This is a genomic window from Pedobacter sp. CAN_A7 (genome assembly GCF_015752175.1).
GTDB lineage: Bacteria > Bacteroidota > Bacteroidia > Sphingobacteriales > Sphingobacteriaceae > Pedobacter.
In genome coordinates, this window is sequence record NZ_JADOUW010000002.1 from 115,343 (window position 1) to 346,028 (window position 230,686).

The 230,686-nt window shown below is 41.4% G+C and carries 199 protein-coding genes and 1 tRNA gene (2 of these 200 cut by a window edge); 92 read left to right on the forward strand and 108 right to left on the reverse strand.

Translation table 11 applies throughout. The features are described 5' to 3' along the window. Positions 1-118 carry the 3' end of a beta-glucosidase BglX gene (gene bglX / locus IWX76_RS06645; protein WP_196859132.1) on the forward strand. Its footprint begins 2,180 nt before the window's first position, so the window shows 118 of its 2,298 coding nt (coding positions 2,181-2,298); the start codon falls outside the window, past its left edge; the stop codon is at positions 116-118. A 66-nt stretch (positions 119-184) separates the two neighbouring features. Here the strand turns inward: bglX and IWX76_RS06650 are convergent, their stop codons facing one another. From IWX76_RS06650 to IWX76_RS06700, 11 genes are all read right to left on the reverse strand, one after another. Beyond that, positions 185-376 carry a hypothetical protein gene (locus IWX76_RS06650; protein WP_196859133.1) on the reverse strand — a complete coding sequence of 64 codons (192 nt, stop codon included), beginning with the start codon at positions 374-376 and terminating at the stop codon, positions 185-187. Positions 377-502: 126 nt separating this feature from the next. Next, positions 503-1,756: a pyridoxal phosphate-dependent aminotransferase gene (locus tag IWX76_RS06655; RefSeq protein ID WP_196859134.1), complete on the reverse strand. Its 1,254-nt coding sequence runs from the start codon at positions 1,754-1,756 to the stop codon at positions 503-505. Between the two features lie 25 nt (positions 1,757-1,781). After that, the gene (gene argH, locus IWX76_RS06660) at positions 1,782-3,113 is read right to left on the reverse strand and encodes an argininosuccinate lyase (protein WP_196859135.1); all 1,332 of its coding nucleotides are present in this window, start codon (positions 3,111-3,113) and stop codon (positions 1,782-1,784) included. A gap of 93 nt (positions 3,114-3,206) precedes the next feature. Further along, on the reverse strand, positions 3,207-4,274 hold the full coding sequence (locus IWX76_RS06665; protein WP_196859136.1) for a M20 family metallo-hydrolase: 1,068 nt from the start codon (positions 4,272-4,274) through the stop codon (positions 3,207-3,209). A gap of 1 nt (position 4,275) precedes the next feature. Continuing rightward, on the reverse strand, positions 4,276-5,094 hold the full coding sequence (proC, locus tag IWX76_RS06670) for a pyrroline-5-carboxylate reductase (RefSeq protein ID WP_196860014.1): 819 nt from the start codon (positions 5,092-5,094) through the stop codon (positions 4,276-4,278). 2 nt (positions 5,095-5,096) lie between these two features. Beyond that, the gene (gene argB, locus IWX76_RS06675) at positions 5,097-5,885 is read right to left on the reverse strand and encodes an acetylglutamate kinase (protein WP_196859137.1); all 789 of its coding nucleotides are present in this window, start codon (positions 5,883-5,885) and stop codon (positions 5,097-5,099) included. 9 nt (positions 5,886-5,894) lie between these two features. Continuing rightward, positions 5,895-6,869: an acetylornithine carbamoyltransferase gene (locus tag IWX76_RS06680; RefSeq protein WP_196859138.1), complete on the reverse strand. Its 975-nt coding sequence runs from the start codon at positions 6,867-6,869 to the stop codon at positions 5,895-5,897. Further along, on the reverse strand, positions 6,866-7,999 hold the full coding sequence (locus IWX76_RS06685; RefSeq protein ID WP_196859139.1) for an aspartate aminotransferase family protein: 1,134 nt from the start codon (positions 7,997-7,999) through the stop codon (positions 6,866-6,868). The genes IWX76_RS06680 and IWX76_RS06685 overlap by 4 nt, the downstream gene beginning before the upstream one ends. A gap of 31 nt (positions 8,000-8,030) precedes the next feature. Beyond that, on the reverse strand, positions 8,031-9,002 hold the full coding sequence (argC, locus tag IWX76_RS06690; protein ID WP_196859140.1) for an N-acetyl-gamma-glutamyl-phosphate reductase: 972 nt from the start codon (positions 9,000-9,002) through the stop codon (positions 8,031-8,033). Then, a complete protein-coding gene (gene argG / locus IWX76_RS06695) occupies positions 8,992-10,185 on the reverse strand; it encodes an argininosuccinate synthase (protein WP_196859141.1) in 1,194 nt (397 codons plus the stop codon). The genes argC and argG overlap by 11 nt, the downstream gene beginning before the upstream one ends. A gap of 39 nt (positions 10,186-10,224) precedes the next feature. After that, on the reverse strand, positions 10,225-10,878 hold the full coding sequence (locus tag IWX76_RS06700) for a GNAT family N-acetyltransferase (RefSeq protein ID WP_196859142.1): 654 nt from the start codon (positions 10,876-10,878) through the stop codon (positions 10,225-10,227). Positions 10,879-11,273: 395 nt separating this feature from the next. Between IWX76_RS06700 and namA the strand changes: the two genes are divergently transcribed. Genes namA through IWX76_RS06715 form a run of 3 tightly spaced genes read left to right on the forward strand, consistent with a single transcriptional unit; the run spans position 11,274 to position 13,395 of the window. Further along, entirely contained in the window at positions 11,274-12,365 is a 1,092-nt protein-coding gene (gene namA / locus IWX76_RS06705) for an NADPH dehydrogenase NamA (RefSeq protein ID WP_196859143.1), read from the forward strand. A gap of 37 nt (positions 12,366-12,402) precedes the next feature. Then, positions 12,403-12,708 (forward strand): YbaB/EbfC family nucleoid-associated protein, encoded by a 306-nt coding sequence (locus IWX76_RS06710; RefSeq protein ID WP_196859144.1) that lies wholly within the window; start codon positions 12,403-12,405, stop codon positions 12,706-12,708. A gap of 9 nt (positions 12,709-12,717) precedes the next feature. Next, on the forward strand, positions 12,718-13,395 hold the full coding sequence (locus IWX76_RS06715) for a metal-dependent hydrolase (RefSeq protein ID WP_196859145.1): 678 nt from the start codon (positions 12,718-12,720) through the stop codon (positions 13,393-13,395). A gap of 87 nt (positions 13,396-13,482) precedes the next feature. On the opposite strand, the gene polA is transcribed toward IWX76_RS06715, so the two are convergent. Continuing rightward, positions 13,483-16,290, reverse strand: coding sequence for a DNA polymerase I (gene polA / locus IWX76_RS06720; RefSeq protein WP_196859146.1), 2,808 nt, complete (start codon positions 16,288-16,290; stop codon positions 13,483-13,485). A 177-nt stretch (positions 16,291-16,467) separates the two neighbouring features. Between polA and IWX76_RS06725 the strand changes: the two genes are divergently transcribed. Beyond that, a complete protein-coding gene (locus tag IWX76_RS06725) occupies positions 16,468-17,154 on the forward strand; it encodes a hypothetical protein (protein WP_334641407.1) in 687 nt (228 codons plus the stop codon). Between the two features lies 1 nt (position 17,155). Here IWX76_RS06725 and IWX76_RS06730 read toward each other — a convergent pair whose 3' ends face one another. Genes IWX76_RS06730 through trmB form a run of 4 tightly spaced genes read right to left on the reverse strand, consistent with a single transcriptional unit; the run spans position 17,156 to position 19,104 of the window. Then, positions 17,156-17,719, reverse strand: coding sequence for a DNA-3-methyladenine glycosylase I (locus tag IWX76_RS06730; protein ID WP_196859147.1), 564 nt, complete (start codon positions 17,717-17,719; stop codon positions 17,156-17,158). A gap of 11 nt (positions 17,720-17,730) precedes the next feature. Then, positions 17,731-18,072: a carboxymuconolactone decarboxylase family protein gene (locus IWX76_RS06735; protein ID WP_196859148.1), complete on the reverse strand. Its 342-nt coding sequence runs from the start codon at positions 18,070-18,072 to the stop codon at positions 17,731-17,733. A 40-nt stretch (positions 18,073-18,112) separates the two neighbouring features. Further along, complete coding sequence (locus IWX76_RS06740) at positions 18,113-18,439, reverse strand: MGMT family protein (RefSeq protein WP_196859149.1); 327 nt, start codon at positions 18,437-18,439, stop codon at positions 18,113-18,115. 14 nt (positions 18,440-18,453) lie between these two features. Then, positions 18,454-19,104 carry a tRNA (guanosine(46)-N7)-methyltransferase TrmB gene (gene trmB / locus IWX76_RS06745; RefSeq protein WP_196860016.1) on the reverse strand — a complete coding sequence of 217 codons (651 nt, stop codon included), beginning with the start codon at positions 19,102-19,104 and terminating at the stop codon, positions 18,454-18,456. 89 nt (positions 19,105-19,193) lie between these two features. Here trmB and fcl point away from each other — a divergent pair, with 89 nt between their 5' ends. After that, a complete protein-coding gene (gene fcl, locus IWX76_RS06750) occupies positions 19,194-20,141 on the forward strand; it encodes a GDP-L-fucose synthase (RefSeq protein ID WP_196859150.1) in 948 nt (315 codons plus the stop codon). A 20-nt stretch (positions 20,142-20,161) separates the two neighbouring features. Continuing rightward, positions 20,162-21,094: a hydrogen peroxide-inducible genes activator gene (locus tag IWX76_RS06755; protein ID WP_196859151.1), complete on the forward strand. Its 933-nt coding sequence runs from the start codon at positions 20,162-20,164 to the stop codon at positions 21,092-21,094. 340 nt (positions 21,095-21,434) lie between these two features. Here IWX76_RS06755 and IWX76_RS06760 read toward each other — a convergent pair whose 3' ends face one another. From IWX76_RS06760 to IWX76_RS06770, 3 genes are all read right to left on the reverse strand, one after another. After that, on the reverse strand, positions 21,435-22,046 hold the full coding sequence (locus tag IWX76_RS06760; protein WP_196859152.1) for a superoxide dismutase: 612 nt from the start codon (positions 22,044-22,046) through the stop codon (positions 21,435-21,437). 79 nt (positions 22,047-22,125) lie between these two features. Then, positions 22,126-22,596, reverse strand: coding sequence for a nucleoside deaminase (locus IWX76_RS06765; protein ID WP_196859153.1), 471 nt, complete (start codon positions 22,594-22,596; stop codon positions 22,126-22,128). Further along, positions 22,597-22,932, reverse strand: a complete 336-nt coding sequence (locus IWX76_RS06770; protein ID WP_196860017.1) for a tRNA-binding protein — start codon at positions 22,930-22,932, stop codon at positions 22,597-22,599. It abuts the gene before it with no gap. 37 nt (positions 22,933-22,969) lie between these two features. On the opposite strand from IWX76_RS06770, the gene IWX76_RS06775 reads away from it, so the two are divergent. Beyond that, positions 22,970-24,157: a class I SAM-dependent rRNA methyltransferase gene (locus IWX76_RS06775; protein WP_196859154.1), complete on the forward strand. Its 1,188-nt coding sequence runs from the start codon at positions 22,970-22,972 to the stop codon at positions 24,155-24,157. On the opposite strand, the gene IWX76_RS06780 is transcribed toward IWX76_RS06775, so the two are convergent. The 4 genes from IWX76_RS06780 to IWX76_RS06795 all read right to left on the reverse strand — a co-directional run bounded on the left by IWX76_RS06780 (position 24,144) and on the right by IWX76_RS06795 (position 27,973). Beyond that, positions 24,144-24,404 carry a DUF6814 family protein gene (locus IWX76_RS06780; protein ID WP_196859155.1) on the reverse strand — a complete coding sequence of 87 codons (261 nt, stop codon included), beginning with the start codon at positions 24,402-24,404 and terminating at the stop codon, positions 24,144-24,146. The genes IWX76_RS06775 and IWX76_RS06780 overlap by 14 nt on opposite strands. Continuing rightward, complete coding sequence (locus IWX76_RS06785) at positions 24,401-25,972, reverse strand: MFS transporter (RefSeq protein ID WP_196859156.1); 1,572 nt, start codon at positions 25,970-25,972, stop codon at positions 24,401-24,403. The genes IWX76_RS06780 and IWX76_RS06785 overlap by 4 nt, the downstream gene beginning before the upstream one ends. 89 nt (positions 25,973-26,061) lie before the next feature. After that, positions 26,062-27,117 (reverse strand): nucleoid-associated protein, encoded by a 1,056-nt coding sequence (locus tag IWX76_RS06790; protein WP_196859157.1) that lies wholly within the window; start codon positions 27,115-27,117, stop codon positions 26,062-26,064. Between the two features lie 67 nt (positions 27,118-27,184). Continuing rightward, on the reverse strand, positions 27,185-27,973 hold the full coding sequence (locus IWX76_RS06795; protein ID WP_334641409.1) for a TerC family protein: 789 nt from the start codon (positions 27,971-27,973) through the stop codon (positions 27,185-27,187). Positions 27,974-28,081: 108 nt separating this feature from the next. Between IWX76_RS06795 and aspS the strand changes: the two genes are divergently transcribed. After that, a complete protein-coding gene (aspS, locus tag IWX76_RS06800) occupies positions 28,082-29,827 on the forward strand; it encodes an aspartate--tRNA ligase (RefSeq protein ID WP_196859158.1) in 1,746 nt (581 codons plus the stop codon). Between the two features lie 67 nt (positions 29,828-29,894). On the opposite strand, the gene IWX76_RS06805 is transcribed toward aspS, so the two are convergent. From IWX76_RS06805 to IWX76_RS06830, 6 genes are read right to left on the reverse strand one after another with little or no spacing between them, the layout of a single operon-like run. Beyond that, positions 29,895-30,335, reverse strand: coding sequence for a hypothetical protein (locus IWX76_RS06805; protein ID WP_196859159.1), 441 nt, complete (start codon positions 30,333-30,335; stop codon positions 29,895-29,897). Next, positions 30,319-30,696: a phage holin family protein gene (locus IWX76_RS06810; protein WP_196859160.1), complete on the reverse strand. Its 378-nt coding sequence runs from the start codon at positions 30,694-30,696 to the stop codon at positions 30,319-30,321. The genes IWX76_RS06805 and IWX76_RS06810 overlap by 17 nt, the downstream gene beginning before the upstream one ends. 21 nt (positions 30,697-30,717) lie before the next feature. Continuing rightward, positions 30,718-30,984, reverse strand: a complete 267-nt coding sequence (locus IWX76_RS06815; protein WP_196859161.1) for a YtxH domain-containing protein — start codon at positions 30,982-30,984, stop codon at positions 30,718-30,720. 60 nt (positions 30,985-31,044) lie between these two features. Further along, positions 31,045-32,097: an AI-2E family transporter gene (locus IWX76_RS06820; RefSeq protein ID WP_196859162.1), complete on the reverse strand. Its 1,053-nt coding sequence runs from the start codon at positions 32,095-32,097 to the stop codon at positions 31,045-31,047. 59 nt (positions 32,098-32,156) lie between these two features. Then, positions 32,157-32,939 carry an enoyl-CoA hydratase/isomerase family protein gene (locus tag IWX76_RS06825; RefSeq protein WP_196859163.1) on the reverse strand — a complete coding sequence of 261 codons (783 nt, stop codon included), beginning with the start codon at positions 32,937-32,939 and terminating at the stop codon, positions 32,157-32,159. A gap of 2 nt (positions 32,940-32,941) precedes the next feature. Then, the gene (locus tag IWX76_RS06830; protein ID WP_196859164.1) at positions 32,942-33,361 is read right to left on the reverse strand and encodes a cobalamin B12-binding domain-containing protein; all 420 of its coding nucleotides are present in this window, start codon (positions 33,359-33,361) and stop codon (positions 32,942-32,944) included. 79 nt (positions 33,362-33,440) lie between these two features. On the opposite strand from IWX76_RS06830, the gene IWX76_RS06835 reads away from it, so the two are divergent. After that, complete coding sequence (locus tag IWX76_RS06835) at positions 33,441-35,102, forward strand: glutamine--tRNA ligase/YqeY domain fusion protein (RefSeq protein WP_196859165.1); 1,662 nt, start codon at positions 33,441-33,443, stop codon at positions 35,100-35,102. 59 nt (positions 35,103-35,161) lie between these two features. Here IWX76_RS06835 and IWX76_RS06840 read toward each other — a convergent pair whose 3' ends face one another. Then, on the reverse strand, positions 35,162-36,001 hold the full coding sequence (locus IWX76_RS06840; protein ID WP_196859166.1) for an N-acetylmuramoyl-L-alanine amidase: 840 nt from the start codon (positions 35,999-36,001) through the stop codon (positions 35,162-35,164). A 137-nt stretch (positions 36,002-36,138) separates the two neighbouring features. Here IWX76_RS06840 and IWX76_RS06845 point away from each other — a divergent pair, with 137 nt between their 5' ends. Then, positions 36,139-37,821 carry a dipeptidyl-peptidase 3 family protein gene (locus IWX76_RS06845; protein WP_196859167.1) on the forward strand — a complete coding sequence of 561 codons (1,683 nt, stop codon included), beginning with the start codon at positions 36,139-36,141 and terminating at the stop codon, positions 37,819-37,821. Between the two features lie 5 nt (positions 37,822-37,826). On the opposite strand, the gene IWX76_RS06850 is transcribed toward IWX76_RS06845, so the two are convergent. The 8 genes from IWX76_RS06850 to gltX form a co-directional block, all read right to left on the reverse strand. After that, on the reverse strand, positions 37,827-38,192 hold the full coding sequence (locus tag IWX76_RS06850) for a response regulator (protein ID WP_196859168.1): 366 nt from the start codon (positions 38,190-38,192) through the stop codon (positions 37,827-37,829). Continuing rightward, positions 38,179-38,766, reverse strand: coding sequence for a chemotaxis protein CheB (locus IWX76_RS06855; RefSeq protein WP_196859169.1), 588 nt, complete (start codon positions 38,764-38,766; stop codon positions 38,179-38,181). Before IWX76_RS06855 ends, IWX76_RS06850 begins: the two co-directional genes overlap by 14 nt. 1 nt (position 38,767) lies before the next feature. Continuing rightward, the gene (locus tag IWX76_RS06860; protein WP_196859170.1) at positions 38,768-39,589 is read right to left on the reverse strand and encodes a CheR family methyltransferase; all 822 of its coding nucleotides are present in this window, start codon (positions 39,587-39,589) and stop codon (positions 38,768-38,770) included. A 6-nt stretch (positions 39,590-39,595) separates the two neighbouring features. Then, a complete protein-coding gene (locus IWX76_RS06865) occupies positions 39,596-39,967 on the reverse strand; it encodes a response regulator (protein ID WP_196859171.1) in 372 nt (123 codons plus the stop codon). 22 nt (positions 39,968-39,989) lie between these two features. Continuing rightward, on the reverse strand, positions 39,990-43,574 hold the full coding sequence (locus IWX76_RS06870) for a response regulator (protein WP_196859172.1): 3,585 nt from the start codon (positions 43,572-43,574) through the stop codon (positions 39,990-39,992). A gap of 6 nt (positions 43,575-43,580) precedes the next feature. Further along, entirely contained in the window at positions 43,581-44,708 is a 1,128-nt protein-coding gene (locus tag IWX76_RS06875; RefSeq protein ID WP_196859173.1) for a hybrid sensor histidine kinase/response regulator, read from the reverse strand. A gap of 72 nt (positions 44,709-44,780) precedes the next feature. Beyond that, positions 44,781-45,620, reverse strand: a complete 840-nt coding sequence (ypfJ, locus tag IWX76_RS06880; protein ID WP_196859174.1) for a KPN_02809 family neutral zinc metallopeptidase — start codon at positions 45,618-45,620, stop codon at positions 44,781-44,783. A gap of 6 nt (positions 45,621-45,626) precedes the next feature. Then, positions 45,627-47,138, reverse strand: coding sequence for a glutamate--tRNA ligase (gltX, locus tag IWX76_RS06885; RefSeq protein ID WP_196859175.1), 1,512 nt, complete (start codon positions 47,136-47,138; stop codon positions 45,627-45,629). Positions 47,139-47,226: 88 nt separating this feature from the next. Here gltX and IWX76_RS06890 point away from each other — a divergent pair, with 88 nt between their 5' ends. The 6 genes from IWX76_RS06890 (at position 47,227) to IWX76_RS06915 (ending at position 50,917) form a co-directional block, all read left to right on the forward strand. After that, positions 47,227-48,480 carry a sensor histidine kinase gene (locus tag IWX76_RS06890; protein ID WP_196859176.1) on the forward strand — a complete coding sequence of 418 codons (1,254 nt, stop codon included), beginning with the start codon at positions 47,227-47,229 and terminating at the stop codon, positions 48,478-48,480. Further along, the gene (locus tag IWX76_RS06895) at positions 48,419-48,934 is read left to right on the forward strand and encodes a DinB family protein (RefSeq protein ID WP_196859177.1); all 516 of its coding nucleotides are present in this window, start codon (positions 48,419-48,421) and stop codon (positions 48,932-48,934) included. Before IWX76_RS06890 ends, IWX76_RS06895 begins: the two co-directional genes overlap by 62 nt. Continuing rightward, the gene (locus IWX76_RS06900) at positions 48,924-49,358 is read left to right on the forward strand and encodes a hotdog fold thioesterase (protein WP_196859178.1); all 435 of its coding nucleotides are present in this window, start codon (positions 48,924-48,926) and stop codon (positions 49,356-49,358) included. Before IWX76_RS06895 ends, IWX76_RS06900 begins: the two co-directional genes overlap by 11 nt. Before the next feature lie 98 nt (positions 49,359-49,456). Further along, complete coding sequence (locus tag IWX76_RS06905) at positions 49,457-49,819, forward strand: DUF6249 domain-containing protein (protein WP_196859179.1); 363 nt, start codon at positions 49,457-49,459, stop codon at positions 49,817-49,819. A 31-nt stretch (positions 49,820-49,850) separates the two neighbouring features. Continuing rightward, positions 49,851-50,429 (forward strand): RNA polymerase sigma factor, encoded by a 579-nt coding sequence (locus IWX76_RS06910; protein WP_196859180.1) that lies wholly within the window; start codon positions 49,851-49,853, stop codon positions 50,427-50,429. Continuing rightward, on the forward strand, positions 50,426-50,917 hold the full coding sequence (locus tag IWX76_RS06915) for an anti-sigma factor family protein (protein WP_196859181.1): 492 nt from the start codon (positions 50,426-50,428) through the stop codon (positions 50,915-50,917). The genes IWX76_RS06910 and IWX76_RS06915 overlap by 4 nt, the downstream gene beginning before the upstream one ends. Positions 50,918-50,978: 61 nt before the next feature. Here the strand turns inward: IWX76_RS06915 and IWX76_RS06920 are convergent, their stop codons facing one another. Together IWX76_RS06920 and IWX76_RS06925 are read right to left on the reverse strand one after the other, a co-directional pair. Continuing rightward, positions 50,979-51,539, reverse strand: coding sequence for a DUF2911 domain-containing protein (locus tag IWX76_RS06920; protein WP_196859182.1), 561 nt, complete (start codon positions 51,537-51,539; stop codon positions 50,979-50,981). A gap of 88 nt (positions 51,540-51,627) precedes the next feature. Continuing rightward, positions 51,628-51,810: a hypothetical protein gene (locus IWX76_RS06925; RefSeq protein WP_196859183.1), complete on the reverse strand. Its 183-nt coding sequence runs from the start codon at positions 51,808-51,810 to the stop codon at positions 51,628-51,630. Between the two features lie 402 nt (positions 51,811-52,212). Here IWX76_RS06925 and IWX76_RS06930 point away from each other — a divergent pair, with 402 nt between their 5' ends. Beyond that, positions 52,213-54,804, forward strand: coding sequence for a phosphoenolpyruvate carboxylase (locus IWX76_RS06930; protein ID WP_196859184.1), 2,592 nt, complete (start codon positions 52,213-52,215; stop codon positions 54,802-54,804). A 68-nt stretch (positions 54,805-54,872) separates the two neighbouring features. Here IWX76_RS06930 and IWX76_RS06935 read toward each other — a convergent pair whose 3' ends face one another. The 7 genes from IWX76_RS06935 to IWX76_RS06965 all read right to left on the reverse strand — a co-directional run bounded on the left by IWX76_RS06935 (position 54,873) and on the right by IWX76_RS06965 (position 60,123). Further along, positions 54,873-55,457, reverse strand: a complete 585-nt coding sequence (locus IWX76_RS06935; protein WP_196859185.1) for a carboxymuconolactone decarboxylase family protein — start codon at positions 55,455-55,457, stop codon at positions 54,873-54,875. A 72-nt stretch (positions 55,458-55,529) separates the two neighbouring features. Continuing rightward, positions 55,530-56,075, reverse strand: a complete 546-nt coding sequence (locus IWX76_RS06940) for a peroxiredoxin (RefSeq protein ID WP_196859186.1) — start codon at positions 56,073-56,075, stop codon at positions 55,530-55,532. A 122-nt stretch (positions 56,076-56,197) separates the two neighbouring features. Continuing rightward, positions 56,198-57,364, reverse strand: coding sequence for a hypothetical protein (locus tag IWX76_RS06945; protein ID WP_196859187.1), 1,167 nt, complete (start codon positions 57,362-57,364; stop codon positions 56,198-56,200). A gap of 26 nt (positions 57,365-57,390) precedes the next feature. Further along, positions 57,391-58,221, reverse strand: a complete 831-nt coding sequence (gene ygiD / locus IWX76_RS06950; RefSeq protein ID WP_334641420.1) for a 4,5-DOPA dioxygenase extradiol — start codon at positions 58,219-58,221, stop codon at positions 57,391-57,393. 72 nt (positions 58,222-58,293) lie between these two features. Further along, positions 58,294-59,100, reverse strand: coding sequence for a hypothetical protein (locus IWX76_RS06955; RefSeq protein WP_196859188.1), 807 nt, complete (start codon positions 59,098-59,100; stop codon positions 58,294-58,296). A 6-nt stretch (positions 59,101-59,106) separates the two neighbouring features. Continuing rightward, positions 59,107-59,637 (reverse strand): heavy-metal-associated domain-containing protein, encoded by a 531-nt coding sequence (locus IWX76_RS06960; RefSeq protein WP_196859189.1) that lies wholly within the window; start codon positions 59,635-59,637, stop codon positions 59,107-59,109. 81 nt (positions 59,638-59,718) lie between these two features. Beyond that, the gene (locus IWX76_RS06965; protein WP_196859190.1) at positions 59,719-60,123 is read right to left on the reverse strand and encodes an HYC_CC_PP family protein; all 405 of its coding nucleotides are present in this window, start codon (positions 60,121-60,123) and stop codon (positions 59,719-59,721) included. Positions 60,124-60,222: 99 nt separating this feature from the next. On the opposite strand from IWX76_RS06965, the gene IWX76_RS06970 reads away from it, so the two are divergent. Further along, positions 60,223-60,921, forward strand: a complete 699-nt coding sequence (locus IWX76_RS06970) for a peptidylprolyl isomerase (protein ID WP_196859191.1) — start codon at positions 60,223-60,225, stop codon at positions 60,919-60,921. Further along, entirely contained in the window at positions 60,918-61,688 is a 771-nt protein-coding gene (locus IWX76_RS06975) for an exodeoxyribonuclease III (RefSeq protein WP_196859192.1), read from the forward strand. Before IWX76_RS06970 ends, IWX76_RS06975 begins: the two co-directional genes overlap by 4 nt. A 79-nt stretch (positions 61,689-61,767) precedes the next feature. On the opposite strand, the gene IWX76_RS06980 is transcribed toward IWX76_RS06975, so the two are convergent. The 6 genes from IWX76_RS06980 to IWX76_RS07005 all read right to left on the reverse strand — a co-directional run bounded on the left by IWX76_RS06980 (position 61,768) and on the right by IWX76_RS07005 (position 67,894). After that, positions 61,768-62,331 (reverse strand): 5-formyltetrahydrofolate cyclo-ligase, encoded by a 564-nt coding sequence (locus IWX76_RS06980; protein WP_196859193.1) that lies wholly within the window; start codon positions 62,329-62,331, stop codon positions 61,768-61,770. 310 nt (positions 62,332-62,641) lie between these two features. Then, entirely contained in the window at positions 62,642-63,268 is a 627-nt protein-coding gene (locus IWX76_RS06985; RefSeq protein ID WP_196859194.1) for an ABC transporter ATP-binding protein, read from the reverse strand. A gap of 8 nt (positions 63,269-63,276) precedes the next feature. Next, complete coding sequence (lpxA, locus tag IWX76_RS06990; protein WP_196859195.1) at positions 63,277-64,062, reverse strand: acyl-ACP--UDP-N-acetylglucosamine O-acyltransferase; 786 nt, start codon at positions 64,060-64,062, stop codon at positions 63,277-63,279. Next, the gene (locus tag IWX76_RS06995) at positions 64,059-65,471 is read right to left on the reverse strand and encodes a bifunctional UDP-3-O-[3-hydroxymyristoyl] N-acetylglucosamine deacetylase/3-hydroxyacyl-ACP dehydratase (protein ID WP_196859196.1); all 1,413 of its coding nucleotides are present in this window, start codon (positions 65,469-65,471) and stop codon (positions 64,059-64,061) included. Before IWX76_RS06995 ends, lpxA begins: the two co-directional genes overlap by 4 nt. A gap of 16 nt (positions 65,472-65,487) precedes the next feature. Continuing rightward, on the reverse strand, positions 65,488-66,546 hold the full coding sequence (gene lpxD / locus IWX76_RS07000; protein WP_196859197.1) for a UDP-3-O-(3-hydroxymyristoyl)glucosamine N-acyltransferase: 1,059 nt from the start codon (positions 66,544-66,546) through the stop codon (positions 65,488-65,490). Between the two features lie 124 nt (positions 66,547-66,670). Continuing rightward, entirely contained in the window at positions 66,671-67,894 is a 1,224-nt protein-coding gene (locus tag IWX76_RS07005; protein WP_196859198.1) for an HD domain-containing protein, read from the reverse strand. Positions 67,895-67,957: 63 nt separating this feature from the next. Here IWX76_RS07005 and IWX76_RS07010 point away from each other — a divergent pair, with 63 nt between their 5' ends. The 4 genes from IWX76_RS07010 to IWX76_RS07025 are packed head-to-tail and all read left to right on the forward strand — an operon-like array spanning position 67,958 to position 71,892. Beyond that, positions 67,958-69,511: a T9SS response regulator signal transducer PorX gene (locus IWX76_RS07010; RefSeq protein WP_196859199.1), complete on the forward strand. Its 1,554-nt coding sequence runs from the start codon at positions 67,958-67,960 to the stop codon at positions 69,509-69,511. A gap of 11 nt (positions 69,512-69,522) precedes the next feature. Continuing rightward, entirely contained in the window at positions 69,523-69,948 is a 426-nt protein-coding gene (gene tsaE, locus IWX76_RS07015) for a tRNA (adenosine(37)-N6)-threonylcarbamoyltransferase complex ATPase subunit type 1 TsaE (RefSeq protein WP_196859200.1), read from the forward strand. Between the two features lie 54 nt (positions 69,949-70,002). Continuing rightward, entirely contained in the window at positions 70,003-71,229 is a 1,227-nt protein-coding gene (locus IWX76_RS07020) for an alanine dehydrogenase (RefSeq protein ID WP_196859201.1), read from the forward strand. Positions 71,230-71,232: 3 nt separating this feature from the next. Continuing rightward, the gene (locus tag IWX76_RS07025) at positions 71,233-71,892 is read left to right on the forward strand and encodes a M15 family metallopeptidase (protein WP_196859202.1); all 660 of its coding nucleotides are present in this window, start codon (positions 71,233-71,235) and stop codon (positions 71,890-71,892) included. A 10-nt stretch (positions 71,893-71,902) separates the two neighbouring features. On the opposite strand, the gene IWX76_RS07030 is transcribed toward IWX76_RS07025, so the two are convergent. The 3 genes from IWX76_RS07030 to IWX76_RS07040 are packed head-to-tail and all read right to left on the reverse strand — an operon-like array spanning position 71,903 to position 75,490. Continuing rightward, entirely contained in the window at positions 71,903-73,078 is a 1,176-nt protein-coding gene (locus tag IWX76_RS07030; RefSeq protein WP_196859203.1) for an MFS transporter, read from the reverse strand. Positions 73,079-73,116: 38 nt separating this feature from the next. Then, positions 73,117-74,178 (reverse strand): aminotransferase class I/II-fold pyridoxal phosphate-dependent enzyme, encoded by a 1,062-nt coding sequence (locus IWX76_RS07035; protein WP_196859204.1) that lies wholly within the window; start codon positions 74,176-74,178, stop codon positions 73,117-73,119. Continuing rightward, entirely contained in the window at positions 74,165-75,490 is a 1,326-nt protein-coding gene (locus IWX76_RS07040; protein ID WP_196859205.1) for a D-alanyl-D-alanine carboxypeptidase/D-alanyl-D-alanine-endopeptidase, read from the reverse strand. Before IWX76_RS07040 ends, IWX76_RS07035 begins: the two co-directional genes overlap by 14 nt. Positions 75,491-75,539: 49 nt before the next feature. Between IWX76_RS07040 and IWX76_RS07045 the strand changes: the two genes are divergently transcribed. The 3 genes from IWX76_RS07045 (at position 75,540) to IWX76_RS07055 (ending at position 78,062) form a co-directional block, all read left to right on the forward strand. Next, positions 75,540-76,793 (forward strand): aspartyl protease family protein, encoded by a 1,254-nt coding sequence (locus IWX76_RS07045; RefSeq protein ID WP_196859206.1) that lies wholly within the window; start codon positions 75,540-75,542, stop codon positions 76,791-76,793. A 29-nt stretch (positions 76,794-76,822) separates the two neighbouring features. After that, the gene (locus IWX76_RS07050) at positions 76,823-77,773 is read left to right on the forward strand and encodes a hypothetical protein (RefSeq protein WP_196859207.1); all 951 of its coding nucleotides are present in this window, start codon (positions 76,823-76,825) and stop codon (positions 77,771-77,773) included. 97 nt (positions 77,774-77,870) lie between these two features. Further along, positions 77,871-78,062, forward strand: a complete 192-nt coding sequence (locus tag IWX76_RS07055) for a cold-shock protein (RefSeq protein WP_008241764.1) — start codon at positions 77,871-77,873, stop codon at positions 78,060-78,062. Positions 78,063-78,134: 72 nt separating this feature from the next. Here IWX76_RS07055 and IWX76_RS07060 read toward each other — a convergent pair whose 3' ends face one another. Beyond that, positions 78,135-78,914 carry a glycerophosphodiester phosphodiesterase gene (locus IWX76_RS07060; protein ID WP_196859208.1) on the reverse strand — a complete coding sequence of 260 codons (780 nt, stop codon included), beginning with the start codon at positions 78,912-78,914 and terminating at the stop codon, positions 78,135-78,137. Positions 78,915-78,986: 72 nt separating this feature from the next. On the opposite strand from IWX76_RS07060, the gene ybeY reads away from it, so the two are divergent. From ybeY to IWX76_RS07080, 4 genes are all read left to right on the forward strand, one after another. Continuing rightward, positions 78,987-79,412 carry an rRNA maturation RNase YbeY gene (gene ybeY / locus IWX76_RS07065; RefSeq protein WP_196859209.1) on the forward strand — a complete coding sequence of 142 codons (426 nt, stop codon included), beginning with the start codon at positions 78,987-78,989 and terminating at the stop codon, positions 79,410-79,412. Between the two features lie 767 nt (positions 79,413-80,179). Then, positions 80,180-82,054 (forward strand): ABC-F family ATP-binding cassette domain-containing protein, encoded by a 1,875-nt coding sequence (locus IWX76_RS07070; RefSeq protein ID WP_196859210.1) that lies wholly within the window; start codon positions 80,180-80,182, stop codon positions 82,052-82,054. A 156-nt stretch (positions 82,055-82,210) separates the two neighbouring features. Further along, on the forward strand, positions 82,211-84,073 hold the full coding sequence (gene mnmG, locus IWX76_RS07075) for a tRNA uridine-5-carboxymethylaminomethyl(34) synthesis enzyme MnmG (RefSeq protein WP_196859211.1): 1,863 nt from the start codon (positions 82,211-82,213) through the stop codon (positions 84,071-84,073). A gap of 143 nt (positions 84,074-84,216) precedes the next feature. Further along, positions 84,217-85,854: an Ig-like domain-containing protein gene (locus tag IWX76_RS07080; RefSeq protein WP_196859212.1), complete on the forward strand. Its 1,638-nt coding sequence runs from the start codon at positions 84,217-84,219 to the stop codon at positions 85,852-85,854. On the opposite strand, the gene IWX76_RS07085 is transcribed toward IWX76_RS07080, so the two are convergent. Together IWX76_RS07085 and nadB are read right to left on the reverse strand one after the other, a co-directional pair. Beyond that, the gene (locus IWX76_RS07085) at positions 85,847-86,356 is read right to left on the reverse strand and encodes a gamma carbonic anhydrase family protein (RefSeq protein WP_196859213.1); all 510 of its coding nucleotides are present in this window, start codon (positions 86,354-86,356) and stop codon (positions 85,847-85,849) included. The genes IWX76_RS07080 and IWX76_RS07085 overlap by 8 nt on opposite strands. A gap of 20 nt (positions 86,357-86,376) precedes the next feature. Next, positions 86,377-87,963, reverse strand: a complete 1,587-nt coding sequence (nadB, locus tag IWX76_RS07090) for an L-aspartate oxidase (RefSeq protein WP_196859214.1) — start codon at positions 87,961-87,963, stop codon at positions 86,377-86,379. A 400-nt stretch (positions 87,964-88,363) separates the two neighbouring features. On the opposite strand from nadB, the gene nadA reads away from it, so the two are divergent. Together nadA and thiL are read left to right on the forward strand one after the other, a co-directional pair. Continuing rightward, positions 88,364-89,356, forward strand: a complete 993-nt coding sequence (nadA, locus tag IWX76_RS07095) for a quinolinate synthase NadA (protein ID WP_196859215.1) — start codon at positions 88,364-88,366, stop codon at positions 89,354-89,356. A 42-nt stretch (positions 89,357-89,398) separates the two neighbouring features. Continuing rightward, positions 89,399-90,439 carry a thiamine-phosphate kinase gene (gene thiL, locus IWX76_RS07100; protein ID WP_196859216.1) on the forward strand — a complete coding sequence of 347 codons (1,041 nt, stop codon included), beginning with the start codon at positions 89,399-89,401 and terminating at the stop codon, positions 90,437-90,439. Here the strand turns inward: thiL and IWX76_RS07105 are convergent, their stop codons facing one another. Next, positions 90,440-91,753 (reverse strand): DNA recombination protein RmuC, encoded by a 1,314-nt coding sequence (locus IWX76_RS07105; RefSeq protein WP_196859217.1) that lies wholly within the window; start codon positions 91,751-91,753, stop codon positions 90,440-90,442. A 223-nt stretch (positions 91,754-91,976) separates the two neighbouring features. Here IWX76_RS07105 and IWX76_RS07110 point away from each other — a divergent pair, with 223 nt between their 5' ends. Next, positions 91,977-92,666, forward strand: coding sequence for a zinc metallopeptidase (locus IWX76_RS07110; protein ID WP_196859218.1), 690 nt, complete (start codon positions 91,977-91,979; stop codon positions 92,664-92,666). Between the two features lies 1 nt (position 92,667). On the opposite strand, the gene apaG is transcribed toward IWX76_RS07110, so the two are convergent. Next, on the reverse strand, positions 92,668-93,054 hold the full coding sequence (apaG, locus tag IWX76_RS07115) for a Co2+/Mg2+ efflux protein ApaG (RefSeq protein ID WP_196859219.1): 387 nt from the start codon (positions 93,052-93,054) through the stop codon (positions 92,668-92,670). A 31-nt stretch (positions 93,055-93,085) separates the two neighbouring features. After that, positions 93,086-94,093: a tRNA dihydrouridine synthase DusB gene (gene dusB, locus IWX76_RS07120; RefSeq protein WP_196859220.1), complete on the reverse strand. Its 1,008-nt coding sequence runs from the start codon at positions 94,091-94,093 to the stop codon at positions 93,086-93,088. A gap of 53 nt (positions 94,094-94,146) precedes the next feature. Between dusB and IWX76_RS07125 the strand changes: the two genes are divergently transcribed. Genes IWX76_RS07125 through IWX76_RS07135 form a run of 3 tightly spaced genes read left to right on the forward strand, consistent with a single transcriptional unit; the run spans position 94,147 to position 96,069 of the window. Further along, positions 94,147-95,073 (forward strand): CPBP family intramembrane glutamic endopeptidase, encoded by a 927-nt coding sequence (locus IWX76_RS07125; protein WP_196859221.1) that lies wholly within the window; start codon positions 94,147-94,149, stop codon positions 95,071-95,073. Then, entirely contained in the window at positions 95,054-95,260 is a 207-nt protein-coding gene (locus tag IWX76_RS07130; protein ID WP_196859222.1) for a putative signal transducing protein, read from the forward strand. The genes IWX76_RS07125 and IWX76_RS07130 overlap by 20 nt, the downstream gene beginning before the upstream one ends. Next, a complete protein-coding gene (locus IWX76_RS07135) occupies positions 95,260-96,069 on the forward strand; it encodes a phosphatidate cytidylyltransferase (RefSeq protein WP_196859223.1) in 810 nt (269 codons plus the stop codon). The genes IWX76_RS07130 and IWX76_RS07135 overlap by 1 nt, the downstream gene beginning before the upstream one ends. A 4-nt stretch (positions 96,070-96,073) precedes the next feature. Here the strand turns inward: IWX76_RS07135 and IWX76_RS07140 are convergent, their stop codons facing one another. After that, entirely contained in the window at positions 96,074-96,289 is a 216-nt protein-coding gene (locus IWX76_RS07140) for a DUF3820 family protein (RefSeq protein WP_196859224.1), read from the reverse strand. A 16-nt stretch (positions 96,290-96,305) separates the two neighbouring features. Then, a complete protein-coding gene (mfd, locus tag IWX76_RS07145; protein ID WP_196859225.1) occupies positions 96,306-99,647 on the reverse strand; it encodes a transcription-repair coupling factor in 3,342 nt (1,113 codons plus the stop codon). A gap of 75 nt (positions 99,648-99,722) precedes the next feature. On the opposite strand from mfd, the gene IWX76_RS07150 reads away from it, so the two are divergent. Genes IWX76_RS07150 through IWX76_RS07165 form a run of 4 tightly spaced genes read left to right on the forward strand, consistent with a single transcriptional unit; the run spans position 99,723 to position 102,254 of the window. Beyond that, the gene (locus IWX76_RS07150; RefSeq protein ID WP_196859226.1) at positions 99,723-100,049 is read left to right on the forward strand and encodes a DUF2752 domain-containing protein; all 327 of its coding nucleotides are present in this window, start codon (positions 99,723-99,725) and stop codon (positions 100,047-100,049) included. Continuing rightward, on the forward strand, positions 100,042-100,401 hold the full coding sequence (locus tag IWX76_RS07155) for a TM2 domain-containing protein (RefSeq protein ID WP_196859227.1): 360 nt from the start codon (positions 100,042-100,044) through the stop codon (positions 100,399-100,401). Before IWX76_RS07150 ends, IWX76_RS07155 begins: the two co-directional genes overlap by 8 nt. Before the next feature lie 9 nt (positions 100,402-100,410). Then, the gene (locus tag IWX76_RS07160; protein WP_196859228.1) at positions 100,411-101,508 is read left to right on the forward strand and encodes a Nif3-like dinuclear metal center hexameric protein; all 1,098 of its coding nucleotides are present in this window, start codon (positions 100,411-100,413) and stop codon (positions 101,506-101,508) included. Further along, the gene (locus IWX76_RS07165; protein ID WP_196859229.1) at positions 101,508-102,254 is read left to right on the forward strand and encodes a zinc ribbon domain-containing protein; all 747 of its coding nucleotides are present in this window, start codon (positions 101,508-101,510) and stop codon (positions 102,252-102,254) included. Before IWX76_RS07160 ends, IWX76_RS07165 begins: the two co-directional genes overlap by 1 nt. An 85-nt stretch (positions 102,255-102,339) precedes the next feature. On the opposite strand, the gene IWX76_RS07170 is transcribed toward IWX76_RS07165, so the two are convergent. The 4 genes from IWX76_RS07170 to rsfS form a co-directional block, all read right to left on the reverse strand. Then, entirely contained in the window at positions 102,340-103,422 is a 1,083-nt protein-coding gene (locus IWX76_RS07170) for a 3-oxoacyl-ACP synthase III family protein (RefSeq protein WP_196859230.1), read from the reverse strand. A 64-nt stretch (positions 103,423-103,486) separates the two neighbouring features. Next, positions 103,487-104,131, reverse strand: coding sequence for a LutC/YkgG family protein (locus IWX76_RS07175; RefSeq protein ID WP_196859231.1), 645 nt, complete (start codon positions 104,129-104,131; stop codon positions 103,487-103,489). Positions 104,132-104,182: 51 nt separating this feature from the next. Beyond that, positions 104,183-106,270 (reverse strand): ATP-dependent zinc metalloprotease FtsH, encoded by a 2,088-nt coding sequence (gene ftsH / locus IWX76_RS07180; protein WP_196860020.1) that lies wholly within the window; start codon positions 106,268-106,270, stop codon positions 104,183-104,185. A 24-nt stretch (positions 106,271-106,294) separates the two neighbouring features. Then, on the reverse strand, positions 106,295-106,669 hold the full coding sequence (gene rsfS / locus IWX76_RS07185) for a ribosome silencing factor (RefSeq protein ID WP_196859232.1): 375 nt from the start codon (positions 106,667-106,669) through the stop codon (positions 106,295-106,297). A 42-nt stretch (positions 106,670-106,711) separates the two neighbouring features. On the opposite strand from rsfS, the gene IWX76_RS07190 reads away from it, so the two are divergent. The 4 genes from IWX76_RS07190 (at position 106,712) to pfkA (ending at position 110,714) form a co-directional block, all read left to right on the forward strand. After that, complete coding sequence (locus IWX76_RS07190) at positions 106,712-107,482, forward strand: biotin--[acetyl-CoA-carboxylase] ligase (RefSeq protein ID WP_196859233.1); 771 nt, start codon at positions 106,712-106,714, stop codon at positions 107,480-107,482. Between the two features lie 13 nt (positions 107,483-107,495). Then, positions 107,496-107,945 (forward strand): protein-disulfide reductase DsbD domain-containing protein, encoded by a 450-nt coding sequence (locus IWX76_RS07195; protein ID WP_196859234.1) that lies wholly within the window; start codon positions 107,496-107,498, stop codon positions 107,943-107,945. A 104-nt stretch (positions 107,946-108,049) separates the two neighbouring features. Further along, complete coding sequence (locus IWX76_RS07200; protein ID WP_196859235.1) at positions 108,050-109,738, forward strand: protein-disulfide reductase DsbD family protein; 1,689 nt, start codon at positions 108,050-108,052, stop codon at positions 109,736-109,738. After that, complete coding sequence (gene pfkA, locus IWX76_RS07205; protein ID WP_196859236.1) at positions 109,731-110,714, forward strand: 6-phosphofructokinase; 984 nt, start codon at positions 109,731-109,733, stop codon at positions 110,712-110,714. Before IWX76_RS07200 ends, pfkA begins: the two co-directional genes overlap by 8 nt. On the opposite strand, the gene IWX76_RS07210 is transcribed toward pfkA, so the two are convergent. After that, entirely contained in the window at positions 110,703-111,230 is a 528-nt protein-coding gene (locus IWX76_RS07210; protein ID WP_334641438.1) for a 5' nucleotidase, NT5C type, read from the reverse strand. The genes pfkA and IWX76_RS07210 overlap by 12 nt on opposite strands. 129 nt (positions 111,231-111,359) lie before the next feature. Between IWX76_RS07210 and IWX76_RS07215 the strand changes: the two genes are divergently transcribed. From IWX76_RS07215 to trmD, 3 genes are all read left to right on the forward strand, one after another. Next, positions 111,360-111,929, forward strand: a complete 570-nt coding sequence (locus tag IWX76_RS07215) for a 30S ribosomal protein S16 (RefSeq protein ID WP_196859237.1) — start codon at positions 111,360-111,362, stop codon at positions 111,927-111,929. Between the two features lie 114 nt (positions 111,930-112,043). Further along, a complete protein-coding gene (rimM, locus tag IWX76_RS07220; RefSeq protein WP_196859238.1) occupies positions 112,044-112,571 on the forward strand; it encodes a ribosome maturation factor RimM in 528 nt (175 codons plus the stop codon). A gap of 8 nt (positions 112,572-112,579) precedes the next feature. Continuing rightward, positions 112,580-113,257, forward strand: coding sequence for a tRNA (guanosine(37)-N1)-methyltransferase TrmD (gene trmD / locus IWX76_RS07225; RefSeq protein ID WP_196859239.1), 678 nt, complete (start codon positions 112,580-112,582; stop codon positions 113,255-113,257). On the opposite strand, the gene IWX76_RS07230 is transcribed toward trmD, so the two are convergent. After that, positions 113,258-113,611, reverse strand: coding sequence for a hypothetical protein (locus IWX76_RS07230; protein ID WP_196859240.1), 354 nt, complete (start codon positions 113,609-113,611; stop codon positions 113,258-113,260). It lies immediately after the preceding gene. Between the two features lie 298 nt (positions 113,612-113,909). On the opposite strand from IWX76_RS07230, the gene rplS reads away from it, so the two are divergent. Continuing rightward, positions 113,910-114,257 (forward strand): 50S ribosomal protein L19, encoded by a 348-nt coding sequence (rplS, locus tag IWX76_RS07235; RefSeq protein ID WP_196859241.1) that lies wholly within the window; start codon positions 113,910-113,912, stop codon positions 114,255-114,257. A gap of 375 nt (positions 114,258-114,632) precedes the next feature. Here rplS and IWX76_RS07240 read toward each other — a convergent pair whose 3' ends face one another. The 3 genes from IWX76_RS07240 to IWX76_RS07250 all read right to left on the reverse strand — a co-directional run bounded on the left by IWX76_RS07240 (position 114,633) and on the right by IWX76_RS07250 (position 118,105). Continuing rightward, positions 114,633-115,292 carry a phosphatidylserine decarboxylase family protein gene (locus tag IWX76_RS07240; RefSeq protein WP_196859242.1) on the reverse strand — a complete coding sequence of 220 codons (660 nt, stop codon included), beginning with the start codon at positions 115,290-115,292 and terminating at the stop codon, positions 114,633-114,635. 82 nt (positions 115,293-115,374) lie between these two features. Continuing rightward, complete coding sequence (gene hpt / locus IWX76_RS07245) at positions 115,375-115,920, reverse strand: hypoxanthine phosphoribosyltransferase (RefSeq protein WP_196859243.1); 546 nt, start codon at positions 115,918-115,920, stop codon at positions 115,375-115,377. 16 nt (positions 115,921-115,936) lie between these two features. Further along, positions 115,937-118,105 (reverse strand): transglycosylase domain-containing protein, encoded by a 2,169-nt coding sequence (locus IWX76_RS07250; RefSeq protein WP_196859244.1) that lies wholly within the window; start codon positions 118,103-118,105, stop codon positions 115,937-115,939. Positions 118,106-118,221: 116 nt separating this feature from the next. Here IWX76_RS07250 and IWX76_RS07255 point away from each other — a divergent pair, with 116 nt between their 5' ends. The 3 genes from IWX76_RS07255 to IWX76_RS07265 are packed head-to-tail and all read left to right on the forward strand — an operon-like array spanning position 118,222 to position 120,286. Further along, positions 118,222-119,301: an Mrp/NBP35 family ATP-binding protein gene (locus IWX76_RS07255; protein ID WP_196859245.1), complete on the forward strand. Its 1,080-nt coding sequence runs from the start codon at positions 118,222-118,224 to the stop codon at positions 119,299-119,301. Positions 119,302-119,348: 47 nt separating this feature from the next. Then, the gene (locus IWX76_RS07260) at positions 119,349-119,594 is read left to right on the forward strand and encodes a NifU family protein (protein WP_196859246.1); all 246 of its coding nucleotides are present in this window, start codon (positions 119,349-119,351) and stop codon (positions 119,592-119,594) included. A gap of 56 nt (positions 119,595-119,650) precedes the next feature. Continuing rightward, complete coding sequence (locus IWX76_RS07265; protein WP_196859247.1) at positions 119,651-120,286, forward strand: hypothetical protein; 636 nt, start codon at positions 119,651-119,653, stop codon at positions 120,284-120,286. On the opposite strand, the gene def is transcribed toward IWX76_RS07265, so the two are convergent. Next, positions 120,283-120,843 (reverse strand): peptide deformylase, encoded by a 561-nt coding sequence (gene def, locus IWX76_RS07270; RefSeq protein WP_196859248.1) that lies wholly within the window; start codon positions 120,841-120,843, stop codon positions 120,283-120,285. The two genes, IWX76_RS07265 and def, sit on opposite strands and share 4 nt — an antisense overlap. Before the next feature lie 18 nt (positions 120,844-120,861). Beyond that, positions 120,862-122,091: a M16 family metallopeptidase gene (locus tag IWX76_RS07275; protein WP_196859249.1), complete on the reverse strand. Its 1,230-nt coding sequence runs from the start codon at positions 122,089-122,091 to the stop codon at positions 120,862-120,864. 116 nt (positions 122,092-122,207) lie between these two features. Between IWX76_RS07275 and htpG the strand changes: the two genes are divergently transcribed. Further along, positions 122,208-124,097, forward strand: coding sequence for a molecular chaperone HtpG (htpG, locus tag IWX76_RS07280; protein ID WP_196859250.1), 1,890 nt, complete (start codon positions 122,208-122,210; stop codon positions 124,095-124,097). Between the two features lie 82 nt (positions 124,098-124,179). On the opposite strand, the gene IWX76_RS07285 is transcribed toward htpG, so the two are convergent. Further along, complete coding sequence (locus tag IWX76_RS07285; RefSeq protein WP_196859251.1) at positions 124,180-125,067, reverse strand: MBL fold metallo-hydrolase; 888 nt, start codon at positions 125,065-125,067, stop codon at positions 124,180-124,182. A 62-nt stretch (positions 125,068-125,129) separates the two neighbouring features. Here IWX76_RS07285 and IWX76_RS07290 point away from each other — a divergent pair, with 62 nt between their 5' ends. Next, positions 125,130-125,723, forward strand: a complete 594-nt coding sequence (locus tag IWX76_RS07290; protein ID WP_196859252.1) for a TlpA family protein disulfide reductase — start codon at positions 125,130-125,132, stop codon at positions 125,721-125,723. 9 nt (positions 125,724-125,732) lie between these two features. After that, a complete protein-coding gene (locus IWX76_RS07295; protein ID WP_196859253.1) occupies positions 125,733-126,020 on the forward strand; it encodes a hypothetical protein in 288 nt (95 codons plus the stop codon). On the opposite strand, the gene IWX76_RS07300 is transcribed toward IWX76_RS07295, so the two are convergent. From IWX76_RS07300 to ruvX, 8 genes are all read right to left on the reverse strand, one after another. Further along, complete coding sequence (locus IWX76_RS07300; RefSeq protein ID WP_196859254.1) at positions 126,017-127,555, reverse strand: YifB family Mg chelatase-like AAA ATPase; 1,539 nt, start codon at positions 127,553-127,555, stop codon at positions 126,017-126,019. The two genes, IWX76_RS07295 and IWX76_RS07300, sit on opposite strands and share 4 nt — an antisense overlap. 57 nt (positions 127,556-127,612) lie before the next feature. After that, positions 127,613-128,953: a signal recognition particle protein gene (gene ffh / locus IWX76_RS07305; protein ID WP_196859255.1), complete on the reverse strand. Its 1,341-nt coding sequence runs from the start codon at positions 128,951-128,953 to the stop codon at positions 127,613-127,615. Positions 128,954-129,039: 86 nt separating this feature from the next. Continuing rightward, entirely contained in the window at positions 129,040-129,984 is a 945-nt protein-coding gene (locus tag IWX76_RS07310) for a DUF3078 domain-containing protein (RefSeq protein WP_334641444.1), read from the reverse strand. 105 nt (positions 129,985-130,089) lie between these two features. Next, positions 130,090-130,851 (reverse strand): hypothetical protein, encoded by a 762-nt coding sequence (locus IWX76_RS07315; RefSeq protein WP_196859257.1) that lies wholly within the window; start codon positions 130,849-130,851, stop codon positions 130,090-130,092. A gap of 49 nt (positions 130,852-130,900) precedes the next feature. Beyond that, the gene (locus IWX76_RS07320) at positions 130,901-131,773 is read right to left on the reverse strand and encodes a glucosaminidase domain-containing protein (protein WP_196859258.1); all 873 of its coding nucleotides are present in this window, start codon (positions 131,771-131,773) and stop codon (positions 130,901-130,903) included. Between the two features lie 3 nt (positions 131,774-131,776). Beyond that, positions 131,777-132,337, reverse strand: coding sequence for a glucosaminidase domain-containing protein (locus tag IWX76_RS07325; RefSeq protein WP_196859259.1), 561 nt, complete (start codon positions 132,335-132,337; stop codon positions 131,777-131,779). A 1-nt stretch (position 132,338) separates the two neighbouring features. Continuing rightward, entirely contained in the window at positions 132,339-132,974 is a 636-nt protein-coding gene (locus IWX76_RS07330; protein WP_196859260.1) for an O-methyltransferase, read from the reverse strand. Between the two features lie 7 nt (positions 132,975-132,981). Further along, positions 132,982-133,398, reverse strand: a complete 417-nt coding sequence (ruvX, locus tag IWX76_RS07335; protein ID WP_196859261.1) for a Holliday junction resolvase RuvX — start codon at positions 133,396-133,398, stop codon at positions 132,982-132,984. Between the two features lie 47 nt (positions 133,399-133,445). Between ruvX and IWX76_RS07340 the strand changes: the two genes are divergently transcribed. Genes IWX76_RS07340 through IWX76_RS07350 form a run of 3 tightly spaced genes read left to right on the forward strand, consistent with a single transcriptional unit; the run spans position 133,446 to position 136,528 of the window. Next, the gene (locus IWX76_RS07340; protein ID WP_196859262.1) at positions 133,446-134,594 is read left to right on the forward strand and encodes a DNA polymerase III subunit; all 1,149 of its coding nucleotides are present in this window, start codon (positions 133,446-133,448) and stop codon (positions 134,592-134,594) included. 1 nt (position 134,595) lies between these two features. Continuing rightward, complete coding sequence (locus IWX76_RS07345) at positions 134,596-136,050, forward strand: PSP1 domain-containing protein (RefSeq protein WP_334641450.1); 1,455 nt, start codon at positions 134,596-134,598, stop codon at positions 136,048-136,050. Then, positions 136,043-136,528: a gliding motility lipoprotein GldH gene (locus IWX76_RS07350; protein ID WP_196859263.1), complete on the forward strand. Its 486-nt coding sequence runs from the start codon at positions 136,043-136,045 to the stop codon at positions 136,526-136,528. The genes IWX76_RS07345 and IWX76_RS07350 overlap by 8 nt, the downstream gene beginning before the upstream one ends. A 4-nt stretch (positions 136,529-136,532) precedes the next feature. Here the strand turns inward: IWX76_RS07350 and IWX76_RS07355 are convergent, their stop codons facing one another. Then, positions 136,533-137,834, reverse strand: a complete 1,302-nt coding sequence (locus tag IWX76_RS07355) for a UDP-N-acetylmuramoyl-tripeptide--D-alanyl-D-alanine ligase (RefSeq protein WP_196859264.1) — start codon at positions 137,832-137,834, stop codon at positions 136,533-136,535. Between the two features lie 92 nt (positions 137,835-137,926). Between IWX76_RS07355 and IWX76_RS07360 the strand changes: the two genes are divergently transcribed. The 15 genes from IWX76_RS07360 to IWX76_RS07430 all read left to right on the forward strand — a co-directional run bounded on the left by IWX76_RS07360 (position 137,927) and on the right by IWX76_RS07430 (position 168,433). Continuing rightward, positions 137,927-140,398, forward strand: coding sequence for a M14 metallopeptidase family protein (locus IWX76_RS07360; protein WP_334641452.1), 2,472 nt, complete (start codon positions 137,927-137,929; stop codon positions 140,396-140,398). Positions 140,399-140,645: 247 nt separating this feature from the next. Then, positions 140,646-143,888 carry a SusC/RagA family TonB-linked outer membrane protein gene (locus IWX76_RS07365; RefSeq protein ID WP_196859265.1) on the forward strand — a complete coding sequence of 1,081 codons (3,243 nt, stop codon included), beginning with the start codon at positions 140,646-140,648 and terminating at the stop codon, positions 143,886-143,888. 10 nt (positions 143,889-143,898) lie between these two features. Then, a complete protein-coding gene (locus tag IWX76_RS07370; protein ID WP_196859266.1) occupies positions 143,899-145,368 on the forward strand; it encodes a SusD/RagB family nutrient-binding outer membrane lipoprotein in 1,470 nt (489 codons plus the stop codon). A gap of 256 nt (positions 145,369-145,624) precedes the next feature. After that, positions 145,625-148,867: a SusC/RagA family TonB-linked outer membrane protein gene (locus IWX76_RS07375; RefSeq protein ID WP_196859267.1), complete on the forward strand. Its 3,243-nt coding sequence runs from the start codon at positions 145,625-145,627 to the stop codon at positions 148,865-148,867. A 166-nt stretch (positions 148,868-149,033) separates the two neighbouring features. Beyond that, positions 149,034-150,452, forward strand: a complete 1,419-nt coding sequence (locus IWX76_RS07380) for a SusD/RagB family nutrient-binding outer membrane lipoprotein (RefSeq protein ID WP_196859268.1) — start codon at positions 149,034-149,036, stop codon at positions 150,450-150,452. A 384-nt stretch (positions 150,453-150,836) separates the two neighbouring features. Beyond that, the gene (locus tag IWX76_RS07385) at positions 150,837-154,076 is read left to right on the forward strand and encodes a SusC/RagA family TonB-linked outer membrane protein (RefSeq protein WP_196859269.1); all 3,240 of its coding nucleotides are present in this window, start codon (positions 150,837-150,839) and stop codon (positions 154,074-154,076) included. Between the two features lie 16 nt (positions 154,077-154,092). Beyond that, positions 154,093-155,577, forward strand: a complete 1,485-nt coding sequence (locus IWX76_RS07390) for a SusD/RagB family nutrient-binding outer membrane lipoprotein (RefSeq protein ID WP_196859270.1) — start codon at positions 154,093-154,095, stop codon at positions 155,575-155,577. A 242-nt stretch (positions 155,578-155,819) separates the two neighbouring features. Next, positions 155,820-158,831 carry a SusC/RagA family TonB-linked outer membrane protein gene (locus IWX76_RS07395; RefSeq protein ID WP_196859271.1) on the forward strand — a complete coding sequence of 1,004 codons (3,012 nt, stop codon included), beginning with the start codon at positions 155,820-155,822 and terminating at the stop codon, positions 158,829-158,831. Between the two features lie 10 nt (positions 158,832-158,841). After that, entirely contained in the window at positions 158,842-160,203 is a 1,362-nt protein-coding gene (locus IWX76_RS07400) for a RagB/SusD family nutrient uptake outer membrane protein (RefSeq protein ID WP_196859272.1), read from the forward strand. 444 nt (positions 160,204-160,647) lie between these two features. Continuing rightward, positions 160,648-163,818, forward strand: a complete 3,171-nt coding sequence (locus tag IWX76_RS07405) for a SusC/RagA family TonB-linked outer membrane protein (protein WP_196859273.1) — start codon at positions 160,648-160,650, stop codon at positions 163,816-163,818. Between the two features lie 77 nt (positions 163,819-163,895). Further along, entirely contained in the window at positions 163,896-165,374 is a 1,479-nt protein-coding gene (locus tag IWX76_RS07410; RefSeq protein WP_196859274.1) for a SusD/RagB family nutrient-binding outer membrane lipoprotein, read from the forward strand. Positions 165,375-165,486: 112 nt separating this feature from the next. Then, entirely contained in the window at positions 165,487-166,125 is a 639-nt protein-coding gene (locus tag IWX76_RS07415; protein WP_196859275.1) for a hypothetical protein, read from the forward strand. 287 nt (positions 166,126-166,412) lie between these two features. After that, on the forward strand, positions 166,413-167,297 hold the full coding sequence (locus tag IWX76_RS07420; protein WP_196859276.1) for a TraB/GumN family protein: 885 nt from the start codon (positions 166,413-166,415) through the stop codon (positions 167,295-167,297). A 37-nt stretch (positions 167,298-167,334) separates the two neighbouring features. Next, positions 167,335-167,841, forward strand: a complete 507-nt coding sequence (locus tag IWX76_RS07425; protein ID WP_196859277.1) for an RNA polymerase sigma factor — start codon at positions 167,335-167,337, stop codon at positions 167,839-167,841. Then, on the forward strand, positions 167,831-168,433 hold the full coding sequence (locus IWX76_RS07430) for a hypothetical protein (protein WP_196859278.1): 603 nt from the start codon (positions 167,831-167,833) through the stop codon (positions 168,431-168,433). The genes IWX76_RS07425 and IWX76_RS07430 overlap by 11 nt, the downstream gene beginning before the upstream one ends. Here the strand turns inward: IWX76_RS07430 and IWX76_RS07435 are convergent. Then, the gene (locus IWX76_RS07435) at positions 168,408-169,325 is read right to left on the reverse strand and encodes a S66 peptidase family protein (RefSeq protein WP_196859279.1); all 918 of its coding nucleotides are present in this window, start codon (positions 169,323-169,325) and stop codon (positions 168,408-168,410) included. The two genes, IWX76_RS07430 and IWX76_RS07435, sit on opposite strands and share 26 nt — an antisense overlap. Positions 169,326-169,366: 41 nt before the next feature. Here IWX76_RS07435 and metG point away from each other — a divergent pair, with 41 nt between their 5' ends. The 7 genes from metG to IWX76_RS07470 all read left to right on the forward strand — a co-directional run bounded on the left by metG (position 169,367) and on the right by IWX76_RS07470 (position 180,543). Next, the gene (gene metG / locus IWX76_RS07440; RefSeq protein WP_196860024.1) at positions 169,367-171,475 is read left to right on the forward strand and encodes a methionine--tRNA ligase; all 2,109 of its coding nucleotides are present in this window, start codon (positions 169,367-169,369) and stop codon (positions 171,473-171,475) included. A gap of 6 nt (positions 171,476-171,481) precedes the next feature. Beyond that, positions 171,482-171,553: transfer RNA gene (locus IWX76_RS07445), tRNA-Arg, on the forward strand. Between the two features lie 260 nt (positions 171,554-171,813). After that, positions 171,814-172,374 carry a hypothetical protein gene (locus tag IWX76_RS07450; RefSeq protein ID WP_196859280.1) on the forward strand — a complete coding sequence of 187 codons (561 nt, stop codon included), beginning with the start codon at positions 171,814-171,816 and terminating at the stop codon, positions 172,372-172,374. A gap of 33 nt (positions 172,375-172,407) precedes the next feature. Further along, the gene (locus IWX76_RS07455) at positions 172,408-173,754 is read left to right on the forward strand and encodes a Gfo/Idh/MocA family protein (RefSeq protein WP_196859281.1); all 1,347 of its coding nucleotides are present in this window, start codon (positions 172,408-172,410) and stop codon (positions 173,752-173,754) included. Positions 173,755-173,838: 84 nt separating this feature from the next. After that, positions 173,839-175,170, forward strand: a complete 1,332-nt coding sequence (locus tag IWX76_RS07460) for a DUF3472 domain-containing protein (RefSeq protein WP_334641457.1) — start codon at positions 173,839-173,841, stop codon at positions 175,168-175,170. Between the two features lie 442 nt (positions 175,171-175,612). Next, the gene (locus IWX76_RS07465) at positions 175,613-178,822 is read left to right on the forward strand and encodes a TonB-dependent receptor (protein WP_196859282.1); all 3,210 of its coding nucleotides are present in this window, start codon (positions 175,613-175,615) and stop codon (positions 178,820-178,822) included. Positions 178,823-178,833: 11 nt separating this feature from the next. Next, a complete protein-coding gene (locus tag IWX76_RS07470; RefSeq protein ID WP_196859283.1) occupies positions 178,834-180,543 on the forward strand; it encodes a RagB/SusD family nutrient uptake outer membrane protein in 1,710 nt (569 codons plus the stop codon). A gap of 44 nt (positions 180,544-180,587) precedes the next feature. On the opposite strand, the gene IWX76_RS07475 is transcribed toward IWX76_RS07470, so the two are convergent. Further along, positions 180,588-181,676 carry a phosphotransferase enzyme family protein gene (locus tag IWX76_RS07475; RefSeq protein ID WP_196859284.1) on the reverse strand — a complete coding sequence of 363 codons (1,089 nt, stop codon included), beginning with the start codon at positions 181,674-181,676 and terminating at the stop codon, positions 180,588-180,590. A gap of 137 nt (positions 181,677-181,813) precedes the next feature. Then, the gene (locus IWX76_RS07480) at positions 181,814-182,851 is read right to left on the reverse strand and encodes a LacI family DNA-binding transcriptional regulator (protein WP_196859285.1); all 1,038 of its coding nucleotides are present in this window, start codon (positions 182,849-182,851) and stop codon (positions 181,814-181,816) included. A gap of 301 nt (positions 182,852-183,152) precedes the next feature. Here IWX76_RS07480 and IWX76_RS07485 point away from each other — a divergent pair, with 301 nt between their 5' ends. Continuing rightward, on the forward strand, positions 183,153-184,343 hold the full coding sequence (locus IWX76_RS07485) for a DcaP family trimeric outer membrane transporter (RefSeq protein WP_196859286.1): 1,191 nt from the start codon (positions 183,153-183,155) through the stop codon (positions 184,341-184,343). 27 nt (positions 184,344-184,370) lie between these two features. Here IWX76_RS07485 and IWX76_RS07490 read toward each other — a convergent pair whose 3' ends face one another. Next, the gene (locus IWX76_RS07490; RefSeq protein ID WP_196859287.1) at positions 184,371-185,738 is read right to left on the reverse strand and encodes an amidohydrolase; all 1,368 of its coding nucleotides are present in this window, start codon (positions 185,736-185,738) and stop codon (positions 184,371-184,373) included. Positions 185,739-185,899: 161 nt separating this feature from the next. Here IWX76_RS07490 and IWX76_RS07495 point away from each other — a divergent pair, with 161 nt between their 5' ends. Both IWX76_RS07495 and IWX76_RS07500 read left to right on the forward strand, forming a co-directional pair. Next, entirely contained in the window at positions 185,900-186,526 is a 627-nt protein-coding gene (locus IWX76_RS07495; RefSeq protein WP_196859288.1) for an OmpA family protein, read from the forward strand. A 27-nt stretch (positions 186,527-186,553) separates the two neighbouring features. After that, positions 186,554-187,099, forward strand: coding sequence for a PRC-barrel domain-containing protein (locus IWX76_RS07500; protein ID WP_196859289.1), 546 nt, complete (start codon positions 186,554-186,556; stop codon positions 187,097-187,099). Positions 187,100-187,176: 77 nt separating this feature from the next. Here IWX76_RS07500 and IWX76_RS07505 read toward each other — a convergent pair whose 3' ends face one another. The 9 genes from IWX76_RS07505 to IWX76_RS07545 all read right to left on the reverse strand — a co-directional run bounded on the left by IWX76_RS07505 (position 187,177) and on the right by IWX76_RS07545 (position 200,043). Then, positions 187,177-189,285, reverse strand: coding sequence for a family 20 glycosylhydrolase (locus tag IWX76_RS07505; protein ID WP_196859290.1), 2,109 nt, complete (start codon positions 189,283-189,285; stop codon positions 187,177-187,179). Between the two features lie 3 nt (positions 189,286-189,288). Next, on the reverse strand, positions 189,289-189,981 hold the full coding sequence (locus tag IWX76_RS07510) for a DUF3823 domain-containing protein (RefSeq protein ID WP_196859291.1): 693 nt from the start codon (positions 189,979-189,981) through the stop codon (positions 189,289-189,291). Positions 189,982-190,002: 21 nt separating this feature from the next. Next, positions 190,003-191,784 carry a RagB/SusD family nutrient uptake outer membrane protein gene (locus IWX76_RS07515; protein ID WP_196859292.1) on the reverse strand — a complete coding sequence of 594 codons (1,782 nt, stop codon included), beginning with the start codon at positions 191,782-191,784 and terminating at the stop codon, positions 190,003-190,005. A 13-nt stretch (positions 191,785-191,797) separates the two neighbouring features. After that, positions 191,798-195,169, reverse strand: coding sequence for a TonB-dependent receptor (locus IWX76_RS07520; RefSeq protein ID WP_196859293.1), 3,372 nt, complete (start codon positions 195,167-195,169; stop codon positions 191,798-191,800). Between the two features lie 271 nt (positions 195,170-195,440). Continuing rightward, positions 195,441-196,520 carry a FecR family protein gene (locus IWX76_RS07525; RefSeq protein WP_196859294.1) on the reverse strand — a complete coding sequence of 360 codons (1,080 nt, stop codon included), beginning with the start codon at positions 196,518-196,520 and terminating at the stop codon, positions 195,441-195,443. 63 nt (positions 196,521-196,583) lie between these two features. Continuing rightward, positions 196,584-197,150: an RNA polymerase sigma factor gene (locus IWX76_RS07530; protein WP_196859295.1), complete on the reverse strand. Its 567-nt coding sequence runs from the start codon at positions 197,148-197,150 to the stop codon at positions 196,584-196,586. A 232-nt stretch (positions 197,151-197,382) separates the two neighbouring features. After that, positions 197,383-197,703 (reverse strand): hypothetical protein, encoded by a 321-nt coding sequence (locus IWX76_RS07535; protein ID WP_196859296.1) that lies wholly within the window; start codon positions 197,701-197,703, stop codon positions 197,383-197,385. A 226-nt stretch (positions 197,704-197,929) separates the two neighbouring features. After that, the gene (locus IWX76_RS07540; protein WP_334641461.1) at positions 197,930-198,598 is read right to left on the reverse strand and encodes a response regulator; all 669 of its coding nucleotides are present in this window, start codon (positions 198,596-198,598) and stop codon (positions 197,930-197,932) included. 8 nt (positions 198,599-198,606) lie between these two features. Then, a complete protein-coding gene (locus IWX76_RS07545; protein WP_196859297.1) occupies positions 198,607-200,043 on the reverse strand; it encodes a tetratricopeptide repeat-containing sensor histidine kinase in 1,437 nt (478 codons plus the stop codon). 422 nt (positions 200,044-200,465) lie between these two features. On the opposite strand from IWX76_RS07545, the gene abc-f reads away from it, so the two are divergent. Further along, positions 200,466-202,064: a ribosomal protection-like ABC-F family protein gene (gene abc-f, locus IWX76_RS07550; RefSeq protein WP_196859298.1), complete on the forward strand. Its 1,599-nt coding sequence runs from the start codon at positions 200,466-200,468 to the stop codon at positions 202,062-202,064. 85 nt (positions 202,065-202,149) lie between these two features. On the opposite strand, the gene IWX76_RS07555 is transcribed toward abc-f, so the two are convergent. The 8 genes from IWX76_RS07555 to IWX76_RS07590 form a co-directional block, all read right to left on the reverse strand. Next, positions 202,150-203,286 carry an efflux RND transporter periplasmic adaptor subunit gene (locus IWX76_RS07555; protein WP_196859299.1) on the reverse strand — a complete coding sequence of 379 codons (1,137 nt, stop codon included), beginning with the start codon at positions 203,284-203,286 and terminating at the stop codon, positions 202,150-202,152. 1 nt (position 203,287) lies between these two features. After that, positions 203,288-207,625, reverse strand: coding sequence for a CusA/CzcA family heavy metal efflux RND transporter (locus IWX76_RS07560; protein WP_196859300.1), 4,338 nt, complete (start codon positions 207,623-207,625; stop codon positions 203,288-203,290). A gap of 62 nt (positions 207,626-207,687) precedes the next feature. Beyond that, the gene (locus IWX76_RS07565) at positions 207,688-208,083 is read right to left on the reverse strand and encodes a hypothetical protein (protein WP_196859301.1); all 396 of its coding nucleotides are present in this window, start codon (positions 208,081-208,083) and stop codon (positions 207,688-207,690) included. Positions 208,084-208,547: 464 nt separating this feature from the next. Further along, positions 208,548-209,396 carry a PfkB family carbohydrate kinase gene (locus IWX76_RS07570; RefSeq protein WP_196859302.1) on the reverse strand — a complete coding sequence of 283 codons (849 nt, stop codon included), beginning with the start codon at positions 209,394-209,396 and terminating at the stop codon, positions 208,548-208,550. Positions 209,397-209,430: 34 nt separating this feature from the next. Beyond that, positions 209,431-213,657: a two-component regulator propeller domain-containing protein gene (locus tag IWX76_RS07575; RefSeq protein WP_196859303.1), complete on the reverse strand. Its 4,227-nt coding sequence runs from the start codon at positions 213,655-213,657 to the stop codon at positions 209,431-209,433. Between the two features lie 144 nt (positions 213,658-213,801). Then, a complete protein-coding gene (locus tag IWX76_RS07580; protein ID WP_196859304.1) occupies positions 213,802-214,950 on the reverse strand; it encodes a PepSY-associated TM helix domain-containing protein in 1,149 nt (382 codons plus the stop codon). Between the two features lie 16 nt (positions 214,951-214,966). Continuing rightward, positions 214,967-216,202, reverse strand: coding sequence for a DUF4374 domain-containing protein (locus tag IWX76_RS07585; RefSeq protein WP_196859305.1), 1,236 nt, complete (start codon positions 216,200-216,202; stop codon positions 214,967-214,969). 17 nt (positions 216,203-216,219) lie between these two features. Beyond that, on the reverse strand, positions 216,220-218,652 hold the full coding sequence (locus tag IWX76_RS07590; protein WP_196859306.1) for a TonB-dependent receptor: 2,433 nt from the start codon (positions 218,650-218,652) through the stop codon (positions 216,220-216,222). A 248-nt stretch (positions 218,653-218,900) separates the two neighbouring features. On the opposite strand from IWX76_RS07590, the gene IWX76_RS07595 reads away from it, so the two are divergent. From IWX76_RS07595 to IWX76_RS07605, 3 genes are all read left to right on the forward strand, one after another. After that, the gene (locus tag IWX76_RS07595) at positions 218,901-220,082 is read left to right on the forward strand and encodes a PepSY-associated TM helix domain-containing protein (RefSeq protein WP_334641465.1); all 1,182 of its coding nucleotides are present in this window, start codon (positions 218,901-218,903) and stop codon (positions 220,080-220,082) included. Then, positions 220,072-220,263 (forward strand): hypothetical protein, encoded by a 192-nt coding sequence (locus tag IWX76_RS07600; protein ID WP_196859307.1) that lies wholly within the window; start codon positions 220,072-220,074, stop codon positions 220,261-220,263. The genes IWX76_RS07595 and IWX76_RS07600 overlap by 11 nt, the downstream gene beginning before the upstream one ends. Positions 220,264-220,335: 72 nt before the next feature. After that, entirely contained in the window at positions 220,336-220,932 is a 597-nt protein-coding gene (locus IWX76_RS07605; RefSeq protein ID WP_196859308.1) for a DUF4202 domain-containing protein, read from the forward strand. Here the strand turns inward: IWX76_RS07605 and IWX76_RS07610 are convergent. Then, positions 220,925-221,737, reverse strand: coding sequence for an ion transporter (locus IWX76_RS07610; protein ID WP_196859309.1), 813 nt, complete (start codon positions 221,735-221,737; stop codon positions 220,925-220,927). The genes IWX76_RS07605 and IWX76_RS07610 overlap by 8 nt on opposite strands. A 63-nt stretch (positions 221,738-221,800) precedes the next feature. Next, positions 221,801-222,817: a hypothetical protein gene (locus IWX76_RS07615; protein WP_196859310.1), complete on the reverse strand. Its 1,017-nt coding sequence runs from the start codon at positions 222,815-222,817 to the stop codon at positions 221,801-221,803. A gap of 167 nt (positions 222,818-222,984) precedes the next feature. Here IWX76_RS07615 and IWX76_RS07620 point away from each other — a divergent pair, with 167 nt between their 5' ends. The 5 genes in view from IWX76_RS07620 to IWX76_RS07640 are tightly spaced (at most 59 nt apart) and all read left to right on the forward strand, a layout consistent with a single transcriptional unit that may run on beyond the window. Continuing rightward, positions 222,985-223,680, forward strand: a complete 696-nt coding sequence (locus tag IWX76_RS07620) for a hypothetical protein (RefSeq protein ID WP_196859311.1) — start codon at positions 222,985-222,987, stop codon at positions 223,678-223,680. A 1-nt stretch (position 223,681) separates the two neighbouring features. Beyond that, positions 223,682-226,453 (forward strand): TonB-dependent receptor, encoded by a 2,772-nt coding sequence (locus IWX76_RS07625; protein WP_196859312.1) that lies wholly within the window; start codon positions 223,682-223,684, stop codon positions 226,451-226,453. Positions 226,454-226,456: 3 nt separating this feature from the next. Next, complete coding sequence (locus tag IWX76_RS07630) at positions 226,457-227,626, forward strand: DUF4249 domain-containing protein (protein ID WP_196859313.1); 1,170 nt, start codon at positions 226,457-226,459, stop codon at positions 227,624-227,626. 59 nt (positions 227,627-227,685) lie between these two features. After that, entirely contained in the window at positions 227,686-230,010 is a 2,325-nt protein-coding gene (locus IWX76_RS07635; RefSeq protein ID WP_196859314.1) for a hypothetical protein, read from the forward strand. 13 nt (positions 230,011-230,023) lie between these two features. Next, positions 230,024-230,686, forward strand: partial view of an alkaline phosphatase family protein gene (locus IWX76_RS07640; RefSeq protein ID WP_196859315.1) — the 5' portion only. Its footprint extends 615 nt past the window's final position; the window shows 663 of its 1,278 coding nt (coding positions 1-663); the start codon lies at positions 230,024-230,026; its stop codon lies off the right edge, out of view.

The window sequence follows — 230,686 nt, forward strand, 5'->3', positions numbered from 1 at the left end:
AGAAGACTTAAAATTCTATAATGCGGAGTTGCAGTATGTAGCCGAGCCGGGAGATTTCCAGTTGTTTTTGGGTACAAATTCCAGAGATCTGAAATCAGCTGAATTTAAGTTGATGTAAGGTTAATGAACCTTTAAAAAAGCCATTTCCAGTAAAAGGAAATGGCTTTTTAAGTATAGTGTTACCCTAAATAAAGAAAGAAGTGACCCAGGATATTGTCCTGACAACTACCTGAAAATCAAAGGAATATTTATAAAGGATAAGGCCAATTGCCGTGATGATAAGGATGGCTGCCGCAGCCCTGACCGTCACCAATCTTACGCTTTTGCGCCGATTGATCACCTGATAGACTTTTAAGTTACCTTTATTGGTACCCATCCCTTTTTATTTCTAAAATAAGGGACCGACATTAATTGGAAGTTAAAATAAAAAGAGATTATGTAACACGTTGAGCTCAGCAGCTGATTTGCCTACAAAGCTCAACGTGAATGATTGATTCGAATATTACTTCAATTCGCTTAATGCCTTTTTGATTCTTGGCATCATGGCTTTAATATCAGCTAAAGAACAACCACCTACAGAAGCCCTGAACCAGGCCATGTTTTCGTCGTTACCGAAAGCAGAGAATGGAACTAATGCCGTTCCTGCATGTTTGATCAGGTAGAAGTTTACATCCGCACTGTCTTTCAATACCTCACCAGCAGGTGTCGTTTTACCGATATAATCAATTTTCAATGTCAGGTAGATTGCGCCCATAGGCTCAATGGCATCTACTGCAAAACCTTCGTTTTTTAAATCCTGGAAACCATTGTAAATCTCATTCAGACTTAACTGCACCTGATCTTTAAAAGCCGTTAAAAAAGTATCCACCTGTGTGGCGTTTTTAAAGTATTTGGCAACCGCTACCTGTTCTGCTTTTGGTGCCCAGGCGCCTACGTGACCTAAAATAGCTTTCATTTTACTCACTACAGCTGCCGGACCGAAACCCCAGCCTACACGCACGCCTGTTGCCGCAAGACATTTAGAGATGCCATCGATATAAATTGTGTAATCTCTCAATTCAGGTCTGATACTCACTGGATCTACATGTTCTTTACCAAAGGTAAGCAGCGAATAAATCTGGTCGTACATGATGTACAACGGTTTCTCGCCTGCTGCCCTGCTCTTGTTTTCTTCAATCACCAGGTCGCAGATTTCTGCAAGCTGCGCTTCGGTAAACATCGTACCTGTAGGGTTTAATGGAGAACACAACGCTAACAAGGTAGCCCCTTTTAAATGTGGTTTCAATTGCGAAGCCACCGGCATAAAGTTGTTTTCTTCCAAACTATCAATAGCTACCGCTTCAGCAGAAGTCAGGTGACAATAATGGTTATTGTTCCATGATGGTGCCGGGAAAATCACCTTATCGCCAGGATCAACCAAGGCCAGGTAAGTAGAATAAATTAAAGGACGTGAACCTGCGGAGATTAAAATCTCATTGGCTTCATAATCAAGTTTGAACCTGTCTTTTAACAAATCCTTAACCACCTCGCGTAATGGTAAAATGCCATCTGCAGGTGGATAATTGGTATGATGGTGGTTGTACGCATCAATAATTTCGTCTTTTAACTCCGTTGGTATTGGGTAAATGGCCGGATTAAAATCACCAATGGTGAGGTTAGCGATTTCAGCACCTTTACTCTTCAAGTCGTTAACCTCGTTACCTATTTTAATGATTTCTGAGCCAATCAATGAGCTAGCTAATACAGATACATTCATCTTTTTAATTTATATCGTGAAAAATTTACGCCAACAATTTATGGATGGCTTCTTTAGTCTGTTCAAATTTAAACTGGGCCAGCACCTGGTCCATCATACCTTTAATTTCTACCGTGCATAAATTGCCAATGCTACCCTCGTGGGTATGAATAACCGACGCCTGAGGCTCGAAAGTGCCGTTTTCTATGCTTGCGCCCACTATCTGGTAAGCCTCACGGAAAGGAACCCCTTTCAGTGCCAGTTCGTTTACCACCTCTACACTAAACAAATACGCGTATTTTGGATCGGAAAGGAGGTTATCCTTAACCGTGATGTTTTGCAACATATAGGTAGCAATGCTTAAACATTCGTTCAGCGAAGTAATGGCAGGAAACAAGTTCTCTTTTAACAACTGCAGGTCGCGGTGGTATCCAGATGGCAGATTGGTCGTCATCATGGCAATTTCATTAGGCAGGGCCTGAATTTTATTGCAACGTGAACGGATCAGTTCAAATACATCCGGGTTCTTTTTATGCGGCATGATGCTCGATCCGGTCGTCAGCTCATCAGGGAAAGTAATAAAGGCAAAGTTCTGGTTGATGAACAAACAAACATCCATTGCCATTTTGGCTAAGGTTGCTGCAACAGACGACATGGCCTGTGCTAATACACGCTCTGTTTTGCCCCTCCCCATTTGTGCGTATACCACATTATAATTTAAGGTTTCAAAACCAAGCAAATCTGTGGTCATCGTTCTGTTTAAAGGAAAGGACGATCCATAACCAGCGGCAGAACCTAATGGATTTTTATTACACACTTTGTAAGCCGCAAGCATCAGTTCCAGGTCGTCAACCAGGCTCTCCGCGTAAGCGCCAAACCATAAACCGAAACTCGACGGCATGGCAATTTGCAAATGCGTATATCCTGGTAACAATTTATCCTTATGCGCCTCACTTAAAGTTTGCAACTGCTGAAATAAGGTGCTGGTATGATCTACCATCTCCTCAATACGATTTCTGAAAAACAACTTCAGGTCCACTAACACCTGGTCATTACGCGAGCGGCCACTGTGGATCTTTTTACCAGCTTCGCCGATTCTTTGGGTCAGTAACCACTCCACTTGCGAGTGTACATCCTCCACAGAGTTTTCGATCACAAAATCTCCGGCTTCTATCTCCCCATAAATATTTTTAAGTTCTTTCTGAATCTGTACCAGCTCTTCAGCAGTAAGCAAACCTATACTTTCCAGCATTTCTACATGTGCAAGGGATCCCAGCACATCAAAAGCAGCCATCTCTAAATCCAGCTCCCGGTCTTTTCCTACCGTAAAGGTTTCAATATCTTTATTAACGTCTATGTTTTTCTGCCAGATCTTCATGTAATATATTATTGGTCACAGTTATAAGGGCATCACACCCTAAACCGAAAAAGTAAATTTAGTAATAAATAACCGTAGGGAAATTACCCCAGGTTACCTGCCATTAATAACAGGTTTTAATAAGTCGATATATAATTGAATACCTTCCTTAATTTCGTCCAGGTAAATGTATTCATCGGCCATATGCGAACGCGCTGAATCTCCGGGGCCTACTTTTACCGATGGGATAGTTAATAAAGCCTGATCAGAAGTGGTCGGCGAGCCATAAGTTGTTCTCCCCAGAGCAAGTCCGCTTTGTACAATCGCATGTTCCTTATCAATAGACGAAGGTTTTAACCGCGTAGAGCGTGGTTTAACATCGCAATCTACATTGGTTTTAATGATTTTAAGCACCTCTTCATTGGTATATGCATCTGTAACGCGTACATCAACAGTAAAGCTGCAAAGCGCAGGAACTACGTTATGCTGTGAACCGGCATTGATGATGGTCACCGACATTTTTAGTGGGCCAAAAACCTCCGATACTTTAGAAAAACGGTAATCACGGAACCATTCAATATCCTTTAACGCTTTATAGATGGCATTATCGCCTTCTTCACGTGCGGCATGCCCTGCTTTGCCATGTACGCTACAATCCAATACCAATAAACCCCGCTCAGCAATAGCCAGGTTCATCAGGGTAGGTTCGCCCACCAGTGCAAATTCAAGTTCACCCAGCTCTGGCAATACATATTCCAGTCCGTTCACACCAGATATTTCTTCTTCTGCGGTTGCGGCCAGACAAATGTTATAACTCAGGTTTTCTTGTTTATAGTAATAAAGAAATGTGGCAATGAGTGATACCAAACAACCGCCGGCATCATTACTACCCAGGCCATACAATATGCCTTCTTCCACATCAGGGGCAAAAGGGTTTCTTGTGTAACCTGTATTTGGCTTCACCGTATCATGATGTGAATTAAGCAACAAAGTAGGCTTTGCAGCATCAAAATGTAAGTTGTAAGCCCAAACATTATTCTTTTTTCGATGGGTTTTCACAGACCTGGCCTGCAGAAATTGCTCAATGGCGTCTGCAGTTTCCACTTCTTCTTTACTGAAAGATGGCAAGCTGATTAATTGTTTTAATAAGGCTATGCTATCCTCCTGTAGTTGTGCTATCATATTATTCTTTAGTATATAAGTTGCCTGCTTTTAAAGCAGATAATTTGATGCCTTTGATTAAGGAAGAACTGAAACCGTTGTGTTCCATTTCATTTAATCCCGCAATGGTACATCCCTTAGGAGAAGTTACTTTATCGATTTCCTGTTCCGGGTGCGATTCCATTTGCAACAACAAATCAGCAGCACCCTTAGCCGTTTGAACAGCCATTTTTAAGGCTTCATCAGCATGGAAGCCAATTTCTACACCACCTTGTGAGGCAGCACGGATAGCACGCAAGAAAAAGGCAATACCACAGGCACAAAGCGCAGTAGCAGCCGTCATCAGGTCTTCGTTAATCTTCACCACAGCACCCACGGTTTCAAACATGCGGGTTACTTCCTGTACCTCTGCATCATGACCATTGTCGGTGGCTACGCAAGTCATCGACTGACCAATCGCAATTGCCGTATTCGGCATCGCACGGATCACCTGCACTTGTTCTGATAGTTTAGCACGGATATCCTTGCAGGTCACTCCTGAAGCTACAGAGATGATTAAATGTTTTTCAGGATCTACCACATGGCTAATCTGTTCCAATAACTGGTTTAGCTGCTGTGGCAATACGGCCAACACCACAATAGTGGCCTGACTAACCGCATAACTATTATCGGCAGAAACCTGAAAGCCTTGTTCTGCATAGGCAGCCAGGTGGTCCAGGTTGCGCCGGGTCAGGCATATTTGCGACGCCTGCACATAATTTGCTTTAACCAGGCCTTTCGCTAAAGAAAGACCGATGTTTCCGCTACCTAAAATAGCGATATTGCCTTGATATTGTTCCATCATCAGGAGATTAACCGGGTTCCAAAATTGTTTTCTTTGAGTTGCAGCAGCTCGTCTGCCTGACCAATGTATACCGCTTTTACGCCATTTTTGATGGCTTCAAAAGCATTATGCAGCTTAGGGATCATTCCCCCGGAAACAACGCCTGTTTCTTTCAAGCCTTCAAATTCCGTGCTTTTTATTTCCATTACCAGCGACGATTCATCGTCCACATCTTTAAGTACGCCTTTTTTCTCAAAGCAATACACCAGTTGTGTTTCATAAAACGCAGACATGGCTACGGCCACCGCAGAGGCGATGGTATCGGCATTGGTATTTAACAATTGTCCATCACCATCATGGGTAATGGCACAAAGTGTTGGCGTTAAACCGGCTTGCAGCAGGCTGCTTAAGGTGTCCGAGGCGATAGACGTTTGGTCTAAATCGCCAACGAAGCCATAATCGATGGTCACCACCGGACGTTTTACCGCCTGAATAATGTTGCCATCTGCCCCGGTTAAACCTATGGCGTTGCAGCCTTTCGCCTGCAACTGTGCCACCATATTTTTATTGATCAGACCGGCATATACCATGGTCACAATCCTTAAGGTCTCGATATCTGTAATACGCCTGCCTTCGACCATTTTGGCCTCAATGCCAAGGGAGACGCCCATTTCTGTGGCTACCTTTCCGCCACCATGGACAATAATTTTCTTTCCAGGCAAGGCAGTAAAGTCAACTAAAAACCGGTGAAGGTTTGCTGAATTGTCAATTACATTTCCACCTATTTTAACGATTATTAGTTGCTCCATATTTTTCTCTTATTTGTCCGAAGATAAACTTTGTAAAAGGTCTTTCAAAACGGCCTGTGCTGCCCATAAACGGTTACCGGCTTCATGGATCACTAAGGAATGCGGTCCATCGAGTACTTCTGACGATAACTCGAGGTCTCTCCTTACCGGCAAACAATGCATTACTTTACCGTTATTGGTCACTTTCAGCTTGTCGTTGGTTAACATCCAGCCTTCCGGGTAAGGCAATACCTTGCCATAGTTCTGGTAGCTCGACCAATTTTTTACATAAATATAATCGGCACCCGCCAGGGCTTCATCCAGGTTATGGGTGATGTTTGCACCAGGGGTAAAATCTTCATTCAATTCATAACCTTCAGGGTGGGCAATGGTAAAATCAACCATGCCTTCTTCCTGTGCCTTACACATCCACTCTGAAAAAGAGTTAGGTACTGCTTGTGGCAATGGTTTGATGTGTGGTGCCCAGGCTAAGACAACCTTAGGTTTTGTTGCGCCTTTCCAGGTTTCAGTGATGGTTACTAAATCTGCCAGACTTTGTAAAGGGTGTCTGGTGGCACTTTCTAAACTCACTACAGGAACACCGCAGTAGCTGATAAACTTATTGAAAAAGTCTTCGTTGTAATCTTCATCCCTGTTCACCAGTTTTGGAAATGAACGTAAACCAAGGATATCACAATATTGACCCATTACCGCAGCCGCTTCACGAATGTGTTCAACGGTGCCGCCGTTCATCACCACGCCATCCTGTGTTTCCAGTGCCCAACCTTCTTTATCTATATTCATCACCATCACAGACATGCCTAAATTGATGGCCGCTTTCTGGGTACTCAAACGGGTACGTAAACTTGGATTTAAGAAAATAAGACCTAAAGTTTTATTTTTACCCAATTGCTGATCGGCATAAGGGTTATTTTTTAAGGCAATCGCATCCTGTACCAATTGGCCAATCGCGTCTACATCTTTTACTGAGGTAAATTGTTTCATCCTTTTAAAGCGAGTTTAAAGTTTTCCAAAAATTGATCTGCTTGTGCCTTGGTTAAATTCAATGCAGGCAATAACCTGATTACATTAGGCTTGGCCTCTCCTGTAAATATATGGTACTTAAACAATAAGTCTTTTTTAACATTAGGCAAGGTTTCTGGTAGTTCAATGCCAATCATCAAGCCGCGACCACGAACTTCCTTGATGCCTTCTATTTTCTTTAATTCCGCAATCAGGTAATCTCCAATTTCCGCAGCATTAGCCAGCAGGTTATCTTGCTCCATTACCTCTAAAACCGCTAAAGCAGCAGCACAAGCCAGGTGGTTGCCACCAAAGGTAGTCCCCAACATGCCAAACCAGGGCTTAAATTTAGGCGAAATCACTACACCCCCAATCGGGAATCCATTGCCCATGCCTTTAGCCATGGTATACACATCGGCAGAAACACCGGCATAGTCGTGCGAGAAAAATTCACCCGTACGTCCATAACCGCATTGCACACTATCGGCAATGTAAACCGCGTTATGCGCATCACAAAGGCTGCGTATTTTTTGCAGAAAAGGAATGCTTGCTTCTTTGATTCCGCCAACTCCCTGAATACCCTCAATAATCACGGCTGTAATTTCCTGGCCGTATTGTTCGAAAGCTTGTTCAAGTGCAGCGATATCATTATGTGGTAGAAAAACCACATTATCGGTTTCATTAACCGGCGCAATAATTTTAGGGTTATCGGTAGCGGCAACCGCTAAAGCCGTTCTGCCATGGAAGGCACCAGAAAAAGCAATTACTTTTTTCCTTCCATTATAAAAGGAAGCCAGTTTTAAAGCGTTTTCATTGGCTTCAGCACCAGAATTACATAAAAACAACTGGTAGTCGGTTTTGCCTGAAACCTCGCCCAACTTCTTCGCTAAGGCTACCTGTAGCGGTATTTTAACCGAGTTGGAATAGAAACCTACCTGTTGTAATTGGTCGGTAATTCTTTTGACATAGTGAGGGTGGGTATGGCCTATAGAAATAACGGCATGGCCGCCATACAGGTCCAGGTATTCTTGTCCTTCGGCATCCCAAACGGTGCTGCCCGAAGCTTTTACTATTTCTATATCGTTTAGTGGATAGACATCAAATAAGTTCATTCTTTAATTTTTAAGGATAATCGATTCGTTGTTAAAATGCAGATGCTTTAAGTTGCAAGCCTTGCCGTTCGGGTAGGCCAAACATCAGGTTCATGTTTTGAACCGCCTGGCCACTTGCCCCTTTTAACAAATTATCAATAATACTTACAATGAATGCCTTATTTCCATGTTTTTCTACATGAAGTAGTCCTTTATTGGTATTCACCACCTGTTTCAGGTGGATATTTTTCTTGCTTACATGCGTAAATGCCTGATCAGCATAAAAATCTTCATAAATCTGCAGCAAGGCTTCTTCAGAAAGATCAGTCTCCGTATATACGGAGGCTAAGATCCCTCTGGTAAAATCTCCGCGCTGTGGAATAAAGTTAAGTGTACTGTTAAATTTAGCATCAACTTTCAATAAGCTTTCGCCAATTTCATTTAAATGCTGGTGGTCGAAAGCTTTGTAAACAGAAAGGTTATTGTTGCGCCAGCTGAAATGTGACGTAGCAGAAAGGCTTTGTCCAGCACCGGTTGAACCCGTAGTCGCATTGATCTGCACTTCGTTTTTCAAGGCGCCTGCAGCGGCTAAAGGAAGCAATGCCAGCTGAATACAAGTAGCAAAACAACCTGGATTAGCAATGTACTGTGCTTTTTTAATCTCCTCGCGGTTTAATTCAGGCAAGCCATAGATCCAGTCGTTACCGGCATGGGCTTTTAACCTGAAATCCTGACTCAAATCAATGATCTTAACCGAAGGGTTAATGAAATGAGCAGCCAGGTATTTTTTTGCATCGCCGTGGCCAACACAAAGAAACAACACATCAATATCTTGCAACAGATCTGCGCTAAAGCGCAGGTCTGTTTCGCCAAAAAGATCGGTATGAACATCGGAAATCAGGTTTCCTTCATTGCTGCTGCTTAATACAAAGGCAATGTCAACCGATGGGTGGTTGATCAGGATACGCAGCATTTCTCCGCCCGTATAACCTGCGCCACCCACAATGCCTGCTTTAATCTTCATGGCCGTTAACTTTATGCCAGATCATCACCTGGTTACCAAAGATCTTAGAGAATCCTTTAACATCTTCACCACTCCAGGCATTGTTCATCTCGCCATAACTACCGAACTTATTGCTCATTAAGTCGTGTGCCGACTCAATACCATTAACCTGGAAACGGTAAGGTAAAAGGGTTACAAACACTTTTCCGCTCACGGTTTTCTGGGTATCTGCTAAAAAGGCTTCCATGTTTCTCATAATCGGATCATGGAACTGACCTTCATGCAGCCAGTTCCCATAAAAAGAACCCAATTGCTCTTTCCACGACAACTGCCATTTGGTAAGGGTATGTTTTTCTAAAGTATGGTGTGCTTTGATAATCACCATCGGTGCAGCAGCTTCAAAACCTACACGGCCTTTAATACCGATAATGGTATCACCCACATGGATATCGCGACCAATGCCATAAGGCTGGGCAATAGCCTGCAGTTTTTGTATAGCAGCAACCGGCGCCATGGTCTCGCCATCAATGGCAACCAGTTCACCTTTTTCAAAAGTAAGTTCAACGTTACGGGCTTCTGTTTCAGAAACGGGCGTTGGCCATGCCTCTTCAGGAAGGGTTAAATGAGAAGTCAATGTTTCCTGCCCACCTACTGAAGTACCCCAAAGGCCTTTATTGATAGAATACCTTGCTTTTTCAGCGCTGTATTCTACACCATGATTTTTTAAGTATTCTATTTCTGCTTCTCTCGACAGCTTTAGGTCTCTTATTGGCGTAATAATTTCTACGTTCGGAATGATGATGTTAAAAATCATATCAAAACGAACCTGGTCGTTACCTGCACCGGTACTGCCGTGTGCTACGTAATCGGCACCAATTTTTTTCACATAATTGGCAATGGCCGTAGCCTGACTTACACGTTCTGCACTTACAGAAAGCGGGTAAGTTGCATTTTTCAATACATTACCAAAAATTAAATATTTAATACAACTATCATAGTAATTAGCTGTTTCATCAACTACCGCATGAGAAGCCACACCTAAAGCATATGCCCGGCTTTCAATCTCCTGTAATTCTTTTTCAGAAAAACCACCCGTGTTTACAATAACCGAATGTACTTCCAATCCGCGATCCTGTGCAAGATGGATGCAACAGAAGGAGGTATCTAAACCTCCGCTAAAAGCTAAAACAACCTTTTTCTTCATTTGTATCTATTTGTATTTTTTAAAATTAGCAATTATAATTCAAGGCTTGGCTTTAATCATCACCAGGCGTTGTTTGATGCGCATAAAACGTTCGTAGAGTTTAGGTTTTCTTTCCAGCTCTTCGGCAAACTTCTTAGCTACCTCATGTTTTTGTGTTGCCGGGTCATATAACATGGCCGTACACATGCAATTTTTGCGGTCCTTACTTTTCAGGATCTCAAAATTCACACAGCTTTGACAGCCTTTCCAGAACTCTTCATCCTGGGTAAGTTCCGAATAGGTAACTGGTTCATAGCCGAGGTCAGAATTGATTTTCATCACCGCTAAACCCGTAGTTAAGCCAAATATTTTAGCTTTAGGGTATTTAATACGCGATAATTCAAATATTTTATGTTTAATGGCATTGGCCAGCCCTACTTTTCTAAACTTGGGGTTAACGATCAGTCCGGAATTGGCCACAAACATGCCATGGCTCCAGGTTTCGATGTAACAAAAGCCAGCCCAGCTGCCATCCTTATGAAAGGCGATTACAGCTTTACCATCAGAGATTTTGCCCGCAACATAGTCGGCCGAACGCTTAGCTATACCCGTACCACGGGCTTTAGCAGATTCAGCCATTTCTTCGCAGATTTCTTCTGCAAAAACACGATGTTCAGGAAGTGCAACTTGCACTATAAAATCGTTTATATTCATTAATAGGATAACGAAAAAAGATAAAAAAAAGGATTAATTGGTTTTGTAGAGGAACGCTACCTCTGGCAGCTGAGTGTTGAGAAAACTCAAATACGGGGTGTATAATTTTGCCGGTTCGTCGTCACAAAAAACACAGTATGCAGGCGCTCAATAAATAAACTTCTGGAAGCAATGTTCTTTGCTTCTAAGATTGACAGTTTATGTACGCTTTGCTTGCTCATTTTTTGTTTGTTTCCCTATTTAAATTACTTGAAAGGCAAAGGTTTAAATAAATTCTGAGTTGTGCAATAACTTTTTTATTTTTTTACAATCCAGCTATGAAAATGAAACTCCCTTTACACTAGGTATTAAACAAATATAAGAGGCTATTGTTACGTTTGTATTAAACTAAAAATATGTCTAAACTCTTCTCCCCTATTCAAATAAAAAACCTGACGCTTAAAAACAGAATCGTAGTGTCGCCCATGTGCCAGTATTCGGCAGAAGATGGCTTTGCAAACGACTTCCACCTGGTGCATTTAGGTAGCCGCGCCGTAGGTGGCGCTGCCCTGATTATTCAGGAAGCTACAGCGGTTTCGCCCGAAGGGCGTATTTCTGCGGGCGACTTAGGTATCTGGAAAGACGAACACCTGGCCATGTATCAAAAAATTACTACTTTCCTAAAAGACCAGGGCGCTGTACCCGGCATCCAGCTGGCACATGCGGGCCGCAAAGCCAGTGCTAATCCACCCTGGGCAGGCGGCAATCAGGTAAACGAGGGACCAGGCAGCTGGCCTACCGTAGCGCCAAGTGCACAGCCTTTTCATGAAGGAGACCGTGCCCCAATTGCGTTGGACCAGGAGGGAATAGAAAAGATCAAATCAGACTTTAAAGCAGCTGCACAGCGCTCCTTAACAGCCGGTTATGAAATGATAGAGATCCATGCGGCTCATGGTTACCTGATCCATCAGTTTTTATCGCCGCTGAGTAACCTACGGACCGATGAATACGGTGGAAGCTTTGAAAATCGCATTCGGTTATTAGTTGAAGTCATAGAAAGTGTAAAAGAAGTATGGCCAAGTGAAAATGCCTTATTTGTGCGGATTTCGGCGACAGACTGGACTGAAGGTGGCTGGACGGCAGAAGACTCCATCGCACTCACCAAATTGTTAATACCACTGGGTGTTGATTTAATCGACTGCTCATCGGGCGGTTTATCTGAACACCAACAGATACCCCTATCCCCTGGTTATCAGGTGAAATTTGCAGAAGAAATCAGACAAGCAACAGGTATATTAACCGGAGCTGTGGGTTTAATTACCTCCGCTAAACAAGCTGAAATGGTGTTAGATGCACAACAGGCCGACCTCATTTTTTTAGCCAGGGCTTTCCTGCGCGATCCTTATTTCCCTTTACATGCTGCCCTTGAACTTGGTGATGATTTATCCTGGCCAAAACAATATGAAAGAGCCAAGCCAAGGAAAAAAGACCTCAATAAATTAAACTAATTTCGCTTAATTTCGTTTTTAAAATAAACTAACTCATATGTTCGATAAATTAATGGCCGCTCAGCAGAAAGCGGAAGAGATTAAAAAAAGATTAGATACGGTATCCGTTTACGGAGAAGTAGAAGGAGGAGCCATCAAAATTACCGCCACAGCAAATAAAGCAATTACCGCTGTTGAAATTGACGAAGCTTTTTTTAAGCAGGCAGACAAAGAAGAACTGGAAGAATTATTGTTAACCGCCATCAATAAAGCCTTAGCCCAGGCAGATCAGGTAAGTGCTACTGAGATGCAATCGGCAACGAAAGATATGCTTGGTGGTTTAGGTGGAATGTTTGGAAGCTAAATCCTGATCATGAAATATACGTATTACGGACAATCCTGTTTTCTACTGGAAGCAGATGGTGTAAAGTTTCTGTTTGATCCTTTTATTACCCCTAATCCCTTAGCAAAACATATCGATATTAAAACCATTGAAGCCGACTATATCCTGGTGAGCCATGGACACGGCGACCATGTGGCCGACCTGGTTGTTTTAGCCGAACAAACCAAAGCTAAGGTGATCGGTATGGTAGAGGTAATGGCCTGGGCCGAAAAACAAGGGGTAACCAATATTCACGAAATGAATTTTGGCAAGCATAAATTTGATTTCGGTACGCTACGCATGGTTTGGGCAACACACTCCAGCTCCAATCCCGACGGCAGTTACGGCGGTAACCCGGCAGGTTATGTATTAGAAACTGCGGGTAAAGCCATTTATTTTGCCGGCGATACTTCTTTGAATGCCGACATGTCTTTATTGGCTGACCTCTACAAATTGGATTATGCCATTTTACCTATCGGTGGAAATTATACCATGGACGTAGACGATGCCCTTGTAGCCACTAAACTAATCAACTGCGATAAGGTGATTGGCGTACATTACAATACCTTCCCCGTGATAGAAATTGATCCGGAAGAAGCCGTAGCCAAGTTTAACAGAGAAAATAAACAATTGTATTTACCAGCGATCGGTGAAACCATTGAATTGTAAATAACGATACCCTTATTAATTAAAAATGCCCCAGAAAAGCTAAGCAATTCTGGGGCATTTTTAATTACCGTCTTTTTGTAATGAGAATTAGTGCGCTTCCAGCCAATTATCGCCTTCGCCTATTTCTACTTCTATAGGCACCGAAGTTTTCATCGCGGTTTTCATGCGATGGGCAATGATTTCTTTCATCTCCGCCACTTCCGTACGCAACACATCAAACACCAACTCATCATGTACCTGCATGGTCATTTTAGATTGAAGTCCCCTGCTTTTCATATCGCTATGGATGTTAATCATCGCCACCTTAATCATGTCCGCAGCCGAACCTTGTATCGGGGCATTGATCGCATTTCGCTCCGCAAATCCTCTTACGGTTTGGTTGGCAGAATTGATGTCCCTTAAATACCTTCTACGTCCCATGAGGGTTTCTACAAAGCCGTTTTCACGTGCAAAGTTCATCGTATCGGTCATGTACCTTTTGATACCTGGGTACTGCACAAAATATTGCTCAATGATCGCAGCGGCCTCTTTACGTGGTATACCCAGACTCTGTGACAAGCCGAATGCAGATTGCCCATAGATGATTCCAAAGTTTACTGCTTTGGCATTCCGGCGTTGTTCTGAACTGACTTCTTCAATCGTTACCCCATAAACTTTCGCTGCAGTAGCGGTGTGAATATCTAGTCCCTGCTTAAAGGCTTCCAGCATGTTCTCTTCCTTACTGATCTCTGCAATGATGCGCAATTCAATCTGCGAATAATCGGCAGACAACAACACATGATTTTCATCGCGTGGTATAAAGGCTTTCCTCACTTCACGGCCACGTTCCGTGCGGATGGGAATGTTCTGCAAATTGGGGTTATTAGAACTTAACCTGCCTGTAGCAGCCACCGCCTGGTTATAGCTGGTGTGTACACGGCCAGTTTTCGGATTCACCATTAAAGGTAAAGCATCCACATAGGTCGACTTTAATTTCTGTAATTGGCGGAAATCAAGGATATCTTGTACAATATCGCTCTTACTGGCCAGGGCCAGCAATACATCTTCGCCCGTCTGGTATTGTCCGGTTTTCGTTTTCTTGGCTTTGGGATCTAACTGCAATTTATCAAAAAGTACCTCACCCAATTGTTTTGGCGAAGCCAGGTTAAAGGTAGTACCACATTTATCAAAAACATTCTTTTCAAAGATTCTAATCGAGGTTTCTAGCTCCTTACTGTAGTTCAGCAAGGTGTCCACGTCAATCTTTACGCCTTCTTTTTCAATGTCGGCCAATACATAAACCAATGGATTTTCTACCTCCATGGCCAGGTCGTAAGCATTCAGTTCTTTCAGCATCGGCTCAAAAACCTCTGCCAGCTGTAAGGTCACATCAGCATCTTCCGCAGCGTAATCAACAACTTGTTCTACAGGAACATCTCGCATGGTGCCTTGTTTTTTGCCTTTCGCACCAATTAAAGTAGTGATGGAAATCGGGCGGTAATTCAGGTAATTCTCAGAGAGCACATCCATGTTATGTCGGGTATCCGGGTCAATAAGGTAATGCGCAAGCATGGTATCAAAGAGTTTACCCTTCAGGTGAACATCATACCACTTCATCACCAGGATATCGTATTTTATGTTTTGTCCGGTTTTACCGATCGTTTCATTTTCTAATATTGGCCTAAATTCATCTACAATCAGCTGAACTTCATGACGGTCGGCCGACAGCGGAATGTAGTAACCCGTGCCCGGCTTAATGGAAAACGATAGTCCCACCAACTCGGCCATGTTTGCATCCGTACCGGTAGTTTCAGTATCAAATGATACACTTTCCTGCTGTAACAGCAATGCGATCAATGCCTTTCTTTTCTCTGCCGTATCTACAAGCTGGTAATCGGTTTCTACATCCAGGATTGTTTTAGCACTGGGTTGTTCAAACAAAGATGGCGGTGCCACGAATACCGTAGATGTGGTGGCTTGATCTTTCTGGGGACTAAACAAATCAATTTGCTGCGACCCATTTTGGTCATTGCTACCCAAGGTAAAGTCTTCACCAAATACGCGTTTCCCTAATGTGCGGAATTCCAGCTCGGCAAATAAAGGCTCCAGCAGTTCACGGTTTGGCTCATCCAGTGTCAAAGCCTTTTCATCAAATTCAACGGGAACATCTAAAATAATCGTCGCCAGTTTTTTAGAAACCATGCCCTGCTCGGCAAACATGATCACGTTTTCACGTTGTTTACCTTTTAATTCATGGGCATTGGCAATGATATTTTCTACCGATCCATATTGTTTGATCAACAGTTTAGCGGTTTTTTCGCCTATACCCGGAATGCCTGGAATGTTATCTACAGCATCACCCCAAAGACCCAGGATATCAATCACCTGTAAAACATTTTCAATTTCCCATTTATTCAGCACTTCGGGCACGCCAATAATCTCCATATCATTGCCCATTCTGGCAGGTTTATAGATAAATATATTTTCAGACACCAGTTGGGCAAAATCTTTATCAGGTGTCATACAAAACACCGTAAAACCCTTTTTTTCCGCTTCCTTGGCCAGGGTACCAATAATATCATCGGCCTCAAAACCATCCTTAGTAATGACCGGGATGTTGAAACCTTCAATCAATTTAAACACATAAGGTAAGGCCGCAGAAAGATCTTCAGGCATAGCCTGACGATGGGCTTTATAAGCTTCAAAATCAGTATGGCGCTCTGTAGGAGCGTCGGTATCAAATACCACAGCAATATGGGTAGGTTTTTCTTTGCGAAGCACCTCCATTAAGGTATTGGCAAAACCCATTACGGCAGAAGTATTGATACCAGTAGACGTGAACCTAGGGCTTTTACTTAAGGCAAAATGTGCTCTGTAGATGAGCGCCATGCCATCAAGAAGAAAAAGTTTTTTCATTTATTTATATTGATTTTCACAGGTGATGAAGCAATCATCAGCTCATGATGGTTTCACATTTTAAAAATGTCATGATTAATCATGGTTTTATCAAAGTTAACAATCGCGTTTAAAACTGCCCTTATTATCTTTAATTTTGTTCTATACCTGTACCTCCTATTTTACGTTAATTAATACATGATGAAGTTTATTCCCATTTCCCTTTTAGCCCTTGTTTTATGCCTGTTCAGCTTCAGTTCATCCGCCCAGGACGCCGTTATTATTGAAGATGGCAACTTCGTTCGGGGTACCATTAAAGGAGCCAGTGCTACTGAAGTGCAGCTGCTGCGTGACGATGATGTGGTACAGAAATTTAAAGCAGCAGACATCAAGGAATTTTTATGGAACGGTGACATCTATATAAGCAAAACCTTGTTGCTGAAAGAAAAGATGGAAACACGCTTTTTGAAAGCGGAAGAAACCGGCGAAATCAACCTGTACTCCTTAGGAAGCTCATCTGTTAAGGAAGGTGAAGAACCAGAACGCCGCGTAAGGGTACGGCCGTCAATTGGCGTAGGTATAGGCTCTGGCGGATATGGTGGCGTTGGTTTTGGTGGTGGTATCATGATCGGTGGCGGGGGAGGCCGTAAAAAGCAGAAGAAAAACCAGGCCATCACTTATTATATAGAGAAACCAGGCAGCGGCCCCATACAGGAAATCCCTTTAACCGGTATGTCAGGTAACAAAACAGAAGCCGTTAAAAATATTTTACTTCAGAAACTAAGTAATGACGAAGATTTGGTAGAGCGCCTGAAAACAACTGAAGATTTCGATGCTAAAAATGTGCAGGCCTTTGTAAAAGCCTACAACGCCACGCAACGTTAACTTACCTGCAGTGGCAGTCGGCCTGGTGATCATTCACCATACCTGTGGCCTGCATATGTGCGTAACAAATCGTCGTCCCAAAGAACTTAAAGCCTCTTTTTTTCATGTCTTTGCTAATCGCATCAGACAGCTCAGAACGGGCAGGCACATCGCCAGGGCCTGATACCTGATTTAAAATGGGCTTACGGTCAGGAAGGTAGCCCCAGATGTAATTGGCAAAAGAACCGAATTCCTGCTGCAAGGCAATAAATAAACGGGCATTGCTAATGGCAGCCTTAATTTTAAGCCGGTTTCTGATGATGCCGGTATCGTTCATTAAACGCTCCTCATCCTGCTCGTTAAAGGCGGCCACTTTGTTCACGTCAAAATCAGCAAAAGCTTTTCTATAGCCCTCCCGGCGACGTAAAATAGTGATCCAGCTTAAACCCGCCTGGGCACCTTCCAGAATTAAAAACTCGAACAGCACCTGGTCATCGGTAACAGGTTTGCCCCACTCCTCATCATGGTACTTCACATATAAAGGATCGGTACCACACCATGCACATCTTTTTAGTACTGCCTCCATTGTTATTGATTTTAAGCTTTTAAATCATCCCAGAATTCTACCGCACGGCGATAGTGAGGGATCACAATAGAGCCACCCACCAGGTTAGCAATCATAAACACTTCGTTCAATTCTTCATCGGTTACCCCTTCGTTAAAACACTTTTCCAGGTGATACTTGATACAATCGTCGCAACGCAACACCATGGAGGCAACCAGGCCTAACATTTCTTTGGTTTTTACATTTAAAGCACCTTCCGCATAGGAAGTGGTGTCTAAAGCAAAAAAACGCTTGATATTGGTATTGGCGGTTTCCATCACCCTTTCGTTCATTTTTGAACGGTAGCCATTAAATTCTTCTACTAATTTTCCCATGTTAATCGGGTGTTAATTTGATATGTTATCCGTATATTATTTATAATTCTACTAAAGGATCCCAAAAATACAGCTTAAAATTTTGCACTTTATTGTCTTTAATGGGGATGCCTTCTTTTTCCAGCAATTGCTCCATCAGTTCGGGTGGGTTAAAATGAAACTTACCCGTAAGCAGTCCTACCCGGTTTACCACCCGAAATGAGGGTACCGGTGGATGAACCGTGCCTGCAAAACGCAGGGCATAACCCACCAGGCGTGATGAACCTCCAGCACCCAGACTTTTAGCGATAGCACCATAGGACGTTACCCTCCCCCTGGGGATGAGCCTGACCAACTCGTAAACCTGATCATAAAAGGACTGTTCCATGGCGCAATTAAAAGCTAAACTAAAGAGAACTGAATGTAATTAATATTTTTATCGTGTTTAAGGTAAATCCGCTCATAATGGGTTTTGATAGACAGCACCTCATCGTAATATGGAGATGTATACAACTGGTCTGTTTTTTTATGGCATACTAAGCCCAGTGCTTCCACAGTATCAACCGTATACTGGTATAAACCATCATTATCTGTCTTTAGATTAATTTTACCCCCTGGTTTTAACAATTGTTTGTACTTGTTTAAGAAACCTGGGAAAGTGAGCCGTTTTTTCTCACGACTTTCCTGTGGCTGTGGATCAGGAAAGGTAATCCAAATTTCATCTACTTCATTTTCACCAAAATAGTCTACAATATCCTCAATCTGTATCCTCAGGAAGGCTAGGTTTTCAATACCCTCATCTACACCAGTCCTTGCACCACGCCAAATCCTATTACCTTTCAGGTCTATGCCAATGAAGTTCTTTTCTGGAAAGAGCCTGGACAGCCCCACTGAATACTCCCCTTTTCCGCAAGCCAATTCTAAAATTAGCGGGTTTTCATTCTTAAAATGTTCCTGCACCCATTTTCCCTTAAGTGCCTTTCCCTCTTCTAATTGATAGACATTTGCAAAGGTGTCTATCTCTGTAAATTTTCTTAATTTGTCCTTACCCACTATTTTTCTTAATTTATGCAAAAATACAATAAATCTACTCACCACCGTAGCCGATTCTTTTGTACTTTTGCTTAAACATTTACACTATTTTGGAAAAAACATCAAAAATCTATATAGCTGGTCACCGTGGAATGGTTGGATCCGCTATACATCGGAAACTAAAGAATGAAGGTTTTACAAAATTGATCACCAGGACTTCTTCGGAACTTGATTTGCGTGACCAACAGGCGGTAAAAGCCTTTTTTGAGCGTGAAAAGCCTGAATATGTGTTTCTGGCTGCTGCTAAAGTAGGCGGAATCATTGCCAATAATACCTACCGGGCAGATTTTCTTTACGAAAACCTGTGCATACAAAATAATGTGATCCATCAGTCGTACTTAAACAACGTCAAAAAACTGATGTTTTTAGGCTCCAGCTGTATTTATCCTAAACTGGCACCACAGCCTTTAAAAGAAGAATACCTGTTAACCGGCGTATTGGAAGAAACCAATGAGCCTTACGCCATAGCTAAGATTGCAGGCATAAAACTTTGTGATGCTTACCGTGATCAATATAACTGCAATTTCGTGTCGGTGATGCCAACCAATTTATATGGTTATAACGATAATTACCACCCAGAGAACTCACACGTTTTACCAGCGTTAATCAGAAAGTTTCATGAAGCGAAAGTTAACGGAACCCCTGAAGTAACCATCTGGGGTTCGGGATCGCCAATGCGCGAATTTCTTTTTGCTGACGACCTGGCTGATGCTTGTTATTTCCTGATGGACGTGTTTAACGAGAGCCACCTGATTAACATTGGTACCGGTGAAGACCTGACCATTAAAGATCTTGCCTTGCTGATTAAAAAGGTGATTGGCTTTGAAGGTGAACTTACTTTTGACAGCAGTAAACCTGATGGCACACCTAGAAAACTGATGGATGTAACCAAACTGCATGGTTTAGGTTGGAAACATAAGGTTAATCTGGAACAAGGTATTGCCCTTGCTTATCAGGATTTCCTGGCAAAACACAGCGAACCGGTTACACAATCTTAAGGACACTAACTTCTTAGCCTATGACCCTGGTACAACTGGAATACATTGTAGCGGTAGATACCTACCGTAGTTTCGTTGGTGCAGCTGAAAAATGCTTTGTTACCCAACCTACCTTAAGCATGCAGGTACAAAAGCTGGAAGAAATGCTCAATGTGAAAATCTTTGACCGCAGCAGGCAACCGGTAATCCCTACCGAAATAGGTGCACAGATTATTGAGCAGGCCCGCATTGTATTACAGGAAAGCCATAAGGTTAAGGAAATTATCAATAGTCAGCAGCAGGACATTGCTGGTGAAATCCGTGTAGGCATTATTCCTACCCTGGCGCCTTACCTGCTTCCGCAGGTGATTGCCTCCATGATGGAGAAATACCCCGGATTGAAGTTAATGATCTGGGAATACACCACCGATGACATTATTCACCACCTCAAAACCGGGGTGTTGGATTGCGGATTACTGGCTACCCCATTGGTTGATGAAGCGATTATGGAAGATCCGCTGTTTTACGAGAACTTCGTGACCTACATCAGCAAGAACAGTAAGTTATTCAAAAAGAAAACGATAGACCCTGATGACCTGGAGTCGGAAAACATGTGGCTGCTCAACGAAAGGCATTGCATGCGTTCGCAGGTGCTTAACATCTGCCGCTCTACGAAAGAAAACAGGCTGCAGGGACTGACCTATAACACGGGCAGTGTAGAAACACTGATCAGGATGGTCGACTTAAACAACGGCGCTACCATTATCCCTGAATTGGCCCTTGCTGATTTGAACGCTAAACAGCTCAGCAAAATCAGGCCTTTCAAAAACCCTGAACCTGTGCGGGAGATTAGTTTGGTGACCCACAAAAACTTTATCAAAAAACGCATGCTGAATGCGTTTAAGGAAGAAATTATGGAAGTGGTGCCGAAGTCCATGAAAACGAAAAAGAAAAAAGATATTATTGGTATATAGGGTCGAAGACCTGTTAAGAAGAAAAAACCTGCCTCATTAATTTGATGGCAGGTTTTTTTGTGTTTGGTCGAAATGAAACTGAACTGCGGCTACCAGGCATGAGGCCGTCCATTAAGGGTCACATCGCCGTCTCCAGGGGGTTGCTTCGGCCAGGGGCGAACCTAAGGCGAAGAGAGGGCGACGAGAGGGCGAAGCAACCCCCTAGAGACCACCCAGAGACAAAGAAACAAACTATCCCTTCAGGTCAGTCGACTTCCCATGCTAAGCACTAAATATTCATCAATAAAAAAGCCGGTCATTTTTCAATGACCGGCTCCTATACTATTATTAAAGCTATATACTAAGCTTTTGCTTTGCTGAAACGGTCAGCAACAGCATCCCAGTTCACTACATTAAAAAATGCAGCGATATAATCTGGACGTTTGTTTTGATATTTTAAGTAGTAAGCATGTTCCCAAACATCCATTCCTAAGATTGGTGTTCCCTGAACTTCAGCTACGTTCATTAAAGGGTTATCCTGGTTAGGTGTAGAAGAAACTACTAATTTACCATCAGCAGCAACACTTAACCAAGCCCATCCTGAACCGAAACGCGTAGCGCCAGCTTCAGCAAACTTTGTTTTAAAGTCTTCAAATGAACCAAAAGCAGCCTTGATTGCTTCTGCTAATTCACCTGAAGGCTCGCCACCTTTGTTTGGCCCGATTACTTCCCAAAATAAAGAGTGGTTAAAATGACCACCACCGTTATTTCTAACTGCAGCAGGAAATTTATCTATGTTTTTAACGATCTCTTCGATGGATTGTGAAGCTTCGGCTTTACCTTCTAAAGCTTTGTTTAAATTGGTAACATAAGCCTGGTGGTGTTTGCCATGGTGAATTTCCATGGTTTGTTTATCGATATGCGGTTCTAATGCATCTGTTGCGTAAGGTAACGCAGGTAATTCAAAAGCCATATAATTATGATTAAGTTTAAAATAATTTATAAACAAATATAACAATCAAAGGTTAACTTTTGTTCAATTCTTTGTCAAGTTAGCCACGCTTGCTGGAAAAGAACCGCGTCATGAGTGCTGCACATTCTGAGGCGAGAACACCTTGTGTCAACGTTGTTTTGGGGTGTAATAAGTGTGTTCCCTTGCTAATAAAGCCCCTTTTCTCTTCTCTGGCACCAAATACAATGCGCGATACCTGCATCCAGTAACTGGCACCGGCACACATCACACAAGGCTCTATAGTAACATATAAAGTGCAATCTTTAAGGTACTTGCCCCCTAATGTCTGACTGGCGGCTGTAAAGGCCTGCATTTCGGCATGTGCCGTGACATCGTTAAGCTGTTCGGTTAAATTATGACCTTTACCTACAACCCTGCCCTTACACACCACAACTGCCCCAATGGGGATCTCCTCTGCATCATAAGCTTTCTGTGCCTCTTGTAAGGCCAGTCGCATGTAATGTTCGTCCGCTTTTACCGGATCTTCTTCTTCTGAAAAATTAAAATACATCTACGCCATTTTTTTGCCGTTCGGCACCCGCCCTTTTAGCGTTGTTAATACAATGGCACCTTGTTCATCTTCAAAACCGGTCACCAGAAATTCAGACATAAACTTGCCTATTTGTTTTTTAGGGAAATTAACTACGCCTACTACTTGTTCGCCTAGCAATTCGTCGGCGGTATATAAAGTAGTGACCTGCGCAGAACTCCACTTAACGCCTAATTCACCGAAATCTACTTTGAGTTTGTAAGCCGGTTTCCTGGCTTCAGGAAAGGCGAGAACTTCTAAAATTGTTCCTGCCCGCAGCTCTACTTTTTCGAAGTCGGACCAGTTTATTTCTTCCATCAGCGTAAAAATACTGCTTTTTTCTACCTTTGCTCCCATGATCGATGTAATACTCAAAAAAGGCAAAGAAAAAGCGGCGCTACAACACCACCCCTGGATGTTTTCGGGTGCAATTGACCGGGTTAAAGGTGAACCGGCAAATGGAGAAGTGGTTACGGTACGTGCAGCAGACAAAGAGTTTCTTGCCTATGGCTATTACAATGCGCAATCGAGGGTTGCCGTGAGACTTTTAGAATGGGATGAAAGCAAGGTGATCGACAAGTCATGGTACCAGGAAAGGCTTCAAAAAGCCATTGCTGCCCGCCAGCATGTGTTGCAAAGCGGGGAAACGAATACTTGCCGACTGGTTTTTAGTGAAGCAGATTTCCTGCCGGGGTTAATTGTAGATAAATATGCCGATTTCCTATCGCTGCAGGTATTAAGTGCCGGCATGGAAACCATTAAAGCTGATATCATTGACATCTTAAGAGAAGAATTACAACCCCTTGGTATTTTCGATAAAAGTGATGCCAATGCACGTACCCATGAGAACCTGGAAGCTACACAAGGTTTACTTTGGGGAGAAATGCCACCTGAGTTTATCGAGGTTAAAGAAAATAATATCCTTTATCATATCAATATCGCCGAAGGGCAAAAGTCGGGATTCTATTGCGACCAGCGCGATAACCGCCGTATACTGGCAGAATATGCATCGGGTAAACAAGTGCTGGACTGTTTTAGCTATAGCGGTGGTTTCACGTTAAATAGCTTAAGCCTGGGTGCGGCACATGTAACCAGTGTAGACAGCTCTGCGCTTGCTTTAGAAACGCTGCAACATAACGTGGTTTTAAACGGCTTTGATCCTGCAAAGCAGGAAAGTATACAGTCGGACGTAAACAAGCAGCTGCGCATCTTTAAAGAGGAAGGAAAGAAGTTTGACATCATTATTCTTGATCCGCCAAAATATGCCCCTTCCAGGTCTGCATTAGACCGAGCGGCACGTGCCTATAAAGATTTAAATCGTATGGGCATGCTCTTGCTGGAAAGCGGTGGTTTAATGGCCACGTTCTCTTGCTCTGGAGCGGTAGATATCGATACCTTCAAACAGATTATTGCCTGGGCAGCTTTAGATGCCGGCAAAGAAGTACAGATCCTAAAACAGTTTAACCAACCAGAAGATCACCCGGTCAGGATTTCCTTTTCTGAAGGCGAATACCTGAAAGGGCTGTTAATTAGGGTATTGTAATTTCGTCATGATCTTCGGGGAGTTGATCATACTCCCCTTTCATGGCATAATAGCCAAAAATGACCAGTCCGGCACTGATGGGAATAAAAATAAACAGGATAATGCCCCATTGAAGGGCTGTATTTGTTTTGTCGACACCTTCTGCGGCCAACCCCACCTTTTCAATGGCCTGCAACAGCAGGAAAATGATGGATATCGGAGCCAATAACATCCAGACGATACCCAATGCTTTTTTCATTTTGTTCATGATACGTTGATTTTTTCAGGTTGAACAGCTTCTTCGTGTTCTACTTCGCCATGATCTGGTTTTTTATTGGACAGGTAGATGGCGCCGATGACAAAACTTAATGCGGCAATACCTATTGGATACCATAAACCCGACAATGGATTGGAACCAGCAAAACTGGCAATTAAGGTAGCAATGAATGGCACTAAGCCTCCAAAAACGCCATTACCCACATGGTAAGGCAAAGACATGGAAGTGTACCTGATTTTAGTTGGAAACAGTTCTACTAAAAAAGCAGCAATAGGGCCATACACCATGGTCACCAGCAGAATCTGGAAGAAGATTAAAGCAATAAATTTCCAGAAAACACCAGTACTTAGTTTTTTATCGATATGCGTATCAGGATGAAGCTCATTAGCTTTAGCCGGATCGGTAAACTTGGTATGTGACTGTATTTGCGTAAACGATGCTCCACTTAACAGGTTAACCCTGAAAGAGGTGGTAATTAAACTGTCTGTACTGGCACCAATAGCTGCACGGGTGATTACCGGGGCGCTGGTGTCAAGAATATCAGCCTGGGTGATTTTTGACACATCGGTATCATCAAGAAACACCTGGTATATTGGCCGGTAGAAAATGACACCTAAGAGCATGCCGGTGAGCATGATCCATTTGCGCCCTACCCGATCACTCCAGGATCCGAAAATAACAAAGAACGGTGTAGCAAAGGCAATACCCCAGAGCAGGATATACCGGGAGTCGTTAAAATCTACTTTACAGGTGTTTTCCAGGAAGGACTGCGCATAGAACTGCCCAGTGTACCAGATGACACCCTGCCCCATGGTGGCACCAAATAAGGCAAGCAACACCATTTTAAAGTTTCCTTTTTTACTAAAACTGTCCTTTAACGGGTTTTTAGAGACTTTACCTTCTGCCTTAAGTTTACTGAACATAGGCGATTCATGCATTTTCATCCTGATATAGATGGACACGCCAACTAATAAAATGGATAATAAAAAAGGAATGCGCCAGCCCCAGCTCGCAAAATCTTCAGCACCCAGCATATTTTTCGTTAGTACAATGACCCCGATGGAAAGGAATAAGCCCCCTGTAGCAGTGGTCTGGATCCAGCTGGTAAAAAAGCCGCGCTTGTTGGCAGGTGCATGTTCAGCAACATAGGTTGCTGCCCCACCATATTCGCCACCTAAGGCTAAACCTTGTACTAATCGCAATATAAGCACCAATATTGGGGCTGCATAACCGATACTTGAATAGGAAGGAATGAGGCCTATTAAAAAGGTGGAACCACCCATTAATACGAGCGTGAGTAAAAAGGTGTGTTTTCGCCCGATGAGATCACCTAAACGGCCAAAGACCAGTGCTCCAAAGGGCCTGACGATAAAACCTGCGGCAAAGATGGCCAGGGTATTGATCAGGGCCGAGGCCCCAGCATCTGCGGGAAACAATTGTGTCCCAATAACCATGGCCAGGCTACCAAATATGTAGAAATCGTACCATTCAATTAAGGTGCCCAGGGAGGATGCACCGATGACTTTAAAAATGTTATTCTTTTCAGGGGCTATACTCATCGTACGTTAAGGAAATATTTGGCTTCGAAAATAAATCTACAATTTATTATGAATTAAACGCAAATACTTTAGCCTTAATGTACAGAAAACTATAACTCTTCTTTAAAGAATACTTTGTAGTAATTCATAGATCGGTCATCGTCGAAGCCTTTCTCTATCAGCTCTTTATTGCCATGGATATAAATGTGGAAGTTTTTATCGAGCTTAATAATGCTCTTAAATGCTTTGGCTTGCTTTTTTACTGCCGCCTCAGAGATGTCAAAGTTATCAGCAATACTGGTGTCGTATTCTTCCTCATAGCTTTTTTTAAAGTTTTTAAAAGAAGCAATGCCTTCTTCGTTGGCAATCACTTCATTAGAAAACTCATCGATATCAAAGGTCTCTTTGTCTTTAAAATACTTCATCGACTTATTCAACAGGTCAATCTTGTCGGCTTTGGAGATCTCGAAGTCTTCATCTAGTTTCTGGGTCACGAATTCCTTATAAACGCCCAGTACATTGTTGGTCTGGTTGTAGTTGTCGTTCCTGATTTTAAGTTTCAGGAATTCATCTTTCCAGTATACCGCTTCGGCGCTACGGTTGGTTTGATCGATCACCGCTACTTTATAGCCTTCTTCTTTCTCGCAGTTAATGATCAGGCAGCCTTTGTCTAGTTTGCTGATGTTAATCGCATCCTGCTCATAACTCACGCCAAAACCGGCATTTTCAGGGTATACTTTGAGGTAGGTTTCCTTGTTTTCAGACTTGAATATCCCAATGGCATCGTGAGTCTCCCCTTCAATTTGTACGTTTTCAACATAGGCTACGTAAAGCTCTCCTGATTTTATTTTCGGGTGACTGGAAACTTCGTAGAGGTATTTAGCCAGTTGCTGACTGTTCTCATGGAAGTTGCCGCCTTTTTCGAAGATGGCTTCAGCAAAGTGATACACTTCATTCAGGTTTAGATCATCATTGGGATGAAAAAAACGGTAAATCTCGTTCACCTTTAGGTAAGGACTTAGGAAGTATTGCAGTAAGAGTTCTTTTAATTGTTCATCGGCCAGGACAAGTGATTCATCAGAAAGGACATAAAACTCATCAGCTGACTTGTTGCCGATTCTATGGATGGAAAGTTCTGCCAGGGAGGCTTCGAAAAATGAGATCATAAAAAAAGTACTTCTGCCGTTAGGTAAACGGCAAAAGTACTTTTCCTAATTGACTAGCACCAATAAATTAAACCTTATTTTCTTTCGGAGTGTCTCTAAGCGCCACTGGTTTTTTATTTTTCTTCGACATTTTAAGGTTAAGCATTTCAACCAGGATTGAGAAGGCCATGGCGAAATAGATATAACCTTTTGGAATATGCTGATCGAAACCTTCTGCTAACAGGGAAACACCAATGAGCAATAAGAACGATAAAGCCAGCATTTTAACCGTTGGGTGATTGTTTACAAAATTACTAATGGCATCAGCAGAGATCATCATAATAATTACCGCAATAATTACTGCTGCAATCATAATTTCTACATGGTCTGCCATCCCTACCGCCGTAATTACGGAGTCTAAAGAGAAAACAATGTCCAACAATAGAATTTGAGTGATGACACCACTAAAAGTATGCACTTTTGGTGTTCCCCCTTCTTCTTCTTCACCTTCTAACTTTAAGTGAATCTCATGGGTACTTTTATAGATCAGGAATAAACCACCAAAGATCAGGATCAGGTCTCTTCCAGAAATCGCCAGTTTACTCAACAGTTCTGAATCGCTTAAATTAAACCAGGAACCAATGTTAAAGATGTTTGAGGTTAAACTCATCACCCAGCTTAACGAAAGTAAGAGTAACACCCTGGTCACCATGGCTAATGCCAAGCCTATTTTTCTGGCTCTTTTTTGCTGGTCAGCCGGTAATTTGGAGGACAGGATGGAGATGAAAATAATGTTATCAATACCTAGAACTATTTCTAGGAGGGTAAGCGTAAGCAGGGAAATCCACGCTGCGGGGTTACTCAATAATTCGATCATGTTTTTTTAGAAATATGGAACTAAAGATATAAAAAGCGCGCCAAACTTTTAGCCCCTTGCATGGATATGGGAATAAAATGAATATTTTTGCAACTTAACGATACAAAAATGCTAAGAACAACGACTTGCGGCGCTTTAACGATAGAAAATCTTGGAGAGAATGTCATTCTCTGTGGTTGGGTACAAAAATCCAGGGACCTGGGTGGAATGACTTTTATTGACGTACGCGACCGCTATGGAATTACCCAGTTAGTTTTTAATATGGACGATAACCAGGAACTGTGCGAAGCAGCAAGAAAACTGGGTCGTGAGTTTGTGATTAAGGCTACCGGAACTGTAGTAGAACGTTCCAATAAAAATGCAAAAATGTCTACAGGTGATGTAGAAATCAAAATATCAGACCTTGAAGTGCTTAATGCTTCAAAAATACCTCCTTTTTTAATTGAGGATGAAACGGATGGCGGCGATGACCTTCGCATGAAATACCGTTACCTAGATTTAAGAAGAACGCCTGTACGTAACAACATGATTCTGCGCCACCGCATGGCCCAGGCAGTAAGACGTTACCTGGACGGACTTGATTTTATTGAAGTGGAAACACCGGTATTGATCAAATCTACACCTGAAGGTGCACGTGATTTCGTGGTACCAAGCAGAATGAATGCAGGGGAGTTCTACGCCTTGCCACAATCGCCACAAACTTTCAAACAGTTGCTGATGGTGTCTGGCTTTGACCGCTATTTCCAAATTGTAAAGTGCTTTAGAGATGAAGACTTACGTGCAGACAGGCAGCCAGAGTTTACACAAATCGACTGTGAAATGTCTTTCATTGAACAAGAAGACATCTTAAATACCTTTGAAGGCTTGATTCGCACCTTGTTTAAAGACATTAAGGGTATTGACCTTCCGGAGGTGCCAAGAATGCAATATGCTGATGCCATGCGCTTGTATGGTTCTGATAAACCAGATACCCGTTTTGACATGCAGTTTGTTGATTTAACGGCTACGGTGAAAGGCCATAACTTCCCTGTTTTTGAACAGGCAGAATTGGTAATCGGAATTAATGCAAAAGGCTGTTCAAGTTACACCCGCAAACAGGTGGATGAATTAACAGACTTTATCAAACGTCCACAAATTGGTGCAACAGGTTTAATTTATTGTAGACACAATGGTGACGGCACGTTAAAATCATCGGTTGATAAATTTTACAGTGAAGAAGAGCTTGCCAAATGGTCGGCCGCTTTAGGGTCACAACCCGGCGACCTAATGTTAATCATGGCAGGCAGCACGGATAAAGTACGCAAACAATTAAGTGAGCTGCGTTTAGAAATGGGCAACCGTTTAGGCCTACGCAATAAAGATGTTTACAGTGCCCTGTGGGTACTTGATTTCCCACTATTGGAATGGGATGAGGAATCAGAACGTTATCATGCCATGCACCATCCATTTACCTCACCGAAACCTGAAGATATCGCGTTGTTAGACACGAATCCGGGAGAAGTAAGGGCTAACGCCTATGATATGGTTGTTAATGGAACGGAAATCGGTGGAGGTTCTATCCGGATACATGATCGGACATTGCAGGCCTTAATGTTTAAACATTTAGGCTTTTCACCAGAGGAAGCGCAGAAACAATTCGGCTTTTTAATGGATGCCTTTGAATTTGGCGCACCACCACATGGCGGTATTGCCTTTGGTTTTGACCGCTTGTGCTCTATTTTTGCAGGTTTAGATAGCATCAGAGATGTGATTGCATTCCCTAAAAATAACTCAGGCAGAGATGTAATGATCGATAGCCCTTCAACCATCGATGATAAACAATTGAAAGAACTGAAAATAAAAACAACGGTCTAAGCTGACCATACTACATAAAAAAACGTCTGTTAATTAGCTTAACAGACGTTTTTTTATGTCTTTATTTTTAAAAGGTTTCACTATCAGGAGGAATACCGTAATCTACCTGCATATTCCTTTTACTTGGCTTTTTAGATTTGTTAAACCAGCCTTTTACAGATGTAAAAATTGATGACAAATGTTCTGCGTCAAGACTTTTACCCATTTTACTGGTGGCTAAACCAACCAAAGCTTTGGTCATAAAACCTGATCCCCTGAATAAAGTGCTGTTCATGATGATTGGCAGAACCAATGACATCAGTTTGCTGCTTACATTCAGTTTCTCGTCAACTTTCATGAAGGAAGAAGGCGTCGCATACTTTTTAAATAAGTTAACAATTGAATATTGCCTAACATACAGCCTGGTATTCTGTTTCAACATATCTTCCTGCATCATGTAGCCAGATTTCAGGGCAAATAAGTGAGCTTGCAACTCTTCCAGGTTTTTAATATTATATCTTTTGCTCATCTTCCTTGTCCGCTAATTTATTAAAATACGTTCTGATCGCCAGGTTGATAATCCCCTTCTCTATATATTTATCTTTCGTTAAATAAACCACAATGGCAATGGCAAGGTATATTAAAGATACACAACCGAAGCCCCTGGTATAGCTACCCAACACATCTGATAAAAACAATGCAAGGGTAACTGTTCCAAACAAAAAAGCTAAAGCAAAACAAATCACGACAACAGAACTGGTAATAAGGTTGGCTACAGCACGTGACACTTTTTCTACCATAGAAAGCCTCACATATTCGATGCGGGCATCCAGGTAAGTCCTTGCGTCGGAGAAGAGATCTTCGATGTTTTTTTCTTTATTTTCCTGCATTGTTATTTAGTTTAGCATTAATTATGCGTGTTCTGTTTCATCAGCATAAGCATCTGCTTCATGGCTTATTTTACTTTTAACTGTACTTACTACTTTATCTTTTAAGTTAGCAAGGTTGTTAATTTCATCAGCTGCTTTATCTTTTATAGAATCGCCAAGGTCTTTTAAAGACTGACTTAACCTGTCGCGGGTATCCGTACCTTTTTCTGGTGCTAACAATAAACCTAAGGCTGCTCCTGCAGCTAAACCGGCTAATAACCCAATTAATACTTTTGAATTGTCATTCATAACATTTAGATTTTTTTATAAAACATTAAACAATAGGATATGGAATAATGCGCTTCGGTATTACAACTCATCCTCTGCTGGAATTGTTTTAATTCTTTCTAATCTTTCCGACGCCAATGCGCTTGTTTCGTAGATTCGGATCAATAAAATGAAGTAAGACAAAAGCAACGGACCGAATACTAAGCCTAATATTCCAAATAAAGGTATACCAATAACTACGCCAATTACTGTAATAATAGGGTGAATATTTCCAACTTTCTTGGCAATAATAAATCGGAGAACATTATCGATATTAATAATGACGACAAAACCGATGGCTAACATCACATAACCACCTACGGCATTACCATTGGCAATTTGTAACAGGGCAGCCGGCACAAAAATTACTGGTGGACCTAATACCGGTACAAAACTGACAAAAGTGGTGATGACGCCCCAAAACAGGGGGTCGGTATACCCCAGGGCGTAAAAACATAAACTGACCAATGAGCCCTGAACCAGGCTGATAAAACCTTGGCCAACCACATTGGCATAGGTTGTATTTCGCATTTCCTCAGCAAAACGCAGCGCATTCTGCTCCCGGAAAGGGGCATACTTCACCAGCGCGTTTTCAAATGTTTCATGCTCTACCAGCATAAAATAAAGCAGGAAGTACATGAGTAGTAACCCCAAAACAATATTAAATGCGCCAGAGATCAAGGAAGGGAACAATTCTGCCGCCCAGGTGCCCATTTTCTTTATGCCTTCTTCTATTAAATTCTGCACCTCTGCCCCTACAGGAACCAGGTGTTTAATTTTAAAAAGCAGGTTTTTATAATAAATATGATCGCTTTGTAACTCAGCAATTTTGGTAATAACCATACTGCTCAACCCATAAAAGGGCAACACAATAACCACTATGGAAGTGAGTAAGAGTAATACAGCGGTAAGCCGGGCGTTCCACCTTTTGACTTCAACGAGGTATAAATAACCCGGACGAAGGATGGTATATAAGACCAGTGTACTTAATATAGAGCCAAAAATCCCTTGTAGGGAGAACGCAATGAGGCAGCCTAAGGCAACAATAATCACTAATGTGATATTATTGCGCTGTTTATAAGAAAATATAGACATGATTGGGAGTTTGTGCTGGCTAGCTATATTCAATAATTTTGCCAATAAGCCATGTTGGACTATTTACCCTTAAATACTGGTTTTCTTTTTTCCATAAAAGCAGTAACGCCTTCTTTGAAATCTTCGGTATTAAAGCAATTGCCAAAGGCACGGATCTCTACCTCGTATCCATTTAATTGTGGGTCGGTAGCGGCATTAACGGCCACAATAGCATTTGCTACAGCAAGTGGTGCCCTTGTTATAATTTTTGATAGTAGCTCAAGGGCTTTGGCTTGCAGTTCCTCTCTGGCAACCACGTGGTTGACCAAGCCTATTTCCGCAGCCCGTTCTGCCGTAATCATATCTGCCGTGGCAATAATTTCGAAGGCATGACCTTTCCCTACCAGTTGTGTCAACCGTTGTGTTCCACCGTATCCTGGAATCAGCCCCAGGCTCACTTCTGGTAAACCCAGCTTAGCACCACTTACAGCAATGCGGATATGACAGGCCATGGCTAACTCTAAACCCCCACCAAGTGCAAAGCCATTAATGGCTGCGATAACTGGTTTCGGACAGTTTTCTATGGCATCAAAGACATTAGCCTGTCCTTGAAGCGCCAATTGCTCTCCCTGCTCGGCATTGAAACTGGAGAATTCAGAGATATCTGCTCCGGCAACAAAAGCTTTCTCGCCAGCGCCTGTCAACAATACTCCACGTACATTTTCATTGGAAGCTGCAAATGAAATGGCATCAGCCAGTTCAGCAAGCGTTTCCTTGTTCAAGGCATTGAGCTTTGACTCCCGGTTGATGGTCAGGTGCAATACCTGGTCCTTAATTTCTGATAATAGGTTGTTATACGTCATGCTTAAAAATTTCTATGTTCGGAAGCCCAGTTATTGATATAATCTACAATAGATACCATGGTGGTTCCGGGAGCAAACAACTCACCCACACCCATCTCTTTTAATTTTAACATATCCTGTTCCGGAATAATTCCGCCGCCGGTTAACAACACCTTGTCCAAACCTTTCTCCTTCATTACCGCTATGATTTTAGGGAAGACCGTCATATGAGCACCGGAGAGTATAGAGATACCTATGGCATCAACATCCTCCTGCAGGGCAGTATTAACCACCATTTCGGGCGTTTGCCTTAATCCGGTGTAGATAACCTCCATGCCTGCATCACGCAGAGAAGTGGCAATTACCTTTGCCCCGCGGTCATGACCATCTAGTCCTACTTTAGCCACTAAAACACGGATAGGTCTGTTTAATGTATTGCTCATAAATATGGTAATTGTAATCAGTAAAAGTAAGTAAATTAGCGGTTTTATGTTAACTTTGACGACTAAATTTACAGTTTTTATGAGTGAGGAAAAATCATTGAACTTTATTGAGGAGATCATTGAAAACGATTTAAAAAGCGGGAAATATAAAACTTTAATTACACGCTTTCCACCAGAACCTAACGGATACCTGCACATTGGACATGCCAAGGCCATCTGTCTTAACTTTGGATTAACCCAGAAATACGGGGGTTATACTAACCTGAGATTTGACGACACCAACCCGGTGACGGAGAAAACGGAATATGTCGACAGTCAGCAGGAAGATATTAAATGGCTTGGATTTGAGTGGAAAAACGAATTATATACCTCTGATTATTTCGATACCTTATTTGATTTCGCTGTAACGCTTATTCATAAAGGATTGGCTTATGTAGACCATGGTACTGCAGAAGAAATCGCTACTTTAAAGGGCACACCCACAACGCCAGGAAAGGATAGCCCTTACCGCAACCGCAGTGTGGAGGAAAACCTGGATCTATTTAACCGCATGAAAAATGGTGAGTTTGAAGATGGTGCCTGTATTCTACGTGCTAAAATCGATATGAACAGTCCGAATATGCTTATGCGCGATCCTATCATTTATAGGATTAAACATGCGGAGCATCACCGTACTGGTAATCAATGGTGCATTTATCCGATGTATGATTTTGCACACGGGCAAAGCGACAGTATTGAAGAAATTACCCACTCGATTTGTACATTAGAATATGTGTCGCACCGCGAGCTGTATAACTGGTTTATTGAGCAGTTAGAAATTTTTCCGTCGCAACAGTATGAAATGGCCCGTTTAAACCTCACCTACACCGTGATGAGTAAGCGTAAACTGCTGCAACTGGTTAATGAAGGTATTGTCACTTCATGGGATGATCCGCGTATGCCTACGATTAGTGGTTTAAGGCGCCGTGGCTATACCCCGGAGAGCATCAGGGAGTTTTGTGAACGTATTGGGGTTGCTAAAAGAGAAAACCTGATTGAATTAAGTCTCCTGGAGTTTTGCGTAAGAGAACACCTGAATAAAATTGCTAACCGGGTAATGGCTGTGCTGGATCCTATTAAAATGGTCATTACTAATTTCCCAGCTGGAGAAACAGAAATTCTGATTGGTGAAAACAATCCGGAAGCAGAAGACAAAGGTGGAAACCGGGAAATTCCTTTCAGCAACGAATTATGGATTGAACGTGAAGATTTCATGGAAGTTCCCGCCAAGAAGTGGTTCCGATTAGCTCCGGGCGCTGTAGTTCGTTTAAAACATGCCTACATTGTACAATGTGATGATTTTGTGAAAGATGAGCATGGAAACGTGACGGAAATCCACTGTACTTACCTTCCAAACTCTAAGAGCGGTGAGGATACCAGTGGTGTTAACGTGAAAGGCACGATACACTGGGTGAGTAAAGCGCATGCGAAAACAGCAGAGATAAGAAGTTACGATCGTTTATTCAGTGTAGAATCTCCTGATAGCGAAGAAGGTGATTTTAAAGATTACCTGAACCCAAATAGTATGGAAGTGATTACTAATGCCTATATAGAGCCTTGGTTAGCCAACGCATCGAAAGCAGAACGTTACCAGTTTATCCGCAAAGGATATTACAGCCTGGATACCGATTCTACACCAGCGCACCTGATATTCAACCGTACGGTTGGCTTGAAAGACGCCTGGGCAAAAGCGAAAAAATAAGAGCAACAAAAAACGCCTTCCCATTTCCGGAAGGCGTTTTTTATACCTGTGTTTTTCGCTTACCTGTATTTAAAGTACAGGTTATAAAGAATTAATTTATCGGCCGGGGTAAGTTTTGGCGTAATATCGGTTTGCACAAAATGCCTTTTAAAGGCAATAATAGCTGCGTTTAAATCGCTGATGTCGTAACCAATGATCCGCAGCGCCTGTTCTGCATTAAAATCGACTGGCGGCATCGTTAACACTTCATCATACCACAAACCATAGCCTTTTTTAGCGATCACTTTCCAGGGGAAATTACTTGGATCAGGCTTACGTCGAGGTGCAATATCGGAATGTGCGATAAAGTTAGCCGTAGGAATGTTATATTTTTTCTTCAAGGTTCCCAGCAAAGCCGTAAGACTTTTAATCTGGGCCTCCGGCCAGGGCTCATTGCCATTGTTATCCAGTTCAATGCCAATAGATGAGGAGTTAAGATCTGTATCGTTACCCCAGCGGCCAACACCTGCATGGTTTGCTCTAAGGTAATCGTTGAGCATCTGCACCACCTTACCATCGCGGGAAACCACGTAGTGTGCACTTACCTGCGTTCTGGCCAATGTAAATGTTTTAATTGTTTGGTCCAGCGAATTCTGTGCTGTATGGTGAAGAATCACAAAATTAGGTTTGCGTATGCCAAAGTTTACAGTCCCAACAAAGGATTGCAGGTTTTCATTCAAAGAATCAATTTTCTGATTCACCGGAGGCATTTCTTTTATTGTTGTCGCAAATGCTTCTGCTTGTTGTTTGTAGATTTTATTGGTTGCTGCATATTTATTTGTAGAACAGGCACTAAGCGTAACTGCAAGTATGCCGCCATACAGTAAAAATGCTCGGGTTGTTTTTTTTAGTCTCATCATAATTGTAAATGTAGCCGTGAAATTAGCCATTTTTTACTATTTTGTTGCATTCATCCCAACAGAAGGCCCTAAGTTTGTACGGGAAACATAAAACCATCGTGGATGGCTACACTACCTTAACGAAAAAATAATTACTGATGAAACACATATATAAAGCTGCGCGACTGTTGATGGGTGGCGCCTTACTTGCAGGTTTTGCTTCATGCTCCAATAACCAGGAGCAGACATCGCAACAAACAGAAGACACCCTGCCATCAAAAAACAGCTTAGAAAATTATGTGCATCAGCGGATTGGAATATATGAACCTGTAAAACTAACCACCAACCTGAACGACCTCAGTCCTAATGAGCGTAAAATCCTTCCTTTACTGATGCAGGCTGCACAGATTATGGATGAGTTGTTTTGGAAACAAACCTACCCCCAGCGGGATAGCTTGTTAAACACGGTTAAAGATGAAAGGGTTAAATCCTTTATCAGGATAAACTATGGCCCCTGGGACCGCCTGAATGGGGATAAACCTTTTGTGGTGGGTGTAGGGCCAAAACCTGATGGTGCTACTTTTTATCCGGCAGGAATGACTAAGGAAAGTATTGAAAAAGCTTCACTAAAAGACAAATATAACCCTTACGCTGTGGTGAGAACAGATTCTGCCGGCAAGCTGATCTCCGTGCCTTACCATATTCTTTTCGCTACGGAATTGCAAAAAGCATCTAGTTTACTGAAACAAGCTGCCTTACTTGCAGAAGATCCGCAATTTAAGAAGTACCTGGACCTGCGTTCTGAAGCCCTGGTTACAGATGACTATACTGCCAGCGACATTGCCTGGCTGGATATGAAAAACAATACCATTGACATCATTATTGGTCCGATTGAGAATTACGAGGACAAACTATTTAATGCTAAAACCTCTTATGAGGCCTATGTGCTTGTTAAAGACAAAGTCTGGAGCAAACGCCTTGCTAAATACGTAACGATGCTTCCTGCGCTTCAAAAAGGCCTTCCTGTAGCTAATAAATACAAAGCAGAATCTCCTGGTACAGATAGTGAACTTAATGCATACGATGTAATTTATTATGCCGGTGATTGTAATGCCGGATCTAAAACCATTGCCGTTAACTTACCTAACGATGAGCTCATCCAGCAGAAAAAAGGGACCCGTCGTTCACAATTGAAAAATGCGATGCAAGCCAAGTTTGATAAAATACTGGTACCCATTGCGAATGAACTTATTGATAAAGACCAGCAAAAGCACATTAAATTTGATGCCTTTTTCTCTAATGTGATGTTCCATGAAGTAGCTCACGGCTTGGGTATCAAAAAAACAATTACTGGAAAAGGCTTTGTTAAAGAAGCACTTAAAGAGCAATATTCGTGGTTAGAAGAAGGTAAAGCAGACGTTTTAGGCCTTTATATGGTTACAGGGCTGCATAAAAAAGGAGAATTAACGGGCGACTTAAAAGACTATTATACCACTTATATGGCCGGCATTTTGCGTTCGGTTCGTTTCGGTGCATCCAGTGCACATGGTAAAGCAAACATGCAATGTTTTAACTTCTTTAAAGAGAAAGGCGCTTTTATTAGAACTGCAGCCGGAACCTATAAGGTAGATTACGACAAATTTGCAGTGGCCATGAATGAATTAAGCAACCTGATTATTACCCTTCAGGGTAATGGTGATTATAATGCAGTAGTTAAATTGCAGAAAGAAAAAGCAGTAATTCCTGCCGAATTGCAGAAGGACCTGGACAGATTAAGCAACATCGGCATTCCTGTTGATATAGTATTTGAACAGGGTGTAGACGTATTAGGTGTTAAATAAACACCTTAAATCAGGTGTTTATTTACAATATCTTCCAGTTCGGCAATATCAAAAGGTTTAGATAGGTAACCATCTGCTCCTGCTTGCTTTGCCAACGACGCAACATCGTTGTTGGCAGAGAAATAGATCACCGGAATGTGTTTCAATTCGTCGTCGCCTTTAAGCGCTTTGGTCGCATCTATACCTCCTACATCGGGTAGCCAGTTATCCATAAAAATAATATCTGGGATATAGGCGTTCACCTGACTAATGATGTCGTTAGATGTGGAGGACGTTTTGATTTCATAACCTGCATCTTCCAGAATAATGGTACATAATTCTAGAATATCAGTATTATCATCAAAAATAAAGACTTTTTTAAGCGGAGCCATGGCGTGTAGATTGGGACAGCAAATTTATAAATTCTCCCATATCTTCTGCATTTAATATTTGGTCAATTTTTACATGCAATTTTGCCTGGGCTGGCATATACGCAACTTGCGCATTATCAGGGTTTTGTATAACGGTAAGTCCACCCCACTGTTTTACATATTTTAAACCGTCAACACCATCGGCATTGGATCCAGACAATAAAATACAGGCTAACCGATCTTGAAAGACTTCCGCAGCCGTTTGAAAGCTTGCATCTATGGCAGGTCTGGAGTAATTAATCTTTTCAGAATAATCAAGGGAAATGGTATGATCAAGTTCTACTAAAACATGGTAGTCTGAGGGGGCAATGTAAATGACGCCCGGCAGTAGGGGCTCCTTTTCTTCAGCCTCTTTAACGGTAAGGCGTGTTCTTCCTGACAATAATTCAGGAAGTAAAGAATCTGCCCCATTTTTTCGGTGAATGATGATCAATATCGGGAAAGCAAGATTAATATCCAAAGATGGCAATAGCTTAAGCAGCACATCAAGGCTGCCTGCCGATCCTCCAATAAGTAATGCTTCACAGTTCTTCATCTTAATTTACTTTGCGCCAGATTTTCTCCTGATCTAAACGTTTAAAACTATTGGAGATGTTAGAAAAATCAATGGTTTCTTTTGATCCAAGGGCAAGATAACCCAGGTCTTCGAGGCTGTTGTTAAAAAGTTCCAACACCTTATGTTGTAAATCACGATCAAAATAAATCAGCACATTACGACATAGAATGAGCTGAAACTCATTAAAAGAATGATCAGAAACCAGGTTATGGGTAGAAAAAATAATTTTACTGCGCAGCTCGTCATCAAATTTAGCCAGGGAATATTTAGCGGTATAATAGCTGGAGAAATCCTGCTGCCCTCCGGAAGCAATATAGTTCTCCGAATATTGTTTCATATAAGTTAGGGGAAACATACCCTGACTAGCCTTTTCCAACACCTTTGGATTTAAATCTGTGGCATATATAAGTGACTTATGAAGCAGATTCAGCTCTTTTAACAGGATGGACATGGAATAAGCTTCCTCGCCGGTTGAACAACCCGCCAGCCAGATCCTGATCAATGGATAAGTACCCAACCTGGGTAATACCACATCGCGAAGGGTTTTGAAAAACCCAGGATCACGAAACATCTCCGTAACATTAACAGTAAGCTGCTCTACAAAGCGCTTAAAGTACATCTCATCCTGGTTTATTTTATACCGGAATTCTGTAAAGCCTGTAATCTTATCTAAGGTGTAAAGGCGAATTACCCTACGTTTTAAGGATGCCCTTGAATAACCCGTAAAGTCATACCCGTAATTCTCCAGAAGATCTGACAGCAAAATCTCTACTTGCTCATCACTAATTGCCGACAGTTCCAATCTTTCTTAGATATATTGTGAAATTAATTTAACCAGGTTATCTACGTTAACCGGCTTTGATATATAACCAACTGCACCAGCATTAATACACCGTTCCTTGTCGCCAACCATGGCCTGTGCCGTGACGGCAATTACTGGTATTTCTTTAAATTCAGGTGTTTCTTTCATCCTGGCAATTGCCTCATAGCCATCCATTCCGGGCATCATCATGTCCATGAGTACTACTGCTATTTCAGGATGTTGGGAAATAAGCTGAAGACCATCTTCGGCAAATAATGCCGACATACACTGGTAACCTTTAGCTTTTAATACCGCCGTTAATGCAAAGATATTGCGGTTATCATCGTCAATAATTAATATTTTTTTACTAGTTGCCATATATATAACAAGGAAATTCTTTTTAAACTTTATCGTATAACCATACCCGTAGCAGCGATACCAACTGATCGATATCCACCGGTTTGGAAATGTAATCTGAGGCACCGGCAGCAATACACTTTTCCCTGTCGCCCATCATTGCTTTAGCTGTTACGGCTAAAACAGGAAGGTTTCTAAAAGCAGGAATCTTTCTGATTTGTTTGGTGCTTTCATACCCATCCATTTCCGGCATCATCATGTCCATTAACACAATATCTACCGTTGGATTATCTTTAAGCAGCTGTAATGCTTCTTTTCCATCTGTAGCGGCCAGCACTTTCATTTGGTGCTTTTCAAGTGCTTTAGTTAACGAGAATATATTACGCACGTCATCATCTGCAATGAGTACCGTTTTATTATTTAACACCTCATATAATCCACCCAGTTTATCTGACTTAGGTTTTATGACTTTATCTGTCGATTTCTCTTCTACCAGGTGTAAAAACAGGCCTGCTTCATCCAATATGCGCTGGTAGGAATGTGCTGTTTTCACAACAATAGAGTCGGCATATTGTTTAATGCGTATTTCTTCGCCTTTTGAAAGGTTCTTACCGGTAAAAATAATAATGGGAAGGTTTTCTAATCCTTCACTCTTTTTTATCGTCTCCAGTGTTTCGTAAGCATTTTTGTCGGGTATGCCCATGTCTAGGATCACACAGTCTACCTCCTGCTGCTGCAAGGCACCTAAACTATCGGCTACTGAATTGACTACCTGCGTATGAATGTTGTAGTTACTTAAAAAGTAACTTAATGCTTCGGCATGTTGTTTATTCTCTTCTACAATTAATACTTTCTTAGGGTGCCTGCTTAGTGCATGTTCCAGTTTTTGAAAAATCTGTTTCATCTGTTCCAGCGCCACTGGTTTATTAATAAAATCAACTGCACCTTTTAACAGACTTTCTTTTTTCATTTCCAGCGACGACATCATGTGCACTGGTATTGGCCGGGTACGCGGATTAGATTTTAACTCGTCCATTACCTGCCATCCGTCCTTAACCGGAAGTTGTATATCCAGCAAAATAGCAACTGGAAGGAAATGATTGGCCATTTCTATCCCTACATCACCCCTTACCGCTACAACACCTTTGTAATTACGCTTCCGCGTAAAATTAAGTAAGGTCTTAGCAAAAGGAGTATCATCTTCAATAATCAGGATCACCTTATCGCCGGGCAAAATATTATCCCGGTCGTCATCAATATCCATAGGTATTTTATCCACCAGGTAACGTTCGGGAGCGGCTGCTGGCGGGGTACCGTTTAATACTAGGGGCACTTGTGTACTTAAAACCGGTGCCGATTGCAGGGCTGCTTTTTCCTCGTCCAGAAACAAAACTAAGGTAAACTCACTACCCTGATTTTCTTTACTACTCAATTCAATAACACCTCCCAGCAATTTTGCGAGTTCACGACTGATTGATAAGCCCAAACCTGTACCGCCATAACTGCGTCTGGTAGAACCATCGGCCTGTTGAAAGGCTTCAAAAATAAGCGCTTGTTTTGCTGAAGGGATTCCAATACCGGTATCTGTTACTTTAAAAAGTAAAGAATTATTGGGTTCGTCGTTTTTAATGATTAAAGCAACTTTTCCTTGCCCGGTAAACTTGATGGCATTAGACAACAAGTTTTTAAGGATCTGCTCTAAACGCATTTTATCAGTACGGATGACCGGTAAATTAGGTTCTACTTCGACCACCAGCTGCAGGTTTTTGTTTCTGGCCAGAGGCGTAAACAACGACTTCATGTCTGTAGCCACCTCATCCATACTCACATCATCAAACTCAAGCTTCATCTTTCCAGCTTCTATTTTAGAAAGATCAAGTATCTCATCGATCAAGCCTAATAGCCCTTGTCCCGAACTTTGTATCACCTCAGCATACTCTATATATTCTTTGTCTAATGCGGTATTTTCAGACATCAGCTTAGAAAGCAATAAAATAGAGTTTAATGGGGTGCGCAATTCATGCGACATATTGGCCAGGAATTCCGACTTATATTTTGTGCTTTGCTCTAGCTGGTGGGCTTTCTCTTGTATTTCCAGGTTACGTTCCTGTATTAGCTGGTTTCGTTCTTCCAGTAAACTTGTACGCTCTTCCAGCTCTTGATTACTTTGCAGCAATTCTTCCTGCTGAACCCGTAGCTCTTCTTCCGAAGTTTGTATTTTTTGAGTTTGGGCTTCAAGCTCTGAATTTAAGCCCTCCAGCTCCGATTGTTGCGCTTGCAGCTCTTCGGTTTGCGCCTGGGTTTCTTCCAGGAAGTCCTGCAGGCGCTTGCGGTTTTGTGATACATGGATGGCAACACCTATACTGGAAGAAATTTGCTCCAGGTAATCCAGCTGTAAGGAATTAATGGCCCCTAGCGATCCTAATTCCAACACGCCAAGCAACACCTTATCGCGTCTGATAGGCAAAGCAATAAGATGGCGTGGCTTTGTTTCCCCAATACCATAACTAATGGTTAATTCTCCTTCGGGAATATCATGCAATACCATCGTCTTTCCTGATTCTGCAGCCTGACCGATAACACCCATCCCCAAAGGAATCGCTGATTTTGATGCTTGCTCGTTAAGCGCATAACTGGAGGTCAAGACTAGGTGTTTATTTTCCAGCAAATAAAATGCGCCTACCTGGCAATTCAATCGCTCAATATTATAACTAAGGACATCTGTTGCCAGCTCCGACACACTTTTCTCCCCTGCCATGCGGTCGTTCAAACCGGCTATACTACCTTGCAACCATTCTTTATCAGCCAATAGGCCAAACGAATATTGTAAAGATTCGGCCATAGCATTTAGGTAACCTGCAACACTTCCTAAACTGTCTTTCTGCTCCTGCTTTAACCTGATGCTATAATTTCCACTGGAAATTTGTGCGGCAAGGTCCTTAATTACCTGCAAACGATCGTCAATTTCCTTGTTTTTATCAGCTAATGCCTGCTGCAACTTGGCGCGTGCATCAATATCTGTAGACACCTTACGGTAAAAGAAAACAGTAATTAAAATGGCTAATATAGCTGCCAGTATTATTAACAAAGGTGTAAAACCTGCGGTTCGATTTAAATCAGAAGTCTGTGCATCTAACCGTTGGTTTTCCTCAAGTTTCATAGCCTTAACCAGCGATCTGGCTTCATCCATGTAAACTTTACCCTTTTGCAATTCGATTACCCCAACATTTCCCCCTCTGCTCTTTACCGCTATAGTTCTGTCCAGAATATTCAGGCGTTCCTGGAGAATTACTTTCATTCTGGCCAGGCTTTTCTGATGAAAGGCATTGTTTTTAGTCTTCTGTTGAAGTTCATCTAATAACGTTACTGCACTTTCTCTGGATCCGGTATAAGGTCCTAAAAAGTCTTTATCACCCGTTAGCAAAAAACCTCGCTGGCCCGTTTCTGCATCTTTAACGCTGGAAATAACATGATCTAAACCTGACAGGACCTCATTACTTTCTGCTACTAAGGTGGAGCTCCTGATCAGGTTAACAATACTTACATAAGAAGCAAGGGAACTAATAAACAGAACGATTAAAGAAAGTCCTAATCCGAAACGAAGATTCTTTTTTAAAGTTTTTTGCATAATAATTTACGAATTGCTTTGCGGATAAGGGTCTATGGGAATCGTAAAGTAAAACTCCGACCCTTCTCCTAATTTACTGTTTACACCAACCTGGCCACCGTGTCTTTTGATGATCTCCGCTGAAATATATAGACCTATTCCCAATCCCTGAAACTGTATGGCAGTCTCTTCAACCCTGAAGAATTTTTCAAAGACACTTTCTTGTTGTGGAGCATCGATGCCAATCCCAAAATCACGAACGCCAACAAACACATGGCCGTCCTTGATTTCAGCAGTCATCCAGGCTTCTGAGGTTCCTGGTGCATATTTAATGGCATTGGTTAAAAAATTTATGATGACCTGCTCTATCCGTACTTCATCGCCATACAGGGGAACTGTGATGTTTCCTTTTCTAACAATTTTAAAATCTGGATTGGATTGATGAAATATTTCGATCACATTATCCAGCATATCATCCATCTGAAAATGTTTCTTGTTGAATTTAAGCTTTCCGCTTTCTATTTTGGAGATATCCAATAAATCGGCAATCAGGTCATTTAGTTTCTCTAGTTGCAGCTGCGCCTTCACCAAATGCCGTTTAACGGTATCAATATCTCCTTTTTCTATGCTTCGCTCTAAAAGCTGCACATATCCTTTAACGCTGGTGAGGGGGGTCTTGAGTTCGTGACTGGCAATACTAATAAACTCGTCTTTTTTATTTTCTGCAATCTTGCGGATTTCAATTTCGTTTAGCAGGGCCTTTTGCACCTCAATTAACTTACGACTTTGCTCATAGATACGGTAAAAGGTTTTCACCTTTAACAACAAAATATCCATGTCAACTGGTTTGGTAATATAATCCAATCCCCCTGAAGAATAACCTTTGGTAATGAACCGTGATTCTGTACTTGCTGCCGAAAGAAAGATAATAGCGGTTTCTTTGGCTTTACTGTAGCCTGAAATGGCTTCAGCCACTTCAAATCCATCCATTCCGGGCATTTGAACGTCCAGAATAATTAAAACGTATTCATTTTTAAGAACCTTCTTTAGGGCCTCCTCGCCTGATGAAGCGGTATCAACTTCGAAATTATGTACCTCAAGAACCTTTTTTAAAGAGATCAGGTTCTCGGGCGTATCGTCTACAATTAGGATCATTTCTGAATATAGGTCCGGTAAATTTCTAAGTTAGAAAATATACGATGAGTATTAAATTAAATATTGATTTGATTAAAGATTTTTAGCATTAAAGGTGTCCCCTTGGTTAAAATCGCCGGTTTCAAAACCTTTTTTGAACCAATACATCCGTTGTGCGGAAGTGCCGTGGGTAAAGGCGTCAGGGACCACTTCACCTTGTGCCTGTTTTTGAAGTTTATCGTCGCCAATGGCATTGGCAGCATTCAACGCCTCCTCTATATCCCCTTCTTCCAGCCTGAAATCTTTAAGGTTCTGTGCATCATGTGCCCATAAACCGGCAAAAAAATCAGCTTGAAGCTCCAGTTTTACCGAAAGCTTATTGTATTCTACTTCACTAAGCTGGCTGCGGTACTGGTCCATTTTATTGGTGATTCCCAATAAATTCTGCACATGGTGACCTACCTCATGGGCGATCACATAGGCCTGGGCAAAATCCCCGGCTGCACCGAAGCGATCCTTTAGTTCATTATAAAATGTTAAATCGATATACACTTTATTGTCGCCGGGGCAATAAAAAGGTCCTACAGCCGAACTTGCGTTACCGCAGGCCGATTGCACACTATTATCAAATAAAGTTAGTACGGGCTTTTCGTAGGTCAGGTTCATGGCCGCAAATTGCTTTTCCCAAACCTGGTTTGTTGACTCTAAAACACCGTCTACAAACTTACCTTCGGCATCAGTAGGTGTACCAAGGGCAACCTCCTGTGAGGAGCCGGTGGCGGGTAACTGCCCTACCAGACCGGTTAAGTCTTTACCAAAAAGCAAGCCTAATACCACCACAATAATACCCACGCCTCCGCCAAGTATCTTGCCGCCGCCGCCCATTCCACGTCGGTCTTCTATATTTCCACTACCTTTACCGAACCACTGCATAGTTATCTAATTAAATGTTGAAAGTGCATTCATAATCCGTTTAGTAGTTTCTGTAACCCCTAAACGAATGGCAATATCAAATACACCCGGACCGTACTTGCCGCCTACCAACATCACCCTAAATGGTAACATCAACTCACCAGGTTTCAGGTTAAATTGTTGAGCCAGGATTTTAAACTGAGCCTCCAATTCTTCTGCAGACAATGAGGGATCCAATTCGGGAATAAAGGCCATAAAAAAGGCCGCTTTTTCAGGCGTCCATTTCGGTTTGACCGCTCCAAGGTCGTATTCTCCAGGAGAAACAAAAAAGTACGCGCTTTGTGTGATGAAATCAGTTAATAATTGGCAACGATCTTTAACTAAATCAATTACACTTTCTAAGGCAGTAGCATCTGCTGGTAAGGGTATATTATTTACCACAAATAGGGCTTCTACCTGCGGTCTAATTTTGTCTGCCGGTGCTGTTTTAATCCATTCATGGTTATACCACTTCGCTTTTTCGAAATCGAACTTTGCGCCTGCTTTACTAATGCGATCTACCGAGAAACTGGCAATCAGCTCTTCCATGGTAAATATCTCTTTGTCGGTACCGTCATTCCAGCCTAACATGGCAAGAAGGTTAACAAAAGCCTCAGGCATAAAACCAAGTTCTTTAAAACCCTGTGTTAAATCCCCTGTCTTAGGATCCGTCCAGTTCTGTGCATACACTGGAAAACCTAGCCTGTCGCCATCACGTTTACTTAATTTACCATTACCATCTGGTTTTAAGATCAACGGCAGGTGAACCCAATGTGGCATCTCGTCGGCCCAACCTAAATACCGCCATAATAAAATATGAATTGGTGCGGAAGGCAACCATTCTTCACCTCTGAAAATATGACTGATTTCCATGGCGCGGTCATCGGCAACAACAGCTAAATGATAAGTAGGCATGCCATCGGCTTTTAACAATACTTTATCGTCAACCAAATTGGTGTCAAAAGTCACATGACCCCTGATCAGGTCGACAAAAGAAACCTGCTCATCTGCGGGTATCTTAATACGTATCACATGTGGTGTATTTTTCTCTAAAAGCTCAGTTACTTCTTCAGCACTTAAAGTCAGCGAGTTGCGCATATGCATGCGGCTGGCCTGACCGTATAAAAAATTAGGGAATGCTTTACGTTGTGCGTCCAGTTCTTCAGGAGTATCAAAAGCATAATAGGCATGTCCGTCGGCAATTAAACGATCTGCATATTGTTTGTAGCTCGCTTTACGCTCACTTTGACGGTAAGGACCGTATTCGCCTCCTCTTGTTGGACTTTCATCTGGCGTCATTCCACACCATGTTAAACATGAAGCAATATATTCTTCAGCACCAGGAACAAATCTGGTCTGATCGGTATCTTCCACCCTTAAAATAAAAGTACCCTGGTGTTGTTTGGCAAATAAATAGTTGAACAATGCGGTGCGTACACCCCCTAAATGCAGGCCGCCAGTAGGACTTGGCGCAAACCTTACTCTAACTTTCTTTTCCATAATCTTAGTACAAAGATATATTTTTTACGCTGTTACCGTTCTATTGATGCGTTATTGAATGCTTATTAGTAATTTGCCGTCACAATTTATGAACCCATACGAAAAAAAGCGTCGCTGGAAATTATTCTTACTGGTCTTTGCCATCGTCATTGGGGCTGCATCGGTTTTTTATAGCGATTTCTTTGTTAAAAAAATGGAGCATGAAGAACGGATTCAATTTGAATTATGGGTAAAAGGAACAGAAAAGTCGTCACAAGTATTTGATGATGCCTTATATGCCGACGTGCTGAACATGATTATTTCCAGCAGTAAGGTGCCGGTTATTTTAACCGATACTACGGGCACCATTATACAAACTTACCTGCGCCTGGACAGCAGCAAAACTAATTACATGGATGCCGCAGCAACTGCTGCATATGATCCTGCTTATTTTCAGCGGGAACTGCGGCGCATGAAAGAACAACACGCCCCCTTGCCTATCAATTACATGGGCACCCAGATGCTTGTTTTTTATAAAGATTCTTTTATCCTTACGCAACTGCGTTATTTCCCCTACATCCAGCTTGGCGTAATCGGCCTGTTTCTGATCACCGCCTATGTAGCGTTCAGCTCGGCCCGAAAATCAGAACAAGACCAGGTATGGGTTGGTATGGCCAAGGAAACGGCACACCAGCTGGGTACGCCAATTTCTTCGCTCATGGCCTGGGTGGAACTCATGAAGTCGCGCTTTGATGCCGAAGACGATCCCCTGATTGCCGAGATGGAGAACGACATCAAACGCCTGGAAGTGGTTACAGACCGCTTCTCTAAAATTGGCTCTAAGCCAGTGCTGGAAGACCATGTCGTGTACCTGGTGATCAGCAATTTCATTGATTATTTCAAATTGCGCACTTCCGACAAGATTAAATTTACCATTACCGGCGATGAGCAGGTGCGGGCTTTATTAAATGTACCCTTGTTTGACTGGGTCATTGAAAACCTGCTTAAAAATGCGGCTAATGCCATTTCAAACGAAGGCAACATCACCGTAAACATTATAGAAAACTTAGCCAAAGAAGAAGTGTTTATTGATGTAAGCGACACCGGTAAAGGTATACAGCGCTCAAAATTTGATGCTGTGTTCCAACCAGGTTATACCACCAGAAAACGTGGCTGGGGTTTAGGATTATCATTAACGCGACGTATTGTTGAGAATTACCATAGTGGAGAAATATTTGTCAAAGAATCAGAAATAGGCAAAGGAACTACTTTTCGTATCATCTTAAAAAGCAGCATCACATATGAACCGACCACTACCACACGAGTACCCGGAATGGGGAGCGCAGTACATCAACCTGGTTGATCAGGATGATGTGTTGGTGCTGCTCGAAAAACAAAGTCAGGAATTCCCGGAATTCTTAACCGACTTCATCGAAAAAGCAGACTATGCTTACGCACCAGGAAAATGGACCATTAAAGAATTGGCGGGCCATATGGTAGATACGGAACGTATTTTATGTTACCGGTTATTGTGTTTTTCACGCGCTGAAACCAGTCCGCTTCCAGGATTTGAAGAAGATGACTATGTTAAAAATGCCCATTTTGCAGACCGCAGCCTGCACAGCATTGGCGAAGAGTTCTCTTTATTGCGCAAAGCCAACCTATACCTGTTTAACTCCCTGAATGAAACTGAACTCAGCCGCAGTGGAATAGCCTCTGGCCGACTCATCACTGTACGTGCTATTCTTTTTGTAATGGCTGGTCACGTGATTCACCATACCCGTATTATAAAAGAACGTTACGCGGATGTGGTTTAAACCTTTTACCCTCGAACAAATTAACGGCAGGCCCAAAAACCACATCGGTGCCTTATTAGGCATTGAATTTACGGCATATGGCGATGATTTTATTGTTGGTACCATGCCCGTTGATGAAAGAACACACCAGCCGGCAGGCATTTTACATGGCGGGGCATCGGTTGTATTAGCTGAAAGTCTGGGCAGCATTGCTTCCTACTTGTGTGTTGATCCTGAAAAATACCTGGCTGTGGGATTAGAAGTAAATGCCAATCATTTACGCCCTGTTAAAAGCGGAGTGGTGACAGGAACCTGTACCGCCCTGCACATTGGCGCCAAAACACATGTCTGGGAAATTAAAATCCGCACAGATAAAGGTAAACTAAGTTGTATAAGCCGTTTAACGGTAGCCATCATCCCTAAGCCAAAAGACCCGGCCCTATAAATTAATTAATTGTTTGGAGGGTGTAACCTGTTGCAAAGAAGCCTCGTCCTATCCAGCAAATACAATTAAATTAATCAATAATATAAATACGACACATTATGGGACCAGAATTAGTGTTTATCTTTTTAATCATTTGCGCAACAGCAATGGTTTTCGGCATCAGGTATATGTCGAACAAGGAAAAAATGGCGATGATAGAACGGGGTATTGATCCCGGCGTAGCAAAAGCACGTGCAGCAGCACCTATGCCTTTTTTAAGTCTTAAATTCGGCTTATTATTAGTCGGCTTTGGTATCGGTTTATTAATTGCTTTATTTGTTACCCGGGGTTTAGGATTAAGTGATGAAGAAAGTGCTGCGGTATATTTTGGCAACCTGAGCATTTTTGGTGGCTTTGGGCTTATTATATCCTACATGATCGAAAGAAGGTGGATGGAATCACAACCGCAGCTATCTGCGTAATTGTATTCTAGCATCACAACATTCTTCTGATATGCAACAGCAAACAGACCTGGAACTTATGGCAGAGACGCTTGCGGGTAAAACCGCATCGTATGTCCTGCTGGTAAACCGCCACAAGCGGTTTGTGTTTACCATGGCCTTAAAGTTTGTTAAAAACAGAGAAGATGCAGAAGAGGTGGCCCAGGATTGCTTTGTGAAAGCTTATAAAGCGCTGGGCACCTTTAAACAAACCTCAAAGTTTAGCACCTGGCTTTATACCATAGCCTATACCACGGCCATGTCGCACTTAAGAAAGAAACGTTTGCCTATGGATTCCATTGACGAGGAGAACAGCAACGTTCAATTACAGAACTCTATATCAAGCTATCGTGCTGACGGCGTAGAGTTTAGCTCTAAATACGCCTACCTCAACCTGGCCATCAGCCAATTGCTACCGGATGATGCCGCCATTATTACCCTTTTTTACCAGGGAGAACAAAGTCTGGATGAAATTGCTGACACCCTGAATATGGAAAGCAATACCGTTAAAGTCAAACTGCACCGTGCACGCATCCGGCTAAGAGAAAAGCTGCAGTTATTGTTAAAAGACGAAGTAAAGGAGTTATTATGAAAACGATGGAAGAACAACTTTGGGATTATATCGATGGTTTAACCACTACCGAAGAACGCAAGGTGCTCGAAGAGAAGATTGCAACAGATACACAATATGCTGAACAATACAAGGCTTTGTTAGCCGTCAATCAGCTGCTGCTGCAAACGGAACTCGAAGAGCCCTCCATGTCTTTTATGCGCAACGTGATGGAACAGGTAGCCCTCGAGCCCCAGCCCGTAGCCTTAAAAACAAAGGTAGATCCGCGGGTTATTTTTAGCATTGCCGCTATGTTTGTGGTTGGAATTGTGGGTTTATTAATATACACCCTGAGCAATAGCACGCTGAGCATGCAGGAAATTACTCTGCCAGATTTTCATGTAAAAATAAACCTGAACATTAGCAACATGGTGAATCCAATGGCTTTGAGAATTTTCTTTTGTGTAGATGTATTGCTTGCTTTAATCTACTTAGATAGGTTGTTGAGAACCCGGCATACTATTTCATAAACAAAAAAAGGTCCGCATCGAATGATGCAGACCTTTTTTTGCATTAATTAAAAATATTTTTCTATTTGAACTGTATAGGCAATGCTACCGATGTCTTATCCCATCCAATATGCAAATGAGCGCCACCAGCTTGCTCACTAAAAGTGATAGACAATGCTTCAATAGGCTCAGCTAACGGTTTAACCGGAACTTCTACACGAACAACATCCATTCCTTCATCGTAGGTATAAGCACCCCAACGGTCAGTTTGTTTATTGATAATCATTGTCCAGGTTTTTTCATTCGGTATAGCAAATAAGCTGTATGAACCTGCAGGAATAGTTTTTTTACCAATTGTTACTGGTTTGAAAAACTTAATATCAATACTTTCATTAGCACCTATACGGTTAACTTTACCATAAGGCACTAAAGCACCAAACACTTCACGTCCTTTTTTCGAAGGTCTTGAGTAAACCACTTTAACCACTGGCGAGGATTTGTCGCCAGCTTTAACTTTAGCCGCATTTACCGGAAAATAAGCAATATCAGCCGGTGTGCCGTCTAAGGCAGGAAATTTAACTTCCTGGGCGTTTACGGCAAGGCCGAAAAAAGCAACCAGAACAAACAGACTTAGTTTTTTCATAAGAATATATTGTTTTGTTAGGTTAAGAAGCGATCATTAGCGATGATACTTATAGCAGTAAGCTGATGATGTTTTCAAATAAAATGAATTAGTATTTACGTCCTTTAACAAGATTGTGCAAGAATAAAGCGGAAATAATAAAACCAATCAACCCGCCAAGAATGGAATAACCAAAACTTCCAGTAGTAATTGCTCCAACTAAAATTCCAAAAACCAGGCCTAATACATAATAAACCCAATCAAAACTTGCTTTATTTTCTTCGTTAGTCATATCATTAAATTGTTATCGTTCAAAGGTATTGAAATATTTTTAATTCGGAAGACTTGAAATGCTCCTCATCTATAAATTGAGAAAAAGCCTGAGTGGAACAGGGTAGCCTGCATGTAGCTTGCGCTTCACAAGTTTATATCTTGATCCTAATAAACTTCAAATAGAAAATAAAGGGATAAAAAAGAAAGAGTGACCAGGAACGCTCTCAAGATCCCGGCCACTCTTTCAAAAAATCAACTTGATGCACTGGCGGCTTCAAACGACCAACCAATAAGTTTAGAATTATTTAACCTTAGGGGAGCAATATAATGATCTTTATTTAATCCACAAATTAATTTACAGCCCAAATTATCCGTATGTTAATCATTTTTGGTAGATTAAGCGCAAAATTCAGCCGATACCATGAACCCAAAACAAAAAGCAACCGGACACAAAGAATCAACTTTTAACAGTGAAGTCGTTTCCCGTTTCGAACTTTACAACAGTTTGTTTCTAACTTTGCCATTCTACAAAATAAAGGATACGGGCACACTCCTGCCCCTTTTTATAAAACATTGCGAAGAGGGCGTCAAGGCCAGAGAGACTTCTGTTCAGATTATCGATTCATTTTTCAATAAATACGCTCAGGATTTTAGCAATAAGGAAGTCATTGACTTATTGTTTAGGTTTATCCAATATATTGAACGCCAGGTGGTCTTGTTTGACGCCGTGGAAGATGCTTCTTTTAACAAGCTGAATACCATGGACGACCAAAGTTCACTGCACTCCTACCTTTCAAAAGGTGTAGACAACGAGGCCCTGGGTAATAAAGTTAAACACTTAATTGAAGACTTTTCACTGCGCCTGGTGTTAACAGCCCACCCTACCCAGTTTTATCCGGGCAGTGTGTTATCTATCATTACCGACTTAACGGCCGCCTTAAAATCAAATGATATATTAAGTATCAATGAACTGTTGCAGCAATTAGGAAAAACACCTTTTTTCAGCAAGAAATCACCTAGCCCGGTCGACGAAGCTTTTAGCCTGGCCTGGTACCTGGAAAACGTTTTTTATTTTGCGGCAGCCCAAATTCAGGAAGATGTAGACAACACCATGAATGAGTTTAAGCTGGAGTCAAAAAAGATCATTGAGCTAGGCTTCTGGCCTGGTGGCGACCGTGATGGGAACCCCAATGTACATGCTGAAGATACCTTGCAGGTAGCCAAAATGCTGCGCCAAATTCTATTCCGTTGTTATTACCGTGACTTCAGGAACCTGAAACGCCGTATTACCTTCCGCGGGGTCGAAGACACGATCGCACTGGTGCAGGAAGTGCTGTATAAAAACGCTTTCGACACCAATACCGCCCCAGAAAATATTTCAGAGACCCTGGTAGCACATTTAGAAAATATTAAAACCACCTTACTGGAAGATCACGACAGCCTGTTTGTAGGCATGGTTGATGATTTGATACGCAAGGTAAATTTATATGGTTGCCATTTCGCTTCCCTCGATATCCGCCAGGATAGTCGTGTATTGCGTAATGTGCATAATTTTTGCCGTCAAAGCAGGCCGATCATTTCCATGTATCCGGAAAACTACAACGACTTAAGTGAAGCAGAAAAAATCAGTTTGCTCACCTTTAAAAGTGCGAAAGTCATTTACCCGGAAACGGACGATGAGTTGATTAAAGATGCCCTGGAAACCATTAGTGAAATTAAAGCCGTGCAGCAAAACAACGGCGAACTGGCCGTACACCGCTTTATTATTAGCAATTGCCAGCAAGCCAGTGATATTTTACAACTGATCGAGCTGTTCCTCTGGAACGGATGGGAAGAAGATAACCTGAGCATAGATTTTGTGCCGCTATTCGAGACGGTTAACGACCTGGAAGGTGCCGATGAAATTATGAGCACCTTGTATAGCCATCCGTTTTACAAAAAACACCTGGAAAAACGAGGTAACAAGCAGGATATTATGCTGGGCTTTTCAGATAGCACCAAGGATGGAGGTTACTTAATGGCCAATTGGTCTATTTTTAACGCCAAGGTTGCCCTTACAGCTGTATCAGATGAGCACAACATCCGCCTGGCCTTTTTTGATGGCCGTGGAGGTCCGCCTGCACGCGGTGGTGGTAAAACACACCGCTTTTATGCATCAATGGGTAAGGAAATTGCTAATAAAAATATACAGCTTACGATTCAAGGCCAAACCATCAGTTCGCAATATGGTTCTATTGACAGTGCCGAATTTAACATGGCCCAATTGATCAATGCCGGTATTTCATCGGGAATCCGCGAGAAACATAATGTTTTATTGGATGAGGTGAACAAAACCTTACTGGATAAGATGGCGGATGATAGTTATGTATCCTTCCTGGCATTACGTCAGCATCCGCAGTTTATGAGTTACCTGCTTAAATTTTCTCCTTTAAGTCTGTTATCTAAAATCAATATCAGCAGTCGCCCGGTAAAACGGAATTCTGGCGAACGCATGAAACTGGAAGACCTGAGGGCCATAGCCTTTGTTACCTCATGGGGACAACTAAAACAAAATGTTCCAGGTTTCTATGGAGTTGGAACCGCTTTAAAGAACCAGGAAGATGCTGGTAATTGGGATAAGGTGCAAAAGACTTATCATGAATCCGGTTATTTTAAGACCATCATTGATAACTGTATGATGTCGATGAGCAAATCGGACTTTACCATTACCGCACATTTGGCTAACGACGAAGAGTTTGGTGATTTCTGGAAGATGTTGCACGATGAGTATGAACTTTCTAAAGCCATGCTGTTGAAATTATCTGGCCTGGCCTATTTGATGGAAAACTATCCGGTAGAACGCAGTTCGATCGCCATGCGCGAGAAAATTATTCTGCCATTGGTCTTGATCCAGCACTATGCGCTTAGGCATATCAACGAACAGGATAATACGGAACAGGAGTTGGAATCTTATGAGAAACTGGCCATTCGTACTGTTTACGGCATTGTAAACGCAGGGCGGAATTCAGCCTAATCAAACAAAAAAGCCTGCTCACCTTTGGAAATCCCAGAGGTGAGCAGGCTTTTTTTATGTATGGTCGATTAGTAAATTACTTTACCTGCCGAAGTAACGATAGATGCAATTCTAACCGCATCGAAAATTCTTTCTTCTGATGCCCCTAAGGCAAGGATAGAATTTTCATGTGCATTAACGCACATTTCACAACCATTTACAGCAGATACTGCAATGCTCATCAATTCGAAAAACTCTTTTCCTGTAACCGGACTACTCATTAACTGCATGCGTACACGTGCAGGAATCTGCGTATATTTCTCTTTCCCGGTAAAGTGACGGAAACGGTAAAAAACATTGTTTAATGCTAATAAAGAGGCACAGCCTGCTGCTTCAGCAACGTCTTCTGCACTAGCTTCTTTAGCTAAAGCTTGTTTTTCAAAAAAGTTAGTTAAGATGGTGTTGTTGTTATTCACCGCGATGCTTAACGCTAGCAATGCACATTCTTTTTCACTTAAGTGAGCGGAAGTAAGGGTACTGGTGAAGTTAAGTTTTAAATCACGTACGTATCTTGAATTTCCGTTTTCTAAAAGCGTTAAACTTGCGTTTCTATAGTCTGCTTCCTGACCTACGATGGCTAATAATTCTTGTATAGTTTCTGTTACTGCACTCATGGTATGCTAAAATTTTGGGTAAAAAAAATCCCTGCAAATCTGCATTTCCAGGGATCGTTTATAATAAAGGAATTAAGCGCCTAATGTTTCCTGACCTTTTTCCCAGTTACAAGGACAAAGTTCGTCAGTTTGTAAAGCGTCAAGAATTCTGATCACTTCAGTTACGTTACGGCCAACACTTAAATCATTAACACTCACCCAACGTACAATACCTTGAGGATCGATAATGAAAGTTGCACGGTAAGCAATTTTTTCATTTGGCTCTAAAATATCTAAAGCTTCAGCAAGAGATTTAGAAGTATCTGCTAACATTGGGAATTTTAAACCACGTAAATCATCATGGTTATTTCTCCAGGCTAAGTGAACAAATTCAGAATCAGTTGAAGCACCAATTAATTGTGTATCACGATCACGGAACTCACCATAGTGGTTGTTGAATTCAGCGATTTCTGTCGGGCATACAAAAGTAAAATCTTTTGGCCACCAGAACATACAAGTCCATTCGTTATTCTCGTTAACTAAAGAGTCAGAAGTTAATGTTTCAAACTCTTTGCCTTTCTCTAAACCTACTACTGCTGTCTTTGAAAATGATGGGAATTGTTGACCTATGTTTATCATAATTTTTTTAGTTTTTTTCTATGGGCAAATGTACAGCTATATCTGCTTAATTACAACGAAACGGTACTTAATGTACATACTAATACTCGATAGGCATATAGACAAAAACTATACATTGACTTTTACTTTATAATACGGCCGGTTAGGTCAATATTCACCTCAAAAGGCTGCAGGTATTCATGCAATAAAACCGCTATTTCACGGCGATTAAGCAAGGTTTCTTCCGCAAAAGGCGAATTAAACTGATAGGGTTTTTCCCATTTCTTATTAACTTCTTTGGTTATCTGGGTAACCGATCTGTTGCCTAAATAGCAAATTAGTGAAATACTGTTCTTCAGGTTTGCAGGGGCATGAGCATGATCGGCATACCAGATGGGTGTCTTATAATAAAGTGTCTGCAATGGTTCCTTGATTTCTGCGAGTGCCACAGGTTGTTCTGGTTGGAAAAGGGCTTTACCCTGTGACACCTGCACAGGCATAGTTCCCATAAGGGCAATTACCTGTAAGGCCCTCCAATCGGCATCAGCCGGGGCTACGTCTGCCAGTGGCATTAAAGCTTGTTTAAAGTTAAGCAATTCGCCCTGTATGGCTTTTAAATTCGCTTTGCTGGTTTTAGTTTTAAAAAATACGGCATAAGCAGCCAGGGCGCCTCCCGCCTGTCCGGCAGCCATGCTATTGCTTAAGTCTTTTAGTTCTACATAATTCTCTTGATCGTCTACCAGCAGCTGCGAGAGGGGCAATACGGTGGCATTACCCTTTATTGAGCTAAGGTAATCGCCACTGGCCACACTGGTGCGGTAAAGCGTGTTATCGAAGGTTAAGGGCAACCAGGTGATTTTTTTTGCCGGACTCACGTTTGGAAGCGCTTCTAGCGCTGCATGAATGAGCACTTTTGCTTTTAGGGTTTGGCCGTTATTTAAACGGACCACCCAATTGCTGCCTGAGCGACTGACTTTAGTATAACTACGATCTGATAGAATTTGAAGATTCGCGGTACTGTCGGCCCATTTTTTTAACAGGGCCCGCTGATTCAGGAGGCTGTCGGCCTGTTGGCGTTTTCGGTATTGTGCGGCTAAACCAGATTCCAGGTTTTGCGTCCGGAGTTCAATGTCAAAGCCAGCGGGTGAGAAAAGTATGGTTGTTTTTACACCCGATATGGCCGATTGCATACCTGCAGCCCAGGCAGCGTTTCCATTTCCTAATACCAGTACATCTGTTTTATGGGTTTGCGCCTGTACCCCATAGGTTAAGCATAAAATGACGATCAGACAAAAGACGGATTTATTCATAGTGTTGATTTACAACACAAATATAACTATCCGATCCTTACAGAGGTCATGGTTAATGAACCTGCAACGGCCTTATCGTTAAATAACGTAACCTGATCCTGGTCGTTTTTCAAAGCCAGTGTATATAATAGCGGAAGGTAATGCTCAGGTGTAGGAATAGCTAGCTTAGCAGCCTGCCCTAAACGATCAAAATGAATTAAATCGTCGTGTTCACTGCTAAGTATAGAAGTTTTAAAGCGCTCATTGATGTCAAGTGCCCAATCGAAACCGCCACCGTTAATCATGCTCCAGTCCATCATGCGCAGGTTGTGCACCATGTTACCACTTCCCATGATCAACACCCCTTTTTTACGCAGGCTGTATAATTCTTTGGCAAGCGCATAATGGTCAGCTGGCGACTTGGTGTAATCCATGCTCAGCTGTAACACCGGAATGTTAGCCAGTGGATACATGTGCCGCACTACTGTCCAGGCACCATGATCCAAACCCCAGTCGTGATCCAGTCCTACCGGCGTACCTTTTACCAGCGCCACTGTTTCTGCAGCCAGCTGCGGATCGCCCGGTGCAGGGTACTGCACATCAAACAGGTCTTGTGGGAAACCCCCGAAATCATGAATGGTTTGCGGAAAGTCCATCGCCGTAACAAATGTGCCCCGGGTAAACCAATGAGCAGAGACCACAATAACAGCCTTTGGCTGCGGAATGTCATTAGCCACCGCAGCCCACTCCCGACTAAAAACATTGTCTTCAATACCATTCATAGGCGACCCATGCCCAATAAAGAATACTGGCATTAGGGTTTCCTGTTCCTGAAGTGTGGCGGATAAGTTTTTTATGGTGGATAAATCTGACATCATCGATTAATTTAGTACACACAAAAATACGGCTTATCTGCCTCTGCACCATTGATGTAAGATAAGAAAGGCCAGCTACTTCATGGCGTTAAAGAAATTGAACTCTACACGAGCCAGGTACATGTTTTTATTGTAACGGTTATCAATAGCACCTGCCAGCTGGAAACGATAGCCCAAGTCAATCCGGGTACGGCTGTTGATGATGACTTGTACCGCGGGCGCTAGATCTACATACGACCTGCCATTTGCCGGGTTGGTTGCCCCCAGTGCCTCCAGGTAAACGTTAAAATTAGGCTGGTTGTAGTCTTTGTAAACCACTGGCAGTAACAGGTAACCTGACGACAGGCTGTAACCGATTAGCTGATCAGGATTCGGAGCTTCTGCAACCTGCCGGGAGTCCTTTTGAATGGCTTTATGGTAAGTGACCGATGCAGAAAGCGCCAGTTTATGCAGTAACTGAGTAGCAACAATACCGGCATTGTAACCACTGTTGTCGCCTTCCAGGTTAATGTCTTCCGTATAAGTGGGGCGTTTACTGGTACTAATCCTGCCAAATGCGGCCATGCGGAAGTGACTTTGAAGGTCGTCGGCAGAGTAAAAGCGATATTTTCCGTATAAACTTCCACCTTCTAAGCGGTAGCTGCCATCCATATCAGAGCTAAAACCTTGCGCATGGAGCATGAAGTTTTTGTTGAACCCAAACATCACTTCAGCGATGCTCCGGCTTTTAAATTCAGGATTAACCATTCCCTCATGGGTAATTCTAACGCCAATAGATTTGGCAGCCATGTTACTGGCAGGTTCTGTAAACACAAATAGTTCCTGTGCCTGAAGGGTATTGATGGCTCCTGCCATCAATACCATCATCATGATATACTTCATATCAGGCTATATACTCAGGTGATAAATGCGTGTATTTTTGCCGTTCACCACCCCTTTACCACTGGCATAGGTGGGAATATTGAACTTAGCCGCATTCTTTTTAAAGGCCGACTGTGAAACGAAATTTTTGTCCAACACGGTCGCTTTCACCTGTCCATCTAACACTTTGCTTTTTGTGTTTAAAAAGCGGTAAGCAACATTTCCAGTGCTGGCCACTCCTTTATCATCCACTTTTAACTGGTTAAAATCAAAGGTAGCCACCAGAGTACCTACCGAGAAACCTGCATCTTCTACTTTCTTTTTAATCAGGTCCAGGTTTACGGTCTGTCCTTTTTTGAAAGATAAAACAAAGAGGTTTTTATTAAGGTCGGGTTTTACGTCGGCAATGAAGTCAAGGGTTCTTAATGATTTCTCTGTGGATTTAGAGCACATGGAGCAGGTTAAGCCCGTTACTTGTAAATCAATAGCCGTAATTTGTTGTGCCGAAGTGGTGCCTGCAAGCAGCAGGAATAAAAATAGATTCAGAATCGTTTTCATAATAAATTAAATGGGAATGTTAAACATAGGATAACTGTGGCCTAAAGCCTTATCCGTAAATTTTAAGAAAACATTCCTGATTTAATTCCGAAAGATGCAATTCATGATATGCAGCGATATCCTAGAACTGAGCGGAGAAGCTTTACTTTCTACCTGATTAAAAAAGCCTGGTAAAAGAGACTGAATGAAATTAGCGATAATGGGTGTTAAGAACAGGGTAATGCTGTAGTTTTTAGGCAAATCTAGCTTTTCACTGGACTGATGTTGATCAGTTACCTTAGCTTGTACCGTTTCGTTTTTACAGCAATTGTCTTTTTTAGCCATCTCCTTGCCGTCCATTACCTTACAAGAACCACATGCGGCCTGTTCGGTAAACTTTACGGAAGAAAGGTTATCACCACAAAAATGCAAACTCATGGCAATGCCTATTACGCTAACCAGGTAAAAGACACACAATCCAAAAGCTATTTTTTTCCGCATTTTCATCGTCGACCCAAAATTAAGAAATAAATTTTAATAAACATCAAGCTTATACCTCTACATTTTTAAATTTGCACGTTAATGTTGTTTAACCTTAGTCAAACCATGAAATACCTCTTAACTATCTGTCTGTCATTATTTTTACTAAACGTATCTGCTAAAAAACCAACGCACCAATATGTGCGAGTAAGCACCAGTTTTGGTGAATGCGTGATTAAACTGTATAATGAAACCCCCTTACACCGCGATAACTTTATTAAACTAGCTAAAAAGGGTGTTTATGATGGCACTTTGTTTCACCGTGTGATTAAGGATTTCATGATTCAGGGGGGTGATCCGGATTCCAAAAATGCGGAAGCAGGCAAATTACTTGGCGAGGGTGACGTGGGTTATACAGTTCCTGCAGAGTTCAATGATAGTCTTTTTCATAAAAAGGGAGTGCTTGCTGCGGCTCGTGAAGACAACCCTGATAAGGCATCAAGCGGATGCCAGTTTTACCTGGTGCAGGGAAAAGTGTTTACCGATGAACAACTTGATGCTGTAGAAACCAAACGTTTAAAATTTAAGATCCCCGCAGCACAACGTAAGGTTTATAAAACCCTGGGTGGTACACCTCATTTAGACCGTAATTATACTGCTTATGGTGAAATTGTACAAGGACTAGAGCTTATTGATGCCATAGCGGCAGTGGTTACTGACCCGAATAACCGCCCGCTGACCAATGTGAGCATGACCGTAAAGGTGCTCAAAAAACGAGAAGCAAAAAAATTAGAGAAAATATTGAACAAAAGAAAGAGCGCATGAAAATCATTTCCTATAACATAAACGGTATCCGCGCTGCGGTAACCAAGGGCTTTTTAGAATGGTTAAACGCCGTTAACCCCGATATGGTCTGTTTACAAGAAGTAAAAGCTTTACCTGAACAGATTCCTGATATCATTACCGTCATCGAACAGCTGGGCTATACGCACTACTGGTTCCCGGCAGAAAAGAAAGGATACAGCGGCGTGGCTATTTTCAGTAAAATTAAACCAAACCATGTGGAATATGGTTGCGGAGAAGAATGGATTGATAAAGAAGGACGCGTTTTAAGGGCCGATTTTGACAACTTCTCCCTCATGAGCCTGTACATGCCATCCGGATCCAGTGGCGATGAAAGACAGTCTAAAAAGTATGAATTTATGAAGTTTTTCGACGGCTATACAGAAACCCTCCGCAAGGATTTCCCAAACCTGATCATTTCAGGCGATTATAACATTTGTCATACGGCCATGGATATCCATAACCCGAAAAGCAATGCCAATTCTTCTGGGTTTTTACCCGAGGAACGTGCATGGATGGAGTTATTTTTAAACAATGGTTTTGTAGATACCTTCAGGCATTTTAACAAAGATCCTCATCATTACACCTGGTGGAGTTTCCGCGCAAACTCACGGGCAAAGAACCTGGGCTGGCGTATTGATTACCACCTGGCTACCCTGCCTATGCTCGACAAGCTGGAAAATGTAACCATTTTACCCGATGTTGTACATTCTGACCATTGTCCGGTATTACTGGAACTTACCCCATAAATTTAATGCTGTTCGGAAAAATACCATGGTGTGAACCCGAACAGCATCCTTAATGGTGATCGTTAAATTTGCAATCTATTTAATTAAACACAAAAATCCCTTCCGGAGTAAGGCAAAGATCAAGACGTACATCATGCTCGTCAGCATCGGTAATCTCTTCTTCAGGCGGAAATAAGGAAATCCCTATCTTTTTAGCGTTAATACCTTGCAAAAAACGGTCATAGAAACCTTTCCCATAGCCTACACGGTGGCCCTGCCAATCAAAAGCCAATAAAGGAATCAGTACCATGTCTATATTTCCGGTATGGGGGTCAGCCGAGGGGGGCTCAAGAATATCATATATATTTTTAACCAGGTTGTCTGCACCAGTATATTCATGGTGAGTCATTAATGCGGTTTCAAAATCAGAACGGGGAACGAGAATTTTAATGGAAGGGTAATGAGCCTGCAGCCAATGAATAAACAGGTACATATTCGGCTCCATTTTCTTTTCAATGGGAAGAAACAGGTGGATCACCTGGATGCCGGTAAAGTCAAGCTGCGTAAAGTGCGCCAGGATCTGCTCACTAAGGTCTTGTAATGCTTCGGGAGCTAAAGCGCTTCTGCGCGCGGTTGCAGTTTTTCTGATTGTTGCCTTTGTCATCCGTAATTATTTTTATACTTAAGTCATGCGCTACTTTAGCTTATGACGGCTCCATTTGGAAACAAATATAAAAAAAGATGGCTTCGGGAACCACTCCGAAGCCACAATCAACCTAAACCTAAAACTAAACTATGAAAACTCTTTATATTTTTTAACCTGAATATTTTTGAAATAATGGCCATGCTTTCGACCCTATTTCGTGCCGCAAAGGTAAAGACTAGTTATCAATTACACAATAGCAATCTCAATTTATTTTTAATAGACGAATGTTGTCTAATATATGTGACATTCGCATTAGAAATGCGCGCCTTTAGGGCATTGTTTTGTAATCTGTAACCTGTATAAAATGGTCGCAAAAACTATACTCTACTTCCTGGTTAGAACACACCACAACCATCCTGTTTTTAGCATAATCACCAATCAGCTGGTGGTACCAATCTAAACCCTGCATATCCAGATTTGATGTAGGCTCATCAAGTAACAATATAGGGGTATCCGCGCAACAGGCTAAAGCAAGCTTAGTCCGCTGTTTCATTCCCGAACTAAAGTACTTAAGCGGCTTATCCTGCGCTTTCGCCAGTCCTAACCGTTGTAACACCTGTTCTCCATCCATTCCTTGCTGGAAGGCCTTAAACTGGAAATGGAATTCTATGGTTTCCTGCAGGGTAAACTCTTCAATCAGGTCAAGGTACGGTGCAGCAAAACTAATGTGCTGGTAAATTTCTTCTACCAACACCTCTTTACCATCTTTTTGGTAATTAATAGTTCCTTCTGAAGGACTTAAATTGCCTAATACCACACTTAACAAAGTCGACTTACCAGAACCGTTAGGCCCCAGAATGGCATACTTCTCTCCCATTTTAAACTGGTAGCTAAAGTTCCTGAAGATCCATTCCTGGTTAAACCGGCGGCCTGCATCTTTTAAGTCGATGGTCATGCTGTTAATTAGTTACCAGAACCGAAGCCCCTCATCACACCACGGTTAGAATTCCTGATAAAATCAACAATCTCATCCCTAATCTCTGTCGGCTTAAATTCTGCTTCAATGATATCTAAAGCCTTGGTTACGTTATTGTGTTTAACAAACAGTACGCGGTATATCTCCTGAATTTCATTAATTTTTTCAGGAGAGAATCCTCTTCTTCTTAAGCCTACAGAGTTAATCCCAACATAAGATAAAGGCTCTCTTGCCGCTTTAACATATGGTGGTACATCTTTTCTCACCAGTGAACCTCCGGTTACAAAAGCATGCGCGCCCACTTTAACAAACTGATGTATAGCAACCAGGCCAGCCAAAACTACATAATCACCAATGGTGATGTGACCAGCTAAGGTGGTACTGTTTGAAAATATGCAATAGTTACCTACTTCACAATCATGTGCCACATGAGAATAGGCCTGTATCAGGCAGTTGCTGCCAATAACAGTCTTCCATTTATCTTTCGTACCCCGATTAATCGTAACGCACTCTCTGATGGTGGTATTGTCACCAATTTCAGCTGTGGTTACCTCACCGGCAAATTTTAGGTCTTGTGGAATACCTGAGATCACCGATCCAGGAAAAATACGGCAGTTTTTGCCAATCCGGGCGCCATCCATGATGACAACATTAGAACCAATCCAGGTTCCTTCGCCGATGACAACGTCTTTATGGATCACCGCAAAAGGCTCAATAACAACATTATCTGCAATTTGTGCCTGAGGGTGAATATATGCTAAGGGTTGGATCATAAGGTGCGTTCGCTTTCTTTAACTTTGGAAATTTGGGCCATCATTTCAGCCTCTACTACTATTTTCGTACCAACCATACCCACACCTTTCATTTGTGCAATTCCTCGTCTGATAGGTTCCACCAGGTCACACCTGAAAACAATGGTGTCGCCAGGTAAAACCTGTGCACGGAAGCGAACATTATCAATTTTCAAGAAGTAAGTGAGGTAATTTCTTGGGTCAGGAACGGTACTTAACACTAATATACCGCCTGTTTGTGCCATGGCTTCAATTTGTATCACACCCGGCATTACCGGAGCCCCAGGAAAATGCCCTTTGAAGAACTCCTCATTCATGGTCACATTTTTAACACCAACCACATAGGTTTTGGTTAATTCCAGGATCTTGTCGATAAACAAAAACGGTTGTCTGTGTGGCAGGATATCCATAATCTGCACTACATCATACAGCGGTTTTGCTGACGGATCATATACGTGTTGTACTTTTTTATTTTTCTCTTTTTTAATGGCTGCTTTGATCTTTTTAGCAAAGGCCACATTGGCCGCATGCCCCGGACGGGCAGCCATGATATGACCTTTTAAGTGCACCCCTACCAAAGCAAGGTCGCCAATCATATCTAAAAGTTTATGTCGTGCCGGCTCATTTTGAAAGCGCAGCTTCATGTTATTTAAAATTCCCTGCGGAGCCACTTCAATCTCCGTACGGTTAAATATCGTTGCCAGGTGGTTTAACTCCTCCTTGGTTACTTCTTTATCTACAATTACAATGGCGTTGTTTAAATCACCCCCCTTAATCAGGTTGTTTTTTAACTGGTATTCCAGCTCATGAAGAAAACAAAACGTACGGCAGGATGCGATTTCTTTTTTAAACTCTGCAATACTGGACATGCCAGCATGCTGACTTCCCAATACCGGAGAATTGTAATCAATCATACAGGTAAACCTGTAGTCATCCAATGGCATAGCAACAATCTCTACTTTGCGGTCTGCTTCCGTATAAGTAATGTTATGCGGTATTTGAAAATACTCCCGGTCTGCTTCTTGATGAACAATTCCTGCGCTTTCTAATGCTTCCAGAAACAGAATGGCGCTACCATCTAAAATAGGCGTTTCCGGGCCATCTAGCTTCATCAGCACGTTGTCCAGGTCCATCCCTACCAGCGAGGCCATTACATGTTCCACTGTACTCACACTTGCACCATTTTGCGAAATCGTTGTGCCACGGGCTGTATCCGTTACATTATCACAATCTGCATCTACAACAGGCTGCCCAGGAAGATCTATTCTTTGAAATTTAAAGCCGTGATTTTCCGGAGCAGGACAAAAAGTTAAGGTAACATTAACACCGGTATGTAAACCGACTCCACTTACTGAAACCTCACCTTTAATGGTTTTTTGTTTAACATTCATTGTTTCTGATTGTATGCTACTTATTATTATTTAATAACGATAGTTCTTTAAGCTTCGCTTCCAATTGCACAATCCTTTGCTCCAGGGTAGGCAGCTGTTTGAAGATCACCGATGCACGCATCCAGTTTCTTAAAGGCTGTGCCGGACTCCCGTGCCATTGTTTATTTTCTTCCGTAATGTTGAAGTTTAATCCAGCCTGTGCGCCTATTTGCGTTCCTTTTGCTAAGGTCAAATGACCGGCAATGCCTACCTGGCCACCAATAACAGAATTTCCACCCAGTTTGGTGCTGCCAGAAATTCCGGTTTGTGCAGCCACAACGGTATGCGCACCTACATCAACATTATGTGCAATCTGTATCAGGTTATCCAATTTTACACCTTTACGGATAAAAGTGGAACCCATGGTGGCACGATCGATCGAGGTATTAGAACCGACCTCTACATCATCTTCGATAATGACATTACCAATTTGTGCAATTTTAGTATACGTTCCGTCAGCCTGTGGGGCAAAACCAAAACCATCACTGCCTATAACAGTATTGGAATGGATGATAATTCGTTTCCCTAATACCGAACGGTTGTATATTTTGACTCCAGGGAGCAATATACAATCCTCACCAACCTTCGAATGGTCGCCAATAAATACATGGGGATAAACCTTAGTATTATCACCTATTTCTACAAATTCAGAGATATATGCAAAAGCCCCGATGTAAACATTTTTACCAATTTTTGCCGATGGATGGATAAAACTGGGCTGTTCAATACCCGAGCGATTGGCGGTTTGGCTCGTCACTTCCTTATATTTATCTAACAAGACAGAAAAAGCACTGTATGGATCTTTTACTTTAATTAAGGCACAATTTACCGACTGTGATGGCACAAAATCGGCCCCCACAATCACTACAGACGCAGCAGTTGTATATAAATAATTTTCGTACTTGGGATTTGACAGAAAGCAAAGTGATCCCGGTTTACCGTCCTCTATTTTAGAAAGCTCCGCCACCTGAACATTTTCATCACCCACTACGGTCCCGCTTAAAAGTTCGCTGATCTGCTTGGCAGTAAATTGCATCTTACAAAGGTAAATGTTAAATTGATATGAACAAATAAACCCATTTTGCTACGCCATCGCTACAAAAACAAGGAATATATCTGCAAAAAAACGGAATTAAAATGAATTGTTTTGTTAAAATACCTTAAATAATTCGGGGATAACAAAGTATATATTTTCTAACCGTTTTGTCGAGTGACTCTAAATTAGATAAATCTGACGCTTTTACAATGTCAATCAGCGTGTTATTTTTTAATAGGATATTAATATTACCACTATCTGCATTATAAGCACGATTAGTGATCATATCGGTGAAAACAAAATATGCTGCTTCTGCTAGACTTATTCCATATACCGCAGCCACATTCTCTTTCAAAAAGTCCACTCTTTCTGCTGTGGCGGGTTCAAAACTAATCTCCGTTTTTAATAACGACCGGGTCGTTAGCATCTGGCATAGTTTTGATAAAATACGGTCAGGGTGTTCCTGCCACACCTTAATGGCCGCAAAAATGTCCTGATCGTCCAATTTAACGAATTGTTGCAAATGGATGTCTTGACTAAAAAACTCAAGGGGAGAAATATCGTTTACCAGAAAATGCTGTAAGGCTGGGGTGGCAAATAAAGGCTCGCCATGCAACGACAGTTCGCGTGCCCTGGCCAGGATTTTCACCAATAACTGCTCGCCTGCAATCACTGTTTTATGTAAATACACCTGCCAATACATCAGCCTCCTTGAAATCAGGAAATTTTCGATGGAGTATACCCCCTTCTCTTCGATCACCAAATGACCTTCCACCACATTAAACATCTTAATAATGCGGTCGAAACTAATGACCCCTTCACTCACTCCGGTAAAAAAACTATCGCGGTTCAGGTAGTCCATACGATCCAGGTCAAGCTGACTGGAAATCAACTGGTGCAGAAACGGCTTCTGACCGTCGCCCCTAAATACAGTAATGGCATTGGTTAGTTTACCCCCAAACTCCTCATTCAGTTTCTCCATCAGCAAAATGGATAGGTCTTCATGGTGAATGCCTTTGACCAGGCTATGTTCCAGGGCATGAGAAAAGGGACCATGCCCCACATCGTGGAGTAATATGGCAATGGTGGCGGCTTCTTCTTCCTCTTTTGTCACTTCATGGCCTTTTCCTCTCAACACCTCTATGGCCAGGCTCATCAGGTGCATGGCACCCAAAGCATGGTGGAAACGCGTGTGCAAAGCGCCAGGATATACCAAATGCGTCATACCCAACTGTTTGATGTAGCGCAGCCTTTGAAAGTAAGGATGTGAAATCAGGTCAAATACCAGTGCTGATGGTATATTTATAAAACCATATACGGGGTCATTTATTATTTTCTTTTTATTCAATCTGCCTTAAATAAATTATACGGTACAAAAATTGCTAATTTTATCCATAAATCAGAAAACATAATGCAGGAAACCAAAATTCTATGGGCCGACGATGAGATCAACTTATTAAAACCACATATATTATTACTGAATGAAAAAGGCTACCACGTAACTACTTTTACCAATGGAAACGATGCCCTGGAAGCTTTCAGTAAGGAGCATTTCGATTTAGTTTTTTTAGATGAGAACATGCCCGGACTTAGCGGTCTGGAAACGCTAGCTGCTATCAAAAATATCAATAGTGATGTTCCCGTGGTGCTGATTACCAAAAGTGAAGAAGAAAACCTGATGGAAGATGCCATCGGTTCAAAAATAGATGATTACCTCATCAAACCGGTAAACCCTAAACAGGTGTTACTGACCATTAAAAAAATTATAGATAACAAGCGACTGATCAGCGCCAAGACTTCCATGGCCTACCAGCAGGATTTCAGGCGCCTTGGCATGACCCTAAACGATAAGCTAAGCTATGAGGAGTGGGTTGATGTTTACAAGAAACTCGTTTTTTGGGAACTGGAACTGGAAAAACTCGATGATCCACAAATGCATGAAATTTTAACCATGCAAAAATCGGAGGCGAACATGCAGTTCTCTAAATTCATTGAAGACAACTACCTGGGCTGGGTAAATGGTAAAGAAAAAGCACCTTTATTATCCAATGACCTGTTAAAAAGGAAAGTTTTCCCCTTCATAAACTCCACTACACCGGTATTCTTTATATTAATTGATAACCTGCGTTACGACCAGTGGAAAATCATTAACCCCCTGATCACCGAGTATTTCCGTCTGGAAGAAGAAGATACCTATTCCAGCATTTTGCCTACGGCCACACAATATGCCCGTAATTCCATTTTTTCTGGTTTAATGCCATTGGAAATGGAGCGCAAGCATCCTAACCTATGGCAAAACGACGATGAAGATGGTGGTAAAAACATGCATGAAGCAACCTTCCTTAGCGAACAAATTAAGAGGGTTATGCGTAAAGAATGTAAGTTCAGCTATAACAAAATCCTTACCTATGATGACGGGAAGGCGCTGAACGAACAATTTAATAACCTCATGCAAAATGAGTTTAATGCCATTGTTTACAATTTCGTTGACATGCTCTCGCATGCCCGTACCGACATGCAAATGATCCGAGAGCTGGCTAATGACGACGCCGCTTACCGCTCCCTTACCCTTTCCTGGTTTGAGCACTCGCCTTTATTGGAGCTGCTTAAAAAATTGAGCCAGAAACAGGTGAAACTGATCATTACTACAGATCATGGTACCATCCGTGTAAAACGCCCCAGTAAAGTGATTGGTGATCGAAGTACCAATACCAACCTGCGTTACAAACAAGGGCGTAACCTTAATTTTAATGCTAAAGAAGTGTTTTTAATTAAAAACCCTCATGAAGCGCAGTTGCCAAAAATCAACATCAGTTCAAACTATATCTTTGCAAAAGAAGACCGTTATTTTGTATACCAGAACAACTATAACCAGTTTGTAAACTACTATAATGAAACTTTCCAGCATGGCGGGATCTCGCTCGAAGAGATGATCATCCCAATTGCGACCTATAGTTCACGTTAGTTTTAAATTCCATGAACCTACACATTAACGGCCTCCATGACCTTAAGGAGGCCGCTCATCAATTATTAGCCTTTGCCGGCGAAGAGAAGATTTTCATATTTGAAGGCAGCATGGGCGCAGGCAAAACCACCTTTATTAAGGAAATCTGCCTGGCCCTGGGCATTGCCGACCTGGTGTCGAGCCCTACTTTTTCTATCGTTAACGAATATATTACCGCCGCTAAGGAAGCCGTTTACCATTTCGATTTTTACCGCATTAAAGACCTTCAGGAGGCCTATGACATTGGCTATGAAGAATACTTTTATTCGGGGCAGGTATGCCTGATTGAATGGCCAGAAAAAATAGAACCTTTACTGCCTGAAAGCTATATTAAAGTGAAAATTGACTTGATAGACGAACAAAGCAGAGAGATGTCCTTCGTTAAAATTAAATCATAGGTTATTCAGGTTAACGATATTATTATTAAATTTAAGCGAAAAAAAAACATTGAAATGTCTACAGGATTTAGAGAAGGAATGGCCGCAATTGCTCAAAAAGGTTTACAACAACCCCAGGAGACCTTATCAGCAATTCAACAGAAAAACAACAGTCTGTTTATAGGCATCCCAAAGGAAATCTCTTTCCAGGAAAACAGGATCGCACTCACCCCTCTATCAGTTGCCCTGCTGGTTAACAATGGCCATAAGGTGTTAATTGAATCTGGGGCTGGCGTAGGCGCTAATTTCTCCGACCGCGATTATAGCGAACAGGGCGCCATCATTACCTACAACAAAAAAGAAGTATTTGAAGCCGATATCATTGTTAAAATTGCGCCACCTACCCTGGAGGAAGTGGCCTTGATGCATAAAGGACAAACCTTATTATCGGCACTGCAGATGGGAACTCTCAAAGAGGGTTACGTGAAGGCACTGATGAATAAAAAGATTAATGCCCTTTGTTTTGAGCACCTGCGCGATGAAGGAAAGGTGCTCAGTGTGGTGCGCGCCATGAGTGAAATTGTTGGCGCAACCAGCATTTTTATTGCGGCCGAATACCTGAGCAGTGTAACCGGAGGTAAAGGACTTATGCTCGGCGGTTTTACAGGCGTACCTCCAACTGAAATTGTCATTCTAGGTGCTGGTACTGTAGGCGAATATGCCGCCCGTACAGCCCTGTCGCTCGGTGCAGAGGTCAAAGTATTCGACAGCTCCATCTACCGGCTCAGACGCCTGCAAAACAACCTGGGCAGCCGCGTATTCACCTCTGTCATGCAACCCATTGTTTTAGCCAAAGCCATTACCACCTGCGATGTAGTGATTGGTGCTATCCGTGCTAACCATGGCCGTAGTCCTTGCCTGGTCATGGAAGAAACCGTCAGCCGCATGAAACCTGATTCTGTCGTGATCGATGTGAGCATCGACCAGGGCGGATGCTTTGAAACTTCAGAAGTCACCAACCACACCAATCCTGTTTTCCGTAAATACGATGTGATCCACTATTGTGTACCTAACATCGCTTCGCGGGTACCACGAACGGCTTCCTATGCGCTCACCAACATTCTAGCGCCTATTTTAATGGATATCGGCGATTTAGGGGGACTGATGAATGTAGTCTGGAACCGCCCCGGCATACGCGAGGCTTTATACATTTACCAGGGGCACCTGACCAGTAAAGACCTGGCCAATATGTTTAACCTGCCTTTTAAAGACCTGGAACTGCTGGTGGTGTCTAATCAATAATTCATGAAGTTTTACGCCCTCTGTTTCGCTTTTTTGATCAGCATACCTGTGTATGCACAACTCGCTGTCACCAGCTCCTTAAAAAGCTATAAAAACAGTGTTAAAGCACATCCGGATAAGGAACTGATTGACATTAAAAAAGCTATTCCCGACATTACGCTCGACATCCGCTATGCGACCACCAATAATTTCATGAAAGAAGTGATGTATCCGGAGGCGCGCGCCTTTGCCCGGAAACCGGTGGTGGCCCAGCTGAAAAAGATTCAAGCAGCACTACGTAAACAAGGCTATGGCTTAAAAATCTACGATGCCTACCGCCCCTACGCCATTACGGTTGCCTTTTACGAAAAAGCATCCAATAAGAATTTTGTCGCCAATCCGGCAAAAGGTTCTAAACATAACCGTGGCTGTGCGGTAGATCTCACCCTAATCGATTATAAAAGCAAGAAAGAGGTCCAGATGCCCACGCCTTACGATAGCTTCTCGCCTGCCGCAGCAGCAGATTATAAGAACCTAAGCAAACAGGTAATCCGTAACCGCGACTTCCTCATTAAAACCATGCAGGCACATGGCTTTAGGGTGTTATCGAATGAATGGTGGCATTACGATTTCATTGGCTGGCAACACTACGAACTGCTCGACATCCCTTTCAAAAGCCTGTAAGTAGCGCTAACTATTCTTTTACGATGGCCTTTTTATAAATAAACTGCAGGTATACCAATGCCATTATGGTAACTGCCGCACAGCAGTAAAATATAATCGGAATCATGCTGAAATCGCTGATGAAAAACCATCCTGCCAGTAATGCGCCAATACCAATTCCCGCTTCCAAAGCAATGTACATGGTGGCCATGGCTTTTCCACGGTGTTCCGGGTGACTTAAATCAATGGTCCAGGCCGTAGCCGTAGGAGATAACATGCCTGTAGCGACCCCATATAAAGCTGATGCACACAACAGGGATAAGGAGCTGTTAGAAAAGCCAATCCAGAACATGGCAATTGCAAGTAACCCTAAAGATATTTTCATGATGAGCAAGCGGCCATATTGATCAGAAACTTTACCCGCTACAAAACGGATGAGCAGTGAGGTTAAGGTAAACACCACAAAAAATAGCCCCTTATTACTCGTGCCTAAATGATTACTCCAATCGGCCACTACCGTTAGTATAGCACCATAGCTGATGTAACTCATAAAAATGATGACACAGGCTGGAATAACCTGCCATTCGATAATATCTTTAGCCTTTATTTTTAGCAGGCCGAACTTAAATTTTTGCTTATTGGCCAGGGTTTCCTTCATGTTGGCCAGGATAACGATCGACATTAAGGCAAAAAAAGAGGAGCAGTAAAATAGCACGTCGATAGAAAAATAAGCGGTAATGGTACTTCCTATCGCCGGACCGATAGCCAGGCCTGTGGTAAAGAAAACGCCATGCGCACCCATAGCCTCTCCCATGCGGTGATGGGGCACCAGATCGGCAATATATGCGGCTGTAGCCGTAGGCTTGAAGCCTGTAGAGAAACCATGTAGCAACCTTAAAAACAAAAAACCTGCAACGGTAGTCAGAATCGGATACATAAATCCGCATAAAAAGCAAACCACAGAACCTACAGCCATGACCGGTATGCGACCAATTTTATCAGTAAGCATGCCACTAAATGGTCGGGATATGCCCGCTGTTAACGTAAAAAGGGCAATAATCAACCCTTTATATTCTGCACCACCCATGGCGGTTAAATAAGCAGGAAGTTCTGGAATCAGCATGTTGAAACTTGCCGAAAACAAGAAGGAACTTAAACAGACTAAACCAAATTGGAGGGTATATATAGATTCGTCGTTCTTTTGCATGCGTCATTCAATCATTAAATGGCAGCAAAGATAAGGCTTTATTCGCCAGCTCGGATTCGATTTAACAGTAAATCCAGGTGCTGCTCCCGGTGCCAGCTGCTTAACACAATGCGGTTGAGCGTTTCGCCATGCTGATCAGGGTAAGCAAAAGAAGAGATCAGTACCGATTGGGCTTTTAACATCTGCCCCAGGTTTTGGTCTTCACTTAAATATACCGGAAAGCCCTTTATGGCTGCAAAAGCAGTTTTCTGTGCCCCCAAACCGTCAGAAAAATAACAGCATAATTCCTTTAATCGTTGTAACTCCATGGTGTAAAGCATTTCTGACTTTATAAAGGCATACAACCCGGCTGCGGCAGGTGGTGAAGCGCCCAGAAAAACATTGCTTTGTTTTAGCATCGCCACTAGTGGTAAATCGCCCAGAATAATGCCGGCATCAACGCCAAGTGCTTTGGCCATAGAAGCCATCACCAACACCTTCACATGCGGTAGCTGCGGTAAGGCACAAAAACTTCCCCTGCCCTCGTTCAACACACCCAATCCATGGGAATCATCAACTAATAACAACACCTCCTTACCCGGCTTAATAGCCGATAAAAAATTAAAATCATATACCTCAGGGAATAAGTTATTCATCGAATTGCTGATCAGCACAAAACGGTCGGTTTGGCTTTGGTTAATTACTTCCACCACATGCCGGCTCCAATATCCAAAAGAGCCGCTCACCTGCGGGTTGCCATGGAGCCATAATGCCGGATGGGTAGCCGGCGCATAAATCACATGACCCCAGTCGGCAAAATGGCGTACCGCCAGCTGTGCGGCCAAATAACCACTGGAGGTAATTAAGGAAGCTGCGGCGCCAAAACGGCTTGCTGCAACCTGCTCAGCCTCATCGTATATGCCCAGCTGTACATTGTTGTTCCTGCTGGTACCATTGTTTACCCCGTATAACTTTAGTCCTTCAATATAGTAGTCCCTGAACAGCACATTTTGTGGCATGCCCAGGTATGCGGTGCCTCCGAAATATAGAAAAGAATGATCTTTTCTATCGATAACCGGTCCTAAGCCTCCCGGTAGGCGGTTAAACTTAAAACTGTTCATGGATCTGTGTAACGATCTTTTCCATTTCTTTACGAACCGTAGCGGTTGTTTGCACAAAATTGTTGTTTAGGAAAGCATAAATGTAGATTTTGCCTTTCTTGGTCAGCACATAACCACTTTGATTATGCGTATTAGACAGCGTACCGGTTTTGCCATACACAAAAGGTTTATCGGTTCTGGGGTAAGCATTGCGCAGGGTGCCTGATTGCCCGCCTGCAGGCAACATAGAAAATAAGCGTTCCTGGTTGTTCACCTCCTTATAGATCATTTGTAATAACTTGATCATGTCGCGGGGTGTAAACAAGTTGCCACGCGATAATCCAGACCCATCCACCCATACTGGTTTGTCGGGCAATTCACTTAAGTAAGTATCCGTTATATGTTTTATGGCTGTTTTAGTGTTTAGCTCCTGCGATAGCTGATTGGAATACACCAGCAGCAGCTGTTCTGCAATAAAGTTATCACTGGGCAGCATCATTTCCTTTAATACGGAATCTGTTTTCACATTATAAACGGTTTTAGCATCAGCCGGCATTTTCATGCTAATCAGTTCCACGTGTTTTTGCAGCGTATCGCTCAACATGGCTAGTGTAGTTGCCGTATTAATTTTATAGGGCACCTGCTGCCGGTAATTATCCTTAACAGGCACATGAGGATGGCGGAATACATTATGGTCAAATTCCCGCGTGACCCTGAAATCGCCGGTGGTTACCGTAGAATCAGCCTCAAAACAAGCGTCAAACAATCGCGGCACCATGTGCAGCTGTCCATCTTTAGCACTTAAATTCAGCAAATTTCCCATCAGCGGCAGCTCATTGATTTCCGCCTGGTAATAGTCGTTATAATCATCCCATGACCAGCCGTTACCGTAAAAATGTCCATTATACCGTCCATGAGCAAAAAACAATTTGCGCTTACTGGCTTTCAAAAATTCGTAACTTTTGTTGCCATTTAACTGTTTCAGCAAAAAAGATGGGTCACCGGTACCCCAGAAAATCAACGAATCTCCTCTTTCCACATACCTTAACGAAGGGATGGAATCTGGCAGCATCTTTAAGCCGCCATAAAAGGTGTAAAGTTTGGTATTGGATGCGGGCACAAAATATTTATCCTCGTTACGACTATAAAGCATCTGTTCTTTCTCCAGGTCGTACAGGGCAAAACCCATGTGATAGGTATTAACAATTTCAGAGGCGGCAAATGATTTGTCCAGCTGTTTGTGAACCTTTTGCTTCACACTACAGGACTGAAAAAATAAGCTGGCGATCATTCCAGCGAGAAGAACAAAAAAAGGGCGGCGAGCTCTATACATGCGTCAATTATTACTTAGGGAATATCTGTCTAATTTATTAAATTAGTTTATGATATCCCTTTTACTGTTCATAAAAATCTTTACCCTCAGGCTCCTGCTCGTATTTGCCTTTTTGGAAATATGGACCAGCCCATCAGCATATGGACAGTATTTTCTTTTTGATGGCGACCGAAAAAAGGAAACCATGAATTTTGCCCTCGTTAAAAACCTCATCATCGTTCCGCTGTATATCAACGGTAAAGGGCCTTTTAATTTTATCCTCGACACTGGTGTTAATCCGCTGATCATTACTGATGTGAGCATCATGGACAGCCTGAACCTTCAGGGGCTGCGCAGCACTAAACTTGCCGGACTTGGTGTAGGGAATGATATTGAAGCCTACCTATCCGACCAGATTTATGTGCGTTTCGGCCATGCCTCCATGAGCAATGTGCCTACGGCCATCTTAAAAAAAGACCTTTTTAACTTATCGGATTATGTGGGGCAGCGCATTTACGGTCTGATAGGTTTTTACTTTTTCAATAGTTTCACTGTGCGCATCCGCTATCCATCGAAAAAACTGACCTATAGCCTGCCGGATGTTCCTGTGAAAAAGAAGGGAGAGAAGATTCCACTCGAAATGATCAACAATAAACCTTACGTGCAGCTAAGGATCAGCAGCGATGAAAAGGAAGAAACCGAGGTTAAAATGATCATGGATATTGGCGCAAGTCACGCCTTATCCATGGAATCCTATCAGGGTAAACCTTATCCGCTTCCCGAAAAACACCTCAAGGCTAACCTGGGTATAGGTTTTGCCGGTCTAATTAGTGGCTGGATTGGCCGCTTAAAAACGGTTAAAATTGGGTCTAAAACGTTCCATGATGTGCTAACTTCCTTTCCGGAGTTTAGTCAGGCAGGTGCTAAAACTGGTGTACCCGTGCGCAACGGAAACCTGGGCAGCAACCTGCTCAAACATTTCGACCTCACCATCGATTATGCCGACAATGCCTTATACCTACAACCCAATAGTTTTATGAAAACGGCTTTCGAGCACGACATGTCGGGTATGGAGGTATACGTGAAACAGGGTAACCCCGACCTCTTTTTTATTGGCCGCATTGAACCCGGATCACCGGCAGAAACTGCGGGCATTTTAACTGATGACCAGCTGTTGTCGCTCAACTTTAAGTCTGTAGACGATTATAACCTCGATGATATCGACCAGATGCTGAAATCAGGTGATGGCAAAAGGCTGATCCTTCAACTGGCGCGGGAGAATAAGTTGATTTTCAAAATTCTGGTTTTAAAAAGACGGATTTAGTACTTTATATTTGTGGCAAAGCCCAATACATGCCAAGATCCATTTATCTATATAGCCTCCTCAGTGTTATTACCTTAATTTATAGCTGCCGGGAAAAAGAAACATCGGTTAAAAAGGCCAAACCAGTTCCTACTGAACGCATGGACTTTAGTACCATTAAAGGCATTACTTACCATGAAGTAAAACGGCGATTCTCTAACGGCCTGTCTTTTGATTCCATGGGTTTCCAGCAGGAACCAAGCTGGATCATCCAATTCAAATCGAATGATACCATTGCTGCTTATAGTCCGCAGAGAAACAGAATGCAGCATTTTTACCTGCATTACGACCATGGTGATGTCTACAATTTTGCCAAGGAATGGTTCCGTATTAAAAACTTTAATAAAGACAGCATCAGCATGCAACGCTTATACGTAAGCAATAAAGAGATTGCCAAAGATGTGCGCTCTGACGTGAACCTGACCTTTTATGCCGAAGATTACATCAAGAACACCTTAAAAACAACGGCTGCAGAATTACAAAAGCCCAGCGCCAGAGATACGGCCTTTATTAAAAGTCTTTCGGAAACCGCAAACCGCTTCCCTACAGATGAGAATAAGGTATTTGCAGGGCGACAACCGGCACAGCTCATTCCAAATAGCAAGCTCATTAAGGTAGAAAAAATAAGTTCTGTTGATGTGCTAAACGGTAAAACCGAAGCTTACGACTACCTCTACCCTAGCTATCGGGTGGTGATCAAGAAAGCTTATAAGGATTTCGGCTATTCGTTTACGGTATTTGTGAACGAAAAAGGAAAGCTTAGCCTGGGTACTTTTTCCGGGGCGATACCTGAATATCGGGAGGTGCGTAAAAAGGTGCTGGAGGGAATTATTGACGTGTACTTACAAAATTTATTAATTATTAAGCCGGGTACTACCCTGGGTATACCCCATGCAAGCCTGATTACGGTTAGCGTAAAGGGAATTAAGGCTGCAGAATAAAGGGCTGAACATCACCATATTATCAAAAAAAATGGCAGTTGTAGTAATTCTCGAAATAATTACTATCTTGCACACTTAATTATTAATACATATTACAATGCAAGAAGGAACAGTAAAATTTTTTAATGTAACAAAAGGTTTCGGATTCATTATCCCTGCAAACGGCGATAGCGAAATTTTTGTACATTCAACAGGCCTTATCGACGAAATTCGTGAAAACGATAAAGTTGAGTATGACGTAGAAAGCGGCAAAAAAGGGTTGAATGCGATTAATGTGAAAGTAATCTAGATTATTATTACCATAAGTCGAAAAAGCTTCCTGATACAAATCAGGAAGCTTTTTTTATGCCTTTATAGTTAATTATTTCTGCTTCTTCAATACCTCAAAAAGCAGCTCTGGTTCATTCGTGGTAATATATTCAGCCTTTTGATCAATCAGCCACTGCATTTCTACCGGATCATTAACCGTCCAAGCATTAAGCGTTAAGCCTAATTTTTTAGTCTCGTTAAACCAATCTCCATTTTTGTAAACCTTATAATGGTAGTCGACACCTGCAAAACCATCCTGTTTCACTTTTTCTGCCGAAGCATCACCATTCAGGTAAGCCACAATAGCTTTTGGATCTAACTCCAATATACGTTGCAGACAAGCATAACTAAAACTGATGTACTCTACCCAGGCCTGGGCTTTTAACCGCTGTACCATGGCTACGGACGCATCAGTTACTTCTTTCATTTTCTGCGGATCTTTTACTGGTTTAATTTCCAGGATCAATTTGGTGTTCCGCTGTTTCATACCTACTTTCAGGTAGTTTTCCAGCGTTGGAATTTCCTCTCCATTAGGCAAAGGATGTTTTTTTAATTCCGCATAAGTGGTATTGGCAATCACCATCCCCTGATAATCATGATCATGGTTAACCACAAGCACGCCATCAGCGCTTTGGTGAACATCGAATTCTGATCCATAACATTTAAGTCGTACCGCTTCTTTCAATGCTGCAATAGAGTTTTCAGGAAGTTTTTGTGTTTTCCAGGCGCCACGATGCGCGATGACTGGATTTTTGTTAATTTTTAGCTGTTGTGCTTCCACATTTAAGGTAAGCAACAGCACAGAACAACACAGGAGCAGGGTAGATTTCATTTGTATAGTTTTAAGCCGTTAAATTACTGCTTTTAATTTAATTACTAAATTTGCGGCTTCAAATACACCCCCATGAGCAAAATTGCTATACAATTTTTTACGGAAGACCTGGTTTATACCTTAAAACATAAAACTAAAATCAGAACCTGGTTACTGCAAACTATGACTGCGGAAGGGTATGAACTGGAAGAATTAAACTTCATTTTATGCTCAGATGAGTACCTGCTGGGCATTAACCAGCAATACCTGAAACATGATACCTATACCGATGTGATCACCTTCGACAATTCGGAAGAAGATAAAACCATTGTAGGAGATATTTTCATCAGCCTGGAACGTATCCAGGAAAATGCGAAGAATTTTAAAAGCACCACTTATGATGAATTGTGCCGCGTAATGGTGCATGGAACCCTGCACCTGCTGGGTTATAAAGATAAATCTAAAGCCGAAAAGGCGCTGATGACACAGAAAGAAGACGATTACCTTTCTCGTCGATAACTGCAAACATCGTGGATTCTAATACAGGCTGCCAGCGATGGCGGCCTCTTATGGGTGTTATGTCGCCGTTAAAAGGGGGTTAGCAGGGCTGTAGCCGTTAAAAGGCCCTTGAAAGGCCCTTCTAACCCCCTTCTAAAGCCCTTCTAACTACGAATTGCTGTTCAGTTCTATTCATTAAATTATTGGCCCCTGGAATCGTTTCGGCACTATTCCCAAATGACCTATACATTCAAAATTCTAATTCCTGTATATGGTTTACATCAGTTGTTTTTATTCCTAACATACGGTTACATTAAAGACCTTACCCGTTGGTCGATTCAAAACACCATTTGGTCGTGTGGTCCCCTGCCCTTGTCTAATACTGCCTTTTCTTTTGAAACGTAATGGCCCAATTGGCGTCTTAAAAACAAAGATGTAAGAAAGAAAACATCCCCATTATAACTCAAGAAAATAGGAATCATGAAAACCACGATTAAAATATCATCGCTGCCGGCATTGATACCCCTGTTAAAGACGACCAAGCCGTGCTTGAATTTATAGAATTTGCCATCAACCGTAAATAACCGTAGTTTTAGTTTAATTGAAGGAAGAGGCGGCTTAGGCCGTCTTTTTTTTGCCCCAAACTTCCATTTTGCAACATGTTTTCGTAATTATTTGCGATATGCTGGTAAACAGTCTTTATTGCGCTGCACCGGCATCGGGATACAAAAAAATTATTGCTTACTTTTGTAATAATTTCTTAACTGACAAACCGTTAAAAGTATAATTTGAGCACACTAATTGCAGCTGAAGGCCTGGGTCATGCCTATCATGATGAATGGCTATTTAAAAACCTAACCCTGGGTATCCAAACCGGACAACGCGTGGCGCTTGTTGGTATAAATGGAGCCGGGAAGAGCACCTTATTGAAACTTCTTGCCGAAAGGTTTAATCCCCTTGAAGGTAAAATTGTAAAAAATAAATCGGTAAAGATTGGCTTCCTTGATCAGGAACCAAGTTTCCCTGATGGTTATAGCATCAGTGATTTTATTTTCTCTTTAGAGAATAAACAACAACAACTGATCAAGGAATATGAAGAACTGATTGAAGATCCAAACCCGGATGAGAATACATTAAACCGTTTATATGAAGAGTTAAGCGAGCATAATGCCTGGGAATATGAGCATGAAATCAAGACGATTTTAAGTCGCATGGGCATTAATCACCTGCAGCAAAAAATCGATACTTTATCGGGTGGACAGAAAAAACGTTTGGCTTTGGCTAAACTGTTAATCGAAGATCCGGAGATTTATGTGCTGGATGAGCCGACCAATCACCTGGATATTGATACAATTGAATGGCTGGAAAAATTACTGACTTCAGGAAACAAGACCATTCTTTTGGTTACACACGACAGGTACTTTTTAGATAATGTGTGTAATACGATTGTGGAATTAGACCGCGGTAAGATTTATAACTACAGCGGAAACTATGCGTTTTTTCTGGAGAAAAAATCAGAACGTGAAGCTTCAGATGATGCGACTTTCCAGAAAAACAAGAACCTTTTAAAGAAGGAACTGGAGTGGATGCGCAGAATGCCGCAGGCCCGTGGAACTAAATCGCAGAGTAGAATTACCGCTTACTACGATTTAGATGAAAAAACCAAACAAAGAACTGATAACCAGACGGTTACTTTAAAAATGAAGATGGCCCGCCAGGGAAATAAAATTTTAGAGTTGGACCATATTGGTCAAAGTTTTGGAGATAAAAAAATCATCAATGATTTCAGTTACACTTTTAAACGTGGCGACCGTATTGGTTTAGCGGGTAAAAATGGTACCGGTAAATCTACTTTCCTAAACCTGGTTACGGGTATTCTTCAGCCAGAAAAAGGTATGGTGAGTACAGGCGATACCACCGTTTATGGTTATTACAAACAAGGTGGTTTAGCGTTCAACGGAAAAGAACGGGTGATCGATATTGTAAAATCGGATGCAGAATACATTAAGATGGCCGATGGTTCTACGATATCTGCTTCGCAATTGCTAACTCTATTTTTATTCCCACCTAAGAAACAACATGGGATGGTAGAGAAGTTAAGTGGTGGAGAAAAGAAACGTTTACACCTGATGAAAGTGTTAATGATGAACCCAAATTTCCTTATCCTGGATGAGCCGACCAACGATTTAGATATTGATACCTTAAATGTATTGGAGGAGTTTTTAGAGAACTTCCCAGGTGTATTGATGTTGGTTTCTCACGATAGGTATTTGCTGGATAAGATGAGTGAGCAATTGTTTATTATGGAAGGCGACGGTATCGTAAACATTTATAACGGTAACTATTCTGAATACCGTTTAAGTTTAGAAGCGGAAAAAGATAAAGGATCCAAACCAGTTAAAACAACAGAAGCTGTTAAATCTGCTGATGCTCCTGCTGCGACTAAAAAATTAACTTACAAAGAGCAAAAGGAACTGGATGATGCAGAAGTTCGCATCGGTGAACTAGAGACCTTGGTGGTTACACTTACCTCTTCCCTATTGGCCATTGATAGCAATGATTATAAAAAGATGCAGGACGTAAATCAGGAGATCGAAAAACACCAGTCGGAATTGGACCGTGTAACGGAAAGATGGCTGGAACTTTCAGAGAAAACAAACTAGTTTTATACAGACTTCATATGAGCCCATATAGGCTTACATCAGGTGGACACAAGTCCGCTGAAGATTAAAAAAAGAAAACGTTCCACGTGAAACCTTAGTTGCCCTGAGCACTAAACTACAAACAAGGTTTCACGTGGAACATTAAAAATAAATACCATGTTTAAAGAATATGATGTCATTGTTGTTGGTGCTGGACATGCAGGTTGTGAAGCTGCAGCTGCGGCAGCTAACCTAGGGTCCAGCGTACTTCTGGTCACAATGAACATGGAGACTATTGCACAAATGAGTTGCAACCCTGCCATGGGTGGTGTAGCAAAAGGACAAATTGTAAGAGAGATTGACGCCATGGGTGGATACTCTGGAATCATTGCTGATAAGACGACCTTACAATTCAGAATGCTAAACCTATCTAAAGGTCCGGCGATGTGGAGCCCCCGTGCACAGAACGACCGCAAAAGATTTGCGGAAGAATGGCGATTGGCTTTAGAGCGCACGCCTAATGTTGATTTCTGGCAAGAGATGGTGAGCAGCTTATTGATTAACAACAATACCGTGGTAGGTGTAAAAACTTCATTGGGTATTGAGATTAAAGGAAAATCGGTGGTACTCACCAATGGAACTTTCTTAAATGGATTAATCCATATTGGAGAAAAGAAATTTGGTGGTGGCCGTACAGGAGAAAAAGCGGCAACAGGTTTAACCGAGCAATTGACAGCACTTGGATTTGAAGCTGGCCGAATGAAGACGGGTACCCCACCCCGCGTGGATGGTCGTTCTTTAAATTACAGCCTGATGGAAGAACAATGGGGTGATGAAAATCCCGGACGTTTTTCTTACACGGATGTAGCACGCCCTACAGAACAACGCTGCTGCTGGATTACCTATACCAATAGTAACGTACACGAAACTTTAAAAGAAGGTTTCGAAAAATCGCCAATGTTTACCGGCAGGATTAAAGGTTTAGGTCCGCGTTACTGCCCATCGATTGAAGATAAGATTAACCGATTTGCAGAAAGAGAAAGACACCAGATTTTTGTAGAGCCGGAAGGCATGCACACCTGCGAAATCTATGTGAATGGATTCTCTACTTCCCTTCCTGAGGATGTACAATATAAAGCATTGATCCAGATTCCAGGTTTTGAAAATGCCAAGATGTTTCGCCCAGGTTATGCCATTGAATATGATTATTTCCCACCTACGCAATTAACATTAACCTTAGAGACGAAAAAAATACAGAATTTGTTTTTTGCCGGACAAATTAATGGAACTACCGGTTATGAAGAAGCTGCAAGTCAGGGTTTTATTGCTGGAATTAATGCCCATCAGAAGGTTTATGACAAACATGAGCTTATTATGAAGCGTTCAGAGTCTTATATTGGTGTATTAATAGATGACCTGGTGACAAAAGGAACGGAAGAACCGTACCGCATGTTTACCTCGAGAGCTGAACACAGGTTGTTGTTGCGTCAGGATAATGCCGACATCCGCCTCTCCCCTATTGGGCATGAGCTGGGACTGATTAGTGAGGAGCGTATGGAAGTGGTGAAGCAGAAAGTAGCGAACTCCGATGCAATTGTTGCTTTCACCAAAAAAGAAGGAATTGATAGTGCAGCGGCAAATGACCTGCTGGATACTTTAGGCACCAGCGCGCTTACTCAAAATGTAAAATTGTTTAGTGTATTGAGTCGCCCACAGGTGGGTATACAAGACTTAAGAAAAGTGAGTCCTAAATTAGATGCGTTGTTAAATCAGTTTGATCAAAATACCGTAGAGCAAGCAGAGATTAAAATTAAGTACGAAAGCTATTTCCAGAAAGAACAAGAGATCGTGAACAAAATGCAGAAGATGGAAGACAAAGACATTAACCCTGACTTTGATTATTCGACCTTAATTTCACTTTCTAAGGAAGCGCGGGAAAAACTTTTGAAGATAAAACCAAGAACCTTAGGCCAGGCATCTCGAATTTCGGGTGTATCGCCATCAGATATCTCGGTTTTAATGGTGCATATCAGTAAATAAATACTATATCATTGATAATCAATGGCATAGCTTATTTTTATACACATTTATATTTGACTTGTTTTAAAGCGTTTTAAGCGACTTTTAGAATTTGGCAAACATAACTTACATTAAGAAGGAAAAATCAATTATAAAGCATTAAAATGGCTAACCAAGGCAAAGCGCAGATCATCCCCATTTTTTTATCGGTAATATTAGGAATTTCTTCCTTTATAGGCTGTGGTACTCCCGGACAACTGGTTGGCGGACCAAGGGATAGCATTGCACCTAAGGTTTTAAAAATGAGACCGGAGAATTTTAAGACGAACTTTAAAGCCGAGAAAATAGAGATTGAGTTTGACGAATATTTTAAAATTGAAAATGAAGCTAAAGAATTTTCGGTATCACCGGAGTTTGAAAGGCAACCTACGTTAAAGGTAAAAAAGAAAGTGCTGGAAGTTTCCTTTCAAGACACGCTGGAAAAAAATACCACCTATACCCTCAACTTTGGCAAGTCGATCGCCGACATCAATGAAGGTAACTACATTAAAAATTTCACCTATGTTTTTGCAACAGGACCACAACTAGATTCTTTAAGTTTAAGTGGACAGGTGACTAACGCCATGACTGGGGCACCAGAGATTGAAGCCGTGGTGATGATTTTTCCTATAGCGCGGGATACAGTATGGGGAAAAAAGAAAGCATCTATTTATACGACTACCGACAGCAGCGGAAATTACCAGCTTAAAAATTTAAGGGCGGATACTTATAATGTGTATGCGCTGAAAGAAACAAGCAGTGATAAAATCTACCAGCAAGCTACGGATGAGGTTGGCTTTTTAAGAGATTCGGTGGTGCTGGATGGAGACAAAAAAGACGTGAATCTGAAAGTGTTTAAAGAAGATGCGACGATTTTCAGGGTTACCGAGCGTAAATTAAATTCCGATGGAAGCATTTCTGTTGCCGTAAACCAGCAACTTAAAAAACCTTCCATTAGGATAATTGAACCCGCTGGACTAGACGAAAACAAGTTGGTTAAATTTAATTCCAGGAACGACAGTTTACGGTTATGGTTAAAAGACCTAAGTTTTGACTCGACTAAAGTGGCTATATATGATGAACAAAAGGCTTTAGATACCATAAAATTTTCACGTGGTAAAAAGGAAACTTATACCAGAAATATCAATCTAACCGATAACCTGGAAGGTAACCTGCTTAACCCTAATAAGCCGCTTAAGCTGACCTTTAATTTCCCAATAGAAAAAATGGATGCGAGCAAAATTGTGTTAACGGAAGATTCGGTGGTGAGGACTGGCCTGATCATAGAGAAGGATACCAGCGATTTTCTTTCTTACCAGATTCGTTACCCATGGATTGCGAAAAGAAGCTATGAAATCAAATTTGCGCCAGGTGCTTTTACGGCTATTTTTAATACCCCGAATAAGGAATTTGTACGCTCGTTTGAGCTGTCGAGCAAGGATAATTATGGTACTTTACAACTTAAAGTAGCCATTACGGAACCTAAAAACCAATACATTTTACAGGTAATAGATGAGAATGACGGGCTGATTAGCAGCAGTACCTTTCAAAAAGACACTACGGTTCGTTTCACAAATTACCGTGCAGGAAAGTATTTTGTAAGAATTGTTTACGATACCAATAAGAATGGCAAATGGGATACTGGAAGTGTAGCTGAAGGACGACAACCGGAAAAAGTGTATAATGAACCCAAAGAACTAAGCATAAAAGCAAATTGGGATAGAAATGAAACCATTACTATCCCTAAAGAACCCTCTACCTAAACCAATCGGAATACATAATATAATTATCCGGAAGTTTATTTAATAAAGCCCGTTGCTGTTCAGTAATGGGCTTTAGTTTTTTAGCGGGTGTACCCCCATAAATATAGCCACTTTCGCAGATGGTATTTTCTAAAACCACGGCACCTGCAGCAATAATGCAGTACTCTTCAACCACCGCATGATCCATTACAATGGCACCCATACCAATTAAAACGTGGTCTTTAACTATACAACCATGCACAATGGCATTATGCCCTACAGAGACACGATTACCAATGGTAGTCGACGCTTTAAGGTAGGTAGCATGAATCACTGCACCGTCCTGGATATTGGTGTCGTTTCCAATCGTAATGGCATTTACATCGCCTCTAATGACCGCATTAAACCATACAGAACAATTGTTCCCCATGGTTACCTCCCCTACTATCGTTGCGTTCGGAGCAATAAAACAATTTCCTCCCCAATCTGGAGTTTTACCTTTAACCGGTAAGATCACCGCCATAATATTCTGATTTTATATATTTATACTATTGTATCTACTAAAGTATCCGCGTGTTTGGGATAATCTGTGGTAAAGTGTAAACCACGACTTTCTTTTCTGGCCATGGCCGACTTGATCACGATATAGGAAACCTGGATGACGTTGCGCAGTTCGCAAAGTTTTACCGATACCTTATTGGCTTTGTAAAACTCTTCTGTTTCTCCATATAATAAATAGAGCCTTCTCATAGCCCGGTCCAGGCGAAAATCTGAACGCACAATGCCTACATAATCGCTCATTAATTTTTGCATTTCCCGAAGGTTATGCGTCACTAAAATATCTTCATTGGTTTGGGTAACCCCTTGTGCATCCCATTCGGGAATGTGATCAGGAATCACCACATGTTTGAATTGTTCTATAGCATCAAGATAAATCCGATGCGCAAAAACCGGGGCTTCCAACAGCGAATTTGAGGCCAGTCGGTTGGCACCATGAAGGCCAGTTGCCGAGCATTCGCCAACGGCATACAAGTTGGCTATGGTCGATCTTCCGTACTCATCAACCAGGATTCCGCCACACATATAATGTGCTGCCGGTGTTACCGGAATAAAGTGTTTTGTCATGTCGATTCCGATGGATAAACACTTTGCGTAGATGTTTGGAAAGTGTGCCAATATGTCATCTTTTTCGCGATGCGTGATATCGAGGTAAACGAAATCTTCACCCGATTTTTTCATCTCCGCATCAATGGCGCGGGCTACAATATCACGTGGTGCAAGCGATCCGCGCGCATCATATTCATACATAAATTCATCTCCGTTTTTGCGACGGAGCACGCCACCAAAACCACGAACGGCTTCAGAAATCAGGAAGGCCGGGTACTCCCCGGGATGGTAAAGAGCAGTGGGATGGAACTGAATAAACTCCATATTCCTTAATTTCCCTTTCGCACGGTACACCATCGCCATACCATCGCCTGTGGCAATAACCGGATTTGTGGTGCTTGAATAGATGTGTCCAGCGCCTCCAGAAGCCATGATAGTCACACTAGCCAATATCTTTTCCACATCGTTAAGCTCTGTATTAAAGGCGTATACACCGAAACAGTTAATAACTTCTGTCCGTTTGTCAACAAACTCACCAAGGTGATGTTGGGTAATTAGCTCTAAGCAGAAGTAATGTGTTAATATCTCTATGTTAGGATTGGCATGAATCTGACGAAGTAAAACGCTCTCAATTTCGTATCCTGTGATGTCCTTATAGTGTAATACACGGTGTTCAGAATGGCCACCCTCTTTAGCTAAATCATATACCCCTTGTTTATCTTTATCGAACTGTATACCATAATCGATAATTTCTTGTATACGTTGAGGACCCTCAGTAACAACGATTTCCACTATTTTTGGATCGCAAAGGCCATCTCCGGCAATTAAAGTATCATCAATATGTTTCCCAAAAGAATCGCCTTCATTCACCACGACGGCTACGCCGCCCTGGGCATATTTGGTATTAGATTCGTCCTCGTTGGACTTGGTAATGATTAAAACTTTACCGTGCTGCGCAGCTTTCAATGCAAAGCTTAAACCTGCAATACCCGAGCCTATGACTAAAAAATCGACCTTTCTCATTAATTTATGCTAAATCTGGTACTTTGTTAACAAGTACTGTTTATATGTTAGTTTCTTGTCTAAATAAATAGAACAAATTTTTATGAATGTTTAAAGCTAAGGTAAAAAGGGATTTTGACACAATATTTTCAGTTATTTTTGAGCAACTTTGTAAGGGTTATTAACTTTTTACCACCATACAAAAAATACACATCTAAGTATGGATAACTATTTAGCAGGAACCAGATGTAATTGTTAATCAGCCAATTTTTAAAATAAAAAATCAATTTAATTGTTGATAACTATAGAAAAAGTCAATTCTTAGCATAAAAAAAATGTATTTATTAACATTACTAACACACTAATAAACAATAGAAACTCTACTTATATTAAATAATTATTAATTATTGAAGCGTTGAAAATGGATACCTTAGAGGAAATAAAAAGCAAAGGATTTGTAGAGGAACACATCGACCCGACTCTCGACCTTTTTGAGGAAATTGAAAAATTAAAAAAAGAGAAAAATGCGATCATTCTGGCTCATTACTACCAAGAGCCTGATATTCAGGATATAGCGGATTATATTGGCGATAGTTTAGGATTGTCGCAAGAAGCAGCAAAAACGGAAGCAAAAGTGATAGTCTTTGCTGGTGTGCACTTTATGGCCGAAACAGCGAAGATTTTGTCGCCGGAGAAAACGGTTTTACTGCCAGATTTGAAAGCAGGCTGCTCTTTGGCCGATAGTTGTCCGCCACATTTGTTCAAACAATTCAAAGCGAAATACCCAGACCACCTGGTGATCACTTACGTGAATTGCACAGCAGAATTAAAGGCGATGAGTGACATTGTGTGCACCTCAACCAATGCGGTTCAGATTGTAGAAAGTCTGCCAAAAGAGCAGAAAATTATATTTGGTCCGGATAAGAATTTAGGGGCCTGGGTAGCTAAAAAAACAGGCCGGGATTTGGTGTTGTGGAATGGTGCCTGTATGGTGCATGAAATTTTTTCGAGGGAGAAAATTACCCGTTTGAAAGAGCGTCACCCCCAGGCGAAATTCATTGCCCACCCAGAGTGTGAGGAGGCAGTTTTGCAGATGGCAGATTACATAGGATCGACCACTGGATTATTAAAATATACGTCGAACAATGAGGCGCAGGAATTTATTGTGGCTACGGAAAGCGGTATCATCCACCAGATGGAAAAAGCGAATCCCGGCAAGACGTTTATACCTGCACCACCGAACAATAATTGTGCTTGTAATGACTGTCCGTACATGAAAAGAAACACGCTGGAAAAACTATACCTGTGTTTAAAAAATGGCTTACCAGAAGTAACTGTTCCGCAACATATCATCGCTGAAGCACGTAAACCAATTGAACGCATGCTGGAGATTTCTGCACGCCTGGGTTTGTAAGGTCAGGTGATAAAAAAATTATATTGAATTTAAAAAACGATCATGTTTGAAAATAAAGAGCGTACAGATTTAGCGCTGCTTGGCGAGTTTGGCCTGATAAAACACCTGACTTCCAATTTTAAAATTAACCACGAGAGTAGTGTGAAGGGAATTGGGGATGATGCTGCAGTGCTTAATTTTGAGCAAAAGCAGGTATTGGTTTCTACCGATTTGCTATTGGAAGGTATACATTTTGATCTGGCTTATATGCCATTGATGCACTTGGGATATAAAGCCGTGCAGGTAAACCTGAGTGACATTTATGCGATGAACGGCATGGCGACGCAAATTACGGTGTCGATCGGTTTGTCGAGTAAATTTCCATTGGAGGCCGTGGAGGAATTGTATAAAGGCATTGAACTTGCCTGTAACAAATTTAACATTGATTTAATTGGTGGCGACACCTCTTCGAGTAAACAAGGTCTGGTGATCAGCATCACCAGCATTGGTTATGCAGAGAAAAACGAAGTAGTATACCGCAGCGGTGCACAGGAAGGTGATTTATTATGTGTTTCCGGTGATTTAGGGGGTGCTTATGTAGGCTTACAAATTTTAGAAAGAGAAAAATTAATATTCCTGGAAAACCCTAATATACAGCCAGATCTGGAAGGAAAGGACTATATTATTGAAAGACAGCTTAAACCTGAAGGCCGTAAAGACATCGTGAGTTTGTTGAGTCAGTTGGAAATTATTCCGACATCGATGATTGATGTTTCAGATGGATTGGCCTCAGAAATTATCCATATCTGCACCCAAAGTGAAGTGGGTTGCACTATTTATGAAGACAAATTGCCAATTGACCCGATGACCTATGAAACGGCCAGAGAATTAGGTCTGGATCCAACGGTTTGTGCGTTAAATGGTGGTGAAGATTATGAATTACTTTTCACGATCAAACAAGCCGATTACGAAAAACTGAAACATGATGTTGACGTCACAGTGATTGGTCACATGACGGATAAAGCTTCTGGTGCTAAAATGATTTCCAAATCAAATGTGGTTCATGAATTGAAAGCACAGGGATGGAATGCTTTTAAATTATAATTAATCTTCTTCAAATAAAGCTGGGTCTAAAAACTTGCGGTCAATCTTCTTATTGGTTTTTGCACCCAGCTTTTTTATTTTCTCAGAAGTGTTGGACAGATTTCCAGCTCCTGTAGCGAGTTTATTCATGGCTTTATCGTAAGCATCCTGGCTCTGCCTGATGTTGCGTCCTATGCTCTCCATATCGCTTAGAAAGCCTACAAACTTATCGTACATACTTCCGCTGAGACGGGCAATTTCTAAAACGTTGCGGTTCTGGCGTTCCTGTTTCCATAAACTGGCAATGGTGCGTAAGGTAGCCAGCAATGTAGAGGGGCTGACGATGACGACTTTACGGTCCCAGGCATAATTAAACAAATCTGCATCATGCTGCACTGCCAGGGCAAAGGAAGACTCGATTGGAATGAAAAGCAAGACGAAATCTGGCGAGTTAATCTGGTAAAGGTCATGGTAATTTTTACCAGAAAGGCCTTGTATGTGTGCTTTGATACTTAAAATATGCTGTTTAATGCAAACCTCGCGTTCTTCATCGGTTTCCGCACAAACCAGGCGTTCATAAGCCACCAGGGAAACCTTGGCATCGATCACTAGGTGTTTATCATCAGGCAGGTCGATAATTACATCGGGTTGTAAACGAAGACCATCAGCAGCGGTAAAAGAAGCCTGCGTACGGTACTCCTGGTCTTTAACGAGTCCTGATCTTTCCAGCACCCGCTCCAGGATTACCTCACCCCAGTTACCCTGCTTTTTACTGTCGCCTTTCAGCGCTCTGGTCAGGTTACCGGCTTCCTCTTGAATTTGTTTACTTTGCAACATGAGCTGAGATATTACACCCTGTAAAGTATGTCGGTCGTCTGATTCTGCTTTGTACACTTTATCGACCTTTTCTTCAAAAGCTTTGATATTTTCCTTCAGCGGATGAAGGATATTATGGATATTAAGCTGGTTTTGAGCCGTGAATTTTATACTTTTTTCTTCGAGCAATTTATTGGCAATATGTTCGAATTCGAGCTTGGATTTTTGCTGCAGGGTATTGATAAAATGGGTTTGTTCGATTTGTTTATCTACCTGTGCACGCAGGTTTTCTTCAGCTTTGATCAATTTGCTTCTTTCATTCAGGAATTGTGCCCGGAGATCAATTAACTCATCCTCCAGCTTAGTCTTTTCTTCCCTTAACCAGTTTAAAGCTTTTTGATGCTCCTGTTCTTTCAGTTCCAGTAAATGGGCTGTGGGTGATGCAACTTGTTTTTTGATAAAGAAAACAAGCAATACAGCCACAATAATGAGCAGAAGTAAGATAACGATTAATTCCATTGCTAATATTTTTATCAAAAATGATGATTAATAAATTAAATAACAAATAATTTAGTAAAACAGTGTAGGTTATACCCTACTCAGCTTATGTTGTTTAAAAATTATGTTAGTCGTTATTAAATAACATTGTTCTAACGAGGTAATTCTATGTAAAATTTTGTTAGATAATTAATTAAGGAACACTTTTTGTTTATCCGTCCATGAAAAACATACCTTTTAAACGATGGAAACGTACTTGATAGCGATGATTATCATGTTAGTGATTAGCATGGTGGTGCAGTGGAGTTTTAGGAACAAGTTTTCGAAGTATGCCGAAACACAGTTAAGTTCCGGATTATCTGGAAAAGAAGTAGCAGAAAAGATGCTTGCTGATTATGGTATTTACGATGTAGAGATTATGAGTTCAGAAGGGCAACTGTCTGACCATTATAATCCAGCCAACAAAACAGTTAATTTAAGTACCGACGTATACCATGGCCGAAGTGTAGCTGCGGCTGCTGTAGCTGCTCATGAATGCGGTCATGCGGTACAACATTCCAGATCATATCATTGGTTGCAGCTCAGGTCTAATATGGTGCCTGTAGTAAGCATTTCTTCTAACCTATTACAATGGGTATTGATCTTCGGACTGTTATTGAGTTTTACCGGAAATCCTTTTATTTTAAGCTTGGGTGTTATAGGATTACTACTGGTTACGATATTTAGCCTGGTTACACTTCCGGTGGAATTTGATGCTAGTAAAAGAGCACTGTTGTGGTTAAGAACCAATAGTGAGGTGATGTATACCAAAGAAGAAAACAGGCAGGCACAAGACGCCCTATGGTGGGCTGCTATGACTTATGTAATTGCTGCAATAGGTGCTTTAGCTAACCTGATCTACTATACGTCGATGTTATTTGGCAGAGGAAGGTAATCTAATTTAATTTGTAGGGAACGATTAACTGAAATTCTGGGATATCTACAGTAAATTCAGCATCAACTAATACTCTTGACATGTAGTAATGACCTTTCATACTGCCAATTTCAGATCCCAACTGGCAACCGGATACATAAGCATGGCTGTTACCGGGCTCAATGATGGGTTGCAAACCGATTACACCTTCGCCCTCTACAACCCTGTTGTGTCCATTGGCATCAAAAATAAACCATTTACGTCGTTTCAACTGTATGGTATAATCAGAAAGGTTCTCTATTTCAATGCGATAAGCAAACATAAATTGATCGTTTGCAGGATTTGAATAATCATCCTGATAGATGGTTTCTACGGAAATTTTTACGTCCTGGGAAGTTGCGGTGACCATATTTGATAATTTAGCTGGAAGATTTCAAAAATCAAGCCATTTCAGATTGTATTTCGATATGCTGGTATTTGTCTGACACTTCGTCAAGTATTTCGTGAATCAACTGTATATTTTCTTCTTTTACGAGCTGCATTCTGTAACCTTTAAAGTCAGGTAAACCCTTAAAATAATTAGCATAATGGCGTCTCATTTCAAAAATACCTACCCTAGGGCCTTTCCAGGCTAAGGATTTTTCAAAATGTGTCCTACAAACATTCACACGTTCTTCTACAGTCGGACCTGCAAGAATTTTTCCGGTTTCAAAGAAATATTTTATTTCCCTGAATATCCATGGGTAACCAATGGCTGCTCTGCCAATCATAATTCCGTCTACTTCGTACTCTAATCGCCAATCCGCAGCTTTTTGTGGACTATCAATGTCGCCATTACCGAAAATAGGGATCTTGATTCTGGGGTTTCTTTTGATGTCGCGGATCATGCTCCAGTCGGCCTGTCCTTTATACATCTGTGCACGTGTACGGCCATGGATGGTTAAGGCTTGAATACCGATGTCCTGCAGTCGTTCTGCCACTTCATCAACGTTTTTAGTATGGTCATCCCAACCTAAACGTGTCTTAACAGTTACCGGTAAGTGAGTAGCGCGAACAACCGCCTCTGTCATTTTTACCATTTTATCAATGTCCTGTAACAGACTGGCACCTGCACCCCTGCAAGCTACGTTTTTTACTGGGCAACCATAATTAATATCGATGAGATCTGGGTTAGCCAGGGAAGCTATTTCGGTGGCTTCGCGCATATGCGGAATTTCGCTCCCGAAAATCTGTATACCAATGGGTCTTTCATACTCAAAAATATCAAGTTTCTGACGACTTTTTGCGGCATCCCGAATCAACCCTTCAGAGGATATAAATTCAGTATACATCATGTCAACCCCGCTTTGTTTACATACAAAACGAAACGGCGGATCGCTTACATCTTCCATGGGTGCAAGCAATAATGGGAAGTCTCCCAAATCTATATTTCCTATCTTTACAGACATTTTTCTATCTTCAAACCAAAATTTAAAGTACAAAGGTACAAATAATACGAATAATGAATTTCCCATACCAAGAAAAGCATGAAAATAGTGCTTATTTACAATTACTTATGCTTTGCGGATATGCCTTGGCTGGAATATTAATCTGTTCCATCATTGGGTTTATCGTCCTTTATTTCCTGTATGGGGAGGGTGTGTTAATGGATATGAGTGCATTGACAGCGGGCGACGGAAAATACCTAAATGGCTTAAAAGTATTCCAGATTCTTTCTTCTATAGGCTTATTTTTAGCACCACCATTATTTTTAGCGTTAACGGAAAGAAAGAAAATATCTGAATTTTATGAATTTAACAGGCCTACCCTACCCCTGTTAGGACTTGTATTTTTAATTATGGTGGTTACCATGCCTTTTACGGAATGGACAGCCATATGGAACCAGCAAATGCATTTTCCGGAGTTTTTAAAGCCTGTAGAGCTTTGGATGAAGGCAAAAGAAGCGGAAGCTATGCGTATGACTTATATATTTCTAAAAATTAATGGCATAGGCGATTTCTTTTTTAATTTATTAACCATTGCCCTGGTTCCTGCTTTCGCAGAAGAATTAATGTTCAGGGGAGGTGTTCAACGTGCTTTTAAGCGGATGTTTGATAATCCTCATGTCGCCATCTGGCTGGCGGCATTTATATTTAGTGCCATACACCTGCAGTTCTACGGGTTTTTACCCCGTTTATTATTAGGCGCCTTATTTGGTTATCTTTACCTGTGGACGGGAAGTTTGTGGTATGCGATTTTGGCTCATTTTATAAATAACGCCTATGCGGTGTGTATAGCCTGGTACCTGCAAGCCAATAACCTGCCTTTAAATCAAGCGGAGTCTACCTTAAATACCCCATGGTATGGCTATGTAATTAGTTTACTGGCGGGGGTTTATTTACTTATTTATTTTAAAAACAAAGCGAATTATGGAAAACAACTGGGTTAAGGTATACACCACAGAAAATGCAATTACAGCCGAAATTATTAAACAAGCCCTGGTAGAAAACGATGTCCCTGCAGTAGTACTTAACCAACAGGATTCTTCTTACCGCACATTTGGCGTGCTAACCGTACTGGTTAGACCAGATGATGAAGACAAGGCGACTGCGTTCATTAAGGAAAACGAATTATAATGAAGACAAGAGCCATTACCGCGTTCTTTTTTACCCTGGTTATGCTGGGATCTGTGTTTTTAGGGCCATATGCCTTTACTTTTTTCTATTTATTACTGAGTTTGCTGGCCCTTCGTGAATTTTATACCCTGGTGAATACCGCAGGAATAAAGGCACATGTGGGTATTGGGTTAGCCATTAGTGCAGCCGTGTTTTTAATAACGGCAAGCAGCTATTTCTGGAACCTGGACAGTCGGTATTTCGTGCTGCTGATTCCCCTGTTGTTTTGTGTGTTTTTAGTCACCCTTTACCAGCATCAGGAAAGTCCGTTTACCAGCATCGCCTATACTTTTGTGGGTTTAATTTACGTGACCCTCCCCTTTTGCTTTTTCTACGCTTTAGGGTTTGCCTTTTCAGACCAGGGATTTAATTTTCATTTACCCCTTTCTTTTTTATTGATGTTATGGGCAAGTGATACAGGTGCTTATCTGTTTGGAAGGAAACTAGGTAAAACCAAGTTGTTTGAAAGACATTCACCTAAAAAATCATGGGAAGGCTTTTTTGGTGGGGTATTTACCAGTGTACTGGTGGCTTATCTTATCTCTTTGTTGTTCACTGAACTCTCTGCCCCTGTTTTAATGGGTATGGCAGTATTAGTGGTATCTTTTGGTACCCTGGGTGATTTAGTGGAGTCTATGTTAAAACGTAGTTTAAATGTAAAAGACTCCGGAACTTTGTTACCTGGACACGGGGGGCTATTAGATCGTTTTGACGGACTTTTAATTGGTGCGCCGATTGTATTTGCCTATTTGTATTTATTATTGAAATAAGCGCTTATCTGGCGTTTCTAAGGGGTTTCAACAAGTATTCTAATCCGTTGAGTTTGATTTCGTATAAAGTACCTAGCAAATCGCCTAATTTCCCAGTTGGGAAGCCTTTGCTGTGGTACCAAACCAGGTAAGGTTCGGGCAGATCACAAAGGATCCAGCCCTTATGTTTTCCATATGGCATGCGCATACTGACCAGGTCTTGCAGAAGTTGTGGGTTCATTGTTGCTGTGATTAGTTTATTGTGCCACCATATTGAGCATTTCTACTGCTTCATCTACCGTATTTAAATTCTCGAAAGCAATTCTAAGTGAGTTTTTAACCTCCTTTAAATTGCATAGACGGGGATGCATCTGTGCAAAGTGCAATATTTTATTGAACATGATGGAATCAAAGAAAGCACTTTGTTTATCAGGGATAAAATAACCACGCACCACACCTTTTTTAAAGCTCAGTTTTTCAAATCCCAACCTCTTAGCCACCCACTGCAGGCGCAGCACGTTTAACATGGTTTTTACGGGTTTTGGTACTGGCCCAAAACGGTCTTTAAGGGATGCTTCAAAAGCTTTCAGTTGAGTTTCATTGTCAATTTTAGAAAGCTCTGTATACAGATTATACCTTTCAGTGATGTTGGTGACGTAATCATCAGGAATATATAATTCCAGGTCGGTATCTATCTGTGTGAAGGTGACAAATGGCCGTTGAGGTTCTTCTTTAAAGAGGTCTTTAAATTCATCTGCTTTCAACTCCTGTATGGCCTCATCCAGAATTTTATGGTACATGTCGAAGCCTATCTCTGCGATAAAGCCACTTTGCTCTGCGCCTAAGAGGTTCCCACTGCCCCGGATGTCTAAATCTCTCATGGCGATGTTAAAACCGCTCCCAAGGTCTGAAAACTCTTCAATGGCACTGAGGCGTTTACGGGCTTCGGAGGTTAAAGTTGATAATGGCGGACTTAACAAATAGCAAAAAGCCTTTTTATTGGATCGACCTACCCTGCCACGCATCTGGTGTAAATCGCTTAAACCAAACATGTGTGCATGGTTAATGATAATGGTATTGGCGTTCGGGATATCCAGTCCGGCCTCAATGATGGTCGTGGCAACCAATACATCTTTTTCTCCATTAATAAAATCAAGCATCACATCTTCAAGTGCATCGCCATCAAGTTGTCCGTGCGCAATACCAATACGGGCTTTAGGAACCAGGTTTTGGATCATGCCCCCCAGTTGTGGCAGGTCATTTACCCGGTTATGGATAAAAAACACTTGTCCGCCGCGGTCCAATTCAAACTGCACAGATTCCTGTATCAATTTATCATTGAAAACATGCAACTCCGTATTTACAGCCTGCCGGTTAGGTGGTGGTGTATTGATAATGCTGAGGTCCCTTGCGCCCATGAGCGAAAAATGCAGCGTACGCGGAATAGGCGTAGCGGTTAAGGTAAGCGTATCGACATTGACACGTAGAGCCTTTAATTTTTCTTTAGAGGATACGCCGAATTTCTGCTCTTCGTCTACGATCATGATGCCTAGATCCCTGAATTTTACATCTTTACTGAGTAAACGGTGAGTACCAATGATGATGTCAACCTTACCTTCTGCAAGTTTAGCCAGCGTTTCTTTTATCTGTTTATTCGTTTTAAAGCGGTTGATGTAGTCGACCGTAACGGGGAATTCTTTTAAACGCTGAGAAAAGGTTTTAAAATGTTGTGTAGCCAAAATGGTTGTTGGAACCAATACTGCGGCCTGTTTGCCATTGGCAACGGCTTTAAAAGCAGCACGGATAGCGATTTCTGTTTTACCAAAACCCACATCCCCACAAATAAGCCTGTCCATAGGATGCGGTGCTTCCATGTCCTTTTTGATGTCGTTTGTGGCTTTTTCCTGATCTGGGGTATCTTCATAAATAAAGGAAGCCTCGAGTTCAGTTTCCATATAACCGTCGGGCAGGAATGCTGTACCGACCTGGGATTTCCGTAGGGCATAGAGCCTGATCAGGTCCCGGGCAATGTCTTTAACTTTTTTTTTAGTTGTTTTTTTGAGCTTTTCCCAGGCTTCTGTACCCAGTTTATTCAATTTGGGCGCAGCAACGTCTTTACCGCTATATTTAGCAATACGATTGAGGGAATTGATGTTTACATATAGTAAATCGTTATCAGCATAGACCAGTCTAATCATTTCCTGGGTTTTTCCATTTACTTCCACCTTTTCTAGTCCGGCATACTTACCGATACCATGGTCAATATGGGTCACAAAATCGCCAGGTTTTAAATCACGGAGCTCTTTTAAAGTAATGGATTGGCTACGCTGGTAGCCTCTTTTAAGTTTATATTTATAAAAACGGTCAAAGATTTGGTGATCGGTATAAAAGGCCACATGTTGCTGCGGATCAACAAATCCTTCTCTTAAAGCGAGGTGTACCGGGGTAAACTTGGCTGATTTATCAATATCGTCCAGAATGGCATAGAGTCGTTCTGTTTGTTTGGAAGAGCCGCTAAAAATAAAGTTATGCAGGCCCTGCTTTTCATTCTCCTTGAGGTTGTGAATGAGTAGGTTAAAGTCTTTATTAAAAGAAGGCTGAGGTTTGGTTTCGAAAGCAAAGACCTCTTCTGTTTTGTAGAAAAACTGTTTACCAAATTCCACCAGGTAGAAATCATGTAGCGTATCGCCAAGCATCTTTTCATCTGTAAAGCCATATTTTGGATCTATCCAGTCCGGATTTTCCTGTTTTTCTTTTACAGGCAAGGCTTTCCAAAGCTCAACGGCCTTTTTAAAACCGCTTTTAACCACATCCAGCGTAAATTCGACGTCTTTAAACCAAAGCTGGGTATCTTTTTCTATGTAGTCCAGCAAGCTGATGTTATTTTCCGTCAGGTATTTGGATTGAACATTAGGGATGATCATCAGGCTTTTTACATCCTCCACTGATAGCTGGGATTCAATTTCGAACGTCCGGATACTTTCCACGATGTCGCCAAAAAACTCAATGCGGTAAGGCAGGTCATGTGAAAAAGAAAATATATCAACGATTCCACCGCGAATAGAAAACTGTCCGGGTTCATAAACGAAATCGGTACGTTCAAAATCATAATCGATCAGGAACTCATTGATAAATTCAATCCCTAATTTGGTGTTTACGCTAATTTCCAGGGTGTTTTTTTCCAGTACTGCACGGTCAATAACCTTTTCGGCAAGTGCCTCAGGATAAGTAACTACGATTTTTCCGAATTCAGCCTGGTGGTTGAGTTCATTGAGCACTTCTGCCCTGCCTAATACGTTAGCGGTATCAATTTGTGTAAAATCGAAGGCTTTACGAAAAGAGGATGGAAAGAGTAAAACTTCTTTCTCCAGGAGGTTTTCCAGGTCGGCGAGGAAATAGGCCGCTTCTTCCCTGTCGGGCAAAATGAAAAGCTGGGGTTTATGCAGTAAGAAATAACTGGCTGCAGCAACTGTAGCATCGGCAGAGCCCACTAAACCTTTTAGTTGAACTTTATTACCTTTGGGACCATTAAGGGCCTTGGCCAATGCGACAATGCGCTCATCTGTTTTATATCTGTTAATCAGGTCGCGGATGTTCACAACACAAATGTAAGATTTAAGAATTGCTATCCTGTAACAAAGGAAATAGAAATCAATCTAAAATTAAAACAAAGCATGAAGACGCGACTTAAAATACCTGTTGAACTGATCCTTTGGATCATTGCATTGGTATTATTAGCGGGCGCTTCACCAGCAGCGCAACATGGGATGGACCATTTTACTTTTTGCCCTCTGGCTAATATGGGTTTAAACTGGTGCCCGGGTTGTGGAATTGGGAGGTCTATTACGCATTTGTTTCATGGCGACCTGCAATCCAGCTGGAATCAGCATTGGTTTGGCCTACCAGCCGTGATCATTTTAAGTTATCGCATTGGAACACTGACAAAAAGGTTGTATAACAGCCGTAATAAATTAGAGAATAAGGAGGAGAGATATGTTTAATTCACCATTTATGATGCTGCCGGGTGTCACACCCGATGAATATTCGTATTTACAAGCAGCCACGACAGGATTTAGTGAAGCGCAGTTAAGGGGATTTTTAATGATTTACAGTAGTAAAAGAAGAAATCCTGATGATATGGTGCTGTATTGTATTCTTGGTTTTTTTGTGCCAGGTTTACCCAGGTTTTTGCTTAACCAGATTGGAATGGGTGTTCTTTATTTCTTTACTGCCGGTTTATGCTTTATTGGAACGATTATCGATTTAATCAATTATAAAAATTTGGCTTACGAATATAACCAACGCATGGTTTTTGAAAGTTTGCAGATGATTAAAATGGGAAATTTAATGTAGTTTTACCTAATGAAATTAGCTGTATTAACGAGGTTTCTGGAAAGTTATGCGCCACTAAATTACCAGGAGGATTATGATAATGCTGGATTAATTGTAGGTCAGGCCGAAATGGAAGTAACCGGCGTACTGGTTGCACTGGATTGTACCGAAGATATTGTAGACGAAGCCATCTTTTTGGGATACAATGTGATTGTTACCCACCACCCTATTGTATTTAAAGGAATTAAAAAACTAAACGGCAAAAACTACATTGAACGTGTGGTGATGAAAGCCATTAAGAATGACATTGCTTTATATGCCATTCACACTAATCTTGACCATGTACATAATGGGGTGAGTGGAGAAATTTGCAAACGCCTGGGTTTAAAGAACCCAAGGATTTTGCGGCCTAAAGCCAACCTGTTAAAAAAACTGGTTACTTTTTGCCCTAATGCACAGGCCATGCAGGTGAGGGCTGCCCTTTTTCATGCTGGTGCCGGTCAGATTTCAGATTATAGCGAATGTAGCTTCAATGCCGAAGGTTATGGAACTTTTAAGGGTAATGATCATACGAATGCATTTGTTGGTGAAAGAAATGTGCTTCACCAGGAGCCGGAAGTTAGGATGGAGACGATATTTCTTGCTCAGGATGAGCGGAAGATCATCGTCGCTTTATTAGAGAATCATCCCTATGAGGAGGTGGCCTACGATATCTATCCCTTAGACAATAAATTGCAGCAGGTAGGTGCAGGTATGGTAGGCTGGCTTGAACAAGGCATGGATGCCCCGGAGTTTTTAAGCTTTTTAAAGGATAAGATGAATGTACAGGTGATCAGGCATACCCAGGCCCTCCCCAAAAAAATCAGGCGTGTAGCTGTCTGTGGTGGATCTGGTAGTTTTTTACTGCCCGACGCGCTGGCGGCGAATGCAGATGTGTTTATTACTGGTGATTTTAAATACCACGAGTTTTTTGATGCCGACAAAAAATTGATGATTGCCGATATCGGACACTTTGAAAGTGAACAATTTACCTCAAATTTGTTGGTTGAAATTATTCAAGAAAAATTTCCTAACTTTGCAATCCGTTTAACGGAGCATAATACAAACCCCATAAATTATTTCATTTAATGGAACAAACTGTAGAGCAAAAGCTGAAAGCTTTATACGAATTACAAACCCTTCATACTAAAATTGATAAAATACGTCAGATCCGTGGTGAATTGCCAATGGAAGTTGCTGATTTAGAAGACGAAGTTGCTGGTTTAGAAACCCGCATTCAGAAACTAAAAAGCGAACTTGACGAGATTGAAGATGCGATTGTAACGCGTAAAAACATGATCAAAGAGTCTCAGAACCTGATCAAAAAGTATGAAACTCAGCTAAAGGATGTTAAAAATAATCGTGAATACGATGCTTTAACAAAAGAGGTTGAAATCCAGACATTGGAAATTCAGGTGTGTGAAAAGAAAATCCGTGAACATGGATTTGAAATCGCTCAAAAAACGGAGATCTATGAGAAAGCATTAGCTGATCAGGAATCCCGTAAAAAAGACCTGGATATTAAAAACGGGGAATTACAAACGATTACTGCTGAAACTGAAAAAGACGAGTTGACTTTAAGCAAAAAAGCTGATAAGTCTGAAGGTGCTATCGACGAGCGTTTATTAGTTGCTTACCACCGCTTGAGAAAGAATGCAAATAATGGCCTGGCCGTAGTTACGATTGATCGTGATTCTTGTTCAGGTTGTTTTAACCAGATTCCGCCTCAGCGTCAGTTAGATATTCGTCAACGCAAGAAAATCATTGTGTGTGAGCACTGTGGTAGAGTCTTAGTTGATGAAGCATTAACGTTGGAATTAGCAGAACAATTATAAGGGTTTAATAGCTATAAAAAAGGCGGCTGGTGATTTCACCAGCCGCCTTTTTTATAGCTATATTTTTATGTACTTCATTCAAGTCTTAAAAGCGGTACACAAAGGCATTAATGTGCATGCCAGCGCCTACGGAAGCAAATACAGCATATTGGCCTTCTTCAATTTTATAACCGTCTACAGCACCCTGGCGAACCAGATCCAATAAAGTAGGGATGGTAGCCACAGAGCTGTTTCCTAACCAGGATATGGTCATGGGAACCAGGTTCTCAGGAACCTTATCAAGGTTGTATAATTTAAACAGGCGTTTCATAATGGCATGATCCATTTTGCCGTTTGCCTGGTGTATAAATACTGTTTTAATGTCTTCTATGCTGATCCCAGCCTTGTCAATCGCTTTTTTAACGACTTGAGGGACATTAATCACCGCAAATTCATATAGCTTCCTGCCGTTCATTTTTAAGTAGGCATTCTCCTGGCAAGCCGCTGGGTTATTACTTTTCCCCATCACCAGCAGTGATCCATAATCAGCAGCAAAGGTTTGTGTTTTATGAGCAAGAATACCGATAGGTGTTTCTGATTGTTTTCCTTCGAAGATCACAGCGCCTGCACCATCTGAGAAAATCATGCTGTCGCGGTCATGTGGATCAATGATTCTACTTAACGTTTCAGAACCAATCACCAATACCAGCTTTGCATCACCACTCTTAATAAGGTAATCTGCCTGTATAACGCCTTGTAGCCAACCTGGACAACCAAAAATAACATCATAAGCCACACAGTCTGGATTTTGAATACCAAGGGTCTGTTTTACTTTTGCCGCGAGCGCAGGCAACATGTCCATGCGATTGGTGCCTTCTTTTACATCACCAAAATTATGGCAAAAGATAATATGGTCAAGCGTTTCTTTATCAATACCTGCATTCTCAATGGCACGTTGTGCAGCGATGGTGCCAATGGTACTGTTTACCTGTAAAGGGTCTACGTATCTTCTTTCGTTGATTTCAGTGATTTCGGCAAACTTCGTGATAATTTCAGCGATAGCCTTATCCAGAAGTAGTCCATTTTCATAAAAGGTAGCGTTTAAAAAAGCATCACCAGCTATTTTATTTTCAGGGATAAAACTCCCTGTGCCTGTAATTACTGAGTATATTGGGTTTTTATTGTCCATTTTGTACTACATACTATTTTGGTATACAGTATAAAATTACAGTTAATTAATTAAAGTTCAAAAATTAACTGAAATCGTCTACCAAAAATACGAACAATTCTTTAGGGCCATGGGCGCCTAATACCAAAGTCTTTTCAATATCGGCCGTACGACTGGGACCGGTAATGGTGGTAATCATGGAAGGTAATTGGGAGCCATATTTGCTTTTGATTAAGGCGAAAGCCTCTTTAAGATCGGGAACCAGCTGACCGGTTTTAGCAATAACAATATGGTGGTGGGGATAGATGCTTAGCCTGCGGCCAGCGCCTGTTTCATTAGAGACCATTACAGAGCCGTTGCGGGCAATTAGAGCCTCGCATAGCGTTATTCCAGCCTCGGCCATTTCAAAGTCCTTATCGGTCTTGTAAAAGGGAAATTCATATTGCTCTAGCAAACCTTGTAATTCAGGTTCCCAGCAGTAGATTTTTCTCCATTTAAACCGATCTGCAAGTTCAAGCATATTTTCGATGAAATCCATCCCGCTTTCACAAAAAATAAAATTGCCGGAAACAGCACTTAGTTGTTCGGCAAATTGTATTTCCAGAATCTCGTCCTCTTTTTTGTATAAGGGCGTTTCTTCTAAATTAGGATGAGGATGATCTCTTTTTTCGAGGAGGGCTTTCCTGATCTTCTTCAGCATCAGCTCTTTTGAAGATATGTTTTCTTGCATAGGAATAAGATATGCTGCCGCCATTTAGGCGGCAGCTTAGCCTCTATTTAATTATTTAATGTCTGGTGTAGAATTTACTGGTGCAGGATCTGCTGTTTCCTCTATGCCATCATGTAACAAACCTTCAGCAGCAGGTGCCTGATCGCCGGTACCATTTACAAACTCGTCATAAGTGGTGCGGTGTTCAAACGGGCGTTTTCCTAAAATCTCTTCAAGATCGGCCTGGAACAAAATCTCTTTCTCAATTAGCTTTTTAGCCAGTTTCTCTAAACCTTCACGGTTAACCGTTAACAGGTCTTTGGTCCTCTGGTAAGCATCAGCAATGATTTTACGAACCTCCTGGTCAATGATTTCAGCAGTTTTATCAGAATAAGGTTTACTGAAGTTATATTCATTTTGCGGATCATGGAAGGAAACGTTACCCACTACAGCATTCATCCCATAAACAGTAACCATGGCATAAGATAATTTAGTAATACGTTCCAGGTCATTCTGAGCACCTGTAGATATTTTACCGAATACAATCTCTTCTGCAACACGACCACCAAGGGTCATACACATGCCATCAGTTAATTGCTCTGTGGTGTATAAAAACTGCTCTTTTGGTAAATACTGCGCATAACCTAATGCAGCAACACCACGTGGAACAATAGATACTTTAACCAATGGGTCTGCATGTTCCAGGAACCAGCCAGCAATAGCGTGACCAGCTTCATGGTAAGCAACAATTTTCTTTTCTTCAGGAGAGATGATTTTGTTTTTCTTCTCTAAACCACCAATCACACGGTCAATGGCATCCTGGAAATCCTGCATATCAACAAAGTTTTTGTTGCGTCTGGCTGCAATTAAAGCGGCTTCATTACAAACGTTTGCAATTTCAGCACCGGCAAAACCTGGTGTTTGTGCAGACAGTTTCTTTGCATCAACTACTTCATCTGTTTTAATAGGTTTTAAGTGAACTTTGAATATCTGCTCACGGCCAACTAAATCTGGTTTGTCGATTGAGATCTGGCGGTCAAACCTGCCGGGTCTTAATAAGGCTGAGTCCAATACATCAGGACGGTTAGTTGCAGCAAGGATAATGATACCAGAATCGGTACCAAAACCATCCATTTCTACCAATAGCTGATTTAAGGTGTTTTCTCTTTCATCGTTACCACCCATCATGCTGTTTTTTCCACGGGCACGACCAATAGCATCCACCTCATCAATAAAGATGATACATGGTGCTTTATCTTTCGCCTGTTTAAACAAATCACGAACACGGGAAGCACCAACGCCGACAAACATTTCAACGAAATCGGAACCTGATAGCGAGAAAAACGGAACTTGAGCTTCTCCTGCAACAGCTTTTGCTAATAAGGTTTTACCTGTACCAGGCGAACCTACCAAAAGTGCTCCCTTAGGGATTTTACCACCCAGGTTAGTGTATTTTTTAGGATTTTTAAGAAAATCGACGATTTCCATCACCTCCTGTTTCGCTTCTTCCAGTCCGGCAACGTCGTTAAAAGTGACGTTAACCTGGCTTTCCTTGTCGAACAAGGTTGCTTTAGATTTTCCAATATTGAATATCTGTCCGCCACCGCCTCCGGCACCACCGCCCATACGGCGCATAATGAATATCCAGAAACCTGCAAACAATAATATCGGTACAATAATGGTAAAGAACCAGGAATTAAAAGTGCTTTGTCTGGTTTCTTTAACGGCTAAAACACGTGCATTTTCAGGCAGATCTTTCTGCGATTCTTTTAGCTGTGTATCCAGTCCGTCCATTGATCCTGCCGTAAAGTAAACGGTAGGGCCTTCTGCTGCACCAAAATTGCTTTTAGCTCGGTATGCATCATATTTGGGATCCTTAATGCGATCTTTTTTAATAAAAACATCGGCACGAACAAGATCCTCATATTTATAAGCAATAATCTTTTCCACATCACCTTTAAGCAGCATCTGTGCCTCAAACGTTTTGTAAGGAACAGGCTTGCTGGTGTCTGCATTAAATAGAAATTGAAGTAAGATCAATCCTAGAATAATAGCAGCGTAAACCCAAAAGATGTTAAACTTATTTCCTTTCTGTGGTTTTTTAGGAATATTCGGTATTCTTTTAATCAGTTTGGGCTTCGTATTTTCTTTATCTTTCATCATGGATTCAAATGTGTTTTTTAATTAAGCGCTTTGATAAGAAGTGGTTTGCGCATCACCCCATAAATCCTCAATTCCATAAAAATTTCTTTTATCAGTCTTGAAAATGTGAACCACAACGTCAAAATAATCAAGGATGATCCATTCTGCATTTTCCTGGCCCTCTTTTTTCCAGGGGTTCGATTGGGTTTTTTTATAAATTTCATCTTCCACGCTATCAGCAATGGCTTTTACCTGCGTAGCGGAATCAGCATTGCAAATAATAAAGTAATCTGAAGCAGCACTATTAAGTTCTCTTAAGTCCAGACGCACAATATCATTTCCCTTTTTCTCCTGTATACCAAATACAGCAAGTTCGGATAAGTATGTTGAGATGTTTCCTATTTTTTTATTTACCATTAAATTTTTTAGTTTTGACTATCTACAAATATAAATCAACACTTGCAAAATAACACTTTTTCAACACTATTTATTGGTCGAAATTTTATTAAATTATCTTCGGTTGATTCGACGAATAACTATCTTAAAGTACTGTTGTCAAAATCCGAGCCAGTACCAGATGGGACTGTTATTATGGCAGATGAGCAATATGCCGGGCGTGGTCAGCAAGAGAATACCTGGCATGCTGCACCTGGGCAGAACCTTACCATCAGTCTGCATTTAAAACCTTCATTTCTGGCTATCAAAAATCAGTTTAAGCTGAATATGGCCGTTAGCATAGCTTTAAACGATGCCTTATTGCCCTTAGTTGGTGAAGGGCTCCGTATTAAATGGCCTAATGACATTTATTACTTAGATCGAAAACTTGGTGGAATTCTAATTGAAAATATCCTCAGCGGGCAACATTATAAATCCAGCATAATCGGCATAGGATTAAACGTAAATCAGCAACAATTTCAGCCATCGCTAAAAGATCGGGCAATTTCCATTCACCAAATTTTACATAAAGATGTTAATTTGGATGAGCTATTAGCGGTTATTTGTAGTCAAATAGAAAGTCAGTATTTAAAATTAAAAAGCAATTCCAACCTTTTGCTTACCCAAGAATATTTGAAAAGGCTTTACAGGTACGGGAAGTTGTCCAGCTTCCGGCACAATGGCCAGGTATTTGAAGGAAGCATCACCGGCATCAATGAGCCGGGCATGTTAATCATCGAAAGTGAAGGGAAGGAACAGGCCTACAATTTTAAAGAAGTAGAATTTATAAATTAAACGTACACACAAAATGAAAAGATTAACCTTAATCTTAACTGTTTTCTTGTTTTCAGCTCTAAGTGCCTCTGCACAGATTTTAAGTCCGGTAACGTGGTCGTATGGTCAGAAAAAAATAAGCAAAACAGAAGCGGTGGTTTACATTAAAGCCAATATCCAAAACGGATGGCATATCTATTCGCAACATGTAAAACCAGGGGGACCCATTAAGACCTCTTTTACTTTCACACCATCTAAAGATTATGTAAAAGTTGGCGCTACTACGGCACCTAAAGCAAAAAGTAAGTTTGAAAAAGTATTTGATATGGATGTCACCTATCATGAAGGTCAGGTAATTTTCCAGCAAAAAGTTAAAATCCTTAAACCCGGTGCTACGGTAAGAGGAAAAATCGAATATATGGTTTGTGATGCCACCCAATGTTTGCCCCCCGCAGAAGTGGATTTTGCGGTGCAAATTAAATAGGTTCCGTCACAGTTCAGTATAAAAATGCATAAAGCACCTCCATATAGAGGTGCTTTTTTTGTTCCCAGATAATTATCACTAATTTCACGGCCTTATTACAAAACATGAGCAGAATAATACTAACGCTAAGCATTTTACTTACCCTTAACTTCTTAAATGTAAGGCAGGTCGCGGCTTTTCAGCAAGATACAGACAGCATTTCTGTGGCTGAAGATGTGGTGTTTACCGAGATAGGTTCAGAAGCCGATACACTTGCAAATGATACGGTTGAAGCTGTAGATACTGCAGAAAAAACAGTGCCAGCAAGTGTAGCCATGACGGAAACAGGCACTTCCGAACAGACCCTATGGCAAACTTTCCTGGAAGGCTTAGCCGGTGGTTTTATTGCCTTTTTAATGCCATGTATCTTTCCAATGGTACCTTTAACCGTAAGTTTCTTTACTAAAAGAGCAGGTAGCCGTCGAAAAGGCATTGGGCAGGCCATTATTTACGGCCTATCGATCATTGTCATTTATGTGGCCTTTGGACTATTAATCACCCTATTGTTTGGTTCGGCCAAATTAAATGAACTCAGCAGCAGTGGCTGGTTTAATTTTGCCTTTTTCATCTTATTGGTGGTCTTTGCCATATCATTTTTCGGCGCTTTTGAAATTACTTTACCAAGCTCATTCGTAAATAAAATAGATCAGAAAGCCGATAGCAGCGGTGGTTTAGGTGGCATTTTCTTTATGGCTGCTTCTCTGGCTCTGGTATCCTTTTCTTGTACCGGACCTATTATTGGTACCTTACTGGTGCAGGCAAGTGCTAAAGGCGAAATCCTGGCTCCGGCTATTGGTATGTTCGGCTTTGCCCTCGCGCTAGCACTCCCTTTTACCTTATCAGCAATATTCCCCGGCTTTTTAAACAGTATGCCTAAATCAGGAAGCTGGTTAAATAGTGTGAAGGTTTGCCTGGGTTTCCTAGAATTGGCCCTGGCTTTAAAATTCTTGTCGGCCGCCGATTTAGTATGGCATTGGGAATGGTTTGACCGTGAAATATTCCTGGCTTTATGGATTGTGATTTTTATCCTGCAAGGAATTTATTTATTGGGCAAAATTAAGTTTTCGCACGATAGCGACCTTCCTTTTGTATCCGTTCCCCGTTTATTCTTTGCCATTTTATCTTTAGCTTTTGGTGTTTATTTAGTGCCTGGATTATGGGGTGCACCCGTTAATGTTTTAAGTGGCATTGCGCCACCCATGCATACACAAGATTTTATTTTAGGCGGAAACACTGCCGCCACTGTAAGCGATGGTACTTCAGGTTTCCCTTCCAAGGTTAAATATGACGATGTTTTACATCCTCCACATGGCTTTAATTCATTTTTCGACCTGGAAGAAGGCATGGCTTATGCTAAAAAAATAAATAAACCAGTACTAATTGATTTTACTGGTCATGCCTGTGTAAACTGCCGTAAAATGGAAGATAAGGTATGGGTGGATCCGGAGGTAGCGCGTTTGATTAAAGAAGAATTTGTGCTGATCCAGCTTTATGTAGATGAGCGTGGTGTAAAAATGCCTGCGGAAAAAGTGCATTATTCGAAATTACTTCGCACCAATACATCAGATCTTGGCCGGTGGAACAGCGATTTTCAGGCCACACAATATAATAGTAATTCCCAGCCATTTTATGTGATGGCCGGGCAAGATTTAAAGCCATTAGTAACCCCTAAAGGTGCTATATTTGACACCGATGCTTATATCGCTTTTCTAAAAAGCGGAATAGCCAAGTTTAACGAAGGAAAGAATGAATAAAATTAAAAATATAGGTGTACTTACTTCCGGAGGAGATGCTCCTGGAATGAATGCAGCCATAAGAGCAGTTGTTAGGGCTGGAATTTATTATAATTTAAAGGTTACCGGTGTAATTAGGGGCTATGATGGCTTGGTTAACGGCAATTTTATGGACATGGACCGTAAGTCTGTGGCCAATATTATCCAGCGTGGCGGAACAATTTTAAAAACTGCCAGGAGCGATAGTTTTCGTACCGTGGAAGGCAGACAACAGGCCTACGATAATTTAAAAGCAAACGGTATTGATGCCTTGGTGGTGATTGGTGGTGATGGTACGTTTACAGGCGCAGATATTTTTATGCAGGAATTTGACTTCCCTATTATTGGTTTACCTGGAACAATTGATAATGACCTGGCCGGAACAGATTTTACCATCGGTTACGACACAGCGATTAACACCGTCATCAATGCTGTAGATAAAATCAGAGACACAGCCGAATCCCATAATCGTTTATTTGTGGTGGAAGTAATGGGGCGTGACTCCGGACTTATCGCCTTGAGAAGTGGTATTGGTGCGGGTGCAGAAGCGATTCTAATTCCAGAATCACAGACTGGTATGGAAGACCTGATCACCAGGCTAGAGCATGGTCGCAAAGATAAAGCGTCCAAAATAGTGATTGTGGCCGAAGGCGATATCGTTGGTGGCGGATTCGACATCTGCGAAGTGTTAAAAGAAAAATTCCCAACCTACGATATCCGTTTCTCTGTTTTGGGGCACATACAAAGAGGAGGTAGCCCGACCTGTATGGACCGCGTGCTAGCGAGCCGTTTAGGCGTGTCTGCAGTAGAGGGTTTGGTTAATGGTCATTCTGGTGAAATGGTAGGACAATTAAACCGTCAGGTGGTGTTTACACCGTTTAGCCATGCCATTAAACATATTGATGTAGAAGAAGTAACACCAGCCTGGTTAGAGCTCGTGGAAATTCTATCCCTTTAAATAAAGTTTATCCAAAACCTGTTGCCAGTTATCGACCCGTTCATATTGGCTGAGCAACAGGTTATGCGGAGAAGAGAAGAGCAGGGTGCGGCCCTTGAATTCATTGAAATTCCTCACACGGTCATCAATCAATACATCGGCATTGATAATTTTATTGCCGCAGAAAATGATATTTTGCCAGCTGATAAAAGGAAAATGATCGCCAAGCCAATCCAGCTTGTCTTCCAGCGAGTTCCTAAACTCCATGGCTGCCGATACGATGTAAACTTCGTGCTGTTCCTGGAGTTTTTTTATGGCATTCACACTACCTTCAATCACGTCTAAATCCCTGAAAAAGCCCTTTTCATTAATATAATCAAACCATTTTTGATTTAAGTGTTCCGGTACATGATGGTAGATTTCGTTCCCAGGGTCTACCAGCGTATCTAATGGGATACCATAGTCGCGGTGATATAATTTAATGAATTTTTTTAACGGATCGGCAATTACCTCATCCATGTCTATCGCTATTCTCATAAAGGCTATTTAGTGCTATTCAAATTTAGTTTTTTTGCATCTTGCTTGGCATTAGTATTTTAATTACTTTTGCAACCCCGCAAGCATACTGCTCCGGGAACTATGTTGAATACATAAATCTAAGAAAAAATGGCAACTAAAATCAGATTGCAAAGATTCGGTAAAAAAGGAAAACCTTTTTTCCACGTAGTGGTAGCGGATTCCCGTTCACCAAGAGATGGTAAATTTATTGAGCGTTTAGGTTCTTATAACCCAAACACCAATCCTGCAACCATTGAAATTAACTTTGAAAAATCATTAGACTGGATAAACAAAGGTGCACAACCTACGGATACTTGTCGTGCTATCCTTTCTTACAAAGGTGTTTTATACAAAAAACACTTAGAAGGTGGTATTAAAAAAGGTGCTTTAACTGCAGAACAAGCTGATGCTAAATTTGCTGAATGGTTAAACACAAAAGGTGAGCAGATTGAAGGTAAAAAAGATAACTTAACTAAATCAAAAGGTGAAGTTAGAGAAGCTGCCTTAGCTGCTGAAGCTAAGAAAAATGCTGATCGTGGTGCTGCTATTGCATTGAAAAATGCACCTGTAGAAGAAGAAGTAGTAGAAGAACCAGTTGCTGAAGAAGCTACTGAGGAAACTGTTGAAGAAATTCCTGCAGCTGAAGCCACTACAGAAGAAAATAAAGAAGAAGCATAGTCTTTTTCTTTTTCTAAAAAATAGCGAAGGAGTCATTCAATTGACAATCCCTTCGCTATTTTTATTTAATCAAATTGGTAATCTCGCCCAGAATACGGGAAATAATATTACGCCATGACACTAGATGAAGCTTATTACATTGGTTATATCACCAAAACCAAAGGTCTTAAAGGAGAGCTGCAGCTCTATTTTGAATATGATGCACCGGAACTTTTAGAACTTGATGTAGTCTTTGCCGACATCAACGGTAAAATGGTTCCTTTTTTTGTCGCCTCTTACAAATTACAAAACAACAGTACTGGTAATTTCTATTTCGACGATATCGATCATATTGATAAAGCACAAGCCCTGGTACGTAAAAAGATTTATATTCCTTTAACCAAGGTTCCAGACCGTGAAGACGAGGATTTTCATTATAACGATTTAAAAGGATTTATCGTTTCTGATGAAACTCACGGAGAATTAGGTGAAATTCTGGAAATAAACGAGTACCCGCAACAATTTGTTGCTACAGTATCCTATAAGGATAAAGAAGTGTTATTTCCGCTTCACGAAGATATGATTATAGAGATTGATGAAGAACAGCAAACCTTGCTGATCGATCTTCCTGAAGGCCTTCTGGATATTTACCTGAATAATTAACACCAACCATGCGTTTCGACATCATCTCTGTATTACCTGCGTTATTAGACAGCCCATTTGCCCATTCTATTTTGCAACGTGCCCAAACCAAAGGCATTGTGGAAATTGTGGTTCACAATTTACGTGAATATGCAGATAACAAACAGAAAAGTGTAGACGACTATCCATATGGTGGTGGTTCGGGCATGGTGATGTCTATTCCTCCTTTTGCAAAATGCATTGAAGCCTTGAAAGCAGAACGTGACTACGATGAAGTGATCTTTATGAGTCCCGACGGCGTTACGCTTAACCAGACCATGGCTAACGAATTATCAGGCAAAGGAAATATCATGATCTTGTGTGGGCATTACAAGGGCATAGACCAGCGTATAAGAGATTTGTTTGTCACCCGGGAGATTTCCATTGGTGATTACGTTTTGTCTGGTGGTGAGCTTCCTGCGGCTGTTCTCGTTGATGCGATCGTGCGCCTGATTCCTGGAGTACTCAATGATGAAACGTCGGCCCTGTCTGATAGTTTTCAGGGCGAATTGCTGGATGCGCCTGTATATACCCGTCCTGCAGATTGGAATGGACATAAAGTGCCTGACATCTTGTTAAGCGGACATGAATCTAAAATTAATGAATGGCGCCATGAGCAGGCGGTAGCCAGAACCCGCCAACGTCGTCCAGACCTTCTGGGCGAATAATTATTTGCTTAACAGCGAAATAATCTTGTCTTTATCTTTCAGCTGGTCCCGCAGGGTGCTTAGCATCTCCTTATGATTTTTAAGCTCCATTTCTAATATAGAAGCCTCATGTTCTCCATCGGGTGCTTTTAAAGCCTCTTTATCCAACAAATGCGTCGGGTTGGTTTCCTCAAAAAATACAGTAGGGGGTACATTCAAAATTTTGGACATCAAAATCAGGTCGTTGTATTTCAACGAACCTTTAAGCAGACTTAATTTCAAACCGTCAAACGTTTTATTCATCTCTACAGAAAGCCAGCTTAATGACCTGTTGTTTTTTTTTAAGATTTCATTAACGATCGTTTTTAAATACATAAAATTTGGTTTGAGGTGAATAGCTGATAGTGCACCGTATTTCTCTAAAAAGATGGCTATTGCGCTAGCGTTTGCGTAAAAATACGTAAATTACTATGGTTTAACATACAATTTTACTAATTGCGCCTACAATGTATATTTTTTTAGCAGGTGCTTGTGAAGCTGGTTACGGAAGTAAACAAAGTAAATGCCAATGATTTTGGAAAAAAATGAAAATCACTTTCATATGTTAAATAAAATCCCTAATATTGCAATCCGATTTTCAAACAACAGAATGTCGGCTTAATAGCTTAAAATCATGGATTTAGTAAAATTTGTTGAAGAGCAGGTAATCGTAAAAAATGAATTTCCTGCATTCAAATCAGGAGATACAGTGAGTGTTCACTATAAAATTCGCGAAGGTAATAAAGAACGTATTCAAATTTACCAAGGCGTAGTGTTACAACGTAATAGCGTAGGTGCTAATGAAACGTTTACAGTTCGTAAAATGTCTAATGGGGTTGGCGTAGAGCGTATCTTCCCGATTAACTCCCCTAACATTGCAAAAATTGAGGTTCATAGCCACGGTAAAGTACGCAGAGCGAAATTGTTCTATCTACGTGCATTAACTGGTAAAGCTGCCCGTATCAAATCTAAAAGAATTTAATTTTCTTTCGAGCATATTTAGCCTTCCTGGTTTTACCAGGGAGGTTTTTTTGCGTCCGGTAAATTCTGGGTATAAGCTAAGGCCCATGCGTAAGAATTCGCTCAACCGCTACCAGGACTTGTGTACAGGCTTACCTCGGTTCCAATCAGATTCTTAGCAAGACCGGGATAACAACGCATCTGGTACGGCTTTAGTACGGAACTCGTACGGGAGTTGTCGAACCAGTCCCGTACAAGGTGCGTTCAAGGTACGTCTCAACTACGGACTTGACAGGAGGAAGGGTCAAAGCCTGGTCGGGCTAAATAAGCTGTTTTAAGCCATAAAAAAAGAGCAACCGACGGATTGCTCTTTTTAAGTAAGTAAGGAGCTTAGCGCTTAGCTTAACTGGCCCATAACGGTTATGCCACCCTTAACCATTTGGTTAAGTTCAACATTTATTTTGGTGCCTACCGGCAGAAAGATATCTACCCTGGAGCCAAACTTAATGAATCCAAATTCTTTTCCCTGTTCTACCACATCGCCTTCTTTAACATACCATACAATTCTACGGGCTAAAGCACCTGCAATTTGTCTGTACAATACCGGAATGCCTGTGGCATGTTCCACCACTACCGTTGTTCTTTCGTTCTCTGTAGATGATTTAGGGTTCCAGGCCGCTAAATATTTACCAGGATGGTATTTGAAAAATTTTACCACACCAGAAATAGGATTTCTGTTGATGTGCACATTCACAGGCGACATAAAAATGGATACCTGTAGTCTTCTATCTTTAAAGTATTCGCCTTCTTCAGTTTCTTCAATAACCACCACTTTTCCATCAGCAGGGCAAATCAATGCGGTATCGTCGAAAGCAAAAGCACGCCTTGGGTTTCTGAAAAACTGAAGTACGGTAATGAAAAGGGCAAATGATATGATGTATATCAACCAGCGTAACCAGGTGATGTCAGCGTAGCGGTAATCAATAAAAGCATTAATAACAAAAATAAACAACACGGTAATTGCAATTGTTGTATAGCCTTCCTTATGTATAGTCATTGTAAAAAAATTATTTCTGTAAAATTGGGAAAATTTATCCGTCCAGCACGTATTTAGGTTAAAATAATGCCTTTAAATTTATTTAAGCAGGTATAGTGGCGCGGTAAATATCCTTTAGGTTTCTGCCCAGGCCATTATAATCAAGTCCGTAACCCACCACAAATTCATTAGGTATTTCAAATCCTACATATTCCAGCTCTGGTATAGGTTCCAGTAAGGCACTGGGTTTAAATAATAAGGAACATACTTTAACCGATGAAGGTTGTTGTGAATGAACCTTTTCCAAAATATATTTAAGGGTGGTACCAGTGTCTACAATGTCTTCCACCAGAATGATGTCTCGGTTATGCAAGTTATCTGGTAAGCCGAATGCTTCTTTTACAGAGCCGGTAGTTGAGGTTCCATTATAGGAAGAAACGCGGATAAAGGCAATTTCGCAAGCCACATCAATTTCCCTAAGCAAATCGGCCATAAACATAAAACTGCCATTTAAAACCCCAATAATAATAGGACAGCGCGTTTCATAATCTACATTTAACTGTATACCAATTAAACGGGTGCGTTTATTGATCTGGTCATTTTCTAATAGGATTTCGAAATCCTTATCTTCTATTTGTATGGTCTCCATAGGTAATTATACACAACTAACCATTGCCATTCTGCTTCTCTTCCTGTTCTTTTTCCCTTTGCCGCTCTTCGCGTCGTTCCTGGCGCAATTGCTTTTTGGTCTTTTGAACGGTATCAGCCGGTACACTGGATTTGTTAGTCGTGTCTTTATTTTTACCGCCAAAGATACGATCAAACAAGCTCTTCGCATTATCTTCCATCTGTATAACGGGCATTTGACCGTCATCATCGTCAAAAGCAGTCGTATCCAGGGTTGCCGTATCTGGTAACAGGTACTGTCGTAAGCCTTCTCTTAAACGAACATTATAAAAGCCATACCCACTCGTGTCAGCAGGTGTTAAGCCTCGTCGGGCCATGATATTGCCCATGTACCTGAAATAAGGATACATATAGTCTTTCAGGCCACCGTCACCACGGAATTTATATAGGGCAATCTTTGGTCTGGGTACAATGTTAGCTAAAAAGATCCCCTCGCCAATGGTTAAATTAGCAGGTGTTTTACCAAAATAATACCTTGATGCTTCGCCGATGCCGTAAACATTCCTGCCCATTTCGATGATGTTGAAATAGACTTCCAGCATCCGCTGTTTACTGATCAGGCGGTTATTTTCGATAAGCCACACGATTAAAATTTCCTCCGCTTTTCTGGACAAGGTTTTATTGCGACTGAGAAACACGTTTTTTACCAATTGCATGGAGATGGTGCTGCCTCCCCTGACAAATCGTTTCTCTTTAAAATTGACGACAAATGATTTACGGAAAGATTCCATCACAAAACCTTTATGGCTCATAAAGGAGGGATCCTCTGACGTTAACAGCGCATTTTTATAATTATTTGATATGGCGTTTAGTGGCGTATAATTGGGGTTGGATGGACCAATCATAATGTCGCGCATGGGCTTGCCATACTCATAAGGGGTGTAGACAAAAGGTTTATTAATCTTTTGCAGGTTAGTTTTTCCCCATTTCACAATTTTAAACTGGTTAGGAGTTAAAGAAGAGGTAAATCGTACACTATCTGGTATGGCGGTATCCAGGTGAAAGTGAAGATTATATTTAACTTTTCCCTGTACTTTTAATCCGTCTAAAGATTCAAATAAACCCTTTGGGAAGCCATTTAATATGTTCTGGGCATCCTGGTCAGGTGCATGTATTTTTACCTCATAAATTTTATGGGGCTTAAGCGTGTATTTAATAAAAGGATGGAATTTAGCCTGGTGCAAATAAACCGTAGAAGTACTATCAAGCGCCGCGTATTCCTTGCCAATGATTAAATCGGCATCCACCTTGGCATCCGGTACCACAATATCGTTAGCTGCGATTTTTTCATGGTTGATCAGCAGGTTTTTGACCGACCAGGAGCCCTTCAATTTAAAGGTATCATCGCGGTAGCGGGCTTCTTTTAATTCTGTACGTACCGTATCAAAACTAATTTTTGCGTTTAATTTTTTGTTGAGGAAAGGAAGCTCCACCTTTTTTTGATCAGCATAGAGCAATACATCCATGCGTTTATTGGTAGGCTCCATCAGGCCATTGATGTGCCATGTGGCTTCTTTTTGGTTAACCACAATGGTCGATTTTAAGTCGCCATCATCAATTGTGGCCGAGGTGGTCAGGAAAGTCAGGTGTGTGGTATCGTTTTCTTTATATTCAAACAATAGTTGCTGCACTTCCATCTCATCAGGAATTTTATACAATACCTGGTTCAGTAGATTATTAGCTAAACTGGCCAGGTCAAGCTCCCCTTTTACAGCTGTACTGTCTTTTTTCTTTCTTTTCAGTATAAAATCAAGGTTGGTCAGGGAGTCTCTTTTTACCACACTCACTTTCCCTTTATTCAGGGTCATTTTAGACAATTTTAGATCGCCGAAGAGAAGGGGGAACAGTTTTACGCCAATGGTAAGGTCGGCAATGGTCGACAACGTATCACGGTCTTTGGGGACTACCGAAATATCGGTCATGTGTACAGTGCTGAGGCCATTAAAGCCTGCGGAACCAATTTTCACCTGAAGACCATAGCTTTTATCGGCTTTATTGATGGCCCTTGCCACCATAGTTTTTAGCAGGGCAGCTCTTTTGGTGTAAGCAATCGCTCCGGCAACCATAAAAAGGAGTAAAAACACACCTAGTACCCATGCAGCAATCTTTATATATTTTTGAGGAACCTTAATCTTCGGTATATCCATGTTGTAATGTAGAGGTATATTGCTAAACGTTAAACATAAATGTTTATTTCGTGTTAAAATTACGCTTAAAAAGCTTAAACTCAATTAATGTAAGCGGCTTTTGTTAATTTTGGATAATGATAATCACCAACGAACAAGTTTTAAACGCCTTAAGGAATGTAGAAGACCCGGATCTGAAAAAGGATTTGGTGACGCTAAACATGATTAAGGACGTTAAAATCGAAGATAGAAACGTTAGTTTTACCCTGGAGTTAACCACCCCGGCCTGCCCATTAAAGGACATGTTAAAGAACGCCTGTTTAAATGCCATCAAGTATTTTGTGGCTAAGGATGCAGAAGTTCATATTAACATCACATCGAGGGTAACAAAACCAGCAGATATTATGCAGTTAAGCCAAATCAAGAACATCATTTTGGTCTCTTCAGGAAAAGGTGGCGTAGGAAAATCTACGGTAGCAAGTAACCTGGCGATCGCCCTTGCTGCAAATGGCGCAAAGACGGGTTTAATTGATGCAGATATCTACGGGCCATCTGTGCCTACCATGTTTGGATTGGTGGGTGCGAAACCTGCTGCCCGTGAAACGGAAGATGGTAAAACCTTAATTCTGCCTATTGAAAAATATGGGATTAAGTTATTGTCTCTGGGTTTCTTTGCAGATCCAGACCAGCCTGTGCCATGGCGCGGACCAATGGCATCGAATGCGGTAAAACAACTGTTTAATGATGCCGACTGGGGTGAACTGGATTACTTGATTGTTGACCTTCCGCCGGGTACAGGTGATATTCACATCACAATTACACAGAGTTTTCCCATTGCCGGTGCCGTCATTGTGACCACACCACAGCAGGTAGCCCTGGCCGATACCAGAAAAGGATTAGCCATGTTCAGGATGCCAAGTATTAATATTCCGGTTTTAGGCGTTATAGAAAATATGGCGTATTTTACGCCTGATGAATTACCCGATAACAAATATTACATTTTTGGTAAAGACGGGGGTAAACATTTAGCTACATCATTTGATGTGCCATTTCTGGGAGAAATACCGATTGTTCAAAGTATCACCGAAGGTGGCGATCAGGGTATTCCAGTAGCTTTAAATCGAGGTACGGTACTTGCGGCATCCTTTTCGGAAATAGCGGGTAAGGTTGCACAACAATTAGCAATTAGTAACGCACAAAGTGTAATTGCTAAATAATTAGTATTTTTATAACACAACAAAACAATAAATTAAAACAGAGCCAGATGAATTTAACAGAGCAAGTAGAGCAGGCATTGGAAACAATCCGACCTTATTTAATAGCGGATGGGGGAGACGTTGCCATAGAGGAAATTACATCAGACAATGTAGTTAAGTTAAGATTATTGGGAAATTGCGGCTCATGCAAAATGAGTTTTATGACCATGAAAGCAGGAATTGAACAAGCCATTATGAAGGCAGTTCCACAAATTACTTCAGTAGTGGCGGTAAATCTTGCCGAGCCGGTATAATTTCCATTTAACACATTTTAACTTCCCACTATTTTATTTACCCTTATTTTTGTACAATGAAGTATAGTTTTACCTTATTGTTGATGCTTTTTTTTGCCGGGGCTTTTGCTCAGCAAATGCCTGCCGGTAAAAAATTGTTGCAATTTTCGGGAATGATAACAGATGTTGACAGCAATAGGGTGGTGCCATATGTAACCATTAGTAACGAAAGCACCAATGAGCAACGTTCAGCAAATTACCAGGGTTACTTTTCATTTGTAGCCCATCCTGGCGATACCATCATGTTTACTGCCGTTGGTTTTACTAAAGCGCAGCTGGTGATTCCTGTGGATCATCCTTCCGATAGTTATACCACCATGGTTAAAATGAATTCAGAGATCGTTTACCTGCCTACAGTGCATATTTATCCATGGGCAACAACGGAGGAGTTCACGAAAGAGTTCCTTTCCATGAAAGTGGCTGATGATGACGTGGAAATTGCAAAGAAAAACTTAAGTTCTCAAAGTTTAATGGGGATGGCACAAACCCTTTCACGTGATGCCGGAGAGATATCGGGCATAAACTGGCGTTTAAATCACGATAGGGCGTTAAATAAAAACATGGTGCAAACGAATCCATTGTTGAATCCGTTTGCATGGGGTAAGTTTACGCAGCAAATTCTTAACGGTGATAAAAGCCGTAAAGGAAATTAGCGTTTTTTAGTTTGTTTAGGAAAGCGCATTTTATAATCTGTATGCACATTACCTTTAGCAATATTGTCTAATTTAGACTTCAGCATTCTTTTACGCAGTAAGCTCAGTTTGTCAGTAAACAACTTACCTTCAATGTGATCGTATTCATGTTGTATCACACGCGCAGCCATTCCTGACACTTTTTCCTGGTGTAATACCCAAAGCTCATCATAATACTTAATTAAGATGGTTGGTTTACGCATTACATCTTCTCTAATGTCGGGAATACTCAAACAACCTTCATTAAATGCCCATTCATCGCCGCTTTCGTCTACAATTTCAGCATTGATAAAAACTCTTTTGAAGCCTTCTTTTCCGTCCTCATCTGCACCTGTATCCACCACAAAAAGACGAATAGGTAAACCAACTTGTGGAGCCGCTAAACCCACTCCACTGGCTGCATACATGGTTTCGAACATGTCATCAACAAGTTGTTGTAACTCAGGATACTCCTGGTCTATATTCTTACACACCTTTTTTAAAACCGGGTCGCCGTAGGCTACTATTGGAAACTTCATGCCACAAAAATACGAATATTAGCTTAAAGGATAAAAGGTTAGCGCACTTAGATTTTTTTCATTTAAAATTTCCTGGGTAATTTCGTTTATTTCCGCCCGGTCTACCGCCCGTATTTTCTTGAAAACAGTTTCCAAATCGTCGATATAATCGTAGTCAATCAGGCTTTTAGCCATGGATATGATTAATCCCATCCGGTTTTCTTCGCCAAGCGCAATTTGCCCGATGAATTTATTCTTCGCTTTGTGCAATTGTACCTCTGTCAGCGGTTTTTCCCGTAGTTTCTTAAATTCCTTATAAATTAATGAAAGCGCTTTGTCTACCTTTTCCTGATCAGTACCGAAATAAATGGTGAACAGGCCAGTGTCGCTTAGCGGACTGTAGCCGCTTTCAATAGTATAGGCAATGCCGTATTTTTCGCGGATCTGTAAGTTCAATATAGAACTCATACCATTGCCACCCAGCAGGTTGTTGAGTAATAGCAGCCCAGTTTTATAAGGATGGTATAAACTGTAAGTCTGTGTACCTAATACCACATGTGCTTGTGAAATGGGCTTGTCGTGGCGTTGTACAACCACGCCATTTTTAACAGGCGCTAACCTTTGCAACGGTTTAATGTTAGCTGGAATGTCACCGAAATACCTGGTGCCTATTTTAATAAGTTTGGCTAAGCTATAATTACCTGTTACCGCAATAATAATTTTATCGGTATGGTAATTGGCCGCCATAAAGTCTAAAATATCCTGTTTGCTAAGCTTGCTCACACTTTCTGCAGTGCCTAAAATGTTTCTTCCAAGCGAATGGCCACTAAATAAAAGGTCTTCAAAGTCGTCATATATGGCTTCTTCAGGTTGATCGAGGTAAGAACTGATTTCATCCAGAATAACACTTTTTTCTTTTTCCAATTCCTCCTCAGGAAAAGTAGAATGGAAAATGATATCATTGAACAGTTCGAGTGTGCGATCCAAGTATGGATTTAAAAAAGACGCGTGCACACAAGTATATTCCTTGGTAGTGTAGGCATTTAAATCTGCACCAACACTTTCCAGGCGGTTTAAAATCTGATTGGTTGTTCTTTTCTCTGTCCGTTTAAAAATCAGGTGTTCTATAAAGTGGGCCAGGCCCGATTGATCTGCATTTTCATCCCTGGAACCACTATTTACGAGGATACAGGCATGTGAAATGGTAAAGGCAGAAGGTACGTGCAGCAAACGAATGCCGTTGGGTAATGTATGAACGTTGTATTCCATATGCGGCACAAAGATACGCAACTGGAGGTTAAGCTGTTTACTGTCAAAATGGCAATATTTAAGATTGGAACAACGCTTGATAGATGGGAAACGTATAACAAAATTAGTCAACATATATGAGCATAGAAGAAAAAGGAAGCATTTCCATACACACCGAGAACATTTTTCCCATCATTAAAAAATTCCTGTACTCAGACAATGAGATTTTTTTAAGGGAGTTGGTTTCCAATGCGGTTGATGCGGTTCAAAAGATCAAACGTTTGTCAGCCCTTGGCCAGTTCAATGGTGAGCTTGGCAACCCAATGGTTGAAGTGGCTTTAGATGAAGAGAAAAAGACCATCACCATATCAGATAATGGTTTGGGTATGACTGCTGAAGAGATTAAAAAGTACATTAACCAGGTGGCTTTTTCTGGTGCAAGTGAATTTGTAGAGAAATTTAAAGACGCTAAAGATGCCAATGAAATCATAGGTAAATTTGGTTTAGGCTTCTATTCTGCCTTTATGGTAGCTGATTTGGTGGAGATTCAAACCTTGAGTTTCCAGGATGATGCTACACCGGCCCGTTGGGTTTGCGATGGTAGTACCACTTATGAAATTACTGAAGGCACACGTACCACCCGTGGTACTGATATTATCCTGCATATCAATACAGAATCGGAAGAGTTTTTAAGCAAAAGCAAGCTTGAACAAATCCTTGATAAATATGGTAAGTTTTTACCTGTTCCAATTAAATTTGGCACTAAAACACAAGAAGAAGAAGACGGTCAGGATGAAGAAGGAAAGCCTAAATATACTTCGGTAGAGGCTGATAACATCATCAACACCACTAATCCGATCTGGACTAAAGCACCTGCAGATTTGTCAGACCAGGATTACCTTGATTTCTATAAACAATTATATCCTTTCTCAGAAGATCCATTATTTTGGATACACCTGAATGTAGATTATCCATTTAACCTGACGGGTGTATTGTACTTCCCGAAAGTGAAAAATGATTTCGACATGCAACGCAACAAGATCAAGTTGTTCTCTCGCCAGGTATTTATCACCGACGAGGTAAAAGACATTGTTCCTGAATTTTTGATGTTGTTACATGGGGTAATCGATTCACCAGATATTCCATTAAACGTTTCCAGAAGCTTTTTACAGGCCGACAGCAATGTGAAAAAAATTAACAGTTACATCACTAAAAAAGTAGCTGATAAATTAAGCGAACTCTTCAAAAATGACCGTAAGGCTTATGAAGAAAAATGGGGTGACATTGGCTTGTTCGTAAAATATGGTATGGTGAGCGAAGAGAAATTTTATGATAAAGCTAAAGATTTCGCCTTACTGACCAATACGAAAAACCAAAACTTCACTTTAGAAGAATATAAAGAAAAGGTCAAAGACTTGCAGACCGATAAAAATGGTCAGGCAGTTTACATCTACACCAATGATCCGGCTAAACAGGATAGTTTCATCCAGTCGGCCAATAAAAAGGATTACGACGTGTTATTGATGAACTCACCAATTGATAATCACTTTATCCAAAGCTTAGAGCAGAAACTAGAAAAAACTGCCTTAAAACGTGTAGATTCAAGCGTTGCCAGCAAACTAATTGAAAAAGATGAACTTGCAGAATCGGTATTAACCGAAGATCAAAGTAAAAAGATCAAGGAAGTTTTCGAAAAAGCGATTACTAAGCCAGGAATGCATGTAGAAGTGGTGGGCTTAAATCCTGAAGAACACCCGGTTACAGTAACCATGGATGAGTTTATGCGTAGGATGAAAGATATGGCACAAATGGGTGGCGGAATGGGCTTTTATGGCACCATGCCCGATAACTATAAAGTAGCCATCAATGGTAACCATAAACTGATCTCCCGTATCTTAAAGAGTGATAATGAAGAAGAACAGACTACCCTGGCTAAACAGGCCGTTGATTTGGCTTTGTTAACACAAGGTATGCTTACCGGAGCAGAATTAACAGAATTTGTAAGCAGAAGTGTAGAGTTAATCTAAACCTGGCTTTTAAAATCTATAGCCCGCTATGAAAGTAGCGGGCTATTTTTTTTGATTGTTTATTTTTCGCGCTAAAATTCGTTTATCTGTTTTTCAAACCCCGAACCACAGTAAATGCAAGCGCTGCAGAAAGGACAACAACTGCTCCTAAGACTGTTTTGCTCAGTCCCGAATACTTTCCATCATTCACATAACGGCCATGTTTAGGAATGGCAATTTCTGCAAAATGCTCTACCAGGTGCTCCAGTGCTGATGCGAGTTCCTCGCCCTGCATGGTTGGCCCATGACCAGTTGCTGCTACAGCAGGTCTCAGGTCTTTCAGTTTACGTACAGATAATGCTGCCGACACCCAGTTCGGGGTAAAATATTTAGGTGGACCAGAGAGTTGCTTTTTATTGGTCAGTACGTTAAAAGCAGATTCGGCCTGTGTGGTTACAAAGGCATCACCTGCTAGCAATACTTTATCGCGGCCCCTGAACAGTGATATGTGTCCCGGTGTATGACCTGGGGTGTGAATGTACTGCCAGTCGGGCATATGTGGTAGGGTACCATTCTTTGCCAATGCATGCACATGGGTGCCCAGGTTAATTGGACTGTTTGGGTACATAAAAGACATCGCACTCATCAATCCTCCACCTACGGATGGATCTGCCGGTGGATAGGAAGTATGTCCCGTTAAATAAGGTATTTCCTGCTGATGTGCATAAACCTGTACTTTCCATGTTTTCAGTAACTCATGAAGAGCCCCGATGTGGTCAAAGTGCCCATGCGTTAACACGATGGCTGCTGGCGGATTATCTTCGCCAAAAAGATCTGCGGCCATCTTTTTTATGCGGCAGGCACTGCCACGAACGCCCCCGTCCACCAGAACCCACTCTTCAGGACCTGTCGTTACCATGTAAATATTTACAAAGACAATCTTTAGTCCCCATATGCCCGGGGCAATTTCCGTATATTTATGCTCTTCCATACCGTTATGTTAATTGTTATGCAATAACAACAAATATTCATACTGGTTTTGAATTAGTTTATATGTCGAAAATCACAGCTGTTTTTAGTAAAAAAATAATCACCAATTTTCTGTTTATCACGGCCTTGCTTGTGCTGATTTTTGTTCCTTCGGCCAAAGCAATCTTAATGCAAGGCTTAATGAAAATAGGTTTGTTTAAGCCAGCCACAACAGAGAAGCCTGTGTCAGCGGCATTAAATTTGTCAGAAATTAAATTCAAAGATACCCAGGGAAAGGTAGTTGATTTGGGTAGTTTGCAGGGAAAAGTGGTTTTTATCAACTTCTGGGCTACCTGGTGCCCGCCTTGTCTGGCCGAAATGCCTTCTGTAAACAAATTATACGAACAGTTTAAAGCCAACCCAGACGTCGTGTTTCTATTGGTCGATGCGGACAGCGACTTTGGGAAATCGCAACAGTATATGGACAAGAAAAAGTATGGCTTACCCGTTTATGCAGTAGCTAGTTCCATCCCTGAAATACTCTTTAAAGGGTCATTGCCTACCACTGCAGTATTAGATAAAGCCGGTAACCTGGTTTATCACGGAGAAGGTGCAGCAAATTATGCCGATAAAAAGTTTGTGGCATTTATAGAAAAACTAATCACATTAAAACAATAGATACAGCTTATGCTACAACCATTTGATGTTACCCTGGGTGACATAGATTATGCAGTGTTCCCGGAAGGAGAAGATACGTATGTTATTTTTAAGGACGGTCTTGAATACCTCCACATTCAAAAAGACACGGAGCTCCAGTGGATTAAGCTGGATCCTAAAACAGGTATGCCTTTATTCGACACCAATGATGAGGTCAACCTTCTAGGCAAAGAAATTTTAGCACATATTGCTGAAGTTGGCGACGACGAAGATGACACGGCTACAGGCTTCGTTATCGGAGAAGAAGTAAAAGACTAACCTGCCCAACTATCCCGGTCGAGGCTCCTGTAATGGATGGCCTCGGCCAGGTGTTCTAATTCTATGGTTTCGCTTTCTGCGAGATCAGCAATGGTTCGGGAAACTTTTAGAATCCTATCATATGCCCGGGCAGATAATCCCAGTTTTTCCATTGCTTTTTTGATAAGCGAACGCCCTGCATCGTTAATCTGACAAACATTCCTTACCATATTCGGACTCATCTGTGCATTACAATGCAAACTCGTATTAGCCGCAAAACGCAGGTCCTGTCTTTCTCTGGCCTTTATCACCCGGGTCCTGATGCAGGCACTCTTCTCCGCTTCCTGCAGCGATGATAATTCATTAAAATTTACTGGGGTCACTTCCACATGCAGGTCAATGCGGTCTAATAAAGGGCCCGAGATCTTACTGAGGTATTTTTGAACAATGCCAGGCCCACAGATACATTCCTTGTCTGGATGGTTATAAAAACCACAAGGGCAAGGGTTCATGGACGCTATAAGCATAAAGCTAGCCGGGTACTCCACACTTAACCTGGACCTGGAAATGGTAACCTGCCGGTCTTCCAGCGGCTGGCGCATCACTTCCAATACCGAACGCTTAAATTCAGGCAGTTCATCAAGAAATAAAACGCCATTATGAGCCAGAGAGATTTCTCCGGGTTGTGGATTTACACCGCCGCCCACAAGCGCCATGTCAGATATGGTGTGGTGCGGACTCCGATACGGCCTTTCGGTCATTAAAGAATCAGCTGCATTTAATTTACCTGCTACGGAGTGAATTTTAGTAGTTTCCAGCGCTTCCTGAATATTTAAGGGTGGCAAAATAGTGGGCAGCCGTTTGGCCAGCATGGTTTTCCCGGCACCCGGTGGACCAATCAAAATGAGGTTATGGCCACCTGCAGCCGCTATTTCCAAAGCCCGTTTAATATTTTCTTGGCCTTTAACATCAGAAAAATCCTGTTCGTAACTGCTTACATTTTCATAAAACAGCTCCCTGGTTTTGACTACTACAGGTATAAAAGTGCCACTGTTATTGAAAAAATCAATCACCTCACGCAGGTTTCTCATGCCATACACATCAAGTTCGTTAACAATGGCTGCCTCCCTTGAATTGTCGATCGGTAAAATAAACCCCTTAAAACCGGCAGTGCGGGCCTGTATGGCAATGGGTAATGCTCCTTTGATGGCCTGTAATCCGCCGTCTAAGGATAGTTCTCCCATAATAAAGTACTGGTGGAGGTCTTCTTGTTCAATTTGGCCTGAGGCGGCTAGAATGCCAATGGCAATTGGAAGATCATAAGAGGAGCCCTCTTTACGGATATCGGCGGGGGCCAGGTTCACCACAATTTTCTGCCTGGGCATTCGCAGCCCGGCAGTTTGTATGGCACTTTCTATTCTTCGTAAACTTTCCTTAATGGCATTGTCGGGCAAGCCAACAATGTGGTATCTGTTACCACCGCCAATGCTAACCTCTATAGTGATGGTTAAGGCATTGACACCGAACACGGCACTTCCAAATGTTTTTACTAGCATATTTGTGATATCAAATAAGCCAATGTAAGCTAAAGAAGGCGTGGTGTGGTTAACTATTTACATTTTGCCCTGAGGCATTTTAGGCATGTTTTTCATCATTTTGGCAGCGGCTGCGGGATTAGAAAATTGTTTCATCACTTTACGCATGTCTTCAAACTGTTTAATCAGTTTAGTCACGTCTTCTACCTTATTTCCAGAGCCATTAGCGATGCGGATTCTACGGCTTTGCTGTATAGCATCCGGATTTTCCTTCTCATACTTGGTCATTGATTGGATAATTGATTCTACACCTTTGAAAGCATCGTCTTCAATCTCCACGTTTTTCATCATCTTACTTACACCAGGTATCATGCCCATCAGGTCCTTCATGTTACCCATTTTCTTAATCTGTTGGATCTGGTTGTAAAAATCGTTAAAGTCGAATTTGTTCTTGCGGATTTTCTTTTGAAGTTCTGCAGCTTCCTTTTCATCAAACTGCTCCTGAGCACGCTCAACAAGGGATACCACATCACCCATCCCCAAAATACGGGAAGCCATACGATCTGGATAAAAGACATCCAGAGCCTCCATTTTCTCCCCAGTACCAATGAATTTGATGGGTTTGTTCACTACCGACTTAATCGATAATGCTGCACCACCACGGGTATCACCATCTAATTTAGTTAACACCACACCGGTAAAGTCTAACCTGTCGTTAAAGGCTTTAGCAGTGTTCACGGCATCCTGACCAGTCATGGCATCCACTACGAATAAAATCTCGTGAGGTTTAGTGCTGGCTTTTACCGCAGCAATTTCATTCATCATCGCTTCATCGATGGCCAGGCGACCAGCAGTATCGATAATGATGACATTGTTGTTTTGTGATTTTCCTGCAGCAATACCTTCCAATGCAATAGCAACGGGGTCTTTAGAATCTTTGTTGGCATAAACCGGTACACCGATTTGCTCTCCAAGAATCTGTAATTGGTCTACCGCAGCCGGACGATACACATCTCCCGCTACTAATAATGGTTTTTTACCTTTACTTTTCAGGTAATTGGCTAGTTTCCCAGAGAAGGTGGTTTTACCCGCACCGTTCAAACCAGCAATTAATATAATGGTAGGATTATTTTTTAAATCAAGTTCAGTTACCTCACCGCCCATTAAGGCCGTAAGTTCGTCGTTCATCACTTTAGTCAGCAACTGACCTGGTGAAACAGCCGTAAGAACGTTTAAGCCTAATGCTTTTTCTTTAACGTCATCTGTAAAAGATTTGGCTGTTTTATAATTTACGTCGGCATCCAAAAGGGCTTTACGAATTTCTTTCATGGTTTCAGCCACGTTGATCTCCGAAATGCTTCCCTGTCCCTTTAAGACTTTAAATGCACGGTCTAGTTTATCCTGTAAATTCTCAAACATTTTCTTTAGTACTTAGTGTTCAATTTTTTGTAGAAGGCAAAGTTATTATTTTTGGTCGAATCAGAAGCGAAAAAGCAGCGATTCTTTTAGCGTGGGAAGATAAAGATGAGTCCGAGTGATAAAGTCTGACTACCCTGTATCTTTGAATCTGAATTTCGGTCGTATAAACCCACACCGGTGATCGAGGTGTTCATAAAGCGATTTACCTTAGCGGTAAGCGCAACATCTAAACGATGGTTGATGTAGCCGAAGTTGTCGTAAGGTACAAAGGCCATGTATTTAGACTTCAGGTTTACATTTTTAAAAATGTCCTTATCATAATTCATCACCACCTGGAAAGCCAGCTCATTAACCATTTTTGATCCAATCGGCACACCAAAATTGTTGGTATTTTTCGGGTTATTATAAATTGAGGTGTCTAAAACGAAAGTTTGTCTGGCTGTACCTGTACCAATACGGGTAGAAAAGTACTGGTTAGGTTTATATTCAAAACCGATGGATTCTGTTAAATAACCTGGTGACATAAATCTGGAGAGCAAGTTCGGTACTTCTGCGCCATCATCATTAATCTCATAACTATAGCCAAGATCAAATTGTGATTCAAAGTTGATGGATCCAAAGAAATACCAGTTTTTAGATAGCTGAATCGCCGCTTTATTATCTATATAAATCCGATCGACTGTCTTTTTCTGTAATTGGCCCCTGTTTTTTACTTTCCCATAGTTAAGGATCACCTCGCTGGTGTAACTCAGGTTCTCTTTCCGGTATTCTGTCTTGTAATTGATTAAACCAGTTAGTGCCATGGAATTTACCCCACCACCATTCCAGTTATCACTAAAAGCAGCCTGGTTTAAGTTTAATCCAATAGAGGTTTTGGTATTCCAGTAGTTGATTTCTGCGTCTACAACTTTAGGCGCCAATTCTACCGGTTTATAGATTAAGGAACCTATTCGTGAAGGCAGCGGACTGCGTTTCAATTTAATCTGCAGATCAGTTGTATTGATCGGAATGGTATCAATTTCTTGAGCCATCAGGCTTGAAAAAGATAATACTAGTAATACAGTGTAAAAACCTTTCATTAATACAAAGAAAACAAAAATGTTTCTTATCAAAGACCTAAAATTGAACTAAATACCTTATTCTGGGTTTAACTGCTCGATTACAGGCTTAGGTAAGCTTTGTAAACGAAGCGCTGCCGGATTTCTTTTATAGGCTTTATAGTTGTTTTTGATAAAAACAACGAAGGCATAATCCGATGCGGCTAGCACAAATTCATAGGTTGGCCGGTATTGTTGCATAAAATCTTCCAGTTCAAAATCTTTAACACCAAGCGTGCGTTGTACAAATTCTGGCCTGAACCGGTAATCAATAATTTGCTCGCGATAGTCCTTTTCGAGTATACCTTGTAGTCGCCTGGCGTTAGCGCCTTTGCGGCTAAGCAAGTTGTAAATGGCGTCGATGCCCAGGCCCACACCATTGCTCCCCAGGTTAAGCAAGTCTTTTGAACTGCCCCGGTCAAGCGCATATTTATATTCCTTTAAGTTTTTCTGTTTTTGTTCCTCCGGACTAATCAAACTACCCACAATTTTCACCTCTCTAAGCCTGATGGATAAGGGGTTGAGCTGGAAATACACGGAATTCTGGCCTTTATAAACCATGGTATCGACTGCATAACCGGGTAATGCTGCAAATAAGGTGTCACCTTTTTTAGCCTTAATGGTAAATTCACCTTTGGTGGTGTTAAACAAACCGTCGTCTGTTCTGGAATTATAGATATACACTTTAGCCAGGCGTTGTTTACTGCTCTTATCAATTACAAAACCCTGGAATGTCCTTTCCTGCGAAAAAACACTGCTGCTCAGTAGGATAAGAAGAAAATAGAGTCCTGTAAATTTCATGGTGCAGGCAAAAATACAAATAAGCCTTTTGTCCGTTCTTAAATTAACATTATTTAACCACCAGCAGTTCCTGCCCAATTTTAATACCTGTATCCTGAAGGTTATTTAATAAGCGCAGTTCATCAACCGTTAGGTTAAATCGCTTTGCTACGTTGAACAGGGTATCCCCTTTTTTAACCATATAACGGCCATCGGTAGTGGTTTTATCAACAGGAGCCATGGGAGCCTCTGCCGCAGTAATCATTTGGTTAGATACAGGAGTTTCTACCGGTGCAAACTTCTCCTTTTCTTTTGGAATGTTTTTGTTGATTTCTGTAAATACGCGGTCTTCCCTCAGAATTTTTTCTTTCTCTGTTTCAGGTTCGTCATATTGGTTCAGCTTGTAGCGGTTAATGATATTAATCAACAGCTCCGGATATTTTGGATTTGTGGCATATCCAGCCTGTTTCAGTCCATAAGCCCAGTTTTTATAGTCGTTTTTATCCAATTCGAATAAAAAGCTATAACGTTTACGCTTTAAAAACTCAGAATGATCTCTGTATGATTCACGGGCATCTTTGTAAACCCTGAAACAGTCGTTCCGTGCATCATCATCCTTAAAATATCCTTTTCCCTTCCAGTCTGATGTACATTTAATGCCAAAATGATTGTTGGCAAATTTAGCCAGGCTGCTGTTTCCATTGCCCGATTCTAAAATACCCTGAGCCAGGATAATACTGGCCGGAATACCAGAAGCATTCATCTGCTCAATCGCAACGCCTTTAAATGAATCAATATAACTTAAGGTAGAATAGCTTTCGTAGTTAGGGTTGGCTTTAGTGGCCTGTTTCTCTATCTGCTTATTGTTTTTACTGTATTGCCTGGACTTACAGGAAGCTAAAAATACAATCAGGAGCAGGGGGAGCAGGAGCTTTTGGTTCATTATTTACTTAATCTTGTGAAGGGGTAATACGGTATTCAAGTACTGAATGGATTTACTTAACGGTGCAGGTTTGGCTAATTGCTGCGGTGTATGGTCGTATTTAAACAGTTCATACTTTTTAATCAATGCAATCACTTTTGATGGCCAAAGAGTGCTCTGGGCATAACCTCCGCGCTGTATGCCTTTAACCCATCCCATATAGTCATCTTCATCATATTTAGCAAAAAGATGGTTGTAAGACGATTTTCGCTGAATGAAACCGACAAAATGGTCATAAGAATCCTGAACGGAGTCATAACCTTTATAGGCAGATTTAATCTTAGTGCTGTAGTTTTTACCTTTCACACCAAAGTGGTTGTTCAGGTTGCGGGCAATTTTGCTGGTGCCTGCGGCAGATTCATGGATGGCGACAGCGAGAATGACACTGGCCGGAATTCCGTTTTCTCTCATGAGGGTTTGCGCATAAGCCACATTTTGGTTGATGTAATGGAGCGTGGTTTGTGCTTGGGATGCCGCTGTTGTAAACAACAGGCTAATCCAGATAAACATTAGCTTTTTAATCATGTTATTTTTTTCTGATGATGAATAATCCGTCCCTTACGGGCAGTATTAATTTCTCTACCCGGTCGTCTGCTGCTATCTTATCATTAAATGTAATAATATTTCTGGTATCCTTATCTACTTGATTACTAAGAACTTTTCCACTCCAAAGTACGTTATCCACAATCACCAATCCTCCAGGTCTGATTTTGTCAAAAACTAAATCGTAATAAGTTCCGTTGTTTTTTTTATCGGCATCAATAAAAACGAGGTCAAAAACCTCGTCAAGTGTGTTTACAGTCTCGGTGGCATCACCCAGGATATAATTAATCTGCGAATGGTAACTGGATTGTGCAAAATTATTCCGCACCATATCTTCCAATTCCATGTTAATATCTAATGTGTAAAGCTTTCCTTCCGGCCGTAAACCTTCTGCTAAACAAAGCGTTGCATAACCCGTAAAGGTGCCGATTTCCAGAATTCTATGTGCATTAACCAATTTACTCAGCATGCTTAATACCCTGCCCTGGTAATGGCCAGATAACATACGTGGCATTAAAACCTTAAGGTTGGTTTCCCTGTCAATCTGTTGCAATAATTCACTTTCCGGCTCACAATACCGAAGTAATAACTGCTGCAGCTCTTCATTAATCATACTCATAGGCTTGTTATAAACGCTGTTCTTGCATGAAATATTGTAAGATGATGGTTGCAGCGATGGTATCTACCCGATCTTTGTTCCTTCGGTCCTGCTTTTTCAGTCCGCTATTCATGATCGTTTCCTGTGCCAATTTAGAAGTAAAACGCTCATCTACCCAGAATTGAGGGATGTGTGGAAAGTTCTTTTTTAGGGTAGTTGAAAATCCTTTTACATGCTGTGCAGATTCTGAAGGAGTGCCATCCATTTGTTTGGGATTTCCAATAACAAAGGCTTCCACCTCTTCGTTCCCTAGGTATTTTTTCAGGTAATCTAGTATTTCTTTAGGGTGTATGGTGTCCAGACCGGTTGCAATAATTTGCAATGGATCCGTCACGGCAACCCCGATACGCTTGGTACCATAATCGAATGCGATAATACGTGCCATGCTACAAATATGCGAAACCATATTAAAAATTTAGTATTTTGCACCAAATGCGATTTAAAGAGATCATCGGACAAGAGGCCATAAAACAGCAGTTAATTCAAACAGTTGCTGAAAATAGAGTGAGTCATGCGCAATTGTTTCTTTCTTGCCCGGGCAGTGGCGCATTACCTCTAGCTATTGCTTATGCGCAGTACCTGAATTGCCTCCAAAAAACGGCAGACGATAGCTGCGGACAGTGTTCTTCCTGCCGTAAATACGAACGTTATATCCATCCTGATCTTCATTTTTCCTATCCTTTTTTTGCATCAAAAGACGTTAAAATAGCGACTGATGTGTTAGATCAATGGCGTAAAATGCTGTTGAATGATGCTTATTTCGACATGGATATCTGGCGTTCTAAACTTCAGGCAGATAATAAACAGGCCAATATTAATATCGCTGAATGTCATGATATCATTAAAAAGTTAAGTTATAAGGCTTTCGAAGGGAAGACCAAAGTGCTGATCATGTGGCTTCCTGAATACCTGGAAAAAGAAGGAAATGCGCTGTTAAAGATTATCGAAGAACCGCCTAAAAACACCCTGTTTATTTTAGTAGCCAATAACCAGGACCAGATCTTATCCACTTTGTTATCAAGAACTCAAATCGTCAAGATTCCTAAATTACCTGATGCTACCATAGAAAGTTACCTGATGGAAAACCACGGGCTGAGCGAACAACAAGCAATTGAATATAGCTATCTGGCCGACGGTAACTTAATAGAAGCGAAGATGCTGGTGGAGAACGCACAGAACGATCATGCCGAGAAATTTGCCGAATGGCTGAGGTTAGGTTATGGCAATAAAGTACTTGAGCTTTCTGCTTTTGTAGACCAGGCTGCCGGTTGGGGCCGCGAGAACCAAAAGAATTTTTTGAAATATGGCATTAGCTTCCTCAGGGAATGCTGTTTGCTGCTTAGTGGTGCAGAAGCTTTGGTTAAATTACCGCTGAGGACACTGGAAACCGCAAAAAAGCTATCCACACATGTGCTCAGTTTAAATATGGCAGAAGCCATTATCACCGAATTGGAGCAAGCACATTATCACATCGAAAGGAATGCAAATCCGAAAATTCTCTTTTTAGATGTATCTTTACAATTGGTTAAAATAATTAAATTTAAAACGCTCCCGAAAGGGACTCAATATATATACAGTTAATATGGGATGTGGAAGTTGTTCAACAGGAGGCGGATGTGCCCCTGCGGGCTGCAAAAGTAATGGCAATTGCCTTACTGGAGGCTGCCAGAAATTAGAAGTTTACGATTGGCTGTCAAATTTAGACATGCCCTCCAATTATATACCATTTCAGGTAGTAGAAGTTAAATTTAAAGGTGCCAGAAAGGAGTTCTTTCTAAACAATGATAATATTTACCTGGAAATAGGCGAAATTGTTGCTGTTGAAGGCCCAACAGGTGGCTACGACATAGGTCATGTTTCCCTAACCGGCGAGCTGGTCAGGACACAGATGAAACGCCGCAAAACACCTTTGGATCAGGTTACCCGCAAAATTTACCGCAAAGCTTCTGAAGCTGATGTAGAAAAATGGAAGTTAGCCAAGGATATGGAATGGGAAACCATGCATAAAGCCCGTAAACTAGCTTTAGACCTTCGGTTATCCATGAAAATTAGCGATGTCGACTACCAGGGTGATAAAACAAAGGCAACTTTTTATTATACGGCTGAAGGCCGTGTTGATTTCAGGGAGCTGATTAAAAAAATGGCAGAAACCTTCAGGATCCGTATTGAAATGCGCCAGATCGGAATGCGCCAGGAAGCCGGAAGGTTAGGTGGTATTGGCTCTTGTGGCCGTGAATTATGCTGCTCTACCTGGTTGACTAACTTTAAAACCGTATCTACGGCTGCAGCTCGTTACCAGAATTTATCGCTAAACACCTTAAAGCTTGCCGGTCAATGTGGTAAATTAAAATGCTGTTTAAATTATGAACTGGATACCTATCTGGATGCCCTTAAGGATATTCCAGACCGTATCGAAAGCCTGCAAACGGCCATAGGCGTTGCCCGCCACCAGAAAACAGATATCTTTAAAAAGTTAATGTGGTTTAGCTATGCGAATGCAGAAGACTGGATTCCATTGAAGGTAGACCGTGTAAAAGAAATTATGGCCATGAATAAACGTGGTCAGAAACCTGATAACCTTAAATCTGAAGCACAGGAACTGGAAGAAAGCGTTGTGGTGGAGAAAGTACATGATTACGAAAATGTTGTAGGACAGGATAGTTTAACCCGCCTGGACGAAAAACGAACTAAACAAAATCGTAATAACCGTAATCCTAATCAGCGCAATCAGGCAAGTGCAGGCCGTACTGAGCGTACAGAACGTACAGAACGCGGGCCACGTCCTCAGCAGCCACGTAAACCTGCAGATCAGACTAAAAAGCCTGATGCGGTAAAAAATGTAGCAGAAACAACCAAAAGACCTCCACAGGTCAAAAAGGTCGTTGATGAAAATAAAAATCCTGTAGAAGGGCAGGGAGCACCAGCAGCGGTAAGTAAAAATAAAAGTAGAAACAACCGCAGGCGAAATAACCGGACTGGAGACCGTCCGGCCGACAAACAGGGAGATAAACCAACGGATAAGCCAAAAAATGACTAAAGTTAAATTCCTGGTTATTACATTTTTGCTGCTAAACGTTGGTTTATGGAGCGGATGTAAAACAGACAACATCGCTGATGTCAATGTTTCGATGCCTAAGCATCGCTGGAGTTATATTAATAAAATTATTACCGTTGTCGATATAAAAGATCATACTAAAACGTATGATCTTTTCTTTAAACTCCGTCATACAGCGGCCTACCGCTACTCCAATATCTATATACTCTTCCAAATGAAGGAGCCTGGGAAAACCAGGACTACCCGCCGGTATGAATATAAGCTGGCTTCGGCCAATGGCAAATGGCTTGGTGCTGGCTCCGGCGATCTGTATACATCTACCTTGCCCTTATTGACCAACTACAAATTTCCGGAACCTGGAAAATACACCCTCGTTATTGAACAAAGTATGTTAGACAACCCCCTGCACCACATCAGTGATGCCGGAATCATGCTGCGGATGCGCGAAAGTGCTAATTAACACATTAAAGTAAAGGCATCAATTGTTCCAGGGCCATACCTCTTGAACCTTTCAGTAAAATCAAATGATCATGTGGAGGCGTAGCTTTCAGGTACGCCGCAGCTTCTGCCGGGGTGTTAAAAAATAGTCCTGCATAGCGGTCTTTGTAATCATAAAAGTTCGAACCGATAAAGATCAGCTGATCGATTCCCGTGATGGCCGCTTTCTGAATAATCAACTCATGCTGCGCAGCCGCTTCTTCGCCAAGCTCAAACATATCGCCTAATATGGCTATTTTCTTCGCTGCTGCTAAGCCACCAAGGTTATTGATCGCTGCTGACATGCTGCTCGGATTGGCATTATAAAAATCACAAATCAAAGTGTTGTTAGCCGTTTTAGTCAGCTGTGAGCGATTGTTACTGGGGAAGTATGCAGACAGCCCTTTAATGATATGTAATGGACTCACGTCAAAATAAACACCAATACACACTGCCGCCAGGCTGTTTTCAAAGTTATATGCGCCAGTTAAATTTACTTGCGTGGAATAGGTATACTGGCCTGCCGACCAGTTAAACGTAACGTAAGGGTCTGCTTTAACCAGTTCACCGCAAAGGTGATCATCTTTATGAGTGCCGTAATAAATGACTTTCCTTAAATCTGCTGCGGTATTCATTTCCATCAAATAAGGGTTGTTGCGGTAAATAAAAGCCGTTCCTCCTGTAGCTTTGATATAGGCATATAACTCTGCTTTCCCTTTTTTAACCCCTTCAAATCCACCAAATCCATCCAGATGCGCCATGCCAACATTGGTAATTAATCCATGCGTAGGCTGGGCAATGGTGCATAAAAAAGCAATCTCCTGCTGGTGATTCGCACCCATTTCAATCACGGCAATTTGGGTTTCTGCTGTGATGGATAAAACCGAAAGTGGCACGCCAATATGGTTGTTTAAATTGCCATGGGTTGCGAAAACTGAATATTTTTCTGCCAAAACTGCTTTTACCAATTCCTTGGTCGTCGTTTTTCCATTACTTCCTGTCATGCCAATCACCGGAATCTTTAATTGCTTTCTGTGGTGTTTAGCCAGCTCCTGCAAACAAGTCAGCACATCATCCACCAAAATACAACGCTCATCCACGTTATAGTCTTCCTCGTCAATAACCACATAGGCAGCGCCCTTTGCTAAGGCCTGCGCAGCAAAGGTATTTGCATTAAAGTGTTCCCCTTTTAAGGCGAAAAATAGACAGCCCTTGCTTATGTTTCTGGTATCGGTAGAAATGCTTTGGTGTACAAGGTAAAGCTGGTAAAGTGCTTGGATGTCTGACATGTTAGAAATTAATTTCATTTGTGCTGGTAAAATTACACTATGCGTTACAAACAAAAAATATTCTTTAGTATTTTGGCTGTTTAAATATCTATATGAAGCCACTTTTACTCTCTTTGATGTTGTTTGTCGGTATATATGCCGCCAAGGCACAAACCAAATCGCCCGACGACTATTTAGGATACCCATTAGGCAGCCGTTTTACCAGTCACCAGAAAGTGGTCGACTACTTCCATTATGTTGCTTCAGCACATCCGGAAATAAAAATAGAAAAGTATGGTAAAACTTACGAAGGCAGAGAGCTCATGGTGGCCATTGTGTCTTCCAAAGCAAATATGGCCAGGCTCGAAGAGATTCGTCAGAACAATGTAGCGCTAAGTCAGGCAAAAAGTAATGTAAATATACAGAAACAGCCCGCTATACTTTGGTTAAGTTATAATGTTCATGGAAACGAAGCGAGTTCTACAGAAACTGCGCTCAAAATGATTTATACACTGGCTACCGGTACCGCCAGTAACGTACAGCAATGGCTGGATAATACAGTGGTGATTATTGATCCCTGTTTAAACCCCGATGGCAGAGACCGTTATGTAAACTTTTTTAATTCCGTATCTGGCGTAATTCCTAATCCAAATCCCAATTCGAGAGAACACCAGGAGCCCTGGCCAAGAGGCCGTTCCAATCACTATTATTTCGACCTGAACCGCGACTGGGCATGGCAAACTCAAATAGAAACGCAGGGACGAATTGCCTTGTACCAACAGTGGATGCCAGAAGTACATGTCGATTTTCACGAACAAAGCTATAATTCGCCTTATTATTTTGCCCCTGCCGCAGAGCCTGTACATGAGAGCCTGAGCAAATGGCAACGTGATTTCCAGGTAACTGTGGGTAAAAACAATGCCAAATACTTTGATGCCCAAGGCTGGCAGTATTTTACCAAAGAACATTTTGATTTGCTGTATCCGTCTTATGGCGATACCTACCCATTATATAATGGCGCCATCGGCATGACCTACGAGCAGGGTGGTATTAATGCAGGTTTAGCGGTGACCACCGCCGACGGGGACCTGCTAACTTTAAAAGACCGGATTGACCACCATTTTACCACAGGCATGGCCACTTTAGAAACTGTTTCTACTCATGCAGTGCCGCTAATCAATGAGTTTAAGCAGTTTTTCGTAGACCGCATAGCCAACCCTCCGGGCCAATACAAAACGTATGTGGTCAAAGGCACCCAATTGAGTCGCCAGAAAAAATTGGCCGATTTACTTCGTAAAAATGGTATTCAGTTCTCTTATGGTGGCGACCGCAATTTAAGTGGATACGACTTCGATACACAGAAAAAGAAAAGTTTCAGGCTGGAGCGAAACGATTTGGTAGTTAACCTGCAGCAGCCTAAGGCAACACTGATCAATGTGTTGTTTGAGCCTCATACCATGGTTTCTGATTCTAATACTTATGACATTACCGCCTGGGCCATGCCTTATGCCTATGGTCTGGAAGCCTATGCCTTAAAGGAGTCTGTTCAGGGTAAATATACAGCACTTGAAGAAAAGAACCTGCTTACTGATCAGGTGGCTATGCCTTATGCCTGGGCTTTTTCCTGGAATTCGGTAGACGATGCTAAATTATTAATCGCCCTGCAACAGGAAAACCTGAAAGTGCGTATTGCCGATCAGGCTTTTAGCAGTGGTGGTAGAGATTATCAGGCCGGTACTTTACTGGTTTACAGAAAAGAGAATGAACAAAACGGAGTACCTGTTTCTGAAAAAATAAAAACCCTTGGCATTAAAACAGGGGTAAGTGTAAACGCCATTTCCACTGGCTTTGTAGAAAAGGGTAAAGATTTTGGGTCTACCGTTTACCCTTTATTAAAACTGCCAAAGATTTCAGTCCTTTCCGGTACAGAAACATCTTCCATTGCTGTAGGCGAAATTTGGCATTTCTTTGAGCAGGAACTTCATTATCCGGTTACCATGTTAAGTGTGCAAGGTTTGAGAAACCTCAGCATTACCGAAACCAATGTGCTGATTCTGCCAAGTGGCTATTACCCTAAAGACATTGATCTAAAACTGGCGAGCTGGGTAGAACAAGGGGGAAAATTGATATTAATGGAAGATGCCATCACTGCGGTGGCCGGTAAAAAGCCTTTTGAAATCAAAAAGAAAGAATTTCCAAAAGAAGAAAGCATCTATACCCGGGCCTATGGCGATAAAGACAAAAGCGATTTTAATGATGCCATTCCTGGTGCCATTTTTAAAGTCAATCTTGATCAAACACATCCACTGGCCTTAGGTTTAGACAGGTATTATGCCCTGGTTACCGATGATAAAATCTATGAACCTTTAGCAGAAGGCTGGAATGTAGGTGTATTGGCCCCAGGCGCCTACCTAACGGGCATTGCTGGTAAAAATGTACAAAAGAAAATGGATAATGGGTTATTGTATGGTGTGCAGCATTTAGGCAGTGGTACAGTTGTTTATATCGCCACCAATGTTATGTTCCGCCAGTTCTGGGAAAGCGGAAAACAGCTGTTTACTAATGCGGTATTCCTGGTAAACTAATCAGAAGAGTGTAAGCATAAACCCCTGCAGACAGCAATGATATCACATGATAATTACTTCAGTGCCGATAAAATACAGTAGATAATGATGAAAATTTGGGAAGCAGCCCTATTTTTTAAAGGCTTGTTTCCCAAATAATTATAATATAATTGATTCAATATTTTTCTTTTAATTTTATAAAATAATACTTGTTTTAAAATTTTTGTTGTGGTAAATTAGATAAGACGTTTATCTAATACTTAGCACAATGAAAAGACAGCTACATTGTTTGTTTGTTTTCATGCTATTTACGATTTCTGCAATAGCGCAACAACGAACAATCACCGGTCGCGTTACCGGGCAAGATGATGGCCTGCCCATTCCGGGGGCCAGTATAAGACTCACAGGGGCACAAGGTGGTACACAAGCTGATGGCGATGGCCGATATATGATTGCGCTTCCTGATGGCGCCTCAGGCCTCGAAGTTTCCTCTATCGGTTATGCTACCCAGCGAATTAACCTGACTACCGCCAACGAATATAATGTTAGCCTGGTGAGTGATGCCAGGACTCTTGGCGAAGTGGTGGTCACTGCACAAGCCATTAGAAGAGAAAAGCGAACTTTGGGCTATTCGGCGCCTACCATAAATAATGCGGAGCTTACACAGGGTGAAAACTCCAGCGTCATCAACTCCCTCACTGGGCGTGTGGCCGGGGTAAACATCACCACTACCTCCAATACCCCGGGTAGTTCATCGCGCGTAGTGTTACGTGGCGGTTCTTCTATTTCCGGTAATAACCAGGCTTTAATTGTAATCGACGGTATCCCTATCGATAACTCCAGTGTCTATGGAGGGGCTTCAGCATTGGCCAGTGTTGACTTTGGTAACCGTGGAAATGATATCAACCCTGATGATATTGCTTCTGTAACCGTATTAAAAGGTCCTGCCGCTGCGGCCCTTTATGGGTCCAGGGCATCAAACGGTGCCTTAATCATCACCACCAAAAGCGGTACCAAGGGCGCGCAAAAAACCGAAATTACCTTTAGCAGCTCCAACTCGGCGTCGTCTATTTTAAAGCTGCCCGACTTTCAGAATGAATACGGACAAGGGTATTATGATGTGATATCTGACGATGGTACAGAGGCGACTTACATCAACGATCCAAAGGAAAATTGGAGCTGGGGGGCCCCCTTTACCGGTGAAATGCAGGAATGGGGCCAAATGATCGGCGGTGTTCGCCTGCAAAAACCCTACGCTGCCCTCCAGGACAACATAAAAAATTTCTTTAACACAGGTTTCTCTACAGATAATAACTTAAGTTTTTCAGGTGGCGGCGAAAAGACAAGTTTTTACCTTGGTTTAAATGCGTTGAATTCTAACAGCGTGTTCCCAGGCAATAAGGATGTTTATAACCGTTACAATGTTCGTTTTAATGGTACGGCCGAGTTTAGCAATAAGTTTACTGCTGGTATTTCTTTCAACTACTCGAACATAAAAGCCAACCAGGTTGGCGGCGGACAAGGCAGTGGGTCCATCTATAATAATGTGCTGCAAACGCCGCGCGATATTCCAATCGACCAAATGAGCGACCTGAACAACCCTTATTATGGATATGGACAGGTAGTGTTAGACGGCGTGCAACGCGAAGATTTGTACGGCTTTTATGGGGCCTATAACATTAATCCCTATTACCTGCTCGAAACCTACGATAACTTTAATGATGTTAACCGCGTTACCGGAAACTTTAATATCGGCTATAAACCTGTAGAATGGCTAAATATTACGGAACGTTTAGGGGTCGATTTCTTTTCAGACCGGCGCAGGCTGGTAAATCCTAAATATAGCTTTGTGCCTGCCGATGAAGCTGGAAACTATTCTGCCGATAATACCCAAACCAATAACGGGTCCTATCAAATCGATCAATTCAACGTCAATGAAGTTATCCATGATTTAATGATTACGGCAAGTCATCAGTTCAGTGAAGATTTTGAAGGATCGCTGATGATCGGTAATAACATCCGCCAGCGTTCTACAAATACCAATCAATCCGCTACCAATGCAACCGGTGGTTTGGTGGTACCCGGTTATTATAATTTAGCCAATAGCAACGGTCCGGTAAATGTGATTTTGGATAACTTTACCCGCAGACGACTCATAGGTCTTTATGCTGATCTAAACATGGCTTATAAAAACATGTTATTTTTACAGGTAACGGCACGTAACGACTGGTCTTCTACCTTGCCAACAGCTAATAATTCCTTCTTTTACCCAAGTGTAAGTGGATCATTTTTATTCTCAGAATTACTAAAAGAATCATCCATCAACAACTTCCTTGATTATGGAAAGTTAAGGTCTAGTTATGCCATGGTAGGTAACGATACTGATCCTTACCAACTGGTAACCACCTTTAGCAGGGGCCTCATTGATGGTGGTTTTGGAAATACCACCTTCCCTTTTGGAAACGTGGCGGCATTAATGGCGGGTACAACCATTGGAAATGCCAATTTAAAACCTGAAAAAACAACTTCTTTTGAGATCGGTACGGAGTTGGGCTTCTTTAAAAGCAGGCTTAGTATTGATTTTAGTTATTACAGAAACAATTCCAGAAATCAAATTTTAAGCATCCCTATCCCCAATTCTACCGGTTATGGATTTTCTGTAGTGAATGCTGGTGAAATACAAAATAATGGGGTTGAACTCACCTTGCGTGGTACGCCAATACGCACCAGCGGTGGCCTTTCTGTTGAACTCTATGGTACCTTTACAAAAAATAACAGTGAGGTCATCGACCTGATGCCAGGCGTGGAACAGGTAAGTCTTGGCGGTTACATCGGCATGTCTGTTGTTGCTGCCAAAGGTAAATCTTATGGAGAGTTTTATGCCGCAACGAATGCTACGGATGCACAGGGGCGAACCATTATCGATCCGGAGACCGGCCTGCCACTAACCTCTCCGTCGGCACAATACCTGGGTAGCTATAACCCGAAATACCAGGCTTCCCTTGGCGCTAACATCAAGTTTAAAAACTTTAACCTCAGCGCACTCTTTGATACTAAACACGGCGGGGTCTTTTACTCCCGCACCCGAGATATTTTAGGTTTTGTTGGGGTTTCTGAAGAATCAGGGGGCGATAGGATAGGCGTAATCTTTCCAAACTCTGTGTATTTAGATGACAGTGGAAACAGCGTGGTCAATACCGATATCTTTTATAATAAACAAGATTATTACTCCGATTTAACTGCTGGCCAACACATGGTTGATGCCACCTATGTAAAATTACGCAACCTTTCTTTATCGTATACCTTTAATAAAACACAATTGGCTAAAAGCCCTTTTGGCGAGTTAACCATTGGAGTGTTTGGAAACAACCTGTTTGTATGGACACCCGATTCCAATAAATATGCAGATCCAGAGGTCAATTCGGCAGGAGCAGGCAACCTTCAGGGTTTCGATTATACAGCATTGCCATCCGTTCGAAATTACGGCCTTAATGTAAGGGTATCATTTTAAATCAACACTCATGAAAACGCAATATCTCTATCGCGCAAAAAAACTTCTCCTCCTTTTAGTCATAGGTACAGTCGGATTGGCTGGCTGTAAAAAGTTTTTAGATATCAACGAAAGCCCTAATAATCCTGTTTCGGCAACGCCGAGTTTGCTTTTGCCTACTGTACAAGCAGCCATTGGTCAGCTGGTGGGCAATAATTTTCAGATTTATGGTAACCTTTGGGCGCAGTACTGGACCCAAAGTCCTACTTCATCACAATACCGAAGCCTGGAGCAGTATAGCGTAACCAACACCGCATTTGACACACATTGGCTCATTACCTATCGCAATGCGCTTCAAAATGCACAATTGATCATTGACCATAGTCAACCCAACAGTGAGCATATCAAGGGCATGGCCAATATATTAAAAGCTTATACTTACCAATTAGCTACCGATGCCTGGGGCGACATTCCTTTGTCTGAAGCCTTAAAAGGAAGTCAGTTCGCTAGTCCGAGATATGAAAGTCAGCAAGTGGTATACGACAGCATTTTCAATTACATAGATCTTGGGCTTGCTTTGTTAAATGCGCAAAATGCAACCGATCCGGGCGAACAAGACCTCCTGTTCGGGGGTGATGTTGATCAGTGGCGGGCATTTGCAAACACCTTAAAACTTCGTGCTTATTTACGGTTATCGCAAGCTGATCCTGCAAAAGCTCAGGCGGGTATTGCAGCCCTGTATGCTGCTAATCCTGTTTTTCTATTGGATGATGCTCAAATTAACTATACGACCACCGGCGGTAATGATAACCCGCTTTATAGTGAAATGGTAGGATTGGGCTATACCCAAAACTTGGTGGCGAGTGCTACGGCAGTGCGTCAGTTCAATCGTAACAACGATCCAAGGGTTTTGCAGGTTTATGACCCTGTAGAAAATAACAATGTACCAGAAGATACCATAGCCTATATTCCACAGGGAAGTTACCGCTTAAATACCACCAAACGGGTGTCTCCACCTTCAGCACGGGTGGCCGGTAATGCAGCTGATCCTAATTCTGCAGTAGCACCAGTCAAATTCATTTCTGCGGCAGAAAGCCATTTCCTGCAAGCTGAAGCAGGCGCACGTGGTTGGAGCGGTGCAGCTGACGTAAGAAGCCATTTTGAAGAGGGGATCAGGGCAAGTTTTGGGGCCTTTGGTATCCCAGACCTGGCGGCGGCCTATATCAGTACAGCCCCTGATGCGCAGTTAACGTCTGGCGCAGATGCCATCAGGCTGATCATCACCCAAAAATATTATGCGATGTGTGGTTACCAGGGTTTTGAAGCATGGACAGAGTGGAGACGAACAGGCTATCCAAATTTTCTGGTCGAATCAGCAGCATCAACACTGGGTGCTGGACGTATGCCTTTACGTTTCCTTTATCCTAATACGGAGATTACGACCAACCAAAATTTCCCAGGTTCAGTACTCATTTATGAACCAGTTTGGTGGGACAAATAAGCGGGTTGCACACAAAGATTGTAAATTAATTATTAAGGATGAAGCGTTCGTATTGAGTATCATTTTTGCACATATGTAAGCACAATTAACCTATAGAAAATGTCACAGGTAACACATTGCTTATAGACTAAAAGTAATTAATTATTTCTTATCATAACTTGTTGGTAATCAGGATACAAAAGTCTTTTGAATTTTAAATTAGGGCTGGAATTTCGATATCTTAGAGATAGAATTTCAACTAATTTATTCAAAACTTATGAAAAAACTTTTACAAAGTTTGTTCATGCTGTTGTTTTTCGCCACCTCGGCATTTGCACAGCAACGGACAATCACAGGAACAGTTATTGGTAAAGATGATGGCTTACCATTACCTGGTGTAAGTGTTAGGGTCGCGGGCTCTAACACCGGAACAAGCGCCTCCGCTGAGGGGCGATTCACCATCAGTGTCCCGGCGGACGCAAAAGCATTAGAATTTTCAGCCTTGGGTTATACCCCGCAAACCGTTGCCATTGGAAGTTCGGCAGTGATCAATGTGGTGATGACTGGCGATGCACAGGCTTTATCTGAAGTTGTGGTAACGGCCCTGGGTATTCGCAGAAACAGGAACGAACTGCCTTATGCAGCGCAGGAAGTGAAAGGCGAAGACCTGACCCGTACACGGGACGCGAACTTTGTGAATGCACTATCGGGTAAAGTGGCTGGTTTGGATATCAAACAATCCAATACCATGGGCGGCTCTACCAATGTGGTCATGCGGGGTTTCAAATCCATGACCGGTAATAACCAGGCGCTGTTTGTGGTGGATGGAATACCGGTGAGTAACGCCAACACCAACTCAACTGACCAAACCACGGGGCGTGGTGGTTACGATTATGGAAATGCGGCAGCAGACGTTAACCCGGATGATATTGAATCGGTCAACGTGCTGAAAGGTGCTGCGGCGACAGCCCTATATGGCTCCAGGGCTTCAAACGGGGTCATTATGATCACTACCAAAAAAGGCAGGAAAAACTCACTGGGGGTAACGGTAAATACCGGACTTACCTTTGGGAACATTGATAAAAGTACTTTTGCGAAATATCAAAAAGAATACGGTGCAGGTTATGTAAATGAGTATTCACGCGACGGGGATGGCAATTTAAGTGGTTATCCTTCACCAGACCGTAATTTCTGGTATTCAGATGTCTTGGGTCTGGGCAATAGCTTAATTACTCCTTTTACAGAAGATGCCTCTTATGGTGGTGCTTTTGATCCTGGTACCCTGGTTTTACAATGGGATGCTTTTGATCCTTCTTCACCTAATTATGGAAAGGCAACACCTTGGGTGGCCGGAGCTAATGATCCATCCTCATTTTTCAAAACAGGACTAAACTCAAATCATAGTATCAGCATTGACGGTGGTGGTGAAAATACCACGTTCAAAGTAGGTTATTTAAGAAGTGATGAAACAGGCGTATTGCCTAACAGTAAAGTAACCCGAAATAACTTCAACTTTAGCGGCGGCCATGATATCACAAAAAATGTGACCATCAGTGCATCGGCTAATTATACCAAAATAGATGGTCTGGGCCGTTATGGAACAGGTTATGAAGGTAATAACCCTAACCAGCAATTCAGACAATGGTGGCAAACCAATGTGGACATTAAAGATCAGGAAGCTGCTTATAACAGAAATGGGGAGAATATTACCTGGAACTGGTCTGACGTGACCGCCACCCGGCCAATCTATTCCAACAACCCGTACTGGTCTAGGTATAATAACATCCAGAATGACACCAGGGACCATTTCTTTGGGAATGCCATGGTTACCTGGAAACCTTTAGAATGGTTAGATGTGATGGGAAGGGTTACCTATGATGGTACCAATGAAATGCAGGAAGAGCGTTTAGCCATTGGCGGAGCAGATGTTTCTGAATATGCCCGCTTCAATAGAACGGCTTCAGAGACCAATTTTGATTTATTGGTGAATTTTAATAAAGACATCACGGAGCTAATCACCTTCAGGGGATTATTAGGTAGTAATATTCGCAGAACGAGTTTATCATCTATCCAGGCGAGAACCAATGGCGGTTTGGCGGTGCCAGGCTTATATTCACTGTCGAACTCTGTTAACCTGATCAACGCGCCTGTGGAACGTTATGAGCGTGTTGGGGTTGATGGTTTGTTTGCCAGTGCCACCTTTGGTTATAACGAAATGGTGTTTTTAGATGCCACTATTCGCCGTGACCAGTCCACAACTTTACCGGTAGAAAACAACTCTTATTGGTATCCTTCCGTGGCAGGAAGTTTTGTGTTCTCTAATTTAATGAAAGAATCTACCTGGTTAAATTATGGTAAACTGCGTGTCAACTATGCGGAAGTGGGTAACGATGCCACCGCATTGAGCTTATACGATGTGTATACCATCAATCCGGTTTATAATGGGAATTTATTAACCTCCCTGCCGATCACTAAATTAAACCCTGATTTGTTGCCAGAGCGGACCAAGAGTTTTGAAGCCGGTGTGGAAGCCAATTTCTTTAATGCAAGATTCGGTTTTGATGCTACCTATTACGTTTCAAAATCTGTTAACCAGATTATGCCGGTAAATATTTCTACCACTACAGGTTTCGGAAACAGATGGGTAAATGCCGGAACCATTGAAAATAAAGGGGTAGAGGTTTCTGCTTTTGTATTGCCAATACGTACGCAAGATTTTAGCTGGACCCTGAATTTAAACTGGACCAGGAACAGAAACCAAGTCACAGAATTATATGAAGAAAACACGAATCTACAGTTAGCTACTTTCCAGGGCGGTGTTACTTTGAATGCAACACTTGGTGAACCTTTTGGAACACTGAGGGGACGTGGTTTCGTCTATGAAAACGGAGAAAAAGTTGTTGGAGAAGACGGATATTATGTTTTCGGTCCGGCCAACTCTGTGATCGGAGATATGAACCCAAATTGGACAGGTGGTATTCAAAATAACTTCAAGTATAAAGACATCAGCTTAAGCTTTTTGATTGACATCAGGAAAGGTGGAAGTATCTTCTCGCTGGATCAGTACTACGGACAGGCAACAGGTATATATCCGGAATCTGCCGGATTGAATGACCTTGGAAATCCTAAAAGGCTTCCGATTAGTGAAGGAGGTGGTGTAGTCCTGCCAGGCGTTCAGGCTGGTGGTGCACAAAATACTGTGCGGGTGGAAGCATATGACAACTCTGTAACGCCTTATGGTTATTCAAACAACCCACAACAGTCCTTTGTATACGATGCCGGTTTTGTAAAATTACGGGAAGCTGCTCTAACCTATTCACTGCCTAAAAAATGGATTGGCGAAAAAGCTGTTAAAGGCGTCGACGTATCGCTTGTTGGCCGTAACCTTTGGGTTATCCACAGTAATGTGCCTTATGCCGATCCGGAAGCAGGTTTAAGTTCAGGAAACCTTCAAGGTTACCAAAGTGGTGCTTACCCTTCGGTAAGAACCCTTGGTTTCAATGTGAGGTTTAGATTTTAAGTTGATAACTGATTCCTTGGCGATGAAGTCAGATTTTTATGATCGCTTCATGACCTATTAAAAATAAATTTTAGACCTATGAAACCATCAAAAGCTTACAGCTTACCAAGCAATAAAAACAAGCTTTTGATAGCTTCATTACCAATAAATAACTAATAATTTAGCGATGAAAAAACTAATTATATATATCTTGCCCCTGGTGTTACTTGCATCTTGTGCCAAGAATTTAGATGAATACAATATCGACCAGAAAAACCCTAAAACGGTTTCTGCAGGGTCGCTATTTGGAAATGCACTCAAGCAGCTGGTCGATAACCAGACCACACCCAGCGTAAACATAAATGTGTTAAGGTTCTGGATGCAGCAATGGACCGCAACTACGTACCAGGATGAACCCAGGTATAACATTACGACCAGAAACATTCCATTAGCCTACTGGACCCCATTTTACCGGGAAGTATTGCAGGATTTGAAAGAAAGCAGAAGACTGACCGATGAAGACGAGTCGTTGGATGCTGCGGTAAAAAATAACCGCATTGCGGTAACGGAAATTACAGCGGTATACACCTGGTCTGTTTTGGTGAACACCTGGGGCGATGTTCCTTATACGGAAGCACTGACGGATGTCAATCAACCTAAGTATGATGATGCCGCATCTATTTATGCCGACTTATTTACCCGTTTAGATGCAGCAATTGCACAGATTACCCCTGGTTCTAACTTTGGTGGCTCAGATCTGTTGTACAATGACGATACCGCTGCCTGGTTAAAATTTGCACATAGTTTAAAAATGAAACTGGCCATTACCCTGGCAGATGTTGATGCAGCAACTGCTCAGGCCGCTATTACAACATCCGCCAGTCAGGGATTTACCAGCAATGCTGATAATGCGGCATTTGCGTATTTAAACACCACGCCAAACAATAACCCCATATCTGCAAACCTAAACCCTGTATATACTAGCAGGCAGGATTATGTTGCCGGCGAAACGCTGGTTACACTGATGAATACAGTTAACGATCCTAGAAGACCCTTTTATTTTACGGCTGTGAATGGTGCTTATTTAGGAGGCAGAATTGGTGTTAACAACGATTATGCGTCTTATTCTAAACCAAGTGATAGGATCATCCAGCCAGACTTTGAGGCCTTATTAATGGATTATTCGGAGGTAGAATTTATTCTGGCCGAAGCTGCCGCCAGATGGGGCATTGCCGGCACACCGGAAACCCATTATAACGCAGCCATTACGGCTTCCATCACTTATTGGGGTGGAACAGGAGCACAGGCTTTGGCCTACCTGGCACAACCACAGGTAGCTTATGCAACTGCCGCAGGCACTTATAAGCAAAAAATCGGCATGCAAAAGTACATCGCTTTGTATAACCGTGGGTACGATGCCTGGGTAGAATGGCGCCGTCTGGATTACCCTGCCTTAAGGCCAGCTGCAGAAGCAGAGAGCGTCATTCCTTTACGTTTAACCTACCCAACCAGTGAACGGACACTGAACAGGAGCAATGTAGAAAGTGCAGCCACTGCTATCGGCGGAGATGAGGTAGGAACCAAAATATTTTGGGACGTGTTTTAATTTACAATTAAATAATTATCACTAAAGGGTGCCGGAAGGTGCCCTTTTTTTGTTGGTAATAGACTAAAAACCGCTAATCTGGCAAAGATGAAGCCTTAGTGAGTCCATAATGAATACGACATGAATCCGTGTTGAATCCGTGTTTTTGTAGAAAAAGTCGTATTCATTACATATTTGTTTGGTATTTAACTTCAAGTTAAGTGCTGGCCATGTAAAGTTCGGGTAGAGGACGTGTGTCATCATCCTCCTAATAAATTTATTCTTATGCAATACATATTTTTGTAACAATCCCGTAAAAAAAGAGGTTACACATAAAAATATTGGGAGCGCTTCTAAAATATTGATATATTTAGCAAATTTTTACTTATTAAATAATCAATATTCATGAAAAAACTTCTACAAAGTTTGTTCGTGTTGATGTTATTTGCAGTTAGTGCAATGGCTCAACAAAGAACAATCACTGGAACAGTTACGGGTAACGACGATGGTTTACCATTGCCAGGCGTAAGTGTAAAAGTAAAAGGTGCTGCTGGTGGGGCAAGCACAGACCTTAACGGTAAATTTTCAGTAGTTGTTCCTGCTGAAGGGACTTCATTAGAATTTAGCTCTGTAGGTTATGTTCCACAAACTAAGGCCATTTCTGGTTTAACAGTTATTAATATGAGTCTGGCTCCAGACGCAAGAACCCTGGGTGAAGTTGTTGTAACAGCTAACGCCATTAAAAGGGAGAAAAGAACCCTGGGTTATTCAGCTCCAACCATTAAGAGCAGCGAATTAACAGAAGGTGGAAGTTCAAGTGTATTGAGCTCTCTTTCTGGAAAAGTTGCAGGGGTAAACATTACGTCTACTTCAGGTGCTCCTGGTAGTTCATCACGTGTAGTACTTCGTGGTGGTTCTTCCATTTCTGGATCAAATCAGGCTTTAATCGTTGTTGATGGGGTTCCAATTGACAACTCAAGTGTAACCGGTGGTGCTTCTTCACTGTCGAGTGTTGACTTTGGTAACAGAGGAAACGACTTATCGCCAGATGACATTGCTTCGGTAACGGTATTAAAAGGCCCGGCTGCGGCTGCCCTTTACGGATCAAGAGCTTCTAACGGTGCATTGATTATTACCACTAAAACGGGTACTAAAGGTGCAGAAAAAACTTCAATCACCTTTAATAGCAATAACACTTTTTCATCCGTATTAAAACTTCCTGAATTACAGAATGAGTATGGTCAGGGTTACTATGATCAGATCCTTCCAGGTGGAAAAACAGCTACTTATATTACCGACTTAAAAGAAAACTGGAGCTGGGGAGCGCCTTTCACAGGTAACGTTCAAGAATGGGGTCAGGAAATTGACGGTGTTCGTCAAATGAAGCCTTATTCTGCTGCAGAACACCAGGTAAAAGACTTTTTCTCTACAGGTTTTGCTACAGATAACAACTTAAGTTTATCAGGTGGTGGTGATAAAACCAGCTTTTATTTAGCCATTAACTCCTTAAATTCTAATGGAATTTACCCGGGTGCTAGTGATGAATACAACAAATATGGGGTAAGGTTTAACGGAACGGCAGATCTTGGTAACAAGTTCACCACAGGCGTTAGCTTTAACTTCTCGAAAATTGACGCTAACCAAGTTGGTGGCGGACAAGGAAATGCATCTGTTTATAACAACGTGTTACAAACACCTAGAGATATTAATATTAAATCGGTTAGTAATTTAAATAATCCTTACAACAGTTATGGTTATACCAATGCAGCAGGTGTTAGTATTCCAGGTTCTTATGGTTACTATGGTGCTTATACGCAAAACCCATACTGGATTTTGGATAACTATTCAAACTTAAATGATGTAAGTCGTGTAACAGGTAATTTTAACATTGGATATAAACCAACCGACTGGTTAAATGTAACGGAAAGAATTGGTGTAGATACATATACAGACAGACGTAGAACACTAAGCCCTAAATTTAACTTTGTTGATATTGATCAAACCAGCGAATATGCAGGTGTGAACAGAAGAACAAGTAATGGTGAATACCGTATTGATCAATATAACGTAACCGAGTTGGTTCACGATTTAATGGTGACGGCTACACATAAATTTAACGAGGATTTCGAAGGTTCATTAATGTTAGGTAACAACATTCGTCAGCGTCAAACCAACACACTTTCTTCAGCAACTAACTCATCAGGCGGTTTGGTAGTACCAGGATGGTACAACCTAGGAAACAGTAACGGTCCTGTAAACGTAATTACCGATCTATTATCTAAAAGAAGGTTAATTGGTTTATATGCCGATTTAAACTTATCGTACAAAAACTTCTTGTTCTTACAGGCAACTGCTAGAAACGATTGGTCTTCGACTTTACCAGCACAAAACAATTCGTTCTTCTACCCTAGTGTAAGTGGATCATTTGTTTTCTCTGAATTGTTAAAAAGCTCATCAGTTTCTGATGTGTTGACTTATGGTAAAATCAGGTCAAGTTGGGCGCAAGTTGGTAATGATACTGATCCTTACCAATTGTTAGCTACATTTAATAAATCTACTGTAAACGGTAACTTTGGTAGCACCGTGTTTCCATTTGGAAACGTAGCTGCATTAGCTGCAGGTTCATCTTTAGGAAACCTTGACCTTAAACCAGAGAAAACTACTTCATTTGAAGTTGGTGCTGAATTAGGCTTTTTCCAAAACAGATTTGCTGTTGATTTCAGTTACTACAAAAACAACTCTAAAAACCAGATCTTAAGTATTCCAATTCCAAACTCAACTGGTTACGGCTTTAGCATTGTAAATGCAGGAGAAGTTCAAAACAAAGGTGTGGAATTAAGTTTAAGAGGTACGCCAGTTCAAACAGGTAACATTACCTGGGAAGTTTACGGATCATTCACTAAAAACAATAATGAAGTTGTTTCTTTATTGCCAGGTGTTGACCAGATTTCATTAGGTGGTTTCTCTGGAATGTCGATTGTTGCAGCAGTAGGTAAACCATATGGTGAATTTTATGCAGTAACAGAGGCAAAAGATGCAGAAGGCAGAACGATTGTTGATGCTGAAACAGGAATTCCTGTAAACAGTTCAACTGCGCAATACTTAGGTAACTATAACCCGGATTGGCAAGCTTCCCTTGGTACCAGTTTCAAATTCAAACAAATTACTTTAGGCGTTTTATTTGATACCAAACAAGGTGGTGAGTTTTTCTCCAGAACAAAAGATATCCTTGCTTTCAACGGAACATCAGCTGAAACAGGTGGCGAGAGAATCGGAACAATCTTCCCGAATTCAGTATACCTTGATGCAAATGGTAACAGCGTAGTGAATACGAGGGTAGGTTACAACAAACAAGATTACTTTACAGCAAGACCAGCAGGTGTTAACATTGTTGATGGATCGTATGTTAAATTACGTTCAGCCAACATCAGTTATACTTTTACTAAAGACCAGTTAAGACGTTCGCCTTTTGGCGCCTTAACCTTAGGTGTTTATGGTAACAACTTGTTTATGTGGACTGCTGCGGAGAATGAATTCGCGGATCCTGAAGTAAACTCTGCAGGTGCAGGTAACGTTCAAGGTTTTGACTATTCAGCTCAGCCTTCCGTTCGCAACTATGGTATCAACGTAAAAGTTTCATTTTAATAACACTCAAATCAATATGAGAACAACTAAAATATTTAACCCTAAAAATTTACTGCTCCTGGTGCTAGTCGGAACGATTGGTCTAACAGGCTGTAAGAAATTTTTAGATATTAACGAAAACCCTAACAACCCTGATAACGCTTCGCCAACTTTGCTTTTACCAACGGTACAAGCAGCGGTAGGACAGCTGGTAGGAAACAGTTTCCAGGTATACGGAAACATTTGGGGCCAGTACTGGACGCAAAGTCCGAACAGCTCACAATACAGAACCATCGATCAATATAATGTAACCAATACATCATTTGATCGTCCTTGGTTAACTTTATACCGTTCAGCTTTGATTAACGCAGAGTTGATCATCAATACTAAAGGTACAAGCTTAGAGCACACCAGGGGTATGGCTTATATTTTGAAAGCCTACTCTTTCCAATTGGCTACAGATGCTTTTGGCGATATTCCATTGACAGAAGCCTTAAAAGGAAACGAATTTGGTCAGCCGAAATATGAGTCTCAAGCTTTGGTTTACGACAGTCTATTTAGCTATATCGACAAAGGAACCGTTTTATTAAACACGGCCAATTCATCTTCACCCGGCGAACAGGACATGATGTTTAAAGGAGATATTAACCAATGGAAAGCATTTGCAAATACGTTGAAACTGAGAGCCTACTTAAGGATTGCTAAAGTTGATCCGGCAAAAGCAGAAGCAGGTATTGCAGCATTATATGCAACAAACCCAATATTTCTTAGCAGCGATGCAGCGATGAAATACTCTACTACTGGAGGAAATGAAAATCCATTGTACAATGAAATGGCAAGTCCAACTTTGGGTAAAACACAAAATTTGGTAGCAAGTTCTACTGCAGTTGATGCCTTTACCAAAAACAATGATAAAAGAGTAAGTAAGTTCTATGACCTTGTAGAAGGTCAGAATGCACTAAATTCAATTGCTCAAGGCACCTATGGTCAAAGTGGGGTAGAGAAAATTGTATCGATTCCTTCCTCATTGGTAGGTGGTAATGCAAATAGCGGTGCTTCTGCAACGGCTCCTGTAAAATTGATCTCTGTAGCAGAAAGTTTCTTCCTTCAGGCAGAAGCAGTAGCCAGAGGATGGGCTGCAGGTGATGTGAATGCATTAGTTGCACAAGGTGTAACCGCAAGTTTCGTGGCTACTGGTTTATCAGCTGCTGATGCTTCGGCTTATTATGCTGCTGCACCTGACGCAAAACCAGCTTTAGACCTGGCTTTAACTACAGAAGCAAAAGTAAAGGTGATTATTACCCAGAAGTACTTTGCGATGTGTGGTTTCCAAGGTTTCGAAGCCTGGACAGAATACAGAAGAACAGGTTATCCTGACTTCCTGGTTACTTCTGCCGCTTCGGTTATTGGCGCAAACAGATTACCTGAAAGGTTATTGTATCCAAACAGTGAAGCAACATCTAACTTAAGTTTCCCAGGAAACGTTGCGATCTATACACCTATGTGGTGGGCTAACAACTAAGTAAAGTTTTTAGAAATAAAAAAACCGTATGGCCCATTAAAGGCCATACGGTTTTTTTTGTGTTCAGTTTTTTAAATTTACGGGTAGATATCGCAAAATAATAGTTTGTGTTGCAATAAATTGTGCATATACAAACAAAACATAGTTTTGTTTGTATATTTTATAAAAAAAGTTAGGATTTTTTGGAATGATAAATTAAACGAATATCTTAGGCAATTATTACTCAACTAATTTAAAAATTCATGAAAAAACTTCTACAAAGTTTGTTTTTTCTTTTGTTTGTCGCTAGTGTAGCGATGGCTCAAGAAAGGACGATTACTGGAACAGTTACAGGACAAGAAGATGGCTTGCCATTGCCAGGTGTTTCTGTTAAAGTAAAAGGTACTAACATCGGAACAATCAGTGGTGCTGATGGAAAATTTTCTGTCCGCATTCCAGGTGATGCTTCACAAACACTTCAGTTTTCATCTATTGGCTATGTATCGGCAGAAAGACCAGCCACATCGACAATGATTAACTTGGCTTTAAATGCCGATGCTAAACAATTAGGTGATGTAGTTATTGTAGGTTACGGAACTCAAAGTACAAGAACCGTTACCACTTCAATTGCGAGAATTTCTGGAGAGGAAATTAAAAACCAACCAGTGCCTAACGTTGCTCAAGCATTACAAGGGCGTTTAGCTGGTGTACAGGTAACTTCTGGCGGTGGCCGTCCAGGTTCTCCAATTCAAATTAATGTACGTGGACGATCGTCAATTCAAGCTGGTAATGATCCATTGTACGTTGTAGATGGTGTAATATTACCTTCTAACAGTACTGCGACACCTGTTACAACTGGAGCAGGTGTATCAGCTCTAGCTAATTTAAATAGCGAGGATATTGCTTCCATCCAAGTATTAAAAGATGCTTCCGCAGCTGCGATTTATGGTTCAAGAGGATCAAATGGGGTAGTTATTATCACAACAAAAAAGGGAACTGCAGGTGGTAAATCTGTTGTAAACTTTAATGCTTATAATGGTTTTCAAGATTTTTCTGGTACTAAAGATTTTCTTGATGCTTCTTCATACAGACAAATGTACAATGAAGCTCTTGTTAATAGTACGCCATCATTACCTGCAAAATTTACTCAAGCTCAAATCGATAATCCAGAGGCAAATGTTAATTGGCTAGATGAGGTACAACGTTCAAAATCTCTGGTACAAAATGTTCAATTGTCGATCGCTTCAGGTGGAAATGCAAAAACTCAATTTTATACTTCCCTGAATTATTTCAATCAAGATTCGAAATTGCTTAATGGCTCATTCAAAAGATATGCAATTCGTTTAAATGTTGATCACCAAGTGAATGACTTCTTGAAAGTTGGAAGTAATATAGCGATATCCAAATCTGATCGTGCAGAAACACCTGTTGATAACAGTATCTTTTCTCCATTTCCAAGAGCTTTAATCGCTCGTCCAGATCAGCCGATCTACAATGAAGATGGAACATTTGCATCCAATGATTTCAATAATCCAGTACATATGTTTCAATCGAAAAACTTTGTCGGATTAGCAAATATTTTCAATTCTACCTATGCAGAAGTGAAAATATTGCCTGAATTAAAATTCAAATCGTCAGTAGGTATTGACTACAGCTACCTTGATCAGAGAACTTTTGATCCATCAACTTCTCTATCTGGAAGAGGATCAAATGGAGCAGCAAGCAGTGGTTATGTGCAGACACAAAATTACTTGGCAACTCAGAATTTGTCGTATTTAAAGAACTTTATCGATGATAAACTAACAGTTGATGCGACATTGGTTTATGAATTTCAATGGAACAATAGGGACAACAACCGTGTAGACGGACAGAATTTCCCTTCTGATAAAACGCCATATTTAACCTCAGCTGCTAAAATTGTAGGTGGAACATCTGCATTTACAAACTATAGAGTAGAATCTTACCTTGGACGTTTGAACCTAGCCTGGGAAAATAAATATTTATTAGGTGGATCCATTAGAAGAGACGGTTCAACTAAGTTCCCTACAAAAGGTCGATTCGGCTACTTTCCATCAGTATCTGGAGGTTGGGTAGTGTCGGAAGAAGCATTCTTACAAGACAACAACATTATTTCTAACTTAAAGGTTAGATCAAGCTACGGCTTAACTGGTAACCAGGAAGGCATTGGTAACTTTTCATCTAGAAGATTGATTGGTACTGGTTTTAACTATGATGATCAGCCTGGGTTTGCATTGAATGCGATTGGTAGTCCTGACTTGAAGTGGGAATCGACTGCTCAATTTGATATTGGAGTAGATTTATCATTGTTTAAGAATAGAGTTAATGTAAGTGCAGATTTCTATAACAAGAAAACTTCTGATTTGTTAATCAACAGACCAATTCCTAATACAACAGGTTTTTCTACGATTCTTGAAAATGTTGGTTCGATGAATGGAAAAGGATGGGATTTTAACATTAGCAGTGACAACTTAGTTGGTGCTGTAACATGGACAACATCATTTAATATCTCTACTTATAAAAATGAAGTTACAGAATTGTTTAATAATCAACCAATTGATGGTTCATTCGTAACTCGTACAGCTGTAGGGCAGGCTTTAGGCTCTTTCTACACCATAAAATCTTTGGGAGTTGATAAAGCAACTGGAGATATGGTTTATGAAGATTTTAACGGAGACGGTAAAATTAGCAATGACGATAGACAATATCTTGCTACACCGCTTCCAAAATTTTATGGAGGCTTAAACAATAGCGTGTCCTACAAAGGATTTGATTTGGGTGTGTTATTCCAGTATTCATATGGAAATTACCTTTACAACTTATCTGCTGAAGGAACAGGCGGTAATGGAAGTTTAGGTGCGGCAGCAACGGCTACTGCAATTGCTACAAATGTTGATAGAGACGTATTTGAAGATAGATGGACACCTACAAACACAGATGCTAAATATCCTAGAGCAGTTGGTGGTGCAAGAGGAACTTATAATACACAGCGTTCTTCAAGATATCTAGAGGATGCAAGTTATATCCGATTAAAAAACATCAATTTTGGATATAACATTCCTAAAAACATAGTTAACAAGATGAAGTTGTCAAATGCAAAAATTTATGTGTCAGGACAAAATCTATTAACATTCACAAAATACACGGGCTTTGATCCGGAAGTATCATCTGAATTTACTGTTTCAAACACAGGTGTTGATCAAGGAGCAATTCCACAATTCAAAACAATCATGTTCGGTGTTAATGTTAGTTTATAAAAAGTATATAATGAAAAACAAAATATTATTAATTGCATTGGTTACGGCAGGTCTTATGACTTCATGCCAAAAGGAGTTAGATATTGATCCTACCGCTTCACTATCTCCTGAAACCGTAGGTGCTGCAGATGTGCAGAAACTAATGAATGGGGTATATGATGGCTTACAGGAAGGAAATACTAGTTATTTCTATTTGAGTTATGCTGTTGAAGATTTATCTGCTGACAACTTAGCTTATCGTGCAACATTTTTCCAAAATGGTGAAATCGATAATAATGCTATTTTACCTAGTAATGTATTAACACAGCGGTACTTTAATGCACCTTACGTTGTTATTCAGCGTGCAAATGATTTACTAGAGATTATTAACAGTTCGACTACAGTAGCTGAACCAGTAAAGAATGCGTTGATCACGCAAACATTGTTTTTGCGAGCATACGCCTATTACAAATTAGTTACACTATTTGGTGCGGTGCCAATTGTGGAAAACAGAGATGTAGTAAACGTACCACGTAATTCAGTTGATGAGGTTTATGCTAAAATCATCGCTGACCTAAATGCTAGTGTTGCTGCCGGTGGTATTGTTACAGGTAGTAAATTCGCTTCTGTGGAAGCATCAAAAGCTTTATTAGCACGGGTATATTTAATTAAAAAGGATTATGCTAATGCTAAGAAAAATGCTTTGGAAGTTATTGCAACTTCAAAGTATGCTTTGGCTAGTGATTATAAATCCATTTTTGCTCCACCCTATACTTCGTCAGAGCATATTTTTAAAGTAGAATTCACTTCTACTGAAGGGACTAATTCACTATCTTATTTTTTACAGCACCCATCCATGCCAGGTGGAGGCAGAGCTGAATTGCCTGTTGATGCATCTTTAGTTTCAGCTTATGAAGCTGGTGATACGAGGAAGGCGGGGTCAATGACACAAATTACTGCTCCACAGGCTAATCCAGGATGGTACGCGAATAAGTACCAGGATCCTGCAGGTGCTGCGGCACATCCTTACTATGTGCTTAGGATTTCTGAGATGTATCTAATTGCAGCTGAAGCACAATTCTTGACTTCTAATAGTTCTGTTGACGGAGAGGCTTTAACATTAATTAATAATGTGAGAACGAAAAGGGGCTTAGGAGCTTTAGCATCTTTAACCTTGCAAGACATTATTAAAGAGAGAAGAGTAGAATTTGCTTTCGAAAATCTGAGATGGATGGACATGAGAAGAACCCCTTCAGCAACGAACCCTTCGAAGTCTATGGCCACAGTTTATCTTGAGGCTAAAGGAAGAACGGTTAATGATGAAATTTATCCTATTCCACAAGGCGCTATTGATGTAAACGAATTGTTGAAACCAAATAATCCGGGTTACTAATACAAGTTGCTTATAAATAATGAAAGCTGACCATTTTAATGGTCAGCTTTTTTTGTTTTAAACAAATTCATAGTTAAAACAGCTTGTCAATTCAAAAGAAACACACATTGCGTGTGTTGCTTCTAGATTAAAGTTGATATAAATGTCTGATTATCCTGTATTCCAGTGGGAATTAAGATTTAAGTCTTCATAATTAGTATGAATAACCTTTATTTCAATAAAAAACTTAAAATTTTAAAAAATAAAATTCAATTACTGCTAGTAATACAAAAACTTGGCTAACGCTTGTTAAATCGCGGTTTATTGCTAGTAAACGCTTGTGTTTTTAGGCTCAAAATACTGTCTTTTCTCTTAACCAGCTTAAACTAAATGAAATAGACCATTGTGGTTTTCTTTTTTAAATTATACTTTAGAGTATTCAATTAAAAACTAAATCTAAAATTCATGAAAAAACTTCTACAAAGTTTGTTCGTGCTTTTGTTTTTCACAGTTTCTGTGATGGCACAAGAGCGGACGATCACAGGGACAGTTACTGACCAGGAAGATGGTTTACCATTACCCGGTGTTACTGTAAGAATCAAAGGTGCCTCAGGTGGCACGCAAACCAGCGCTGATGGTAAGTATATGCTTAGACTACCAGCAGGTGCTACTTCATTAGACTTCAGTTCCTTGGGTTATGTTACACAATCTAAAGTAATTGGAACAGCAAACACCATTAATGTTGCGTTAACTACCGATGCCCAGTCATTATCTGAAGTGGTGGTAACTGCATTAGGTGAGCGAAGAGAATCGAGATCATTAGGTTATGCTGCTACAGAGCTTAAAGGCGATGTACTAACCGTAGCAAAAAACACGGATGTAAGTACTGCTTTAGCCGGTAAAGTAGCCGGTGTTCAGTTAAACGGTTCTGCAAGTTCATCATTTGACAATGCATCCATCATTGTTCGTGGTATCAACGGTTTCTCCGTTGGATCACCTCTATTTATTGTAGACGGTACACCAACGGGACAGGAAAACGTGAACATGGACAACGTGGAAAGCTTAACCGTGTTAAAAGGTGCTGCTGCGACAGCTGTTTACGGTCAACGTGCTTACAATGGTGTGGTGATCATTACCAGTAAAAAAGGTTCTAAAAAAGGTGGAACTTCTATCGAAATCAATTCAGGTTTTTCTTTTGAAAAGGTAGGTTTATTACCAGATTATCAAAATGAATATGCTGGTGGTTACTCTGCCGATTGGAATGTATTTGAGTACGATCCTGCTGTACATCCAGCAAGTTTCGCGGCTTTCAATGGCCAAAAAATGTTAGACTATGGTGCTGATGCAAGTTTTGGTCCTAAAATAGACGGTTCATTATACCGTCCATATTACAGCTGGTATCCAGGTGAAGATTATGGAAAATTAGTTCCACTTACTGCTCAGCCTGATAACATTAAGCAGTTTTTACGTACAGGATCTTCAATCAACAATAGCATTGCTTTTGCAACCGGAGGTGATAATTATAATTTACGTGTAGGTTATACCAACCAGAGTAGAAGCTTAATTCAACAAAATGGTAATCGTGGAATGAATATTTTGAATGTTAACGGTTCATTTGACATCAGCAAGAGATTCACTGTTTCTACAGATTTTCAATTTTCAAAAGAAAGCAGAGTAGGTCAGCCATATGAAGAATATCGTAATGATGGACTAAACGTTGTTCAAGGTTTTAACCAATGGTTCCAACGTCAGTTAGACATGGACTACATGGAGAAAAACCAGGTATTAGCAGATGGAACTGTTACATCATGGAATATCTTAGGTCCGAATGGAACAGGCGAGTCTAGTGAAATTATCACGCCGCAATATTGGGACAATCCATTCTGGGTGGTAAACAACAACTACAGAACACAACGTAATAACCGTTTAGTAGGTAACGTTGGTTTAAAATATGACATTGGTCAAGGATTCGGCGTAAACGGTGCTGTTAGAGCAAACATCAACAATGAACTTGGTGATGAGCGTATGGCTACTGGTGGTTTACAATTAGATTACTTCAAAAACAGACAATGGACTGATAATGAGTTTAACTACGAATTGAACTTCACTTACAAAAAGACTTTTGGTGATTTATCAGTAAGTGCATTAGCTGCTGGTAACTTACGTCATGAAGTAAGAGAACGTTCTAACATGGCTACTGAAGGCGGATTAAGTTTCCCTAACTATTTCAACATTGGCGCTTCACTTTTACGTCCAACAGTTAGTAATACGTATTATGAGAAAGAAGTTCGAAGTGTATTCGGAAAAGTTTCATTAGGATACAAAAATTACTTGTACTTAGATGCTACAGCTAGAAATGACTGGTCGTCAGTTTTTGCGCCAGACTTAAACTCTTATTTCTATCCTTCAGTATCCTTATCATTTGTTGGATCAGAGTTTTTCTCTCCAGAACTTAGAGAAATTGTCTCTTTTGCGAAATTAAGAGCTGCTTATGCACAAGTAGGATCAGATGTTGATCCTTACCGTGTGAACTTACAATACAATACCTCACCAGCTTATGGTTCTAACCCATCACTGGCTCTTGGAAATGAATTTAGAGATGGAAGATTGGTTCCAGCTTTATCTGGTTCTTTTGAGTTAGGTGCTGAGGTTAAATTCTTAAACAATAGAATCGGATTAGATTTTGCATGGTTCCAGAATGAAAACAAAAACCAGATTTTACCAGTTACCCTTAACGGTGCAACCGGTTATACAAGTAGTTTAATTAATGCTGGTCTACTTACTAATACTGGTATCGAGTTAAGTTTATCTGCTTCCCCTATCCAAACAAAGAATGTATCATGGGACCTTACAGTTAACTTCAGTAAATCAAAAACAATTGTTAACAAAATAACCGATGCACAAACAAATGTTATTTATGATACATCAACTTTCTTTGGTAACACGCTAAATATGCGTGAAGGCGAAGAATGGGGTTATATATTAGGTCGTACTTATAACAGAGATGCTAGTGGTAATATCATTGTTGGCGCAAGTGGATTGCCAACTTCAACTGCAAATCAATTTATTGGATATCAACGTCCTGATTATAATGGTGGAGCATTCAGTTCATTAAGAGTGTTTAACTTTGATTTAGGTTTCTCATTAGACTTCCAAAAAGGTGGCTTATTTAATTCAACAACCCGCGCATTTAATATGGGTAGTGGATTATCTCAAGAAACAGTTGGTTTAAATGATAAAGGTATTGATTGGAGATTACCAGTATCTCAAGGTGGTGGTTACAAGTTCCCAGGTGTATTAGCTGACGGAACGCCAAACAACAGGTATGTGGAAGCCAGTGTTGCATTCTACAATGGTATGCAAAATGGATCTGGAGAGAACTTTATGATCGATGCATCTTACTTAAAACTAAGAGAAGTACGTTTAGGCTATAATGTTCCATCTAAATATTTGGAAACAAAAGCTAAATTCTTCAAAACCGTTAATATCGGTTTAGTTGTAGGTAATGCTTGGTTGATTTCAGCTCCAGGAAAAGAATACGGTGTAGATCCATCAGAGATGGAGAACTTCTGGGAAGAAGGTGGACAATTACCATCATCACGTACATATGGTCTTAATTTAAGAATTGGACTTTAATTAATTTGTAATTTTGAAGCTATTATATACTTGTAAAAGCGAAGATGAATAGCTTCATTACCTTAAATAATATACTAATGAAAAATATTAGAAAATATATATTTCTTGCGGTTGGTGTTACCATATTGGCATCAGGTTGCAAAAAATTAGAAGACTTTGGCGATACCAACGTTGACCAGACGCGGGTAGATAAAGCGGCAACTAAAGCGTTACTTACTTATGCGATGCAACGCACGCAGGTAACCAATGGTGGTTTGGTATTGAATTCAGATGGTGCAATTTATGCGCAATACCTATCAGAAGGCCCTTATTTAACAGTTTCTCCATTTAACAGCACAGGTGCGAGTTTAAACAGAACATACTGGAATCATTATTCAGAAATTTTAAAAAACCTGAATCAGGTGATTTTGTTCAATAATGCGGATGCACCAGAGGCTTCACCTGCTTCGAATGGCTCGAAAAGTAATCAACTTGCTGTGGCAAGGATTATGAAAGCCTATGTTTTTTGGAAAATGACAGATATGTGGGGTGATTTACCTTACGAGGAAGCCTTACAAGGAAGTGAAAACATTACTCCTGCATTTCAAAAGCAAGAATTAATTTATAAAGATTTGCTGAAAGAATTGACTGAAGCTGCTGCTCAAATTGATGGTGGTGCCGGACCTACTGGTGATATCATGTTTGGTGGTGATATGAACGAATGGAAAAAATTTGCGGCTACTCAAAGATTGCTGATGTCATTAAGGATGTCAAAAGTTTATCCTGCAGTTGGCGGTTTTGCTGCAACAGAATTTTCATCAGCGGTTGCTGCTGGGCCATTAGCGCCATCTGAAACCCTTCAATATTCTTTCCTGGGTGGTGATGCAAACAATTACAATCCTTGGTATAATAACTATTCGGTGAGTAATCGTAATGATTTTGCAATAAGCAAAACGATTGTTGATATTATGAAAGCGAATGGTACCGGAACAGATCCACGTTTACCTGTTTATGGTGAGCCATTAGCTAGTGGTCAGGTTGTAGGATTGACTTTTGGAATTCTGCTTCAAACAAATATTCCAAATCTTTATAGTGTGATTGGCGAAAGTTTAAGAGAAGCTGGTTCTCCGGCATACATCTTTACTGGTGCACAAGTTCAGTTTGCAATGGCTGAAGGAGCTAAAAGAGGATGGATTGGTGGAGGTGAGGCTGCTGCTAAAACTTTCTACGATGCTGGTATTGATGCATCTTTAGCACAATACGGCGTTGCTGATCCAACTTTTAAATCGGCTACAGGTATTGTATACAACCCAGCGACAGGTTATCAGCAAATTGCTACACAGCGTTACGTTGCCACTTATTTAGATGGATGGGAAGCTTGGGCTGAATTTAGAAGAACAGGTTACCCTGCCTTAGTGCCAGGAGCTAACTCTCAAAATGGAACAGTAGTTCCAAGAAGAGTTGGATATCCGGTAGCTGATGCTACGACTAACAAAGCCAATTACGAAGCGGCTATTGCACAACAAGGTTGGACTAATAATGGTATTAACAACCGTGTATGGTGGGATAAACCATAATCATCATTAACATATTAAGTGTAAAGACCTTTCCCTTAAAAGAAAGGTCTTTTTTTGCGTTGTGTTTTCCGTATATTCATCTGAATTAACCAAATTGATAACTATTGACGCTATGAAAAACATACTTGCCCTATTGGCTTTTTTAACTTTATCAGGCCCCAGCTTATTTGCACAATATACTTTGAAGGAAACCAATGGAAGGCCCATTGCAGAAGTGAAATATGAAAATTTGATTGGTGATGCAAACTTACATCCGCAGATGAAAAATGCAAGGGTGCGGTTTAAAAACGGCAAAAATGCGGTGATGCCCGTAAACATCGACTTAATATCCAAAACTGCGTTCTTTAGTGGTGAGAAAAACGAGAAATTAGGATTTGTTGATCAGGTAATTTCGATTGAGTTTTTAGACAGTCTTCCCGGCCAACCTTCCATAAAATTATACCACATTGATGGAGACTATTTCCATGTTCTGGCAGAGGGTAAGATTTCTTTGTATAAAAAAGTTTGGAAAGATATTTGGCAAGAGCGTGAATATAATGCGGCCTCAGTAAGTAAAACGGTGGTCGATAAGTCGGCCTATTTTATTTTGAATCCAACCAATACATTGGTACCTGTAAAAAACAATAAAAGTTTTATCACTGCATTACCTGATCAGAAACAAAAACTGGAACAATACGTTAAGACTGAAAAAATCAATTTCAAAACTGATGCTGATTTAAAAAAAGTGATTGATTATTATAACACTTTATAAGGAGCAAATAGCCATAGGTGCTTTATAGGATTTTGAGTTAAAGAAAGGCCTTTTGATGGGTGCTTATTGTCCATTAGTGTTATTTCATAAAAAAACCCGGGCCATTTACATGACCCGAGCTAAATCACACCAACGTAGTAGAACAAACGTAGTACTCCTTCCTACCAAAAAAGGAGCTTACTCAAATGTAAATCATCGCAAGTGCTGTTGTTTACGGGATCCCGTAAAAAAAAATATTGTGTAACGTTTTGTACATTTCGTCACTAATGGAGTAAATAAACATTAGCATGAGGAAAACACCGTTATTTAGCACCACCCACACGATTAAACAATTTTTAGTAGTCGCAGTACTTTTTTTTCAATTGCCTGTCTCGGCACAGCAAAAAAGCGAGGATGCCTTGCTTTGGAAGATTGAAGGAAACGGACTAAAAGAAGCTTCGTACCTTTTTGGTACGGTTCATATGATTTGTGAAGAGAATTTTGAAATGCCTGTTAAGGTATTGACTGCCCTTGACCAAACTGATCAAAGTTACCTGGAAATGAATATGGCAGCACCTGATTTCGCCCAGCAGGCACAAAAATACATGAAAAGTGAGAAACCGCTTTCTAGCGAAATGAGTAAGGAAGATTACGCCTACGTAGATTCTGTGGTCAATGCAAAACTTAGCTACAAACTTTCTGACCTGGGGGATCTAAAACCAGCGGTTTTGATGGCTTTTTTGATGCAGAAATCCTTTGCCTGCAAAGTATTAAGCTTTGAGGAAGAGATTATAAAATTGAGCAAAGCAGCCGGAAGAAGTATTGGTGGGCTATCCTCTGTGGAAGAGCAGTTTTCATTTCTGAATAAAATTTTTGAAGCTAAAGACATGAAAAATTATTTGAGCACTTACACCGATGCAGCCATTAAAAAAGTGACTCAAGAGATTATTGATGCCTATGCTAAAGAAGATTTGAAAACTATAGATAAGATTATGCTGGAATTTAACGCAACCAACCCCGAAGGTTATAACCAACTGTTACCGGTACGCAATCAATTGTGGGTATCGCGGATGCCTGAAATTATGGCTACAAAGTCTACTTTTTTTGGTGTAGGTTGCGGACATTTATCCGGAAAAGAAGGGCTTGTGAATTTGTTAAGGCAAAAAGGCTATCAGGTTACTCCGGTACGCTAAATACAATTTAAAATATAGAAACAAAGCATCAGCAGACATGCCCGAAGCAACAGAACAAGAGTTTTTAAACTTAGTTAACGCAAATAAAGGAATTATACATAAAATCACGAAAATGTATATGGACACCAGCGAAGACCAGAAAGACCTTTTCCAGGAAGTTGTACTTCAGCTGTGGAAGGCCTACCCTGGTTTCAAAGGCAATAGCAAGTTTTCTACCTGGATGTATCGCGTTGCCTTAAATACAGCCCTGGTTTTTCTAAGAAAGGAATCAAGGAAAGTAGGTCAAACGGAGCTTGATGAAAATATTGATGTGGCAGACTCGGGCGACAACGAAGAGAAGGAGGAGCGCCTAATTATTTTGTATAAAGCAGTTCAGGAGCTTAATAAAATTGAGAAAGCATTGATCTTCCTGTTCCTGGAAAACCAGTCGCACCGAGAAATTGCGCAAAACCTGGGTATTACAGAAGGTAATGCACGTGTTAAACTCAATCGGACTAAAGAAAAATTACAATCCATTATAAAAAAGAACGGTTATGAATTTTGATCAACTAAAAGATGACTGGAACAGCGCTAAAGCGCCTTCGGCAAACATATCGCCCGAACTATTGAAAATTAAAGAGGCGCATACCCCTATTGATACGATTCGTAAGAAAATGAAGGGGGAGTTTAACTATCAATTGGTCGGCATGTTTATTATTGCATTGTGCCCATTTACGTTCCATTTCCCGCCAAAGATTATCCCTGTCTTTGTGGCATTTTATTCCATCATGTGTGGCTTTACGGCGTATTATTTTTATAAATTTTACACTTTCTATAAAAATGGATATGATTTAAGTCTGGATAGCAGAAAAAACCTGTTGTGGTTCTACTATGAAATGAAAATGAATGTAGAATTATACAAAGCCCTGAGTTACATTCTCGTTTTTATTGCCATAGCGTTTATAGGTATTGCTTTTCTGATGGTTTCTAAAGATAATTTGCCCGGTATCCGCCAGTTTTCAATACCGGTTATTATTGTCGTATGTTTTTCAGTGGTTTTGATCATGGGACTGGCTACTGAACTTTTCGTAAAGTATTATTACGGAAAGCACCTGGCACAGATTAAAACCATTATTGATGCCCTTGATGACGAATAAGAAATTGAACATGCCCATCGTGTCCAACGTTTAAGGATACGGGTTCACCTAATACCATGGCCCTATTGTCGTCGATATGCCCCGTAGGGAAGTTAAAACATACCGGATAGCTGTATTCTTTAACCGCATCCCAGATAACTTCTTCAGGGCTTTGTCCAAAGGGAATCTTTTCTTCGGAGATTTCATTAAAGGCACCAACGATCATGCCCTTTAGGTGTGACAGTTTTCCACTGCGTTTCAACATACGCATCATACGGTCAATGGAGGCTTCGCTTTCACCCACGTCTTCCAGAAACAGGATTTTATCTGTATAATCCATTTCAGAAAGGGAGCCTTGCATCATGACAAGCAGGGTAAGGTTGCCGCCAATCAAAACTCCTTCGGTTTGGCCAGCACGGTTGGCAAAGGTACTGGAGTATTGGTATTGTAAAGGTTCGCCAAATAAAGCCCTGCGTAAAGACTCCAGCGATTCAGGGGTGCCATCTTCAAAAGTATAGGGCATCTGAGCATGGATACTCTGCATTTCCAGGGTTTGGAACAGGTGTGAAAGTAACACGGTGATGTCGCTGAAGCCTACAAACCATTTAGGGCTATCCTGAAAAGTGGTGAAATCAAGTTCATCGATAATGCGGATGGTACCATAACCACCACGTGCCGCCACGATAGCTTTAATGGATGGATCGTCTAAATACTGCTGGATATCGCGGGTGCGCAATTCGTCATCACCAGCAAACTGGTGATGGTCTGCATACACACTTTCGCCAATGACTACTTCCAGTCCCCATTGTTTGAACAACGCTACCGCATAGTCTATTCGTTTCGGTAATTTCTTTGCTGGAGAAACAATGGCAATTTTGTCGTTCTTTTTTAAATAGGGTGGCTGTTTAATCATTGGTAAAACTGTTATCTTTGGGCAAAATAATAAAAATAGTTTTGGATAACAGTAAAATAAAGAGATATACCGTAACAGCGGCTTTACCCTATACAAATGGTCCGGTTCACATCGGTCACCTGGCAGGTGTATATTTACCGGCAGATACCTACGTTCGTTTCCTTCGTGCTAACAAAAGAGATGTCAAGTTTATTTGTGGTTCTGATGAAAACGGCGTGCCTATTACATTAAAGGCTAAAAGAGAAGGGGTAAGTCCGCAGGAGATTGTTGATAAATACCACAAGATCATTGGCGATTCTTTTATGGAATTCGGCGTATCTTTTGATATTTATCACCGCACGTCCTCGTTAACACATCACCAGACGGCTTCAGATTTTTTTGAGAAGTTATATAAAAAAGGTGTTTTTACTGAAGAGGTCACCGAGCAATATTATGATGAAACGGCACAAAGCTTTTTAGCCGACCGTTATATTACAGGTACTTGTCCGAAATGTGGTAACGAGAACGCTTATGGTGATCAATGTGAGAACTGTGGCAGCACGTTAAATGCAACGGACCTGATTAACCCAAAATCTACCCTATCGGGTGAGCCTCCGGTGCGCAAAGAAACCAAAAACTGGTTCCTGCCATTGGATAAATACGAAGAGCAGTTACGTACCTATATCGAAAGTCATAAAGAATGGCGTCCAAATGTTTACGGACAATGCCAAAGCTGGTTAAATGCAGGTTTGCAGCCAAGGGCGATGACCAGGGATCTGGACTGGGGCGTAAAAGTTCCGGTGAAGGATGCAGAAGGTAAAGTGCTTTATGTATGGTTTGATGCACCTATTGGTTATATTTCGGCAACAAAAGAGTTGTTTGAATATGCCAGACTGGATGTGTGGAATCCAAAAGCTGACGAATACTACATCAATCAAAATGAAGTAGAAAAAGGAAACTGGGAACAATACTGGAAAGACGACTCGACTAAACTGGTTCACTTTATTGGAAAAGACAATATTGTTTTCCATTGTATCATTTTCCCGGCCATGTTAATGGCGCACGGCGATTATATTTTAGCCGACAATGTTCCGGCCAATGAATTCCTTAACCTGGAAGGACAAAAGATCTCTACCTCTAAAAACTGGGCGGTATGGCTTAACGAGTACCTTGTAGACTTTAAAGACAAGCAGGATGTACTTCGTTATGTTTTAACAGCAACAGCGCCAGAAACGAAGGATAATGACTTTACCTGGAAAGATTTCCAGGCGAGGAACAATAATGAACTGGTTGCCGTATTGGGTAACTTTATTAACCGGGTAGTGGTGTTAACGCACAAGTACTTTGATGGCCGTGTGCCGATGTTGATGGATATAATGCCTGAGGATCAATTAGTGATTGATGAATTGGCTGCTGCACCTGCAAAGGTGAGTGCGTCGATGGAAAACTACCGTTTCAGGGAAGCTTTAGGTGAGGTCATGAATGTGGCACGTTTAGGTAATAAGTACCTGGCGGAAACAGAGCCCTGGAAAGTAATTAAAACTGACGAAGATCGAGTGCGCACCATCCTGAACATCAGCTTGCAGATTGTGGCAACGCTGGAGGTTTTAATGGAGCCATTTTTGCCTTTTACTGCTGATAAACTGATGAAGATGTTAAATTACGGTGGTAATTTATGGGAAGATGCAGGTAAAATGGACTTGTTACCTCGTGGTCATCAGATTAACGAAGCAGCTTTATTATTCGAGAAGATTGAGGATGAAGCGGTTCAAGCACAAATCGATAAGTTGAACCAGAGTAAAATTGATAATACTATCGCGAATGCGGTTGCTGCTCCGGCAAAGGAGAACATACAGTTTGATGATTTTAGTGCGATAGATATCCGCGTAGCGACGATTATTGCGGCAGAGAAGGTGGAAAAAACCAAGAAGCTGCTGAAGTTAACGCTTGACACGGGTATCGACCAGCGTACAGTGGTTTCGGGCATTGCTGAGTATTTTATGCCTGAAGAGGTGATTGGCCAGCAAGTAAGTGTGGTAGTAAATCTTGCTCCGAGAGAAATTAAAGGAATACTATCACAAGGAATGATATTAATGTCTGAAAATTCAGATGGAAAACTTACTTTTGTGGCACCTGTACAAAACCATAGTAACGGTAGTGTAGTGCGGTAAGTGATTGGTCCCGTAGTTCAACGGATAGAATAGAAGTTTCCTAAACTTTAGATATGAGTTCGATTCTCGTCGGGACCACAATTAACACATAACAGCGCATTTAAAACGGCTTTTCTGATTCAGGAAGGCCGTTTTTGTTTTAGTCATTTATACAAAACAGCAGTTACTAGACAACCTATCCGACAACCACATGTGTTTTCACGGTTCAAAACTCATCTACCTTCTCGATGAATGCTTAGACAAACGTTTGCGTGGTATTTACCAAGCAATATTTCTGCACTTATTTTTGAAAACTTTACCTTGGATTGCTTAAATACCAGTAAAGAACAAATAAAAATATGTTAAGAAGATCCCTTTTTAGTATGCTCTTAGGCAATTCTGAAGGCACTGCTGTAACACAGGAAACTGTGACCGGGATTGATATGCCCGCTTATTTAAAAACGGAAAATATCATGCCTCTGGTTAAGGAATTTGATGAAATCATATCTGGTCAGGAATTCGAGCTGAAGGTTTCTACGGCGCATGCTTTCAAAATCAGCTGGTCCTCTACTTCCGACACATTAATTACATCGCATTTGCTGCTAGGCACAAAAGCAGCTGCCGCCAACGTAAAAGTACCTATTGAACTTGGGCTTCATGCGGACGGCTACCTTTTTATAGGTGGTATAAAGGATAAACGGGTGTTGAGCTTAGAAAAGGGAAGTCAGCATTTTCAGCTGGAAGTTCATCCGCAGGGGGAGAACTCGACTTATGCAAAACTGACGCTGAGAGATCATTACGGCCTGACTCTAGCCACGGTAAAGAATAGCGATTATTCAACGGAAGACTGGTCGGGCAACCTGCTTAACATGGGTCAGAACTTAATGCATTTAAAAATAGAAGGAAGCATACTAAAATAAATATTATCCAAATACAACCTGAATATACAAATTATGAATAGAAGAAGCTTTGTTAAAGCCGGCGCACTAACGGCAGCGGCGCTCGCGGTAATGCCAGAGGAATCAGCATTTGCCAGTATTGCTAACGAGAAAATTAAAGTAGCAGTAATTGGGGTTGGGTTAAGAGGACAAAATCACTTGAATTTGCTCTTAAACCGGTCTGACGTTGATGTAGTAGCTATTTGCGATATTGACGCTGGTATGCTGGAAAGGTCTAAAGCCATCATTACCAAAAGCGGCAAACCCATGCCGAAAATTTACACCGGTGATGAAAATGAATGGAAAAAGATGATCCAGATGAAAGGCCTAAAAGCAATTGTAATTGCTACGCCCTGGGAATGGCATAAACCGATGATCATCGGATCCTTAGAAGCTGGGATTAAATATGTAGGTTCTGAAGTGGCCATCGGAATTACCTTACAAGATCACTGGGATGTAGTTCATGCTGCGGAAAAGCATGAGGCACAAGTAATGATGCTGGAGAATGTATGTTATCGTAGAGATGTACTTGCGGTATTAAATATGGTTCGCCAAAACGTATTTGGAGAAATCATACATCTTCAGGGTGGTTACCAGCATGACCTGCGGAACATCAAATTCAATGATAGCAAAGGTGGTAAAGGCGTTGAGTTTAATGAGAAAGGTTTTTCTGAAGCACAATGGAGAACGAATCATTCAATCCATAGAAACGGCGATTTGTACCCTACGCATGGCGTTGGACCGGTAGCCCAGTGTATTGATATTAACCGCGGAAACCGCTTTGTGAAAATTAACTCTTTTGCAACAAAAGCAAGGGGCCTGCACAAATATATTGTAGACAATGGAGGTGAAAATCATCCAAATGCCAAAGTAAAATTCCGTTTGGGTGACATTGTGACCACGACCATTGATTGTGCAAATGGGGAAACGATTATCCTGCAGCATGACACAAACTCTCCTCGTCCTTATTCATTAGGATTCCGGGTACAAGGAACACAAGGTATATGGATGGACCTGAACAAAGGGGTTCATATCGAAGGCATCAGTAAGCCACACCAGTGGGATAAGGCAGAAGATTGGTTTGCAAAGTATGATCACCCACTTTGGAAAAAATATGGTAAAGATGCCCAGGGTGCAGGTCATGGCGGAATGGATTTTTTCGTATTACATGCTTTTATTGAAGCTGCGAAAAGAGGTACCACAACCCCACTAGATGTTTATGATGCTGCCGCCTGGAGTGCCATCACCCCTTTGAGTGAGCAATCTATAGAACTTGGTAATGAAACCATTGAATTTCCCGATTTCACCGGCGGAAAATGGATGACCAGAAAACCAATTTTTGCGTTGAACGACGATTATTAAGTCTCCTTTCTATGACGTATGAAAAGTATATAGTCAATTATAAATGTTGAGGAGACTAGGCACTTAATTTAAAAAATTAGTTTTATGAACAAGCATTCAAATTTGCGAAAGCTACTCTGCATGTCAGCTGGTGCAATTATAATCGCATTTGCTGGAATGGGATTTAATTTTAAGTCTGTAAACAAAACAATTGAATTAACAACGATTGAAGTTCCTGTTGCAGGAAATACCTGGAAGACCAATAATGAAGAATTGGGTGGAACAATTACCGACGATGGGATTGTAAACTGGACAGATCAGCACGCTGAATTCAAAACTTATATTAGAAGTGCAAAGCCAGGACGCCTGGAAGTTTGGATTAAATTAAGCGTTCCGCAAGGAAAAAGCCAAATTGAAGTAGCTGGCCCTGGAAGATCGGTAAAGATTAATGTCGAAGGAAATTCTGTAAAGGCATATTCTACCGGAACCTGGTTAATTACCGATACTGGATATTTAAATTTTAAGATTAAGGGTCTTTCCAGGACAGGAAGTAAGTTTGCTGATGTTTCGAGTTTCCAAATACGTGGAACCAACGTTGATGACATCACCTTCGTCAAAAATAATGAAGGAAATTTTTACCATTGGGGTAGAAGAGGACCATCTGTTCACCTGAACTATATTCTGCCTGAAGACCTTCAGGCAGAATGGTTTTACAATGAAGTTAAAGTGCCTGTCCGGAATGACGTTATTGGGTCTTATTTCATGGCCAATGGCTTTGGAGAAGGATACTTTGGCATGCAGGTAAATTCAGCCACAGAAAGAAGGATTTTATTTTCCGTCTGGAGCCCTTTCACTACTGATGATCCTGATAAAATTCCGGAGACACAAAAAATCCGCCTGCTTGCTAAAGGTAAAGATGTACATGTCGGTGAATTTGGAAATGAGGGCTCAGGCGGTCAGAGTTATTTAAAATATAACTGGAAGGCTGGAGTCAACTATAAGTTTCTATTACATGGCCGCCCTGAAGGAGAAAATCACAGCATCTATACTGCTTATTTCTATGATCCTGAAAAGGAAAGTTGGATGTTAATCGCCAGTTTCAGCAGACCGGATACCCGGACATATTTAAAACGCTTGCATTCTTTTTTAGAGAATTTTGTGCCTGATCAAGGTCATGTGGAAAGGCAGGTAGAGTTTACAAATCAATGGGTTCGAAGTAGCGCAGGTAAATGGATTGAACTCCATAAAGCAAGATTTACCGGAGATAATACCGCAAGGAAAAAGTATAGAATGGACTATGGCGGGGGCATCCATCAAAATTCATTCTATCTGCGCAATTGTGGCTTTTTCAATGATTATACTGAGTTAGGTCAGGTCTTTGAAAGACCTTTAAGTGGTCAGGCTCCTGAAGTAAAGTTCGACGACCTTCCTAATTAGAAACGCTATCCCTAATTAAAATCTATGAGCCACTGCTGGCTAAAAACAGTTATAAATGAAATGATAATTTTTGAAATAATTCAAAAATTTAGAAAACTCATTAGGCATTGGTGCCGTCAACAAACGTTTGCGTAGTGTTTACTAACCTATAGTCATACTGATAGGGCTACATTAGTTCAACTAAATAGCAATTATCTAGTTTGCACCTAAAAATTCATAAACTTAAACCAAAAAAATATGAGAAACTACTGACTGAGCCTAATTAGGCAAAAAAAAGCATCTAAAAACCAACTAAATGCATTAAGAACAACTATTTAACCTAAATTTTTCAGTTCAAATGAATAATTTCAACCAAAACCAACGCGTTTTGACACAGAATATGCGGAAAATAAAACCCTTCAATAAATTTTTTATTACGTTGAAGGTTATTGCAATCTGCACCATGTGTCTATCCACTCTGGCGAATGCAAAAGCCATTCCCCAACCGATTAAATTAAATCTTAAATCTGTACAAATTAACCAAGTCTTAAAAGAAATAGAAAAACAATCTGGATACACTTTACTATATAAAGCCGAAGACCTACAAGGGATTAAAAATATTGATGTCAACATCAATGAAAATTCAATCAATACCGTACTTCAACAGTTATTTGCAGACCTTCCCCTGGCGTATACTATTGAAGGTAACACGATAGCCATCAATACAGAAGACCTTCTACAGGAGCGTATTTCTGGCACTATTAAAGACCTAAATGGTGGGCCAATTCCAGGCGCAACAGTTAGGGTGAAAGGCACCAACCGAGTGACGTCTACCAATACTGAGGGCTATTTTACTATAGAAGCAAAAATTGGAGATATCTTAACGATTAGTTCTCTTAACTATAATGCCAAAGAAGTTACTGTAACAGGTGTATCTCTAGGAGATATAACCATTACGGAATCAAGTGAGTCATTAGAGGAGCTGGTTGTTGTTGGGTATAGCGTTCAGAAAAAAGAAAGCCTTACCGGTGCTTTAAGTACCATTAAAGGGAGCGAACTAAAAAACATTACTTCGCCAAATGTACAAAATATGCTTTCTGGCAAAGCCCCTGGGTTATTTGTTGCGCCAGGCTCAGGAAGACCAGGATCAGCGGGAGCGGTTATCATTCGTGGACAAGCCACGTTGAACGGAACAACGAGCCCGCTTTGGGTAATCGATGGTGTTATTATAGGGTCTAGCCCTGGAGATCTAAATCCAGATGACATTGAAGGACTAACCGTTTTAAAAGATGCGGCATCAACTGCTATCTATGGTTCTCAAGGTGCCAATGGTGTAATCATCGTGACGACTAAAAGAGCCAAATCCGGACAGATGATCATAGATGTTTCTTCAAAAGCTGGTTTTACTACCCTTAACAACGGTAATCTGCAAGTGATGGATGGCGCGCAGTTATATGATTATTTTTCTTCGTTTACCAATGCAAGTACCATTAGTTTTCCACGCTGGAATCCAGATTTACGCAACAGTAACTTCGACTGGTGGAATTTAGCGACCAAAGAAGGCGTTAATCAAAGTCATAATATCTCTTTACAAGGTGGAACAGAGAAACTACAATCATTCTTATCAGTAGGGTATTATAAAGAAACAGGAGCTGTTAAAGGATATAATTACGATCGTTATAATTTTAGGCTAAATACTGTTTACAAACCTTTTAGCTGGTTAACCGTTAAGCCGTCTTTAGTTGGTGCTCGTCGTGGAGTAACAGATCGTCAATATTCTGTAACTTCCATGTATTCAAATCTTCCATGGGATAGCCCATATGATGCTGACGGAAATTTAGTGCCACACCGTTCCAGCGCTTGGGTAAATAGTGTATCTACAAACTACCTGTATGACCTGCAGTGGGACCATTCTGCAAATAACAACAATGAATTCATGGGGAATTTTGATTTTGATATCAATCTTACTAAGCAGCTTACTTTTTCTTCTGTGAATAATTATAGGTTCAATACCTATTCTGCTAGCGGTTACACAGACCCCCGTTCAAATGGTGGAATTAGCGTTAACGGGCGTATAACAGAATACAGATCTGAATATACCCGTCGCTTTACTAATCAAATGTTGCGTTATACCAACAACTGGGGTAAACATAGTTTAAACGCCCTGGCAGCTTACGAATTTAACGATTACCGCAGCAAATCTTTAGATGTATACGGAACTGGTTTATTGCCAGGGTTTGAAGTACTGGATGTGGTATCTAAACCTGAAAGAACCAAGGGAGGGATAAGTGAATGGGCAGTACAATCGCTGCTTTTTAATTCAAATTACGCCTATGATGGTAAATATTTGGCACAGGTATCACTTCGTAGAGATGGGGCTTCTAATTTCGGTAAGAAATATGGTAATTTCTTCTCTGTTAGTGGTGGATGGAATATCAATCGCGAAGATTGGTTTAAAGCAGATTTTATCAATTCCTTAAAAGTTCGTGCTTCCTTTGGTACTGTAGGTAATCGCCCTAGTTCGTTGTATCCACAGTACGATTTATATTCTGTAAATCCAGCCGCTGGTTACAATGGTATTCCGGGTCTTTTGATTAGTCAGATTGGCAATAGAGACCTCACCTGGGAAGAAACTTATACCAGCGGAGCAGGGTTGGATGTTGCGGCGTTCAACAATAGATTGAGATTGAACGTAGATTATTATATCAAAAACACAGATAACATTTTGTACAATGTTCCTATTACAGGTTTAACTGGCGTAACAAGCATATGGCAAAATGTTGGTAAAATGCAAAACAAGGGTATAGAGATTGCACTTGGCGGCGATGTGATCCGTACTGATAACCTGGTGTGGAGCCTGGATGTGAATATTGGTACCAATACCAATGAACTTACCGATATCTTTAAAACCAGAAATGCGGACGGAACTTATACAGCGAAGCCGATCATTAGAGGTGATGATTTGGGTATAGCAGGCTCTGCAAGCCGGAGGCTAGAAATTGGTTTACCTATTGACACTTATTATATGCGGGAATGGGCAGGTGTTGATCCAGAAAATGGCTTGCCGCTTTGGTACAAAGTAACCAGAGATGCGAATGGCAACGAAACAGAAAGAACAACAACCTCTAAATATGCAGAGGCTACCCAGGAAAAGCTCGACAAGGCCTCTCCAGATGTGTTCGGCGGTATCACTACTTCCTTAACATGGAAGAAATTTGATTTAAATGCGGTATTTGGTTACTCGATTGGTGGCAAACTGTATAACTATTCTCGTCAGGAATACGATTCTGATGGAACTTATACAGATAGAAACCAGATGCAATTGATGGATGGCTGGAACCGTTGGCAGAAACCTGGCGATATTGCAACCCATCCCAGAGCACGATATGGTAACCAGGATTTAGGAAATTCTACCTCTTCACGTTACCTGGAAAGCAATGACTTTTTTAGAATGCGTTCCTTAGCATTAGGGTACAATTTCGACTTAAAAAAATATAATGTTAGGAATTTAAGAGTTTTCTTAGCTGGTGAGAATTTATTTGTACTTACAAAATATTCAGGGGTTGATCCGGAAATACCAGTTAACGATGGTGAAACGATCTTATTTTCAACAGGGCCAGCGGTTTATCCTATGACCAGAAAATTCATGTTAGGACTTAATGTTTCATTCTAAAAAATATAAAAATGAAAAAGATATTAACTATCATCTTTGCAATAATTACCCTGTCTTCTTGTGAGCTCGATAGAGAACCCTATGGGTCAATGAAATCTGAAAGTATTAATCAGAATCCAGAAGAAGTAATTGATGGTTTACTTAATGGCGTATATGCCCAGCTAAAAGCTTGGTCAGATCCTATGCATCGTCTGGGCGAATACGCCGGCGACAACATCATGATCAGAGGATCTTCTACTGATCCATTTTATGAATTCATCTCCTTTGCCAGAACCCCAAATAATGCAAGGCTATCTACTTTCTGGGACAGTGGCTACAAGGCCATCGCTCAGGCTTCCAATATTATTAATTTGGTTCCGCAAGGTAAAAACGCTACGCTAGATAGTAAATTAGGAGAATGTTACTTTGTTCGAGGAATGATGTATTTTTATCTGGTTCGCGCTTATGGGCGTCCCTATTATCAGAGTCCGGAAACCAATTTAGGTGTACCCATTGTTAATGGTACGCCTGAAGACGTTATCAATTTAAACTTGCCTGATCGGGCAACGGTTAAGGCAACTTATGAGCAAGCCATTGCGGATCTGAAAAAAGCAGAAGAGTTGATCTCCGTAAATAAAGGACCTATTTTTGCTTCTAAAGAAGCTGCACAGGCCATGCTTTCAAGGATCTACCTTTATATGAGTGGAACTTATAATAATCCAGATCCTACGTATAGCCAACTTGCCGTAGATTATGCGAATAAAGTGATCAATGGTTCAAACTATAATCTATTGCCTAGAGATCAATTCATGAAATACAACACCTTCCTACCGGAGAGTAATCGCGAAACCATTTTTGCCATTAAACGTGTTGCATCAGAATATTCTGGTTCTGATCATTATTATGGTATTGGTGGCATGTATTCCAATATTGGCGGACAAGGCTGGGGAGAAATGTATGCAAGTGCCAAACACATTAGCCTGTTAAACGAAACAGGGAGGAATGACTGGCGACCAGAAAAATATAAAATAGTGGATGCCAGGGCTGCATTTATCGAACCTACTTATTCAAAAACTACAACAGGAGCCTATACCGAAGTCTTTAGATTTATTAAAGATGATACTGGGAATGTGCTAAACTATGTACAAGCTACTATAACAAGAAGCGGGAATACAATTACCTGTAAAGAGGGCGCTGATGTGTATACACTTACACCTGTGGATGCCACGCAAGAGATTTACACTATAAATTACAAAAATGGTAAAACCTACACAGGAGTGATCGACAATTTTATTACATTAAATCGTGCTTTCCCTCAATTCTATATTATAAAAGCTTCTCGTGAAGGAGAAAATTCGCAGTTACACTCTCCAGTACTTAGCAGGTTGGGTGAAGTATACCTAAATAGAGCTGAAGCATATGCCAAATTACAAAGGTTTGGCGAAGCGCTTGCGGATTTAAACACCATAAGGACACGCTCCATTGTTAATGGCGGTTATGCTTCTTTAGATGCTTCAAATGCAGGAGACTTAATTGATAAGGAAAGACAATTGGAATTGGCCTTTCAGGCAGAGCGTAGTTTTGATGTGTTCCGTAATGGAAAGCCGCTTACCCGTGCTTACCCAGGTCCTCAGAGCCAGACTGAAAGTATAACAGCTACAGATTATAGGGTTGTTTATTACATTCCTCAAAGTGCAATCAATTCATACCCAGGAAAATTAACGCAAAATCCTACTAATTAATTAAGATAATGGCGGGCAGCTAAATAGCTGTTCGCCATTATTTTTTAAGCGATGTTATGTTTAATGGGCAGGTTGCTTATGATGGTGTCTAAGATCTGTTGAAAACGCCCCTCAGCAGCATGATAGCTATCCAATAATGCAAATTGATTATTTGCCCGCACCAGATTATGTTCAGGATACGTTGTATGGTAATAGATATCACCATTTAGATAATCCGTCAAAAAACGTAATGCTTGCATATATATCATAAATTTTCCAGCATACACGAAAAGGTTTCGTTCCATCTCGGTAATCACCGTTCCCATTTCAGAAAAGTAACCCTCTACAATTGCTTTAAAAATTTCTTCTCGTACTACAATCTTTGTGATATCCCGCTCCTCCTCATTATAAGGCGACAGGTAGGTGCGCATCATATCCCCTATGTCGCTGATACAATAGCCTGGCATCACCGTATCAAGATCAATTACGCATAATCCATTACGCGATTCGTCGAATAAAATATTGCTTATTTTAGTGTCATGATGGATGACCCGAAATGGAATGAGTTTATCCTTCACAATATTTTCATACGTCAAAGCAACATCCTGATATAAATTGGCCTTTTCTATGGCTTCTCTTGCCACTAACATCCGTTCAGGGTCTGCCGTCTTCACGGCCTGCCTAAATTGATTATAGCGGGTTGTAAGGTCATGGAAACCCTTAAAGGTATAAGTTAAATGATCTACGCTAAAGTCTGCCAAAAGGTAGGTGAATCTGGCAAATTGCTGGGCTGCTTCAAAAGCCTCCTGAGTAGATTTAACCGTGTCGATTGTGATTGAATTTTTCACATAGGGAAATAGGCGATAGTATTCATCATTATCTTCTATAATGTAACTGCCGTCTGTAGTTGCCAAAGGCGATACAAAAAGATATTCGGGGTGGTGAAGATCTAGATATGCACCTATTTTGCTGATATTATCTGCTATATCCTGCGGTGTTTTAAACACGTTTTTATTAATTTGCTGCAAAATAAATTGGTCTGATTTTTCCCCATCAGTTACTTTCCAGGTTCCATTGATTAAGCCTCCACCAAATTTTTGGATGTGGTAATTTGTTGCTTCGAGGCCAAACTTGCTTAGGATATTATTTAACATTCAACTGTTTTTAGACTTAAACAAACGTAATTAATTTAATACTAAATGCTTAACACAAGCGTTTGCGTAATTTTTTATTTTCAATCAATTACGTTTCTATAATTTCCTTATAACAGCCCTGGAAGTAAGCCGTGTTGCTATAGTGTGTTTCCCCTGGTGTTCTCGACGAGTTTAGACTCAATTATAAAATTGTAAAAGGCCGCCGGTTTACCGGGACTTCTTTCTTTTTGAGCAAGTAGTTCAAATAAAATGTCTGTTGCTTTTTGGCCCTGTTCGTAGGGGAACTGCTCTACAGAGGCCACCGGAACGTGATCCATATAATTGATAAGGGGGAGATTAGCAAAACTTACGAATTCCAGGCTATTATTTCCAGAGATCTGTAGTGACCTTGTCTTTTTAATAGCGAATAAAGCAACATAATCATTAAATGTAACGATGGCAGTTACCTTCCTTTTATTGGCTAATAGTTCTGTCAAACATCTTTCTGTATCTCCTTCTGTAAGGTCACAGTTCACTATAAGCGAGGGATCGAATTTTAGCCTGTGTTTCTGCATGGCTTCAATATATCCTTCCTTACGTTCATTGCTTGCAAAAAGTGTTTTTGGGCCATTGATCATGCCAATGGTCCGATGTCCTTTTTTTAACAGGAAGCTGACCGCTTCAATAGTGCCTGTTTCCATATTGCAGGCCACAGAATGAATATTTGGCATGGGCGGTATCCTGTCAAAGAATACAACGGGAATGTCGTAATCTTTCAGTCGCTCAAAATGCTCAAATGTACAGGTGTCTTTAGCTAATGAAACCAGCAAGCCATCAACCCGGTGTTTCTTCATTTTGTCTACCAGTTCTATTTCTTTTTGTTCGTCATCATGTGATTGCGCAAGCAGCACCGTGTAATTCTTTTTATAGGCAGTTTCTTCAATTGCACTCGTAGCAGTAGAAAAAAACGCTTCAGAAAGCTCCGGCAGAATAACACCAATGGTATGCGTTTTCCCTTTTTGAAAAAACACCGCTGATTGATTCGGTTCGTAGTTCAGTTCATTGGCGACCTTTCTGACTTTTTGTCTCATCGTTAAACCGATGCTTGGATGGTCATGGAGCGCCCTTGACACGGTTGAGATAGATATGTTTAATCTTATAGCAATCTCTTTTAAGGTAGCAGGTTTCGTAAACATAAATGAATAATTAGGCTATCCCATGCAAGGTATGTATAAATGGCTTATTTAATTTGAAGAATTCAAATTCATTATTGAGCAAAATCTGCCGATTTATTAATGTGGATTTCATCTATGATGTGTTGTGATGAAGAAACTTGTTGTTTTTTTTGCTGAGTAATTAATAATAAACTGTAAATTGTAATGTAAGTCATACTATACGAATGACTTATGATTATTGACTATTCTGGCGTTAATGAAGTAAAGCATTGATCAAATGGATTGTTTCAGTTTATTCCGAAATATAAAATTTCTGCAGGTGTTGTACATCCAACTATTCCTGTGCGGTATTGGTCAGGCAATAGCCCAGGAACAGGAACTGAAAAAAGGATTTGAAATATATGGTTTTGTTAAAGCAGATATTGGCTATAATTTCAACCAGACAGATCCTAACTGGTTTGATGTTTTACGCGTCACCAAACTTCCCAAGTTTGAAGATCAATTCGCACCAGATGGAAAAATTTACTTCGGTGTTCGCCAAACGAGATTGGGATTCAACAATTGGACACCAACATCCCTGGGCCAGCTTAAGGCCAATTTTGAGTTTGATCTTTTTGGAGTGGGGCCGGATGTCGGTCAAACCACTTTTCATTTTCGAAGGGCATACATTGAGCTTGGGAGGTTTACGGTCGGACAAACGGAAAGCCTATTCACAGATGTTGATGTAACTCCAAACACCCTGGACTTCGGTGCGCCACCGAGCAGGGCATTTCTTCGATCTATTCAGGTACGTTATATGAAGGTAAATGAGAAGGCAAGGTGGGGGCTGGCATTAGAACAGCCGGGCGCTATTTCTGATGATGGTATTTATGCTGATAGGATAGAACTTGAAAATGTGAAGCCTCAATTCAAGGTGCCGGATCTTACTGCGCAGTACCGTAGATTCTTGAAAAATGGCTATGTTGAAGTGGCAGGCGTTTTAAAATGGATCAAATGGGAAAATACTGTTCCTAGTCCAATTGACCTTAGTGGAGATGAGATTGGTTGGGGTTTTTACCTTAGCACCACTCACCGGTTGGATAGTAAAACGCTTTTAAAAGGGCAAGTCATTACTGGTAGAGGAATGGAGAACTATTTAACAGATGGCGGTCCTGATATCGGTATAGAAAATAATGTTAGTGATCCTGTCACCCCTTTATTAGGAGTGTCCTTACCGGTGATTGGCGGACTTGTTTTTTTGGAACGTAGCTGGAATAGTAAATTGAGCAGCACAGTTGGATATTCCGCAATACGGATAGATAACTCGGATGCACAAGCAGATAATGCATTCAAAAATGGCCACTATGGCATTTTCAATTTATTGTACCTGCCTGTTTCACAATTTCAAACAGGCGTAGAATTACAGTGGGGGCAAAGGAACAATTTCAGAGATGATTTTAGTTCCTCTGTCATTAGGGTACAATTTTCATGTAAATATAATTTCTCGCTTTTTTTAGAAGAAAAAGGGAAATAAATATAAACCAGCCTGAATCCTTATAATTTACTTTTCTTGTTTTCCCAAAAAATTAAGGGCCATGGATGACATGGCACGTACACCAACTACCAAGGCGCTTTCCTCCACAAAAAATCTAGGATTATGATTTGGCGCTGCTGTAGCAGGGTCTTCACCTTTTTTGGTAACTCCTAAAAATACAAATAGTCCGGGAACCTCTTTAGCATAAAAAGAAAAATCTTCTGAAGCACCTTGTAATAGCGCTTCGCTAACTTTATTGTTTGTTGCACGACGCAAAACAGGCAACATTTCTGAGGCAAGCTTGTCATCATTAATCGTAACCCCGTAATTAGGAGTAATAGTCACTTTTGCCGTTTGACCAGCACCTTCAGCAATACCATTAGCCATTTTGGTAATATCCTTATGTAGTTTTTTCTGCAAGGTTTCATCATAAGCACGGATAGTGCCTGTCATTTCTACGGATTCGGATATAATGTTCTGGCTTGATCCACCATTAACAGTGCCAATGCTGATCACTGCAGGCGAGGCAGTAAGATCTGCTTTTCTGCTCACCACCGTTTGCAGGCCTAATATAATGCTGGCCGCAGTAGGCACTGGGTCAAGTGTGCTCCAGGGCATACCGCCATGGCCACCTTTACCACTCACCACGATCTTCAGGATGTCACTGCTAGCAGTAGTTGCACCACTTTTATAAAAGATCTCGCCACTTTGACCCATCATGACATGTAAGCCAAAAACCGCATCTGGTTTATGTTTCTTGAATATCCCTTCTTCAAGCATCATTTTCGCTCCCCAGGTAGTAGCATCAGGTGTATGGGATCCCTCTTCTGCTGGTTGAAAAATAAACATCACCGTGCCAGGGATATCTTTTTTCATTCCAGAAAGTACCTCTGCGGTTGCCATCAACATGGCGGTATGTGCATCGTGCCCACAGGCATGCATTAATCTCACTTCTTTTCCTTGTAACTGTGTAGTAGCTTTTGAGGCAAAGGGTAATCCTTCTGGCTCCTCAACAGGCAAAGCATCCATGTCGGCCCGCAGGGCGACAATTTTACCAGGCTTACCACCCTTTAAAATGCCAATAACTCCTGTGCGGGCAACGCCGGTAGTTACGTCAATATTAAGACTTTTTAAGTGTTTCGCCACCAATGCCGCAGTTCTGGTTTCGAAGTCCCCTAATTCAGGATGCTGGTGGATATCTCTTCTCCATGCGATCAACTTTTTCTCCACTGCAGCTGCACGTGCTTGAATTTGTTTTTCTATTGCTGTGGTCTCTGTAGATGGTGCCGGGGAATCTGTTTGTGCGTTCAGTTTAACTGAATAAAATAAGCATAAACATGCTAAAAAGACAGCTGAAGCTCCTTTTTTGGTCAACTTAGATATATACGAATGCATAATCATTAGAATAAGTTGTGTTAAGAACATTACGTACCAAAAAAAGTTTTATTCCAGGGAGTCTAATATGCCACGCTAATTACCTCACCAAACATTTTTAAGCCGGCTGTGTTCTATGTTCGATTTCCATTTAGGAAATCTCAAAAACTAAAACAAGAAATATGGCACATCTAGAAGTAGAACCTAAACCGGCAAGACCTTGGTGGGTCTGGCTTATCATTGTAATTTTAGCCATCTTACTGGCAGCGTTGCTTTTCAATAAATGCAACAATGAAACCACAGGAACATCAGGTGATACGATCGCTACTGATTCTACTGAGGCACCAATAGCCATGACGACACCAGACTGGAATAGCGTTGATTTCAACGCAGCAACACAAACTGATCCGGATATAAGCGACAGTGATATCCAGACTAGAAGTAATGGAACTTATACCATTTACACCCTTGGAGAAAATATTCTGTTTCCCTCAGCAGGAAATGACCTCTCTGAAAGTGGCGTGAAAAAACTGGAGATGATTGCAGGGGTAATAAGCAAGCGTTTTGACGGGGCTACAATAGGTGTTTACGGAAGCACAGATTCTACCGGACCAGCTGATGAAAATAAGGAGCTTGGTAAAGAACGTGCCACGTCGGTAAAAGATTGGCTTACAGAAAAGGGAAATATTTCTACTGAACAAGTTTCTGTACAGTCATTAGGAGAAACAGAGCCGGTAGCAAATAATGAAACCAAATCAGGACGTCAACAGAATCGCAATGTATCTATTGTCGTATTTCCAAAACAATAATTTTTATTAACAATTAACGCAAAAACCATGGAACAGAATACATATAGATACCTGCAAGAGTTAAGCCATAGTGATTTTCAGATCGTTGAAGGCGAACCTGATATTACCGGATGGGAAGTTAAAAACGAAATTGGCACCTACATCGGCAAGGTAGAGGAACTACTTTTTGATCCTCAAACACGTGCTGTGCGATACCTGGTTGTCGATTTAAACGATAACCTGATGAATCTTGATGGTAAAAAAGTGATGATCCCGCTTGGGATTGCTCACCTGCATACCAGCGATGATGAGGTTGTATTACCAGGCCTGCACATCGATCAGTTTACGGCTTTACCGGGTTATGATAAAGATACGATTGGTCCGGAAATGGAAGTTCAGATACGAAACATTATCGGAAGCCCAGCAGCACTTAGAATGGAAGATACCATTACTGAGTTTGATCAGGATGCCTTTTATAAACACCATCACTTTGATAAAGGAAGGTTTTATAAGCGTGGAGGAATGCTCGGAAATCCTGAGTCTAGGAACCCAGAAGCCGGAGATGCTGCTGATCCTACAAACACTAGATTTTAATAAAAAAATTGCGCTTAACAGCCACTGTTAAGCGCAATTTTTTTGCATTTCATTCAAAGGGAATGGATCAAGTTGATTTATTTTACACTGAATAGCTCTTCATCAGACAACACCCTGTTCCATATTTGTAAATCATCTATCATTCCATTAAATCCTCCGATTTGATCAAGTGGAAAAAATAAGGTCTCCACTTTCCGCATTTTGGTTTTATCCTTATCGGTATACTGTATCCAGTTGTCCTTCAAGCTTTTCTGTAAACGGCCATTAATGTACAGGCTTGTTCCTTTTGCTGTGCCAGAAATGGTAATATGTGTCCAGGTTTTTTCGGGAACGGTATAATCGAAATCGTAATGGTAACCATCTCTGGAGAATCCAAGTTTTCCACTGTCGCCTTGTTTAAGTTTAACTTCTGAATTGGATGATTTGAAAAGAGAGATATTACTGCCTGGATTGTCGGAAGGATTAATCCAGAAGGACACCGTGTAATCATAGCCGATTTCTTTATAAGGCAGTTTGGCGAAGCTATTTGCGCCGGTAAAGGATAATGCTTTTCCTTTTTTTCCTTTTGCGTAGCTGGCTTGACTGATTGGTATGCTTTTTTCGCGCTTATCGAAAGTATAGGAAGCAACTGGCGATTGGCTGGTGGTTCCAATTTTACCCCTGATGTTAATGGAGGGTCCTTCACCGATGTTTTTTCTTTCCGCATCGAAAGCCTCATAGGTCATTATGGTTTTATCGCCACCCCACATTTTTTGGGAGAGTACCTGCATGGCGGGGAAAACGCGGTCGTTTACATCTTTCTCACTAATGCCATTGCCTACGATATCGTTCCATGCCGCAAATGCACCACCAATAATTGTGCTGTCTCCGGCCGCAAAGCGCACATTGCCAACCTGGAGCGGGCTCCATTTATCATAGATGTTTTTGTAATTCAGGTAATCATAATAATAACCTGCGGCTGGCACAATATATAGCCATCCGTCAGGCGTGCTGATTTGCTTATAGCCCAGTTTCTTCATTTCAATGGGATCGGCATAGCCATTATACCAGGCGTTCATGTTTACGTTTTTGACCCTTACAGGGGTTTTTCCGGCGGCATGGGTGAGGGCACCCCAGATGCGCACGGTTTTTCCATAGCTTTGAACATGTTCAATCATCTGGTCTGTGAAAGCCCGGAAAAGTTCTGCTTCTTTTTTGTCATACTCATCCGTTCCAATGTGGACTTCAGTTCCGGTGAATACAGGCTGATCGCCACTCAGGTATTCTTTGAACACATTTTTCATCATCTCCAGTGAGCCTGGATGCTGTAAATCGAGGTGGTCCATTCCGTAGGCCTTGCTGCCCAGTTCTGGTTTTACTTTGGTAAAGGCCAGCGCATGGGCTGGAGCATCAATCTCGGGGATAATGCGCAGGGCATAGTCGGTGGCCAGGGCCTGCAAAGCGATGAATTCCTTTTTAGTATAGGATCCATCTGTGGCGGTAAGGCCGGGATAGGTTTCGTTTTCTAGCCGGAAAGCAGAATAGGTTTTATCCCAGTTTTCATCGAAATACTTCTTGAAGCCGTTATCGTTCAGGTGAATCTGGAAGTCATTGAATTTGTAATAGGACATGAGTTTTACATAATCCTGCAGGAAGGAAAGGCTGAAAAACTTGCGGCCCACATCAAGTACAAAGCTGCGCACTTTGAATTCCGGGAAGTCTTTCGCGCTCCCTTGTGGAATGCTTTTTTTATGTTCCAGCAGTTGCAACAAGGTGCGTGTTCCATAGAACAGGCCCTTGTAGTTATTTGCGCCGATGCTCAGGTATTCGTTGGCCTTAAAGTGATAGCCTTCTTCACCGATGCTGCTGTCAGTTTCGCTAAGGCTTAACAGGATATCTCCTTTTTTAGGGGCTGTGCTGACAATTTTTAATTCATAGCCTGTTTGCGCCTGGATATCATTCTTTAAAATAGTGGCTGCTTTTTCCAGCTCTTTCTGATGACCGGAAGTCAAAACGATCCTGCTGGAAGACTTAAGCAGGTACTCGCCTTTGCCGCCATGCCATTCCCGCAAAGCGGGAATAACAAAGGGCTGGGGATTGGGTTGGGTGGCGGTTTGCGCCATGGTATAGCCAGACAGACAAATCAGGGTGCCTATGGCCGCTAAAGCCCATAGATGGGATGGCTTTCGGGAGTTTTGCTTAATCATGGGTTATTGTGAATTTGTGGTGATTTCTAACATGGGTGAATAGTTGTAATAACTACCAGTATTGATGGTACGACCGCCGCCACGTACATAATATAGGGTATTAGGCTTTAAACCGGTGATGGTATACTCATAACTGGTGGCTACCACTTTTGCATTGGCGATGGGTTCTGTATCGGTTAAGCCCCTGCTGCCGGCATAATTGTTAACATCTACCGTATGGAAAGGTGCGGCTACTGCCAAAACCCTTGCAATCTTTTGTGTGCTTTTTGCGGATTGTGCCACTTTTACCCTTACCGTGATGCTGGTGCCGGTTTTACTCAATACTTCGGTGGTAATGGTAAGGTAGGGCACGACTTTGATATCTAGTGTTGTTGGGCCGTTTACAGTAACATTCACCGTATCGAGGTAGAAAAACGGGCCGGTTGGCACCACCTTGTATTGGCCGCTAAACATAAATCCCCGGGTATAACTGCCATCGGGATGCAATGCGGTTTGGATGGCAGAGGGCTTAGGGTAATCGGTTTGGAAAAGATGCAGGTAGCCACCGCTAATATTGGTTTGCTGGGGTACTTTGATTCCTGTTTCAGCATCGACAATGTTGCCTGAAAGTTCTGCATCAGGGGAGTCGTAGTTGTCTTTTTTGCAAGCGCTAAAAAGCGCGATGGCAAGGGGTATATATATGAATATTTTTTTCATCTTTTAATTTTGAAGGATTGATTATTGGTAGCCGGGATTTTGAATGTATGGCGGGTTTTGTTGTGGCAGTGGCTCCAGGTACAGGTTCTCAGGGAACGTACGTGTAAGTTTTGGTGCTACTGCTTTTTCAAATGTATATTTCATCTGACTTGGGTCAACACCGTTTTGCCACATAATCCATGGATACAAGGCATGAAATTGGGTATTGTTCAATACTTTCGTAGCCGTATGCCATCTGCGTAAATCCCAAATGCGGTGGTTTTCAAAAGCCAGTTCCACTTTCCTTTCATGTCTGATTTTCTCTAAGTTAACTGTAGCAACCGTTGTGATTCCAGCTCTGCTTCTGATCTGGTTGATGGCGGCTGTGGCTTGTGCAGTCTGTCCGAGTTCAAAAGCAGCTTCCGCATAGTTTAGCAGCACTTCGCCATAACGGAAAACCATCCAAGGGGTGGTCGATCTGCTGTCGTTTACGCGGTTAACAGGGTCCATGAATTTTTTAATATAAAACCCTGTTTTTGTTGGATCGTTGGTGGTTAAAGGACCGTCTTTACCGACGATGGTAAATGTACCGCCTACAGGATAAACAGCAGTAAGACTTTCTGATGTTTTCTTTACCCCATTGTCAATTACGCCTCTCCTGATTTCAAGGGTGCCGCCTTGCCAGCTATCAAACGGCGTTAAAATGGTGGCGAACATTCTCGGGTCTTTTCCTTTAAACAGGTCACCAGGGTTGTCATAAACGATAGGTTTTCCTGCGTTGTCATTGAGTTTAAGGGTGCCCACCGAGCCGTCTATATATTCGTATTCTTCAACCATTTCAAGGGTTGGATTGGTTGCACAACCATAATCTATTTTGAAACTTTGAGGTGCATTAAAAAAATCGAAACTGTGTGCTTTGTCTGGTGCCGAGTAGACCTTGGTAAAAATAGCTTCTGAGTTACCTACGGTTAAAAATAACTGCTGGTAATTGCTTGCTTTATCGGCATTGGCGTTGTACAGCGAAAATTGATTCGACGTGATAATTTCATTCGACGCATCCATTGCTTTTTGCCAGTAAGCACCGGCTAGTCCAGGGCTGATGCCCACTAAACCATTCAGCTGAAAAGTACCGTACTTAGCGCTTGAAGCGGCATAAAGCATGGCCCTGCTTTTTAACGCCAATGCACCGTATTTACTGATGCGGAACTGGTTGTCTGGATCACTTGAATAATTGGCAGGAAGGTCTGCTACGGCAGCGTCTAATTCTGCGGCAATGAAATCATAAATTTCCTGTTCTGTGTTTCGTGAAACCACCAGACCGGGCACATCATCGCCGGTTTGATACTGCTGCACCTGGGCTACCAGGGGCACACCGCCATAACGTTTAACCAAAGCAAAATAATGGAAGGCACGGATAAATCTGGCTTCGGCAAGAAAGCGTTTTTTTGAAGTTTCGTCTACAGCGGATGCTGGAATCTTCTCAATGAAATCGTTCACTCTTCTGATCTTGGCATAATCCCAGCTCCCAAACCAGTTGCCTACTACCGCATTGTTAATGCTGCCCCAAACATAGGCCCGCACGGCCTCATCTGTAGTGGTAGAAGGATAACCAGCCTGATCACTTACCTCGTAACTGAAATCCTCGGTTTGCATGTCGTTATAAAGTGTAACGGTTAATGCCGTGATTCCACTTACACTGCCAAAAGCTACATCTTCGGAAACCAGGTTTTTAGGTGTCCTGTCTAAAAAGTCTTTTTTACATGATGATGCTGTTCCCGTTAGTACCAGGGCGATCATCAGGTGATATATATTAATTTTTTTCATGATAATTTTTTATTTAAAAGCCCACATTTAAACCTAATGTCCAAAGTTTTTGCTGTGGATAAAAGTTGCCACGACCATTGGGTTGCTCCGGGTCGATAAATTTTACTTTGCTTAATGTGAATACATTCTGGCCCGAAACGTATATTCTTGCCGTACGCATACCAATTTTTTCAGTCAGGTGTTTAGAAAAGGTGTAGCCTAAGTCAACATTTTTAATCCTTAAATAGGTAGCATCCTGCATCCAGAACGTAGAATAACGTTGGTTGTTAGGGGTTCCGGAAATCATGGTTGACGGATATTTGCCGGGGATCCATGCACTATTGGTATCATATAGATCAGCTCTGTGCCACCTGTCTGAAAACATGGCTAAGGAGTTGGCATTGTTAAAGAAAGGGTTTTGCAGCTCTTCGCTATAATACCTGTTGAAATTTGCAGCGCCTTGTAAGAGCACAGACAGGTCGAAGTTTTTAAAATTGACATTCAGGTTCAGGCCGTAAAATATTTCGGGTGTTGCGCCTCTGCCGATGACCGTTTGGTCACGGCTGTCGATCACCCCGTCGCCATTGATATCCTGATAGCGAATATCTCCGGGTAAAAGTGTTTTATTTCCCTGCGTGTCCTGCACAGGTGAGGTGTTGATTTCCTGCTGATTCTGGAACTGCCCGATGGATACATATCCTCTACTGATATTCATCCAGCGATCGGTCATGTTACCCTGATAGTTATTTAGCGAGTTGGTTTGTTCACTTTGTTCTAAATAGCCGTACTTGCTGCGACTAAAGGTAAGGTTCGGCGAGATGCTGTACGTCCAGTTGCCAACCGTATTTTTATGGGAAAGTTCCAATTCAAACCCTCTTGTATTGTCGCCATTCAGGTTTTCCTGTGGCAAAGCAGCGCCAAAAGTGTTTGGCAAACTTAAGAGGCGGGTAGCCAGTAAGCCTGTTCTTTTGCGATAGAAAACATCAACGGAAGCACTTAGTTTGCCACTCCATAAGGAAACATCTAAACCGATATTGCTGGTGTAGGAAGTGTACCAGGTAAGCAGTGGGTTAGTTAAACCACTAGTAATTAGACCGGGGATAAGCTGACTGCCGAATTGATAATTGTTTGCCGGATAGTTATAACCTGGGATATAACGGAAGGGAATAATATAGTTAGCTGCACCGGGATCATCACCACCATCATCACCTACTTTACCGAAGGATGCCCTTAGTTTCAGGTTGTCTAGTGCAGTAACGTTTTTCAGGAAGTTCTCCTCGTTAATGCGCCAGCCCACAGATACATTTGGGAAAAATCCGAAGCGGTTTTCGGGTGCAACTTTATAAGTCCCGTCATACCTGAAGCCCATTTCGACTAAATATTTGCTTGCATAGTCATAATTGAATTTACCTACATAACCTTCACGTGCAATTTGTGCGGAACTGCCATCATTGCTTTGGTTGGTAGGTACACCAGCAAATAACTCATCCAGGTTATCTAAGAGAAATTCCCTGTAAGCGGATAAATAAGAGGTATTGGTCGAAGTTCTTTCAAATAACAATAAACCTGAGAGATTGTGTTTACCGCCAAAATTTTTGGCATAGTTCAGGGAAAGCTGAAAGGCCTGGTCGTCCTGATGGTTGTTGTTGACACCCAGGTTACTTGGGTCGTTTGCCGTATAGTCTACATCGTAGGAATTGGCGGCGGTATTGTATTTATAAAGGTTGTATTTTTTGATATATGTTTTACCTTCCGTATCTGTATTTTGATAAGAATAGGTTGCTTTGGCATTCAAACCATCAACCCAGGGTAGGTCATAAGTTAAACGGGCAATACCGGAGAAGAATTTCTTGCGGTTGGAGCTGTAGCCTGAAATTTCGCTATCGGTTTGCGCCAGCGAATTTTGTTGCACATTGGATGGTGCCAGGTAATCTGGATTGTTATTGGCATAGATTGGAGAAATTGGACTTTCTCTTTTGATAGTGGCCATAATAAGTGAGGAAGCTACACCTGGCGCTTGGCGGTCTTCCAGGCGGCCGCTCAGGTTAAGTTCTGCTGTAAGTCGTTTGTTGATTTTTGCACTCAAATTACTGCGGAGGTTATAACGCTTAAATTGGGTGGAGTTGCTCTTCCAGATGGCATCCTGATCTAAATAGCCAACATTGAAAAAGTACTTGACATCTTCAGTTCCACCGTCTACATTTAGGTTTTGATAGTACTGTGGTGCATTGTCGCGGATAGTAGAGTTATACCAATCCGAAGAGGCTAACGTACCATCCTTATACTGGGATACCTGTTCTTTGCTGAAAGGTAGCGATAATACGGCAGCCGGGTTGTTTTGTTTAACCCAGGCATTGATGGCGCCTTCGTTTGTCAGTTCTGCAAACAGGCCTGCGTTGGCCAGCTCCGGATAAGGTGTTGAATTATTTTGTATACCATAATAGGTGCTATAATTTATCCGTGGCTTTCCTAAACCGCCTTTTTTAGTGGTGACCAGGATGACGCCATTTGCGGCACGTACACCATATACGGCGGCTGATGCATCTTTCAGGATGGAAAAGCTTTCAATTTCATTGGCATCGATCTGCGTGAAGTCGGAAGGTACCCCATCAACGATGACCAATGCATTTCCAAATCCCCTGATGTCAATGTTGCTACCGTCCTGGCCTGGTTCTCCGCTGTTTTGAACAGCTCTTAACCCAGGTAAACGGCCAACAAGTGAATTGGTAAGATTGGCTACTGGTGCTTTTGCCAGTTCTGATCCTTTAACCTGTGAGATGGCTGCAGTAACGTTCTGCCTTTTTTGGGTGCCATAGCCAACCACCACGACATCGTTTAATGTATTGGCATTGTCGGGATTAAGCTGAATAGATTTCAAGTCTGCTTTTACGGAAATTTCTCTCGTTTCATAGCCAATGAAGGAAATCACGAGAATGGCGTCTTCCGGAACGTTGTTGATGGAGAATTCGCCGTTTGTATTGGACGCTGCCGTGAGGCTGGAGCCTTTTACCCGGATGCTGGCGCCAGGTAATGGCATATTGGCTTCATCGACAACGCGACCTTGTACCTTGATCTGCGCGTTAATGATGGGTTCATTGTTTAGGCTTGAAATTGGTTTGTATTTGATGATAATGGTGTTTTCCAGAATCTGATAGGACAGCGGCTGGTTGGAGAATACGCTGTTCAATGCCTCCGTTAAGGAGATATTTTTCTTTTTAATACTTACCAGGTTTGCCTTTTCCATAACCTGATCCTGGTAGATTAACAGGTATCCGGTTTGATTCCTGATGGATTGAAGGGTTTTTTTGAGTGTTGCATTTTTTTCATCCAGTGTGATGTTCTGACTGTACACTTTTGCATTGAGCTGTGTAAGTGAGATCAACAATAACAATAGGGTTAATTTCATAACCTTTAATAATTTAGGGGGTAGCCATAATTGAGATATGACTAAATAGTCCGATAAAATTTTCATTAATTTGTGATGGGTTAGGGTTAATTCGAATAGTTGGTTCAATAATCATTTACCTGTTTGCGTGAGGACAAAAACAGGGGGTTAACTCAGATCTTTTGCTGGGAAGTGTTCCACCACTTTCCAGCTTTTTTCCTTTCAACCTTCTGGGGTTTTGTAGCTAATTTTCCATTTTTTGTATTTGGTTAGATGAATATTTGGTTTATTTTTAGTTGGCACTTACGATTATTTTCTTGTCTCCGATGTTGAAATGCAGACCCGTGATGCTCAACATTTCAAGCAGTCTGGATGCTTTCAGATTGCGGGGCAGGTTACCAGTAAATGTGATGTTTGAAACATCATTTTTATAGACTATATCTACATTGTACCATCTAGCGATTTGGAGCATAACGACAGCAATAGGGGTACGGTTGAATTGAAACAAGCCATTTTTCCATGCCAGCACCTCTTCTACATTGGCTTCACTGGCGATGATCTTCCCGTTTCCGGCTGTTGCGGTGGCTTGTTGCCCGGGTATTAAGATGATTTTTTGGCTTTTATTGGAGACACTGACACTCCCCTCTATCAGGGTTGTTTTGACAGTAGGTTCATCATCATGCGCATTGACATTGAAGTCTGTTCCTAAATCTTCAATGGTTAATCCCTTGACTGTGATAAAGAATGGTTTTTTCGATTGATGGACCACTTGAAAATAAGCCTGCCCGGTAAGGGTTACCTTGCGTTCCTTGTCGAAGGATACAGGAAAAGTAACTGAAGAGGCTGCATCCAAAAAGACTTTGGTGCCATCGGGTAGTTCTATTGAAGGCCACTGCCCACCATTAGGTGTCTGTATGGTGTTATAGCCTGACGGCGAATAGCCAAGCGGATGGGATCCATTTTTATAGCTGAGCGTGGTGGAGTCGCTCAGGCTGATTTGTTTGCCGTTGGATAGAATCAATACCGCTTTGTTGCTTCCTGGCAAAAGGTCTTTATTTAAGGTTTTGGCTGGCTTCGTTGTTGTTTCGAGCTGTTGATTAAATAAATGATAAAAACCGAAGGTCAAAATCAGTATAACTGAGGCTGCGGCAAGAATGGCCGGCCAGCGGGGGCGATGTGTCTTTTGGGTATTTCGCTGTATGTCCTTCCAGATGGCCTTTTTGTAGAAATAGAGGTCTTCTGCGCTGAGCGAGGGCTCTGGATTTTGTTTGGCCTTGGCGAGGTACCAGCTTTCCAATAGCATTAGCTCTTCGTGACTGCAGATTCCGGCAGTGTATTTTTCTAATAAGGTGTTGAATTCTATTTGGTTCATAGAAGGGGTTTCCTCTTAATTACTGTTAAGACGACTAACTTTAAAGAGAGTATGAGAGAGCAGTTAAAAAAAGATGAGTATAATTAATGGGCCTAATTTTACTCTTAATATTTTTAGTGCGTTGCTGATCTGGCTTTTCACCGTATGTTCACTAATGTTCAATTGCTGCGCAATCTGTTGATAGGAAAGATGTTGTTTACGGCTCAGGATGAATACTTCGCGCATTTTTGGGGGGAGGGCGTTGATCTCATTTTCAATAATGGCAGCAAGTTCCTTTTCTCTTAGGATGATGTCTGGAATCAGTTGACCTTCACTGATAAACTCATTGATGGATGCTAAATATCCGCTCATCACCTTCTTATGTTTCAGGTGGTCAAAAACTTTATTGCGAACGGCTTTGTAGAAATAGGAAGAGAGGGAGTGGTTAAGGTTTATTGATGCTGCTTTTGTCCAAAATGTAGTAAACAATTCCTGAACGATATCCGCAGCTTCTTCGTTTTCCCGGAGTAAGTTGCGGGCATGAAGAAATAAGACTGACCAGTAGCGCTCATAAATTTCAGCGAACGCATTTTGATTGCCGGACTTAAATAAGGCTACTAATTCATCATCTGTCAACGCATTTAAGGACATCTGCTAAATATAGAAGACTTTTTGCTAGAATATACCTGCAAACGTTTGCGTGATTTCTTCTTCGGCGCTCGTGGTTTCAGCTAATAATTTTTTATCAAACTTTTGTTCAGGTAGGGGCGCAAGTTTCTAGCTGTTTTTTGGTATGAAAGGAGGCTTAATAGCCTCCTTTTTTATTGATTAAATATTGGATTACATGAAGACTTACCGCAAAGATTCCATTAACTTTAAGTTGCTATAATGCAGCTCTTCCCCCCGTGCCTAGCCCCCCAATGCCTATTACATAGCCAATCCAATAAGAAAAACCACTATTGTGTTCTGCATACAAGCTATAGTCCATTCCAAATAATTTTGCAAGCAATGCAAACGGAAATAAAACGACGCCATGGATAATGCCTGAAAAAAAGCCGGCTTCAGAAGATGTGGAACCTGCTGCGGCGCATGAGCTTAAATTGAGTAGACAAAGAATTGCGAAAGTCAGGCAAATTAAAGTTTGATTTTTCACGTGTGAGGAGAGCGAATAATAGGTTAATTTTCTAGGTAATTTTTGGAACATTAGACCTTAAAAACAAATTGTTTTTAAGCCAAAATGCGAGATTGACTAATAGTTAGCTAATAAATTGAAGTCAATCTCTACATTTTTTCGAGAGCTCATGCGTTTTAATAGTTATCTATGGTTTAGATATTAAATTTTTAAGTCCATTGTGCCTAAAGTTCTAGCGTTAGTTTGTTCTCAAAAGTAAAACAACACATCTGCTATTCCTTACGGGAAACCGTAATGCTTAAATAATGCCGAAATCTTTGCAATAGGCTACTAATTGCTCATTTTTAGTGAATTCCAGTACCTCTTTCATCAGGTTCAGGCGCTTTTCTACACTGCTTAAACCTGAAGGCTTGATGTTATTTTGTTGGAGGTAAATAGGAATGTCTTTTTGCAAGGTGCCCTGTGATAATTGAGAAATAATAGTAATATCGAATGCTGAAAATTCATACGCGTTCTTTTGCTTTATGATAGGTTTCAAGTTGGCAGACAGGTAAGTTTTATTCTTTGATATGGCTTCGATGCCCAACTTCAAGTCTTTGGCATCGTTTCTTGCTTTGCGAACATATGCATTGATACCAAGATCTTTAAAAAGTAAATCAATTACTGCCCCTTTATTCTCCGCAGAAAAAACAAGTATTTTAATGTGGGGCTGTATCGCTTTAACCGCGCTAATCAATGCTACGCCACCGCTAAGCACCTGTTTCCGGTGATCTTCTTCAAAGGAAAGGTCTGTGATCAGTAAATCAAAAGGCTGCTCACTGCCAACGCTCTTTTTAATCTGCAAGTAGGCATCATCACAATAATAGGTGTATTCGGTTTGAGCGATGCCCAATTCGTCCAGCGTTTTCCTAACAGAAATACTGGTCATTTCGTGGTCCTCTGCAATTAATACTCTTTTGAACATCATGGATAAGATTAGGATAGCGGAAATGAGAACTGGATTCTCATTCCTTTTTCTGCTTTTGTGTCAAAGGTAATGGCTCCTTTTATGCTATCTATACGGTTTCCCGTATTCCGCAGGCCGTTGTTAAACCTAGTCGTTTCATTCATGCCCACCCCATTGTCAGTATAATACACATAAATCAGATTTTCCTTTTGCTCAAATCTTACTGCAACATTAGTCGCCTTGCTGTGTTTTTTCATGTTGACCAGCAGTTCCTGCAGGATGTGGTCTACCTCATACTTTACACTTGCATTCACTTTTTCCCACAAATCAGCTGCATTCCCAGCGATAAGTATTTTTGTGTTTTCTGTGGCAAAAGAGGTGAGGAGTTCTGATACTTTCTGATGGAAAGCCGTAGTAATCTGCTCGTCGTCCTCATAGGAGATGTCCCTCGATTTCTCATAAAGTGCCTCTATCTTATCCAACATACGATCTTTATTCACATGTTCCTGGTTTTCCATCTCCGTCATAACACGATATAAGCCGTTGGCCACCACATCATGTACTCTTTTTGATGTTTTAAGTTTACTTTCCCGAATCGCATGTTGTGCATCTGCTTCTAACTTTCGCTTTCTTTTTTTATACCAGAAAACACTTAACAGCAATATTAATAATGTACTGGCCAGAATTGCAATCAACTGGTATCTTCTCTCCGTATTCTCTTGTTGCAATAGCAGGTTATCTGCTTTATGTTTTTCCGTTTCGTATCGGATAATTGCAAATTGGTTCTTTGCTGCATTCCGAGCAGTTTGCAAACTATCGCCTAGCTTTTGGTAAATTTCAAAGTTTGTTTTGGCGGCTATATTTGGACCTAACTTAATTAGCTTTTTAAGTGCAGTGAGCCGATCGTTTGCACTATTCAGCATAGTTGCTCCATCATACATTTTGTTAGCATAATGTAGTGCCGAATCTGGTTGGCTTTTGCTATAATATTCCATCAAGTGAGAATAACTGGCATTTTGGCCCCATAAATCCTTTTGTTCTTCGCGAATGGACAGCGCTTTTAACAATTCAGGGGCAGCCTTGTAACTAGGGTCTTGTAGCCATTTAGTGTACGCGTAATTATCAATGACCTTAGTTAGCAATGACGTGTTGTTTTTGACTGTATCGTTGGCAAGCAGCTTTTGGTAGATGGTTTTAGCCGTGTCGTAATTCTTGATCTTGAAATGCGCAACTGCAAGATTATTTTGAAACATGAGACTGTCACGATCATCATAGCTTATAGCCGTTGCTTTTTTATACCAGGTTATCGCATCCTTGTAGTTTTTTAAATCGTTTTTGTTTATCGCAATGGTATTATAAATTGTAGAAAGATAAGAGGTATTATCCCCCCTGAAATAAGGAAGTGATTTCACGGCAGATTCATCACTTCCGAAGTAATCACCCTGTATGGATTGGATTATTGCCATATTAAATAACGATTTTCCAATTATCAAACTATCAGCATTTGAGGAAATTACTTTACTGTAATAATAAAATGCGCTGTCGTAACGACTTTCATCAAAAAAGTCATAAGCCTTATCATAATTTAGTTTTGATAGCGGATCAGGTTGGCTATTTTCTTGTTTGGAACAGGAAAACAAGAAGCAAAGAAGTAGCAACGGGAACAGATTTTTCACCCAACTAAATTACTTGTTTTTAAAGTGAAAGCAGAAGAGATTTTTTTATGCTGCGCACTAACACCGACTTTGCCACTATGATTTAATTATTTTTGCTATTTTTGAATTCCATCAAACCACCTCATCAATGTAGGATATAATTTCTTTTTCTAAAATATAAACATAACCGATAACCTTGGTTCATGTAATTATTCATTTTTAATAAAGAAATTATGCTAAGTCTACAAGGGGTATCCTATACACACCCAAATAAAGATTTATTATTCTCATTTTTAAATCTAGTTCTCAATAAACACAATAAAGCGGCATTAATTGGCAACAATGGAGTAGGTAAGTCTACCCTTTTAAAACTTATAGAGGGAGATTTACTTCCTTCTGCCGGATCGGTATGGACTGAATCCAAGCCATATTATATTCCCCAACTCTTTGGTCAATATGATGGGTATACCATTGCCAAAGTACTACAAGTAAACGACAAATTAAATGCACTAAACCAAATTTTGGAAGGCCATGCTACCATTGAAAACATGGATTTACTTAACAATGATTGGACAATTGAAGCGCGATGTAAGGAAGCGCTTTGCCATTGGAATCTAGAGGAGATAAATTTAAACCAAAAAATGGAAAGCTTAAGTGGTGGCCAGAAAACTTGCGTATTCCTTGCTGGAATCGAAATCCATCAACCTGAAATTGTACTCATGGATGAGCCAACAAACCATTTAGATATGTGGAGCCGAAACCAATTGTATCATTATATTAAAAACACCAGGCATACCCTATTGGTGGTTAGCCATGATCGGAATTTGCTAAATCTTCTGGACCATGTTTATGAACTAGATAAACAGGGAATAACGCTATATGGCGGGAATTATGATTTTTATGTTGAGCAGAAAAGGCGAGAAACGGAAGCATTAAATCAAACCGTAAAAAGTAAAGAGAAATCACTTCGTAAAGCCATAGATATAGAACGGGAATCAATGGAACGGCAACAGAAATTGGATGCCAGAGGTAAGAGAAAACAGGAAAACGCTGGGATGCCGACTATTGTAATGAAAGCATTAAAAAACAGTGCGGAAAGAAGTACAGCTAAGTTAAAAGGTATACATGCAGAGAAACTGGATCATTTTTCAAAAGAACTAACTCAATTGCGTATGGCCTTACCGGAACGGGATAAAATGAAAATGGATTTTACAAATTCGGGTCTTCATAAAGGCAAATTATTAATTAATGCAAAAGAGGTCAACTTTGGGTATCATGGAAAACTTCTTTGGGATAAAAATTTAGATTTCCAGCTTAGGAGCGGAGAACGTCTTGCACTCAAAGGAAAAAATGGCGTAGGTAAAACAACCATAATAAAATTAATTTTGGGTGATCTCGAGCCAAGTAGAGGAAGCTTAGAACGGATGTCTTTAAGGGCTGTATATATTGATCAAAATTACTCCTTAGTAGATAGTTGCCTGACTGTGTATGAACGGATGCAGCAGTTTAATACAGGCGAATTACATGAACATGAAATCAAAACCCGCTTAAATAGATTTCTGTTTACAATGGCAGATTGGGATAAGCCTTGCCAGGTACTTAGTGGTGGTGAAAAAATGCGATTAACTCTTTGTGCTTTAACCATAAGTCAACAATCACCCGATTTCATTATACTTGATGAGCCAACCAATAATTTGGATATTCAGAATACAGAGATCCTTACCAATGCTATAAATGAGTATCAGGGAACATTACTTGTTGTGTCTCATGATGAGTATTTTTTACAACAGATAAAGATGGAAAGAAACATAGAACTTTTTAGTTCCATTTAAACTCACAATCTTATTAAATACAACGCCCGCTATCAAACATGTTGTTTGATAGCGGGCGCTTTTAGTTATAAATGCTTTTCAAATTTTACTCTTCCACCGTGTTTTTTAACTTCATCAGTAAAGAATAAGCACCTTTCACCACCATCTTTTTCCCTTTCAAGCTTTCCTCTACTGCACTAAAACCTTCCTCCGTTTTCCCTTTTTTAACCTCCGTCATCTGGTAAGTATTCTTGCCAGTTTCCACAAAAACATAATCCCTGTTTTCAAAATTAACGATGGCCTCATTAGGCAAAGCGTCCTGTTCCACGCTATTTAATTCCACCTCAGCATTCATATACATGCCCGGCACCAAACTTTTATCGTAATCTTCAAAATGACAATGGACCTCCGTATTTCTTTCACTGTTTAATGAATGGCTCACTAATATCACTTCCGTTCTGTATTTTTTCTGCGGATTTGCATTGCTAAACGCCATCACCCGCTGTCCGATCCCAATTTTTGGAAGGTCTTTCTCGAAAACGATCATACTTAAATGGATATCGCTTGGGTTTACCAACTCGAAAATTACATCAGAAGGGGTAACATATTTACCAATATTTACATTCACTTTACTCACAAATCCATCGATGGGCGAATACACATTAATGGTTCGGCCAATGTTGTTTTCATTCAGCTTTCCTGGGTTAAGGCCAATCAACCTCAGCTTTTCGGCCAGCCCCTTGCTTTCAATATTAAGGTTGCGGTATTCATTTTCTGCCTGTTGCAATACTTTGTCGCTACTCGCTTTCGACTGGTTCAACGCTTTTTGCCTGTCATATTCTTTGCTGGCGTAGCTAAGCTTGTTTTTCGCACTCAGGTATTCCTGCTGCAATTGTATGTATTGCGCATCCTCAAAAACACCCAGCAGCTGCCCTTTTTTTACCTGTGTACCCGGTAGCATCTTCGTAAATTTTAAGTAACCACCCAGTGGGATGCTGATCGAAACAAGGTTTTGTGGCGGCACATCAATTTGTCCGCTTAACTTCAGGATACTGCTCATTTTCCGGGGTTTTACTTCCTCAAGCTGAAGGTTAATTTGTTTGGCCTGTTCAGGACTTAGCTGTACCAGAGTCTCATCAGCAGTTGCCGGAATATTTTTAGCTACAGGTTTAGCGTCTGTACCGCAGCCATAAACAGCCACGCAAATAAGTAACGTATATAAGGTGTTAATGCAAAATTTCATATTAGTTCGATAAAAGATAATTCAATTGTATCATACTGTTGTTCAGTTCATTCACTGCGTTAAAATAATCCATCCTTAGCGATAGGGCCTGCTGGTTAAGTACCGTCCACTCCAGGTAGTTAATTTCACCCTGACCAAGCTGTTTTTTTAGCGTCTGTGTCATGGTCACTGCATTTTTTAAGGCAAGGCTTTCAAAATCATGTACCATGGCGGCATTGGTCTGGTAAGCTTGCCAGGCACTCTCCAATTCAGCTTTTAGCTGCTTTGTTGCCCATTCGGTTTCATTGTTGCTAATCATTCGGGCGGTTTTTGAAGACCTGATTTTCGCTTGCTGTGCACCAGAAAATACCGGTATTTCCAATCCGAACAGGAAAGAATGGAATCGTGAACCCCGGTCGAAATTAATTCCATCCTGTATGCTCATGTTTCGATATCCCAGACTGATTTCTGGAAGTAACTTCGATTTTTCTACCCTAATGGCCGCATCGGCGACTTTTTCCTGCTGCTGGTAAGCTTTTAATAAGGGGTGATTATTCAATAACTGGCGGTCTAATACGGGAGCCTGCACTTTAAAATCTGCCGATACGGGCTGCCTCGGTACAGCGCTGTTTGTTAATAACATCAATTGTTGCTGCAACTTATTCTCTTCTTTGTCCAGCACTTTCATCTGGTTCCCTACCTGGATGAGTTGGTTTTCGGCACTCGCGTGCTCCAGGTTATTGGTTTCGCCTGATTTAAACCTCAATGTTGCAATCCGTAAAAACTCCCGGTAGGTGCTGTCTAATGATTTCAATAGCTGCATTTTCTGTTGCGTAACCAATAAAGCATAAAATACAGTGCTGGTGTTTTTGCGAATCACCGCTTGCTGCAAATCCACATTAATTAGTGCCGATTGGTGCTCCTCCGCCAGTTTATCTTTTTGCCTGCGGTATACTGCCGGAAGGCTCAGCTTTTGGCTTACGCCAAAAGCATTATCCACCAGGGAGCTGTTGAATTTTCCGTATTCACCCGTTAAACTGGTCTTCTGTAGGTCCGCCCCCGTATTAATCCGCTCTTGTGCTTCCATCGCTTTTAAGCGTTCATTTTTAAGGAGCAGGTTGCCTTTCATGGCGCTATCCAATGCTTCTTCTAAACCTATTGTTGTTTGGGCATTTGCCGGAAGCGCAGCCAGGCTCATTAGCATAAAGACCAGGCTGGCCATCACTTTTTTAGGCTTCACCTTTTTAATTCCTTTTTCAAAACTGATGTATAAAATAGGAAGCACAAAAAGGGTAAGCAAGGTAGCAATCATCAATCCGCCAATAACCACCGTTGCCAGTGGCCGTTGTACCGATGCACCCGCGCCGTTGCTTAATGCCATAGGTAAAAACCCTAAAGAGGCCACAAAGGCGGTCATCAACACAGGCCTGAGTCGGGTAATGGTACCCTGTACAACAACTGTTTTCATATCTGTTTCTCCTGTTTTTTTAATGCGGTTAAATTCGGCCACCAGTACAATACCGTTGAGCACGGCAATACCAAAGAGGGCAATGAAACCTACGCCAGCACTGATGCTAAAGGGCATACCCCTTAAAGCCAATAAAAAGATGCCGCCAATGGCCGATAATGGAATGGCCGTGTAGATTAGTAAACCATATTTGATGGAGTCGAAAGCGAAATAGAGCAAAAGGAAAATCAGCACCAGGGATACCGGTACGGCGACGGACAAACGTGACTTCGCTTCATTTAGGTTTTCAAAGGATCCTCCATAACTGATGGTATAGCCAGCTGGCAACTTAATTTGTTGTTCCACTTTTTCCTGGACTTCGTTAACAATGCTTTCCACATCGCGGTTGCTTACGTTAAATCCAACCAGGATGCGTCTCTTGGTATCTTCACGTTGAATCTGGCTGGGGCTGTCCACCAATGATACCATTGCAACCTGGTGTAAAGGGATCTGAACCCCTGTAGGAGTGGGAATAAGCAGGTTCTGTACATCACTGATATCGGTACGTTGCGCCTGTTGAAGCCTTACCACCAGCTCAAAGCGTTTTTCGCCCTCAAACACGGTTCCTGTGCTCTGCCCGGCAAAAGCGGCGTTAATATTTTTATTGATATCCGCTACATTAAGGCCATATTGGGCAATAGCCTGTCGATTATACTTAATCACAATCTGTGGGGTGCCCGTAATCTGTTCTACATAAAGCTCCGTAGCGCCCTCCACCTTGCGAACCAGCTCCCCAATCTTTTTGGCATAAACACCCAACGTATCAAAGTCTTCACCAAATAGCTTGACCACCACATCCTGGCGTGCACCTGTCATCAGCTCGTTAAATCGCATCTGTACCGGAAACTGAAAGCTGGTGGTTACACCTGGCACCTCAGCTGCGGCTTTGCTCATCTTTTCTGATAGCTCATCAAATGATTTGGCCGACGTCCATTCGTTTTTCTTCTTCAGGTTAATGATCATATCACCCATGTCCATGGGTAATGGTTCCGTGGGCACCTCACTACTGCCTATTTTTGTCACAATGTTTTCCACCTCCGGAAACCTGGATTTAAGGATAGCCGATACTTTTTGAACATTCTCAATGGTGGTGTTCAAACTGCTACCCGACAGTACGCGAGTTTCTACGGCATAGTCACCTTCTTCAATAGAGGGGATAAATTCTCCGCCCATGCGGCTCAGTAGAAATACAGCAAAAATAAATAGGGTTACTACTAAGGCTATAATCGCTTTTGGAATTAATAAGGCACGCTGCAACAGCTTGCGATAGCCATGCTCCACCTTCTCCATCAAGCGGTCTGAGATCGTTTTCTTCACACTGATTTTCTTGCTTAACACCAGGCTGCTCATCATCGGAATATAGGTGAGCGATAGGATAAATGCCCCTAATAAAGCAAAAGCAACCGTTTGTGCCATGGGTTTAAACATTTTTCCTTCTATGCCTTCCAGGCTAAAAATGGGCAGGTATACAATCAGGATAATGATTTGGCCAAATACAGCACTGTTCATCATTTTTGAAGAAGCGCTTTTCACTTCCGTATCCATGTCTTTCTGACTCAGCATGGTCAGTCCTGCAAACCTTTTGCTATGACCTAGCTGGTGCATAATAGCCTCTACAATAATGACAGCCCCATCTACAATCAATCCGAAATCTAAGGCACCAAGGCTCATCAGGTTACCGCTTACGCCAAAGAGATTCATCATGATAATGGCAAACAACATAGAAAGGGGAATTACCGAGGCTACCAATAAGCCTGCACGCATGTTGCCCAGAAACAAAACCAACACAAACACCACAATCAGGGCACCTTCCAGTAAATTGGTCTGCACGGTGCTAATGGCGTTGCTTACCATGTCCGTCCGGTCTAGGAAAGGTTCAATTTCCACGCCTTCAGGCAAAGTTTTCTGAATTTCCGCAATTTTTGATTTAATGCTTTCAATCACAACATTGCTGTTGGCGCCTTTAAGCATCATCACAATGGCACCGGAAACCTCTCCCTGATCGTTGTAAATCAGGGCGCCATAACGCGTTGCAGCACCAATTTTTACTTCCGCCACATCACGAATAAGCAGCGGTACGCCATTGCCGGTATTTTTGATGACCACATTTTCAATGTCATCTTTGTTCTCAATCAGTCCTTCACTTCTGATGTATAATACCGTCGATTGCTTTTCAATGTAAGAGCCGCCGGTGTTCTCATTATTACTTTCCAGGGCATTAAATACGTCGGAAATGGTAATGCCATAGGCCTGAAGTTTATTCGGGTTAATGGCTACTTCATATTGTTTAAGCTTGCCACCAAAACTGCTCACTTCTGCCACACCACGAACACCTAGCAACTGGCGCCTCACCATCCAATCCTGAATAGTGCGCAGCTCCGTCATGTCGAATTTGTCTTCATAACCCTTTTTTGGTTTCACCACATACTGGTAAATTTCGCCCAAACCTGTAGATATAGGCCCCATTTCAGGTTTTCCTATCCCATCAGGAATGTTCGCCTGAACGGTGGTCAGGCGTTCAGAAACCTGCTGCCGGGCCCAGTATATGTCAACATCGTCGTTAAAGACCAGCGTCACCAATGATAGTCCGAAGCGACTGTAACTTCTGATTTCATTCAGGCCAGCAATATTGCTGCTGGCTTGTTCTACGGGAAAGGTAACCAACCTTTCAATATCTGTGGCGCCATAAGAGGGCGCGGAGGTTATAATCTGTACCTGGTTATTGGTAATGTCTGGTACCGCATCTATAGGCAGTTTGGTCAGTTCAAAGGCGCCATAGATCACCAGCGCCAACGTAAATAGCGCAACAATGAGTTTATTCTTTACAGAAAACCCAATAATTTTATTCAGCATGAAAAATTGATTTGATTTATTCTAATACAATAAAAAAGCAGGGCATTAGGTGCCTGCTTGGTTTAAGAATAAATCGTTACTTTAGGGGGTTGCCAGATTTTGGCACCAGCTGCGTCAGGAATATAATGCCCGGTGTAAATAGAGGGGGTGAGCAGCAGTGTTTGTGATAATACGTTAATGGGATAGGCGTTGCCAGGCATAATATCCAGGCTAACTAAGCCACTGCCGCTTTTATCCATCGATTTAAATGGAAGCTGGCTATCGCGATCCTGATCAGCATCGGTATGGGGAACGCTGTTGTAGTGGTCCCATAGGTAATTGGTGAAAGTGATCTCCTGATTTAAGGTCTGGTGCTCAAAATAATGCTGAAACAGCACGGGCAGCTTGGCCAATTCCTGTAAACCAGTGGAAAAGACGAAAAGCGTGACGGCAATACATATGGTAGCGACCTTTTTCAATGAGGCAAAGATATTATTTTCTTGATGTTGCAAAGAAGTTTGGGGTAATTAGTAACCGGACGGCTGTTTTTATAAAGTCCTAAACGAAAATCGTATTTGCTTAATAGCAAAAAAACATTTAAATATACGTTTTTTAATGCTTTTAAATTAATGATCAGGATGGAAAATTACCTTTAAAAACCCTGCAACCCTTACTAGTATACGAAGAAAAGCTTGATATTGGGTACACGTAAGTCCGAGTTAAGTCCAACATAAGTCCAAGTTAGAACCATGTTTTTCCAGCAAATACTTGGATGTAATACGTATTCATCTGCTATTGAATATGGTTTCAGGTGTAGGTCATGTCAAGTTCAACCTTAATTTCTTTAAAGTAGAAAGGTGCGGGTACTGAAAACCCTGAATCAAGAAATTCATTTAAAAGGGGAATAGGGATTAGTAGCTGTAGGATCCGCTTCGCATAGCGATCAGCTGGAAAAAGGATCACCCTTAAACGGACCCGCGGCTTCCATTTTCTTGCTGGCTAAGGCGGCCGCAAATGTACCGGCCTGCTGCACGTCGGCGCCTTTGCAGCGCTGGTATAAATAACCTGCCATGTAGGTGTCGCCGCATCCGGTGGCATCCACAATAACCTGAGGTGGAAACGCAGGAATGGTGTAAAATATACCCTCGTAATAGATTAATGAGCCCTGGCTGCCATTGGTGATGATCACTTCCTTTACCCCCCAATCGGCTACCATTCTGGCGCCTTCCCGCACATCGGTGCATCCGGTCAATGCCGCCAGTTCGCCTTCATCAGTTTTCAGGATATCAACATATCGCAGCGCCTCAATTTTTTCAGGCCAATCTCTGGGATATACTTTCTGGTCAATCACTTCCCTGAGGTAGCCTTGTGCATCCAGACTTATTTTGCCTTTTGCGGCTAAACTTTTGATCAGCCCTACGGAGATGTCATCGGGTAATAACGGACCGAGGTGAAATAGTTTTGCCTGTATGGGCAGCAGGAATGCTTCGCTAAATGGATCGGCTAGTTGTAAAACATTTTGTGTGCGATAATCCTGGTTTTCGCTGTAGATGTTCTCAAAGTTAACCGTATGCGAACTTTGTTGTACCACCACTTCTATCCCATGGTCGCGCAGTTCGGTTACGTAGTTCATTTCCTCTAATGCAAGGGCAGTAACCAGAAGATAATTTACATCAAGTTTACAAAACGGAAAAGAAAAATAATAAGCCGTACCTCCGGGCATGTACATCGTTGAACTTGTGGTCACTACTTTGTCGGCCGTAAGGTGCCCTATACAACAGATATCGATCATTTTAGAATATATTCTGCAAGTTAATATTTAGAATTTATAATTTCTGCAGCCCCTGGTGCCCCAATACCAGGAATTTGGTAAGTAACTCCATTTTAAAAGGCTTGGAAATGTACTGGTCCATACCCGCCTGCTGGCAATTTTCCTCATCTTCAGTCATGGCATTTGCAGTCATCGCAATGATATATGGCTGCGGCAGGTTTAAGTTAGCCCTAATACTCCGGGTGGTTTCCAGTCCGTCTAGCTTAGGCATCTGAATATCCATTAATATCACATCGCAAGTGTTGGCGGCCAGGTAAGTCAACACCTCTTCGCCGTTTTCTACTAGTACAGGCTCATACCCTAGTTTATTCAGAACCCGAAGGATCAGCTTCTGGTTAATCAGGTTGTCTTCAGCTACCAAAATGGTTAAAGGATAATTTTTAGCGAATTCCTCGCTGATAACGTTTGCAGGTTTTTCTGCATAAACCACGGGCTGCGCCTGGTGTTTAAGTTCTGCCTGAATGGCCTGATTTAAATAACTGCGCTTCACCGGTTTGGTTAAAGTCGCATTAAATAAATGGGGATGGCTGTTGCGTGTGGTATCATCGACTGAGCTAAGCAGGATGATAGCTAACTGCGGGTAATCGGCCTTTATGAATTCACTTAAACCAATACCATCCATATCGGGCATCAGCATATCGGTAATCACCAGGTCTACCAGTAAACCTTGTTTGAGCATGGAAAGGGCTTCAGCACCCGAGCGGGCAAGAAAGGCTTCCAGCCCCCAGTAAGCCAGCTGTGCATCCAGTACTTTAAGGTTGGTTTCGTTGTCATCAACAATTAAAATACGTTTACCACTAACATTGGGGAGGCGACTGGCTTCAATGCGTTCCTGTGCAGGAATTTCGCAAGGAATAGAAAAACTAAACACGGTGCCTTTTCCTTCTGTACTGACCACGTTAATATGGCCACCCATTAATTTGATCAGCCTTTCACTAATGGCCAATCCTAGTCCGGTGCCCCCATATTTACGGGTGGTGGAGGAATCTAACTGCGAAAAAGGTTTAAATAAATTGGGCAGCTGCTCGGCAGAAATACCGATGCCGGTGTCAATCACTTCAAAAAACAAGGTGGCCACCATCTCCGTTTCCGTTGTCAGGGTTACATTTAGAAATACTTCGCCTTGCGGGGTAAATTTTATGGCATTGCCTGTAAGGTTGATTAGGATTTGTCGCAATCGCATGCTATCACTCATCAGAAGTTCAGGAATTCGGGGATCAAGCTGGTAAATGAGGTCGATCTTGGCTGCTGCTGCTGCAGGTCCAAAAAGGTCTAATACATCTTCAATACAGGTCCTGAGGTGGAAATCCTGCACATCAAGTTCCATTTTTCCGGATTCTATTTTAGAAAAATCGAGTATGCCATTGATGATGTTTAACAAGGCCTCGCCACTGTTAATAATGGTGCTGGCGTAATCGGCCTGTTCTGGCGTAAGCTTGGTGTCATTGAGCAGTGATGCCATGCCGATGACCCCATTCATGGGCGTACGAATTTCATGGCTCATGGTGGCCAGGAATACACTCTTTGCCTGGTTAGCCCGCTCGGCAGCTTCATGCGCCAGCTCTGCCTCCTCACGTGCTTTTTGTTCCTGAAAACGTTGCTGTTCCAGGTCCTCATTTAAACGTTGTAAAACTTCCGTCTGGTCCTGCAGTTCTTCCGACTGCATCTGGATTTCTTCTGCAGTAGCTTGAAGCTCCTCTGTCTGTTTTTGAATTTCTTCTGTACGTTCTTCCACTAACCGTTCCAAGACCAATTTTTGGGCCTCAATCTTCCTGATGCGCAGGAGGTAAATACCATAAAATGTCAGGCAGATCAGTACAGCTACAAGCGTTTTAAACCACCAGGTCATGTAAAAAGGGGGCATAATGTCTATGTGAATGGTAATGCCTTCCTCATTCCATATGCCATCATTGTTTGCGGCGATTACCTTGAAGGTGTAACTGCCGGGGTTGAGGTTGGTGTAAGTAGCTTTATTTAAAGTTCCCGTCTCATTCCAGCCTTCCTCAAAACCTTCCAACCTATAGGCATAACTGTTTTGTTCGGGGATGGTGAAGTCGAGTGCCGCAAAAGTAAAGGTAAGCACCGATTGTCGATGGTCTAATTTCAGTGTATCGCCATTGGCTAGCGCACCCTGCGACTGGTTAAAGAGCTGAAAGTCGGTAATAACTATAGGAGGAATGTTTTTGTTTTCCCGTATATCATGTGGGTAAATGACATTAAAGCCATTAATGCCACCCATGTAAAGACCGCCAGTACTGGATATAAAACCGGCATTAAGGTAATATTCTTTGTTTTGCAGGCCGTTCTGCAGACCAAAGTTTTTGAATTTTTGAGTTTTAGGGTGAAAACGACTTACGCCATTATTTGTGGTAAGCCACAGGAAACCTTGGGCATCTTCACTAATGCTGTTTATGGTATTACTCGGCAGGCCCTCGGCAGTGGTGAAGTGACTAAATGTGTTGCTGTTCGGATGGTATATATTCAGTCCGCCGCCAAGTGTGCCCACCCAAATGACACCATGCTGGTCTTCATGTATATTATAAACAATATCATTGGACAACTTACTGTTTAATTTATTGAGGTGACTGAAACTATTGGTTTTCGGATGATAGATGCTGATGCCGCCATTGTAGGTAGCAATCCAGATATCGCCGTTCCGGCGTTCATGAAAATCGCGGATCACATCATTGCTCACGCTATTGCTGTCCAATTCGTTATGTTTGTAAACCGTTATTTTCTGGGTAGCCAGGTCTAATACATTCACACCACCACCATTGGTGCCAATCCAGAGCTGGTTATTGCGGTCTTCCATTAAAGCAAAAACGTTGTTGTCGCTTAAGCGAAAAGCACCCCGGTTTTTGGTATAACTGCTAAATTTTCTTGTTGCCGTATTAAACAGGTTGAGTCCACCTTCATAGGTGCCCACCCATAGGTGCTGGGGTTTGTATTTACTTTTTAACAGCGTAATGACATGGTTGCTAGACAGGGATTGTGGGTTACCAGGCTCGTTGACGTAGCTTTTAAAAACCCTGGTTTTTTTGTCGAATAATTTGATTCCTGATCGGTCAAGGCCTATCCACATGTGATCCCGTCCGGCATCAGCAAAAGAACTGACAATCTTGTAAGGTTCGCCTTCCCGGTTTTCATTAAGCTGTTTGTCAAATAAAACCAGGTTTTTATCATACTTACTGATTCCTCCTAAATAGACAGAAACCCATAAAATGCCCACATTGTCTAAATATACTTTTCGAATAGAGCCCCTGGTTATACTAAATTTATCTTTAGGTGAATTTGTCAGGTGCTTGAAAGTATTTGTTGCCGGGTTATAAAGATCTAAGCCGTTCTCTGTGCCAATCCAAAGATTGCCATTTTTTAGGGCTGTAATAGTATAGGTGAGGTTATGGCTAAGGCTATTGGGGTCTTTAGGACTGTGGGTAAAAGTACTAAATGTGCCTGTTTCAGGGTTAAATTTTTGGATGCCATCACCTTTTGTCGACAGCCACAGGTTTCCGCGGCCATCATCGGCAATTGAATGGATGTAATTATTACTTGTTAAATTAGCTTTTGTACCTTTTTGATAGAAAGTGCTGAATTTGCGGGTATCAGCATCGTATAAGTTAAGTCCGAAACCAGTACCCACCCACATGCGTCCTTTGGTATCTTTTATGATGGTGGTAACATTGGCATGGCTGAGGCTTCCGGCTTGGTTTGGAATGGCCAATACCCGGGTTATTTTCCAGGTATCCATGTTTATGATGTTCAGGTTTTTATAGGTGCCTACCCAGAGGTTTCCCTTTGCATCTTCCTGTATAGCACCAACAAAATTGTCACTAAGCGTTTGTGGGTTGTTTGTGTCGCTATAGTAATTAATAAATTTATTCTTCTTCCGGTCGTAACGACTTAACCCTTCATTGGTGCCAACCCAAAGGTTTCCTCGTTTATCCTCATAAATCACATTAATGGAATTGCCCGATATACTGCCATGGTCGTGATGGTCTTTATGGAATATCGTGAATTTTTTGCCGTCGTATTTGTTCAACCCATCGCCGGTTGCAAACCACATATAACCCTCTTTATCTTTTAAAATCGAATAAACGCTATTTTGAGATAATCCGTTGTCGGTATTGATATAGGTAAATTTTGTTGGTGTTTGTCCATTAGCCTGGCGGTAGGTTAAATTACACGCAACAAGGAGGATCAGGTATATGGTTGCTTTACGCATGGACGGCATTCAGAAAAGTTTATACTGGTATAAAGCTAATCTAAATAAAATATCGATAATATCGTGTCAATTAATAAGTTGATACGAGGGGCAGCTTTGTCAGGTGGGCATGAAGCAAGCCTATTTATGAGCTAGCAGGTGCTTTTAAAACTTAAACTTGTTCTTTTTCTTGATCCAGATGATGAAGCCTGTGATAGGCAAGCTGGTACAGATTATACAAACGATAAAAGCAATAATCTTTGTCCAGATGCCGCCAATGGAACCTACATGCAAATCATAATTTAGGCGAAGCAATTGATCACCGCCGTTGGCTGCGGAAAATTCAGGGGGACTAACCAGAGGCTTTAACGACCGTTGTTCATAGTACTGGTATCTTTCCAGGTAACGTGTGCCAGGCTTTGGGTTAAGGCCTATGCCCCAGGTGCCGGCTTTACCGAAGGTGTAGGAAACACTTAGAATTTGTGCTTTGATGTTTGTGCCTTTGTTCACCAGGTTCTGGTATAAAATATCCTGTTCGGGAAGCAGGTGTACCTGGGTCAGGGTAGTATCAGATACCGCTCTTTCAGAACTTTGTTTTTCTCCTCCGGAGCCTACATAATAAGTAGCATCATAAAACCAAGTCATGCCATACACCATACCTGTAAGGCCTAAAACGAGGGCAATAATCAAGGAATAAAAACCGAGTACATTGTGTAAGTCGTAATTCAATCTTCTAAACCGGGCCTTAAATTTAATATAGAAACTGGCTTCCCTTGATGTTTTGGTCCACCTCTTTGGCCACCATAACACCAAGCCGGAGATGAGCAGCAGCACAAAAATAAGGGTAGCATAGGCCACAATTGGTTTCCCAATAGGGCGTGGTAGCCATAGCTGATAGTGTCCTTCTACCATGATGCGGTAGAAATCGTCGTTTAGACGCTGGTAATGAAGTATATCGGCCGTATAAGGGTTAACGTAAACAACCACCAGGTTTTTACGGTCGCCGTAATAAGGAACCACAGCGCTGCGGCCTGCTCCCTGGTAGAATACACCGGCAACAGAAGGCAGGTTATATCGTTGTTTTACCTTTTCGCTTAGCTGCGAGGGAGGTAAAAAGGGGCGGTTTTCTTCTTTAACCGTTTGGTAGGGCTGAAATAATACCCGGAGCTCTTGTTCAAAGGTTAAGATCGCGCCAGTCAGACTTACAATAACGATAATGATTCCAGAAATCAAGCCTAGCCACAAATGTAGCCAGGCTGATATTCTGTAGAATAGCGATCGGGGGTGTTTCTTCTTTTTGCGGTAACCGATCATATCTTATAAATAGTGCTTATTTTAATCTTGCAATACCACCAAGGAATGAACCTTCAATTTCAGCACCTTTAGTTGCTGTAGCCGTAGCGATATCAGTTTGGTAGATATTGGTTACCCCATTTAAGGTAATTGCAGTGTATATTTTACCTTCGTCTAATAGTGCAGCAAAGCTTCTTGCGCCCTCACCTTTAAATACGGGTGCATTAGCTATTCGTGTGATTGTTTTTGTGTTTAAATCTACAATGGCATACCTTAAATTGTTGTCCGCCCATTTATCGGCAAGAGTAGGAGCAACCGTAGTGACTGCTGCAAATAATTTCCCATTGCCAATGTAAATGGCATGGGCAATTTTACCACCGTTAGCCGCTGCATCAGTATTGAAGTAATAGTCTTTATCGAATTCAGTCGTTCCAGCATTGATTTTTAAGATCCCAGCTGGTTTAGTCGACTGGCTGTAACCATTGGCGTAACTGCTGTTAGATATGGTGTATAGGTCGCCACTTTCTGTTTTGAAAAGACCAGAACGGGTATTAAAAGCGCCTGAAGGGCCAGTACGGGTATCTTTAATTACTTTCTCTAATTTAAAGCTTGGGTAGCTATAAATCGCTACGTAGTTGGTGTCCGTATTTTTAGTATCGTAAGTGGTGTAGTTCACCGGGTAATAGGTTTGGAACAACTGACCACCACGAACCTGCATGCCTGAGCTGAAAAGCCAATCCTGCTTGCTTGGGTGGATGCTGTTCATTGGAACTTCTCCTCTGGTGGTCACCGTATTTGAAGCGATGTCCACCGTATAAAACTTAGCATTCAGACCTACGGTTGGACTTGATGGGCTAGAAATTCCTAACATTGTTTTTCCGGTGCCGTCTACATCGATGAATTGATCGTTTGCGATATCAAAGGTCAACCCGGTTTTGGTAGCCAATTTGTTTGTAGCGTCAAGTGTCATTGTATTCACATCAGTAACACCCAATCCGCCGATGCTGTAAAAGGTAGATCCGCCAAAAGCATAATCACGGTAACCAATTTGCAGAAGGCCATTTCCAGACACAGTGATTTTTCCATTCATCAAATCACTTGCCTGCACCACATAATTGGTGGTTGCTGTCGAGGTGGTTACGCCAATACCTAAGGCATAAACTTTGTCGCCACCAACCGGGTTAGGGTTATTTTCATTTTTGCTGCAGGATACTGCAGTGATGGCCAGGCCTGCAAAGAGCGTGGTTTTAAGTAGATTTTTTATCGTTTTCATAGGGGATGTATTAACTGTTATTTATTGATGAAATACCTGAGTTTTAAGAATACGGAACGACCTGGCTTTTGAAGTCTATAGCTGTCAAACAGGTCGTTATCGGCCAGGTTTCTGCATTCCAGCGAGATGTTATATTTTCCTTGCTGTACAGCGTAGTTGGCCATGATGTTGTGGGCAATTTGTCTGGGAATATCATCCTGGTTATTTTGGCCAAGGTGGTTAGGTGTTAAATAATATTTCTCCACGTAGTTTAAGCTGTAATTAAGGCTTAATGCATTTTTGCCAGCGCCAACTTCGTTAAACGTATAACCCAGATCGGCATTACCAAATAAATAAGGCATGTTCGGAATCCGATAGCCATAACCTAGGTTCGGTGAAACAGTGGTTCCGGTAAGATTAGTGCTGGTTAGAAATTTTTCTTTATCCAGGATATTCTGGTAGGTTAAATTGATGCTTGCATGGATTTTGTTTTTCCAGGCGTACCTGATTTCACCTTCCACACCATTGGTGCGTACATCACCAATATTGATGTATTGCCTGTCGATCGGTTGCGCCTGTGCCTGGTCTAAACGGATATAGTCTTCTGCATTCCTAAAAATATAACTGGCTTCTACACCAAATTGATGATCATTCTGCAGGTTAAAGGAGTATAGGGCACCAAGGTTAATATTGTTGCTGCTTTCTGGTTTTAAGGCCGAATTTCTACGGGTATATAAACCATCGCCCAATAGCTCAACAGCCTCAGGCATGCGGTAGGTATGCTCATAAGAAGCTTTAGCCTGTAGTTTAGGTAAAATAAAATAAGCTCCTGCAACACCATAACCCATTTTGCTGGTGTTGGTCGATAATGCCTGATAAGTAGCTACAGTCGTTCCATTTGACACGCGTTCAAAAGAACTTACATCCAGCAGGTATAGTTTTGAAAATGCGGTTGCTGTAAAATTGTCGTAAGTGGCCTGCCAGGCCAAGCCCATCACCTGTTTGTTCAGTTGCTGCGGGTATAAGAAGGTCACGTTTTGCGGATCTTCTACATCGCTTGATTTCCTTCTGAAATCGGTCATCACGTAGTTAAACGACAAAGCATGGTTTTCCTGAAGTTGATAAGCAAGGTTCGCTGTAAATAAGCCTTCCTTGTCCTTATTCTTAAGCTGCGAACGGGTTAATTCAGCAGCGCTCGTCGGAATGGTCTCCTGCAACCAGTTATATTTTAACCGTGTAGTATCAATAAACTTATTCTGGCCCATGTTATAGGCTGTGTATAAGCTAAGGTCTAATCCCTCGATAAACAAGTTGGCTTTTTTGTATTTTAAGGTAGGTATCACAGAACTGGATTCAGCAGTTCTTCCCCCAAAAACCTGGTCCATGGTTACCCCAGTTTGAATATCACGTTCGTTACCTGAGGCAATGACACCAAACAACAATTTGTCGGCATATTTTTTTCCGGTTACGCCTAATTCCAACTGCACAGTGGCCGATTCGTAGCCATCATGGAAGCGGTTAACTTCTTGTTCCGGTCCTTTTTGTCCGGCCTGAGGTCCTGTTAAAGCGATCGGACTGATGTTAACTTTATAATTGTTGTCGGAGAAATTGTAAAAAGCGTTGGTATGTACCGTAAAGCCTGTTTTAGCATGAGTGTAGGCGTGGTTTAAAGAGGCTTTATGCGTATTAAACGATCCATATCCATAAGAAAAATCTGTAAAGTTTGGGTTGCTGCGAGTCACCACATTGATGGCTCCGCCAAGCGCATCGGCACCTAGGCTGATGGGCAGCACACCTTTGTAAACTTCAACCCTTTCGGCCATGTTGACAGGAAAATTGTTGAGGGCAAGGGATGATCCAAAATTATCCATTGGAATGCCATCCAAAAAGAACTTCACCTGTTTGCCGGAGAATCCGTTTAATGAAAAACTGAAATTGGAACCTACACCGCCATCTTCCCTAATGCGAACACCTGAAGTTTTATTTAAAGCCAGGTTTAAATCAGCTGAGGTATTATACAGCTGTTTGGCATCGATCACATTAACGTTAAAGGCTTGTTCTTTCTGTGTTTTGACTTGTGTTTTTCCTTCCACATGAAGTTCCTTAAGGTCATTATCGTTGTTTACCAGGGCGATGGTGCCTAGCGAAAGGGTTTTTCCCTGTACTAAGGTAACCTTCATGCTTTTTCTTTGGTGTCCAACAAGGCTAATCCAAAGCTCATAATTTCCAGCTGATGCGGAAATGGAGAATTCGCCGGCAGCATTTGTCATGACGTTAGTAGAAGTACCTCTTAAGCTAACTGTCGCATTTTCCAGGATATTGTTTTCTTGATCTGTTATTTTTCCAGAAACAGTTCCATTCAAATCCTGAGCATGTGACAGGAATGTAAACAACATGAACAAGGTAAATAATAGAGAAGAAACAGCGGTTTTGCTTAACTTAAATTTCAAAGGGTAGTAGATAAAAGCCATGTTTTATTGGTGAAGCCATTTGACCGGATTGACAGTTTTTCCGGCATGCAATATTACACTTTTTATTTCTAATTAGAATTAATCCAAATAGAAATTATTAATAAGTCTTAAAATTTAGTTTTATAATATATTGTTAATAAGAGGTTTGATTAAAAAAATATCACTATTTATGTTTAGAATGATTTTAAATAACTACATTCGCAACCGACGGCTGATAAAAATAGCTGAGATCTGACCTGTAGTTTTTAATGATGATGAGCGCACAAACAATTAAACAATGGTTTAATATTCATAAATGGTCAAGCCTGATTTGTACCATCTTTTTGTTGATGTTGTGCATCACTGGATTACCGCTGATCTTTACCCATGAAATTGATGATTATTTTGGAGCTGGAACAGAGCCTCCAGCTATTCCGGGGGTTACTACAAGTTTAAATAAAGATGTCATTTTACAGGCAGCCCTGGAGGAGAAGCCTGGTAAAGTAATTAAATATATTTTTTGGGATGTGAAAGAACACCCAAACCAAATGTTCCTTACCCTGGCCGATTCAACTGAAGCGCCCATAGAAGAGGATCATTACCTTACCATGGATGTGCGTACGGCTAAAGTGCTGGATGCTATACCCAATGAATTAAATTTTATGCTAGTCATGTACTACCTGCATGTAGAGATGCTGGCTGGATTACCGGGGAAGCTATTTCTCGGTTTAATGGGTATTTTATATGTGCTTGCTATTGTTTCTGGCGTGGTGTTGTATGCACCCATCATGAAACGTTTTAATTTCGGCATGATACGTACCGAAAAGTCTAACCGACTTCGTTGGCTGGATATGCACAATATGCTGGGCATGGTTACCCTGGCCTGGGTTACTGTAGTGGGATTAACAGGTGTAATTAATACCCTTGCCGATCCGGCTATGGAGTTATGGAGGGCTGGTCAGCTGGCAGAAATGGTAGCCGAATACAAAGATAAACCTGCAGCAAAAGGTAGCCTTGCTTCCATTGAGGATGCCGTAGATCAGGCAAAAAAAGCTGCCCCTGATTTGGACGTGTCTTTTATAGCCTACCCGGGTACTTTATATTCTAGTAAACACCATTATGCGGTGTACATGATTGGAACAACACCACTAACCTCCAGGATTATTCAACCGGCACTAATCGATGCACGTACAGGCGAACTCACCGATATGAGGCCACTTCCCTGGTATTTAAACACCATTTATATCTCGCAACCTTTCCATTTTGGCGATTATGGTGGCATTCCTTTAAAAATTCTTTGGGCGGTTTTTGATATCGCGGCAATCATCGTGCTAATTTCAGGCCTTTACCTGTGGTTTGCCCGCCGTAAAGCTAAAGCAGCGCAATTAGCGCGATTTTTAGAAAGTAACGAGTCTATGGCCTTATCAAAGAATCCAGAACATGTCAACTAAAAATAACGATTTCCTTAAGCTTTGGGGCATGCCCATCTGGATGGCCGTGATTACACTCATGGGCCTGATATTAGCTATTTTAGGTACGGGAATATGGCATATTTTATCTTGGATCGCATTAACGATCCCTGTTTACATCATGATCAAACACGGAAAAAATTTCTTTAAGTACAAGCGCTAAGCATTAAACTTATTTGATACTTTGCAGGTATGTTATTCCCGACTGGATTTAAAGCCTATAAAAGCAAAGCGCATGGAAAAAACCAACAAACAGGCGATAGCCTTTGAAAAATTTGATGCCCATAATCAAAAGGATCCTCATACTATCGTATGGGAAGGTGAAACCTATCCCAGGGAATATTTTCTGGCTTTGAAATTACATGAATGGGTGTTGAAAATTAAACCAGATGCCAGTGAGGCACTATTACTCGCTTCCCGATGTCAGCACATAGGGAGATGGGAAATTCCGCGTGATAGCTATGCACCTGGAAGGGAGCCCTACCTGAAATGGCGACGTGACCTTGCTCATTACCATGCTCAAATGGCTAGCGAGATGCTTAAAGACGCTGGTTATGAGGAGCAGGAGATCAACAGGGTGCAGGAAATTATTCTCAAGAAAAAGATAAAGGTGGATGACGAAGTGCAGACCATGGAGAATGCACTTTGTCTGGTATTTTTAGCTTTTCAATATGAAGACTTCCATCCACTACATGATCAGGAAAAAGTAGTTAATATATTAAGAAAATCTTTATTGAAGATGGACCAGACCGGCCATCAGTTTGCCTTAACCTTGACTTATTCGCCCAAAGGAATAAGTTATATTGAAGAAGCGCTAAGCCAGCTTAAATAAGGGTTTTGCCGCAGTTTGAACAGAACTTATCGCGTATACTATGTATGGCGGCCTGGCAGGATGGGCATTTGGCCTTTGCCTCTTCAGTCGCCCTTGCCATTTCTACCGATACGATTCCAGTAGGTACCGCAATAATGCCATAACCAATCACCATGAGGATGCTCGCCAGGAACTGCCCTAAAGGGCTTTGGGGTGAGATATCGCCATAGCCTACCGTGGTAATGGTGACAATAGCCCAGTAAATGGAGACCGGAATGCTGGTAAATCCGCTGGCATTTCCTTCAATGATATACATTAATGTTCCTATAATAGTAACCAAGGTAACTACGCTCGCTACAAACACCGTGATCTTATGCAAACTAGCTTTGAGGGCATTGCTTAAAATATGACCTTCAGACATGAACCTGTTGAGTTTAAGGATCCGGAATACCCTTAATAACCTAAAAGCACGAATAACGACCAGATACTGCGTGCCTGTAAGTAATAAACTTAAATACGTGGGTAAAATAGCGAGTAAATCAATAATCCCTAAAAAGCTAAACATGTACTTGAAGGGTTTATGGCTGCTATAAATGCGTAAGGCATATTCCAGCGTAAAACACCCGGTAAAAATCCATTCTGCAAAGACAATATATGGGCCATAGGCATCACGAATCTTCGCCACACTCTCCATAAAAACACTTGCGATACTTAACAGGATGAGCATCAGTAGAATGATGTCGAATAATTTACCCGATGGCGTATCCGATCTGAAGACCACGGTATAGATCTTTCTTCGTAACAGGTCGTTTTCTCTTGTAGCCATGTTTGATGTCCGTATTTTACGAAGCGCTAAATTAGCATATTGATTACAAAACAAAGCATTTGTTTATTCCAGCAATTGATCAATTTTCGAATTCCACCTTTCCTGCACCAAGCGGTTCATGCCATGGCTGGTCTCCTGATCATAGGCGGTTTGCATGGTGTGTAGATCTCTTAAAGAATCCAGGTACTGCATGGTCATAAAACCTTCAAACGTATCTGGCGTGAGTTTGGCGTTTTGCACCTTCTGCTTAAATTGATCGGCAATGATTTTTGCAATGTCAAAGTGCCTTTGCTCATGGTTTAGCGTATAATCATCTTTATTGCCCACATTTACCCAGGCGGCACTCTTTGGCAGGAAAGCTTTCATCGCGATGTCTACCAGGATAACACCTTTTACTATTTTTGCCTCATGTTCATAACCAATACTCGGAAAAACTACTGCACTATACTTAGCGATGGGTCTGTTTCGTGATTGGAAATCTTTAAAGGTTAAAGGACGCTTCCGCGAGTAATATATAGTGTCTCCTTCAGGGACTTCGGTATAATCGGTAAAGTTGAACCTTACCGCAGTAGCCAGTTTTCGATTTACAGGCTCGTTATCCTTCACCCAATCGTTAAAATAAGTTAATGATGCAGTGATTAATGGTCGTATATAACGCTCCACGCTTGTTTTGTCACCCTGGTTCTTATTATACTTTAATCCACCCCGGTAATCAACCAGGTGTTCAAATCCATAATCTTTTTCGAGCCCGAACGACAACTGTAATTGAACCTGTCCATCCAGGCGGCCATCTTTTTTGTTGGTTTCGGTTAAGGCAAGCTCCTTAATTTTAATGATTACAGGCCGTTTTGCCTCCTGCCGGGGTAGGTTCCGCTGAAGATACCTGTATAATGATACCGCACTTCCACCCTGCAGGTCCTTACCCAGGATAGATAACTTATGGTTTCGCTCATCCTCCACAGCTGAAATATAAAAGCCTGTAGGTGTTAGCGGTATGGGTTCATCCTGCAACACAACCTGGCCATATATAGGCAAGGAAAACAACAGCCCTATGGATAAAATTAACCGGTACTTTGTCATATTCAAAATCGGCTAACGTGGGTAGCTTTGCTATAGTATAATATTAACGCCGTATTCTGGTAATATTTATGATACCATTAGATTCAAGTCAAATAAACAAGTAATTTCACTTTTACGTATTTCCCTCAGTATAAATTAACTAAGTATTTCTTCTCTCGCCTCAAACTATGCACAAAGTGTTAATTACTGTTTTTAAGCTTGGATTGATGTTGATGTTTCTCTGCACTTCGGCCAGCGCCCAGCAAAACAACTTCGAGAAATCTATAGGTCAACAATCCGGTGTCTACAACGGAAGAGATTTTGAGTTTTATCATCCGTCTATAGAAGGAAGTGCTTTTTTTCAGGATGCTACTTTCTTTACTAATGGTACCATTCATTATGATGGCTTTGTCTACCGCAACGTCCCTTTGATGTATGATATGCATAAAGATCTGGTGGTAAGCTTATTTCATGACGGTTTTTCAAAATACAGCTTTATAAGTGAAAAGGTAAGCGAATTTGACATGCTAGGGCACCATTTCGTACGAATTGTACAGAACAGCGCGGGTACTTCCTTGAATTCAGGGTTCTACGATCAGGTTTACAATGGTAAGTTGAAGATCCTGGTTAAAAGATCAAGGGAATTGAAAGAAGAATCGAGTATTCAGGAGCTTAAAAATGTTTTTAGGGACCACAACAAGTATTATTTAAAAAAGGATCAGCAATATTATAACGTTGGCAGTAAAAAGGCTTTTATGAAACTATTTAAAGAAAGAAAAAGTCAATTGCAACGGGTGTTAAAAGATGCTGATATCATTTTCCGTAAAGAACCAGAGCGTGCCCTGGTGCTTTTAGCTACTTCCTATGATAACCTATCCAATTGATATGAAGTCAATTAAATTATTGCTCTTTCTGCTCCTCTTTTTACCTGTACAAATCCTTTTTGCCCAGCAAACAGACAGCCTGTATATCAGTGTCAATTATCAGCAGGCTCCACTAAAGGAGGTGGTTAATGACCTGGAAGGGAAAACCGGCTATCAGTTTTACTATGACCCAGCGGTAATGGACAGCCTCCGGGTGAGTCTCAGTGCTAATCAAAAGTCATTACCACATATCCTGGAACAAGCATTGCCAAAGGGTGTTTATTTTTTTGCCATTAGTAAAAATAAGGAGGTGTTCCTAACTAAAGGTAAAGCCATCAACACAGCGCTGGCTTCTGCATATTACCCACATCAGGATGGGAGCCAAAAGCCCGAAAAAGTAGTGGAGACTGCTTATTATAATCAAAAGGATGATGCCGTTCCAGAAGCGACCATTGAGAATAAGGTGTATGAAGTCGGTCTAAAAACCAATACCATCAACGCCGGACAGGCCACTATGGCCGGATACCTGCGCGATATGAAATCGGGCGAACCTGTGATCGGTGCAAATATCTTTGTCGTTGATTCCAAAATAAGTGCTACTTCCGGGGCATTTGGTTTCTACTCCATTACCCTGCCACGTGGGCCTCATCGCCTCTTGATTAAAGCGGCTAATTTGCGTGATACCAGGCGACAGATCATTCTCTATTCAGATGGCAAATTAAACATCGAATTACAGGAGCATATATTATCACTTCGGGAAGTAAAGATCTCGACCGAAAAAGTAGCCAATGTAAAAAGCCTGGAAATGGGCGTGAACAAACTGGATATCCGGAGTATCAAACAAGTGCCTTCTGCCTTTGGTGAAGCCGATATCCTGAAAGTGGTCTTAACCCTTCCCGGCGTGCAGTCGGTTGGTGAAGCCAGTTCTGGCTTTAACGTGAGGGGTGGATCATCAGATCAAAACCTTATTCTGCTTAACGACGCCACCATATATAACCCATCGCATTTCTTTGGTTTCTTTTCTGCCTTTAACCCTGATATCGTCAAAGATGTGCAGTTGTTTAAAAGTAGTATTCCGGAACGGTTCGGCGGACGATTATCGTCTGTACTGGAAGTTACCAATCGTGAAGGCAATAAAAAGAAATTTACAGGTACGGCCGGCATCGGGTTAATCACCAGCAGATTTAATATCGAAGGCCCGATAGACAGTAATAAAACATCATTTATATTGGGCGGCAGAACCACCTATTCTAATTGGTTAATGGATTTATTGCCTGAAAGTTACAAAAACAGCAGGGCTTCTTTTACTGATGTTAACTTAGGTATTAGTCATCAGGTAAATGAAAAGAACAACATTTACCTATCCGGGTATTACAGTACCGATAAGTTTAAGCTTAACAGCGATACCACATATGGTTATAATAACAAGAATGCATCCATCAAGTGGAAACGCATGTTTAACAATAAATTTATTGGGGTGGCCTCAGCAGGTTTCGACCGTTATGGCTATGATATCAACAGCGATTTCAATCCGGTTAATGCCTACGACCTGAGTTTTAACATTAAACAGTATAACTTTAAAACAGACTTCACCTATTACCTGAACAGTAAGCATACCTTAAACTTCGGTTTAAGCAGCATTTACTATAAACTTCAACCCGGCAGTTTTCAGCCTATAGGCAACGAATCCTTAGTAATACCAGATAAAGTAGCTGACGAACAGGCCCTGGAAAGTGCCCTTTATTTCGGTGATAAGTTTGACATCACAGATAAATTCTCTGTCAGTGGCGGTATTCGTTATTCGCTATTTAACTACCTGGGTCCAAATACAGTGAGTAATTATGCACCTAACTTGCCTAAAACAGACCTTAACCTGATCGATACGACTAGCTTTGGCAGCAATGCACTGATCAAAACTTATCACGGCCCTGAATACCGTTTATCTGCCCGTTATAATTTCACTGACAACTTCTCTGTAAAAGCAGCTTATAATACACTACGACAGTACATTCATCTGTTGTCAAATACCACGGCTATTGCGCCAACAGATATCTGGAAATTGAGTGATCCCAATATTAAACCTCAATATGGTAACCAGGCATCCCTGGGTTTATACAAAAACTTTAAAAACAATACCATAGAAACATCGGTAGAGGTTTATTATAAAAAATTAAAGGATTACCTGGATTACAAAAGCGGGGCAAACCTGGTGATGAACCACAACATTGAAAGGGATGTGGTTAACACCCAGGGTAAAGCTTATGGTGTAGAGTTCTTTGTGAAAAAGAGCACCGGAAAATTGAATGGCTGGATGAGTTATACCTACTCCCGCACCTTTTTGAAATTTGATGATCCTACAGTTGGGGTAGCCATTAATAAAGGAGATTATTATCCGGCTAATTACGATAAACCGCATGCCTTCAACTTTACCGGAAACTATAGGTTTTCACACCGTGTTAGCACCTCTCTTAACGTAACATATAGCACCGGAAGGCCAATTACCCTGCCGATTGCCAAATACTATTATGCAGGTTCAGAACGGGTGTATTATGTTGATCGTAACGCTTACCGCATACCCGATTACTTCAGAACAGATTTTTCGCTCAATATTGAAGGCAATCATAAGGTGCACCAACGTACGCATAATTCATGGACCATTGGGGTATATAACCTAACCGGCCGTCAGAATGTTTATTCAGTTTATTTTGACAACGAAGGGGGTGCCATTAAAGGTTATCAGCTTTCTATTTTTGCTAATGCTATCCCTTTTATCAATTACAACATCAGATTTTAACCTATGAGCTATTTAAAAATAGGCTGCTTGTTCTTCTGCTTGGCTCTGGCATATGTCAGCTGCAGAAAACCATATGAACCACCTGTAGACACCATTAATACAAACTTTTTGGTAGTAGAAGGATTTATTAATACCGGAAAAGATTCAACGATTATTAAGTTGAGCCGTACCGTTCCTATCTCTGAAAAAGGGACTATAAAGCCGGAGCTAAAGGCGCAACTGGTTATAGAAAGTGAGAACAATGCGACTTATCCCCTAAACGAATTAAAAGGTGGCGTATATGGAGCGGCACCTCTAAACCTGGATCCAAATCAGAAATACAGATTACGCATTACCACCACAGCAGGAAGCAGCTACCTGTCTGATTTTGTAGAATCAAAAAGGTCACCACTTATCGACAGCATCAGTTGGGCAGTGAAAAACGATGGTGTACAGATTTACAGCAATACACATGATGACACTAAAAAATCTGTCTACTACCGCTGGGAATATGAAGAAACCTGGCAATTTACGGCGCAATATTCTTCCTCCATCATTGCTGAGGAAAGTGGGATGAATTCCCGGGATCCAGAAACCCAGGATATCTATCGCTGCTGGGGTAAATACAATGCCAGTACTATTGTGCTTGGATCTTCAGAAAAATTAGAAAAAGACGTTATTCACCTTAATCCGGTAATCTTTATCCGCTCTGATTCAGAAAAAGTGATGACTAAATACAGTATTCTGGTTAAGCAATATGCTTTAACCAAGGAAGCTTTTGATTTCTGGCAAACCCTGAAGAAGAATACGGAAAGTTTAGGGTCTATTTTTGATGCCCAGCCGTCACAATTAACAGGTAATATTAAAAATATTGATAATCCAGCAGAGCCGGTATTGGGATACCTATCTGCAGGAACTGTAGAGCAGAAAAGAATATTTATTTCAGATCGGGAGCTGCCCGACTGGCGAACAGCCTATCCTTTTTCTTGTGCCCCTTTAGATTCTGTATTTCTACAAGACATGGACCCGGGTGTTTCACCAAAACTCTATTGGGAAAAAGTCATCAACCAGATACCTGTGGAGGGTTTTTATCACCCTGAAAATGGTGGCTTACTTGGTTATTTGGGTGCTTCATCGGCTTGCGCAGATTGCACTATCAGAGGAACAAACAAAAGGCCTGAATATTGGCAATAAGAATTTAGCATATGAATAAGCCCTGTTATCAATTGTGTTTACTATTTTTTTTGTTCTGCATGCTCCCTTTTATGGGGCAGGCACAGGTATTAGAAAGTATACAGCAAGCGTTTAACCTTCATCATCAAACAGCGCAGAAGGAAAAACTCTATGTTCACACCGATAAGGAATTTTACCTAACCGGCGAACTGTTGTGGTTTAAAGTGTATGAGCAACGGGACACTCTTGCAGCATCGGGCTTGTTCAGTAGGGTAGTGTATGTTGATGTCATAGACCAACAAAATAATGCAGTTTTACAGGCAAAAGTTGCCATGAAGGCGGGGAGTGGAAACGGATCTTTATACGTACCTGTTACCGCAGCAAATGGGCGTTATAAACTGCGTGCTTATACCAACTGGATGAAGAACTTTGGGCCGGAGGTTTTTTTTGAAAAACAAATTACCATTGTTAACCCGTTAAATGCGACGGAAAATGCTAAAGTAGTAAAAGGCAAAAATTACCTTCAGTTTTTTCCTGAAGGCGGTGACCTGGTGGCAGGCATTTCTTCCAGGGTTGCATTTAAATCAACTGATCCACATGGTAAAGGCATCAACATCAATGGTGTGATCGTCAATGATCGTAATGAACAGGTAGCGACTTTTGAAACCAAGAAGTTTGGTATGGGATCCTTTTATTTTACACCAGTTGCCGGCAGTTCTTATAAGGCATTGGTAAACAGTCAAGGCAGTGATTTATTGGTTAGAGATCTGCCTGCTGTAAAAAATAAAGGGTATGTTTTAGGCCTACGTTCAACAACCAGTAGAATTGACCTTCAGGTTAACACAAATCTTGCTGATCAGGAAGAGGTTTACCTGTTTATTCATAATGGTAAGGAAGTGACCAAAGCAGATCGCCTTCAATTAAACGCTGGAACCGCCACCCTTGCCATCGATAAAAAGAAATTAAGGGATGGTATATCTTATATAACCTTGTTTAATGGAAAGGGACAACCCGTAGCAGAACGTTTGTATTTTAAACGACCAGAGCGGAAGTTAAAAATCGAAGCCGCTTCTGATTTAACACAATACCAAACCCGCCAGCAGGTTAAGGTTAAATTCAATGCCTTGAATGAAGCCGGCCTTGCACAAGCGGTTGATCTTTCCGTATCCATCCACCAGCTTGACGATTTACAGCAAGCAGAACAGGTAGACATCGTTAGTTATTTATGGCTAGGTTCCGCGATTAATGGCCACCTGGAATCACCAGCCTATTATTTCCAGAATGAATATACGGAAACCGAAGAAGCCATGGATCACCTGTTACTTACCCAGGGCTGGCGACAGTTTAAATGGGACCAAGCCTTTTCGGGACAAAAGCCATTATTTAAATTCCTACCCGAATATCATGGGCATTTCCTTACCGGAAAATTAACCAATGCAGAGGGGGGACCGGTTAAAGATAAGGTTGCTTACCTTGGCGTAATTGGCGAACGTGTGCAATTTTATGGCGCCAATAGCGATAGCACGGGGCGTATTTTTTTTAATACCAAGGATTTGTACGGACCTAATGAAATTGTACTGCAAACAAACAACCAGGTAGACAGCAACTTAACCGTAGTCCTTCAAAGTCCATTTGCAGAGCAGTTTAATGCCACGCCCTTGTCAGAATTTAAGGTGAATCCGGCACAGCTTGACCTGTTGCAGTCGCATAGCTTAAGCATGCAATTGAGAAACACTTTTACTGCCGATCAGCTAAGACGTTATTATAATCCGGGAATAGACAGTACCGCCTTTTATGGCAAACCTTCGAAGGTTTATAAACTAGATGATTATACCCGTTTTACCACCATAGAAGAAGTGCTGAGGGAGTTTGTTCCTGAAGTGAGTGTGTTTAGGGTCAGGAAAAGTTACCAGTTGAAAGTGGTTTCCGAAAAGCGCTTTCTAGATGCCAATCCACTGGTGCTGCTTGATGGTGTTCCTTATTTCAATATGGATCAGGTGATGCAACTGGATCCTTTGAAGATTAAAAGCATGGATCTGGTCACCCATAAATATTACTGGGGCCCTACAGTTTCGCAGGGGATCATCAAATTGAACACTTATAAAAACGACCTGGCAGGGATGGAAATTGATCCAAAGGCCATCGTTATTGATTACGAAGGCATGCAGCTGCAACGCGAATTCTATTCACCAGCTTATGAAACTGCAGATCAGAAAAGCAGCCGCATCCCCGATTTTAGAAACCTGCTGTATTGGTCGCCAAATCTGACTACCGATTCGCAGGGTAACGGAAATATTGCTTTCTATACCTCCGATCAGACTGGTCATTACATTGGTGTGATTGAAGGGGTAGCTGAAAATGGAATTCCTGGAAGAAAAGTATTTACCTTTGAGGTGAAAAAATAATGTTTTTACCTCCATGCGTTTATACTTTTCCTCTCTTGTCAACAGGCTGATTTTTGCCTTTGTTCTTGCCGCTCCATTTTATAGTACCGCACAAACCGATACGTTGCAGCAGGTGGTACCAGGCCCGCAGAATACCAAGGCCCAACAAGGAAAACCTTATGTAATCCTAATCTCTGCCGATGGTTTCCGTTATGACTATGCCCAAAAGTATGGTGCTACCAATTTATTGGCATTAAGCAGTCAGGGTGTACAGGCAGAATCCATGATACCGAGTTTCCCTTCTGTTACTTTTCCAAATCATTATACGCTGGTTACCGGAATGTACCCTTCGCACCACGGACTGGTTAACAATTCTTTTTACGATAAACAACGTGCAGAGCGATACAGCATGGGTGCCAAAGAAAAGGTACGCGATGGCAGCTGGTATGGTGGTACACCATTATGGGTACTGGCAGAGCAACAGCAAATGGTAGCCGCCAGCATGTTCTGGGTAGGTTCAGAAGCCGACATTAAAGGCGTTCGGCCATCTTATTATTACAACTATACCGAAAAAATATCCTCGGAACAAAAAATACAAACCGTAATCAATTGGTTAAAGTTACCAGAAGAAAAACGGCCTCACCTCATTACTTTTTACCTTTCTGAACCTGACCACGCCGGCCATGTCTATGGTCCT

Excerpts from the sequence above, each read along its gene's own strand:
- IWX76_RS07340 (WP_196859262.1), top strand. The coding sequence starts at position 133,446 with ATGCGATTTAAAGAGATCATCGGACAAGAGGCCATAAAACAGCAGTTA.
- ftsH (WP_196860020.1), bottom strand. The coding sequence starts at position 106,270 with ATGAAAGATAAAGAAAATACGAAGCCCAAACTGATTAAAAGAATACCG.
- IWX76_RS07020 (WP_196859201.1), top strand. The coding sequence starts at position 70,003 with ATGTCTACAGGATTTAGAGAAGGAATGGCCGCAATTGCTCAAAAAGGT.
- mnmG (WP_196859211.1), top strand. The coding sequence starts at position 82,211 with ATGTTTAAAGAATATGATGTCATTGTTGTTGGTGCTGGACATGCAGGT.
- IWX76_RS06795 (WP_334641409.1), bottom strand. The coding sequence starts at position 27,973 with ATGATCGAATTATTGAGTAACCCCGCAGCGTGGATTTCCCTGCTTACG.
- rimM (WP_196859238.1), top strand. The coding sequence starts at position 112,044 with ATGACACTAGATGAAGCTTATTACATTGGTTATATCACCAAAACCAAA.
- def (WP_196859248.1), bottom strand. The coding sequence starts at position 120,843 with ATGAAGTTTCCAATAGTAGCCTACGGCGACCCGGTTTTAAAAAAGGTG.
- nadA (WP_196859215.1), top strand. The coding sequence starts at position 88,364 with ATGGATACCTTAGAGGAAATAAAAAGCAAAGGATTTGTAGAGGAACAC.
- IWX76_RS07080 (WP_196859212.1), top strand. The coding sequence starts at position 84,217 with ATGGCTAACCAAGGCAAAGCGCAGATCATCCCCATTTTTTTATCGGTA.
- IWX76_RS06970 (WP_196859191.1), top strand. The coding sequence starts at position 60,223 with ATGAAATACCTCTTAACTATCTGTCTGTCATTATTTTTACTAAACGTA.
- IWX76_RS06980 (WP_196859193.1), bottom strand. The coding sequence starts at position 62,331 with ATGACAAAGGCAACAATCAGAAAAACTGCAACCGCGCGCAGAAGCGCT.
- IWX76_RS06710 (WP_196859144.1), top strand. The coding sequence starts at position 12,403 with ATGTTCGATAAATTAATGGCCGCTCAGCAGAAAGCGGAAGAGATTAAA.
- IWX76_RS07610 (WP_196859309.1), bottom strand. The coding sequence starts at position 221,737 with ATGGCTACAAGAGAAAACGACCTGTTACGAAGAAAGATCTATACCGTG.
- IWX76_RS07285 (WP_196859251.1), bottom strand. The coding sequence starts at position 125,067 with ATGGAAGAGCATAAATATACGGAAATTGCCCCGGGCATATGGGGACTA.
- IWX76_RS06775 (WP_196859154.1), top strand. The coding sequence starts at position 22,970 with ATGATCGATGTAATACTCAAAAAAGGCAAAGAAAAAGCGGCGCTACAA.
- trmD (WP_196859239.1), top strand. The coding sequence starts at position 112,580 with ATGCGTTTCGACATCATCTCTGTATTACCTGCGTTATTAGACAGCCCA.
- IWX76_RS07500 (WP_196859289.1), top strand. The coding sequence starts at position 186,554 with ATGGAACAGAATACATATAGATACCTGCAAGAGTTAAGCCATAGTGAT.
- IWX76_RS07385 (WP_196859269.1), top strand. The coding sequence starts at position 150,837 with ATGAAAAAACTTCTACAAAGTTTGTTCGTGTTGATGTTATTTGCAGTT.
- IWX76_RS07040 (WP_196859205.1), bottom strand. The coding sequence starts at position 75,490 with ATGTATAGAGCTCGCCGCCCTTTTTTTGTTCTTCTCGCTGGAATGATC.
- IWX76_RS07600 (WP_196859307.1), top strand. The coding sequence starts at position 220,072 with ATGTCAACTAAAAATAACGATTTCCTTAAGCTTTGGGGCATGCCCATC.
- IWX76_RS07510 (WP_196859291.1), bottom strand. The coding sequence starts at position 189,981 with ATGAAAAAAATATTCATATATATACCCCTTGCCATCGCGCTTTTTAGC.
- IWX76_RS07155 (WP_196859227.1), top strand. The coding sequence starts at position 100,042 with ATGTTTAATTCACCATTTATGATGCTGCCGGGTGTCACACCCGATGAA.
- IWX76_RS06855 (WP_196859169.1), bottom strand. The coding sequence starts at position 38,766 with ATGAAGAACTGTGAAGCATTACTTATTGGAGGATCGGCAGGCAGCCTT.
- lpxA (WP_196859195.1), bottom strand. The coding sequence starts at position 64,062 with ATGATCCAACCCTTAGCATATATTCACCCTCAGGCACAAATTGCAGAT.
- polA (WP_196859146.1), bottom strand. The coding sequence starts at position 16,290 with ATGAAAAAACTTTTTCTTCTTGATGGCATGGCGCTCATCTACAGAGCA.
- IWX76_RS07240 (WP_196859242.1), bottom strand. The coding sequence starts at position 115,292 with ATGACTATACATAAGGAAGGCTATACAACAATTGCAATTACCGTGTTG.
- IWX76_RS06910 (WP_196859180.1), top strand. The coding sequence starts at position 49,851 with ATGCAACAGCAAACAGACCTGGAACTTATGGCAGAGACGCTTGCGGGT.
- IWX76_RS06685 (WP_196859139.1), bottom strand. The coding sequence starts at position 7,999 with ATGAACTTATTTGATGTCTATCCACTAAACGATATAGAAATAGTAAAA.
- IWX76_RS06735 (WP_196859148.1), bottom strand. The coding sequence starts at position 18,072 with ATGGGAAAATTAGTAGAAGAATTTAATGGCTACCGTTCAAAAATGAAC.
- IWX76_RS07530 (WP_196859295.1), bottom strand. The coding sequence starts at position 197,150 with ATGTCCTTAAATGCGTTGACAGATGATGAATTAGTAGCCTTATTTAAG.
- IWX76_RS06995 (WP_196859196.1), bottom strand. The coding sequence starts at position 65,471 with ATGAATGTTAAACAAAAAACCATTAAAGGTGAGGTTTCAGTAAGTGGA.
- IWX76_RS07105 (WP_196859217.1), bottom strand. The coding sequence starts at position 91,753 with ATGGAATTAATCGTTATCTTACTTCTGCTCATTATTGTGGCTGTATTG.
- IWX76_RS07330 (WP_196859260.1), bottom strand. The coding sequence starts at position 132,974 with ATGAGTATGATTAATGAAGAGCTGCAGCAGTTATTACTTCGGTATTGT.
- IWX76_RS06845 (WP_196859167.1), top strand. The coding sequence starts at position 36,139 with ATGAAACACATATATAAAGCTGCGCGACTGTTGATGGGTGGCGCCTTA.
- ffh (WP_196859255.1), bottom strand. The coding sequence starts at position 128,953 with ATGTTTGAGAATTTACAGGATAAACTAGACCGTGCATTTAAAGTCTTA.
- IWX76_RS07265 (WP_196859247.1), top strand. The coding sequence starts at position 119,651 with ATGAAGTATAGTTTTACCTTATTGTTGATGCTTTTTTTTGCCGGGGCT.
- IWX76_RS06715 (WP_196859145.1), top strand. The coding sequence starts at position 12,718 with ATGAAATATACGTATTACGGACAATCCTGTTTTCTACTGGAAGCAGAT.
- IWX76_RS07030 (WP_196859203.1), bottom strand. The coding sequence starts at position 73,078 with ATGCAAAAGAACGACGAATCTATATATACCCTCCAATTTGGTTTAGTC.
- htpG (WP_196859250.1), top strand. The coding sequence starts at position 122,208 with ATGAGCATAGAAGAAAAAGGAAGCATTTCCATACACACCGAGAACATT.
- IWX76_RS06875 (WP_196859173.1), bottom strand. The coding sequence starts at position 44,708 with ATGATCCTAATTGTAGACGATACGCCCGAGAACCTGATCTCTTTAAAA.
- IWX76_RS07130 (WP_196859222.1), top strand. The coding sequence starts at position 95,054 with ATGGAAAACAACTGGGTTAAGGTATACACCACAGAAAATGCAATTACA.
- IWX76_RS07400 (WP_196859272.1), top strand. The coding sequence starts at position 158,842 with ATGAAAAACAAAATATTATTAATTGCATTGGTTACGGCAGGTCTTATG.
- IWX76_RS06960 (WP_196859189.1), bottom strand. The coding sequence starts at position 59,637 with ATGAAAACGATTCTGAATCTATTTTTATTCCTGCTGCTTGCAGGCACC.
- IWX76_RS06870 (WP_196859172.1), bottom strand. The coding sequence starts at position 43,574 with ATGCAAAAAACTTTAAAAAAGAATCTTCGTTTCGGATTAGGACTTTCT.
- IWX76_RS07410 (WP_196859274.1), top strand. The coding sequence starts at position 163,896 with ATGAAAAATATTAGAAAATATATATTTCTTGCGGTTGGTGTTACCATA.
- IWX76_RS06945 (WP_196859187.1), bottom strand. The coding sequence starts at position 57,364 with ATGAATAAATCCGTCTTTTGTCTGATCGTCATTTTATGCTTAACCTAT.
- IWX76_RS07405 (WP_196859273.1), top strand. The coding sequence starts at position 160,648 with ATGAAAAAACTTCTACAAAGTTTGTTCGTGCTTTTGTTTTTCACAGTT.
- IWX76_RS07310 (WP_334641444.1), bottom strand. The coding sequence starts at position 129,984 with ATGGCTCAAGAAATTGATACCATTCCGATCAATACAACTGATCTGCAG.
- IWX76_RS07320 (WP_196859258.1), bottom strand. The coding sequence starts at position 131,773 with ATGAACCAAAAGCTCCTGCTCCCCCTGCTCCTGATTGTATTTTTAGCT.
- IWX76_RS06865 (WP_196859171.1), bottom strand. The coding sequence starts at position 39,967 with ATGGCAACTAGTAAAAAAATATTAATTATTGACGATGATAACCGCAAT.
- IWX76_RS07505 (WP_196859290.1), bottom strand. The coding sequence starts at position 189,285 with ATGATTAAGCAAAACTCCCGAAAGCCATCCCATCTATGGGCTTTAGCG.
- IWX76_RS06895 (WP_196859177.1), top strand. The coding sequence starts at position 48,419 with ATGAACCGACCACTACCACACGAGTACCCGGAATGGGGAGCGCAGTAC.
- IWX76_RS06915 (WP_196859181.1), top strand. The coding sequence starts at position 50,426 with ATGAAAACGATGGAAGAACAACTTTGGGATTATATCGATGGTTTAACC.
- IWX76_RS07325 (WP_196859259.1), bottom strand. The coding sequence starts at position 132,337 with ATGATTAAAAAGCTAATGTTTATCTGGATTAGCCTGTTGTTTACAACA.
- IWX76_RS06905 (WP_196859179.1), top strand. The coding sequence starts at position 49,457 with ATGGGACCAGAATTAGTGTTTATCTTTTTAATCATTTGCGCAACAGCA.
- IWX76_RS07470 (WP_196859283.1), top strand. The coding sequence starts at position 178,834 with ATGAAAAAGATATTAACTATCATCTTTGCAATAATTACCCTGTCTTCT.
- IWX76_RS07210 (WP_334641438.1), bottom strand. The coding sequence starts at position 111,230 with ATGAGAATAGCGATAGACATGGATGAGGTAATTGCCGATCCGTTAAAA.
- IWX76_RS07585 (WP_196859305.1), bottom strand. The coding sequence starts at position 216,202 with ATGAAAACGATAAAAAATCTACTTAAAACCACGCTCTTTGCAGGCCTG.
- IWX76_RS07620 (WP_196859311.1), top strand. The coding sequence starts at position 222,985 with ATGCACAAAGTGTTAATTACTGTTTTTAAGCTTGGATTGATGTTGATG.
- IWX76_RS06770 (WP_196860017.1), bottom strand. The coding sequence starts at position 22,932 with ATGGAAGAAATAAACTGGTCCGACTTCGAAAAAGTAGAGCTGCGGGCA.
- abc-f (WP_196859298.1), top strand. The coding sequence starts at position 200,466 with ATGCTAAGTCTACAAGGGGTATCCTATACACACCCAAATAAAGATTTA.
- IWX76_RS07635 (WP_196859314.1), top strand. The coding sequence starts at position 227,686 with ATGCTCCCTTTTATGGGGCAGGCACAGGTATTAGAAAGTATACAGCAA.
- IWX76_RS07010 (WP_196859199.1), top strand. The coding sequence starts at position 67,958 with ATGCAGGAAACCAAAATTCTATGGGCCGACGATGAGATCAACTTATTA.
- argH (WP_196859135.1), bottom strand. The coding sequence starts at position 3,113 with ATGAAGATCTGGCAGAAAAACATAGACGTTAATAAAGATATTGAAACC.
- IWX76_RS06820 (WP_196859162.1), bottom strand. The coding sequence starts at position 32,097 with ATGTCTATATTTTCTTATAAACAGCGCAATAATATCACATTAGTGATT.
- IWX76_RS06935 (WP_196859185.1), bottom strand. The coding sequence starts at position 55,457 with ATGAGTGCAGTAACAGAAACTATACAAGAATTATTAGCCATCGTAGGT.
- argB (WP_196859137.1), bottom strand. The coding sequence starts at position 5,885 with ATGGAGCAACTAATAATCGTTAAAATAGGTGGAAATGTAATTGACAAT.
- IWX76_RS07025 (WP_196859202.1), top strand. The coding sequence starts at position 71,233 with ATGAAGTTTTACGCCCTCTGTTTCGCTTTTTTGATCAGCATACCTGTG.
- rplS (WP_196859241.1), top strand. The coding sequence starts at position 113,910 with ATGGATTTAGTAAAATTTGTTGAAGAGCAGGTAATCGTAAAAAATGAA.
- IWX76_RS07615 (WP_196859310.1), bottom strand. The coding sequence starts at position 222,817 with ATGACAAAGTACCGGTTAATTTTATCCATAGGGCTGTTGTTTTCCTTG.
- tsaE (WP_196859200.1), top strand. The coding sequence starts at position 69,523 with ATGAACCTACACATTAACGGCCTCCATGACCTTAAGGAGGCCGCTCAT.
- IWX76_RS07630 (WP_196859313.1), top strand. The coding sequence starts at position 226,457 with ATGAGCTATTTAAAAATAGGCTGCTTGTTCTTCTGCTTGGCTCTGGCA.
- ruvX (WP_196859261.1), bottom strand. The coding sequence starts at position 133,398 with ATGGCACGTATTATCGCATTCGATTATGGTACCAAGCGTATCGGGGTT.
- IWX76_RS07295 (WP_196859253.1), top strand. The coding sequence starts at position 125,733 with ATGCTACAACCATTTGATGTTACCCTGGGTGACATAGATTATGCAGTG.
- IWX76_RS06965 (WP_196859190.1), bottom strand. The coding sequence starts at position 60,123 with ATGAAAATGCGGAAAAAAATAGCTTTTGGATTGTGTGTCTTTTACCTG.
- dusB (WP_196859220.1), bottom strand. The coding sequence starts at position 94,093 with ATGTCTGTAAAGATAGGAAATATAGATTTGGGAGACTTCCCATTATTG.
- IWX76_RS06850 (WP_196859168.1), bottom strand. The coding sequence starts at position 38,192 with ATGGCTCCGCTTAAAAAAGTCTTTATTTTTGATGATAATACTGATATT.
- IWX76_RS07260 (WP_196859246.1), top strand. The coding sequence starts at position 119,349 with ATGAATTTAACAGAGCAAGTAGAGCAGGCATTGGAAACAATCCGACCT.
- nadB (WP_196859214.1), bottom strand. The coding sequence starts at position 87,963 with ATGAGAAAGGTCGATTTTTTAGTCATAGGCTCGGGTATTGCAGGTTTA.
- IWX76_RS06940 (WP_196859186.1), bottom strand. The coding sequence starts at position 56,075 with ATGATAAACATAGGTCAACAATTCCCATCATTTTCAAAGACAGCAGTA.
- IWX76_RS06730 (WP_196859147.1), bottom strand. The coding sequence starts at position 17,719 with ATGGAGGCAGTACTAAAAAGATGTGCATGGTGTGGTACCGATCCTTTA.
- IWX76_RS07580 (WP_196859304.1), bottom strand. The coding sequence starts at position 214,950 with ATGATCGGTTACCGCAAAAAGAAGAAACACCCCCGATCGCTATTCTAC.
- IWX76_RS06785 (WP_196859156.1), bottom strand. The coding sequence starts at position 25,972 with ATGAGTATAGCCCCTGAAAAGAATAACATTTTTAAAGTCATCGGTGCA.
- IWX76_RS06790 (WP_196859157.1), bottom strand. The coding sequence starts at position 27,117 with ATGATCTCATTTTTCGAAGCCTCCCTGGCAGAACTTTCCATCCATAGA.
- IWX76_RS06925 (WP_196859183.1), bottom strand. The coding sequence starts at position 51,810 with ATGACTAACGAAGAAAATAAAGCAAGTTTTGATTGGGTTTATTATGTA.
- IWX76_RS07420 (WP_196859276.1), top strand. The coding sequence starts at position 166,413 with ATGAGGAAAACACCGTTATTTAGCACCACCCACACGATTAAACAATTT.
- IWX76_RS06985 (WP_196859194.1), bottom strand. The coding sequence starts at position 63,268 with ATGACCATCGACTTAAAAGATGCAGGCCGCCGGTTTAACCAGGAATGG.
- IWX76_RS06665 (WP_196859136.1), bottom strand. The coding sequence starts at position 4,274 with ATGATAGCACAACTACAGGAGGATAGCATAGCCTTATTAAAACAATTA.
- IWX76_RS07555 (WP_196859299.1), bottom strand. The coding sequence starts at position 203,286 with ATGAAATTTTGCATTAACACCTTATATACGTTACTTATTTGCGTGGCT.
- IWX76_RS06975 (WP_196859192.1), top strand. The coding sequence starts at position 60,918 with ATGAAAATCATTTCCTATAACATAAACGGTATCCGCGCTGCGGTAACC.
- IWX76_RS07560 (WP_196859300.1), bottom strand. The coding sequence starts at position 207,625 with ATGCTGAATAAAATTATTGGGTTTTCTGTAAAGAATAAACTCATTGTT.
- IWX76_RS07170 (WP_196859230.1), bottom strand. The coding sequence starts at position 103,422 with ATGGACAATAAAAACCCAATATACTCAGTAATTACAGGCACAGGGAGT.
- thiL (WP_196859216.1), top strand. The coding sequence starts at position 89,399 with ATGTTTGAAAATAAAGAGCGTACAGATTTAGCGCTGCTTGGCGAGTTT.
- IWX76_RS06830 (WP_196859164.1), bottom strand. The coding sequence starts at position 33,361 with ATGAGCAATACATTAAACAGACCTATCCGTGTTTTAGTGGCTAAAGTA.
- IWX76_RS07230 (WP_196859240.1), bottom strand. The coding sequence starts at position 113,611 with ATGTATTTAAAAACGATCGTTAATGAAATCTTAAAAAAAAACAACAGG.
- IWX76_RS07365 (WP_196859265.1), top strand. The coding sequence starts at position 140,646 with ATGAAAAGACAGCTACATTGTTTGTTTGTTTTCATGCTATTTACGATT.
- IWX76_RS07345 (WP_334641450.1), top strand. The coding sequence starts at position 134,596 with ATGGGATGTGGAAGTTGTTCAACAGGAGGCGGATGTGCCCCTGCGGGC.
- IWX76_RS07595 (WP_334641465.1), top strand. The coding sequence starts at position 218,901 with ATGATGATGAGCGCACAAACAATTAAACAATGGTTTAATATTCATAAA.
- IWX76_RS06725 (WP_334641407.1), top strand. The coding sequence starts at position 16,468 with ATGATGAAGTTTATTCCCATTTCCCTTTTAGCCCTTGTTTTATGCCTG.
- IWX76_RS07125 (WP_196859221.1), top strand. The coding sequence starts at position 94,147 with ATGAATTTCCCATACCAAGAAAAGCATGAAAATAGTGCTTATTTACAA.
- IWX76_RS07575 (WP_196859303.1), bottom strand. The coding sequence starts at position 213,657 with ATGCGTAAAGCAACCATATACCTGATCCTCCTTGTTGCGTGTAATTTA.
- hpt (WP_196859243.1), bottom strand. The coding sequence starts at position 115,920 with ATGGAGACCATACAAATAGAAGATAAGGATTTCGAAATCCTATTAGAA.
- IWX76_RS06920 (WP_196859182.1), bottom strand. The coding sequence starts at position 51,539 with ATGAAAAAACTAAGTCTGTTTGTTCTGGTTGCTTTTTTCGGCCTTGCC.
- IWX76_RS07370 (WP_196859266.1), top strand. The coding sequence starts at position 143,899 with ATGAAAACGCAATATCTCTATCGCGCAAAAAAACTTCTCCTCCTTTTA.
- IWX76_RS06900 (WP_196859178.1), top strand. The coding sequence starts at position 48,924 with ATGTGGTTTAAACCTTTTACCCTCGAACAAATTAACGGCAGGCCCAAA.
- IWX76_RS06780 (WP_196859155.1), bottom strand. The coding sequence starts at position 24,404 with ATGAACAAAATGAAAAAAGCATTGGGTATCGTCTGGATGTTATTGGCT.
- IWX76_RS07590 (WP_196859306.1), bottom strand. The coding sequence starts at position 218,652 with ATGGCTTTTATCTACTACCCTTTGAAATTTAAGTTAAGCAAAACCGCT.
- IWX76_RS07035 (WP_196859204.1), bottom strand. The coding sequence starts at position 74,178 with ATGAACAGTTTTAAGTTTAACCGCCTACCGGGAGGCTTAGGACCGGTT.
- IWX76_RS07195 (WP_196859234.1), top strand. The coding sequence starts at position 107,496 with ATGAAAAGATTAACCTTAATCTTAACTGTTTTCTTGTTTTCAGCTCTA.
- IWX76_RS06815 (WP_196859161.1), bottom strand. The coding sequence starts at position 30,984 with ATGAATGACAATTCAAAAGTATTAATTGGGTTATTAGCCGGTTTAGCT.
- pfkA (WP_196859236.1), top strand. The coding sequence starts at position 109,731 with ATGAATAAAATTAAAAATATAGGTGTACTTACTTCCGGAGGAGATGCT.
- IWX76_RS06765 (WP_196859153.1), bottom strand. The coding sequence starts at position 22,596 with ATGTATTTTAATTTTTCAGAAGAAGAAGATCCGGTAAAAGCGGACGAA.
- IWX76_RS06810 (WP_196859160.1), bottom strand. The coding sequence starts at position 30,696 with ATGCAGGAAAATAAAGAAAAAAACATCGAAGATCTCTTCTCCGACGCA.
- argC (WP_196859140.1), bottom strand. The coding sequence starts at position 9,002 with ATGAAGATTAAAGCAGGCATTGTGGGTGGCGCAGGTTATACGGGCGGA.
- IWX76_RS07300 (WP_196859254.1), bottom strand. The coding sequence starts at position 127,555 with ATGCTAGTAAAAACATTTGGAAGTGCCGTGTTCGGTGTCAATGCCTTA.
- IWX76_RS07135 (WP_196859223.1), top strand. The coding sequence starts at position 95,260 with ATGAAGACAAGAGCCATTACCGCGTTCTTTTTTACCCTGGTTATGCTG.
- IWX76_RS07490 (WP_196859287.1), bottom strand. The coding sequence starts at position 185,738 with ATGCATTCGTATATATCTAAGTTGACCAAAAAAGGAGCTTCAGCTGTC.
- IWX76_RS06700 (WP_196859142.1), bottom strand. The coding sequence starts at position 10,878 with ATGAATATAAACGATTTTATAGTGCAAGTTGCACTTCCTGAACATCGT.
- namA (WP_196859143.1), top strand. The coding sequence starts at position 11,274 with ATGTCTAAACTCTTCTCCCCTATTCAAATAAAAAACCTGACGCTTAAA.
- IWX76_RS07480 (WP_196859285.1), bottom strand. The coding sequence starts at position 182,851 with ATGTTTACGAAACCTGCTACCTTAAAAGAGATTGCTATAAGATTAAAC.
- IWX76_RS07540 (WP_334641461.1), bottom strand. The coding sequence starts at position 198,598 with ATGATGTTCAAAAGAGTATTAATTGCAGAGGACCACGAAATGACCAGT.
- gltX (WP_196859175.1), bottom strand. The coding sequence starts at position 47,138 with ATGGAAAAGAAAGTTAGAGTAAGGTTTGCGCCAAGTCCTACTGGCGGC.
- IWX76_RS07515 (WP_196859292.1), bottom strand. The coding sequence starts at position 191,784 with ATGAAAAAAATTAATATATATCACCTGATGATCGCCCTGGTACTAACG.
- IWX76_RS07395 (WP_196859271.1), top strand. The coding sequence starts at position 155,820 with ATGAAAAAACTTCTACAAAGTTTGTTTTTTCTTTTGTTTGTCGCTAGT.
- IWX76_RS07390 (WP_196859270.1), top strand. The coding sequence starts at position 154,093 with ATGAGAACAACTAAAATATTTAACCCTAAAAATTTACTGCTCCTGGTG.
- IWX76_RS07200 (WP_196859235.1), top strand. The coding sequence starts at position 108,050 with ATGAGCAGAATAATACTAACGCTAAGCATTTTACTTACCCTTAACTTC.
- IWX76_RS07605 (WP_196859308.1), top strand. The coding sequence starts at position 220,336 with ATGGAAAAAACCAACAAACAGGCGATAGCCTTTGAAAAATTTGATGCC.
- IWX76_RS06650 (WP_196859133.1), bottom strand. The coding sequence starts at position 376 with ATGGGTACCAATAAAGGTAACTTAAAAGTCTATCAGGTGATCAATCGG.
- IWX76_RS07175 (WP_196859231.1), bottom strand. The coding sequence starts at position 104,131 with ATGCAAGAAAACATATCTTCAAAAGAGCTGATGCTGAAGAAGATCAGG.
- IWX76_RS07140 (WP_196859224.1), bottom strand. The coding sequence starts at position 96,289 with ATGAACCCACAACTTCTGCAAGACCTGGTCAGTATGCGCATGCCATAT.
- IWX76_RS07290 (WP_196859252.1), top strand. The coding sequence starts at position 125,130 with ATGTCGAAAATCACAGCTGTTTTTAGTAAAAAAATAATCACCAATTTT.
- IWX76_RS06955 (WP_196859188.1), bottom strand. The coding sequence starts at position 59,100 with ATGAAGTATATCATGATGATGGTATTGATGGCAGGAGCCATCAATACC.
- IWX76_RS07165 (WP_196859229.1), top strand. The coding sequence starts at position 101,508 with ATGGAACAAACTGTAGAGCAAAAGCTGAAAGCTTTATACGAATTACAA.
- IWX76_RS07250 (WP_196859244.1), bottom strand. The coding sequence starts at position 118,105 with ATGGATATACCGAAGATTAAGGTTCCTCAAAAATATATAAAGATTGCT.
- ybeY (WP_196859209.1), top strand. The coding sequence starts at position 78,987 with ATGAGCAAAATTGCTATACAATTTTTTACGGAAGACCTGGTTTATACC.
- IWX76_RS07520 (WP_196859293.1), bottom strand. The coding sequence starts at position 195,169 with ATGAAATTAACCCTATTGTTATTGTTGATCTCACTTACACAGCTCAAT.
- IWX76_RS07160 (WP_196859228.1), top strand. The coding sequence starts at position 100,411 with ATGAAATTAGCTGTATTAACGAGGTTTCTGGAAAGTTATGCGCCACTA.
- IWX76_RS07085 (WP_196859213.1), bottom strand. The coding sequence starts at position 86,356 with ATGGCGGTGATCTTACCGGTTAAAGGTAAAACTCCAGATTGGGGAGGA.
- IWX76_RS07215 (WP_196859237.1), top strand. The coding sequence starts at position 111,360 with ATGGCAACTAAAATCAGATTGCAAAGATTCGGTAAAAAAGGAAAACCT.
- IWX76_RS07475 (WP_196859284.1), bottom strand. The coding sequence starts at position 181,676 with ATGTTAAATAATATCCTAAGCAAGTTTGGCCTCGAAGCAACAAATTAC.
- IWX76_RS07425 (WP_196859277.1), top strand. The coding sequence starts at position 167,335 with ATGCCCGAAGCAACAGAACAAGAGTTTTTAAACTTAGTTAACGCAAAT.
- IWX76_RS06805 (WP_196859159.1), bottom strand. The coding sequence starts at position 30,335 with ATGAGCAAAAGATATAATATTAAAAACCTGGAAGAGTTGCAAGCTCAC.
- lpxD (WP_196859197.1), bottom strand. The coding sequence starts at position 66,546 with ATGCAATTTACTGCCAAGCAGATCAGCGAACTTTTAAGCGGGACCGTA.
- IWX76_RS07360 (WP_334641452.1), top strand. The coding sequence starts at position 137,927 with ATGAAGCCACTTTTACTCTCTTTGATGTTGTTTGTCGGTATATATGCC.
- IWX76_RS07435 (WP_196859279.1), bottom strand. The coding sequence starts at position 169,325 with ATGATTAAACAGCCACCCTATTTAAAAAAGAACGACAAAATTGCCATT.
- IWX76_RS07465 (WP_196859282.1), top strand. The coding sequence starts at position 175,613 with ATGTGTCTATCCACTCTGGCGAATGCAAAAGCCATTCCCCAACCGATT.
- IWX76_RS07535 (WP_196859296.1), bottom strand. The coding sequence starts at position 197,703 with ATGTTCCAAAAATTACCTAGAAAATTAACCTATTATTCGCTCTCCTCA.
- aspS (WP_196859158.1), top strand. The coding sequence starts at position 28,082 with ATGCTAAGAACAACGACTTGCGGCGCTTTAACGATAGAAAATCTTGGA.
- IWX76_RS06890 (WP_196859176.1), top strand. The coding sequence starts at position 47,227 with ATGAACCCATACGAAAAAAAGCGTCGCTGGAAATTATTCTTACTGGTC.
- IWX76_RS07350 (WP_196859263.1), top strand. The coding sequence starts at position 136,043 with ATGACTAAAGTTAAATTCCTGGTTATTACATTTTTGCTGCTAAACGTT.
- IWX76_RS07460 (WP_334641457.1), top strand. The coding sequence starts at position 173,839 with ATGAACAAGCATTCAAATTTGCGAAAGCTACTCTGCATGTCAGCTGGT.
- IWX76_RS07625 (WP_196859312.1), top strand. The coding sequence starts at position 223,682 with ATGAAGTCAATTAAATTATTGCTCTTTCTGCTCCTCTTTTTACCTGTA.
- IWX76_RS07545 (WP_196859297.1), bottom strand. The coding sequence starts at position 200,043 with ATGGCAATAATCCAATCCATACAGGGTGATTACTTCGGAAGTGATGAA.
- IWX76_RS07255 (WP_196859245.1), top strand. The coding sequence starts at position 118,222 with ATGATAATCACCAACGAACAAGTTTTAAACGCCTTAAGGAATGTAGAA.
- IWX76_RS07450 (WP_196859280.1), top strand. The coding sequence starts at position 171,814 with ATGTTAAGAAGATCCCTTTTTAGTATGCTCTTAGGCAATTCTGAAGGC.
- IWX76_RS07375 (WP_196859267.1), top strand. The coding sequence starts at position 145,625 with ATGAAAAAACTTTTACAAAGTTTGTTCATGCTGTTGTTTTTCGCCACC.
- IWX76_RS06760 (WP_196859152.1), bottom strand. The coding sequence starts at position 22,046 with ATGGCTTTTGAATTACCTGCGTTACCTTACGCAACAGATGCATTAGAA.
- IWX76_RS07315 (WP_196859257.1), bottom strand. The coding sequence starts at position 130,851 with ATGAAATTTACAGGACTCTATTTTCTTCTTATCCTACTGAGCAGCAGT.
- apaG (WP_196859219.1), bottom strand. The coding sequence starts at position 93,054 with ATGGTCACCGCAACTTCCCAGGACGTAAAAATTTCCGTAGAAACCATC.
- IWX76_RS06840 (WP_196859166.1), bottom strand. The coding sequence starts at position 36,001 with ATGATGAGACTAAAAAAAACAACCCGAGCATTTTTACTGTATGGCGGC.
- rsfS (WP_196859232.1), bottom strand. The coding sequence starts at position 106,669 with ATGGTAAATAAAAAAATAGGAAACATCTCAACATACTTATCCGAACTT.
- IWX76_RS07275 (WP_196859249.1), bottom strand. The coding sequence starts at position 122,091 with ATGGAATACAACGTTCATACATTACCCAACGGCATTCGTTTGCTGCAC.
- ypfJ (WP_196859174.1), bottom strand. The coding sequence starts at position 45,620 with ATGCAGTGGTTCGGTAAAGGTAGTGGAAATATAGAAGACCGACGTGGA.
- IWX76_RS07495 (WP_196859288.1), top strand. The coding sequence starts at position 185,900 with ATGGCACATCTAGAAGTAGAACCTAAACCGGCAAGACCTTGGTGGGTC.
- IWX76_RS07525 (WP_196859294.1), bottom strand. The coding sequence starts at position 196,520 with ATGAACCAAATAGAATTCAACACCTTATTAGAAAAATACACTGCCGGA.
- IWX76_RS06740 (WP_196859149.1), bottom strand. The coding sequence starts at position 18,439 with ATGGAACAGTCCTTTTATGATCAGGTTTACGAGTTGGTCAGGCTCATC.
- IWX76_RS07570 (WP_196859302.1), bottom strand. The coding sequence starts at position 209,396 with ATGATCGATATCTGTTGTATAGGGCACCTTACGGCCGACAAAGTAGTG.
- argG (WP_196859141.1), bottom strand. The coding sequence starts at position 10,185 with ATGAAGAAAAAGGTTGTTTTAGCTTTTAGCGGAGGTTTAGATACCTCC.
- IWX76_RS06655 (WP_196859134.1), bottom strand. The coding sequence starts at position 1,756 with ATGAATGTATCTGTATTAGCTAGCTCATTGATTGGCTCAGAAATCATT.
- IWX76_RS06835 (WP_196859165.1), top strand. The coding sequence starts at position 33,441 with ATGAGTGAGGAAAAATCATTGAACTTTATTGAGGAGATCATTGAAAAC.
- IWX76_RS07430 (WP_196859278.1), top strand. The coding sequence starts at position 167,831 with ATGAATTTTGATCAACTAAAAGATGACTGGAACAGCGCTAAAGCGCCT.
- IWX76_RS07355 (WP_196859264.1), bottom strand. The coding sequence starts at position 137,834 with ATGTCAGACATCCAAGCACTTTACCAGCTTTACCTTGTACACCAAAGC.
- IWX76_RS07380 (WP_196859268.1), top strand. The coding sequence starts at position 149,034 with ATGAAAAAACTAATTATATATATCTTGCCCCTGGTGTTACTTGCATCT.
- proC (WP_196860014.1), bottom strand. The coding sequence starts at position 5,094 with ATGGAACAATATCAAGGCAATATCGCTATTTTAGGTAGCGGAAACATC.
- IWX76_RS07455 (WP_196859281.1), top strand. The coding sequence starts at position 172,408 with ATGAATAGAAGAAGCTTTGTTAAAGCCGGCGCACTAACGGCAGCGGCG.
- IWX76_RS06680 (WP_196859138.1), bottom strand. The coding sequence starts at position 6,869 with ATGAAACAATTTACCTCAGTAAAAGATGTAGACGCGATTGGCCAATTG.
- IWX76_RS07415 (WP_196859275.1), top strand. The coding sequence starts at position 165,487 with ATGAAAAACATACTTGCCCTATTGGCTTTTTTAACTTTATCAGGCCCC.
- IWX76_RS07150 (WP_196859226.1), top strand. The coding sequence starts at position 99,723 with ATGAAGACGCGACTTAAAATACCTGTTGAACTGATCCTTTGGATCATT.
- IWX76_RS07045 (WP_196859206.1), top strand. The coding sequence starts at position 75,540 with ATGATATCCCTTTTACTGTTCATAAAAATCTTTACCCTCAGGCTCCTG.
- IWX76_RS07055 (WP_008241764.1), top strand. The coding sequence starts at position 77,871 with ATGCAAGAAGGAACAGTAAAATTTTTTAATGTAACAAAAGGTTTCGGA.
- IWX76_RS07110 (WP_196859218.1), top strand. The coding sequence starts at position 91,977 with ATGGAAACGTACTTGATAGCGATGATTATCATGTTAGTGATTAGCATG.
- IWX76_RS07050 (WP_196859207.1), top strand. The coding sequence starts at position 76,823 with ATGCCAAGATCCATTTATCTATATAGCCTCCTCAGTGTTATTACCTTA.
- ygiD (WP_334641420.1), bottom strand. The coding sequence starts at position 58,221 with ATGATGTCAGATTTATCCACCATAAAAAACTTATCCGCCACACTTCAG.
- IWX76_RS06930 (WP_196859184.1), top strand. The coding sequence starts at position 52,213 with ATGAACCCAAAACAAAAAGCAACCGGACACAAAGAATCAACTTTTAAC.
- IWX76_RS06825 (WP_196859163.1), bottom strand. The coding sequence starts at position 32,939 with ATGACGTATAACAACCTATTATCAGAAATTAAGGACCAGGTATTGCAC.
- IWX76_RS07060 (WP_196859208.1), bottom strand. The coding sequence starts at position 78,914 with ATGAAATCTACCCTGCTCCTGTGTTGTTCTGTGCTGTTGCTTACCTTA.
- IWX76_RS06755 (WP_196859151.1), top strand. The coding sequence starts at position 20,162 with ATGACCCTGGTACAACTGGAATACATTGTAGCGGTAGATACCTACCGT.